The 230686-nt window shown below is 42.7% G+C and carries 210 protein-coding genes, 1 tRNA gene, 1 other RNA gene and 1 riboswitch (2 of these 213 cut by a window edge); of the genes, 110 read left to right on the forward strand and 102 right to left on the reverse strand.

From position 1 onward, the window contains the following. From DJ568_RS03915 to DJ568_RS03940, 6 genes are all read left to right on the forward strand, one after another. Positions 1 to 705, forward strand: the 3' portion of a protein-coding gene (locus DJ568_RS03915; RefSeq protein ID WP_114003944.1) for a glycosyltransferase. Its footprint begins 414 nt before the window's first position; 705 of the gene's 1119 nt are visible here — the last part of the coding sequence; the start codon falls outside the window, past its left edge; it ends in the stop codon at positions 703 to 705. Positions 706 to 732: 27 nt separating this feature from the next. Beyond that, positions 733 to 1974, forward strand: a complete 1242-nt coding sequence (locus DJ568_RS03920) for a WcaI family glycosyltransferase (RefSeq protein ID WP_114003945.1) — start codon at positions 733 to 735, stop codon at positions 1972 to 1974. A gap of 147 nt (positions 1975 to 2121) precedes the next feature. After that, positions 2122 to 3471 carry a sugar transferase gene (locus DJ568_RS03925; RefSeq protein WP_114003946.1) on the forward strand — a complete coding sequence of 450 codons (1350 nt, stop codon included), beginning with the start codon at positions 2122 to 2124 and terminating at the stop codon, positions 3469 to 3471. A gap of 155 nt (positions 3472 to 3626) precedes the next feature. Beyond that, positions 3627 to 5030 carry an undecaprenyl-phosphate glucose phosphotransferase gene (locus DJ568_RS03930; RefSeq protein ID WP_114003947.1) on the forward strand — a complete coding sequence of 468 codons (1404 nt, stop codon included), beginning with the start codon at positions 3627 to 3629 and terminating at the stop codon, positions 5028 to 5030. Positions 5031 to 5032: 2 nt separating this feature from the next. Next, complete coding sequence (locus DJ568_RS03935; protein ID WP_114003948.1) at positions 5033 to 5818, forward strand: ABC transporter substrate-binding protein; 786 nt, start codon at positions 5033 to 5035, stop codon at positions 5816 to 5818. Between the two features lie 92 nt (positions 5819 to 5910). Beyond that, positions 5911 to 5992, forward strand: a tRNA-Leu gene (locus DJ568_RS03940). 417 nt (positions 5993 to 6409) lie between these two features. On the opposite strand, the gene DJ568_RS03945 is transcribed toward DJ568_RS03940, so the two are convergent. Further along, positions 6410 to 9040: an alpha-L-rhamnosidase gene (locus tag DJ568_RS03945; RefSeq protein WP_114003949.1), complete on the reverse strand. Its 2631-nt coding sequence runs from the start codon at positions 9038 to 9040 to the stop codon at positions 6410 to 6412. Positions 9041 to 9187: 147 nt separating this feature from the next. On the opposite strand from DJ568_RS03945, the gene DJ568_RS03950 reads away from it, so the two are divergent. The 8 genes from DJ568_RS03950 to DJ568_RS03985 all read left to right on the forward strand — a co-directional run bounded on the left by DJ568_RS03950 (position 9188) and on the right by DJ568_RS03985 (position 16053). After that, a complete protein-coding gene (locus tag DJ568_RS03950; protein ID WP_114003950.1) occupies positions 9188 to 10507 on the forward strand; it encodes an MFS transporter in 1320 nt (439 codons plus the stop codon). A gap of 9 nt (positions 10508 to 10516) precedes the next feature. Continuing rightward, positions 10517 to 11245 (forward strand): (Fe-S)-binding protein, encoded by a 729-nt coding sequence (locus tag DJ568_RS03955; RefSeq protein ID WP_114003951.1) that lies wholly within the window; start codon positions 10517 to 10519, stop codon positions 11243 to 11245. A 104-nt stretch (positions 11246 to 11349) separates the two neighbouring features. Next, complete coding sequence (locus tag DJ568_RS03960) at positions 11350 to 11781, forward strand: universal stress protein (RefSeq protein ID WP_114003952.1); 432 nt, start codon at positions 11350 to 11352, stop codon at positions 11779 to 11781. Positions 11782 to 12016: 235 nt separating this feature from the next. After that, complete coding sequence (gene thrS, locus DJ568_RS03965) at positions 12017 to 13942, forward strand: threonine--tRNA ligase (protein ID WP_114003953.1); 1926 nt, start codon at positions 12017 to 12019, stop codon at positions 13940 to 13942. Position 13943: 1 nt separating this feature from the next. After that, positions 13944 to 14510, forward strand: a complete 567-nt coding sequence (gene infC, locus DJ568_RS03970) for a translation initiation factor IF-3 (protein WP_114003954.1) — start codon at positions 13944 to 13946, stop codon at positions 14508 to 14510. Positions 14511 to 14630: 120 nt separating this feature from the next. Next, positions 14631 to 14831, forward strand: a complete 201-nt coding sequence (gene rpmI / locus DJ568_RS03975; protein WP_114003955.1) for a 50S ribosomal protein L35 — start codon at positions 14631 to 14633, stop codon at positions 14829 to 14831. A 77-nt stretch (positions 14832 to 14908) separates the two neighbouring features. Next, positions 14909 to 15253: a 50S ribosomal protein L20 gene (rplT, locus tag DJ568_RS03980; RefSeq protein ID WP_114003956.1), complete on the forward strand. Its 345-nt coding sequence runs from the start codon at positions 14909 to 14911 to the stop codon at positions 15251 to 15253. Positions 15254 to 15384: 131 nt separating this feature from the next. After that, on the forward strand, positions 15385 to 16053 hold the full coding sequence (locus tag DJ568_RS03985; RefSeq protein ID WP_114003957.1) for a helix-turn-helix transcriptional regulator: 669 nt from the start codon (positions 15385 to 15387) through the stop codon (positions 16051 to 16053). Positions 16054 to 16110: 57 nt separating this feature from the next. On the opposite strand, the gene DJ568_RS03990 is transcribed toward DJ568_RS03985, so the two are convergent. Then, positions 16111 to 16866, reverse strand: a complete 756-nt coding sequence (locus DJ568_RS03990) for an SRPBCC family protein (RefSeq protein WP_114003958.1) — start codon at positions 16864 to 16866, stop codon at positions 16111 to 16113. Between the two features lie 115 nt (positions 16867 to 16981). Continuing rightward, positions 16982 to 17182, forward strand: a riboswitch (cobalamin riboswitch). A 95-nt stretch (positions 17183 to 17277) separates the two neighbouring features. On the opposite strand from DJ568_RS03990, the gene DJ568_RS03995 reads away from it, so the two are divergent. The 4 genes from DJ568_RS03995 (at position 17278) to DJ568_RS04010 (ending at position 21791) form a co-directional block, all read left to right on the forward strand. Continuing rightward, positions 17278 to 19302 (forward strand): TonB-dependent receptor plug domain-containing protein, encoded by a 2025-nt coding sequence (locus DJ568_RS03995; protein ID WP_114003959.1) that lies wholly within the window; start codon positions 17278 to 17280, stop codon positions 19300 to 19302. Positions 19303 to 19316: 14 nt separating this feature from the next. Beyond that, positions 19317 to 20390: a YncE family protein gene (locus DJ568_RS04000; protein WP_114003960.1), complete on the forward strand. Its 1074-nt coding sequence runs from the start codon at positions 19317 to 19319 to the stop codon at positions 20388 to 20390. Positions 20391 to 20465: 75 nt separating this feature from the next. After that, positions 20466 to 21029: a DUF6580 family putative transport protein gene (locus DJ568_RS04005; protein ID WP_233496620.1), complete on the forward strand. Its 564-nt coding sequence runs from the start codon at positions 20466 to 20468 to the stop codon at positions 21027 to 21029. A gap of 72 nt (positions 21030 to 21101) precedes the next feature. Beyond that, complete coding sequence (locus tag DJ568_RS04010; RefSeq protein ID WP_114003962.1) at positions 21102 to 21791, forward strand: SIR2 family NAD-dependent protein deacylase; 690 nt, start codon at positions 21102 to 21104, stop codon at positions 21789 to 21791. Positions 21792 to 21873: 82 nt separating this feature from the next. Here the strand turns inward: DJ568_RS04010 and DJ568_RS04015 are convergent, their stop codons facing one another. Together DJ568_RS04015 and DJ568_RS04020 are read right to left on the reverse strand one after the other, a co-directional pair. Further along, positions 21874 to 22122 carry a hypothetical protein gene (locus DJ568_RS04015; RefSeq protein ID WP_114003963.1) on the reverse strand — a complete coding sequence of 83 codons (249 nt, stop codon included), beginning with the start codon at positions 22120 to 22122 and terminating at the stop codon, positions 21874 to 21876. Beyond that, positions 22119 to 22823, reverse strand: a complete 705-nt coding sequence (locus DJ568_RS04020) for a DUF3291 domain-containing protein (RefSeq protein ID WP_114003964.1) — start codon at positions 22821 to 22823, stop codon at positions 22119 to 22121. Before DJ568_RS04020 ends, DJ568_RS04015 begins: the two co-directional genes overlap by 4 nt. 72 nt (positions 22824 to 22895) lie before the next feature. Here DJ568_RS04020 and DJ568_RS04025 point away from each other — a divergent pair, with 72 nt between their 5' ends. The 5 genes from DJ568_RS04025 to DJ568_RS04045 all read left to right on the forward strand — a co-directional run bounded on the left by DJ568_RS04025 (position 22896) and on the right by DJ568_RS04045 (position 26557). Then, complete coding sequence (locus DJ568_RS04025) at positions 22896 to 23375, forward strand: GAF domain-containing protein (protein WP_114003965.1); 480 nt, start codon at positions 22896 to 22898, stop codon at positions 23373 to 23375. Further along, positions 23372 to 24016, forward strand: coding sequence for an alpha/beta fold hydrolase (locus DJ568_RS04030; RefSeq protein WP_114003966.1), 645 nt, complete (start codon positions 23372 to 23374; stop codon positions 24014 to 24016). The genes DJ568_RS04025 and DJ568_RS04030 overlap by 4 nt, the downstream gene beginning before the upstream one ends. After that, positions 24016 to 24618 carry a DNA-3-methyladenine glycosylase gene (locus tag DJ568_RS04035; protein WP_114003967.1) on the forward strand — a complete coding sequence of 201 codons (603 nt, stop codon included), beginning with the start codon at positions 24016 to 24018 and terminating at the stop codon, positions 24616 to 24618. The genes DJ568_RS04030 and DJ568_RS04035 overlap by 1 nt, the downstream gene beginning before the upstream one ends. A gap of 179 nt (positions 24619 to 24797) precedes the next feature. Next, complete coding sequence (locus DJ568_RS04040) at positions 24798 to 25655, forward strand: bestrophin family protein (protein WP_114003968.1); 858 nt, start codon at positions 24798 to 24800, stop codon at positions 25653 to 25655. Continuing rightward, entirely contained in the window at positions 25655 to 26557 is a 903-nt protein-coding gene (locus tag DJ568_RS04045) for a histone deacetylase family protein (RefSeq protein WP_114003969.1), read from the forward strand. The genes DJ568_RS04040 and DJ568_RS04045 overlap by 1 nt, the downstream gene beginning before the upstream one ends. A gap of 3 nt (positions 26558 to 26560) precedes the next feature. Here DJ568_RS04045 and DJ568_RS04050 read toward each other — a convergent pair whose 3' ends face one another. Genes DJ568_RS04050 through DJ568_RS04065 form a run of 4 tightly spaced genes read right to left on the reverse strand, consistent with a single transcriptional unit; the run spans position 26561 to position 29525 of the window. After that, a complete protein-coding gene (locus DJ568_RS04050) occupies positions 26561 to 27919 on the reverse strand; it encodes an MATE family efflux transporter (protein ID WP_114003970.1) in 1359 nt (452 codons plus the stop codon). 46 nt (positions 27920 to 27965) lie between these two features. Then, positions 27966 to 28589, reverse strand: coding sequence for an AlbA family DNA-binding domain-containing protein (locus tag DJ568_RS04055; RefSeq protein WP_114003971.1), 624 nt, complete (start codon positions 28587 to 28589; stop codon positions 27966 to 27968). Continuing rightward, the gene (locus tag DJ568_RS04060) at positions 28589 to 29050 is read right to left on the reverse strand and encodes a GNAT family N-acetyltransferase (RefSeq protein WP_114003972.1); all 462 of its coding nucleotides are present in this window, start codon (positions 29048 to 29050) and stop codon (positions 28589 to 28591) included. Before DJ568_RS04060 ends, DJ568_RS04055 begins: the two co-directional genes overlap by 1 nt. Next, positions 29031 to 29525: a DUF4442 domain-containing protein gene (locus DJ568_RS04065; RefSeq protein ID WP_114003973.1), complete on the reverse strand. Its 495-nt coding sequence runs from the start codon at positions 29523 to 29525 to the stop codon at positions 29031 to 29033. Before DJ568_RS04065 ends, DJ568_RS04060 begins: the two co-directional genes overlap by 20 nt. 174 nt (positions 29526 to 29699) lie before the next feature. On the opposite strand from DJ568_RS04065, the gene DJ568_RS04070 reads away from it, so the two are divergent. Beyond that, a complete protein-coding gene (locus tag DJ568_RS04070) occupies positions 29700 to 29912 on the forward strand; it encodes a hypothetical protein (RefSeq protein WP_114003974.1) in 213 nt (70 codons plus the stop codon). 242 nt (positions 29913 to 30154) lie between these two features. Here the strand turns inward: DJ568_RS04070 and DJ568_RS17515 are convergent, their stop codons facing one another. From DJ568_RS17515 to DJ568_RS04140, 16 genes are all read right to left on the reverse strand, one after another. Continuing rightward, positions 30155 to 30322 (reverse strand): amidohydrolase family protein, encoded by a 168-nt coding sequence (locus tag DJ568_RS17515; protein WP_262510662.1) that lies wholly within the window; start codon positions 30320 to 30322, stop codon positions 30155 to 30157. A gap of 35 nt (positions 30323 to 30357) precedes the next feature. Next, positions 30358 to 30756 (reverse strand): amidohydrolase family protein, encoded by a 399-nt coding sequence (locus tag DJ568_RS17355; protein ID WP_199560854.1) that lies wholly within the window; start codon positions 30754 to 30756, stop codon positions 30358 to 30360. 39 nt (positions 30757 to 30795) lie between these two features. Further along, on the reverse strand, positions 30796 to 31140 hold the full coding sequence (locus DJ568_RS17360; RefSeq protein ID WP_199560858.1) for an amidohydrolase family protein: 345 nt from the start codon (positions 31138 to 31140) through the stop codon (positions 30796 to 30798). A 540-nt stretch (positions 31141 to 31680) separates the two neighbouring features. Next, a complete protein-coding gene (locus tag DJ568_RS04080) occupies positions 31681 to 32967 on the reverse strand; it encodes a tetratricopeptide repeat protein (protein WP_114003975.1) in 1287 nt (428 codons plus the stop codon). Between the two features lie 3 nt (positions 32968 to 32970). Next, complete coding sequence (locus DJ568_RS04085; RefSeq protein ID WP_158534869.1) at positions 32971 to 34053, reverse strand: tetratricopeptide repeat protein; 1083 nt, start codon at positions 34051 to 34053, stop codon at positions 32971 to 32973. A gap of 46 nt (positions 34054 to 34099) precedes the next feature. Continuing rightward, on the reverse strand, positions 34100 to 36706 hold the full coding sequence (gene gyrA / locus DJ568_RS04090; RefSeq protein WP_114003977.1) for a DNA gyrase subunit A: 2607 nt from the start codon (positions 36704 to 36706) through the stop codon (positions 34100 to 34102). A gap of 175 nt (positions 36707 to 36881) precedes the next feature. After that, a complete protein-coding gene (locus DJ568_RS04095; RefSeq protein ID WP_114003978.1) occupies positions 36882 to 37274 on the reverse strand; it encodes a hypothetical protein in 393 nt (130 codons plus the stop codon). After that, complete coding sequence (hemF, locus tag DJ568_RS04100) at positions 37274 to 38188, reverse strand: oxygen-dependent coproporphyrinogen oxidase (protein WP_114003979.1); 915 nt, start codon at positions 38186 to 38188, stop codon at positions 37274 to 37276. Before hemF ends, DJ568_RS04095 begins: the two co-directional genes overlap by 1 nt. A 127-nt stretch (positions 38189 to 38315) precedes the next feature. Continuing rightward, positions 38316 to 39569, reverse strand: coding sequence for an MFS transporter (locus DJ568_RS04105; RefSeq protein ID WP_114003980.1), 1254 nt, complete (start codon positions 39567 to 39569; stop codon positions 38316 to 38318). A gap of 106 nt (positions 39570 to 39675) precedes the next feature. Next, a complete protein-coding gene (locus tag DJ568_RS04110) occupies positions 39676 to 39873 on the reverse strand; it encodes a cold-shock protein (RefSeq protein ID WP_114003981.1) in 198 nt (65 codons plus the stop codon). Between the two features lie 134 nt (positions 39874 to 40007). Continuing rightward, the gene (locus DJ568_RS04115; RefSeq protein ID WP_114003982.1) at positions 40008 to 40643 is read right to left on the reverse strand and encodes a peroxiredoxin; all 636 of its coding nucleotides are present in this window, start codon (positions 40641 to 40643) and stop codon (positions 40008 to 40010) included. Positions 40644 to 41001: 358 nt separating this feature from the next. Further along, positions 41002 to 41439, reverse strand: a complete 438-nt coding sequence (rpmA, locus tag DJ568_RS04120; RefSeq protein ID WP_114003983.1) for a 50S ribosomal protein L27 — start codon at positions 41437 to 41439, stop codon at positions 41002 to 41004. Between the two features lie 48 nt (positions 41440 to 41487). Next, complete coding sequence (gene rplU / locus DJ568_RS04125) at positions 41488 to 41796, reverse strand: 50S ribosomal protein L21 (RefSeq protein ID WP_114003984.1); 309 nt, start codon at positions 41794 to 41796, stop codon at positions 41488 to 41490. Between the two features lie 68 nt (positions 41797 to 41864). After that, on the reverse strand, positions 41865 to 42371 hold the full coding sequence (locus DJ568_RS04130) for a hypothetical protein (RefSeq protein ID WP_114003985.1): 507 nt from the start codon (positions 42369 to 42371) through the stop codon (positions 41865 to 41867). A gap of 89 nt (positions 42372 to 42460) precedes the next feature. Then, entirely contained in the window at positions 42461 to 43834 is a 1374-nt protein-coding gene (locus DJ568_RS04135; RefSeq protein WP_114003986.1) for a dicarboxylate/amino acid:cation symporter, read from the reverse strand. A gap of 105 nt (positions 43835 to 43939) precedes the next feature. Continuing rightward, positions 43940 to 44266: a YbjQ family protein gene (locus DJ568_RS04140; protein ID WP_114003987.1), complete on the reverse strand. Its 327-nt coding sequence runs from the start codon at positions 44264 to 44266 to the stop codon at positions 43940 to 43942. A gap of 80 nt (positions 44267 to 44346) precedes the next feature. Here DJ568_RS04140 and DJ568_RS04145 point away from each other — a divergent pair, with 80 nt between their 5' ends. Genes DJ568_RS04145 through DJ568_RS04155 form a run of 3 tightly spaced genes read left to right on the forward strand, consistent with a single transcriptional unit; the run spans position 44347 to position 46034 of the window. Continuing rightward, positions 44347 to 44874, forward strand: coding sequence for a hypothetical protein (locus tag DJ568_RS04145; protein WP_114003988.1), 528 nt, complete (start codon positions 44347 to 44349; stop codon positions 44872 to 44874). Positions 44875 to 44917: 43 nt separating this feature from the next. Further along, on the forward strand, positions 44918 to 45415 hold the full coding sequence (locus DJ568_RS04150; RefSeq protein ID WP_114003989.1) for an RNA polymerase sigma factor: 498 nt from the start codon (positions 44918 to 44920) through the stop codon (positions 45413 to 45415). Continuing rightward, positions 45402 to 46034 (forward strand): hypothetical protein, encoded by a 633-nt coding sequence (locus DJ568_RS04155; RefSeq protein WP_114003990.1) that lies wholly within the window; start codon positions 45402 to 45404, stop codon positions 46032 to 46034. The genes DJ568_RS04150 and DJ568_RS04155 overlap by 14 nt, the downstream gene beginning before the upstream one ends. A gap of 164 nt (positions 46035 to 46198) precedes the next feature. On the opposite strand, the gene dinB is transcribed toward DJ568_RS04155, so the two are convergent. Next, positions 46199 to 47383, reverse strand: coding sequence for a DNA polymerase IV (gene dinB / locus DJ568_RS04160; protein ID WP_114003991.1), 1185 nt, complete (start codon positions 47381 to 47383; stop codon positions 46199 to 46201). 69 nt (positions 47384 to 47452) lie between these two features. Here dinB and DJ568_RS04165 point away from each other — a divergent pair, with 69 nt between their 5' ends. The 6 genes from DJ568_RS04165 to DJ568_RS04190 all read left to right on the forward strand — a co-directional run bounded on the left by DJ568_RS04165 (position 47453) and on the right by DJ568_RS04190 (position 50919). After that, positions 47453 to 47884, forward strand: coding sequence for a hypothetical protein (locus DJ568_RS04165; RefSeq protein ID WP_114003992.1), 432 nt, complete (start codon positions 47453 to 47455; stop codon positions 47882 to 47884). Beyond that, on the forward strand, positions 47881 to 48039 hold the full coding sequence (locus DJ568_RS17170) for a hypothetical protein (protein WP_158534870.1): 159 nt from the start codon (positions 47881 to 47883) through the stop codon (positions 48037 to 48039). Before DJ568_RS04165 ends, DJ568_RS17170 begins: the two co-directional genes overlap by 4 nt. A gap of 66 nt (positions 48040 to 48105) precedes the next feature. Next, positions 48106 to 48204: signal recognition particle sRNA small type (ffs, locus tag DJ568_RS04170), an RNA gene on the forward strand. Positions 48205 to 48278: 74 nt separating this feature from the next. Beyond that, positions 48279 to 48938, forward strand: a complete 660-nt coding sequence (gene fsa / locus DJ568_RS04175) for a fructose-6-phosphate aldolase (RefSeq protein WP_114003993.1) — start codon at positions 48279 to 48281, stop codon at positions 48936 to 48938. 188 nt (positions 48939 to 49126) lie between these two features. Next, positions 49127 to 50116, forward strand: a complete 990-nt coding sequence (locus tag DJ568_RS04180) for a YpdA family putative bacillithiol disulfide reductase (RefSeq protein WP_114003994.1) — start codon at positions 49127 to 49129, stop codon at positions 50114 to 50116. A 437-nt stretch (positions 50117 to 50553) separates the two neighbouring features. Beyond that, positions 50554 to 50919 (forward strand): hypothetical protein, encoded by a 366-nt coding sequence (locus DJ568_RS04190; RefSeq protein ID WP_114003996.1) that lies wholly within the window; start codon positions 50554 to 50556, stop codon positions 50917 to 50919. Between the two features lie 282 nt (positions 50920 to 51201). Here DJ568_RS04190 and DJ568_RS04195 read toward each other — a convergent pair whose 3' ends face one another. Then, positions 51202 to 51828: a DinB family protein gene (locus tag DJ568_RS04195; RefSeq protein WP_158534871.1), complete on the reverse strand. Its 627-nt coding sequence runs from the start codon at positions 51826 to 51828 to the stop codon at positions 51202 to 51204. A 52-nt stretch (positions 51829 to 51880) separates the two neighbouring features. Next, complete coding sequence (locus DJ568_RS04200; RefSeq protein WP_158534872.1) at positions 51881 to 52486, reverse strand: Crp/Fnr family transcriptional regulator; 606 nt, start codon at positions 52484 to 52486, stop codon at positions 51881 to 51883. A gap of 400 nt (positions 52487 to 52886) precedes the next feature. Between DJ568_RS04200 and DJ568_RS04205 the strand changes: the two genes are divergently transcribed. The 5 genes from DJ568_RS04205 (at position 52887) to DJ568_RS04225 (ending at position 58143) form a co-directional block, all read left to right on the forward strand. Further along, positions 52887 to 53549 carry a GNAT family N-acetyltransferase gene (locus tag DJ568_RS04205; RefSeq protein ID WP_114003999.1) on the forward strand — a complete coding sequence of 221 codons (663 nt, stop codon included), beginning with the start codon at positions 52887 to 52889 and terminating at the stop codon, positions 53547 to 53549. A 21-nt stretch (positions 53550 to 53570) separates the two neighbouring features. Beyond that, positions 53571 to 54776, forward strand: coding sequence for an argininosuccinate synthase (gene argG, locus DJ568_RS04210; RefSeq protein WP_114004000.1), 1206 nt, complete (start codon positions 53571 to 53573; stop codon positions 54774 to 54776). A 34-nt stretch (positions 54777 to 54810) separates the two neighbouring features. Next, positions 54811 to 55845, forward strand: coding sequence for an N-acetyl-gamma-glutamyl-phosphate reductase (gene argC / locus DJ568_RS04215; RefSeq protein ID WP_114004001.1), 1035 nt, complete (start codon positions 54811 to 54813; stop codon positions 55843 to 55845). Positions 55846 to 55962: 117 nt separating this feature from the next. Beyond that, positions 55963 to 57093: an aspartate aminotransferase family protein gene (locus DJ568_RS04220; protein WP_114004289.1), complete on the forward strand. Its 1131-nt coding sequence runs from the start codon at positions 55963 to 55965 to the stop codon at positions 57091 to 57093. 99 nt (positions 57094 to 57192) lie between these two features. After that, positions 57193 to 58143: an N-acetylornithine carbamoyltransferase gene (locus DJ568_RS04225; RefSeq protein WP_114004002.1), complete on the forward strand. Its 951-nt coding sequence runs from the start codon at positions 57193 to 57195 to the stop codon at positions 58141 to 58143. Positions 58144 to 58265: 122 nt separating this feature from the next. Here the strand turns inward: DJ568_RS04225 and DJ568_RS04230 are convergent, their stop codons facing one another. Then, a complete protein-coding gene (locus tag DJ568_RS04230) occupies positions 58266 to 59531 on the reverse strand; it encodes a cation:proton antiporter (protein ID WP_114004003.1) in 1266 nt (421 codons plus the stop codon). 343 nt (positions 59532 to 59874) lie between these two features. On the opposite strand from DJ568_RS04230, the gene argB reads away from it, so the two are divergent. From argB to DJ568_RS04250, 4 genes are all read left to right on the forward strand, one after another. Beyond that, positions 59875 to 60672, forward strand: coding sequence for an acetylglutamate kinase (gene argB / locus DJ568_RS04235; RefSeq protein ID WP_199560859.1), 798 nt, complete (start codon positions 59875 to 59877; stop codon positions 60670 to 60672). Further along, the gene (gene proC, locus DJ568_RS04240) at positions 60669 to 61487 is read left to right on the forward strand and encodes a pyrroline-5-carboxylate reductase (protein WP_114004004.1); all 819 of its coding nucleotides are present in this window, start codon (positions 60669 to 60671) and stop codon (positions 61485 to 61487) included. Before argB ends, proC begins: the two co-directional genes overlap by 4 nt. A gap of 422 nt (positions 61488 to 61909) precedes the next feature. Beyond that, positions 61910 to 62485: an acetate uptake transporter gene (locus tag DJ568_RS04245; RefSeq protein WP_114004005.1), complete on the forward strand. Its 576-nt coding sequence runs from the start codon at positions 61910 to 61912 to the stop codon at positions 62483 to 62485. Positions 62486 to 62495: 10 nt separating this feature from the next. Next, complete coding sequence (locus DJ568_RS04250; protein WP_233496621.1) at positions 62496 to 62882, forward strand: SRPBCC domain-containing protein; 387 nt, start codon at positions 62496 to 62498, stop codon at positions 62880 to 62882. Positions 62883 to 62969: 87 nt separating this feature from the next. Here the strand turns inward: DJ568_RS04250 and DJ568_RS04255 are convergent, their stop codons facing one another. The 3 genes from DJ568_RS04255 to DJ568_RS04265 form a co-directional block, all read right to left on the reverse strand. Further along, positions 62970 to 64316, reverse strand: a complete 1347-nt coding sequence (locus tag DJ568_RS04255) for an OmpA family protein (protein WP_114004007.1) — start codon at positions 64314 to 64316, stop codon at positions 62970 to 62972. Between the two features lie 342 nt (positions 64317 to 64658). Next, the gene (locus tag DJ568_RS04260; RefSeq protein WP_114004008.1) at positions 64659 to 65840 is read right to left on the reverse strand and encodes a trans-sulfuration enzyme family protein; all 1182 of its coding nucleotides are present in this window, start codon (positions 65838 to 65840) and stop codon (positions 64659 to 64661) included. Positions 65841 to 65857: 17 nt separating this feature from the next. Next, complete coding sequence (locus DJ568_RS04265) at positions 65858 to 66289, reverse strand: OsmC family protein (RefSeq protein ID WP_114004009.1); 432 nt, start codon at positions 66287 to 66289, stop codon at positions 65858 to 65860. A gap of 243 nt (positions 66290 to 66532) precedes the next feature. Between DJ568_RS04265 and DJ568_RS04270 the strand changes: the two genes are divergently transcribed. The 4 genes from DJ568_RS04270 (at position 66533) to DJ568_RS04285 (ending at position 73533) form a co-directional block, all read left to right on the forward strand. After that, entirely contained in the window at positions 66533 to 67771 is a 1239-nt protein-coding gene (locus DJ568_RS04270; RefSeq protein ID WP_114004010.1) for a nucleoside recognition domain-containing protein, read from the forward strand. Between the two features lie 106 nt (positions 67772 to 67877). After that, positions 67878 to 72032 (forward strand): PKD domain-containing protein, encoded by a 4155-nt coding sequence (locus DJ568_RS04275; protein WP_114004011.1) that lies wholly within the window; start codon positions 67878 to 67880, stop codon positions 72030 to 72032. A 7-nt stretch (positions 72033 to 72039) separates the two neighbouring features. Then, positions 72040 to 73050, forward strand: coding sequence for a PorP/SprF family type IX secretion system membrane protein (locus tag DJ568_RS04280; protein WP_233496622.1), 1011 nt, complete (start codon positions 72040 to 72042; stop codon positions 73048 to 73050). Between the two features lie 66 nt (positions 73051 to 73116). Beyond that, positions 73117 to 73533 carry a hypothetical protein gene (locus DJ568_RS04285; RefSeq protein ID WP_114004013.1) on the forward strand — a complete coding sequence of 139 codons (417 nt, stop codon included), beginning with the start codon at positions 73117 to 73119 and terminating at the stop codon, positions 73531 to 73533. An 86-nt stretch (positions 73534 to 73619) separates the two neighbouring features. Here the strand turns inward: DJ568_RS04285 and hscA are convergent, their stop codons facing one another. Next, positions 73620 to 75476 carry a Fe-S protein assembly chaperone HscA gene (gene hscA / locus DJ568_RS04290; RefSeq protein WP_114004014.1) on the reverse strand — a complete coding sequence of 619 codons (1857 nt, stop codon included), beginning with the start codon at positions 75474 to 75476 and terminating at the stop codon, positions 73620 to 73622. 224 nt (positions 75477 to 75700) lie between these two features. Between hscA and DJ568_RS04295 the strand changes: the two genes are divergently transcribed. From DJ568_RS04295 to DJ568_RS04315, 5 genes are all read left to right on the forward strand, one after another. Continuing rightward, positions 75701 to 78553, forward strand: a complete 2853-nt coding sequence (locus tag DJ568_RS04295) for a TolB family protein (RefSeq protein WP_114004015.1) — start codon at positions 75701 to 75703, stop codon at positions 78551 to 78553. 98 nt (positions 78554 to 78651) lie between these two features. Beyond that, the gene (locus DJ568_RS04300; protein WP_147238710.1) at positions 78652 to 79026 is read left to right on the forward strand and encodes a hypothetical protein; all 375 of its coding nucleotides are present in this window, start codon (positions 78652 to 78654) and stop codon (positions 79024 to 79026) included. Positions 79027 to 79134: 108 nt separating this feature from the next. Next, on the forward strand, positions 79135 to 79935 hold the full coding sequence (locus DJ568_RS04305) for an MbnP family protein (protein ID WP_114004017.1): 801 nt from the start codon (positions 79135 to 79137) through the stop codon (positions 79933 to 79935). A gap of 1 nt (position 79936) precedes the next feature. Further along, a complete protein-coding gene (locus DJ568_RS04310) occupies positions 79937 to 80983 on the forward strand; it encodes a cytochrome-c peroxidase (protein WP_114004018.1) in 1047 nt (348 codons plus the stop codon). A 9-nt stretch (positions 80984 to 80992) separates the two neighbouring features. After that, entirely contained in the window at positions 80993 to 81931 is a 939-nt protein-coding gene (locus tag DJ568_RS04315) for a transporter (protein ID WP_233496623.1), read from the forward strand. 416 nt (positions 81932 to 82347) lie between these two features. On the opposite strand, the gene DJ568_RS04320 is transcribed toward DJ568_RS04315, so the two are convergent. Both DJ568_RS04320 and DJ568_RS04325 read right to left on the reverse strand, forming a co-directional pair. Further along, on the reverse strand, positions 82348 to 82635 hold the full coding sequence (locus DJ568_RS04320; RefSeq protein WP_114004292.1) for a hypothetical protein: 288 nt from the start codon (positions 82633 to 82635) through the stop codon (positions 82348 to 82350). Positions 82636 to 82912: 277 nt separating this feature from the next. After that, positions 82913 to 83497, reverse strand: coding sequence for a riboflavin synthase (locus tag DJ568_RS04325; protein ID WP_114004019.1), 585 nt, complete (start codon positions 83495 to 83497; stop codon positions 82913 to 82915). A gap of 80 nt (positions 83498 to 83577) precedes the next feature. Here DJ568_RS04325 and DJ568_RS04330 point away from each other — a divergent pair, with 80 nt between their 5' ends. After that, positions 83578 to 84063, forward strand: a complete 486-nt coding sequence (locus tag DJ568_RS04330) for an NUDIX domain-containing protein (RefSeq protein ID WP_199560860.1) — start codon at positions 83578 to 83580, stop codon at positions 84061 to 84063. A gap of 35 nt (positions 84064 to 84098) precedes the next feature. On the opposite strand, the gene accC is transcribed toward DJ568_RS04330, so the two are convergent. Next, complete coding sequence (gene accC / locus DJ568_RS04335; protein ID WP_114004020.1) at positions 84099 to 85583, reverse strand: acetyl-CoA carboxylase biotin carboxylase subunit; 1485 nt, start codon at positions 85581 to 85583, stop codon at positions 84099 to 84101. Positions 85584 to 85762: 179 nt separating this feature from the next. Here accC and DJ568_RS04340 point away from each other — a divergent pair, with 179 nt between their 5' ends. Both DJ568_RS04340 and DJ568_RS04350 read left to right on the forward strand, forming a co-directional pair. Further along, a complete protein-coding gene (locus DJ568_RS04340; RefSeq protein WP_114004021.1) occupies positions 85763 to 86239 on the forward strand; it encodes a hypothetical protein in 477 nt (158 codons plus the stop codon). A gap of 319 nt (positions 86240 to 86558) precedes the next feature. Continuing rightward, a complete protein-coding gene (locus tag DJ568_RS04350) occupies positions 86559 to 89285 on the forward strand; it encodes a carboxypeptidase-like regulatory domain-containing protein (protein WP_114004023.1) in 2727 nt (908 codons plus the stop codon). A gap of 93 nt (positions 89286 to 89378) precedes the next feature. On the opposite strand, the gene DJ568_RS04355 is transcribed toward DJ568_RS04350, so the two are convergent. The 4 genes from DJ568_RS04355 to alaS all read right to left on the reverse strand — a co-directional run bounded on the left by DJ568_RS04355 (position 89379) and on the right by alaS (position 95492). After that, the gene (locus DJ568_RS04355) at positions 89379 to 90068 is read right to left on the reverse strand and encodes a response regulator transcription factor (protein ID WP_114004024.1); all 690 of its coding nucleotides are present in this window, start codon (positions 90066 to 90068) and stop codon (positions 89379 to 89381) included. Between the two features lie 98 nt (positions 90069 to 90166). Beyond that, positions 90167 to 91291, reverse strand: coding sequence for a TlpA disulfide reductase family protein (locus DJ568_RS04360; protein WP_114004025.1), 1125 nt, complete (start codon positions 91289 to 91291; stop codon positions 90167 to 90169). Continuing rightward, positions 91288 to 92760 carry an Asp-tRNA(Asn)/Glu-tRNA(Gln) amidotransferase subunit GatB gene (gene gatB / locus DJ568_RS04365; protein WP_199560862.1) on the reverse strand — a complete coding sequence of 491 codons (1473 nt, stop codon included), beginning with the start codon at positions 92758 to 92760 and terminating at the stop codon, positions 91288 to 91290. The genes DJ568_RS04360 and gatB overlap by 4 nt, the downstream gene beginning before the upstream one ends. A gap of 107 nt (positions 92761 to 92867) precedes the next feature. After that, entirely contained in the window at positions 92868 to 95492 is a 2625-nt protein-coding gene (alaS, locus tag DJ568_RS04370) for an alanine--tRNA ligase (protein ID WP_114004026.1), read from the reverse strand. Positions 95493 to 95686: 194 nt separating this feature from the next. On the opposite strand from alaS, the gene DJ568_RS04375 reads away from it, so the two are divergent. The 4 genes from DJ568_RS04375 (at position 95687) to DJ568_RS04390 (ending at position 100805) form a co-directional block, all read left to right on the forward strand. Further along, positions 95687 to 96022 (forward strand): MerR family transcriptional regulator, encoded by a 336-nt coding sequence (locus DJ568_RS04375; protein WP_114004027.1) that lies wholly within the window; start codon positions 95687 to 95689, stop codon positions 96020 to 96022. Between the two features lie 56 nt (positions 96023 to 96078). Beyond that, positions 96079 to 98178: a ComEC/Rec2 family competence protein gene (locus DJ568_RS04380; protein ID WP_114004028.1), complete on the forward strand. Its 2100-nt coding sequence runs from the start codon at positions 96079 to 96081 to the stop codon at positions 98176 to 98178. A 45-nt stretch (positions 98179 to 98223) separates the two neighbouring features. Next, positions 98224 to 98868, forward strand: a complete 645-nt coding sequence (locus DJ568_RS04385; protein ID WP_114004029.1) for a hypothetical protein — start codon at positions 98224 to 98226, stop codon at positions 98866 to 98868. A gap of 68 nt (positions 98869 to 98936) precedes the next feature. Then, positions 98937 to 100805 carry an LTA synthase family protein gene (locus DJ568_RS04390; protein WP_114004030.1) on the forward strand — a complete coding sequence of 623 codons (1869 nt, stop codon included), beginning with the start codon at positions 98937 to 98939 and terminating at the stop codon, positions 100803 to 100805. 56 nt (positions 100806 to 100861) lie between these two features. On the opposite strand, the gene DJ568_RS04395 is transcribed toward DJ568_RS04390, so the two are convergent. Genes DJ568_RS04395 through DJ568_RS04410 form a run of 4 tightly spaced genes read right to left on the reverse strand, consistent with a single transcriptional unit; the run spans position 100862 to position 104150 of the window. Next, complete coding sequence (locus DJ568_RS04395; RefSeq protein WP_114004031.1) at positions 100862 to 101470, reverse strand: hypothetical protein; 609 nt, start codon at positions 101468 to 101470, stop codon at positions 100862 to 100864. A 3-nt stretch (positions 101471 to 101473) separates the two neighbouring features. After that, entirely contained in the window at positions 101474 to 102739 is a 1266-nt protein-coding gene (bioA, locus tag DJ568_RS04400; protein WP_114004032.1) for an adenosylmethionine--8-amino-7-oxononanoate transaminase, read from the reverse strand. Further along, positions 102730 to 103176, reverse strand: a complete 447-nt coding sequence (locus DJ568_RS04405; protein WP_114004033.1) for an NUDIX domain-containing protein — start codon at positions 103174 to 103176, stop codon at positions 102730 to 102732. The genes bioA and DJ568_RS04405 overlap by 10 nt, the downstream gene beginning before the upstream one ends. Then, on the reverse strand, positions 103173 to 104150 hold the full coding sequence (locus DJ568_RS04410; protein WP_114004034.1) for a cation diffusion facilitator family transporter: 978 nt from the start codon (positions 104148 to 104150) through the stop codon (positions 103173 to 103175). The genes DJ568_RS04405 and DJ568_RS04410 overlap by 4 nt, the downstream gene beginning before the upstream one ends. Positions 104151 to 104241: 91 nt before the next feature. On the opposite strand from DJ568_RS04410, the gene DJ568_RS04415 reads away from it, so the two are divergent. Continuing rightward, the gene (locus DJ568_RS04415; protein WP_199560864.1) at positions 104242 to 105435 is read left to right on the forward strand and encodes a pyridoxal phosphate-dependent aminotransferase; all 1194 of its coding nucleotides are present in this window, start codon (positions 104242 to 104244) and stop codon (positions 105433 to 105435) included. A gap of 74 nt (positions 105436 to 105509) precedes the next feature. Here DJ568_RS04415 and DJ568_RS04420 read toward each other — a convergent pair whose 3' ends face one another. From DJ568_RS04420 to DJ568_RS04435, 4 genes are all read right to left on the reverse strand, one after another. Then, on the reverse strand, positions 105510 to 106055 hold the full coding sequence (locus DJ568_RS04420; RefSeq protein ID WP_114004035.1) for a hypothetical protein: 546 nt from the start codon (positions 106053 to 106055) through the stop codon (positions 105510 to 105512). Positions 106056 to 106404: 349 nt separating this feature from the next. Further along, the gene (locus DJ568_RS04425) at positions 106405 to 109581 is read right to left on the reverse strand and encodes an efflux RND transporter permease subunit (RefSeq protein ID WP_114004036.1); all 3177 of its coding nucleotides are present in this window, start codon (positions 109579 to 109581) and stop codon (positions 106405 to 106407) included. Between the two features lie 79 nt (positions 109582 to 109660). Then, positions 109661 to 110776, reverse strand: coding sequence for an efflux RND transporter periplasmic adaptor subunit (locus tag DJ568_RS04430; RefSeq protein ID WP_114004037.1), 1116 nt, complete (start codon positions 110774 to 110776; stop codon positions 109661 to 109663). Positions 110777 to 110782: 6 nt separating this feature from the next. Continuing rightward, the gene (locus tag DJ568_RS04435) at positions 110783 to 112117 is read right to left on the reverse strand and encodes a TolC family protein (protein WP_114004038.1); all 1335 of its coding nucleotides are present in this window, start codon (positions 112115 to 112117) and stop codon (positions 110783 to 110785) included. A gap of 360 nt (positions 112118 to 112477) precedes the next feature. Between DJ568_RS04435 and spt the strand changes: the two genes are divergently transcribed. From spt to DJ568_RS04495, 12 genes are all read left to right on the forward strand, one after another. Beyond that, positions 112478 to 113683 carry a serine palmitoyltransferase gene (gene spt, locus DJ568_RS04440; RefSeq protein WP_114004039.1) on the forward strand — a complete coding sequence of 402 codons (1206 nt, stop codon included), beginning with the start codon at positions 112478 to 112480 and terminating at the stop codon, positions 113681 to 113683. A gap of 53 nt (positions 113684 to 113736) precedes the next feature. Then, a complete protein-coding gene (locus DJ568_RS04445) occupies positions 113737 to 114852 on the forward strand; it encodes a GNAT family N-acetyltransferase (RefSeq protein WP_114004040.1) in 1116 nt (371 codons plus the stop codon). Continuing rightward, positions 114849 to 115835: an NAD-dependent epimerase/dehydratase family protein gene (locus DJ568_RS04450; protein WP_114004041.1), complete on the forward strand. Its 987-nt coding sequence runs from the start codon at positions 114849 to 114851 to the stop codon at positions 115833 to 115835. Before DJ568_RS04445 ends, DJ568_RS04450 begins: the two co-directional genes overlap by 4 nt. Positions 115836 to 115860: 25 nt before the next feature. Further along, a complete protein-coding gene (locus tag DJ568_RS04455; protein ID WP_114004042.1) occupies positions 115861 to 117186 on the forward strand; it encodes an inositol-3-phosphate synthase in 1326 nt (441 codons plus the stop codon). 208 nt (positions 117187 to 117394) lie between these two features. After that, positions 117395 to 117766: a GtrA family protein gene (locus DJ568_RS04460; protein WP_114004043.1), complete on the forward strand. Its 372-nt coding sequence runs from the start codon at positions 117395 to 117397 to the stop codon at positions 117764 to 117766. Between the two features lie 16 nt (positions 117767 to 117782). Further along, positions 117783 to 120341: a DUF5686 and carboxypeptidase-like regulatory domain-containing protein gene (locus DJ568_RS04465; protein ID WP_114004044.1), complete on the forward strand. Its 2559-nt coding sequence runs from the start codon at positions 117783 to 117785 to the stop codon at positions 120339 to 120341. Between the two features lie 5 nt (positions 120342 to 120346). Then, the gene (locus tag DJ568_RS04470; RefSeq protein WP_114004045.1) at positions 120347 to 121081 is read left to right on the forward strand and encodes a CDP-alcohol phosphatidyltransferase family protein; all 735 of its coding nucleotides are present in this window, start codon (positions 120347 to 120349) and stop codon (positions 121079 to 121081) included. Next, the gene (locus tag DJ568_RS04475) at positions 121082 to 121636 is read left to right on the forward strand and encodes a DUF4833 domain-containing protein (protein ID WP_114004046.1); all 555 of its coding nucleotides are present in this window, start codon (positions 121082 to 121084) and stop codon (positions 121634 to 121636) included. Between the two features lie 6 nt (positions 121637 to 121642). After that, positions 121643 to 122263, forward strand: coding sequence for a sterol desaturase family protein (locus tag DJ568_RS04480; protein WP_114004047.1), 621 nt, complete (start codon positions 121643 to 121645; stop codon positions 122261 to 122263). A gap of 1 nt (position 122264) precedes the next feature. Continuing rightward, positions 122265 to 123203, forward strand: coding sequence for a phosphatase PAP2 family protein (locus DJ568_RS04485; protein ID WP_114004048.1), 939 nt, complete (start codon positions 122265 to 122267; stop codon positions 123201 to 123203). A 206-nt stretch (positions 123204 to 123409) separates the two neighbouring features. After that, positions 123410 to 124105: a hypothetical protein gene (locus tag DJ568_RS04490; RefSeq protein WP_114004049.1), complete on the forward strand. Its 696-nt coding sequence runs from the start codon at positions 123410 to 123412 to the stop codon at positions 124103 to 124105. A gap of 42 nt (positions 124106 to 124147) precedes the next feature. Beyond that, positions 124148 to 124714, forward strand: a complete 567-nt coding sequence (locus DJ568_RS04495) for a CAP domain-containing protein (protein WP_114004050.1) — start codon at positions 124148 to 124150, stop codon at positions 124712 to 124714. Between the two features lie 38 nt (positions 124715 to 124752). On the opposite strand, the gene DJ568_RS04500 is transcribed toward DJ568_RS04495, so the two are convergent. Beyond that, entirely contained in the window at positions 124753 to 126114 is a 1362-nt protein-coding gene (locus DJ568_RS04500; protein ID WP_114004051.1) for a putative oxidoreductase C-terminal domain-containing protein, read from the reverse strand. Then, positions 126114 to 127388 carry a DUF6807 domain-containing protein gene (locus DJ568_RS04505; RefSeq protein ID WP_147238711.1) on the reverse strand — a complete coding sequence of 425 codons (1275 nt, stop codon included), beginning with the start codon at positions 127386 to 127388 and terminating at the stop codon, positions 126114 to 126116. Before DJ568_RS04505 ends, DJ568_RS04500 begins: the two co-directional genes overlap by 1 nt. 170 nt (positions 127389 to 127558) lie before the next feature. Between DJ568_RS04505 and DJ568_RS04510 the strand changes: the two genes are divergently transcribed. The 5 genes from DJ568_RS04510 to DJ568_RS04530 all read left to right on the forward strand — a co-directional run bounded on the left by DJ568_RS04510 (position 127559) and on the right by DJ568_RS04530 (position 131363). Next, entirely contained in the window at positions 127559 to 128686 is a 1128-nt protein-coding gene (locus DJ568_RS04510) for a redoxin domain-containing protein (RefSeq protein WP_114004053.1), read from the forward strand. An 85-nt stretch (positions 128687 to 128771) separates the two neighbouring features. Beyond that, positions 128772 to 129773: a tetratricopeptide repeat protein gene (locus DJ568_RS04515; RefSeq protein ID WP_114004054.1), complete on the forward strand. Its 1002-nt coding sequence runs from the start codon at positions 128772 to 128774 to the stop codon at positions 129771 to 129773. An 88-nt stretch (positions 129774 to 129861) separates the two neighbouring features. After that, positions 129862 to 130110 (forward strand): DUF1456 family protein, encoded by a 249-nt coding sequence (locus DJ568_RS04520; RefSeq protein WP_114004055.1) that lies wholly within the window; start codon positions 129862 to 129864, stop codon positions 130108 to 130110. Positions 130111 to 130139: 29 nt separating this feature from the next. Next, positions 130140 to 130697 carry a GNAT family N-acetyltransferase gene (locus DJ568_RS04525; RefSeq protein WP_114004056.1) on the forward strand — a complete coding sequence of 186 codons (558 nt, stop codon included), beginning with the start codon at positions 130140 to 130142 and terminating at the stop codon, positions 130695 to 130697. A gap of 111 nt (positions 130698 to 130808) precedes the next feature. Continuing rightward, complete coding sequence (locus tag DJ568_RS04530) at positions 130809 to 131363, forward strand: sugar O-acetyltransferase (RefSeq protein ID WP_114004057.1); 555 nt, start codon at positions 130809 to 130811, stop codon at positions 131361 to 131363. Positions 131364 to 131368: 5 nt separating this feature from the next. Here the strand turns inward: DJ568_RS04530 and DJ568_RS04535 are convergent, their stop codons facing one another. Together DJ568_RS04535 and DJ568_RS04540 are read right to left on the reverse strand one after the other, a co-directional pair. Then, positions 131369 to 133759, reverse strand: coding sequence for a GH92 family glycosyl hydrolase (locus tag DJ568_RS04535; RefSeq protein WP_233496624.1), 2391 nt, complete (start codon positions 133757 to 133759; stop codon positions 131369 to 131371). Positions 133760 to 133909: 150 nt separating this feature from the next. Beyond that, positions 133910 to 134254 (reverse strand): tetratricopeptide repeat protein, encoded by a 345-nt coding sequence (locus DJ568_RS04540; RefSeq protein ID WP_114004058.1) that lies wholly within the window; start codon positions 134252 to 134254, stop codon positions 133910 to 133912. A gap of 45 nt (positions 134255 to 134299) precedes the next feature. Between DJ568_RS04540 and DJ568_RS04545 the strand changes: the two genes are divergently transcribed. The 5 genes from DJ568_RS04545 to DJ568_RS04565 all read left to right on the forward strand — a co-directional run bounded on the left by DJ568_RS04545 (position 134300) and on the right by DJ568_RS04565 (position 139223). After that, on the forward strand, positions 134300 to 135037 hold the full coding sequence (locus DJ568_RS04545) for an electron transfer flavoprotein subunit beta/FixA family protein (protein WP_114004059.1): 738 nt from the start codon (positions 134300 to 134302) through the stop codon (positions 135035 to 135037). A 38-nt stretch (positions 135038 to 135075) separates the two neighbouring features. After that, positions 135076 to 136053, forward strand: coding sequence for an electron transfer flavoprotein subunit alpha/FixB family protein (locus DJ568_RS04550; protein WP_114004060.1), 978 nt, complete (start codon positions 135076 to 135078; stop codon positions 136051 to 136053). A 21-nt stretch (positions 136054 to 136074) separates the two neighbouring features. Beyond that, the gene (locus DJ568_RS04555; protein ID WP_114004297.1) at positions 136075 to 136674 is read left to right on the forward strand and encodes a bifunctional nuclease family protein; all 600 of its coding nucleotides are present in this window, start codon (positions 136075 to 136077) and stop codon (positions 136672 to 136674) included. Between the two features lie 165 nt (positions 136675 to 136839). Next, entirely contained in the window at positions 136840 to 138120 is a 1281-nt protein-coding gene (locus DJ568_RS04560) for a NupC/NupG family nucleoside CNT transporter (protein ID WP_114004061.1), read from the forward strand. Positions 138121 to 138131: 11 nt separating this feature from the next. Continuing rightward, on the forward strand, positions 138132 to 139223 hold the full coding sequence (locus tag DJ568_RS04565) for a DUF3667 domain-containing protein (protein ID WP_114004062.1): 1092 nt from the start codon (positions 138132 to 138134) through the stop codon (positions 139221 to 139223). Between the two features lie 50 nt (positions 139224 to 139273). On the opposite strand, the gene DJ568_RS04570 is transcribed toward DJ568_RS04565, so the two are convergent. The 6 genes from DJ568_RS04570 to DJ568_RS04595 all read right to left on the reverse strand — a co-directional run bounded on the left by DJ568_RS04570 (position 139274) and on the right by DJ568_RS04595 (position 145043). After that, positions 139274 to 139876, reverse strand: coding sequence for a porin family protein (locus DJ568_RS04570; RefSeq protein WP_114004063.1), 603 nt, complete (start codon positions 139874 to 139876; stop codon positions 139274 to 139276). 129 nt (positions 139877 to 140005) lie between these two features. Then, the gene (locus DJ568_RS04575; RefSeq protein WP_114004064.1) at positions 140006 to 140950 is read right to left on the reverse strand and encodes a 2-dehydro-3-deoxygalactonokinase; all 945 of its coding nucleotides are present in this window, start codon (positions 140948 to 140950) and stop codon (positions 140006 to 140008) included. Beyond that, positions 140943 to 142259 (reverse strand): MFS transporter, encoded by a 1317-nt coding sequence (locus tag DJ568_RS04580; RefSeq protein ID WP_114004065.1) that lies wholly within the window; start codon positions 142257 to 142259, stop codon positions 140943 to 140945. The genes DJ568_RS04575 and DJ568_RS04580 overlap by 8 nt, the downstream gene beginning before the upstream one ends. After that, entirely contained in the window at positions 142253 to 143401 is a 1149-nt protein-coding gene (gene dgoD / locus DJ568_RS04585) for a galactonate dehydratase (RefSeq protein WP_114004066.1), read from the reverse strand. The genes DJ568_RS04580 and dgoD overlap by 7 nt, the downstream gene beginning before the upstream one ends. Before the next feature lie 10 nt (positions 143402 to 143411). After that, positions 143412 to 144035, reverse strand: coding sequence for a bifunctional 4-hydroxy-2-oxoglutarate aldolase/2-dehydro-3-deoxy-phosphogluconate aldolase (locus tag DJ568_RS04590; RefSeq protein ID WP_114004067.1), 624 nt, complete (start codon positions 144033 to 144035; stop codon positions 143412 to 143414). Positions 144036 to 144044: 9 nt separating this feature from the next. Beyond that, a complete protein-coding gene (locus DJ568_RS04595) occupies positions 144045 to 145043 on the reverse strand; it encodes an SMP-30/gluconolactonase/LRE family protein (protein ID WP_199560865.1) in 999 nt (332 codons plus the stop codon). A 164-nt stretch (positions 145044 to 145207) separates the two neighbouring features. Here DJ568_RS04595 and DJ568_RS04600 point away from each other — a divergent pair, with 164 nt between their 5' ends. The 3 genes from DJ568_RS04600 to DJ568_RS04610 all read left to right on the forward strand — a co-directional run bounded on the left by DJ568_RS04600 (position 145208) and on the right by DJ568_RS04610 (position 147325). After that, positions 145208 to 145693: a hypothetical protein gene (locus tag DJ568_RS04600; RefSeq protein ID WP_114004069.1), complete on the forward strand. Its 486-nt coding sequence runs from the start codon at positions 145208 to 145210 to the stop codon at positions 145691 to 145693. A 13-nt stretch (positions 145694 to 145706) separates the two neighbouring features. Next, positions 145707 to 146834, forward strand: coding sequence for an alpha/beta hydrolase (locus tag DJ568_RS04605; protein WP_114004070.1), 1128 nt, complete (start codon positions 145707 to 145709; stop codon positions 146832 to 146834). Positions 146835 to 146911: 77 nt separating this feature from the next. Beyond that, positions 146912 to 147325, forward strand: coding sequence for a response regulator (locus tag DJ568_RS04610; RefSeq protein WP_114004071.1), 414 nt, complete (start codon positions 146912 to 146914; stop codon positions 147323 to 147325). Positions 147326 to 147331: 6 nt separating this feature from the next. Here DJ568_RS04610 and DJ568_RS04615 read toward each other — a convergent pair whose 3' ends face one another. Beyond that, positions 147332 to 147700, reverse strand: a complete 369-nt coding sequence (locus DJ568_RS04615) for a hypothetical protein (RefSeq protein ID WP_114004072.1) — start codon at positions 147698 to 147700, stop codon at positions 147332 to 147334. A 361-nt stretch (positions 147701 to 148061) separates the two neighbouring features. On the opposite strand from DJ568_RS04615, the gene DJ568_RS04620 reads away from it, so the two are divergent. The 3 genes from DJ568_RS04620 to DJ568_RS04630 all read left to right on the forward strand — a co-directional run bounded on the left by DJ568_RS04620 (position 148062) and on the right by DJ568_RS04630 (position 150223). Beyond that, complete coding sequence (locus tag DJ568_RS04620; RefSeq protein ID WP_114004073.1) at positions 148062 to 149297, forward strand: ABC transporter substrate-binding protein; 1236 nt, start codon at positions 148062 to 148064, stop codon at positions 149295 to 149297. 95 nt (positions 149298 to 149392) lie between these two features. Further along, on the forward strand, positions 149393 to 149815 hold the full coding sequence (locus DJ568_RS04625; protein WP_114004074.1) for a secondary thiamine-phosphate synthase enzyme YjbQ: 423 nt from the start codon (positions 149393 to 149395) through the stop codon (positions 149813 to 149815). 30 nt (positions 149816 to 149845) lie between these two features. Next, on the forward strand, positions 149846 to 150223 hold the full coding sequence (locus DJ568_RS04630) for a chorismate mutase (RefSeq protein ID WP_114004075.1): 378 nt from the start codon (positions 149846 to 149848) through the stop codon (positions 150221 to 150223). Between the two features lie 68 nt (positions 150224 to 150291). Here the strand turns inward: DJ568_RS04630 and DJ568_RS04635 are convergent, their stop codons facing one another. Further along, the gene (locus DJ568_RS04635) at positions 150292 to 151503 is read right to left on the reverse strand and encodes a sterol desaturase family protein (protein ID WP_114004076.1); all 1212 of its coding nucleotides are present in this window, start codon (positions 151501 to 151503) and stop codon (positions 150292 to 150294) included. A 214-nt stretch (positions 151504 to 151717) separates the two neighbouring features. Here DJ568_RS04635 and DJ568_RS04640 point away from each other — a divergent pair, with 214 nt between their 5' ends. Further along, on the forward strand, positions 151718 to 151984 hold the full coding sequence (locus DJ568_RS04640) for a (2Fe-2S) ferredoxin domain-containing protein (RefSeq protein ID WP_114004077.1): 267 nt from the start codon (positions 151718 to 151720) through the stop codon (positions 151982 to 151984). A gap of 2 nt (positions 151985 to 151986) precedes the next feature. On the opposite strand, the gene DJ568_RS04645 is transcribed toward DJ568_RS04640, so the two are convergent. From DJ568_RS04645 to DJ568_RS04665, 5 genes are all read right to left on the reverse strand, one after another. Next, positions 151987 to 152514 carry a ferritin gene (locus tag DJ568_RS04645; protein WP_114004078.1) on the reverse strand — a complete coding sequence of 176 codons (528 nt, stop codon included), beginning with the start codon at positions 152512 to 152514 and terminating at the stop codon, positions 151987 to 151989. A 96-nt stretch (positions 152515 to 152610) separates the two neighbouring features. Continuing rightward, positions 152611 to 152973 (reverse strand): hypothetical protein, encoded by a 363-nt coding sequence (locus DJ568_RS04650; protein ID WP_114004079.1) that lies wholly within the window; start codon positions 152971 to 152973, stop codon positions 152611 to 152613. Positions 152974 to 153108: 135 nt separating this feature from the next. Next, entirely contained in the window at positions 153109 to 154557 is a 1449-nt protein-coding gene (locus DJ568_RS04655; protein WP_114004080.1) for a phytoene desaturase family protein, read from the reverse strand. A gap of 93 nt (positions 154558 to 154650) precedes the next feature. Beyond that, positions 154651 to 155283 carry a peroxiredoxin family protein gene (locus DJ568_RS04660; protein ID WP_114004081.1) on the reverse strand — a complete coding sequence of 211 codons (633 nt, stop codon included), beginning with the start codon at positions 155281 to 155283 and terminating at the stop codon, positions 154651 to 154653. A 331-nt stretch (positions 155284 to 155614) separates the two neighbouring features. Beyond that, positions 155615 to 157075, reverse strand: coding sequence for an NADP-dependent isocitrate dehydrogenase (locus tag DJ568_RS04665; RefSeq protein ID WP_114004082.1), 1461 nt, complete (start codon positions 157073 to 157075; stop codon positions 155615 to 155617). Positions 157076 to 157196: 121 nt separating this feature from the next. On the opposite strand from DJ568_RS04665, the gene DJ568_RS04670 reads away from it, so the two are divergent. Together DJ568_RS04670 and purE are read left to right on the forward strand one after the other, a co-directional pair. Next, positions 157197 to 158336, forward strand: a complete 1140-nt coding sequence (locus DJ568_RS04670) for a 5-(carboxyamino)imidazole ribonucleotide synthase (protein WP_114004083.1) — start codon at positions 157197 to 157199, stop codon at positions 158334 to 158336. Between the two features lie 129 nt (positions 158337 to 158465). Then, positions 158466 to 158963 carry a 5-(carboxyamino)imidazole ribonucleotide mutase gene (gene purE, locus DJ568_RS04675; RefSeq protein WP_114004084.1) on the forward strand — a complete coding sequence of 166 codons (498 nt, stop codon included), beginning with the start codon at positions 158466 to 158468 and terminating at the stop codon, positions 158961 to 158963. 61 nt (positions 158964 to 159024) lie between these two features. On the opposite strand, the gene DJ568_RS04680 is transcribed toward purE, so the two are convergent. Then, on the reverse strand, positions 159025 to 159588 hold the full coding sequence (locus DJ568_RS04680) for a YqgE/AlgH family protein (RefSeq protein ID WP_114004085.1): 564 nt from the start codon (positions 159586 to 159588) through the stop codon (positions 159025 to 159027). 101 nt (positions 159589 to 159689) lie between these two features. On the opposite strand from DJ568_RS04680, the gene pdxH reads away from it, so the two are divergent. The 8 genes from pdxH to DJ568_RS04720 all read left to right on the forward strand — a co-directional run bounded on the left by pdxH (position 159690) and on the right by DJ568_RS04720 (position 170289). After that, positions 159690 to 160340, forward strand: a complete 651-nt coding sequence (pdxH, locus tag DJ568_RS04685; RefSeq protein ID WP_317047528.1) for a pyridoxamine 5'-phosphate oxidase — start codon at positions 159690 to 159692, stop codon at positions 160338 to 160340. Then, complete coding sequence (locus tag DJ568_RS04690; protein WP_114004087.1) at positions 160337 to 160927, forward strand: NADH-quinone oxidoreductase subunit C; 591 nt, start codon at positions 160337 to 160339, stop codon at positions 160925 to 160927. Before pdxH ends, DJ568_RS04690 begins: the two co-directional genes overlap by 4 nt. Before the next feature lie 98 nt (positions 160928 to 161025). Beyond that, a complete protein-coding gene (locus tag DJ568_RS04695) occupies positions 161026 to 162261 on the forward strand; it encodes an NADH-quinone oxidoreductase subunit D (protein WP_114004298.1) in 1236 nt (411 codons plus the stop codon). A 211-nt stretch (positions 162262 to 162472) separates the two neighbouring features. Next, a complete protein-coding gene (locus tag DJ568_RS04700) occupies positions 162473 to 164803 on the forward strand; it encodes a PSD1 and planctomycete cytochrome C domain-containing protein (protein ID WP_114004088.1) in 2331 nt (776 codons plus the stop codon). A 1-nt stretch (position 164804) separates the two neighbouring features. After that, complete coding sequence (locus DJ568_RS04705) at positions 164805 to 166262, forward strand: DUF1501 domain-containing protein (RefSeq protein WP_114004089.1); 1458 nt, start codon at positions 164805 to 164807, stop codon at positions 166260 to 166262. Between the two features lie 27 nt (positions 166263 to 166289). Continuing rightward, positions 166290 to 167318 (forward strand): NHL repeat-containing protein, encoded by a 1029-nt coding sequence (locus DJ568_RS04710; protein WP_114004090.1) that lies wholly within the window; start codon positions 166290 to 166292, stop codon positions 167316 to 167318. 36 nt (positions 167319 to 167354) lie between these two features. Beyond that, positions 167355 to 169469, forward strand: coding sequence for an FN3 associated domain-containing protein (locus DJ568_RS04715; RefSeq protein ID WP_114004091.1), 2115 nt, complete (start codon positions 167355 to 167357; stop codon positions 169467 to 169469). A 1-nt stretch (position 169470) separates the two neighbouring features. Next, positions 169471 to 170289, forward strand: coding sequence for an alpha/beta hydrolase (locus DJ568_RS04720; protein ID WP_114004092.1), 819 nt, complete (start codon positions 169471 to 169473; stop codon positions 170287 to 170289). 66 nt (positions 170290 to 170355) lie between these two features. Here the strand turns inward: DJ568_RS04720 and DJ568_RS04725 are convergent, their stop codons facing one another. The 5 genes from DJ568_RS04725 to DJ568_RS04745 form a co-directional block, all read right to left on the reverse strand. Then, complete coding sequence (locus DJ568_RS04725; protein WP_199560866.1) at positions 170356 to 171825, reverse strand: GH39 family glycosyl hydrolase; 1470 nt, start codon at positions 171823 to 171825, stop codon at positions 170356 to 170358. 74 nt (positions 171826 to 171899) lie between these two features. Beyond that, positions 171900 to 175328, reverse strand: coding sequence for a ThuA domain-containing protein (locus DJ568_RS04730; protein ID WP_114004093.1), 3429 nt, complete (start codon positions 175326 to 175328; stop codon positions 171900 to 171902). A gap of 167 nt (positions 175329 to 175495) precedes the next feature. Further along, positions 175496 to 178954, reverse strand: coding sequence for a ThuA domain-containing protein (locus DJ568_RS04735; RefSeq protein ID WP_114004094.1), 3459 nt, complete (start codon positions 178952 to 178954; stop codon positions 175496 to 175498). Positions 178955 to 179068: 114 nt separating this feature from the next. Next, a complete protein-coding gene (locus tag DJ568_RS04740) occupies positions 179069 to 180289 on the reverse strand; it encodes a Tm-1-like ATP-binding domain-containing protein (RefSeq protein ID WP_114004095.1) in 1221 nt (406 codons plus the stop codon). Between the two features lie 2 nt (positions 180290 to 180291). Beyond that, the gene (locus DJ568_RS04745) at positions 180292 to 181137 is read right to left on the reverse strand and encodes a phosphoenolpyruvate hydrolase family protein (RefSeq protein WP_114004096.1); all 846 of its coding nucleotides are present in this window, start codon (positions 181135 to 181137) and stop codon (positions 180292 to 180294) included. 200 nt (positions 181138 to 181337) lie between these two features. On the opposite strand from DJ568_RS04745, the gene DJ568_RS04750 reads away from it, so the two are divergent. Continuing rightward, positions 181338 to 183086 (forward strand): phosphoenolpyruvate hydrolase family protein, encoded by a 1749-nt coding sequence (locus DJ568_RS04750; protein ID WP_114004097.1) that lies wholly within the window; start codon positions 181338 to 181340, stop codon positions 183084 to 183086. An 86-nt stretch (positions 183087 to 183172) separates the two neighbouring features. Here the strand turns inward: DJ568_RS04750 and xylA are convergent, their stop codons facing one another. Beyond that, entirely contained in the window at positions 183173 to 184501 is a 1329-nt protein-coding gene (gene xylA, locus DJ568_RS04755) for a xylose isomerase (protein ID WP_114004098.1), read from the reverse strand. Positions 184502 to 184558: 57 nt separating this feature from the next. Beyond that, on the reverse strand, positions 184559 to 186040 hold the full coding sequence (locus tag DJ568_RS04760; protein ID WP_114004099.1) for a xylulokinase: 1482 nt from the start codon (positions 186038 to 186040) through the stop codon (positions 184559 to 184561). A 119-nt stretch (positions 186041 to 186159) separates the two neighbouring features. Here DJ568_RS04760 and DJ568_RS04765 point away from each other — a divergent pair, with 119 nt between their 5' ends. Continuing rightward, on the forward strand, positions 186160 to 187197 hold the full coding sequence (locus tag DJ568_RS04765; protein WP_114004100.1) for a LacI family DNA-binding transcriptional regulator: 1038 nt from the start codon (positions 186160 to 186162) through the stop codon (positions 187195 to 187197). Positions 187198 to 187249: 52 nt separating this feature from the next. Here the strand turns inward: DJ568_RS04765 and DJ568_RS04770 are convergent, their stop codons facing one another. Further along, positions 187250 to 188191 carry an SMP-30/gluconolactonase/LRE family protein gene (locus DJ568_RS04770; protein WP_114004101.1) on the reverse strand — a complete coding sequence of 314 codons (942 nt, stop codon included), beginning with the start codon at positions 188189 to 188191 and terminating at the stop codon, positions 187250 to 187252. Positions 188192 to 188276: 85 nt separating this feature from the next. On the opposite strand from DJ568_RS04770, the gene DJ568_RS04775 reads away from it, so the two are divergent. Beyond that, positions 188277 to 189479: a DUF763 domain-containing protein gene (locus tag DJ568_RS04775; RefSeq protein WP_114004102.1), complete on the forward strand. Its 1203-nt coding sequence runs from the start codon at positions 188277 to 188279 to the stop codon at positions 189477 to 189479. Here DJ568_RS04775 and DJ568_RS04780 read toward each other — a convergent pair. Next, positions 189471 to 189995: a DUF4142 domain-containing protein gene (locus tag DJ568_RS04780; RefSeq protein WP_114004103.1), complete on the reverse strand. Its 525-nt coding sequence runs from the start codon at positions 189993 to 189995 to the stop codon at positions 189471 to 189473. The two genes, DJ568_RS04775 and DJ568_RS04780, sit on opposite strands and share 9 nt — an antisense overlap. Positions 189996 to 190083: 88 nt before the next feature. After that, the gene (locus DJ568_RS04785) at positions 190084 to 192666 is read right to left on the reverse strand and encodes a phosphoenolpyruvate carboxylase (RefSeq protein ID WP_114004104.1); all 2583 of its coding nucleotides are present in this window, start codon (positions 192664 to 192666) and stop codon (positions 190084 to 190086) included. Between the two features lie 172 nt (positions 192667 to 192838). On the opposite strand from DJ568_RS04785, the gene DJ568_RS04790 reads away from it, so the two are divergent. Continuing rightward, the gene (locus tag DJ568_RS04790; RefSeq protein WP_233496625.1) at positions 192839 to 195025 is read left to right on the forward strand and encodes an FUSC family protein; all 2187 of its coding nucleotides are present in this window, start codon (positions 192839 to 192841) and stop codon (positions 195023 to 195025) included. 72 nt (positions 195026 to 195097) lie between these two features. Here DJ568_RS04790 and DJ568_RS04795 read toward each other — a convergent pair whose 3' ends face one another. From DJ568_RS04795 to ribD, 13 genes are all read right to left on the reverse strand, one after another. Then, on the reverse strand, positions 195098 to 196447 hold the full coding sequence (locus DJ568_RS04795) for a PhoH family protein (RefSeq protein WP_114004105.1): 1350 nt from the start codon (positions 196445 to 196447) through the stop codon (positions 195098 to 195100). Between the two features lie 699 nt (positions 196448 to 197146). Continuing rightward, positions 197147 to 197908 carry a TIGR03915 family putative DNA repair protein gene (locus DJ568_RS04800; protein WP_233496626.1) on the reverse strand — a complete coding sequence of 254 codons (762 nt, stop codon included), beginning with the start codon at positions 197906 to 197908 and terminating at the stop codon, positions 197147 to 197149. After that, positions 197908 to 199164, reverse strand: coding sequence for a putative DNA modification/repair radical SAM protein (locus DJ568_RS04805; RefSeq protein ID WP_114004301.1), 1257 nt, complete (start codon positions 199162 to 199164; stop codon positions 197908 to 197910). Before DJ568_RS04805 ends, DJ568_RS04800 begins: the two co-directional genes overlap by 1 nt. 126 nt (positions 199165 to 199290) lie before the next feature. Further along, positions 199291 to 199905, reverse strand: a complete 615-nt coding sequence (locus DJ568_RS04810; protein ID WP_114004107.1) for a PAS domain S-box protein — start codon at positions 199903 to 199905, stop codon at positions 199291 to 199293. 52 nt (positions 199906 to 199957) lie between these two features. Next, positions 199958 to 200977, reverse strand: coding sequence for a biotin synthase BioB (gene bioB / locus DJ568_RS04815; RefSeq protein ID WP_114004108.1), 1020 nt, complete (start codon positions 200975 to 200977; stop codon positions 199958 to 199960). 22 nt (positions 200978 to 200999) lie between these two features. After that, a complete protein-coding gene (gene mgtE / locus DJ568_RS04820) occupies positions 201000 to 202349 on the reverse strand; it encodes a magnesium transporter (protein WP_114004109.1) in 1350 nt (449 codons plus the stop codon). 87 nt (positions 202350 to 202436) lie between these two features. Then, the gene (locus DJ568_RS04825; protein ID WP_114004110.1) at positions 202437 to 202715 is read right to left on the reverse strand and encodes a hypothetical protein; all 279 of its coding nucleotides are present in this window, start codon (positions 202713 to 202715) and stop codon (positions 202437 to 202439) included. Positions 202716 to 202821: 106 nt separating this feature from the next. Next, complete coding sequence (locus DJ568_RS04830) at positions 202822 to 203436, reverse strand: SOS response-associated peptidase family protein (RefSeq protein ID WP_114004111.1); 615 nt, start codon at positions 203434 to 203436, stop codon at positions 202822 to 202824. A gap of 65 nt (positions 203437 to 203501) precedes the next feature. Next, entirely contained in the window at positions 203502 to 204755 is a 1254-nt protein-coding gene (locus DJ568_RS04835) for a Y-family DNA polymerase (RefSeq protein ID WP_158534873.1), read from the reverse strand. Continuing rightward, positions 204739 to 205170: a LexA family protein gene (locus tag DJ568_RS04840; RefSeq protein ID WP_114004113.1), complete on the reverse strand. Its 432-nt coding sequence runs from the start codon at positions 205168 to 205170 to the stop codon at positions 204739 to 204741. The genes DJ568_RS04835 and DJ568_RS04840 overlap by 17 nt, the downstream gene beginning before the upstream one ends. 109 nt (positions 205171 to 205279) lie before the next feature. Further along, complete coding sequence (locus DJ568_RS04845; protein WP_114004114.1) at positions 205280 to 205780, reverse strand: DinB family protein; 501 nt, start codon at positions 205778 to 205780, stop codon at positions 205280 to 205282. Positions 205781 to 205945: 165 nt separating this feature from the next. Continuing rightward, positions 205946 to 206560: an IMPACT family protein gene (locus DJ568_RS04850; protein ID WP_114004115.1), complete on the reverse strand. Its 615-nt coding sequence runs from the start codon at positions 206558 to 206560 to the stop codon at positions 205946 to 205948. Position 206561: 1 nt separating this feature from the next. Beyond that, positions 206562 to 207614, reverse strand: coding sequence for a bifunctional diaminohydroxyphosphoribosylaminopyrimidine deaminase/5-amino-6-(5-phosphoribosylamino)uracil reductase RibD (gene ribD, locus DJ568_RS04855; RefSeq protein WP_114004116.1), 1053 nt, complete (start codon positions 207612 to 207614; stop codon positions 206562 to 206564). Positions 207615 to 207647: 33 nt separating this feature from the next. Between ribD and prmC the strand changes: the two genes are divergently transcribed. After that, positions 207648 to 208553, forward strand: coding sequence for a peptide chain release factor N(5)-glutamine methyltransferase (gene prmC, locus DJ568_RS04860; RefSeq protein WP_114004117.1), 906 nt, complete (start codon positions 207648 to 207650; stop codon positions 208551 to 208553). A 109-nt stretch (positions 208554 to 208662) separates the two neighbouring features. On the opposite strand, the gene xerD is transcribed toward prmC, so the two are convergent. Next, the gene (gene xerD / locus DJ568_RS04865; RefSeq protein WP_114004118.1) at positions 208663 to 209556 is read right to left on the reverse strand and encodes a site-specific tyrosine recombinase XerD; all 894 of its coding nucleotides are present in this window, start codon (positions 209554 to 209556) and stop codon (positions 208663 to 208665) included. A gap of 41 nt (positions 209557 to 209597) precedes the next feature. Here xerD and aroQ point away from each other — a divergent pair, with 41 nt between their 5' ends. Continuing rightward, the gene (aroQ, locus tag DJ568_RS04870) at positions 209598 to 210017 is read left to right on the forward strand and encodes a type II 3-dehydroquinate dehydratase (RefSeq protein WP_114004302.1); all 420 of its coding nucleotides are present in this window, start codon (positions 209598 to 209600) and stop codon (positions 210015 to 210017) included. Positions 210018 to 210062: 45 nt separating this feature from the next. On the opposite strand, the gene DJ568_RS04875 is transcribed toward aroQ, so the two are convergent. From DJ568_RS04875 to DJ568_RS04930, 11 genes are all read right to left on the reverse strand, one after another. Next, positions 210063 to 210482 (reverse strand): molybdenum cofactor biosynthesis protein MoaE, encoded by a 420-nt coding sequence (locus tag DJ568_RS04875; protein ID WP_114004119.1) that lies wholly within the window; start codon positions 210480 to 210482, stop codon positions 210063 to 210065. Between the two features lie 40 nt (positions 210483 to 210522). Further along, on the reverse strand, positions 210523 to 211581 hold the full coding sequence (locus DJ568_RS04880; protein WP_114004120.1) for a HesA/MoeB/ThiF family protein: 1059 nt from the start codon (positions 211579 to 211581) through the stop codon (positions 210523 to 210525). A 3-nt stretch (positions 211582 to 211584) separates the two neighbouring features. After that, positions 211585 to 212748: an NTP transferase domain-containing protein gene (locus DJ568_RS04885; RefSeq protein ID WP_199560867.1), complete on the reverse strand. Its 1164-nt coding sequence runs from the start codon at positions 212746 to 212748 to the stop codon at positions 211585 to 211587. Beyond that, positions 212729 to 213199, reverse strand: a complete 471-nt coding sequence (moaC, locus tag DJ568_RS04890; RefSeq protein WP_114004121.1) for a cyclic pyranopterin monophosphate synthase MoaC — start codon at positions 213197 to 213199, stop codon at positions 212729 to 212731. The genes DJ568_RS04885 and moaC overlap by 20 nt, the downstream gene beginning before the upstream one ends. A 140-nt stretch (positions 213200 to 213339) precedes the next feature. Then, entirely contained in the window at positions 213340 to 214551 is a 1212-nt protein-coding gene (locus tag DJ568_RS04895; protein WP_114004122.1) for a molybdopterin molybdotransferase MoeA, read from the reverse strand. A 10-nt stretch (positions 214552 to 214561) separates the two neighbouring features. Next, entirely contained in the window at positions 214562 to 215551 is a 990-nt protein-coding gene (gene moaA, locus DJ568_RS04900) for a GTP 3',8-cyclase MoaA (protein ID WP_114004123.1), read from the reverse strand. Between the two features lie 542 nt (positions 215552 to 216093). Further along, complete coding sequence (locus tag DJ568_RS04910; protein ID WP_114004125.1) at positions 216094 to 217263, reverse strand: aldose epimerase family protein; 1170 nt, start codon at positions 217261 to 217263, stop codon at positions 216094 to 216096. Between the two features lie 16 nt (positions 217264 to 217279). Continuing rightward, on the reverse strand, positions 217280 to 218383 hold the full coding sequence (locus tag DJ568_RS04915) for a glycoside hydrolase family 2 TIM barrel-domain containing protein (protein ID WP_233496627.1): 1104 nt from the start codon (positions 218381 to 218383) through the stop codon (positions 217280 to 217282). 137 nt (positions 218384 to 218520) lie between these two features. Continuing rightward, positions 218521 to 219390 (reverse strand): TIGR01459 family HAD-type hydrolase, encoded by an 870-nt coding sequence (locus tag DJ568_RS04920; protein ID WP_114004126.1) that lies wholly within the window; start codon positions 219388 to 219390, stop codon positions 218521 to 218523. Continuing rightward, on the reverse strand, positions 219391 to 220428 hold the full coding sequence (locus DJ568_RS04925; RefSeq protein WP_114004127.1) for a hypothetical protein: 1038 nt from the start codon (positions 220426 to 220428) through the stop codon (positions 219391 to 219393). A 189-nt stretch (positions 220429 to 220617) separates the two neighbouring features. Continuing rightward, the gene (locus DJ568_RS04930; RefSeq protein ID WP_114004128.1) at positions 220618 to 221976 is read right to left on the reverse strand and encodes a glutamine synthetase family protein; all 1359 of its coding nucleotides are present in this window, start codon (positions 221974 to 221976) and stop codon (positions 220618 to 220620) included. Between the two features lie 75 nt (positions 221977 to 222051). On the opposite strand from DJ568_RS04930, the gene DJ568_RS04935 reads away from it, so the two are divergent. Beyond that, the gene (locus DJ568_RS04935) at positions 222052 to 222465 is read left to right on the forward strand and encodes a gamma-glutamylcyclotransferase family protein (protein WP_114004129.1); all 414 of its coding nucleotides are present in this window, start codon (positions 222052 to 222054) and stop codon (positions 222463 to 222465) included. A 139-nt stretch (positions 222466 to 222604) separates the two neighbouring features. Here DJ568_RS04935 and DJ568_RS04940 read toward each other — a convergent pair whose 3' ends face one another. Continuing rightward, positions 222605 to 223612 (reverse strand): glutamine synthetase beta-grasp domain-containing protein, encoded by a 1008-nt coding sequence (locus DJ568_RS04940; protein WP_114004130.1) that lies wholly within the window; start codon positions 223610 to 223612, stop codon positions 222605 to 222607. A 514-nt stretch (positions 223613 to 224126) separates the two neighbouring features. Here DJ568_RS04940 and DJ568_RS04945 point away from each other — a divergent pair. Further along, the gene (locus DJ568_RS04945; RefSeq protein WP_262510666.1) at positions 224127 to 225659 is read left to right on the forward strand and encodes a malate:quinone oxidoreductase; all 1533 of its coding nucleotides are present in this window, start codon (positions 224127 to 224129) and stop codon (positions 225657 to 225659) included. A 24-nt stretch (positions 225660 to 225683) separates the two neighbouring features. Here the strand turns inward: DJ568_RS04945 and DJ568_RS04950 are convergent, their stop codons facing one another. Then, positions 225684 to 227042 (reverse strand): TonB family protein, encoded by a 1359-nt coding sequence (locus DJ568_RS04950; protein ID WP_114004132.1) that lies wholly within the window; start codon positions 227040 to 227042, stop codon positions 225684 to 225686. Positions 227043 to 227149: 107 nt separating this feature from the next. Between DJ568_RS04950 and DJ568_RS04955 the strand changes: the two genes are divergently transcribed. The 4 genes in view from DJ568_RS04955 to DJ568_RS04970 are tightly spaced (at most 43 nt apart) and all read left to right on the forward strand, a layout consistent with a single transcriptional unit that may run on beyond the window. Continuing rightward, complete coding sequence (locus DJ568_RS04955) at positions 227150 to 228100, forward strand: glycosyltransferase family 2 protein (RefSeq protein WP_114004133.1); 951 nt, start codon at positions 227150 to 227152, stop codon at positions 228098 to 228100. 43 nt (positions 228101 to 228143) lie between these two features. After that, positions 228144 to 229115, forward strand: a complete 972-nt coding sequence (locus tag DJ568_RS04960; protein WP_114004134.1) for a glycosyltransferase — start codon at positions 228144 to 228146, stop codon at positions 229113 to 229115. An 8-nt stretch (positions 229116 to 229123) separates the two neighbouring features. Further along, entirely contained in the window at positions 229124 to 229852 is a 729-nt protein-coding gene (locus DJ568_RS04965) for a hypothetical protein (RefSeq protein WP_114004135.1), read from the forward strand. A gap of 3 nt (positions 229853 to 229855) precedes the next feature. After that, positions 229856 to 230686: the 5' portion of a GH3 auxin-responsive promoter family protein gene (locus DJ568_RS04970; protein WP_114004136.1), read on the forward strand. Its footprint extends 669 nt past the window's final position; the window shows 831 of its 1500 coding nt (coding positions 1-831); the start codon lies at positions 229856 to 229858; its stop codon lies beyond the right edge, outside the window.

A 230686-nucleotide genomic window follows, 5' to 3' on the forward strand; every position in this document is an offset into this window, starting at 1 on the left:
CTTTACCGGATAAACATAAAAAGAAACAGATATGTTATCATACAGCAAATATGGCTGCGCAAAATATTTGAAGACCTTTATGATGTAAAAACGATTGTAGCATATCCAATTCGTGAAATATTTGCTACTACCTCCGGCCCTGAAAGTATTGCCAAACTTGATTTACATTTTAACGTACCAACTTTTTTCTACCCGTCGTTTCCAAGAGTTTATAAGAATTACGAAGTACTTTTTGACGCAGTAAAAATACTTAACAAAAAGGGTGTGCAATGCCAGGTCGTGGTAACTCTTGATGGTTCAGAAAATAATTATGCCAAAAAAATAGCAGACACTTACAGGCATATACCCAACATTAAGTTTATTGGTTTGCAAGATCGGCAGAGTATAAATGAACTATATAAACAGTCGCATTGCCTGGTGTTTCCCTCGAAATTAGAATCGTGGGGCCTTCCGATAAGTGAATTTAAAGAATTTAACAAACCAATGTTAATTGCACGGTTGCCCTACGCCGATGAGACCGTGGGAAATTATAATGAAGTAAGTTATTTCCCTATTAATGACGCCTCAAAACTAGCCGTACTGATGGAACAATTTATTAATGGTACAATCCAGTATGACGGTAATAGCGCATTGCAGCCGGCAGATCCTTTTTTTAATAACTGGGATTCTTTAATGACTTTTCTTACCGATAGGAAAAATTATTAGATTGTTAAACATCGCGTAAAAGTATAAATGCAAAAAAAAAGCTTTTTATTAATCACAACCAATTATCATCCCGAACCTACTGCTACTGGTAAGTTTAATGGTGAAATGATTGAATGGCTTGTGAAAAAAGGGCATAATTGCACTGTTATAACCACGTTTCCGCATTACCCATATTGGAAGGTTATGCCGCCTTATACCAACCGGTGGTATAAAAAGGAAACTAAAAGTTTTGGATTGCCCGGTAGCGGTTTGCTTACTGTTTACCGGTGCCCGCATTTTATACCAAAGGTTCCAACTGGTAAAATGCGCCTTATTCAAGAATTTACGTTTTTATTCACGTCGTTTTTTGTGTTGTTAGGTCTGCTATTTAAACGTAGTATAGATTACGCGCTGGCTGTTGCGCCGCCATTTCACACGGTGTATTGGGCGTTGCTTTACAAATGGATAAAGCGCGCGAAAGTAATATATCATATCCAGGATCTACAAATAGACACCGCACAAGAACTCGGAATGTTAAAAAGCAGTTGGTTATTTGATATTTTATACAAGAATGAAAAGTGGGTATTAAAACAGGCGGATTTTGTGAGCAGCATTTCTGAGGGAATGATAAAAAAACTGGCTAACCGGTCGGGCCGCGAGATACTGACATTTCCAAATTGGGTTGATACAGGTTTTTTTACCCCAATGGCTGACCGCCATAAATTAAAAATTAATTGGGGGTATGCAGCAGACGACGTTGTATTGTTGTACTCCGGCGGTATAGGGGAAAAACAAGGTTTGGACATCATTGTACATGCGGCAAATATTTCACGAAACCACAAACACATAAAGTTTGTTATCTGCGGATCGGGGCAATACAAGGTTACTCTTGAAGAAATAGCTGCACAGTATGCACTTACCAATATAAAGTTTCTGCCATTGCAGGATAAAGCGCATTTTAACGAGTTTTTAAATATGGGCGATGTTCACCTTATTATACAAAAGTCTAGCGCCAGCGATCTGGCCCTGCCTTCTAAACTTACAAATATACTTGCAGTAGGAGGGGCGTGTTTGGTAACTACCTTTCCGGATACCTCATTATACGACGTCGTTACAAAAAACAATATAGGATTCACCTGTGATCCTGATAATCCGCAATCATTAGCTGACACCATACTCACATTGCCCGCGGATATTGATCAACAGCGATACAATGCACGCATGTTTGCTACGAGGCACCTGGATATTGATAGTATACTTAACCGGTTTACACATGATATACAAGCATGAATCACCTTTTGTTAATACAAAGGTACCTGCAACGGTGCCTGTTGTTAATTTATTTTGGTATAAATTAAAAATTTATTGCTAAATGTGTATTATTAAAGTTACTTTTATACCCTCTGAACCAAGTTATATTACGCGTAACCTAAATATATGAAGATACGTTACTCAAAGTTTCTTCCTGGATTTGTGTTCCTGAGCGATTTATTATTGCTCAATGTAGCATTGTATACCTCGCATTATATAAAGTTCAGCACATTTATACCTGATACCACCTCTGCGCAGTTTATTATCATCGTAAACATTGCCTGGGTAATTGTATCAGCACTATCCAGAAACTATCTTGTAAAGCGTCCGCTTATCCTTCGCGACAACATAAACCGTTTTTTACTCACTTTAATTTATCATCTGCTGTTCGTTTTCGCAATTATTTATTTTTTTAAAATTTATAATATACCGCGCTCACATGTTATGATAAGCTATTCGCTGTTTTTTGTATTCATACTTGTTCAGCGCTCAATGCTCTTCCTTTTCCTTGATCATATAAGGATGAAGGGTTACAATCATCGCCGCATTATTTTGCTGGGTGACGGAACCATCGCATCACGACTTGTAAATTCATTTTCACAGCATCCTGAATATGGTTATGATATGATCGATTATATATCTGATACACAATTGAATAACCTTTCGGATCAATCCTTTTTTGAAAAACTCCTATCCAAACAGCCTCATGAAATATTCATTTGTTACAGGCAAATGGATAGACAAATGTTAACTTCTATTTTAAAATTTGGTGATGAGCACGCCATAAATGTAAAAGTAGTATCAGACCTTGTATTAAATAGCACGCATGCTGAGCTGATAAGTTATCATAACGTGCCGGTATTACACATATCTTCACATCCCGAGATAAGTTTGAAAATACGCGTTCTTAAGCGCAGTTTTGATATTTTATTTTCTGCAGTAACAATGGTGTTGGGCGCTCCGGTGTTTTTAACTATTCTGGTTATAACCAAGGCCACATCAAAAGGCCCGGCTTTCTTCAGGCAGGAACGTATCGGACGTAACGGGAAACCGTTTTACATCTATAAGTTTCGCAGCATGTATGTAGATGCTGAAAAAAATGGCCCCCAGCTTTCTAGCGCAACCGACCCCCGTATTACACGTTGGGGCAGGGTTATCAGGAAAACCAGGCTTGATGAATTGCCGCAATTTTGGAATGTGATGAAAGGCGAGATGTCAGTAGTTGGTCCGCGTCCTGAAAGGCAGCATTATATTGAGAAGATACTTTCAAAAACTCCAAATTACAAAAAGTTAATGCATCTTAAGCCCGGTATTACCTCTATGGGGCAGGTGCATTACGGCTATGCAGAGAATGTAGAACAAATGTGCAGCAGAATGCGGTACGATCTTATTTACCTGCAAAATGTAAATCTAAATTCCGATCTGAGTATTATTCTGAAAACTATAAAGGTAATGATGCAGCGTAAGGGCAAATAATAGCTTAGCCTCATTTTTGTTACACTTCATTATTGGTAATAGAGTTATTTTCTTAATTTTGCTATGCTTAATGCTTAATATCCTCAATACAAAAGTTATATTATTATAAATTTTGTAACTCGGTTTTAAGTGTTAATTAAAGCTGATTACTTTTCATGATCCACAGATATACTACTTTTATTAAGGCGGTTAACCTTACCATCGATTATATAATTCTTAATCTCAGCATGGTAATAGCGTACTTAATTGAAGATAAGTCATACATATCATGGATTAGTAACAAAGCTTATTTGCCGGTAGTGCTTGTGTTTAACCTGATATGGCTTTTATCGGCCAATATCACCGGGTTGTACGAACACGTTTTAAACAAAGACTCCATTAAAACCTACCGGGGTTTAATAAAAACTTACCTGCTTTTTGTGAGCTTTATATGTTTTACGATCATCATATTGATCGGCACAAAAGCTTATTTTATAACCCGGGAATATCTTTTTTATTCACTTGCGCTTTTTGGTTTTTTACTCGGGTTTTGGAAATTGATATTTTTAAGTATCAGGCGCAGCGACAGATCACTGCTTGTTGACTCGCGGAGTGCAATTATTATCGGCGGCGGCCGCATAGGGAACGACCTTAAGAATTTCTTTAAGAACAATCCAAGCCGGGGCTATAATGTCATCGGTTTTTTTGATGATAATCCTGATGTGGTTCAAAACAAGGATTTATACCTGGGCAGCACCAGCGACTGCATTCGTTACGTGATAGCTAACAAGGTTGATGAGATTTTTTGTACCCTGCCAAGTGCCGAAGCTGAAAAAATTGAGCGGCTCATGCTTGATGCTGATAAAAATCTTATCCGTTTTAAGTTTGTACCTGATTACTACGATTATGGTATCAAGCCAACATCTATACAGAGCTTTGGGCACATACCAGTAATCTCTATCAGGCCTGAGCCGCTGGAGAATATTCTGAACCGCTTTATCAAACGTGTGTTTGATATCATATTCTCGCTTTTTATAATCCTGTTTGTGTTTAGCTGGCTTTTCCCTATCCTGGCCATAATCATCAAGCTTCAGTCCAAAGGTCCTGTGTTTTTCGTACAGGCACGTTCCGGACGAGATAATAAAACCTTTAATTGCTACAAGTTCAGAAGCATGAAGATCAACGATGACTCTGACAAGAAGCAGGCTACCCGTGATGACGACCGCGTAACACGCATTGGTAAATTTATGCGCAAAACCAGTTTAGACGAGTTACCTCAATTTTTTAACGTATTGATCGGAAACATGTCGGTTGTGGGCCCGAGGCCGCATATGCTTAGCCATACGGAGCAATATTCGCTGCTGATAGACAAGTTTATGGTGAGGCACTTTCTTAAGCCCGGCATCACCGGCTGGGCCCAGGTTAAAGGCTTGAGGGGTGAAACCAAGACAACCGATGACATGATGGCCAGGGTTGAAGCTGACGTATGGTACCTGGAGAATTGGTCTTTTCTGCTGGATATGAAAATCATTGTGCTCACCTTGTGGAACTCAGTTAAAGGAGACAAGAAAGCCTTTTAACCATGCCTGTGTTTTACGACCAGCTTAACCGGCCCGTAAACATACCTGCAATGCCACAGCGAATAATTTCTGTGGTGCCCTCTCAAACAGAATTACTATTTGCGCTCGGTGTCTTTAACGAATTGGTTGGTGTCACCAATTACTGCGTTCACCCTATTGAGCAGGTCGCAACAAAAATTAAGGTGGGCGGCACTAAAACGCTAAATGTCAATTTGATAAAAAACCTTCGGCCTGATTTGATTATCGCTAATAAGGAGGAGAATGATCGCGAACAGATTAACTACTTAGCCAAGCTTTATCCGGTTTGGATTAGCAATGTCAACGATTTGCCGGGGGCACTTAAAATGATTGGCGCAATTGGCAGTATAACAGGCTTTGAAAAGGAGAGTGCTACGCTTACCGCACGCATTGTTGACCAATTTGAAAAGATTCATATACCAGCGAGGCGGTTAAAAACAATGTACCTCATATGGCGCAAGCCTTATATGGCCGCCGGGAACGATACTTTTATTAGTAGCATGTTGCATGAATGTGGTTTTATTAATGCCTTGACAGAGCCGCGCTATCCCGTACTTTCAAGTGAGGAGTTATCAGATTTAGATCCCGACCTTGTGCTGCTATCTTCCGAACCCTATCCGTTCAAAGAAAAGCATATCATGGAAATCAAAAAAATAGTTCCACGCGCTATAGTCGCGATGGTAGATGGGGAGATATTTTCGTGGTATGGCAGCAGACTGCTGTACGCGCCCGACTATTTCGTAAGGTTACGGCAAACTTTGAAAATTTAATATAAAGGCATTTAGCTACTTATCTAAAAAACTTAAATTACATTTTTAAAATTATCAAATTAAGCTATCTTTGCAGCCTGTAAAATCCTAATGCGGAAGTGGCGTAATTGGTAGCCGCACCAGACTTAGGATCTGGCGCTTCACGGCGTGGGGGTTCGAGTCCCTTCTTCCGCACAGCAAAAAGCCGTTAACAAATATTGTTAACGGCTTTTTAATTATAATCGAAATCTTAAAACTTATCGTGCCTGAGGATGGATTGCTTGTAACTATGAATTAACTCGTTAAAGCTTTTTATATGCGCTGAACGTAGGAAAATACTTAACAACAAAACCTGTAGTGCAACATAAAACAATGAGAATACAATTACCATCTTTATCAAATCAATAGTTAAATAATACTGGTGATGTTGACTAAAGATCAGAAGTTATTTTTTATAATGCAAGTATTTGTAACAAAAAAGTTATATAAAAAAACGGGTGTTTGTCATGTAAATAACCTGGAGCTGAATTACAAAACTGAAACATGTATAGATAAATGATTGATGGGCACACCCTACTTCATAACGCCTCGAACTTATCGTTGGGCATCAAACTATCTTACTTCAAAATTATATGTACCTGCAACTAACTCTAACGGTCCATTTTTAATGACGCGTTTATCTTCACCATAAATATGCTGACCATTTAAGGGATTGATATATATAGTGGCAGTTGAATTTGCCGGGATAATAACTGTATAACTAATCTGGTTACCTTTACGTAACCACGTTGAAGTAATGCGACCGCGCGGACCCTCGTGTGATGAAGCGTAATGCTGCAGTTCTTTTACAAAATTTGGCCTTAGGTGAATGTGTTCAAATCCTGGCCGCTTTTCATCCGGAAATATACCGCCAATACCTTTATATAACCATGCGCCAACCTCGCCAAACATAATGTGGTTTAAGGAAATGTCGTATTTAGACTGAATGTTCCAATTTTCATACAACGTGGTAGCACCATTTTTTATCCACCATCCCCATGAGGGGTAATCTTCCTGCGCCGCTATTTTAAAAGCTATATCCGCATAGCCGTTTTCGCTTAACGCATTTAATATACTTTTCGTTCCAAGTAAGCCAACGTCTAAATGATAATTGTCAGCTATTACGCGTGCAGCCAGGCGTGCAGCTACCCTTGCCTTTAAGTATTGTGGCACCAGCCCCCAATACAAAGCCACACTTAACTCAGTTTGAGTACCGGTACCGTAGGTAGCTGTAGCGTTGTTTAAATACTTCGCATTAATCGCGTCTTTAATTTTGTTAGCTAACTGATGATACTTTGCTGCATCTGCCGGTTTTCCCAATAAGTCCGCGGCTTTTGCTAGTATAGTTACATCAACATAGTAATAGGCTGAAGAGGTGAATTCAACCGGGGATTTAGATTTTACCGGAACCCAATCGCCTAAGCCCCAATCGGTCAATCCGCCGGGGTATAGTTCATTAATATGATCTACATACCGTTTAATGTTGTTGTAATTATCCGTTAACGGTTTACTGTCACCGTAAAACAAATACAAATTCCACGGAATAATGGCTATTGTACTTGTCCAGTCCGGTCCGTTACCCCACTCGTACCCCCAGCCGCCTGTTGGAATTATTGAAGGTAATACCCCGTTAGGCTGCTGCTCGTCACGGTGATCTGCAAGCCATTTTTCGTAAATGGTAATACCATCAAAGTTATACAGGCCTGTTTCTGACGCAATATGCGCATCACCCGTCCAGCCGTTTTTTTCACGCTGCGGGCAATCGGTAGGGTATCCAAACAGGTTTGATAAGTAGGAGTTATTGGTGGCTGTCCATATTTTATCAATCACCGGGTTTGATGTGGTTACCCTGCCTGCAGCAGGTACATCGCTGTGCATGAAGTAGCCGGTTAAACTACTTTGATTTAGTACGATAGGCTTGTTTGCACTAACCTCTACATATTGAAAACCCTTGTAATTGAATTTCGGCATAAATGTCTCTTGGCTCTTACCGCTTAATATGAAAATGTCTGTTTGGAAAGGATCATCTGTAACTACAGGATGATAATGGTGGTCGATGTTTGATTGATCTATACGGCCGTTGGGATATAATCGTTCGCCATGTTTAATGCGAACTACGGTGCCTGAGTCGCCCTTAATCGTAATCCGGCTCACGCCTGAAACATTCCGGCCCAAATTAAACTGGTAGGCGGTATCATTGAATTTTTGGAATGTAACAGCAGCTATCTCTTGTACATTACGTATTGGGTGTAAGCTTTGCGCCACGATATTATTTGAGGGCACTGACCTCAGAATGACTTTATCCCAACTGGAATCATCGTAGTTGATGGTGTTCCAGCCTGGTTGCTCCAATCGCGCGTCATAATGTTCGGCGGTATAAATACTATTGAATATAACGGGGCTCAGACTGGTTTTCCAACCCCGGTCAGTAACAATGGTTTCTACAGATCCATCTTCATAGGTAACACGCAGGTCAAGGCAAAAAGCCGGCCTGTTACGCCAGGGCGCCTTATCAAAGTTCCATATCGAGCTTGACTGGTGGTTATACCAGCCGTTGCCAAGCAAAACCCCAATGGCGTTTTTGCCTTGTTGTATTTGCCGGGTAACGTCATAACTAACATACAAGTTGCGGCGGTCAAAACGGGTATACATTGGGTCAAGCCGGTGATTACCCGTTTTTTGTCCGTTTATATACAGTTCATAAAGGCCTGCCGCCGCGATATATGCCCTGGCTGACTTTATGCGTTTGCCCGCCTCAAATATTTTGCGGAAGTAGGGCGCGGGTTTGGTGTGTATATCGTGGTTATCACTTATCCAGTTGCCTTGCCAGTTTTTGCTGTTTAGCATACCGGTTTCAAAACTAGCTATGGCTGACGAACTGCGCTTATTTTCTTTATCCCACACATCCACGCGCCAAAAGTACCTGGTAAACGGTGTCAAAGATTTGCCGGAATATGTTATCAGGTTTTTATTGTCCGCTATTTTATCAATCATTACCAGGTCATTGTCGCCAGCCTTTACTTTCAGCGAATCTGTCCCCAAATAAATGGTGTACGCCTGTTGTAAAGCACCGGGGCGGGTATCGTGCAATTGCCATGTTAAGCGAGGTGCCGAAGCGTCTATCCCTACAGGGTTAACCAGGTATTCGCACTTTAGGGCAACGGGCAACCCGTTAACTTGTGCGATAGCGTAGGTGCTTAACATTTGAAAGCATACAGTAGCGCATGTACTTATGACTGCAGATAATCTCATAGTGGTTTACCAAAAACTCGAAAGTAAAGAATACGACGGATAATCCGTCCTGAACTGTTGTTTTGTAAGTAACAAAATTTCTATACTTTTAAAACCCAAATGCAGCCTCAAAACAATAAGAGAACTATCCGGGCCTGGGCCATGTTTGATTGGGCTAACTCGGCTTACAATCTTGTTATAACATCAACTATTTTCCCTGCTTACTATACAGCCATTACTACAACGGGAGATAATGACAAGGTAGATTTTTTTGGTTTTACTTTTATAAATACTGCCCTTGCCGATTATGCCCTTGCCACGGCTTATTTAATTATTGCCCTGATGTTACCCATACTTACGGCAATTGCCGATTACCGGGGGAATAAAAAGTCGTTTATGCAGTTTTTTACTATACTTGGCTCTTTGTCATGCGCGTGCTTATTCTTCTTTACTTCAGATACACTTGAACTTGGTATTATTTGCTTCGCATTGGCGGCAATAGGTTACTGCGGCGGCTTTGTTTTTTATAATTCATACCTCCCCCAGATAGCCACATTGGACATGCAGGACAAGGTGAGCGCAAAAGGTTTTACTTATGGCTATATAGGTAGTGTGCTTTTGCAGCTTATATGTTTTGCATTTGTACTGCAGCCGGGCTGGTTTGGCATTACAGACGAAGCACTGCCCGCGCAGCTGTCTTTTTTATTAGTGGGTGTATGGTGGATAGGGTTTGCGCAAATACCTTTTGCTATTTTGCCCAAAGGCAGCCCTAATGCAAAAGCGCATCATAAAAACATTATTAAAGGTGGTTTTATTGAACTGGGTAAGGTATTTACTAAAATAAAAGGTATGCCGCTGCTTAAGCGTTTCCTGCCGGCTTTCTTTTTCTACTCCATGGGCGTACAAACTGTAATGCTTGTCGCTACAAGCTTTGGTGCCAAAGAACTGGGTTTGCCGCAGGCATCATTGATAGCCATTATACTTATCATACAACTGGTAGCAATTGGCGGTGCGCAACTGATGTCACGCCTGGCTGTTAAATATGGTAATATTAAGGTGCTATCATACGTAGTGTTATTTTGGGTTATGGTGTGCGTGTGTGCTTATTTTGTAACAACAGCTATCCAGTTTTACATACTGGCCGTTTTAGTAGGTTTAGTAATGGGAGGTATACAATCGCTCTCGCGTTCAACATATTCAAAATTTCTTCCTCCCAACATTCCTGATACGGCATCATTTTTTAGCTTTTACGATGTTACCGAAAAGCTGGCCATTGTTGGCGGGCTATTCAGCTTTGGGTTGATAGAAGAACTAACCGGAAGCATGCGCAACTCTACGTTGGCCCTGTGCGGATACTTCTTTATCGGGTTACTGTTACTTTTTTCTTTACTTGGAGCAGAGAAAAAGCATCAAAAAATTTCGGAATTTAGCCCTCTTTAATTTTGGCGGATGAAAATTGAGTTATTTGTACCTTGTTTTATTGATCAGCTATATCCCGATACTGCTTTTAACACCATTAAGCTATTAAAAAAAGCCGGCTGCGATGTTCACTTTAACCCTAACCAAACTTGTTGCGGTCAGCCCGCCTTTAATGCCGGCTTTTGGGATGATGCCAAAGAGGTAGGCAGCAAATTTCTGGACGATTTTGATCAGGATAGCATCATTGTCACCCCGTCAGCATCATGCACCGGCATGGTGAAAAATTATTATAACGACCTTTTTACCAATACGGTAGTACACAACAAGTGCCGCAGCATACAAAGCAATATCTATGAACTGTCGGACTTTTTAGTAAATATTTTGCAATACGATTACTTTGGCGCCGAACTGGAAGGCCGTGGTGTATACCACGATAGCTGCAGTGGCCTGCGTGAGTGTAAAATAAAAGATGAGCCACGCCAACTGCTTTCTAAAGTTTATGGTTTAGAGCTTATTGACGTAAAGGATGCAGAGACATGTTGCGGTTTTGGCGGGAGTTTCGCCGTAAAATTCGAAGCAATTTCATCAGCTATGGCGCAGCAAAAAGTGGATAATGCGCTGGCAGCCGAAGCTGATTACATCATCTCGACGGACGCATCTTGCCTGTTGCATATGCAGGGGTACATAGATAAGAACAATCTGCCCATAAAAACCTACCATATTGCTGATGTACTGGCGCATGGCTGGGGAAATGTATAGTTTGTCCTCAAAACATCATAATCTAAATTATTGGTAACATTTATAGTAAACCGGCAACATTATCATCCAGTTTGTTGTTATACGCTATCTAATAGAACGACATAATGAAAAATATCCTGATAGCCATTGATTTTAAAGATAACCCCCTGGCTTTAATAGATAACGTGTTGAAAGTTTTGGACACAACCGGCGCAAAAATATGGCTTGTACATGCCGCCGCGCCCGATCCGGATTTTGTGGGCTATGAACCTGGTCCGCAATATATTCGTGACGACAGGGCAAAGGAGTTGCGCGGCGAACATAAAGAGTTGGCAGGATATGTTACGTCTTTATCAAACCGGGGATATGTCGCCGACGCATTGCTGGTGCAGGGAGCAACCGTAGAAACTATTATTTCTGAAACGAAAAAGCTAAATGCCGATATCTTGGTGATCGGACACCGTCAGCATAGTTGGCTTTACAAAATATTTAATCAGGAAACTACAGCAGAAACCATTAACCGTGCTTCGGTACCGGTGCTGGTAATTCCACTCTAAATAGTCTAACGTTTTCGATGGTGAAAGGAAGGTGTTAGGTCAATATTTAAAATATAACATACTGCTTGTGGTAGGATGGAGGCTTTCCAAATAAATTCATATTTTTGCCTCACAAGATACAGATCACATTAGTAGGTGATCGACTAACAAAACATAATTACATAAACAAGGGGGCTTTTCAAGTTACTCTCCTTAGGAGAAGGGATGGGATGAAGCTTCCGAATCATAGTTGTAGATGATTAATATTACACTTCCTGATGGTTCCGTTCGTCAGTACGACAAAGGGATCACTTCCATGCAGATAGCACTGTCTATCTCTGAGGGTTTAGCACGAAACGTATTAGCAGCTGAAGTAAACGGCGAGGTTTGGGATGCCACACGCCCAATTGAAGAGGACAGCAAAGTAAAATTGCTTACCTGGAACGATGCCCAGGGCAAATCAACCTTCTGGCATTCGTCAGCGCACTTAATGGCGGAGGCACTTGAGGCTTTATATCCCGGCACCAAGTTCGGCATAGGCCCCGCTATCGAAACGGGCTTTTATTATGACGTTGACTTCGGCGACCATGTACTGTCATCAGAAGAGTTTAAAAAAATAGAGGACAAGGTGATTGAGCTGGCCAAAGCTAAATCAGAATATATCCGTAAACCGGTTAGCAAGGCTGACGCCATTGAATATTTCACCAAAAAAGGAGATGAGTATAAACTTGACCTGATTAAGGATCTTCCTGACGGTGCTATCACTTTTTACACCCAGGGTAATTTTACCGACCTGTGCCGTGGGCCACATATTCCTAATACCGGATTTATTAAAGCGGTTAAACTAATGAGTGTGGCCGGCGCTTACTGGCGGGGTGATGAAACCCGTAAACAACTTACCCGCATTTATGGTGTAACCTTTACTAAGGCAAGCGAACTTACCGAATACCTGCATGTGCTGGAGGAAGCTAAAAAACGCGACCATCGCAAACTAGGTAAAGAACTGGAACTGTTTACATTTTCAGAAAAGGTAGGCATGGGGCTGCCGCTGTGGTTGCCTAAAGGTGCTGCCTTACGCGAGCGTTTGGTTAATTTTTTGCAAAAGGCACAAGTTAAGGCAGGTTACGAACAGGTAATTACCCCGCACATTGGGCATAAGAATCTATATGTGACGTCGGGCCACTATGATAAATACGGTGCTGATTCTTTCCAGCCAATAAAAACGCCGCAGGAAGGAGAGGAGTTCTTTTTAAAACCAATGAACTGCCCTCACCATTGCGAAATTTATAAGTCTAAACCGCGCTCATATAAAGATTTGCCTGTACGCTTTGCCGAATTTGGCACGGTTTACCGTTATGAGCAAAGCGGCGAGTTACACGGCTTAACCCGTGTACGCGGGTTTACGCAGGATGATGCGCATTTATTTTGCCGTCCAGACCAGGTAAAAGACGAATTTAAAAAGGTTATTGACCTGGTACTATATGTATTTGGCGCTTTAGGTTTTGAAAACTATACGGCGCAGGTATCGTTGCGCGATCCGGAAAACAAGGCTAAATATATTGGTACAGACGAGAACTGGGAACTGGCAGAATCAGCTATTATTGAGGCTGCCGCCGAAAAGGGTTTGACTACCGTTGTTGAATTAGGCGAAGCGGCATTTTACGGCCCAAAGCTTGATTTTATGGTGAAAGATGCCCTGGGACGCAAATGGCAATTAGGTACTATACAGGTTGATTACAACCTGCCTGAGCGCTTTGAACTGGAATACACCGGCAGTGATAATGCAAAGCACCGCCCTGTTATGATACATCGCGCGCCTTTTGGTTCGCTGGAGCGTTTTGTGGCTGTTTTAATTGAGCATTGTGCCGGGAACTTCCCGCTGTGGTTATCGCCTGAGCAATTTATAATTCTTCCTATCTCCGAAAAATATGAAGATTATGCAAAAAAACTTTCTGATGTGTTAAAAGATTCCGATATTTGCGGGCTAATTGACTTCAGAGACGAGAAAATCGGAAGGAAGATACGCGACGCTGAAATTAAAAAGATCCCGTATATGCTGATAGTTGGCGAGAAGGAAGCTACTGAAGAGGTAGTGTCTGTTCGTAAGCATGGTCAGGGTGATTTAGGGAGCATGAGCGTTGAAGAGTTTAAAGAATTAATAATTAAAGAAATAACAGTATAACTTGGCATTAAACAGACCTTTCAACAGAGGACCCAGGCCACCTTTTAAGAAAAAAGAGGCCGAACATAATATCAATCAATTTATTAAGGCACCAGAAGTGCGTCTTGTTGGCGATAACATAGAAACTGGTGTTTATTCTTTGAGAGATGCGTTAGCTATAGCTACCCAGCAAGAGTTGGACCTTGTTGAAATATCACCAAATGCTAACCCCCCGGTTTGTAAGGTAATAGACTATAACAAGTTTATTTACGAGCAAAAAAAGAAGCTTAAGGAGATAAAAAGCAACGCCAAGCAAACTGTTATTAAAGAAATAAGATTTGGCCCGAATACCGATGATCATGACTTTGAGTTTAAACTTAAGCATGCTATCAAATTCCTGGAGTCGAACGAAAAGGTAAGGGCTTACGTGCATTTTAAAGGCCGCGCTATTGTTTATAAAGAGCAGGGAGAAATTCTGTTACTGAAATTTGCACAGGCACTTGAAGATGTAGGGAAGGTGGAGCAATTACCTAAGCTTGAAGGTAAGCGGATGTTTTTAACCGTAGCGCCAAAAGGCGGTAAAAAGTAATATTAGTTCAACGGCGGGTGGTTGATTAGAGATTGGTTTAAGTCCTGAATCAAACCTTCGAAGTTCGAAATAAAAATAAAACGTTGAGAAACGTCTAAACACAAACAAATAAATAGAGTTATGCCAAAAATGAAAACCAATTCCAGTGCTAAAAAGCGTTTCAAGCTTACTGGGACAGGTAAAATCGCAAGAAAAAACGCATACAAAAGCCACATCTTAACCAAGATGTCAACAAAACGTAAGCGTAACTTAGGTCAGACCAGCTTAGTAAGTGATGCTGACACAGGTAACGTAAAGCGTATGCTTTGTATCGGAAAGTAATTAAACAAATTTTTAACCAGGTATTAGAGTTTTAAAGATCACCGTAAAGGGGCACTCACTACCAAAAACAAAACAAGATGCCACGTTCAGTAAATGCAGTAGCGTCACGCAGACGCAGAAAAAGGATCTTGAACCTCGCCAAAGGTTATTGGGGTTCACGCAGCAAGGTTTATACTATTGCTAAAAACACAGTAGAGAAAGGTTTACAGTACGCTTACCGCGACCGTAAAACCAAAAAAAGAGAATTCAGGGCTTTATGGATCCAGCGTATCAACGCTGGTGCACGCCAGCATGGAATTTCATACTCACAATTAATGGGCAAATTAGCTGCTAAAGAAATCGGTCTTAACCGTAAGGTTTTAGCTGATTTGGCTATGAACAACCCGGACGCTTTCAAAGCGATTGTTGAAGCAGTAAAATAATAAAAGTTGTAACAACTATGTTGCAAAAATTAACCGCCTGATTATCAGTAATCAGGCGGTTTTTTGTTTTGGTGGTGTATCTAAACGTTAAATTTTAATTAGATATTAACAACAGATCTTATTACCCCAATATGAATCTGACCTTAAAAGCAATTAAAAAGATTGACGACTTTGCGCCCTATGCCGAGCAAATGCCGGGCGTAGTTATTATCCACCACGTGGGTAACTTTAACGTGGTTTATATGACATCTAATGGCCTTCAGCAATTAGGCGTTACGTTAGATGAGCTGCAACAAATGGGTACCGAATATTACCCGCGTTTTTTTAACATTGAGGATTATGAGACTTTCATACCCAAGATGGAAAATCTCCTTAAAAAAAATGACCCTACACAATCTTTTTCTTACTTCCAACAGGTAAAAATTGTTGGTAAAACCGGTTGGACGTGGCATATCAGCTCCACACGTATTTTTATGCAGGATGACGATGGCAAACCGTTTTTGTCAATAACTACAGCTATCCCTATAGACAGGATGAAGCATATTGAAGCAAAGGCCGAGCGACTACTGAAAGAGAACACTTTTCTTCGTAAAAACTCTAAGGCTTTCAGCTCACTCAGTAAACGTGAACAAATTATACTGAAGTTGGTAGCTATAGGTAAAAGTTCACCAGAAATAGCACAGGAGTTATTTATATCACCCGAAACTGTGCAGACTCATCGCCGTAACATTAAACAAAAGTTAGGCATATCCACCGGGTATGAATTTACAGAATATGCCAGCGCGTTTGACCTGATATAATAGAAATGGTTTCATACCTGTAAAATATACCGGTATGAAACCCATCTTTATTGTAGGTTATGAAAACGACTGATTAGTATCGTTTTGCTGTTGACCGCTAAGCACTTTAGGCTCATTATCAATATCCATGTACTGTTTAAAATTTTGTACATCATCGTTCACCATGTTTTTAAACATAGGGTTAATTATATGAGCAATGCTGGCACCAAATCCACCGGCCGGAGGCTGGTAAGTGATAACGATATCTATCAATGTACCGCCTTCTTCCGAATCGCGGAAACGAACTTTGCCTGCATTATCAACAACTGATCCGGGCAAGGAGCTCCAGCCTATCATATAACCCGGCTCGTCTTTCACAATTTCGGCATCCCAGCTAACCTTTGCAACGTTAGCCGGCAATTTAAGCACCCAATGCGAACGGCGTTGGTCAATAACCTGCACGCTCTCCAGGTGTTTCATAAACAACGGCAAATTCTCCAGGTTGCGCCAAAACTCGTACACCTGCTGGCGTGGTTTATTAATACGGAATGATGACCGGATGTTTACGTTCACGGTATCGTCGGTACCTGTTTTGCCCATTTGCGTGTAAAGTTCGCAATGGCCGGTAAAGCCGCGGTTTAAGAGGTAGCCGCCAGCACCAATTTTAAGTATGCTTGTAAACGGGCTTCTGAATAAATTTTTGAATCCCGAGATACCCATTTTTATACCGCCTGCAATTGAAATGTAACGTTCAGGCCAGGTAAGGTTAACAGGGCCGCAATCCTGGGCGGTACCCTTATAGCGGTTTATTAGTTGTAATGCTGTATTTGTCATGGTAATTTTATTGGTACTGATTTATAAACAGCAATACTTGGGCTAAGTTTTGTTTAAATTAAAAAAGCCAATTATTAGTAAATAAAATACCTGGTTGCAGATACCGATTGTTATCGTAAATTTGTGCCGCTTTGGTTCCTGTAAGTAACTTACTTAAAGGATTAAAAGGGAATACGATGTAAATCCGTAACTGTCCCGCAGCTGTAAGCTCCATGCACCTTAGCCCATTCAATTAGCCACTGCCAGCTTTAAAGCTGGCGGGAAGGCCGGGCAAAGGGGAGTAAGTCAGAAGACCTGCCAAACATTAATTTATTCACAGCTTTCGGGGATTGAAGCTTGAATGTGCACCGCTGTAATTAGCTCCGCTCATTTAATACTAACTCCCTTTCATGTTTGGTGCTAATTTTTCAAATGAAGAATAACATATCGTTTTTTTTTAGCCGCTTGAGCCTGTATAACGGCCGCTGTTATCTATCGTTATGCTTCCTGTTGATAAATTACATTGCAAACGCGCAAACAGATACGGCGGCAACATTAAATCAGGTAGATATCAAATCAAGCGTGGCGCCACAATTACAAACATCAACGCCGGCTCAAACCATAAACCAGATAGATTTTCTGCGTACAAATTCTTTTAACGTTGCTGACGCAATAAGGAATATGGCCGGCATCAACATTCGGGATTATGGTGGTATAGGGGGGTTAAAGACGGTTTCGGTACGCAGCCTCGGCGCCAATCATACCGCGGTGCTGTATGACGGTGTACAAATAAATGATGCGCAAAACGGCCAGATAGATCTTAGTAAATTTAACCTTAATAACATACAGGGAATTACATTATATAATGCCCAGCCTGACGATATATGCATGCCGGCCCGTTCATTTGCGGCCGCCAGCATTTTATCCATTACTACAGTAAAACCCAATCTTACCCAAACAAAGCCTTATAAAATAATAGCTGGTATAAAAGGTGGCAGCTTTGGTTTATATAATCCAAACCTGCAATGGCAGCAACGATTGGGTAAACGCTGGTCGTTTATATTAAATACATACGCGCAGCACGCCAATGGACAGTACAGGTTTAAAGAAGACAAAGATGGTTCAGATACACTGGCTATACGGCGAAACTCAGATGTTAGAATATACCAGGCCGACGGTGGTTTATATTGGACAAAATCTGACAGTAACAAATTTAGCTTCCAGGTAAATTATTACAATGCCGATAGGGGATTGCCCGGCCCCAACGTACTGTATGTTTCATATGATGGTCAACGCTTGTATAACAGGGATATTTTCCTTCAATCGGCATACCGTTTTATTGCCAAAAACAGCTTACAGTTGTTGCTGAACAGCAAAATATCTCAAAATTACCTCAGGTATGTAAATCCCAACACCCTCAACAACCAGGGTAAAACAGATGAACGAACCACCCAGCGCGAAGTGTACCAATCCGTTGCGTTATCGTTTAAACTGCTGCCACAGTTGGAAGTATCTTACGCTGGCGACTTTGTTTTAAGCGATGTAGAAATTAATGTTTTTAACGCCTCACCGCAAAGGTTTGCCGCTTACAATGTAATGGCTGGTAATTTAACTTTTGGGAGATTACAGTTGCAGGGTAATTTATTGCATACCTATATAAACGAATCTGCGAATACAGGTTTGGCCGCACAGGCAAGATCAGCTTATACCCCGACTTTGATTGGCAAGCTGCAGCCATTTAAAGCTGTACATCTATATATAAGGGCATATTATAAAAATATTTTCCGTCCGCCAACCCTGGCGGAGCAATATTACTTTGCTATAGCGCCGCGTCCGTTAAGGCCTGAATATGTAAAGCAATATAACCTTGGTGTAGTATACGGTAAAAATTTCAACGGTATCTTAAAATATATGAGCCTTTCTGCGGATGCATATTATAATAAGGTTAAAGATAAACTGATATTTTTGCCCACAAGGTCGCCGGAAACCCCTTCAGTGGTAAATCTTGGCCTGGTAAACATCCGCGGCCTGGATGTAAATATTAAAAGCAAAATTGAGCCTGCGCATGATTGCACTGTTTTGGTTTCTGCAAGCTATACACACCAGCGTGCTGTCAATGTTACCAATCCAACCGACTCTTATTACGGCAACCAAATACAATATACACCCCTAAACTCTGCTGCCGTTAATACCGGGTTGCAGTACAAAAAATTCGGGGTTAACTATAATTATACTTTATCATCGCACAGGTATGATGGATTTAATAATAATGCTCAATCATTTTTACCCGCATATGCCGTAAGCGATGTCTCTTTCACGTATAACCCCCACCTGCAGCGTAAGCCTATATTGGCCGCTGTAGAACTAAACAATATTTTTAATAAAAATTATTCCGTTATACAAAGCTATCCCATGGCTGGCCGCTCAGTGCGCTTAACTTTTCAAATAACAATTTAACATATATATTAATCATGAAACAATTACAACTTAGGTACTTATTTATCGCACTGGCGCTTGGTGCCTCTTTGGCATCATGCCGTAAAGATAAAAATGAACCAACAGACACTTTTGAAACTCCTGACGTTTTGATTTTAAGCCAGGGTAACATTGGCAAAAACAACAGTTTGGTTTCGTCATATAACTTCACATCAAATAACCTTGTAACCGACGCATTTTCGGCGGTGAACGGGCGCGGCATCGGCGATACCGGCAATGACATCAAACAATACGGCTCAAAAATTTATATAGTAGTAAATTACTCAAGTACAGTAGAGGTTATAGCGTCTCGTTCGTTAAAGTCGCTTAAGCAAGTTCCTTTAATGAATGGCGCTACGCCACGTCAGCCGCGCAGTATAGCGTTTTACCAGAACAAGGCCTACGTATCATCGTATGACGGTACCGTAGCCGTTATAGATACAGCATCGTTAACTGTTGATAAATTTATAAACGTAGGGCGCAATCCGGAGCAGTTAGCGGTTGCAAATGGTAAACTATATGTAGCCAATTCCGGTGGGCTTGACTACCCAAATGTTGACAACACAGTAAGTGTGATTAATCTGAATACAGGCACTTTGGTGAAAACTATCACTGTGGGGGATAATCCTTATGGTGTGGCAGTTGATAAAGGAGGCGATGTGTATGTGTCGGCTTACGGCGTTTATTACGGACCGGAAGACCCGCTTAACACCAGCGCCTCGTTAGCTGTAATAAATAGCGCTACCGACGAAGTGAAAACAAAAAATGATTTCTTTGGAAGTAACTTTACCATTAGCGGGAATTTTGGTTACTATTTAAATTGGGATAGCACAATAAGTGTATATGACACTGATAAAGAAGTTGTTATAAAGGATAATTTAATAAGTGATGGCACAACTTTTAAAGCTGCATATAATTTAACGGTGGCTGATAATGGTGAGTTTTTTGTTACTGATGCTAAAGATTACAGTTCCGACGGCGAACTATTTATTTTTGACAGCTCGGGTAAAAAACGTCATACCCTTACAACAGGGATTAATCCAAGTGCGGTATTGATCGTTAAAAAGTAGCAACATTAAACTGTTTTCTATTTACAGGATTATATGTAATTTCGCTCAACAACATTGATCATGTCAAAAACAAGTATGAATAATAGAAACACTGTCCTTATCCTGATGATTTTGGGTGCTGTAGCAATGCGCTTTTTAACTTATCAGCTGCCATTAATGAGCAACTTTACACCTGTTGGTGCAGTAGCGTTATTTGGTGGCGCTTATTTTACCGATAAATGGAAAGCCTACCTGGTACCTTTAGTAACACTTTTTTTAAGCGACATGGTGATCAATTACATGTATGCAGAAAGAAATATCATCGATTATTCAGCGACCTTTTGGGTATACTTAAGTTTCGCTATTATGGTGTTTATAGGTACCCAAATCAAAAAGCCTAACTTTATAAATGTAACAGCCGGATCTTTATTGTCTGTTATAATATTTTGGTTATTAACAGATTTGCCGTGGTTATATGGAGGTGAATTATATCCGCATACGTTAGCCGGATATGGTCAGTCATTGGTAGCCGCTATACCATTTCAAAAAAATATGTTATTTGGCGATGCTTTGTTTGGCTTATTATTATTTGGCGGGTTTGAGTTGGCAAAAACTAAATTCGTATCGTTACGCAGCAGGCACGAACAATTAGCCATGTAATTGTATTTAATAGAGATAAAAAAAAGCGGCCTGCATTTACAGGCCGCTTTTTTTTGTGGCAAATAAACCATTATGAAACATATTGTTGTATTAACCGGCGCGGGAATAAGCGCCGAAAGCGGCCTGAAAACTTTCAGGGACAGCGACGGGTTATGGGAAGGTTACAATATTGAAGACGTGGCCACACCACAGGCATGGCAGCGTAATCCACAACTGGTACAAGACTTTTACAACGCCCGGCGCAAAAACGTTTTGGAAGCTACACCTAACCCGGCACACTATGCTTTGGTTGAGTTGGAAAAGAAGTATAAGGTTACCATTATCACTCAAAATATAGACGACCTGCACGAACGCGCCGGCTCATCCACTGTGATGCACCTCCATGGGATTATTACACGAGCGCAAAGCAGCTTAAATCCAAATTTAACTTATCCTATAAACGGGTGGGAGCTAAAAATGGGAGAGAAGTGCGAATTGGGCTCGCAGCTACGCGCTAATGTTGTTTGGTTCGGCGAAGATGTTCCGTTGATCAGTAAAGCAGCGGGTGTATGTTCTACGGCGGATATGTTCATTCTAATCGGATCATCGTTGGCCGTATATCCCGCTGCAGGACTAATAAATTATGTTCCGCTAGGGGCATTGAAATACATTGTTGACCCGAAAATTCCGCATGTAGGTCATATCGACAACCTTTTAAAAATTGAAGAGGTTGCCACTGTAGGAGTGGTGGGCATAGTTGATAATTTATTGAAAATTGAATAACGTTAAATAAAATCGCCACCAAATAAAATTCTGTTTCGTTTATAATAATCTATTAATCAGTATCTTTTGATCATTAATTAAATCAATAATTATATCTAAGATAACTCTCTTTGAAATCCTTACGCATTATTATAAAACGGTCACCCACTGCTTTCAGGAATGTTTCGTCGAGCAATTCAAATACACTATTCACGCCGTCCGTCAGGTCCATTTCCGGTATCTTGTAGCTTTGCTCAAGACTTCCCTGTTCAATCTTTATAATAAACTTTTGGTTCATGTTCAGGATTGATATTTTGAAATCAGGGTGAGGAAGTTCTGCTATTATTCTCATGATGTGGTTGACAAATTTTTTAAAGGGTTATCGCCATTAAGTGTGCCATAACTTGCTATGGGTTTAAAGCGCGCGAATAGTTCTTCGCTATACCAGTTTTCGCGTCGTGTTTTTCTTATCACCTCGGCATGTTCCGGGCTGCCATATGAAAAAGCTTTCATTTTTTCTTCTGTTTCCCAGATAGAAAACGTCGCCTGCCGATATGCGGGAGCTTCCCCTATACCTATAGATGCAATAAATCCCCGAGCGGTTGTCATTAATCGGGCCACGTTATCCACATGCGACCAGAATCTTTTTAATTTACTGAGGCGTATTGTGGCCCGTGTGAGCACGGCAATGGGTCCGGAATAGGTATTGTCGGCCGGCTTGCCAAAAGGCTCTCTGCCGTCCCATTTGCCATGGCTTTGCAGGGGTGTGCATAAAAGCGTCCAGCGTTCTGTTTCAAATAAGCTCCACCAGCGTGTTATAAACGACGTATTGTTAAAGTTGTCAAAGTGATCCCGGCTGTTCCATACGGCTAACAAGCCCCATTGCTGCCAGTCCGGCGTTAAATCGAATGTTCCATTCCGCCCGGTGCCTAGTAGTTTCCAAAAGGTACAACCCTTGCGCAGCATCAAGGGCAACCTGTGTATGGCCATAGCCAGCAAGGCAAACGGAATATACGCCTTTTTGTAACGCACAATTGTGAGGCTGACGATCATGGGTGCTAAATAAAAGATTAAATATGAGATTTGCCTTATTTACTTTTAAAGGCGGCTTGCGTACTTTTGCGAATGGCTGAAGATTTGCAGATAAGTACATCACCCAATAAGGCAAACCAATACATCGCCCTCTTACCACAGCTTAAAGCCCTGTTAGCAGGAGAAAGCGATAAAGTGGCGAACATGGCTAACCTGGCAGCGGCGTTAAAACAACAATTCGGCTGGTTTTGGGTGGGATTTTACCTTGTTAAAGATGATGAACTCGTATTAGGCCCATTCCAGGGCCCTGTAGCTTGTACACGTATAGGTAAAGCCAAGGGTGTTTGTGGCTCGGCATGGGAGCAGGCTCAAACCCTGATAGTGCCGGATGTGGATTTATTTCCGGGTCATATTGCTTGCAGCTCTTTGTCCCGGTCAGAAATTGTAGTGCCCGTGATTTATGGTAACGACGTGGTAGCCGTGTTAGACGTGGACAGCGAGCAGCTAAATCAATTTGATGATATAGACGCAAAATATTTAGCAGAGATAGTTGCCCTGGTGGATTTTAGATGAGCCGTATATTTTTGATACCAGGTTTAGGTGCTGACTGCCGCATATACAAGAATATTGACTTGGAGGATCACGAGGTAATTCAGGTTAACTGGATAGAACCGACCGTAACCGACACTTTACAAAGTTATGCCCAAAGGATTATAGACCAGTATAATATAACTAACGATTCTGTGGTCATAGGTAATTCAATGGGTGGTATGGTAGCGGTAGAAATAGCTAAAAGAGTGGCGCTTAAAAAAGTAATACTTATCTCAAGCATAAAAACCTATTCGGAAGCACCATGGTATTTTTCGTTATTCCGGCGATTCCCTGTCTACAAAATAATTCCCGGGAGACTGTTTACTTCATTAGGTTTTTTGGTTAAACCCCTGTTTAGTAGCATGTCTGCAACGGACGCTGCCCTGTTTGCTGACATGTTGAAAAGAACGTCCCCGATATTTGCAAAATGGGCGATGAAGGCTATATTAAATTGGAACAACACTGATATCCCGTTGCATACCTACCACATAACCGGCAATAAAGATCTTATTTTTGATTACAGAAAGATAAACAATGCCCTGATAATCAACGATGGTACTCATATAATGATTTTCGATAAAGCAAAAGAGGTGAACAAACTGTTGATGGATATTATAAAGTGATGAAATTGCCCCACTCATACTATCTCAGTAATGATGTTGTTGCCCTAAGCCGCGATTTACTGGGCAAATACCTGTTTACCAAAATAGATGGCGTTACAACAGGTGGCTACATCGTTGAAACGGAGGCTTATAACGGCATTGTCGACCGAGCATCGCATGCTTTTGGCAACCGGCGCACGCCACGTACCATTACAATGTTTGAAGAGGGTGGCCGTGCTTATGTATATCTTTGCTACGGCATACACGAGATGTTCAACATAGTAACCTCCATAGCAGGTACGCCGCATGCCATACTTATACGGGCTTTACATCCGACGGAAGGTATCGACGTTATGCAATTCCGGCGCAATATGAGCATTATAAAGCCAACTATTACCATGGGGCCTGGCTCTGTTGCAAAAGCTTTAGGTATTTCGCGTAAAATAAATTCTATCAGCCTTTTAAGTGATACGCTTTGGCTAGAGGAGAGAGGACTTTCTTTTACTGACGAAGAAATTAAAGCTGCCCCTAGGGTTGGAGTGGACTACGCAGGTGATGATGCAATGTTACCGTATCGTTTTTATGTGAAGGGCGATGTGTATGTTAGCAAGCCTAACAAATAAATAACGCTATGGATTTTCGGTTTCTTTTACATTAATTTGCGGTTAAAACAAGTTAACCCTGATGCGTCATCGGCCTCATTCGCAAACTAACATATTATCTAAGCCAATTGGCGGCATAAATGCTTCACCGTTCTCGCCTGGCTTGTTCCAATCGCTAATAAAAAATTCTTTATATTACTATGGTAAGCTATAATCCTAAAGAGTGGTTCAAATTTATTTTTATGTTCCACCGGGCCGATACCTTCCGTGAACTTCTGCCGCTTATTATAGCGGTTGGACTTTACGCGGTGGCTATAGATTTTTTACTGATGGATGTATTACACCTGCAAAAAACAAACATTATCAGCAAGATTACCTACGTGCATACAACTATCGGGTTCCTGTTCTCGTTACTGCTTGCGTTTCGTATCAACTCCGCATATGACCGCTGGTGGGAAGGGCGGAAGTTGTGGGGAAGCCTTGTTAACAATAGTCGTAACCTTTCAATTAAACTTAAACATCTAGTAAACGACCCTGCGGACGTGGCTTACTTTAATTATGCCATCCCGCTGTTTTCGCGCGTGCTGAGGGACCACCTCCGCGATAATTATAAACATGAAGATCAGGATTTTTTTGTGGTCGACCGTAAAAAACATGTGCCCAACCAGGTAGCTTCGGTAATTATAAAACGTTTATACGAACTTAACAGGGCAGGACAATTGAATACTGAGCAATTGTTGAGTTTAAATAACGATATTAGTATATTTTCAGATATATGCGGTTCATGCGAACGTATTAAAAAGACGCCGATACCGTTTTCATACAGCGTATTTATAAAGAAATTTATATTCACTTATATTATCACCCTGCCGTTTGCATGGGTGTTTGAACTCGGCTATTTTGTAGTGCCTATCATCTGCTTCATATTGTTTGTATTCGCCAGTATTGAATTGATCTCTGAAGAAATAGAGAATCCTTTTGGCGTTGATGCTAACGACTTACCTATAAATACCATCTGCGAAACTATAAAGAAGGACGTAGGCGATATATTTTATTAATGCTTAAAATAGCATACGATAAATTTTATGCACACCCTTTACCTGAGGGACACCGGTTCCCCATGGTTAAATATGAACTGATACCCGGGCAATTACTTCATGAGGGTTTAATTTCAGAGGAGAACTTGTTTGTACCGGGTGAATGCCCGGAGTATATTATATTGCTAACTCACACAAGCAATTACTGGCAGCATTTACGCCACCTTACATTGCCGCCAGGCGAAGTGCGGCGCATTGGCTTCCCCTTATCTGCGCAATTAGTTGACCGTGAGATACGCATTGCAGAAGGAACCATAGACGGTTGTCATTACGCATTTGAGCACGGCGTGGCCTTTAATGTAGCCGGGGGAACTCATCACGCCGGCACTCATTGGGGCGAAGGATTCTGCTTATTAAATGATCAGGCTATCGCAGCTAATTATTTATTAAACAATAGTTTAGCAAGCCGTATATTAATAATTGATTTAGATGTACACCAAGGAAATGGTACTGCACAAATATTTGAAAATGAACCGCGGGTTTATACATTTTCTATGCATGGCGCTAACAATTTCCCCTTCCGTAAAGAAAGATCGGATAAGGATATAGCATTACCCGACTACACGGGGAATGAAAAATACCTGGCTTTGCTCACATCCGCCTTAACGGCCATAATCAATCAGCACAAGCCCGACTTCATATTCTACCTGGCTGGCGTAGATGTATTGCAAACCGACAAGTTGGGAAAATTAGGAATGACGATTGAAGGTTGCAAAACCCGAGACCGGTTTGTGCTTGAGCAATGTGCGCTTAAGGGAATACCTGTTCAAATAAGCATGGGAGGGGGGTACTCGCCAAATATAAAAGATATTGTTGAGGCGCATTGTAACACCTACCGCATCGCTAACGACATATATTGTTGATGATTAACCCGTTACAATAAGTTTCCTGCTCATTTTATTGAAGCGCAAGTATAGCATAATGGCTGCCGCTGCAAGCCCCATTACAAGCCCAATCCAAACGCCTTCGGCACCATAACCCAGATATATCCCGGCGAAGTAGCTTACAGGCAATCCGATTAACCAGTAAGCTACAAAGGTAATAAGTGTAGGTATGTTTACATCGCCCATGCCCCGGAGTATGCCAAGGCCTACAACCTGCGCCCCGTCAAATAATTGAAAAACAGCCGCTAATAGCAATAGCTGCGAAGCTACTGCCACAACGTCTGCATCGTTGGTAATTACCCAGGGCAACCACTTGTTGGCAATTATAAATAAAACGGCTGTAACAGCCATAAAAGCTAAAACGATGTGGTAGCTGGAAATAGCCGAAAAACGCAGGTTGACATGTTCTTTAGCGCCGAAATTGTTGCCCGACCGGATAGCCGCAGCAGCAGAGATACCGGTAGCAACCATAAACGTTATGGCAGCCATGTTTATAGCCACCTGATGCGCCGCTTGTTGCACAGGGCTAATAGTTCCTATCAGAATATTTGCAGCCCCAAAAGCGCTAACCTCAAACGTACCTTGAAGAGCCACCGGTATCCCTATTTTAAGAATTTTAGCGGTACGGATTCTATCAACTTGCTTAATAGCGAAGCCACGCAGATATTTTCTGAAATTGCGCGAATTCAACACATACCATGACATTACAACTGCCATCAGGCAACGATCAATCAACGTGCTATAGCCTACACCTTTAATACCCATCGGCGTTAAGCCAAACATGCCTTTTACAAAGATTATTCCCAGCACTATGTTAAGCACGTTGCCCCAGATGGACACCTGCATCGCTTGTTTCGTAAAGCCCAATCCTTCGGCAAACTGTTTAAAAGTACTGAATATGAGCAGGGGAATGATAGAAAATCCCATAAGCACAAAGAATGGCTTGGCCTGCTCGACGACCTCCGGCGATTGCCTGATATTGTCAAGCAAATACACCGCACCAAAATACATTACCAAAAAAAGAATAATAGCCGTAATGACATTTATTATTAAGCTGTTAAAAAGCAACCGGCCGCATTCATAATAATTTTTACGGCCGTTTTCCTGTGATATGAGCGGCGTTAAACCATAGGCCATACCAACACCTATCAGTAACGGAACGATAAAAATAGCGTTAACTAATGACACTGCTGCCAAAGGAATTGTACCGGCAAAGTGGCCAACAATTATACTGTCTGATAGATGTACGGCCACATGGCCCACCTGCGAAATAACTACAGGTATGGCGAGTTTTAAAGTGTTACGGTAGTGATGTTGGTATTTATAATATATCTGTTTCATTGAGGCGCAGCTGCGTAGTAAAGGTACGCTGTAGCAGTATTAAACGCTACGCTGCGGTGTAGAATTCTTCTTTTTCGGTAGTGTGTACAATTAATACACCCGAAAGTATTAAATCAACTAAAATACGTTGCGCTCGCCTGCGGCCCACATGTAACAGGTCGCTCAGTTGTTTTAAGGTTATGCGGTCTTCCTTGTCCAGGTATTCCAGTAGTGCTTTCTCATGGTCAGAATACGCTATCAATACGCCCTCGTCATTGTTGGCTCTTTTTAACACCTCAACGACTATTTTACTGGCCAATACACTTTTATCTTTCACACGTATGTAAACCCACCATTTGCCATCTTCGGCAAGTGCATAATGCGGCTTTTCTGTACTGGCCGGTATGTCTGCTACCAGCACTATCTTATCATCAATATATATTTCTTCAAATACTGGGTCAATTATCGGCCGGCAATACAATGTCGCGGCCCGGGTAAGCATATATTTCTCTTCTTCTTCTGATTTTACGCCGAGTATAGTGCCGTTATCCGCCACACCAACCAATAATTTACCGCCTTTGTTATTGGCAAAAGACACCATTGTGCGAGCAATTTTTTCCAGCCGGGTAATGGTTTTTTTAAAGTCAAGCGTTACACCTTCCCCCTCAAATATTAGTTTTTTAATATTCATTAGTTTCCTTCGCTTTTGTAGGGTGTAAATATATTCATCCAGTTATCGGGCTTTTCAAGGGCTTTAAAGCCAAACTGCCTGTATAAGCCATGAGCGTCCATTGTAGCCAATACCCAACGGCGTATTCCATCATATTCACTATCATCTACAATGGTTTGTATCAGCCATTTCGACAATCCTTTGCCACGGTGCTGCTCAACTATAAACACATCAGCAAGGTATGCAAAAGTAGCTTTATCAGTAATGAGCCGCGCAAAGCCAATTTGTACGTTTTCATAATAAATGCCGTAACAAACTGAATTTTCGATAGATTTTATTACGCGCTCTATTGATATACCTTTAGCCCAATATGATTCATGAGCAAGATAATGAAATATAACTGCTGTATCCAGCAATCTTTTATCAGTAGATATCAAATATCCCTTCGTAGTGAACGCTTTGTCATTCATAAATATTTTCATTGCGATAGGGCTTTTCCTTGTTCAGGTCACGTATGTAAACCTCACATAAAACTGAAGCCTTAAGTTCTCCGTATTGATTAAACATTTCCACAGGATATGTTCTTAAAAACTTACCAATGTTACGTAGTTCTCTCTCCATCTCGTCTATATCATCGTCATTTATCTTGATTTTAAATTCAAGCCTCGAGTGTGCCGGTTTAATATATTGAATTTGACATGATTTAAGCCAGGCCACTACCTTATAACCTTTTGCGGTAAATATTTGATGAAAAAGCACCGGATAAAAAGGATCGGCGGCTGCAAAAATCGTTCCTCCAAAAATAGAATTGTTATAGTTTCTGTTAAGGAAACTTTTGCTGATTCTTACGTGAACGCCTTTGAAACCAGGGTCAAACTTTACCACCCAAATACGCTGGAACAGGAGAGGGGGATAGAAACGCATCACCCATTTTAAAGTGCTTTTATTAACAAGCATAACGCCTAAATATACTGATAACGGATTAATAAAACATCATGATTATATCGTACTGAAATCAAATTAATGTGAAAAACAACTACAATAATTTCAAAAAAAACTTTAAACAATGCGCTTTAGTCTGCGTTGTTGTGTTAGTTAACAACAATTGAAAAACACATTAATCTGATACTCATGAAAAATCCATTTTTAACATTAGCGGTGGCAACAGCTCTTATCGGTGCTGTGGCTACAGGCTGCAGCTCTACAGAAAAGGCGGGCGGTTCAGACACAACTGCCACGGACTCGGCAGGAATGATGACTGATACTGCTAGTATGACTACGCCGGCAACTACTGATACAGCGGGCACAATGTCAGACACTGCAAAAACCGATTCAGTACGTTAATTGACGGCTGAACGCTGAAAAAAGAACCCGGTTTATGACCGGGTTTTTTTGTTGTGTAAACAGTGATATATCACTTTACGGTTTCACTTAAGCCTTTACTGTCTGCATGCCAACAATATGGAGTGGTTGCGAATAGCTTTACCTATTGAACAGTAATAGCTTTTTGTAAAGATTTTATCTGCAGTCCCAAAGCTTTTTTTCATCCACCGGTCTATAGGAGTGTTCTTCATAAACAAATATACTTATTCATCAAGTTTCAACAGCCTGGCCGCATTACCGTAGGTAATTTTTAAAATATCTTCCTCGGGAAGAGCTATTTCTTTTATAAAGGCCAAACCCTGCTCGTTGGTGCTAAAAGGATAGTCTACCGAGAACATTACATTGTCAATACCGAAGGTATCCAGCGCCACCCTTAACGGCGGCTGTGTAAAGAAGCCGCTGGTAGTTATAAAAGCTGTTCATGGAAAGTTTTAGAAAGTGTTCGCTGATTGGCTCCACCGGCCCCCGGCGTAAACGCACGTTCTGCTCTTGCCATCATCATGGGCAGCATTTCTCCCATATGGCCGATAATAATCTTTAATTTGGGATATATATCGAAAATTCCGGCATACAACAATCGTAGAACATGCAGGGCAGTTTCAGCATGCCAGCCCCAGCCATAGCAGGCAAGGGCTTCAGCCATACCACCATGATTTGTAAGGCCGCTGTAATAAATATCAATCACTCCTTTTGGTGGTATGCCGGGATGAATATATATAGGCACATCCAACTTTTCAGTCCGGGAAAGGATCGGGGCAAACTTTGGGTGGTCAAGGAAACAGTCGTTTGTAGTCCCCCTGATCATGGCGCCTCTGAAATTATATAAACTTACCGCGCGTTCCAGTTAATCTGCTGCTGCTGCCGGCGCCGTCATAGGCAAATGCGCGAATGCGCTGAACCTGTGCTGATGAGATTTGATTTGTTCCCAGATCAGGTCGTTATAACGGCTGGCGAACGCAGGACCCTTGTCTGGCGGCAGCAGGTTAGCGCCCGAGCTATCAACAGACAGTATTTGCATGGTTATGCCATTAGCATCCATTGATTCAAGGCGTTTCCCGGTAATATCGGCCAAGTCAGGTATCAGATTTTGCATCCGTTCTGATTGCCCGAAAGAACCCAGTGCTTCACTGGGAACCTGCGCAGACATTTCAGGAAAGGAGAGGTGTTCTTCTATTGTGACTATTTTCATTATTTATACTAATAATTTTAATTAATCATTTCCTTGGTCTACCAAACACATTGGTTTTGAATAACTCAGTACCGTTTCAACATCAAAACTCCACAGGTAAAATTCGTTGCCTGCTGTATCGGCATTATTGAGCAAAACGCCAAGTAATGTGTTTTAGCTTTAAAAGAGTTATGTGCTTCTACGGTGATTAGGCCGGTTAAAAACTGTTCATATTGCATCGATAGTTGTTTAAGCAAAATAAGAGCCAAAGCAAGTGGCAAATAAGTATCAAGAATCGGTGATTATATGACTATTCAAGTTTTTATATAATTAAAGCCGATGGTACTGTAACTTAAATTAACCGGAACTTTCGATACTGGCAAACTTTAGGTATCCTCAAATTGGTGGTAAATTTTGTAGAGATTAATTAAGATAAATAACTAAGTATAATACCAAATTGCGACCTATTTACCTATACAGAATAATTATTCACATAATTAACATTATGTTAAGTAATGGTAAAATTAAATAGGGCCCCTTATCACTTCACGGCCCTATTTATTATTTTGGACTGTTTCCGCCCTGTAATGCTTCTATTTGTTTTTGGGTTTTGTTAGCGTTGGCTACATCCTTTTTACCCAGATAATATGTTTTTAAATTCGTCAAAGCCTCCGGCGATTTGGGATTTAATTCTACAGCTTTTTGTAAATATGGCAGCGCTGCATCAAATTGCTTATTGGCTTTAGCCATACCGGCTTCATATTCTTTTTGCTGGTTAGTTGGTAGTTGATTGGCGGCATTATAAGTATCAATTGCCGGATTTATAAGTACATAACCAAGGTTTAAAGCTGCATCAGCGTAATTGGGATCTATCTCTAATGCTTTTTTGTAAGCTGTTGCCGCTTTATCAAAGTTTTCCTGTTTTTTTTGAGCTAACGCCGTTTTTGCAGCTCCGGCTTTAGTCTTCTTTAATTGCTGTCCGGCTACATCACCAACTTTTGCATAAGTAATACCTGCATAATAATATAATGCCTTATTTTTCGGGTCGTTAGCTATAGCCGATTCAATTTTGGTAATTGCCTCGGCCTCTTTACCCTGTATTAGGTTGATTTCAATTTCTCTCGACCTCAGGTTTGACTTCGTCGGGAATTTGGCAATACCTTCTGCAACTGTTTTTAACGCGCTTGCGGTATCTTTATTCATCAAATGTAGCGTAGATAACTCATAATAGATATCATCATTTTTTGAATACTTGGTAGTGAGCAACTTTGTGTAGTGTGGTATAGCCAGCGCGAAATATTTAGGGTCTGTAGATGAAGCGTTGGCTGCAGAAAGGCCGGTGTAATAAATTGCATTTGTATCTTCAGGCAATATCTGGCGATACTTATCAAAATAGTTATATGCCACATCGTACTTGCCACCCTGGTATTGTTTAACCCCCGAGTTCAGGTTAAATTGGGCAATATATCTACCGGCATTCTCTATCTCGGGTTTATTGTCGCCTTTTGTATCAAGTTCTTTTGCTTTTTTTAAGGCCTCTTCGGCAGCAGTTAACAAGGGCATCGCAGTTGCCTCAACGCTGTCTTGCGCGGCCAATGCGCCATAAACAGCAGCTTTTACAGCATACGTTTGCGGCAGTGTAGCTGTTTTTTCATGAGCTGCAGCTTTATCAATTGCAGTCTTGGCGTTTGTGAGGCTTCCGCCAGCCAGGGTTTGCATGCCGGCAGTTTGTCTTAAACTCTCGTACTTATCATATTCCTCTTTAGCGGTTTTTAGCTCTCCCTTTTGGGCAAATACAGTGGCTGAAGCGAACGCCAGCAATCCTGCCATCAAAAATTTAATTTTCATAAGTTATTTGTCGGTTAACTGATTTAATTTGGTATCTATTTTATTTAACTGTTTAACATTACCTGTTTGCGTATAAAGCTGTTTTAACATCTGCAGGCACTTTATGTCATTCGGTGATATCTCATTCGCTTTTTCAAGCCATTTTGACGCGTAATAAATATTTTTTAAATTATCGTCCTCGCCCCCTTCAAAGGCGCTTTTTTTATAGTAAAGTATGCCCAGGTTAAAAGCTGGGTCAAACGCCGAGCTGTTCAGTTCAACCGCTTGCAGATACAAATCTTCCGCCTTGTCATAGCGGTTTAACTGATCGTAACAATTTGCAGCAACAAATACAATATCGGCATTGTTTTTATTATACTCCAAAATTACCGGCAATAATGGTTCTAACGCTTTATAGTCTTTTTTGTTGTTATAGATGTTGGCCTCATCCAATACAAGGTACTTGTCATCGGGCAATAGCCTGCGTCCTTTTTTTAATATATCCAGAGCTTTTACGGTATCCCCTATGGCCATGTTTATGGATACAGCCGTTTGTATAATCTCGGCCCCCGTACTATCTGTAAGTACCAGGTCGTTATAAAACTTTGCTGCATCCTGCAAGTTACCCAGCTTACTGTTTGAATAGGCAATGTAAGCGTTAAGGGGTTTGAAACTCGGTGCGTAATGCCGCGCTTTCCTAAAGTACTGCTCAGCATTCACAAAATCCGAAATATTCATGTACTCAAAGCCTTTTTTTATGCAGGCATTGGCAATGCATTGCTTTATGAAATCGAGCTCATCGGGGTATTGCCTTGCTCGCCGGTGAGTAGCCAGCCAGTCAACAAAGTTGCTGGTTGTTGCAAAAAAGTTTGCAGGTTGATTCAACTTATTTGTAGAGTCCACCTGTAGTATAGTAGCATATACAAGTCCTTTGTATATGTTTTTCTCAATGTTGTTTGAGTCCTTTCGCGATACGATGAGGCTATCAATAGATTTTTTAGCCCGGGCCAAATAATTTATATCATTGGTTTGCTTGTAAAACCCAAGGCTGTTCACTACTACTTTTAACGCCTCTGACTGTGCTACGGCAAAAGTAGTAGTGAACAAAAGGGCAAAAACCGATATTGTTATTTTACGGCACTGCATTCAATCATTATTCGTTATCGCTTTCAGGGGCAGGTGCATCAGTAGCCGGCTCCTCTCCTGCTTTGTTTGCAGCATCTTCTGCCGCGCCAGCATTGTCGCCGTCCTGCGTTACCACTTCAGTGTCTCCTGTTTCATTATCTTCCTCAGGGTCATGTTCTATCTTCGCTACAGAGGCTATTTCGTCGTTACCTTTTAAAGTTATTAAACGAACGCCCTGTGTGGCACGGCCCATTACTCTTAATTCGGCAACTGCCATGCGTATAATTACGCCCGAGCGGTTGATGATCATAAGGTCTTCCTGGTCAGTAACGCCTTTTATGGCTACTAAATTGCCTGTTTTATCCGTGATGTTTAAAGTTTTTACACCTTTACCGCCACGGTTGGTAACCCGATAATCATCAATATCTGTACGTTTGCCGTAGCCTTTTTCTGAAACTACCAGTACGGTTGTTTCAGGGCTGTCTATACTGATCATACCCACCACTTCATCCTTATTATCTGCCAGGCTTATACCACGGACGCCTGTAGCGGTACGTCCCATAGGCCGCACTGTCGACTCGTTGAAACGTATAGCCCTGCCTGACTTAAGGGCCATTACAATTTCGCTGCTGCCTGTAGTAAGGTTTGCCTCAAGTAAAGAGTCGCCCTCATTAATGTTGATAGCATTTATACCGTTTGCACGCGGGCGTGAATACGCTTCGAGCGAGGTTTTTTTAATGGTACCTTTGCGGGTACACATAATTATAAAGTTATTTTCAAGATATTCCTGATCCTTAAGCGTTCTGAGCTTAATGTAGGCTTTAATCTTTTCCTCTTTAGGGATATTAATGATGTTTTGAATGGCGCGTCCTTTAGATGTGCGGGTACCTTCAGGTATTTCAAACACCCTTAACCAGAAACAACGCCCTGCCTCGGTAAAGAACAGCATGTAGTTATGATTAGAAGCTATCAGCAAATGCTCAATAAAATCCTCGTCACGGCTATTGCTTCCTATTGCACCTTTACCACCACGTGCCTGCCGGCGGTATTCGGTTAACGCAGTACGTTTTATGTAGCCTTCGTGTGATATAGTAATTACTACATCCTCATCCTCAATAAAATCCTCAGTTTGCATTTCGGCCGATGAATGTACCATCTCGGTTTTACGTTCATCGCCATATTTGTCCAGTATCTCCGCCAGTTCATCTTTGATGATCTGCATACGGAGGCCTTCATCTGCCAAAACAGATTTCAAATATTCTATCTGCTTCATTAAGGCGGCATATTCATCCTTAATTTTATCGCGTTCCAGACCGGTAAGGCGGCGCAGCGTCATATCCAATATAGCACGGGCCTGTATGTCGCTTAAGCCAAACTGGCTCATCAAGCCTTCGCGGGCTTCATCAGGCGTACCTGAAGCGCGTATCAGTTTGATAACTTCATCTAAATGGTCAAGTGCTATCAGTAAACCCTCTAATATATGCGCACGCTTTTCAGCTTCAGCAAGTTCATATTTAGTACGGCGTATAACTACTTCATGCCTGTGTTCAACAAAGTGGTGTATAAGGTCCTTAAGGTTAAGCAGCATGGGCCTGCCATGCACCAATGCAATGTTATTTACGCTGAAAGAGGTTTGTAATGACGTATATTTATACAGGTTATTCAAAACGATAGAGGCGTTTGCATCGCGCTTAATTTCATACACAACACGTATGCCTTCCCGGTTTGATTCGTCCCGTATGGCAGATATGCCCTCGAGTTTCTTTTCGTTAACCAGTTCGGCGGTACGCTCTATCATTACAGCCTTATTCACCTGGTAAGGTATTTCAGATACAATGATGCGTTCCCGGTCATTATTATACACTTCAATTTCTGCCCTCGCCCGCAACACAATCCGACCACGGCCGGTTTCGAAAGCTGATTTTGCACCATCGTAACCATAGATAATACCACCTGTCGGGAAATCGGGCCCTTTTATATGCTGCATCAATTCTGCAACCTCAATCTCGCGGTTATCAATATAAGCCAGGGTGGCATTAACCACTTCGGTTAAGTTATGCGGTGGCATATTTGTAGCCATACCCACAGCAATACCTGATGCACCATTAACCAAAAGGTTAGGTATTTTTGACGGTAATACTGTTGGCTCTTCCAGCGAGTCGTCAAAGTTAAGCTGGTAGTCTATCGTGTCTTTATTAATGTCAGCCAGCATCTCTTCGGCTATCTTTTCAAGCCGGGCCTCGGTATAACGCATGGCCGCCGGTTGGTCTCCGTCTATCGAACCATAGTTGCCCTGCCCTTCCACAAAAGGATAGCGTAAGCTCCACTCCTGCGCCATACGTACCATGGCGTCATAAACTGATGTATCGCCATGTGGGTGATATTTACCAAGTACCTCACCCACAATACGGGCAGATTTTTTGTAGGGTTTATTATTGTTAAGACCCAAGTCAAGCATGCCGTAAAGCACACGTCTGTGTACGGGTTTTAAACCATCGCGAACATCGGGCAATGCCCTTGATACGATTACAGACATTGAATAATCAATGTATGCTGATCGCATTTCTTCATCAATATTTATCGAAATTATCCGGTCTTCTTTGTGCGGGTTGTCGTTGTTTATTTCGTCAGCCATTTGTTTCTATGTAGATCGTCAGGTTATTTTAAATTGCGCTAAAGTGCTATTTAAGCGACTTGCGAAGTTAAAAATTTATATGGTTTTAAAGTGCGAATGTTAGTAACAATGTGGCCCAAATGTTAGTAAAATCGCAGTGTGGAAAAATAGTGTCGAACGGAGGGTGATTTGGTTACTATTTTATTTTTTTCCAGCGCTCCTCAACCTTGTTCCCGTTAGGCAGAGTGCCCTTAAAAGTGAGTGTATCTCGAGAAATACTGTAGGTATACTTTATGGGAATGCCAAGAGTTTGCGAAGCCTGGCTGCTGAAGGACTGAATTTCCAGGCACGTATCAGCTTTGAGGGTGTAATCGCCGGCTTCGTATTTAAAAGGCTTTTCACCTGCTTCAATAACAAATGCCTCGTAGTTATTTTTTGTATAGTGGCGATGCAAAGTATATGCAGTAGGCTTTGGCGTTACCTTACCGTTGCTTGTACCGCCACAATATTCCCAAACGCCTTTAAAGTCTGAGGTGTTAAACGATGCAAACAGCATCACAATCAATATGCAAACTATTATATTTTTCATTACTTAACCCAATCAATCCCTTTTTTTAAATATGATAATGTCTCCTCTTCAGGGCTCCCTGCCAACGGTGCATAATTGTACAACCATTTAGCGGTAGGCGGCAAACTCATCAATATAGATTCGATACGACCGTTCGTTTCTAAACCGAACTTTGTTCCGGCATCATAAACCAGGTTAAATTCAACGTAACGGCTGCGGCGTTGGTATTGCCATAACTGATTTTCTTTGGTAAATATTTTATTACGGTTACGCGCTATCATTTCTGTATAAATAGGAATAAATGATCGTCCTAATGCTTTGGAAAATTCAAATATGGTTTCCCACGTTAGTTCATCAGTAGCAGTAAGCCGGTCGTAAAAAATGCCCCCTATCCCCCGGGTTTCATTACGGTGTTTTATAAAAAAATAATCATCCGCCCATTTTTTAAACCTCTCGTAAAAGTCGTTATTAAAGGCGTCGCAAACCGTTTTTAGATGATTATGAAAAAACCTGGCATCATCCTCAATCACATAATGCGGCGTAAGATCAATGCCGCCCCCGAACCACCGTACCGATTTGCCCCCCGGCATAGCCGACGGCATTTCAAAATAACGGATATTCATATGAATAATTGGCACCCATGGATTGTTAGGGTGCATAACGATAGATACTCCTGTGGCAAAAAATTCATCTTCCTCAACCTTTAAAGCACGCTTTACGCTATCGGGAAGCTGACCGTAGACGGCAGAAAAATTCACACCGCCTTTCTCTAATATATTACCATCTTGTATAACGCGGGTTAAGCCTCCCCCGCCGCCGTCGCGCTCCCATACCTCTTGCTCAAAACTGCTTTTGCCATCGGCAGCTTCAAGTGCCAAACATATCTCGTTTTGTATTTCCCGGTAATCTGCCGCTACCTGTTCTTTGCTGATCATCGGGTGTAAAGTTAATGAATTGGTTGATTATGTTGATTGAGTTAAATTATGATTGGTTTGGTATCCGATACTGTCACTGGCAAACACAATTACTAACGTGGTAAACATAACAAGCCCTACACCCAGGTTAAGCCAATACGCCGGCTTCGGCGTCTTCTTCGACATAATCTAAATCTTTGCTGAAGCTTTCTTTTAACTGACTAAGGGCAAATAAAGCTATACCGGTAAGTATAAACATCATGATAAGCCCGCTTGTTACCATACCATAGTTACTTACAAATGCATCAAAAGCAAAGTTTATAGGGATGAGCGCTCCCCTGATAAAGTTTGGTACAGTTGTGGCTACTGTAGAGCGTATGTTGGTGCCAAACTGCTCGGCAGCTATAGTAATAAACGTTGCCCAGTATCCTACGCAAAAGCCCATAGCAAGGCATACCCATTTAAATTTATCAGGTGTGATACCTTTACTGGTTAAGTAAATTACTACCGTAACAACGGATAGTAACTGGAATATGAGCATAGCCAGTTTCCTGGAACGGGTTAATTGTGATAACAGGCCCGCAAAAATATCGCCGATAGATATCCCAATATAGGTAAACATAACTCCGGTACCGGCAACCAACACCTCGGTGGCGCCAAGCTCTTTTCCAAACTCCGGTGCCTGAGTAACCAATATGCCTACTACAAACCACAAAGGCGAACCAATTAAAATGCAGCAAATGTATTTTTTAAAACGTCCCCAGTCGTTAAATAGCATCAGCATATTTCCTTTTGATACATTTTTACCGGCAATGTTTTTAAACATTCCAGATTCAAAAGTGCCTATTCTTAATAAAAGCAATACAATACCCAGGCCGCCACCGGTAAGGTAAGCATGGCGCCAGTTCTCTTGGCCCACCAGCGCAGCTACAACAGCGCCAAACAGGCCTATGGTAGCTACAATGGTAGTACCCCAGCCACGGTTTTTTTTGCTTAGTGTTTCAGTGACAAGGGTTACTCCCGCGCCAAGCTCACCCGCCAGGCCAATGCCGGCAATAAAGCGTACTACGCCATAGGTTGTTACATCCTGCACAAAGGCGTTAGCTATATTGGCAAGCGAGTATAAAATTATCGAGCCAAATAATACCTTAATGCGCCCGAATTTATCTCCGATAATACCCCACAATATACCACCTAAAAGGAGGCCGCCCATTTGCATATCCATAATAAAAACACCCTCTTCCCTGATGTTTTCAGCCGCGACGCCAATAGCTTTTAAGCTGTCTGTACGTACTATGGCAAAAATTATAAGGTCATATAAATCTACAAAATACCCTAAGGCGGCTACCAGCACCAGGATAATAGCTTTGCGCGATGATTTCGCTTCAGAAACTTCAGTCATTTAAAAATGGGATAAGAGTTTTTCGGTTGCAAACATATAATTTTTTGTATAAAAAAACCCCTGCAAATTTAGCAAGGGTCTCTTTATAAGATGGGGGTTATAAATGTTAAACCTTTTTAACTTTTACAGCCTGTAAGCCTTTTCTTCCTTCTTCAACATCATATTCAACGCTATCATTATCTTTAATAGCATTAACGCCGCCTTCTACATCTTTAAAGTGCACAAATAGGTCCTTACCTTCTTCAGTTACGATGAAGCCGTACCCTTTCTGTGTATTAAACCATTTTACTTTTCCAGTTTTCATAAAAATTACCGTATTAAATATTTGTGTTAAGATTAATTACTAATACCAAACTGAATTATAAAACGATTGATAATCAGAGCGGAATATGCAAAAGTATCTGTTCAAATATAAATAAATAATTAATCCAAAGAAAATTATTTATTAGGCTGCGGCGTCGTTCTTAAATATGGTTTTATGATAGTATGACCCTTTGGAAATTTTGCCGCAATGTCTTCCGTCTTAATAGCAGGCACTACTACCACGTCCTCCCCGTCTTTCCAGTCGGCAGGTGTGGCCACACTGTAGTTAGCCGTTAACTGCAGCGAATCTATCACCCGCAATATTTCCTGAAAGTTTCTGCCTGTTGATGCCGGGTAAGTTATGATGAGTTTAATAGTTTTGTCGGGTGCTATGATAAATAGCGACCGTACTGTGGCAGTTAGTGACGCGTTAGGGTGTATCATATCGTATGCCTCAGCAATCTCGCGGTTTTCATCGGCTATAATCGGGAAATTAACCTCAACATCCTGTGTTTCGTTTATATCCTTAATCCAACCTTTGTGCGACTCAACATTGTCTACACTCAGCGCCAATACTTTTACATTACGCTTTTCAAACTCGTCTTTTAACGACGCCGTACGGCCCAGTTCGGTAGTACAAACCGGTGTATAGTCAGCCGGATGCGAGAAAAGCACAGCCCAGCTATCACCTAAATATTCGTAGAAGTCTATCTCGCCTTCTGATGTTTGTGCTTTGAAATTTGGCGCTTTATCGCCTAATCGTAAACTCATGATAGTGTGATTTAAAATGTTATTAATCGTAGTATAAAGGCTAAGTTAAAAGGTTTGTTTTAAAAAACCACAAGCAAAAGACGATTATTTTGGTAGAGATTTATTTGTTGATGTTTAAGTGACAATGTGGCCAGTTGGTAGGCATTAGATATCGGGATAAGCTGGTTGGAATGTCGTCGGGTTTTGCCGATTTGTTCAATATCGACATGCAAAAACTGAGTATGCTTGATCCATTAGGTGCCAAACCAAGTTGGTCGTTTCGATAAGAGAACCCCTTCCCCCTTACAAAGGCATTGGAGTGAGGCAAAAAAAAAGCCGCTCAATAACTGAACGGCTTTAAGTATGATTACGCTGATAATTACTCAGCTACAGCTTCTTCTGTTTCTGCAGCGTCAGCTTTTTTTGCTTTAGGTGCTGCTTTTTTTGCTTTTGGAGCTTTTTCGGCAGTCTCGTCAGCTACCGGCGCAGCTTCAACTTCAACCGCTTTAGTTTCTTTTTTTGCTTTAGGTGCAGGCGCTTTTACTTCTTCAACCAGTGCGGCCTCAAAAGGGATTACAGACACGTACGAACGATTATCTGCTTTCTTTTTAAACACTACGGTACCATCAATAAGCGCGAATAAAGTATGATCCTTACCTAAACCAACGTTTAAGCCCGGATTGTGCGGGGTACCACGCTGACGAACAATAACGTTGCCTGCGATTGCCGGCTGACCGCCAAAAATTTTAATACCTAAACGCTTGCTGTGCGACTCACGGCCGTTACGTGAACTACCGGCTCCTTTTTTGTGTGCCATTTTCTTATATTTTTTTAGCCGATAGCTATCGGCTGGATTAACAAATAATTACAGGGCGATACCAGTGATCTGTATCTTGGTAAATTGCTGGCGGTGGCCATTTTTCTTTTTGTAACCTTTTCTTCTTTTCTTTTTGAAGACAATTACTTTATCACCTTTTAAATGTGACAGAATGGTAGCCGATACTTTTGCGCCTTTCAAATCAGTGCCTAATTTGAATTTACCTTCGTTTTCTGCTAACAATACATTGTCAAATTCAATACTAGCGCCTTCATCTCCCTGTAACCTGTGTACAAAGATCTGCTGGTCTTTTGCAACTTTAAATTGCTGTCCGGCTATACTTACTATTGCGTACATTGTTATTTATTTATGTTTTTAAATTCGAGGTGCAAATATAGATATTAAATAATCAATAAGCAAGGCCATTATTTTTTACCCCTTGCTTCGGCATCTGTTAATATTCGCTGTATTTCTTTTATCAGTCGTTCGTTCGCATCTTTAAGCGTTTCATTACCAATATAGTCGGCCGCATACAGCACAGCTTTGGTTTTTCGTGAATAGTGGAACTCAATTTTATAATGCGGCACTTTGGGGTTGAGCTTGCCGGTACCATTATTTACCTGTTGCGCCGGAAAATTCCAAAACCCAAGATCAGCCGCCTTCCGGTGAAGGTAAAGCAGGTCGTCTTTAGTCAGCTTAAGTTTTTTATGCACTACAGAATCGCGGGTGTTTAAATACTGGTAATCCTGCGTTTTTGAATTATATTTATTCAGCAAACTGTCGCCAAACCCATATTCAAACACCATGTATTTAAACTCATTGAATTTATACGGAGCATTGGATACCATCATGCCGTAATAATAAAGGCAGTAAGCAAGGAACGGCACAACAACGCTTAACGCCAGGAAAATCTTTTTACTTTTTATGGTCATGGACACTTGTATTGCGGTGACTTTGTTCTATTTCACCGATTTAACTAGGTACAAAGATAAATTCGAAATCGGACATACGAAATCTGACATTAATTATCTATCTCCCCCTCCCACTTGCTTACTACAGCGGTGGCCATTGCGTTGCCTAACACGTTGGTAGCCGAACGGCCCATATCAAGCAAAGGATCAATACCTATCAGTAAAGCCAGGCCTGCTTCAGGTATATCAAACATAGCTATAGTTCCGGCTATTACTACAAGCGATGCACGTGGCACTCCCGCTATGCCCTTACTGGTTAACATAAGCACAAGCAGCATGGATAGCTGTTGCTGAAATGATAGTTCAATTCCGTAAGACTGTGCTAAAAACAACGAAGCAAAGGTCATATACATCATTGAACCGTCAAGGTTAAAAGAATAACCTAAAGGAAGTACAAAACTTACTATTTTATTATTGCAGCCAAACCGTTCAAGTTCCATAAGTACCCTGGGATACGCAGCCTCGCTTGTTGAGGTGCTAAACGCTACCAGCATCGCATCTTTTATACGGCCTACCAGGGTAAATACGCGTTTGTTTAAAACCACGTAACCGGCCATTATAATTACCAGCCACAGTAGCAATAATCCAAAATAAAATTCACCTATAAATATGGCGTAAGTGGATAATATCCCTAAACCCTGCTTGGCGATAATGGCTGTAATGGCACCAAAGACTGCCAAAGGTGCAACGTTCATTACATAACCCGTAACCTTTAAAATTACATGTGCTATAGCATCCATTGCTTTAATCACCACTTCGCCTTTTTCGCCGATGGCGGCTGTACCTACACCAAAAAACAAAGAGAAGACCACAATTTGTAGTATCTCATTGGTAGCCATAGCTTCTATAAAACTTTTTGGGAATACGTGATTTATAAAATCTCTGAGGGAAAGTGCCGTTTTTTGTATACCTGTGCCTATATGACTGTCGGGCAATGGCAGCTGCATGGCTTTGCCCGGTTCAAACAGGTTTACAAGCACCATGCCCAATAATAACGAAACCAAGGTAGCGCTTAAAAACCAAAGGAGGGTTTTGCCGCCTATCCGGCCAACAGATTTTATGTCGCCCACTTTGGCAACACCAACAACCAGCGTTGTAAATACCAGCGGGGCAACAATCATTTTTATCAGCCGCAAAAAAATGTCACTTAATATGTTAAAACCAACCAGTTTGTTATCGCGCAACACATCGTTAGCTTTACGTATAGCAGATTGCTCGGCGCGCTGTGTTTTAAGATCATGGTAGGCTGACGAGGTTGTATCCGTTACTTTTGCCAGGCTGGCATCAATGGATTTTACAGCCGTTTCAGCAGCGGCTATGTTATTATTGATATCATTGATTACGTGTTTATTATACAGGTAACCTGTGATAACGCCCACAATAAGGGCCGCAAAAATGTAGAGGGTAAGTTTGCTACGGTGCATTCAAGTCAGTTAAGCCGGTAAAGATAACGATTTATAGAGAGTAACTACGACGATTATCTGGTCGCAACTACACACCTCTATAGTATCCACACGCGGTAAAATAGTCTATACAGCTACCTTCGCTACTTTAACAGCTGTGCCATAAGCCAATACTTCAGTTACACCCTGCATAACTTCGTTCGCATCGTAGCGCATGCTGATAATGGCGTTCGCGCCAACTTCCTGCGCGTGCAGTATTAATAAATTATAAGCTTCCTGCCGGGCTTTTTCGCAAAGCTCGGTATAAATTGAGTTGCGCCCGCCTACTATAGTTTGTAAACCGCCCAAAATGTTACCGCCTATGCCCCGTGACCGGACAGTTATGCCTCTGACTACGCCCAGGTGATCGGTGATTGTATATCCCTCTAAATGTGTGCTGGTTGTTACTAACATGATACTTTATTTTATGCTCAAACATAGTTGATATATATTACATTCTATACGACTAACATTTATTAATTTGCCGCACATTTATGAGCATTTCAGCCTACGGCTTACAAAACATAAAAAAAGAGATTCAGCACCTGCCGCACGAGCAACTGCAGGAATTGTTGCTGCGCACAGCACGGTATAAAAAGGAAACCAAGGAATTGCTGGCCTATTTGCTGTTTGAAGCTCATGACGAAGCCGCCTTTGTAGAGAAAGTTAAGGCAGAGCTTGGTTTTATGTTTAGCCAACTGCCGGTACAAAGCTATTTTGCAGCCAAGGCCCTGCGTAAAATATTAAGGCTTATAAGCAAATATGTTAAGTTTATGGGTTCTAAAACAGCAGAAATAGAACTCCTGGTAAACTTTGGCCATAATTACCTGCAATATGCCGACCAGCGTACTTCTTACAAGCCTATGCGCCTTATTTTTGTTCGTCAGCTCGACAAAATACGTACGTCTATAAAAAAACTGCATGAGGATTTACAGTTTGACTATACCAACGACTATGAAGTGTTGCTGGCTGATGCTGATAAAAAATTACAGTGGTTAAATATTAACGACCATGCCTTGTAACAATTGCCTGAGTTTTTTATCTTAACACCATATTAACTGTAACGTGTCAGATAAAGAGGCAGCTTTTAAACAAATATTTGAAGCCAATTCAAAAAAAATATTTCACCTGTGTTATGGATACACAGGCGACGACGACGCGGCTAATGACCTTTTACAGGAGACGTTTTTGAAGGTTTGGCAAAATCTCGAAAAATTTCGTAACCAGGCTATGATATCCACCTGGATATATCGCATAGCCGTAAACACCTGCCTTACCTACCTGCGCTCAGAAAAACGCCAGGCTAAGGACGAACTTACTCCGCAAATAGCTGAAACCAAACGCGAAGAATTATCAGAAAAAAACGAGCAGGTAGCCCTGCTTTATAAATGCATATCAAAACTGGAAGAGTCGGAAAGAATTATTATCACCATGGTACTGGACGAGGTTCCGTACAATGAGATTGCCGAAATTTCGGGCATATCAGAGGGTAACCTGCGGGTAAAGATCCACCGCATAAAACAAAAGTTAACGGAATTATATAACCAGTATGAAAGACTTTGATCAATTAATGTCGGTTTGGCAGGAACAGCCAAAACGCGATCAGCTTTCAGTAGACGAGGCACTGAAGGGGGTTAAGCGTGGCATGGGCAGCCTTAATAAAAAAATGCTGATTAATATTGCCGGTATGCTAATGGCTGCGACTGCTGTATTATTTGTAATGCTGTTTTTAGCCTTCAATTCGTGGGTAACCTACCTGGGCATAGGTATTATGCTGGCCACCATGCTGCTCTACTTATCAGTAATGATAAAAGACTACTTGTTGATTAACCAGCGCGATGTTACCACTAATCCTGCCGAATATTTGCAAAGCCTTAAAGATTACCAGCGTAGCCGTGCCAACCTTAACGGCTGGTTGTACTATATATATATCTTATTGTTAAGCACAGGCCTCTCGTTATACCTGTATGAGGTGATGTATTATGTAACGCCTGTAATAAAATTTGGCTTTTACGGCTTCATTATAGTATGGCTGCTGTTTTGCACATTTTATCTTAAAAACCGCATTTATAAAGCAGAACAGGAAAAGCTTGACCAGATGGTAGACCGCTTAGCGCGGCTACAGGATCAATTCATCCCCTACCCACCTGAGGGTGAACCTTTAGAAGAAACAGATAAATAATTAAGATAAATCAGATATCAAGGAAAACATTCTGAGCAAATAATGGAGAGATGAATTAACTATTATTAGCAGGTCACCTTTTGCTTTGACCCGGCGTTATGAATATCTGAAGATATTTATTTATACCACAGATAACGCATTGCAAAACCTCCATGCAACGGCACTTACCCCCGCATAAACGGATTAAAATTCCTTGTCCCTATCTCCATCCCTGCCGCACGGCAAACCGTTTTCTCGCCAAATTTAAAGTTAATGGTATCCAGTGCCTGGTACAGACGTATACGTTCCTCGTTATCTTCAAAAAGGTTGATTTGGTAACTTCCTGTTGTAAGATTGCTTAAACGTACACCTATGAGCCTGATAGGACGATTCGGGTCCCATGCTTTAGTGAGCAGGTTTTTTATACCCGGAATCAAAATATGCTCGGCCGCGGTTAAACCTATCTTTTCCTGCTGAGTATGTGTTTCAAAATTGGCATACCGTACTTTAATAGCCAGGCACGATGTAAGCATGTTCTCTTTACGCAGTTTAAAAGATAGTTCTTCCGTCATGCTAACCAGAACAGTTTCCAATGTACGGCGGTCCTTAACATCATTATGGAAAGTGGTTTCTGTAGAGATTGATTTACGGTCGCTATGCGGCACTATCTCGCTATGGTCAATACCCCTCGCTTTTTCCCAGATAAACATGCCCGACTTTCCAAACAACGTTTGCAGAAACCGCAGGTCAACCCGCTGCAGGTCTCCAATTTTTTCTATACCATACTCATATAACTTTTTGCAGGTTTTTTCACCCAGCATAGGAATTTTTCTGATAGGCAGCGGGGCCAAAAATTCCATTTCCTCCCCGTGTGGTATTAACAGCTGCCCGTTCGGTTTTGCAGCATTGGTGGCCATTTTTGCAACCGTTTTGCTTGATGCCATACCGAAGGAGATTGGCAGTCCGGTTTCTTTTATGATCTTTTGCCGCAGATCCGATGCAAGTTTATAAGCATCATGGTAACGGTCCATCCCGGTTAAGTCAATATAAAATTCGTCAATGGAAGTCTTTTGATATACCGGCACCATCTCATGGATAATCTGCGTCACCTCACGGGATGCCTCACCATACCGGCCATGGCTGCCGCGTATCAAAATAGCATGCGGGCAAAGCTTTAATGCCTGCCGTGTAGGCATAGCCGAATGGATGCCATATCGCCTCGCCTCGTAACTGCATGATGCCACAACACCGCGCTCAGCTGATCCGCCTATTAAAACCGGTTTCCCAATAAGTTCAGGATTAAACTTCCGTTCTACCGATACAAAGAATGAATCGAGATCGATGTGTACTATCTGCCGTTTGGGCTCCATAAAACAAATTTGTGAAATTTATTTGAATTACTAAAATTTTTAGTAAAGTTTGTAACCAAAATCACCACCATGCACTACGCCCAATATAGGTTCCTGTTTTCGCCGCCACAACATGTAAAGGATAAAATTAAAGAGTATAAGCAAGTATCCATCGATAAAATAGGGACGTTTGACAGTATGCACTCAACGGCTTACATCAGCATCCCTTTTGATGAGGGCAGGCAAAAAACTTTTGTACTGGAACCTGCGCTCATACGCATGGAAAAATCATTGAACAGTATGCCACCGATAAAGCTGGATATTGTAGGCTTTGACGCATTTGCCAACCATGTAACCGGCTATACCATATACGCAGCGTTTGATATAAATGATAAGGTAAAAAACTGGATTAAGCTCTTGTTTCGGAGTATGAATATGAAGCAGCAAAGTTTTAAGCCTCACATTACTATTGCCAGAAACATTCCCGAAGAAAGTTATCGTGTGCTATGGCATGGTTTATGAAACAACGCTTTAAAGATAGTTTTGAAATTCCTGAGCTATTGATCAGTAAACGCGAGCCGTTTGGCTATGATACATCGTGGAAAGAGTTTAAACGTATCCAGTTTTTAAATCAGTTAAATAGCCCGGCCTCTTTTGACAATCCTACCTTGTTCTGACACAGTGTTTTAAGGACTTTTGGTTTTTTTTTACCCCGAAACCAAACCTTTTCCTATATTTGCGGCGGGTAAGTCTTTTACGACCAGCTCCTCTTGAACTCCCCCAGGGTGGGAACGCAGCAAGGGTAGAGGGTTGTAGCGGTGCGATAAAAGTAGCTTACCCATTTTTTATTTCTAAAAATTACGTTTTAGCCGGATAAAGTCTCCGGGCTGATAAAACCCAACAATCGATTGCAGACATGAAATTCTTTATTGACACAGCTAATCTTGCACAAATAAAAGAGGCGCATGAACTAGGCGTTTTAGATGGTGTTACTACCAACCCTTCGCTAATGGCCAAAGAAGGTATTACCGGCCATGATAATATTATAGCTCATTACAAAGCCATTTGCGAAATTACTGATGGCGATGTGAGCGCTGAAGTTATTGCTACCACGTTTGACGAGATAGTTACCGAAGGCGAAGCGCTGGCCAAATTACACCCGCGCATAGTAGTAAAAGTACCAATGATAAAAGATGGCGTGCGTGCCATTAAGCATTTCAGTTCAAAAGGTATAAAAACCAATTGCACATTAGTATTCTCGGCCGGACAGGCCTTGTTGGCTGCAAAAGCCGGCGCTACTTATGTATCCCCTTTTATCGGCCGTTTGGACGATGTATCAACAGATGGCATGCAACTGATTGAAGATATCCGGTTGATATATGATAATTATGGTTACGAAACACAAATATTAGCAGCGTCAGTTCGTCACCCTATGCACATTATACAATGCGCTAAAATAGGTTCGGATGTAATTACCGGTCCGTTAAGCGCTATTACGGCATTGCTTAAACATCCGCTTACTGATAGTGGCCTGGCCCAGTTTTTAGCCGACCATGCTAAGGCCGCGGGAAAATAATGCTCTTACCCATACAGTGAGAATTTTGAAAAAGCTTAAATGCCATCCCTGTTCAGGATGGCATTTTTTTTTGTCTCACCCTGCCCTATCTGAGGATCAGGTATTATTTTGGTTTTCCTATTGTAAATATTATTCTGTTAAATATAAAATTCTGTAAATTCTGATCCAGACGGCTAACTTAGCGGGATATGCTTGACATACTCATCATCGGCGGCGGCCCTATCGGCCTGGCTTGCGGGCTTGAAGCTCAAAAAGCGGGATTAAGCTTTGTTATCATTGAAAAAGGCTGCCTGGTAAACTCGCTGTACAACTATCCCTACACCATGACATTCTTTTCAACCTCCGAGCGGTTGGAAATTGGTGGAATACCATTTGTAACTACAAGCAATAAACCTACCCGTGCCGAAGCTCTTGAATATTACCGTCGCGTAGCGTTATCGAACAAACTGCCTGTTAATTTATTCGAAGAAGTTGTAGAGGTATTAAATATAGAAGACCATTACCAGGTCGCTACTACTAAGGCAACGTACAAGGCAAAGCACATTATTCTTTCAACTGGTTTTTATGACATAGCCGTAAACCTTGACGTACCTGGCGAGGATCTTCCAAAGGTGAAACACTACTATCGCGAGCCGCACTATTACGCCCTGCAAAAGGTTATTGTAGTAGGCGCCAGCAATTCTGCCATTGATGTGGCTTTAGAGACCTATCGTAAAGGTGCCGAAGTTACGATGGTGGTACGCGGAAGCGAGGTAAGCAGCCGGGTAAAATACTGGGTGCGGCCTGATATTATTAACCGAATTGAAGAAGGCAGCATTAAGGCTTACTTTAACTCAGAACTGGTAGCAATACGTGAAACTGAAGCAGATATTCGCACCCCGGAGGGCATTATTACCGTGCCTAACGATTATGTTATGGCGATGACCGGGTACAAGCCAAATTTTGAGTTTTTAAAAAAACTGGGGATCAATTTGTCCGAAGACAAATTTGTACCGCAATACAATCCCGACACCATGGAGACTAACAAGCCTGGTATATATCTTGCCGGTGTAGTTTGCGGTGGTTTGGATACTCATTTATGGTTTATTGAGAATTCACGGGTGCATGCCGATATGATTGTCGCTGATATAATACAGAAAGGTCTCACACGCATTAGAACTAATGGGGACGCTTTATAGAATCAAGAAATATACCGTACCGGCAGGCGGCCTACTTACACTATTATGAATATAATTTTTTATACAATATTTTTTTTGGCCATTGATGTATTTATATATCTAATGCTTAATACTGTAAGGAGAAACAATAAAACATGGATTTTGGGATTAGTAAGTGCTGTCATACTTGCATTCTTAGTCCATGTTAAACAGTGGAATCCAAATCTACTTCCCTTAAATGAATTTTTAGCAGTTATGTTTTTATCCGGATTGCCGATATTAATTTATTTTTGGTACAAATATTTTGTATTAAAGAAGATCGGTAGATTAAATATTAGTGATAAAAACTTCCTAGCACTAGCACAAAAGATTTTTTCTTTCTTTTTTTTGAAGTTAATCTATCTGATGGTTTTCACTATTCAATGTATTTTAATTTTCGAAAGTTTGCATTCTCTCAAATGACTTTATCGGTAAAGATAGCTGATCACTGGAAGGATTTAATAATTTTGTTGGTTTTAGTTTACGCTGCTTATTTTTTGTTTGTTAGAAAAAAGTATAAGTATTACAAGCTAAAAAAAAATGGGTTAAAATTACCCGCAAAAGTCCTTTCAATCAATGAAACTAATATATTTATTGATTATGAATCGTATATGATACCTGTAATGGAAATTGTATTTGAACTGGAATATCCACCAAATTTAATAAGGAAAGAAACTATCCGGCATGAATTTAGTAGATATGAAAACGTACCTAAAATTGGTGATATTATTATTATTATTGTAGATAAAACCAACCCTAATAACTTTGATCTTTTTAAGGAATAAACCATCGCCCTAACCTGGCGCGAGTATGCACGGCCAGCCAGCAGAGGTGGAGTACTCGTGACATTTACGTAGCTATTTACCCTGCCAATTGATATTTTTAAGCTACCAATGAGCCTTAAATATAAATTCAGAAACAAGGATCAATTATACTTTTTAACTTTTTCAGTAATCAGCTGGATAGCCCTTTTTTTGTCCGCAATGAATACAAAATATTGTTCAGATATTTCATTGAAAAAGTAACCCTCCGCAAACGGTAACCTTACCCGTCCTCTCCCCTATTAACTAATAGGTGAAGTTTATTTGCTTGCTTTCGCTTATAGCGACAGAAACCAGACTGTTATTCCCAGCCAGCTGCGTAACCGCCCGTTGTATCTGCAACAGATGCCGTTGTTGATGAGCGACCAGGAAGCGTAAAGCGTCAGCAGTTTTTATCCTTATAAGTGTGGCGATACTTGTAGGCACGGTTACACGGTTCAAATCATGATTTCCGGCTGCCTGCAATAAGTTTAGTAAATCCTGTTGTCCATCATAAAAAGCTTGTAATTCTTTTTCTGTGTTTTCTAGCCCAACAGGCAGGTGCCTGGCAGCCGCCTTGTACCTGGTTTTAACCTGTCCGTTATGCGCGGGTTGCATCATCTTCACAAAATAATCGCCTAACAATCCTGGTTTAAATGTCGTGGGGTTTTGGGCGATAGCAGTACTGTGCTGCAGTTTTAGTTTTACAACAGGAACGTAATATTTGTTGTAGGTGTTCAAATGCTTTATCACCTGGATTATACTCCACGAATCTGGCGCTGGGGCAGTATTCAAAATAGAGCTATGTTGCGCGGTAACCTGGCGGATACTATCTGTAATGTTTTGCACTTCTGCATACAATTGCCGAAGTAATGTTGACTGATCTAATTTCATAACGCAAATTACCGGCAAATCTCTCGCAAAAAAGTTGACCTGCGCCATCATTTTACAACCGTATTTTATTCAGCATTTTGCTTAATGTTGCTTTATCAACGCCGATGTAAGAGGCTATGTACTTATCAGGGATTAAGTTAAACAAATGCGGACTGCGTTTAAACAGTACCTCCAGTTTCTCTGTTGCAGAAAATATGCTTAATTCCTTTTGCCTTTCGAGCACTGATGACAGTGCATTGGCTGACATGATCCTAAGCCATTTTTCGAGTTCAGGAAAATCATCCGCCAACTGCATAAAATCGCGATAAGATATTCTGAGTAACCGACTGGCTGTTAAGGTTTCAAAGTTAGAGTTAGCCGGTTTACATAGCAAAAAGCTATCCACAACACCGGCAAATGAATAAGGGTATGTGAATACAATAGTAACTTCTTTATCAACATGTGTGCAGTAACAGCGTTGCACGCCTTTAATAACAAAATACAGGTATCGTTCTATGTCATCTTCGCTGGTAAGCAATGTTTTTCGCTTGGCATCAAAAGCATACCAGCGGGCCAGCATCGCTTCAAAAAACGCATCGCTTAGCACCGGGACGTAATTAAAGTAAGCTTTAAGTTGAGCTAACTCTTCCGGATGTGGTATCGCCGAATTTATTTTCAAGATAACTTTAGCACTCTTTAATGTGCAAACCATTTTTACAAACAGTCTAAAATTACGGTTTAAACAATTTAAAGCATAATATTCAGGTCATTAAATGATATTTTTCTTGCATAAATAAAAATTAATGGCATACTTTGCACAAAGTTTATAAATATAAAAAATACACTAAAAATGAACCAGCAAAGCTTATATAAGCCCGTTACAAGAGCAATTTTTGCTCCTGTTGCCGCTGCCTTGGTTTCTGTAATATTTATATGTTCTCCTTCACGACGAAGGCTTTATATCCCCCGGGTTTAATTGCTGTCCTGGCAAAATTCAAAGCAGTTTTATAACTGTCCCACTAAAATCACTTATTTATTACGGCTGTAAAGGCCATTATTACGGTAATTTTCTTTAAGAAATGACCATACAAGATTTTGATATATTAGTTGCGTCGGCCCAGCATGTTGATTATGCGCAACAGATATGTGATGAAATGGCCGAATCAGCCAAGGCGCGCGGTACCGGCATCGCACAGCGTTCGCCCGAATATGTCGCCAATAAGATGCTGGAAGGCAAAGCGGTAATTGCCCTTCATAAAGACGGCACCTGGGCTGGCTTTTGCTATATAGAGACCTGGAGCCACGGGCAATTTGTAGCTAATTCAGGGCTTATAGTTAGTCCGGAGTTCAGGAAAGTTGGCCTGGCAAAAGCTATTAAAGAACGCATATTTGAACTTTCGCGTACAAAGTATCCGGATGCCAAGTTATTTGGCTTAACTACCGGCCTGGCGGTGATGAAGATAAACTCTGAGCTGGGTTATGGCCCGGTTACCTACTCGGAACTTACACAGGACGAGGATTTCTGGAAAGGTTGCAAAAGCTGCGTGAACTACGATATACTGATGAGCAAGGACCGCAAGAACTGTATGTGTACCGCCATGCTTTTTGACCCTGCCGAAAAAAAGAAGGAAAGAGAAGACAAAGTAAAAAAGATAACCCACAAGGCTACCCTGCTTGAGCGTATTGAAAACGCGCTGAGGGGAAAAGCTAAAATGTTTACCCTGTTTGTTAAGGCTTATTAAGGCCGTTGATATATTAAATAAATGAAGAAAAAAGTAGTATTGGCTTACAGCGGGGGTTTAGATACCTCATTTTGCTGTATCTATTTAACCCGCGATCTGGGCCTTGAAGTACATTCGGTTATAGTAAATACCGGCGGTTTTAGCGACGAAGAATTAAAAGCAGTAGAGAAGCGCGCTTTCGAAATGGGTGTTACTTCGCACCATGTTGTGGATGAAACCAAAAACTTTTACGACAGCTGCGTGCGTTATTTGATATATGGTAACGTGTTGAAAAACAACACCTATCCCCTGTCGGTAAGTGCCGAGCGGGTGAGTCAGGCTACTGCCATTGCTAACTATGTTAAGGAGATTGGCGCAGAATATGTTGCCCATGGCAGCACCGGTGCGGGTAATGACCAGGTGCGGTTTGACATGATATTTAATATCCTTATCCCCAACGTGGAAATACTCACCCCTATCCGCGATCTTAAACTTAGCCGCGAAGAGGAGATAGAATACCTGAAAAAGCACGGTGTGGAGATGAACTTTGAGAAGGCTAAGTACTCTATCAATAAAGGTATTTGGGGCACTTCAGTTGGCGGTAAAGAAACGCTGACCTCAAATTTGGGTTTGCCTGAAGAAGCCTGGCCGACACCAGTTACTGAAACCGAGGCAAGAAACCTTGAGCTTGTGTTTGAAAAAGGGGAATTGGTTGGGATTGATAGCGAATCATATGATCATCCTGCAAAAGCCATACAAGCTTTGCAGGCTATTGCCCAGCCGTATGGAATTGGCAGGGACATACACGTAGGCGATACGATTATTGGCATAAAAGGCCGTGTTGGTTTTGAAGCTGCTGCACCGGTTTTAATTATCAAAGCACACCATACGCTGGAAAAGCACGTGTTAACCAAGTGGCAGCTTACCTGGAAAGACCAACTATCAACCTTTTACGGTAACTGGCTGCACGAAGGGCAGTTTCATGACCCGGTAATGCGCAATATAGAAGCCTTTTTGGATGACACGCAGCAATATGTGAGCGGTAAAGTGTTTGTACAACTGCTCCCCTATCGTTTTCAGGTGGTCGGCATTGAGTCTGCACATGACTTGATGTCAAACAAGTTTGGCAGTTACGGTGAAATGAATAACAGCTGGAGCGGCGACGATGTAAAAGGTTTCTCTAAAATATTCGGAAACCAGGTAATGATATACCACAAAGTAAACACTCCTAACCCCCCGGCCCCCTGAAGGGGGAGCTTTTGAAACGCTTAAAGATTTTATAATGGACGACCAAAACAATAAATCGTTTACTTCTGCTCCCTCTTCAGGGAGCCGGGGGGCTATTCGTGCTGGCATTGTAGGTGGTGCGGGTTATACCGGCGGCGAAATGCTGCGTATTCTTATTAACCATCCTAATGTTGAGATAGCCTTTGTACACAGCAACAGCAACGCAGGCAACTACCTTTACCACGTACACGCAGATCTGTTTGGCGATACCGACCTGATGTTTGCCGCAGACCTGCGTACTGATGTTGATGTATTATTTTTATGTGTAGGGCACGGCGATGCCAAAAAGTTCCTGGAAGCCAACCAGGTACCCGATAGTGTAAAGATCATTGATCTGAGCCAGGATTTCCGGCTAAGCCAAAACAGGATATTTGGCAGCAAAACATTTGTGTATGGCTTACCCGAATTAAACAGGGATACTATTAAAGAGGCTCAAAATATAGCCAATCCGGGTTGCTTTGCAACATGCCTGCAGTTAGGCTTGTTGCCACTTGCTGCTAAGGGTTTACTTACTAATGAAGTAAACATCACCGGCACAACCGGCTCTACGGGCGCAGGGCAAAGTTTATCCGCTACGTCGCATTTTTCGTGGAGAAATGATAACCTGTCTGTTTATAAAGCATTTGACCATCAGCACCTGAATGAGATAAGCCAATCGTTAAAGCAATTGCAGAGCAACGATGTAGGGCAATTAAATTTTATACCCTACCGTGGAGATTTCACCCGGGGCATTATCGCGTCTATATACACCGATAGCGAACTTACGGAAGAGGAAGCACTGGAGTTATACACAAATTACTATTCTAATCATCCTTTTACGCATGTTACTACCCGTAATATAGATTTGAAACAAGTAGTGAACACCAATAAATGCTTTATCCAAGTAAAGAAGCACGGAGGTAAGCTGCTGATAATAAGCATTACCGACAATTTACTTAAAGGAGCTTCAGGGCAGGCGGTGCAGAATATGAACCTGATGTTTGGATTACCTGAAACGAGCGGGCTTAAATTAAAGGCGGCTGCGTTTTGAGTAATAATAATATACCAACCCGTCATTGCGAGGAACGAAGCAATCTCATAGATATTCACGATTGCTTAGCTTAAAGAGATTGCTTCGTTCCTCGCAATGACGCTTAATATCACAGAGATGAACCTATTCGACGTTTACCCTATTAATCCAATCAACATTGTAAAAGGCGTGGGCAGCCTTGTTTATGATGACAAAGGCACCGAATACCTCGATATGTATGGCGGTCACGCCGTTATTTCAATTGGCCATACAAACCCGCATTATGTAAAACGATTGGAAGATCAGTTGCATCAATTAGGTTTTTATTCAAATTCGATAGAAATACCTTTGCAACAGGAACTGGCGGCAAAACTGGGCAAAGTATCCGGCAAAGAAGATTACCAGCTGTTTCTGTGTAATTCGGGTGCCGAGGCTAACGAGAATGCGCTGAAGCTTGCATCGTTTTACAACGGTAAAAAGAAAATCGTCGCATTCAGGAAATCGTTTCACGGGCGCACCTCATTAGCCGTAGCTGTTACGGATAACCCAAAAATTGTTGCCCCTGTTAATGAGACGGATAACGTGATTTTTTTGCCCTGGGGCGATGAAGCAGCTTTAGAACAGGCTTTTGCCGGCAATGATATATCTTCGGTAATTATTGAAGGCATACAAGGCGTTGGCGGAATACAGGTTGCAGCCGAAAACTTTTTGCAAAAAATCAGGTCAGTTTGCAATGAACAAAATGCTGTGTTTATAGCCGATTCGGTACAGTGCGGCTATGGCCGTACAGGGAAGTTCTTCTCGCATGATTTTGCCGGCATTGACGCCGATATATACAGTATGGCGAAAGGTATGGGTAACGGCTTCCCTATCGGTGGCATTATTATATCGCCGAAAATAAAGCCGGCTTATGGTATGTTAGGTACCACCTTCGGAGGCAACCATTTAGCCTGTGCAGCAGGATTGGCTGTGCTGGAGGTAATTGAGCGGGAAAACCTCATGCAAAATGCTGCCGATGTTGGCAGCTATTTAATAAACGAACTTAAAAAGTTTGAACAGGTAAAAGAGGTACGCGGCCGAGGACTGATGATAGGTATTGAGTTGCCGGAAGAATTGAGCAATGTGCGTAAGGATTTGCTATTTAAGCACCATATATTTACCGGCGAGGCCAAACCAAATGTGGTAAGGTTACTGCCGGCGCTAAACTTAACCAAAGCACACGCCGACAGATTTTTAGAAGCGTTTGCAGCGGAAGTAGGCCCTCGCTGAGTCTCCTCAAAAGTAGGAAACTTGTTATAGGGGATACGAATTATTTATAAAAAACTAAAAAAGTCCCTTTTCTTTGGACGGGGATTAGGGTGATGCACAATGAAACTATTTTCTTCAGTACACGACGTAACCGATATTAATGAGCTTGTAGCCGACGCGCTACGCCTTAAACACGCGCCGCACGAGCACAAGCACCTGGGCAAGAACAAAACACTTGGGCTGATATTTCTTAACCCAAGCCTGCGTACGCGAATGAGTACACAAATAGCAGGTGCCAATCTGGGCATGCAGGTGATGGTACTTAATATTGACAAGGAAGGCTGGGCACTTGAACTGCAGGATGGCGCTGTAATGAACGGCACTACTGTTGAGCATATACGTGAGGCCGCCGCTGTATTAGGCGAATATTGCGACATTATCGGCGTACGTTCTTTTCCGGGCTTAAAGAACCGTGAGGAAGATTATAGCGAAGCAATATTTAACAAATTTGTTAAATATTGCGGCGTGCCTGTGGTAAGCCTTGAATCAGCCACCAGGCATCCCCTGCAAAGCCTGGCTGACTTAGTTACCATAGAAGAATTGAAAACTAGAGACCGTCCTAAGGTATTGTTAACCTGGGCACCCCATATCAAACCCCTACCACAGGCTGTACCTAACTCGTTTGCCGAGTGGATGTGCAAAGCTGATGTTGATTTTACTATTGCGCACCCTAAAGGTTATGAACTGAACACCGAGTTTACTAACGGGGCGAAAATTACTCATAATCAAGATGAAGCTTTAGCAGGAGCAGACTTTATCTATGTGAAAAACTGGAGCGCTTATGAGCCCTACGGGCAGGTATTTGGCGGCAATGAAGACTGGATGCTGACCAACCAGAAATTACAGCAAACAAACAATGCTAAAGTAATGCACTGCCTGCCGGTGCGCCGGAACCTTGAATTATCTGACGAGATACTGGATGGCCCTAACTCTGTAGTGATACATGAGGCTGGTAACCGGGTATGGGCCGCGCAGGCCGTTTTGAAGCTTATGCTGGAAGAATTGGAATAATCGAATGTTATTGCCACCTCGTCATTGCGAGCGTAGCGCGGTAATCACGTAAGCGAAATGAACGCCGTAATGTATTGAATAAATGGTTCAGAGATTGCTTCGTTCCTCGCAAGGACGATCTGTTATGGTGTACTTTCGCTCGTTTGCTCTTTCCTGTACAAATAATTGATCAGATGCTTAAGTGTTAGTCCCTGAAAAATTACGGAGAAGATCACTATAAAAAAAGTAGCGGCAATAATAAGGTATTTATATCTTGCTTCGATCTGAAGTGACAGAGCCAGCGCGATTGATATCCCTCCCCTTACCCCTGCCCATGTTAATACGTTGACGCTGCCATAATTAATATTCAGCGTACGGCGTAAAAATGTTAGTGGCAGCACTATGCTAAACCAGCGCGCAATTAGCAGCATAAGTATTGCAATACAACCTGTGCGCCAGTAATTATCAATAAAAGGGAAATTTATCATCTGCAACCCTATCATCGAGAAAAGCACGGTATTCAACATTTCGTCAATTAGTTCCCAAAACTTCTCCAACGACTGGTGTGAGTGCTGCTTGGCGTCAGTATCGATAGAACGGCTACCTGCGAACAGGCCGGCAGTAACAACAGCGATAGGTATGGATAAGTGCAATACAGAGGCTATAACTGAATCGGCCATAACCAAGGCAAGCGACACAAGCACAATTGTTTGAAAATCGCTGATGGATCGCATTAGCCTGAAGGCTATAAAACCACTTATAATACCTAGGGCTATACCGCCAAACACTTCCTGTAAAAATACAAGCAATACTTCGCTAAAAACTATATTTTCGGCGCCGGCGCGCGCTATTTCGCTAATGATAACAAATAGTACAAGCCCTACTCCATCGTTGAGCAGCGATTCGCCCGAAACAACGGTCTCCAGGTGCCGTGGTAATTTTGATCCTTTCATTATACCTTCTACGGCTACAGGATCAGTGGGCGAAATAAGCGCACCAAACAGGAAGCAATATATCATGGGAACACGTATATCAAAAAATTGAGCGGCGAAATGGAACAGAAGCCCAAATATAGCTGTGGAAAGCAGTACACTTAAGGTACTTAACATCATAACGGGCTTCATCTCACGCCTCAACCTGCGCGTATCAACACGGAATGCTGTGGCAAAAAGCAGAAAGCCCAGCATAATGTTTAATACTGATTCAGAAAAGTCAATATTCCTGGCCAGCGAAGTAAGGTTCTTTGCCAAGCCGGGCGCTGCCTGGTTAGCTGTAATAATTAGGAGAGAACCTGTTATTGCAACCGCCAGTACCCCAATGGTACCCGGCAAGTTTAGCATCCTGGCATTGATGTACGAGTAGATTGCACTTAATGTGATAAGTAAAGCGATGATAATAAAGATATCCATGTACGGCAATAAATCAGTCGGATAACAATAAAATGTGTAAAATGTTCGCTTATGCAAATATCAAAAAATCGAGCCTGACTCATTAAGATACGCTTTGTTAAAAAATTCGGTATGAGAACCCAATTATAAGTTTAAAAAAAGCTGTTTTTAAGGTAAACGATTGAATTTGCCGTCAAAGTAATGGTTTAACGTTCTTTTATAGCTTATATTTATCGTGTTTATGCCATTTTATATATATCATAGTCAGAATTATATTGCGTTTTTCTATTTTTGTGGCACTAAACAGCATATTTTTTACCAGGCGATCAAAGTAGTGTAAGGCTTGATGCTGTTAACAATCGAAATGACATCGTTACATATCATTAAAATAGGCGGCAACGTAATTGACAATTCCGAGAACTTACACCATTTTTTGCAGGACTTTACTTCACTTGATGGTTATAAGATACTGGTGCATGGCGGCGGTAAAGTAGCTACTCAACTTTCAGAAACCCTTGGACTGGAAGCAAGGCTGGTTGAGGGCAGGCGCGTAACAGATATTGAAACCCTGCGTGTGGTTACCATGGTATACGGCGGCTTGATCAACAAAAATATAGTGGCGCAATTACAGCGTTTTGGCAATAACGCTATTGGGCTAACCGGCGCCGACGGCAATTTTATACGTACGAAAAAACGACCCGTAAAAACAATTGATTATGGCTTTGTAGGTGACATCGACGAAAAGTCCATTAATCCGGAGAATATAAGCAGATTACTTGAAACAGGTTTTACCCCAGTGTTTTGCGCTATTACACATGATGGCGAAGGACAATTGCTAAATACCAACGCAGATACTATCGCGTCAGCGTTAGCAGTATCGTTAGCAAAGCTATACGATACTACGCTGATATACTGCTTTGAAAAGGCCGGTGTGTTACATGATATTAATGACGAAGAGTCGATAATACGTGAAATTGACCCTGCGCTCTACCACGAACTAAAACAACAGCAAATTATACATAGCGGCATGCTGCCCAAATTAGATAACGCCTTTACAGCTATCGGCTGCGGTGTAAAATCTGTAGTAATAGGTCGTTCGGACGACCTGGGTAATATTAAGCAACAAAAACCATTTGGAACAAGGTTAAGCAACCACATATGAATGCATCACAAAACATTGCCATATTAGGCAGCGGAAACATCGGTTTATCACTAGCTAAAGGCTTGGTTACAGCTAACATATGTAAACCATCCCAGGTAATACTTACCCGCCGTAACATAACTGCACTTGATGCCTATGCCGAACAGGGTTACCAAACTACATCCGCAAATATAAAAGCAGTAAAAAAAGCTGATATAGTAGTTTTGGCGGTATTGCCCCAGCAATTGAACAAACTGCTTGATGAGATAAAGCCTGCCATTAAATCAGAGAAACAGCTGTTGGTATCCGTTATATCAGGTGTTACCTGCGAGGACATACGCAAACAGCTTGAGGTAAACGTGCAGGTAATACGCGCTATGCCTAACACAGCTATAGCTATCGGTCACTCCATGACATGTATAGCCACAGATAATGGCACCCCAAAGAACATTAACCTGGTAAAATCATTATTTGATACTGTTGGCGTAACTATACAGATTAACGAGGAACTTATGACATCAGCTACTGCCCTTTGTGCATGTGGTATAGCATTCTTCCTGCGTTCAATACGCGCGGCTTCACAAGGCGGTACTGAAATTGGTTTCCACGCGCATGACGCTTTACGTATGGCTGCACAAACAGCTAAAGGTGCCGCCGACCTGCTTTTGCAGTTAGCCTCACACCCCGAGCAGGAGATTGACAAAGTAACATCCCCTAAGGGTTGTACTATTGCCGGCCTTAACGAGATGGAGCACAATGGCTTTAGTTCGGCAATGATAAAAGGGATCAAATTTTCTGCTGAAAAAGCCGGAGCATTGTACAATACAGAAGAGTAGCCCGCTGAGGCATCAAAGCACTGCTTATTTGATGCCTCGTTAGCATTGGTATAGTGCTTATTATGACAGATTTACTTTGCTAAAAACCTGGTATTAAAGAAAAGTTCCCGCCGTTCCTGACCCTGTTAAAGTTGGTGTTAATATACTGCACGTGCAGCGGATGTCGGTTTTTGAGGTGAGCTTCTGTTATCAGTCCTCTTTTCTTGACTTTTATTTTTGATTTTCTTATTCCGCTGGATTTGGATTTCTTGCTGTCAGTAGAAATGCCTGAGCGGTAGACGCTAATGAACTATAAGTTAATTGCGTTGTAAGCTTTACAATTTTTGACTCCGATTTTTTAAAAAAAGTTATAAAACAATCTCCAAAACATATACATTGCATCAAAAATCCTTTTATTTTCCAATTTAAAACTTAAAACAATTATGAGCGACTTCAGATCAGTTTCCCTGGTGGAAAGCACGGCCAATCCTGCCCCGTTGGGCCTTTGCGGTTTTGGTCTTACCACCATGCTGCTAAACATCCACAATGCCGGCTTTTACGAAATGAATTCTATGATCCTGGCTATGGGTCTATTTTACGGTGGTTCGGCACAGATAATTGCCGGTATAATGGAATCTAAAAAGAACAATACGTTCGGCTTTACTGCATTTACATCGTACGGGTTTTTCTGGCTTGTATTTGCGTTTATAGGATTCTTACCAAAATTAGGCCTGGCAGATGCTCCGGACAACAACTCAATGATCGCGTTTCTTTCAATATGGCTGATATTTACTGCATTTTTATTCGTAGGCAGTTTCAAAGGCCCACGCGCGCTTCAATTAGTATTCGGTACGCTTGTGATATTATTTTTACTGTTAGTTATTGGGCATGTTGACAAGAGCTTTATGGTAATTGCCGGTTATGAGGGTATACTTTGCGGATTTTTAGCAATGTACTTCGGCATGGCCCAAATATTAAATGAAATGTACGGCCGTACGGTTTTACCTATCGGCGCTTAAGCTTATAAAATTGCCAAAAGATCTAAAAAAATATTACACCATTCCTGCTACGCCCGAAGAAGTGTACGCAGCCATTACCAACCCGGTAACTATAGAGTTATGGACCGGTGAACCGGCAGAAATGTCTACTGAACCCGGTACTGAATTTTCTATGTGGGACGGCAGCATTTCCGGTAAAAACCTTGAGTTTGAGCCGGGCCGTAAAATAGTACAGCAATGGTATTTTGGCGAGCAGGAAGAGCCGTCAATAGTAACAATAAAGCTCCATCCGGATAAACATGTTACTTCGGCTGAATTGAGGCATACCAATATTCCTGACGAAGACTACAAGGATATTAGCGAGGGTTGGGACGAAAGTTACTTTGGTGGGTTGGCTGATTTCTTTTTAGTGAACTAACCACAGGTAGCAATAGCTCTAAAATCTTGTATAACAAAATGGCCCCGAAATATCGGGGCCATTTTGTTATACAAACTTCATTGTCTATTAATAAAGTGTAAACTCAACGCGGCGGTTTTGCTGACGGCCGGCTGCAGTTTTGTTAGTAGCTATCGGTTGCGTTTCGCCGTATCCGGTTGCTTCAATCCGCGATGCATTTGCGCCTTTATCAACCAAGTAGGTTTTAATAGCTTCGGCACGTGCTTTTGATAACCGTAAGTTCAATTCATCCGAACCTGTATTATCTGTATGGCCGGCTAATTTTAAACTAAAGTTTTTCTCCATTAAAAGATTGGCAACCCTGTCAAGGCTAGGGAATGATTTAGCACGTATAGTGGCTTTGCCTAAATCAAACTCAAGATTTTTAATGGCTTCTTTAACAACGCGCTTATCTTCTTCAGTTACGTACACTTTAACCTCAGGTTTAGCTAACGGGCAACCTTGTCCGTCAACTTTTGTTCCGGCAGGTGTGTTCGGGCATTTATCATTAACATCATAAACTCCATCGCCGTCGCTATCAGTAGTAAGTTTGGCCAGGTTAGCATTGGTAGCATCAAGATCGCTGCGTAAACGTGCGTTCTCTGCCTTTTGCGCATCAACTTGCGATTGCAGGTTCTTTGCTTCCCACATATATTCTGTACGCATTGAATTAACCGGGTTGTAGTTGGCCAACTGAGGCTTTTTGCGGCTGCCTAAAGCAAATTCAAGCCCTATGTGAGCGTATGAAAACTTGTCACTTGAGTTACCATAGTTGTAAGCATCCAGGTTATCGTTAGCCACAAAATTTACTTGGTAACCAAGGTCAAGGTTTACACCCGATCCTAAATTAATTTTAAAACCGGCACCTACCGGGAAATAAAACTCTTTAACGTCACCGTCATTACCGAAAGTTACCGTAGAACCATCGGCATTGGTTACTGTAGGTTTATAACCGATAAAACCACCACCTAAACTCAGGTAAGGCTGTATGGCACCTTTTTGATGACGCCAGTTAATATTGGCTAATGTAAAATGTGCGCTTAAAGCACCGGCCCAGTTAAGATTTGTGCTGAACCGTTGAGGACCTGAAGCGTCCGGCTGACCAACCGCACCGGTTAATTTACCCCTAAGGAAGTCGGCTTGTAAACCAAAGGCGGGTGTAATTTGCTTTTTAATGTAAGCACCGTAACCAATTTGCTCATGCGGGCTCCTAAAGTCCTGGTGATTCATTGTTCCAAAAATAGTGTGGGTAGTTAACATACCGCCATGGACACCTATTGACCATGAACGGAATGCACCTTCTTCAGAAAAAGGCTTAACATAATTTAATGTAGAAGTAGTGTCTTGTGCAAATAAATTACCTCCCATTATCACGCTGCTTAACAGCAGTGAGGCTTTTTTTAAATGTAATTTCATAATAATTGTGTTTTGTTAGTGTAGCTTGATAACAATCCAAGCTCCCCACCGCGGGCAATAGTAGTGCCATATAAAATTTATTTAATAAGGGCAGTAATTCGTTACATGTTTTAATAATGCTAATATTAAATAACCTGCTGTAATGCAGTATTTAAGCGGGCGATGTTACTTTCTAATAAACTATCAACATCCATAACAAAGCATATCTGCGCAATAAATACTATTGCACTTAATAGTATACAGTATGTATTGTTTCTTATTGTTTATGAAAATATGATGAAAATAATAAATAAAAAAACCGGCAATTTTAATTGCCGGTTCTGCACTATTCATATTAATGTTTTACTCCTGGCTTGCAGCCAGCGCCTGATTTATATCAGCAATTATATCATCTACTTTCTCTAACCCGGCTGAAATCCTGATAAGACCTGGGGTAATGCCTACCGAAATACGCTCCTGGTCGGTTAGCTTGGAATGCGTGGTACTTGAGGGGTGCGCAGCTATACTACGGCTGTCCCCAAGATTTGCGGTAACCGATATCATTTCGAGCGCGTTTAAAAACCGGGCTCCTGCCTGGGCACCGCCCTTTATTTCAAAGCACAGCACACCGCCGCCGCTTTTCATTTGTTTTTTTGCAATAGCGTACTGTGGGTGACTAGGTAAAAATGGATATTTAACCCAGGCTACGGTAGGATGCTGTTCAAGCGCTTCCGCAATTTTTAAAGCATTGCTGCTATGGCGTTCCATACGTACATCAAGCGTTTCTAAACTTTTACTTAGTACCCATGCATTAAATGGTGCCAAAGCCGGTCCCGAATGCCGGCAAAACATATAAATATCTTTAACCAGCTCTGCGCGACCTACTATTACCCCGCCCAAAACACGGCCCTGCCCGTCTATCCATTTTGTAGCCGAGTGTATTACCAGGTCGGCACCAAAATCAATTGGCCTTTGTATAACCGGTGTGGCAAAGCAATTATCTACATTTAAAAGTATATTATGCTTTTTGGTGAACTGCCCTGCCCATTCCAAATCAATGATACCTATTTGCGGATTGGTAGGCGTTTCAAGGTAAACCATCTTTGTATTAGGTTGTACAGCTGCCTCCCAGGCATCTTTATCGTCGGCCGGCACCAGTGTACAGGTAATGCCATAACGCGGGAAAAATTTAGTCACTATGGTAAACGTGCTGCCGAATACCGAGCTGCAGCATATCATATGGTCGCCTTGTTTTAACAAGGCAAAAAATGATGAAAATATTGCGCTCATGCCGGTCGAAGTGGCAAAGCCATCCTCGGCACCTTCCAGCGCGCACATTTTACTTACAAACTCGTCAACATTCGGGTTACTGAAACGGCTGTATATATTGCTGTCATTTTCATCGGCAAATGCCGCGCGCATAGTTTCAGCATCATCAAAGGTAAAACTGCTGGTTAAGTATAAAGGTGTTGAATGTTCTTTCTGAACAGTCTTTTTATTTTGTATGCGTATCGCCTTGCTTATCGGATCTAATTCCCTGGACATGGTATGGTAAAAAGTATTTAAAATTTAGCAGGATGAACATAAACCTGCCACTGTATTTCGGCACCGGCCTTTTCTAATGTGGCTGCAACTGAACAGTATTTATTAATTGATAGCTCAACAGCGCGATGTGCCTTATCCTCGTCAATCTGGCCATATAGGTGAAACTCAATATTAACTTCGTTCCATAAAGATGGCTCTTTACCTGCTTCACGTTCGCCGTTAACCACCATTTTATAGTCCTGTACATCCTGACGTTGTTTTTTTAATATGCTGATCACGTCAATGGCAGAGCAGCCGGCAACACCCATCAAGAGCATTTGCATGGGGCGTACGCCAAAATTCTGGCCGCCGCTTTCGGGGCTGCTGTCCATACGTACGGTGTGCCCGTATTCGTCATTCGCTTCAAAGCCAAAATCGCCATGAGCGCGTGTAAGTTCTATCTTAGCCATAGTGTATAATGTATCAGGCGGCTAAGTTAGGAAATTGATTTATTTTGACGACTAAGTTTGCCGACTTTGAATATCAAAAATGGTTTAGGGGCCAAATAATTGAATATGTGTGACAGGCGGTACAGCATTTACGAAGGCTTTCATCAAATGCATGTTAATTGTAAGGTAGCAGTATTGTTTTTAAAAATAGTAAACAAGATACCAAAAACGTTTATCTTCAACCCCTGAATCCCAGTTCCCCCTATGGCCCTTAATTATATTTGGATAGCATTTTTTATCATAGCTTTTGTAGTAGGCATTGTTAAGCTCGTTTTTTTTGGCGATACCGAGATATTCCAGCAGATGGTTGAGGGGATTTTTAAATCTTCCCAGTCATCAGTAATGGATATAGCCCTGCCCCTGTTAGGCACCATGGCATTCTGGTTAGGTATAATGAATGTGGGAGAAAAAGCCGGGGCCATCAGTTTTCTTTCACGTATAATCGGTCCCTTTTTTCAACGCTTGTTTCCCGAAGTGCCTAAAAACCACCCGGCTGTGGGCAATATGGTAATGAACTTTTCGGCAAATTTATTAGGACTGGACAACGCGGCCACACCGCTAGGACTTAAAGCCATGAGCAGTTTGCAGGAAATCAATAAGGACAGAGATACCGCTTCCAACGCGCAAATTATGTTTTTGGTGCTGCATACTTCGGGTTTGCAAATGCTGCCTGTAACCATAATAGCCCAGCGTGCTATATTAGGAGCCGCCGACCCCACTGATGTATTTATTCCCTGTATAATTGCCACCTATGTGGCTACTATATCGGGGCTTATTATAGTTGCAATAAAACAGAAATTAAATTTATTTGATAAGGTTGTGGTAGCATGGCTTGGCGGTTTAACTTTATTCATTTCCGCACTTGTTTTTTATTTCAGCTACTATCTGAGCAAGGAAGAAATATCGCTTGTATCAAAAGTAGCCAGTAATTTGCTGCTGTTTGTAATTCCGGTGCTTTTCATATTAGGCGCATTACGTAAAAAAGTCAATGTGTTTGAAGCCTTTATTGAAGGTGCCAAAGGCGGCTTTGAAACATCAGTGAAAATCATCCCTTACCTGGTAGCCATGCTGGTTGCTATCAGTGTATTCCGCACCTGCGGCGCGCTTGATTATATTAACGATGGTGTGCGCTGGGTAGCAACGTTATTTACCAATGAAACCCGGTTTGTTGATGCCTTACCTGTTGCTTACATGAAACCCTTGAGCGGCTCCGGTTCAAAAGCCATGTCGATAGAGGTGATGAAAACGTTTGGCGTAGATAGCTTTGCCGGCCGCCTGGGCAGTATTTTTAACGGCTCGGCCGATACTACGTTTTATATTGTAGCGCTGTACTTTGGCTCGGTAGGTATAAAAAAATCGCGGTACGCCATTCCGGCCGGTCTTGCGGCCGATCTGGCAGGCGTTATAGCAGCTATTTTTGTAGCTTATTTATTTTTTGGCTAAACCTATTTTACCTACAACCTTCCCTGTATTTTTTCCGTAACAGGACGAAATATTAGCTGAACACGTCGGTCGCTTACCGCGCTGATATTTTGTTATCACCCGGCAAATGGATAAGGTTTTTACGCGCTTATTTCTTTTAGTATTTTTTTGGGTATGTTTTTGTGCGGGGTTGCGTGCACAAACCATTACTATCAGGAACTTTGATGCAGGCACTTATGGGTCCGGCTCAACCATTTCGGTACCGTTCAACCTCGGCGATGATGTGATCTTCAATCGTAATTACAGGTACCAGCTTTTTTTATCTAACGCAAGCGGCGTTTACCCCGTGAACCCGATTGCTACTTCTCCTGATTTTTATGCCACATATCTTAATGGTATTATCCCTGCTGGGACGCCTGCGGGTTCGGGTTACAGGTTAAAAGTAGTAGTCATTCCAGATGTTAACAATCCGGGAGGGCCAGCTGTAGCATCCGCCGAAACGGCGCAGTTTACTATTAGCGGTTCCTCAGGAGTTACAGCGCGTATGACCGCTCCGGAAGTAGTTCGGGCGCCTGACATTCTGGGACTGTGTAGCGCACAAAAAAACGGAAGTTACACTTTTACCAATGCCTCGTCGGGCGGCAGCGCTGCTACAACTTTAATATATAACGAATTAACACGTGCTGTCGTTACCTCTCCCGATAATCAACTTGATCCGACGGTGGTTTTTAATGCCAGCGAGGCAAACTATACTATAACTGTACGCGCGGTAAATAATGGTGTGATCGGCACTTACTCGTATACTTTGTTTAACCGGCCTTATTATAAAAGCTTTGGTTCTGCCGGTACAAGTACCGTGTGCCTAAGCGGCGGCGGGGATCTCACTTATAATGTGGATATAGGCTCCACAACAGGGTTGCATACAAATTACCCGGGCCTGCTTTATAATATAACTTGGGGCGACGGGAGCACAAGTACGTTAACTATTGCCGAAATAAAGTCAGCAGCGGGCCGTATTACGCATACATATACATCTTCATCATGTGGCAGGACAGTAAATAATCAAAGAAATGTTTTTAAAGTTGATTTAACGATAATTGGATTAATATGCGACCCTCGGCTGACCCCCACAACTGAATATGCTAAGGTTCTTGAAGCACCCGTTAATAAAATTGAAGAGACCAGCCCTAAAGTGGGTTGTGTGGGTGAAGAGATAACTATATTGAACGATTCGTTTACCGGGCAGGACCCCAACTCAAATGTTGCATCATGTGTAAACCGCGATGCAACCTATACATGGTTGGTGGACGATGTAATTACTTACACAGGATATGCTAAAAGTCGTCCGTTTGCCCATACGTTTGCTAGTGCCGGCGAACATAAAGTGACGCTGCGGATTGAAAACACAGACCCTAACTTTTGTACTTCAGACGATGTTGATTGGTTCATCTGTATAAAAGAGCGCCCGATTGCCAACTTTACAGTGAACGGTACTACCTGCGTTGGCAATGCGGTGACGCCAAACAGCAGCGGCTCGGTAACTGATAATGTTACTACATGCACGGAAACGGTAAACTATGTATATAACTGGACCGTTACGCCAACGGCGGGCCGAACGCTAACGGGTGGCAATACGCCAAACCCAACTATTTTATTTAACCAGCCCGGTGTTTATACAGTTAACATGAGCATAACCGGTGGTTGTACTGTTAACGCCACGCCACGAACAATACGTGTTGAAGCGCAGCCGACTGCTGCGTTATCACCTGATGTAACCTTGTGCGGCATAGGTATTGCCCGCACATTTAATGAAAGCGCAGGCCCTTTGCAAACCACAATTACCGGTACGCCTGAAAACGAATCGCCAAACTATGAGTGGGACGTACAAGGTGGAGCATTTCAATTTGTTGCCCCGTCTACACGTAACTCACGTTACCCAACCATCATATTTAATGACGAGGCGGTTTACACCGTGCGTGTGAAACATAAGAATGGCTGCGACGCTAACGATGACTATGATGCTGAGCAAGTTATCACGATCAGAAATGCACCTGTACCAATTACGGGCACATATACCCCCGCATGTGCTGATGCACCGATCCAATTAACCGCGCAAACATCTACAAACGCAGGTGTTACAGGGATTGTATGGACAGGGGCCGGAACTTTTTCAAATAGAAATATAGCAAACCCAACTTATAGGCCAACTATCGCTGAACGCGACGCCGGGCTGGCGAAAGTATTTTTTACTGTACAAACCACTATCACCGGCTGTGAGAATATTGAATCAGACACCATTTCACTTGTTATCAGACCACTAAACCGGATTACCAGCGATTCATCAAAGACGATATGCAACGACACAAGAATCAACTATCGTCCTTCCGCAGCAAATGGAAGTACCTTCAGGTGGTCGGTGGCGAGTGCGCCGCTTACAGCCGAAATTGTGCCGGGGCCTACTGGCGGTGCTGAAATAACTGACCTTATCAGAAATAATGATCCAACCGGACAGGATATAGAGGTTGTATATACTATTGTGCCTACTGTAAACGGATGCGATGGAGAGCCCTTTCCTTTTACAGCTATTGTAACACCACGCACCATCACAGCAGACTTTACAATTAGCTCTTCCGGGCCATATTGCGGATCGACGCCCCTTACTTTTGAAGCGGTGTCACAATCAGCGTCAAGTATTTTCAACTGGACAGTTAGTGACGGTACGACAGGCAACGGCACTTCATTTAATCATACTTTTTTGCCTGTAGACGACGGAAGCGGAACTGAAAAGGTATATACAGTTACGTTAACGATTGGCAACTCCTGCGCTGTACAACCGCCAACTCGTACCATCACTGTAACAATCCATCCGGAAAGGCCGATAGCTATAATAAATGCGACGCCGGACGGCACTTGCGGTGAAGTTGATATTACTGTACAAAATCAATCGCCTGGGAATAACAGAAGCTATGTTTTCTCGCTGCTTGACGAGAATAATAGCCCGATACAGTCCTCGCCGGTTATAACTACTAAAAGTGATTATATATTTCCGAACGTGCAGCCGCCTGTAACCGGTGCGCGTAGTGTTAAAGTGAGGTTAGATGTTATTGGCAGCTGCGGTGCTACGTCGTTTATTGAATCTACTCCTATTGTACTCTCTGCATCGGTGCTTGTTAGTAATATGTCTGTCGACAAAAGCAAGGTTTGCCTGGGTGATCCGGTAACATTTATCAACAATTCTACCGGGACCTCTTTCGTATATAATATTTACAGGGAAAATGAAACAACCTCGCTGACATCAATTCCTGCGAATAACCGCGATGATATACCTTATGAGTTTGCAGCACCAGGCCGATACGAAGTAACCATAACACCCAGTTCCGGTTGTGGAAGTGCGGCCGAATCACTACGGAGATTGATAGTGGTACATGATATACCTACTACAGAATTTACCGAAGCGGTAGTGAATTGCGATAATTTAACATATCAATTTACAGTTGACGGCATTGTTAACCCTGGCTATTCTTATACCTGGAATTTTGGCGACGGAACTAGTGTGACAAACCCTACACCACCGCCGCATACTTATGCTGCAAGCGGTATTTACGATGTGACACTTACGGTTGCCAATATAACCCAAGGTGGTTTATCATGCAGCAGTACATCTGCGCCAAAACAAATTACAGTTCGTCCTCCCCTTGTGGCCAATTTTCTCGTACTGCCTTCAGACACCATTCAGATACCAAACTACCACTTCTCTTTCAGAGACCAGAGCACCGGCGGCGCGGTTAGCTGGGACTGGAATTTTAACAGTGTAACCGTTCAGCCGCAAACGGTGCAAAACCCGGAGGTAACCTATTCTATGCTTGATACAGGTTATCATAATGTTACGTTAACTGTACGTGATAACCAGGGGTGCGCTCAATCTATAACCAAAAGAATTAAAATTACGGGGTCGTTTGGTCACCTGTATGTGCCTAACGCTTTCGTACCTACCAGTATTAATAGTGCTGTAAACACTTTTATAGCTAAAGGCAGAGGGTTGCAAACCTGGAAGATGGAAATTTATAACAAGTGGGGCCAATTGATGTGGCGTACCGACAAATTAACATCAGATGGGGAGCCTATGGAGGGCTGGGACGGTAACTACCAGGGCTCACCGGCCCCACAAGGGGCGTATGTATGGCAGATAACTGCTAAGTTTAAAAATGGCACGGATTGGAAAGGCATGTCATACAATAACTCGCCGCCAAAACGGATGGGGGTAATTAACTTAATACGATAACATGCAGATGAGGAAGATACTGATATCGCTGGTTTTACTTTTTGTATGTAGTTACTGCGTTGGACAGGATCACCTGTACTCGCAATTTTTCAACTCCCCTATTTATCTCAATCCTGCGCTTAACGGTCAGTTTGAAGGTAAGGTTAGGCTGAGCGCCATATATCGTAATCAGTATACCACCGTTCCGGGTAACCTGCAATATATATCGGCAGCGGTTGACTACAATGTACCTAAGTTTGGAGGCGGTTTTGGTTTATTGTTCACCAGCAGCAATGAAGGTATGGCCTATCTTAAAAACAACAGCTTGATGGGGGCTTACTCCTATAGCGTGGGATCGCAGGACTATGTACTGTCTTTCGGATTACAGGCGGGCGCGGTAAACCGGCGCATTGACGAAAGCCGGCTGGTATTCGGCGACCAGATAGACCCAACCACGGGCATAACAGGGCTGCCCACCTCGGCTGATGCTTTCCCTTTTAATAACAAGTATTATTTTGACGCGGGTGCAGGTATAAACCTGGTGAAGGGCAATTTTATGGTCGGCGTGGCCGGTCATCATTTAAACAGGCCTGATTACTCGTTTACCGCAACGCCGGTAAAAGTGCCTATACGCTACACGGGGCATGTGAGCTACCGTTTAGACCTTAATAGTAATGATAATTTGTACGAAAGCGAAAAATCATACCTTATACCTTCGGTTGTTTTTTATAAACAGGCAAGCGCTTACAATTACACTGTGGGTATGCAGTTTAAACGGCGCAGCGTAAATGCCGGTTTATGGTACCGCGGCGGACGCGATGGCGCCAACGCCTTTGTACTGTCATTCATCTTCGACATATTTACTGGGGACAATAGCAGCGAAAAACTGCGCCTGGGTATTAGTCATGATATTTCCCGCGGGGTAAACTATGGCGGATCGAGCGGATCTACCGAGGGCAGCGTGGTGTACGAGATACCCGGCGCCGGTGATGGCAACCTCAAATTTAACGGTGCACGACGTTGTTATGAATTTTATTAAAATTTGTATTTTTATAAAAAATTTTTCTTAAAATTACGTCTTCATTTCTCCCTGATTTCCAGCACTATGTCAACTCATTATACCAAAAAAAAGCAGCTTGAAAATAAAAAGTCGCACGGCGGCGTTTGGGTTGTTTTTGTAGCCCTTGGCATTTTTGCCGTGATTATTTTTCGTGTGGCCTCGTCAGGTACATCTGCGATGCATATGTTTGACGGCATGCCTACGAGTGACGGTGTTTATGATGTAGCCAAAGAATTTGTACGTCCTACTTTACGATCAGACGATGCCGTATTCTCTGACGAAGGATACCAGTTTGCTGACAAAGGCGACTCTATCTACGTAATTAAATCATACGCCGAAACACCCACCGGCTCAGGAGACGGCACCCGCACAAAAGAGTTTTTTAAGATTATCCTTAAATATAAAGGCGGCACCGTATCACGTAAAAGCAATTGGGAAGTGCTTGATCTGCGGAGTAATTAGCGGACAGCGCCTTACTATCTCTATTTTTCCTCAAAAGGATTTTAAAACATTAACAGCAATCTCTGTATAAAAACCGCTTAAGGAGGTTATTCTATAGCCTTACCCTTCATCGCTACGCTTATGGCTTCATCCATAACACGCTCGGCAAACGGACGGGTGAGTTCATTTAACTCATCTATTTTCTTGTGTATCAAATCCTTATCACCCGTAGTTAAAGCTGCCTTTAAATTAACCACATGCTCATGCGTTTCGGCATTTTCTTCGGCAGTAAGCAGCTGGCCGTTTTTTTCCATAAAGCGTTCTACCGTGTAAACCATCTGTTCTCCTTCGGTGCGGGCCTCTATCAGCATTCGCTGGGCAACATCATCTTTAGCGTGGGTTATACTATCCATCAGCATTTGCTCCACTTGCTCATCGGTAATACCGTAAGTTGGCTTCACTTCAACTTCCTGCTTAACACCTGATCGCAGTTCAATAGCCTGAACTTTTAGTATGCCATCTGCGTTAAGCAAAAAATTAATATCTATTTTAGGGAAGCCTGCAGGCATCGCCGGTATACCTTTCAGGTCAAACTCAGCAAGTTTCCGGTTCTCTTTCACCAAATCCCGTTCGCCCTGGTAGACGGATATTTTCATATTTACCTGTCCGTCTACAGAGGTAGTATATTGCCTGCCTGCCTTGGTAGGCACTTTAGCGTTACGCGGTATAATTACATCCATTAACCCGCCCATGGTTTCAATACCCAATGACAGCGGCGTAACATCAAGCAGTAAAATATCCTTGCGGTTACCTGCTAGTATGTCCGCTTGTATCGCGGCTCCCAGCGCCACCACTTCGTCCGGATTTAACTCGTTATGCAGCGCACGGCCAAAAAATTCCGCCACCATCCTTTTTACCAGGCCTGTGCGTGTTGATCCGCCTACCATCACCACCTCATCTATTTGGCTTACATCAAGTTTAGCATCCTTTAGCGCGTTTTTGCAGCAGGTAATGGTTTCCTGTACACGGGGTTGTATAAGTTGCTCAAAAGTCACTCGGTCCAGTGTGCACCAAATATCTCCTATCTTCTCATTAAACAGGCTTTGATGAATGAATGATTTTTTAGCTTCTTCGGCTTTAAGGCGTAGTTGCTGCAGTAGCTCTGCATTTGAAAAAAGCTCAGCTTTATCCAGTTGGTTCTTTTCAATCCAGTAATCAAGTATCAAACTGTCAAAATCGTCGCCGCCTAAAAAGGTGTTACCGTTTGTAGACAGCACCTCGAAAATGCCGTTTTGTATTTGCAATATAGATACGTCAAACGTGCCGCCCCCCAGGTCGTAAACAGCAATGGTTTTAGTTTCTTCAGGGTTTAGGCCAATTCCGTAAGCCAGGCTGGCCGCAGTTGGTTCGTTTACAATGCGCAATACATCAAGGCCGGCCAGCTTGCCCGCATCACGTGTAGCCTGCCGTTGCGAATCATTAAAATAAGCTGGTACGGTTATCACGGCACGGTTTACCGGCGTTTTAAGGGCATGTTCTGCACGCGCTTTTAATTCTTTTAGTACTAGAGCCGATAAATCAATAGGCGTATAAAATTTATCGCCTACCTTTATTTTAACCAGGCTATCAGTGTTATCGTCAATAACCTTGTAGCTAAAAAAGTCCTTGTAGTTTTCAATATCATGATACGAACGGCCCAACAGGCGCTTAACTGAAAAAACGGTGTTTTGCGGGTCGGTAATCAAGTAATTTTTGGCCTCATTGCCAACCGTAATTTCGCCTGATTCGCCAAAATGCACTACCGATGGTACCAGTACGCCCTTGCCGGCATCGTTTATTACCTGCGGATGTTTGTCGGGATTAATAAATGCCACCAAAGAGTTGGTAGTACCTAGGTCAATCCCCACAATAATTTCTTCCTTTTGTATGGAGCCTGTTGCCAGGTTAATAGATACTTTAGCCATGATATGGCAAAGGTAAGGTTATTTAGGATTTGGATTAACGATTTTGGATTTAATGACGCGAGGGTGATTGCAACTACTAGAGATGATTTCACCTTGCCGGAAAAAAAGGCGTTCCCTATTAACCAGTATAAACACCTTGCACCCTGACGGATGTACAAATCGTATACGTAAGGTATTTTGCACACCCTATTTATTCCGTACTTTGCTGAATAATTAATATACTGATGTACTTTCGCCTGTCAATTAAACCGGCACAAATTTTCACGTTCTGCCTGGCGCTTACTGCTTTGTCAGCATTTACGGCTGGCATAGCCTGTGCACAGCAGTTTGGGGGCAACCCTCCCACTATTAAATGGCAACAAATAAATACCCCTGCCGCTAAAGTGATTTTCCCCACCGGAATGGACAGCACGGCAAAACGTGTGGCCAACATAATACAGCAGGTGAACGCCGCTACAAGGTCAACGCTGGGTAACAAACAAAGGCAAGTGAGCATTGTGCTGCAAAACCAAACTACCCAAACCAATGGTTATGTAGGCCTCGCCCCTTTTCGTAGTGAGTTTTACCTGACACCGCAACAAAACAGCCTGGAACTTGGCGGCATAGCCTGGCCGGATCTCTTATCGGTACATGAGTATCGGCATGTGCAGCAATATAATAACTTTAACGTGGGGCTATCAAAAGTGCTCCGTACTATTTTTGGCGAGGGCGGACAGGCGCTGGGCAATGCGCTTAGTGTGCCCGACTGGTTTTTTGAGGGCGACGCGGTATATAACGAAACATTGGTAAGCAGCCAGGGCCGTGGCAGGTTACCGTGGTTTCATAAGGATTATAGGGCAATGTGGGCAGCCGGCAAAAACTACAGTTGGATGAAGCTCCGAAATGGATCATATGTCGATTTTGTACCTAGCCATTACCCTCTCGGTTATATGTTGGCAGCCTACGGGCGCGAAACTTATGGCGACGATTTTTGGCGTCAGGTAACTCTTGACGCCGCTGCTTACAGGTATGGCGCCCTGCCTCCTATACAAAAAGCCATACAAAGACACTCCGGAAAAAGTTATGGACAGTTTAGGGAAGACGCGTTGGATTATTTCAAAAAGCAGTTTAATGATAATGCACCTGCCCTGGCAAAAAACCCCAAACAGCATTTTGTGGCCGACCAGGAATTTCCGGCGTTTATTGGTGAGGATACGCTGGTTTACGTGAAGTTTGCTTATAACCAGGTGCCGGTATTCATCATAAAAGCTAATGGTTATGAGCGTAAGCTATCCACGAGGGCTTTAGCCAACGACCGGCATTTTACCTACCGTAATGGCAAAATAGCCTATGCCGGCTACCGGGCCGATGAGCGATGGGGGTTTCGTAACTATAGCGAGATTAGAATTTTGGATATAAATACCAGTAAGGAACAGGCAATTACCAGGAGAACAAAATATTTTTCGCCTGACATAAGCGCCGACGGCAAAACTATAGCGACTGTTAATGTCGAACCCTCGGGCAAGCGGAGTTTGCATATAATCGACGCAACTAACGGCAGCCTTCTTGCTGCGCTTCCTAATCCGCAAAACCTCTTTTATACTTACCCAAAGTTTTACGGTAATAGTTACCTGCTTTCAGCCGTACGGAACCCGGCAGGTAAGATGGCTATAACGCAAATTGATATTAAATCAGGCAGACATGAATATCTTACATCATTCACAGACCATCCCCTCGGTTATATAACTGTACAAGGCGATACCGTTTACTTTACCGCCACCGAGGGTAAGGATGATAAATTATTCGCTCTATCGTTAAAGGATAGAAAACTATTCAAAATCGACCATCCCGCCATGGAATCAGGCATCGGGGTTTATCAGCCGGCGATATCGGCAAGTAAGATAGCATGGGTAAGCTTTACGGCATATGGCAACCAGATTCAACAGGTTGATAAAAGCGCTATCTGGTCAACTGAAATATCTCCGGATATATTTAACACTCCACTTCCTGATTATCATATTAACTCATTAGCTGCCAGCCGCGCAGCCAACTTGCTGTCCAATATCTCTGATAGTGTTTTTACAGTATTACCTTATAGCAAAGGGTACAACCTGTTTAACTTTCACAGCCTGATACCAGAAATAAGCGATCCGAATTACAAGTTCTCGCTTAGAGGTGAAAATGTCCTTAATACTTTTCGGTCCGATGTTTTTTTTAATTATAACCGGAACGAAGGTTACAAACAACTTGGGTTTGATGCCACCTATGGCGCGCTTTTTCCTTATTTATCGGTTGGTGCCGATTATATTTTCGATCGCAGGGTATACTCCTTACGCAACCAGGAAAATGTTTACTGGAACGAAGTTAACTTACACGGCGGCGTGCAGCTACCGCTAAACTTTACCCGGGGTAAAAAAATAACCGGTTTCAATTTCGGTAGTGATATATATTTCAGCCGCAACATGTACCGGGGCGCATACGCGGTAAATAACCGCAACCTTATTTACCTGAATAACTTTGCCACCTTTAGCACGCGAACGCAGCAGGCTATGCAGCACATTTACCCGCGTTGGGGGCAAAGCATAGCTTTAAATTACAAATCCGGGCTAAATGTTAGTGCTAATCAGTGGTTGGCATCCGGTACATTTTACTTTCCGGGTATAAGCACTAACGACAACCTGATTATGACCGCCGCTTATCAGCAACGCGGCAAAAATGATGCTGTTGGCTTTTCAAATAACTTTCCTTTTTCCCGCGGTTATACCGCCGAAAACCTTCACCAATTGTACAAGGTGGGTGCAAACTATCACTTTCCGATAGCTTACCCTGATGCCGGTATCGGCAACACAGCGTATTTATTACGTGTGCGTGGTAACGCTTTTTACGAACACACCCGCGGGCATGATTTTTACGCGAATGAAAGTAAATTCAGCCAAAACTTTAATAGTGCCGGACTGGCTGTATTTTTTGATACGAAATTTTTCAATCAACAATCCCTGTCCTTTGGCATACGCTACAGCCGGCTGCTGAACGATGACTATTTTGGTGGTAAGGGCAGAAATCGGGTTGAGCTGGTATTACCTGTTAGTATTTTTTAGTTAATACTAACAACAATTAACCATACTTGTAGGTTGTATTATGATAAATGTAAATTCATCATACTTATTAACTCGTTCAATAAACTATATTTGCGCAAATGTTACGTCGTTTAACCGCAATCTCATTAATAACGTGCCTGATGGTCTCAAACTTCAGCATGTTATTTGTTTATGCAGGTTATGAGTTAAATCGTGGTTACATTGCTGCAAAACTTTGCGAAAACCGGGCGAAACCTGTAATGCACTGTAACGGCAAATGTTACCTGGCAAAAAAAATTAAACAAGCGGAGGAAAAAGAGAAGAAAAATGCGAGCCAGCAGCTAAAAAGCCAACTCCAGGAAGCTTTTATGCCGCTTAACGCTGAATTTAAATTTGCGTCGCAAGTGATAATTATCAGTAAATATCCAAACCCCGTTTACCGTTTGTGCACGCGCGCATCTTCTGTTTACCAGCCGCCACGGCTTGCCGCTTAATTCTCCTCATCCCCATCACCCTGTTGTGGAATTCTACAGATAAATAAATAATACTTTAATCACTACAGCTGCCGCTGCTTGCGTGCAGTAATATTTACATACATATATATGAAACGGATTTTTCCCTTCATCATGGCAGGTATGATTTTAACATCATGCAGCAAAAACGATAAAATAGAGCCTGTAAACACTGAGGTAAAAGCACCTATTATATTGGAATTTGATAATATAGCCGGCGACAATAATTTGCAATTAAACGCGGGTACCTATATAAACGCCTTAGGCGAACAATTTACAGTAAACACGCTTAAGTATTTTGTAAGCAATATCAAATTGACAAATACCAACGGCACACAGTATATTGTTCCGCAAGATAGCAGCTACTTCCTGGTGGACGAGAGCCTGCCAGAGTCGACCGATATACGCCTAAATGTACCCGAGGGTGACTACAAGACTGTTGAGTTTGTGCTAGGTGTAGACAGCCTGCGCAGCACGATGGATTTGAGCAAACGAACAGGCGTGCTTGATGTCGCTTCAGGTCATGACGGTATGTACTGGAGCTGGGCTTCGGGCTATATATTTTTCAAAATGGAGGGCACCTCCCCCGCCGCACCGGTTGACGGTACCGGCCAACGCAAATTTCGGTATCATATAGGCGGGTTCGGCAGTGCAGGTTCGCCAATTAATAATGTTAAAATTATTAAGATCGACCTCCAGGCGGGTGGTTTAGCCAAAGTGCGCAAAGGACGCGAATCACAGGTGCATTTAATGGCCGATGTTATGAAGGTGTTTAACGGCGCGCCTAATGTAAGCATTGCGGCAAATTCAAACGTAATGTCGGGCTTGTTCAGCCAAACCGTTTCATCCAATTACAGCAATATGTTTACCCACAATCATACACATAACTAATATGTGGCGGTTATGGTTAATGGCATTGGGGCTGGGCTTTTTGCTGGTTTCATGCCGTAAAAATGTAGACGAACCACAGCCGCCGGCAGACGATTTTGCCGGGTTTGTAAAACCTGCAAATTTTCCTGCCCCTGTATACAAGTTGGAAAACAACCAGGTTACTAAAGCGGGATTTGAGTTAGGGCGTGCCTTATTTTATGATCCTGCGCTTTCGCGAAATAATACCATATCCTGCGGGTCATGCCATATACAAGGCTCGGCGTTTACCCAGCACGGGCACGACGTAAGCCATGGTATTGACGACCGTTTGGGTACACGTAATTCGCCGGCAATAATGAACCTGGCCTGGATGCCCTCCTTTTTTTGGGATGGCGGTGTATTTGACCTTGATTTGCAACCGGTCGTGCCTATCACCAACCATGTCGAGATGGATGAAACGGTTGAAAACGTAATACGCAAGCTGCAGGGCATGCCTAAATACCGCGATTTATTCAAAAAGGCTTATAACAGCGAAGAGATAACCACTGCGCGGTTGATGAAAGCCTTGTCGCAATTTATGATTATGTGTGTAAGCGCCAATTCAAAGTACGACAAGGTGAAACGTAACGAGGCAGGCGAAACCTTTACCCCCGAAGAGCAGGCCGGTTATGCGCTGTTTAAACAAATGTGCGCCGATTGCCACACCGAACCGCTTTTTACCGACAACAGCTTCAGAAATAACGGCATAGGCATCGGGTTTAATAATGATGAAGGCCGGGCCATGATTACTTTTAAACCGGACGATAAATACCGGTTTAAAGTGCCTTCGCTGCGCAATCTTAAATACACGGCACCCTATATGCATGATGGACGGATTTTAAACCTCAACGGCGTATTAAATCATTATGCCGCCGGTGTTAAGCAAACCCCAAACCTTGATCCGTTATTACAGAAAAACGGGGGCTTAGGCTTGCCACTTACTGAAACGGGTAAACAACAGATCATAGCGTTTTTAAATACGCTTAACGATACAGACTTTATTAATAACCGGCTACTGGCCGAGCAATAAGTGCAACAGATGAAAACAACTATAAAAAGAACCGGTATTTTAACCGCTGTATGTTTATTTTTTATCATAACAAGCGCCACCGCGTGCGACATTTGCGGGTGCGGTGTAGGCAGTTATTACCTGGGTATCTTGCCGGAGTTTAATAAGCGGTTTGTTGGTTTACGCTATCAGCATAAAACATTGCGGGCGCATTTAGGCCCCAACGGCACCACCAGCTATCTAACCACCGACGAAACATACCAATCTGCAGAGGTATGGGGCGGATATAATTTTGGTAAAAAAGTGAGGGTGCTTGCCTTTGTACCATATAATTTTAACGAGCGCCGGAGCAACGAAAATGCGGGACATAAAAACGGCTTAGGCGATATCGCGCTTATGGGTTACTACAATCTTTTTAGCGGAACGGGCACCATCGGCAGTAAGCTGCTGGTACAGTCGCTGTGGTTTGGCGCGGGTGTTAAGCTGCCTACCGGCGCTTACTCCCCGGCAGAACGTAATCAATCACAGCAGTCGCCAAATAACTTTCAGTTAGGTACAGCCAGTACCGATTTTACATTGAATGCGGCCTATGATATCCGGCTGATGGACCTTGGCATTAACGTAAATGCCAACTACAAGATTAATACTGAAAACAAGTATGGCTACCGTTACGGTAATAAGTTTACCACTAACGCCCTTGCCTATTATAAGTTCAGGGTGGCAAAAGTGCTTACCATAGCACCCAATGCCGGCGTATTGTATGAAACGTCAGTGAAAGATACAGAGGATCAAAAATTTAGCGTGGATGCGTCGGGCGGCCATGTATTATCATTGGTTGGGGGAATTGAGGCTAACATCAAACGCGTCTCATTCGGTGCTAATTACCAGGAGATCGCTACACAAGATCTCGCTAATGGCAGCGTACGTGCAGGAAACCGTTTAATGGCACACGTATCCGTAGCTTTTTAAGGGTATCGTAACTCAAATGTAGGATAGCCACCATGATGAGTATTCGTAAAATTTACGATAATCACCATAAGCCTATTTCAATGTCACAAATTAGTCACAAATAGATGTTTAAACAATCATTGCACAATTTTGGGTACCTTTGATAGTTAATGTTATAAATTGGAAATAATTAATTCGTTACATATAATTATTTAAGATACTTCTTTTGGTTAGAGAGGTGATTGTTTTAGAGTGATTGGGTCGGGCCGGGAATTTTTTCCGGCCCGATTTTTTTTCCGGCCAACAGTTAAAGTGCTGAGTAACCTGATCAGCGAGTCATTTAAACACAATAGAAATTGCATCCGGTTTTTATAAGTGTCGTCAACTTGCCAAAAGCTGTGTTAAATAATAAAGGGCCCTTTATGCGGGCCCCTTTATTAATTATTCAATGCTTCCTGCTCCTTAAGCGCTGCGATATTGTTATTGTCGCTAAACTCATTTGTTTGGCCGCTAAAGTCTTCAAGTATTGCGGCAATGGTATCAAGGTTTTCTGCAACCCGTTGATGCATATCGGGTAAATCCTTTTCAAGCCTCTTGTCTCCAAGATCAATATTATCAACTTCAATTTTGGCCAGCTTTTGTATAATAGCCTGCTGGCTGTTTTCCAAGTCTTCCAGCTCGTGGACTATCTTTTCCATCAATGCGAATTTTTTTAACTTATCCATAGGTATCTGCTTTAAATTATACACTACATAAAACAATAACCCGGCCAAAATTTGGATATCGTAAATCAACAAACGGTTTACAATATCCGGTCCTAGATGATCTAGTATAACACAGGTGCTGTGCAATTGAGTTATGGAAGTGATTTCAGTAAGTGTAACCTTAAGCGACTATAAAACGTTTTGACGCACAAAACAGCGGCTGACGCGGACACATCCCCAGCTAAAGAGCCAGCAGTAAGCCTTTGGAACTACGTTATGATTGGCTAATGCTGTTGTATCAACGCCGGGTTAAACGCGCAACATATTTACCTATTATATCAAACTCTAAGTTTACTACTGTACCCTCGCGCACTTCATGCAAATTGGTATGCTCATAAGTATACGGTATAATTGCTACTGAAAAACTGCTGTCTTTTGAGTTAACTACTGTAAGACTAATGCCGTTTACGCATACAGACCCTTTCTCTACCGTTACATTCCCATACGCAGGGTTGTAATCAAACGTGTATTCCCAGCTGCCGTTAAGTGATTTAAAATGAGTACAAACAGCTGTTTGGTCAACATGGCCCTGCACAATGTGTCCATCAAGCCGTGCATTAAGTTGCATGCAGCGCTCCAGATTGACTGCATCCCCTATCTTAAGCAGGCCGATGTTTGTTTTGTTAAGCGTTTCTGCAATAGCAGTTACAGTATGCACACCATTGGCAACGGCAATAACGGTAAGGCAAACACCGTTATGCGATACAGATTGATCTATTTTTAATTCAGCAGCTATAGAAGATGCAATAGTAATATGCAGGTTATCCTGCTCGCGCTGCAGGTTAGTCACCCTGCCCAAAGTTTCAATAATACCGGTGAACATAGAGCAAAGTTACTGAATTTTCAGCTATAGCGTGGGTTACCACGGCCTTCGTCACGAACAAACAAGCGTAACTGCTGTTAATGATTGACATTTATATGATTATGCCAAAACAAAGCGCAGGAATATTATTATACAAGTTCGACAACAACCAGCCGCTTGTTTTCCTGGTACATCCCGGTGGCCCCTTTTGGAGAAATAAGAATGAGGGCGCATGGTCTGTACCTAAGGGTGAGTTTACAGAAGATGAAAACATATTGCAAGCCGCGAGGCGGGAATTTGAAGAAGAAACCGGCCAAAAAATCACCGGGGATTTTGTTCAGCTTGATCCTGTACGACAAAAAAGCGGCAAACTTGTTTACGTATGGGCGGTTGAGGGCGATATAAATGCCGAAAAAATAATAAGCAATACGTTCGACATGGAATGGCCGCCGCGTTCCGGCAAAATGATAAACATACCCGAGGTTGACAAAGGCGGTTGGTTTGATGCAGCTACTGGCCGCAAACTCATTAACGCCGGGCAGGTACCGCTTATAGACAATTTATTGCGCTTATTGAAGATTAACTGAGCCGCCCCGAACTGTTATGGGCAACCCTTATTTCATCAAAATACTTTGCGGTTTTTTACCCAGTTAACTGTTTCACTCATTAATTCATGCCTGGCATCAGTTTGCTTGGCGCTACTTAACAGTTTTTCAAATATCACTGAAGCAACTATAGCTTCCTGTTCGTTTGTGTCCGCAGCAGTGTTTGGGTCGAAATATTTCTTTACAAAGTGAGTATCAAAGTGTCCGGATGAGAATGCTTCATGCTCCATTACAAACCGGCCGAAGCCCAGGGTAGTTGTAATACCCGTGATATGGTACTCATCTATCGCCCGTTTCATTCGTTCTATTGCTTCCGTCCTGTCTTTACCATATGTTATCAGTTTGGCAATCATGGGGTCGTAATAAATAGGTATTTCCATACCCTGCTCAAACCCGTCGTCTACACGTACTCCCGGTCCTTTAGGCGTAATGTATGTTTGCAGGGTGCCAATATCCGGCAGAAAGTTGTTTGCCGGATCTTCGGCGTACACGCGCAACTCCATAGCATGTCCCCTGATGCTAAGGTCTTCCTGACTGAAGCTAATTGCCTCTCCCCTCGCAATCTTTATCTGCTCTTTTACAAGATCAATACCGGTTATAGCCTCGGTAACAGGGTGCTCCACCTGCAGGCGGGTGTTCATCTCTAAAAAGTAAAAATCAAGTTTTTCGTCCAGGATGAACTCCACTGTGCCGGCGCCGGTATAATTTACCGAGCGGGCTACATCTACCGCGCACTTGCCCATACGCTCTCGTATTTCGGGGGTTAATACCGCTGACGGCGCCTCTTCTATCACTTTCTGATGACGGCGTTGTACAGAACAATCCCGTTCAAACAAATGCAGTATATTGCCGTGCGAATCACCTAACACCTGGATTTCAATGTGCCGTGGCGATGATACATAACGCTCAATAAAAACCGAACCATCCCCGAAAGCCGAGGTAGCTTCAGAAACAGCCAGTTGCATCTGCTCCTCGAACTCATCTTCACCAGTTACAATACGCATCCCTTTGCCTCCACCGCCGGCAGCTGCTTTTATCAGTATCGGAAACCCTACCTCTATAGCGCGAAGCTTTGCCTCGGCTACATCAGTAATAGCTTCTTCAGTACCGGGCACCATGGGTATATTGTACTTTAAAGCGGCAGCTTTTGCAGATAACTTATTCCCCATGATTTCCATTGCCTCTGGCGACGGTCCGATAAGTATGAGCCCGGCCTGGCGTACCATGCGCGCAAATGCCGCATTTTCTGATAAGAAACCATAACCCGGGTGTATCCCCTCGGCACCGGTTATGCGGCAGGCCTCAATGATTTTCTCGCCAACAAGATATGACTGACTGGCCGGAGGTTCGCCAATATATATAGCTTCATCGGCGTATCTTACATGCAGTGCATCACGGTCGGCCGATGAGTAAACTGCTACCGTTTTAATGCCCATCTCACGTGCCGAACGCATTACACGCAGTGCTATCTCGCCACGATTGGCTATCAGTATCTTTTGCATAACAACAAATGTAAAATATTTGATGAACTATGTACTAACAGGCATACAGTTTGGCGTTTGAAAATTAAGCAGCACGCACGCTTTAAACTCCCCCGCAAGTTTATTTGACTGTAAATTAGGTCATTGGCATTATATTTATCTGATATATAAGTCTAATCAATTACAATAAACACAAAGCCATGAGCGCCAAATCAACAGGACCTGTAGAAAATAAGGGATTCTTTGAAAAAGTAAAAGAAACCATTAACGAAATCTGGAATGGAACCAAGGACCAGGCAGACGATTTAAAAGATACTGCTGCGGATAAACTGGAAGACCTTAAAGAAAGAGCTGAAGAGAACTTTGATAACCTTAAAAAAAAGGTTGCCATTAAAAGAACCGCTAATACTAAAACTGCAGCTACCCTTAAAAAGACCATTACCAAAAAAATACCTGCTGTTAAATCAGGGGTTAATGAAAAAACCGCAGATGCAACAGATAGGGTAAATTCCAAAGCTGCAAATGTAAAAACAGCTGCCGGTAAACTGGCTAAGAAAGCGGACGAAAAAGGTAAAAGTATTACAGCAGATGCGAAGGCTAAAACCACAGCGACCAAACGCACAACAAAGAGCACTGCAAACAGCGGCAGGTCAAAAGCAGGCGATACTAAAAAGTAGTTATTGAAAAACGCTTGATTGCGTTTATACAACTGCAATGGTGGAATATTACCGTACTTAGTAGGCTTCGTAACAGGTTTTAAGCACGAAGCTTATATGCGTAACATAATCGTTGACCTGCTTTATCCGGCCGCAACAGTAAACTATCCTGATGGTATCTTTGCAAGAGGCGTGAAAGCACTTGCATATCATAATACGCAGACACAGGACAAGTGAAGGGTTGCATCAATTGTAAAATTTTGTTAAAAAACAGATTAAAAGTTGGGCTTTGTAGTACGGTTGCTTAATTTAGCCAGTATCCATATTTCAAACCGAGTTAATGAAGTTAAGCACATCCCTGTTTTTATCATATATACTGTTATCATTTTGTTCGCCCGTGTTTGCACAGCGCGATAGCATATCACTGAATACTATAGTTGAAAAAGCAAATCAGCTAACACAAAGTCACCCTATAGAAAAAGTTTATCTCCACTTAGATAAGCCATATTACGCCACTGGTGACACTATTTGGTATAAAGCCTATCTTACCTTCGGGCTGCACCAGCCATCAGAACTTAGTAAGATAGTTTATGTAGATATTATAAACAGCCGTGATCAGCTTATCGCGTCGCAGATGCTTTCTGTTAAAGAGGGAACAGCTATAGGATCGATAGCGTTAACGCAGCCTCAATTTGTGCAGGACAGTTACCACATACGGGCCTACACAAAATGGATGATGAATTTTGACAAAGCCTATTATTTTAATAAAACTGTAGTAGTAGGTAATGCTATTAATAAGCCTGTTAACACCGCTATAATTTTAAAACGTACAGCTAACTCCAATAACGCCGGTGTAAACACCATCATAACTTACAAAGATTCGGACGGCAATCCACTGGCTGATAAAAAAGTACAGTGGACAATAACAGATAATGGCGAGGACCTTGCAAAGGGAAAGGCAAGCACAGATGCGCAGGGAAAGCTTTTTATCAATTTTCCTAATACAGCGTCGACCGACCTATCATCAGCCGTGTTAAATACAGTGCTGGATGCTGGTAACCATAAGGAATACAGCAACTCGTATCCATTAAAGTCTGTAGCGCTTCCAACCGACGTACAGTTTTTCCCTGAGGGTGGTAATTTTATTAACGGGCTTCGGTCAAAAATTGCGGTAAAGGCGGTACAGCCAAACGGATTGGGAATTGATTTTACCGCTGTAATAAGTGACAATACCGGTGCAACGGTAACTACCTGCAACAGCCAGCACCGCGGCATGGGCTTGTTCGTACTTACGCCCGAAGCGGGTAAGACTTACAAGGCTGAAGTTAATTTTAAAGATGGCACAAAGGACATTTATGAACTGCCTGTAGCACAAACAAGCGGGATTATAATTACTGCCGGTACTCCTGATACAGCAAACGTGTACATAAAAATCGCTGCTAACGAAAGTTACCTGAAAAGCCATTTAAATAAAACCTACTACCTTGTAGCTAAAACCGGCCAGGTAATTTGTTACGCGGCTAAGATTAAACTTACCAATCCGGACTTTTCTGCCGCTATACCGGCCAACAAGTTTCCAACCGGTATTGCCCAACTTACGCTAATGACATCTTTTGGGCAGCCGCTCAGTGAAAGGCTGGTATTTATTAACCGGCCCGATAAGTTGAACCTGTCAGTAATCACAGATAAAAAGGTATACTCAAACAGGAAAAAAGTTACCATGAGTGTGAATGCCAAGAACGCGGTAGCCGGTGTGAGCGATCTTTCTGTGGCAGTTATTAACGAGACCAAGGTTCCGGTTGACGAAGATGCCGAAACTACTATACTAAGCAATATGTTGCTTACCTCTGATATAAAGGGCTATGTAGAAAGCCCTAATTATTACTTTAAAGGAAGCAGCGACAAAACTGCATCAGATCTTGACCTCTTAATGCTTACCCAAGGATACCGGCGGTTTACTTACACCGAGATGTTAAAAAACAAAATTCCGCAAGTAAATTATTTCCCTGAACAAGGAATTGAACTTAGTGGTATACTGCGTACCAGTAATGGTTTACCCGTTAAAGGTGGCACGGTAACCCTGCAAATTCCGTCAAAATATTACACTACACGCGCAACCACTGATGCTGAAGGAAGATTTAGGTTTCCGGGATTGGTGTTTGCTGATTCCGCAAAAATTGTAATCAGTGCCAAAGGTAACTATAACGCCAAGAATATGATGGTGACTGTGGATGGAAGCAGTTACCCCGCTATGTTCCCCAATCCGGATGAACCAGACGAACAGTTAAACATTGATACCAAATTAAGTGATTACCTGGTAAACAGCAAAAAGATATATGAAAGCTCCCGCCAGTTACAGGAGGTAGTTATTAAGGCGAAAGCAATTACTAAACCCGGCCCGAGCTACCGGGACCATTCCGCTTTAACCGGTCTGTCAATGCCTGACCATCAAATATCGGGTGACAGATTTAAAGGATGTAATATTATGCTGCAGTGCTTACAAGGCACGCTACCTGGTGTAACCTACGATGCAAATACCGCCCAGTTTTACCTAAGCCGTAGTTTTAATTCAGGCGGAAGAATCCCTATGGCTTTATATGTAAGCGGTATGCCGGTAGACGTTGGTTATCTTAATAGTTTAAATTCAGCTGATTTAGCTTCCATAGAAGTTTTTACCAGGGATGAACTCGGCATGGTAAACCGCGCTGGTCAAACAAACGGCGTGTTGGCCATAAACATGAAGGTTGCGCCAAAGGGCACTAAAGTTAGCTTACAGGATTTGGAGGAGCTTATACCGCAGGCGCATACGGCTAAAATAACACCTATGGGCTATACCATTCCAAAAACATTTTATTCGCCAAAATACACACCCACCGGCAACGGCGGGGCTTTTGGTCCTGATCTGCGCACTACTATTTACTGGAACCCGCGGGTTAATACTGAGGCAGGAAAAGCCACATTCGATTTCTTTACTGCCGACGGCAAAGGAAGTTACAGAACCGTTGTAGAAGGCATAGACAAGGATGGCCGTATCGGACGTGTTGTATATCGCTTCAAAGTGGAATAGCAAAGAACATAGTTATGCCAAAGCGGCTCGTCCTGGTATGAAACCCACAGAAACAATGAAGACGGTTTATACAACCGCCTTCGTTATTCTTTATCAAGCTCCAAACTTGTAACCAACTCCCTTTACCGTCGACACCACATCGTCGCCAAGCTTTTCACGCAGTTTGCGTATGTGTACGTCGATAGTTCGGTTGGTAACCACTACCGAGTCTTCCCAGATATTTTTTAATATTACCTCGCGCGTGTATACTTTGCCGGGTTTTGAAGCAAGCAGGTACAACAGTTCAAATTCTTTTTTTGCCAATACGGTACGCTCGCCGTTATTGTAAACAAGATATGCCTCGCGGTCTATCACGAGATTGCCGATTTCAAGCTTGTTATCAACAACTTCCTCAGCCTGTGTATTACGACGCAATATGGCATTGATGCGGCTTACCAGCGCACGCGGTTTTATAGGTTTGGCTATGTAATCATCTGCCCCCACGTTAAACCCGGCAATCTCCGAATACTCTTCACTGCGCGCTGTTAAAAAAACCATAAAGGTGTTTTTAAACTCGGGCATGGTACGTAAAATCCGGCAGGCTTCAATGCCGTCCATTTTCGGCATCATGATATCCAAAACTATCAGATCGGGTAATGACCTTTTTGCTTCAGTAACGGCTTCCTGCCCATTATGAGCAAGAAAAACCTGGTACCCTTCTTTTTTTAAATTATATTCTATTAGCTCCAGAATATCCGGCTCGTCATCAACTATTAGTATCTTTTGTTTTGCAGTGTTACTCATTACACATTTATTTTGGTATAAAAGTATACGCTTAGTTATACTAAATAGTTAAGGGTGTATTAACAAATTGTTAAGTATCACATTAACTTAACATGATATTAAGGCTTGTTAAAAGTCTTCTTTAAAAATTCTTCAAGTTGATTGCCAGTTATATTTTTTGCAATGATAACGCCTTGGGGATCAATAATGAAGTTGGATGGGATAGCACTTATCTGGTACATACGCTCCACAGGTCCATCAAAACCCTGCAAACTCGATGCATGCGCCCAGGTTAATCCATCGGCTTTTACCGCCTCTTCCCATTTTGCTTTGTCATTATCAAGTGATACGCCCAAAATATTGAGCCCCTTTGATTTATAAAGTTTGTATTGCTTAACTATGTTAGGATTTTCCATGCGGCATGGCCGGCACCACGACGCCCAGAAATCGATCATCACATATTTGCCTTTATAGCCAGACAAACTGATGTTTTTACCATCAATTCCTGGCAGTGTAAAGTCCTGAGCTTTCTGGCCTACCGAAACCGGTTTTAAAGCCATCATTTGCTTAACAAAGCGCTGAACCATTGGATTATCAGCGAATTTATCCTTTATATTATCTGCATAACTAACTAACTCAGCCTCGTTTTGACGAGGGTCGATAGATGACGCTGCAAAAAAAGCTGCCAGCGAATTCTTGTTTTTGTTGATAAAACTTAAAATTCGCTTACTGTACTCAGTGGTATTTTTTTGAAATATCTCCCGGTAATGGTTTAATAGCGTGTCCGATTTATCTGTGGCCGCTCTGGCCTCATATTCGGCTACGAGGCTGGTATTTTTTGTTCCGAAAGTTTTGTTAAGCTCGTTAAACTCTTTTAATTCAGCCTCTTCATGCGAGCCTTTAACGGTAAAATCACTTTTGTCCGGGGCAATTGTGGTAGCAAATTCAATGTTGTCCCCGTCTTTAGCAATAATGTCATAAGTATTTTCGCCGATTTTCAGCCTGAAAAGGTTAGCATAAGCTGAAGCGCCTTCCAATTTGAATTTCCCGGAGGCATCAATGTCGGCCGTATCTACAGCAGATAAATTATTACTATCGAGCTTAAGCAATTCGGCAGTTTTAGTTTGCCCGGCATTGGCTACCTGGCCGGTTACAGTAAACCCTGAACCTTCTGTACCACTTTTACATGAAAAAATGTAAAGGCTTAAAAAGGCAATAACGGCTAAAATTAAACGGTTTCTCATTTGTAGGCTTCTAATTGTTTTATCAGTAATTGGTTTGTTTTCTGCGGATCTATCTTCCCTTTTGAGCGTTTCATTACCTCGCCCATAAACAGGCCTAACACACCTTTCTTCCCTTTATGATATTCTTTTACCTTTTCGGGATACTTGGCAAGCGCTTCGTTAATAAATTCGTTAACCTCGTTGTTATCAGTACTGATAAGCAGGTTTTGTTCCCGCGCAACCTGTTCTGCGGTGCGTCCGTGCTCATGCAACAGCGCGATAAACAGTTTGTGATAAGCTACCGTGTGATTAACCAGGCCATCGTCCATTAGCTTAATAATACCTGCTAACTGCGCAGGTGTAATGCTGATATCAGTGATATGACTGCCTGTATCATTAAGATGTGATTTTACAGGCCCCATAAGTAAATGTACCGCAGCTTTATAATTGTCTGTTAACTTTATTAATTCTTCAAAATACATGGCCATTTCCTTATCAGCTGTTATTACAGAAGCGTCGTACTCTGAAAGGCCTAATTGGGTTATGTATTTATCGTGCAACTCATGCGGCAGCGCGGGCAGTTTTTGGCGGATGTTCTCAATATAATCAACGCTCAATTCAAGTGGCTGCAGGTCGGGTTCTGGAAAATACCGGTAGTCGTTTGCCATTTCTTTAGTACGTAACACGGAAGTTTCGCCGGTAGCCGCGTCAAAGTTCAGTGTGTTTTGTTCTATATATCCGCCGGCTTCAATTACTTGTACCTGCCGCTCAAATTCATGTTCAATGGCGCGCTGAACGTTACGTATTGAGTTTAAATTCTTCACCTCGCAACGGTTACCAAACGCTGTAGCCCCACGCAACCTCACTGATATGTTAGCATCGCAACGCATGCTACCCTCTTCCATATTTCCGTCGCATATCTCCAGGTAACGCAACAGGCGGCGTACTTCTGTTAAAAAATGGCCGGCTTCTTCGGCACTGCGCATATCCGGTTCAGTTACTATTTCAAGGAGCGGTACCCCAGCCCTGTTCAAATCTATAAGCGAATCTGTATGGTGGTTATCATGCGAACTTTTACCCGCGTCCTCTTCCATGTGAATGTGGTGCAAGGCAATATCTTTCTGTGTACCGTCGGTAAGTTTTACACGTATATGGCCGCCAAGGCAAATCGGCGCCTGGTCCTGTGATATTTGGTAGCCTTTAGGCAAGTCGGCATAAAAATAATTTTTACGGGCAAAAGTATTTTGACGGTTAATGGCACAATTGCAAGCCAGGCCCATTTTTACGGCATACTCAACGGCTTTTACGTTAGTAAACGGTAAAGTTCCCGGATGGCCGAGCGTAACAGGGCTTATGTGCTGGTTAGGCCCTGCCCCATAAGCAGCGGAATCAGGTGCAAACATTTTGCTTTGGGTAGATAACTGAGCGTGTACCTCTAAACCTACTACCAACTCATATTTATCGCTCATACTGCCTGTAACAATCGTCATACTTAAAATGTCCGGTTATGAAATTATTGTACAAAAAGCCAAATATATAAATATTATCAGCCTAACCTAATCCCCTTAAAAGGGAGTGCGAACGTGCGGAATGATATTTATGCCAAAAATCCCCTCGCTTTGTTAAGTGCGTTATTAAGCCCGCTTGCATCCTTACCGCCTGCCGTAGCATAAAAAGGCTGGCCGCCACCGCCACCCTGTATCTCTTTAGCCAGTTCGCGGATGATACTGCCCGCGTTTAAACCCTTTTCCTTCACCAGGTTTTCTGCTATCATCACTGTCAGGTTGGGTTTGCCGTCAATTTCGGCAGCCAACACCAGGAACAGGTTAGGCACAATATCCTTTAAGCTATAAGCAAGGTTTTTCACAGCCTCGGCGTTAGGCAGCTCAACCTTTTGCGCTATAAAACTTATGCCATTGACATTTTCAGCCTGCTTGGCCAGTTGATGTTTTAATCCTGAGGATTTTTCCAGCAGGCTTTTTTCCAGTTCCTTTTTCAAACGGTTATTTTCGTTCAGCAAACCCTCAACGCTTTTCACCAAATCCTTCGGATTTTTTAGCTGGTCTTTTAGCTGTTGTATCAAATTACTTTGCAGCGTAATATAATTTTCGGCGGCTACACCCGTAATAGCTTCAATACGACGCACTCCAGCGGCTACAGCGCTTTCAGCTATAATTTTAAAAAAACCAATTTGCCCGGTGGCTTTGACATGCGTACCGCCGCACAATTCCTTGCTAAATTCATCGTCAAAAGTAATCACGCGCACAAAGTCGCCGTATTTTTCACCAAACAAAGCGGTAACGCCGCTTTTAATAGCTATATCGTAAGGCACATTACGCTCTTCCTTAAGATCGATATTCTCGCGTATTTTCTGATTTACAATTGCTTCTATCCGGGCTATCTCATCCTCGGTCACCTTGCTGAAATGCGAGAAGTCAAACCGCAGATAATCAGCATTTACCAATGAACCTTTTTGATTAACATGCGTGCCTAACACCTGTTTCATGGCTGCGTGCAGAAGGTGCGTAGCACTATGATTGGCTTCGGTACTCAACCGCAGCGCGGGCTCAACAATAGCTGTCAACGCGTCAGAAAGGTCGGCCGGTAATTCATCAGCAAAGTGCACAGTAAGGCCATTCTCTTTTTTTGTGTCTGTAATGTATATCACGTCGCCGTTAGGAAAAACCAGTTCACCTTTGTCCCCTACCTGGCCACCGCTTTCTGCGTAAAATGGAGTTTTGTCCAACACCAATTGGTATTGCTCCTTACCCTTAGCCGCTACTTTACGATATTTAGTAATGTGGCTGATGGTTTCGCATTCATCATATCCTGTAAATTCAACAGTGTCATCGTCTTTCAATACTACCCAGTCGCCGGTATCAATAGCGGTAGCGGCGCGTGAGCGTGATTTTTGCTGATCCAAAGATTTAGCAAAGCCTTCTAAATCAACCGACAATCCCTTCTCCCTGGCTATCAACTCAGTTAAATCTAACGGAAAACCATAAGTATCATAAAGTTCAAAAGCCTGCTGGCCTGTTATATTCTCGGTGAACTGTTCAACGATTTGTATCCCCCTGCCAAGTGTGCGTAGAAATGACAGTTCTTCTTCCATAACTACCTTCTGTACAAAATCTTTTTGGCTGTACAACTCATCAAACACGCCTTTAAACTGATCAGCGAGTAAAGGCACAAGCTGGTTTAAAAATGGCTCTTTAAAGCCTAAATATTGATATGAATACCTTACCGCCCTGCGCAAAATACGACGGATAACATAGCCGGCCTTATTATTTGACGGCAGCTGCCCGTCGGCAATAGCAAAGCTTATGGCACGTATATGGTCGGCCAACACACGCATCGCTACAGCCTCATTCCAGCCGTCGCTTCCAGGTGTGGATTTACCGTTGTAAGCTTTACCCGACTTATCGGCAATGTACTGAATTATTGGCTGGAAGATATCGCTATCGTAATTTGAGGTTTTACCCTGCAGTACGCGTACCAAACGCTCAAATCCCATCCCTGTATCCACGTGCTTAGCAGGCAATTGCTGTAACGAGCCATCTTTAAGGCGGTTAAATTGCATGAATACATTGTTCCATATTTCAATCACCTGGTCATGATCTGCGTTTACCAGCGTGGCGCCGTCTACCTGCGCACGTTCACTATCGGGTCGACTGTCGTAATGTATTTCGGTACACGGCCCGCACGGACCGGTTTCGCCCATTTCCCAAAAATTATCTTTTTTATTACCCGGAAGTATATGGCTTTCGTCAACAAAAGCTTTCCAAAGGTTAAAGGTTTCGGTATCTTTTTCAAGTCCCTCCTTTTCGTCGCCTTCAAAGTATGATACGTATAAACGGTCCTTAGGCAGTTTATACACTACAGTGAGTAAGTCCCAGCTCCAGGCAATGGCTTCGTTTTTAAAATAGTCGCCAAAGCTCCAGTTGCCCAGCATCTCAAACATGGTATGATGATAGGTATCAATGCCTACTTCTTCCAGGTCATTATGCTTCCCGGATACACGCAGGCAACGCTGCGTATCAGCCGCACGCGGACTTTTTGCCGTGGCTTCGCCTAAAAATATATCTTTAAACTGGTTCATCCCCGCGTTGGTAAACATCAGGGTCGGGTCGTTTTTTATAACTATCGGCGCAGAGGGCACTATAGCATGTCCCTTAGAAGCAAAAAAATCAAGAAAAGCTTTGCGTATTTCGTTAGCTGTCATTAATAAGAATGTTTGGAGTGCAAAGGTAATTATTAACGTGGAAAATAGATTTTGAATTTCAAATGTCCGTTATTAAGCTATTTATATTGACTTTACAATTGTAAATTCATTTGAAAATTTTTGCTTTTAGCTTATGGTAACGATAGAAATCAAATTCAAATTCCAGAATATGATTTAAACAATTACATTTGTTTATGCCGTATAAAGAACGAGAAATCAGCAAGATGTACTACACCATGGGTGAGGTGTCGGCCATGTTTGACGTAAATCAGTCAATGTTAAGATTTTACGAAAAGGAATTCGACATTCTTCAGCCTAAAAAGAACAAAAAGGGAAACCGCTATTTTACCCCGGAAGACATTGAGAATTTGAAGGTTATCTTTCACTTGATAAAGGAAAAAGGGTACACACTCAACGGCGCTAAGGAACACATGAAAAACAACATGGGCAGTACCAAAGATCAGCAGCGTGTTATTGATAAATTAAACGACCTGAAGAAATTTTTGCTTGAAGTACGCGACCAATTATAAACCCCTGATAAAACACATTTTAATCCCCGCGACCTGAATTATCCGGCATAAAGCGAATGAATATTTATCATAGGGGAGCTATACCTTTTGTTTTATTCCTTATCCCTTATTTGGCAGGCATTTTTGCAGGCGGTAGCCTATTTGAGCCGACAAAAACTTTAGCGCCGCTTTATTGGGTTTTAATTATACTCACCTCGACGTTTGTATTGCTTAATGTGTTTTATAAGAGCTGGACTTATAAGGTAAAGTGGCTTGGTGGCTTAATCATTATAACTACACTGTTTATCAGTGGCATTATAAACACTATCCAAAGTAAGGACATCCGCCTAAAAGATCACTTTTCACAATACCATGGCAAATACCTGGTAGTTAAAGTTACCAATGAGCCGGCTTGGAAAAACGATGGTTTAAAGTTTACGGCGACTGTTGAACAAAGCATAAATGGCAGTGCCCGCCGTAATACCGTAGGCAATTTATTGATAACAATTAAAGACGATGCTGCCCGTGATATATACTATGGTGACGTATTGCTTATTCGGGCCAAATACTATGAGGTAGATCCGCCCCTCAATCCGGCGGAGTTCAATTATCAAAAATATCTTTTCAATAAAAATATTTATCACCAGGCATATTTATACCCGCGTCAGCATACTTTACTGATTAAGGCGGCAGGTAACCGGTTTGTAACGCAGGCACTCCGCTTACGGCAACGCCTTGTTAATAAGCTTAAGGCCAACATGTACCATACCGATGCAGCAGCCGTGGCGTCTACCCTGATATTGGGTTATAAAGCTGAATTGAGCAACGATGTGTTGCAGGCATATTCAAAGACCGGCACTATACACGTATTATCGGTATCTGGTGCGCATGTAGGGCTGGTTTACCTGGTACTTACCTTTATACTGTCATTTTTAAACAGGTTCAAGCATGGGAAAGTTGTAAGGGCGGCTATCATCATTGCACTGGTTTGGTTTTACGCGCTTTTAACGGGCTTTTCGCCTCCTGTTTGTCGTGCGGCGGTGATGCTTACACTAATTGTTGGCGGTAACACCTATTACCGGCATATCAGCAGTTTAAACATCCTCGCCTTCTCGGCATTTATTATGCTGTTATTTGACCCATTGCTCATATACGACGTTGGTTTCCAATTATCATACCTTGCTGTGGGCGGTTTAATTGTTCTGCAGCCACTGATTTATAATCGTATTAAAATAAAGGATAGGTGGCTTAACAGATTATGGTTAGTTAGTTCGGCATCAATTGCAGCACAGATAATTACTCTTCCGTTAAGCGCTTACTATTTCCACCAAATACCTGTATATTTTTTAGTAAGCAACTTGTTTATTATTCTGCCTTCTGCAATTATATTGTGTGGTGGTATACTGTATTTGTTTCTCCCGCAAGGCATTGTTATCGATAAATGGTTAGCTTATCTATTGGAGCAAACCATCTTGTTTACTAATAATACCTTAAGCATTATTGAACGGGCACCAATGGCAAGTATCAATAAAGTGTGGCTTACCAAAGTTGAGTATTTGCTATTATACGGTATCATAATCAGTTGCTTTATAGTGTTTCACAAACGGAACAGACTGATGACCGGCGTAGCGGCAGGTTTACTCATTTGGTTCCTGGCATCCATAATTGTAAAAGCTTACAATGCATCTAAATCCAATGAGATCGTTTTTCTTTCCTTACGAAAAGAGTGGGGCATAATTTTCAAACAAGGCACCAAAGCGGTTGTGCTAACCACGCTGTCTCCTGATAATAAGGCTTACTCCTATTCGGTACAACCTTACCTTGACAGCAGTAACATTAAAAGCCTAACCGTTGCTAAAATCAGCGATGATATTGCCACACCATTCCTGCGAAAAAAAGGCAACATTATACGTTTTAACGAACACACGATAATTGTGTTAGATAAGAATCCGGAGTTAAAGAAAGAAATTAAAGCGGCTCACGGACTTATATTTGTTACCGAAAGTGTTAACCCGGAAGTGTTGGCTGCACTAGCGAATAAAAAACCTACGCTTGTACTTGATGGCAGCATCAGCTTCAACAACGCTATAATGATTGAAAAGCAGGCTAAACTATTAAACATCAATTATAAAATATTAAAGGGTAATAAAGCGTTCATAGTAACATCTAACAAATAAAGTATTATCATTGCTTACAGGCTACTAAAATCAAAAAACAAATAAATGACTATTAAAATCCTTAAAACCGCGCTGTGCCTCACGTTGTCGGCATTCGCCATTAATGCGCATGCGCAAAAAAAATACAGTGAAGGCGTTGTTACTTTAACCGTGAAAGCGCAAGGCAATAATGTTGAAACAAAAACTTATTTCACTGCGGACTCCAACGCTTACACTTTCTCAATGGGGCCGGCAAATTTAAAATTGCTGTCCAATAGCAATGCCGACTTTTTCGCGGTGCTGGTTGATGTGCCCGTGGCCGGCCGTAAGGTGGCTGCCGTTTCAACCCCGGCCGAAATAGAGGAAGGGTTGTCAAAGCTACCTGTGTTTACGTTTACCCCAACTACCGAAAAAAAGGTGATATCAAACTTTAACTGTAACAAGGTAGTTGCCAAAGAGGCCAAAAGTGGTAAATCATATGATGTTTGGGTTACTAAGGACGTAAGCGTTCCGCAGGGAGTTTTAGAAAGATATTATTCAAAAATTGACGGGTTCCCGGTACAGTTTACCGCTTTCCAGATGGGGAGGGAAACAGAAGTTACCGTTACCGGCGTAAGTGATCAAAAAGTGCCAAAAGGCATGTTTACCATTTCAAAAGATTATACAAGGGTTTCTATGAGCGATTTAGCCGCTATGAACGGCGGTAATTAATTGTCGTCCAAAGTTAACAATTTGCTAAAGGCTTCTTAACATCAGCGCAAATAGCTATTTTTGCGCCGATGTTGAGAAGCCTAATTAGTTTTGCCCGGTTTATAATATTCTGGCTGGTATTTGCTATAATAACCCGGGCAACTTTTGAGCTTTATTTTATAGACAAATTAAAAAAGGCTGACTTTGCTGAAATCATTCAAACCTTTATTTATGGCCTCCGCATTGACCTTTCGGCAGCAGGCTATATAGCAGCACTACCTTTACTCACTTTTATTATCACTTGGTTTATACCGCGTGCTTACGTAAAGCCGGTCATCCTCCGGATTTACGTATATCTGTTCGTATTCATAATCTCACTGGTAACTATTTTAAACCTCAACATATTTCGCGAATGGGGCACAAAAATCAGTTTCAGAGTTTTTGATACTCTGTACCATTCACCTTCAGAAGCCGTTGCCTCAACCGGATCATCCCCTATCGGCTTAAGTATTTTTATAGGCATAGTGCTGCTTACGCTCGGGATTGTATTATCAAGCTATATTATTGATTTTAATTTTAAAAAGCCGGTGGTGCCGTTATATTTAAAAATTCCGGTGGCTTTACTTTTGGCTGGTTTAAACCTGCTTATAATACGGGGTGGTTTGCAAGTTGCCCCTATGAACCAGAGCATGGCCTATTTTTCAGATAAACAAATACTGAATCAATGCGCCCTGAATACTGAGTGGAACTTAATACATAATACCATTGAATACTTTAAAACGCCTTATAACCCATATATATTTATGCCTGCCAACAATGCAGCGACCATTGTTGACAGCCTATACCGGGTAAATAAGGATACCACCGAACGGATATTTACCACTAACCGGCCCAACGTGGTGTTTATACAACTGGAAGGCGCCACCGCTGATGTATTTGAATCACTGGGCGGCGAAAAGGGCGTTTCACCAAATTTTGAAAGCTTTGTTAAGGAAGGTGTGCTGTTCAATAATATATTGTCATCATCCGACAGGACGGATAAAGGTATAATAGCCATTTTAAGCGCCTTTCCATCACAGGCTACACGTACCGTTATTGTAGATAACTACAAGCAAGCGCGTATGCCATCGCTAATTACTACCTTCAAAGATAATGGCTATGGCACCTCGTATTTTTACGGTGGCGAAAGTGAATTCATGAACTTTAAGGCATATATATTAAGCCATAAAACCGACGACTTATTTGACAAAACGGTTTTCAGACCTGAAGATATGAATTCCAAGTGGGGTGCGCATGATGACATAGTACTCACCAGGCAATTGGAGTACCTGAATGAGCAAAAACAGCCGTTTTTTTCATATATGCAAACCCTTACCAATCATGAGCCCTTTGAGCTGCCTGTAAAACCACGCTTCCCCGGAGAGGATCTTGGTGATAAATTCAGGAGCACAAGCCACTACGTTGATGCCAGTTTAAAAACATATTTTGACGAGGCAAAAAAACAATCCTGGTACAAAAATACGCTGTTTATACTGGTTGCCGACCATGGCCACAGGTTACCCAAAAATACTTCAGATCCTTTTGAACCTGAAAAGTATCATATCCCCCTGTTGTTTTTAGGGGAAGTAATAAAACCGGAATACAGGGGTAAAAGGATAAATAAATTAGGCAGCCAAACCGATATTGCAGCAACCCTGCTTGCCCAGCTTGATATGCCACACAAACAATTTAAGTGGTCAAAAAACCTCCTTAATCCATACTCAAAGGAGTTTGCATTCTTCGATTGGGACAACGGCTTCGGGTTGTCGTTTCCACAGCAAACCATTTCTTATGATAATTCCGGGGGCCGGGTGATTTATATTCGTAACAGGAACATCCCACAAGCGGTAAATGACAGCATTTTATTGCAGGGCAAAGCCTATATGCAACAGGTGTTTACCGATTATATGAATTTTTAATCGCGTTAAGTACAGTTTCAACCTTTACTTTAGCGGGCAGAACCAGCCTGCTGTTATTAATTTAAATCCTTACCTAGCGCGGTAACCCAGTCGGCAAATAAGCGGCTTTCAATTTCTACAGCCTTGTCAGCATGCAATTGCCATTGAGGCGAAAATTGCTGCAACTGGTTTATCATTTCTTCAAGGTGGCCTTCTTCTTCAAGTATAATCGACTTTACGTTTACTTTACTGCCTACGGTATCAAGTGCATCCTGGTAAACAGGATAAAGCTCGTCCGCACGCACCTCAATAGCATAGGTTACCAGCAGGTAGGCTGCAAAACGCAAATCCCTTCCACTCAGTTTTAATTCACTCTTAAGATAGCGGCAAACCTCTACATCAAGTTGGTTAAGATAATATTTACTATAACCGGGGGCCAGCAGGTATTCTGATGAATAAGTGGGGCAAAAACCCTCGCCTGTTTTTTCTATTTGCTTTTTAAGATAGAAAGCATGGCGATGCTCTTCTGCCGCGTGTTTCAATATTATATAAGTTACTGTAACCGGGTCCTCGCTGGCCGATATCTTACGCGCGCCGGTGTTTTCCATTAATGAAAGTGTATTTAACCACTTTGCATGCAGTTTATTGTCAGCGATTATCTCAGGCAGTAGTGTACTTAGTTCCATGTGTTAAATCTCGTCTAAAGCGTTCTCTATAGTGCTGTAAATATACCCCAGCTCGTTATCGGTAATGCAATATGGAGGTAAAATGTAAATAATATTACCTAACGGGCGTAAAATTATACCCGCGTTTAAGAAATAGCTGTATAGCCTGTCTCGTAACGAACTGAAGTACGAAGTGTTTCCATGCGTATCCCACTCCATGGCTAATATGGTGCCTGTTTGGCGCACATCTTTTAGCTTCGGATGATGTTTTATCTTTTCAGCAAAATCAGCGTGACTGGCTACTATGCGACAAATATTTTCACTTGTTTCAGCATTTAAAAAAAGATCAAGGCTAGCTAGCGATGCTGCGCAGGCAACAGGATTAGCTGTGTACGAGTGACCGTGAAAAAGTGTCTTAAGCTTATCAGCAGACAAGAAAGCATCATAAATAGTGTTAGTGCAGGTAGTGAGGCCAAACGCCATAGTGCCGCCCGTAATACCCTTCGAAAAGCACATTACGTCTGGCTGCAGTTGCAGATGATCGCACGCAAAGGGCTTGCCTGTACGGCCAAAGCCGGTAAATACTTCGTCGGCAATGGTTAATATACCTTCTTCACGGCAGTGCGCGAGCAATTCGTCAAGGCAATCTGCGTCATACATAATCATACCGGCCGAGCCTTGCACCAATGGCTCAAAAATAAAGCAGGATAAATTAAGTTTGATACCTGATATTTGCGACTTTAAATCTTGCAGGTTATTTTTTGTCGGCAATTCAATAAAATCTACATCAAATAACAGGGTATCAAACGCCGCAGTAAAGGCACTGCGCCCACTTACAGACATTGCTCCGAAGGTGTCGCCATGATAGGCATTTTTAAATGCAAGTACTTTAGTGCGCGGTTCGCCTACATTTTGCCAATACTGCAGGCACATTTTTATAGCCACCTCAACCGCAGTCGACCCATTATCTGAGTAAAATACTTTCTGCTGGTTATGGGGCAAAATTGCCAATAGCCGTTCGGCAAGTTCTACCGCGGGCGCGTGTGTAAAACCGGCAAATATAACATGCTCTAACCGGGTTAACTGCTCCGCTACTTTTTGCGCAATATACGGATGGGCGTGGCCATGAATGTTTACCCACCATGATGATACCGCGTCTATGTATTTATTGCCATCCTCATCATATAAACAAGTTCCCTCCCCACTTACAATCGGTATATGCGGCAATGCAGTTTGCATTTGCGTGTAAGGGTGCCATATTACTTTTTTATCGCGTTCAACTAAACCCATTCTATGTCAGTTAATAATTTAACTACGTGCTTATCTATCGGAAAAGTAACATCATCCGGTTTCAAATCATTTACCTTTACCCAACGAAACGCTTGCAGGCATTCTCCTTCGCCATCGAAATCAAAAACCTTTGTTTTAAATACCAGGTCAATCGGCTTTAAATTTTTAACCAGGTAATAAACACTAATTACCTGTGTATCGTTGAAAGCGGATTTTACATAGAAATCTGTGGTGTAAAAATGACTAAGTATTTCTATTTCCATATTACACTCTTCTAAAAATTCGCGTTTCAAACCATCAATCAACCCTTCCCCCTGCTCTAAACCGCCACCCGGAAATTTTGTAAAGCGACGGCCATACTCCTGCTCATCACTTATAAATATTTCGTTATTCCCGTTAATCAGCAATCCGTAAATGCGCAGGTTTATCCGGTTCATGATGCAAAGTGTTTTTTGTTAGGCATAACTTTATCCATTGTCCACTCTATCTCAATCCTTTTTGGTTCTGATCGTATAGGGCAATTAGGCATACTACAGTAGTGACAACACTCAGGTAGGCACGGGTCGCTATGTATAAACAATTCTGTTTTTACGCCTGCTTCCGTATTAATCATCTTGTCTACAAGCGACACTTCCTCATGCACCTTATTAAGGTCAAAATAGTTGGGTAGGGTAAGATGGCAATCAATGTGCAATTCATTGCCATATTTTTGAGCACGCAGGTTATGTATATCTATCCACTCCTCTTTACGCTTGTCATTAAGCACTTGTAATACCTTGGTAAGAATTAAAAAATCGGCCTCGTCCATAAGCCCTGCCACCGATTTACGTAACAATTTATAGCCCGAAAACAAAATGTACAATCCCACCAATATAGATAAACCGCTATCAAGCCATAAAATGCCGGTGAAGTGAATGAGCAGCAGCCCTGCAACCAGTCCAAAGCTTGTTACCATATCAGTTACCAGGTGGCGGCCATCGGCATCCAGAGTTATTGATGGCAGTATTTTTCCCTTATGAATCATGTAATATCCTAAGCAGCCATTGATAACACCGGTAACGCCAATAATGATGGCGCCTGTCAGCAATTCGTGCACATCGTGCGGATACAACATGCTGTATATCGATTTCACTATAATGATTACTGCGGCGATCATTATTAAACCGCCCTCAATAAATACAGAAAAATACTCAATTTTACCATGGCCGTACGGATGATTCTCATCGCGCGGCAAGGCGGATAAATAGATACTAAAAAAAGCGAACGAACTTGCTACCACATTTACTATACTCTCGGCAGCATCAGTTAATATGAAATTCGACGACGTCAAAAAATAAGCGCTGAATTTAGCTGCCATCAGCACTATCCCTGTAACAAGTGAAATTAAAATTATTTTTTTTTGCTCTTTCAATGCAGGGATGTTAAGTAGTTCAAATTTATAAATAACAACCGTAAATAGCAGTAAAGTAATTTTCTATATTTGCCGCGATAACATAAACGATATGACTACATTAAGTAACAGGATAAACAACCTGTCTGAATCTGCAACAATCAAAATGGCCAAATTAGGTCGTGAATTAGCCGCAAAGGGAGTTGATGTGATCAACCTTAGCTTTGGCGAGCCTGACTTTCATACACCGAAACATATAAAAGACGCCGCTAAACAGGCGATGGATGATAATTTCACCTACTATACCCCGGTGGCTGGTTATCCTGAACTGCGCAAAGCGATTGTAAATAAATTAAAGACCGAAAACGGCCTTGATTATGACATAAGCGAAATCGTTGTATCAACCGGGGCCAAACAGGCAATTGCAAACGCGGTTTTGTGCCTGGTTAATCCCGGCGATGAGGTAATCATCCCTACACCATACTGGGTATCTTACTCTGAGGTGGTAAAACTGGCAGAAGGTACCAGCGTTTTTATTAATACTACTGCTGAGCAAAATTTTAAAATTACCGCTGAACAACTGGAAGCTGCCATTACGCCAAAGTCAAAGTTATTCATGTTTTCATCACCTTGTAACCCTACCGGCAGCGTGTACAGCAAAGCCGAGTTAGAGGCACTTGTTAAGGTATTTGAAAAATATCCGGATCTGTACATCCTGAGCGATGAAATTTATGAGCATATAAACTTTGTTGGCGGACACGAATCAATTGCACAGTTTAACAGCATTAAAGAGCGTGTGATAGTTATAAACGGTTTCTCAAAATCATATGCGATGACTGGCTGGCGCATAGGCTATACTGCGTCAAGTAAAGCTATTGCTGCAGCGTGCGACAAAATACAAGGGCAGGTAACATCCGGCACATGTTCTATCACACAGCGTGCCGGTGTAGCTGCATATGAAGGTGGGCTTGAATCAGTCCACAAAATGCGCGACGCATTTAAAAAACGCCGTGATATTGTATACATCCTGCTAAAAGACATCGAGGGTATAAAGGTGAACTTGCCCGAAGGCGCGTTTTACTTTTTCCCTGACGTTACTTCTTTTTTTGGAAAAAGCTATAATGGCACCACAATTAATACTTCAGACGAACTAAGTATATTTATTTTGGAAGAAGGGCATGTATCAACAGTGGGCGGCGATTCGTTCGGAGATAAAACTTGCATCCGTTTATCATACGCAGCATCTGAAGAAAAATTAATTGAAGCGATGTCTCGTATTAAAGCGGCTTTGGCTAAGCTGCAATAATTCGACACATATAATAACAACAAAGCCCTGCGATACATATCGCAGGGCTTTGTCATTTAATCGGCGTTATGTTATTATAAACCGAAGCCGTAAGCTACACGAAGACCGATAGTACCGAAGTTACTTCCTTGACCTGAGTAGTTATCATATTTAACACCTACGTCCCATGATTGGTCGGCCCAACCTAACGTCGGCGTTAAAATCAACTTAGTTCTGTCGCCAGGATTTGGTTTGTTGGTAATAAAACCAGCACCACCTTCTGCACCGAAATAAAGGTTATCAGTGAAAAATGCTTTCACACCTAATTTAACCGGTACAACGCCAAAAGCATCATTTTTAACTGTTACGCCTGCAACCTCACGCTCTTTACCAAAAAAGCTGCTATAACCTGAAGTTAAAGTTAAAGCGGTATTATCGGATATACCATATTGTAAACGTAAGTTACCGCCTAAAACAAATCCGTAATTATCGCTGATGTTGCCACCTACTGGTATTCCACCTTCTATACCAACACCCATGCGCCATGCGCTTTTTTCGGTTGTTTGTGCATTAACATTTGTTCCGAATAATATAGCTACTGCTGTTAAAGCTGAAGCTATTAATTTTGTCGTGCTTTTCATTGTTGTGTTTTTTGTAAATAATTCTTAGATTTTTCAAAGCGAGTATTACAAATACTTTGCCAAAGTGTGCCAATAATGTTTTCGCCGGCTTGATTTAACATCTGTAGTTATCGACATGCTAACACCTAATCCACCTGTTTAACCTGCATTTCAGATAGTTAATGAGTATATTTTAATAATATTTAATGCTGATATCAAATCGTATATTTTTTTACAATATGTCCAATTGGCATGACAATTAGTTAAAAATTTATTATCATATATGAAATTTTGATGAAATATTGATATCTATAAATATCTAAATCGGCAAAAATGGCATAAAAAAAGCGGCTAGTTAGCCGCTCTTATATCAATTCTCTCTCTCAGTTTCAGGTCCTGGGTGATAGTTGGCTTCAAGCTCGGCCAACTTCTCCTTCCCGTATGCAACCTTGGTTATCAGGTAAAACAAAACCGGCACTATAAAAATAGCTAACGAAGTTGCTGCCAGCATACCACCGAATACTGTAAAACCAATGGTTTTACGTGCCTCAGCTCCTGCACCTGATGCAAATAATAACGGCAGTACTCCTAATATAAAAGCCATCGAGGTCATTATAATTGGGCGCAATCGAAGGCGTACTGCCTCAAGAGTAGCTTTCTCAAGTTCCATACCCATATCAACTCTTTCCTTAGCAAACTCCACTATCAGGATAGCGTTTTTCGCTGCCAGACCAACCAGTGTTATTAATCCTATTTGCGCGTACACGTTATTTGTTAATGTTGGCGTGAATGTCAACATCAGGATGGCGCCAAAAGCTCCCAGCGGCACAGACAATAACACTGAAAAAGGAACCGACCAGCTTTCATACAACGCTGCCAGAAATAAAAATACGAACCCAATTGACAATACGAATATGTAAACCGTTTTGGAGCCTGACAGAATCTCTTCCCTGCTCAAGCCCGAAAATTCATAACCATACCCTTGCGGTAAAGTCTGTGCGGCAACTTCTTCCAATGCCTTAATAGCGTCGCCGCTGCTGTAACCGGGCGCTGGCGTACCATTGATTTCGGCCGCGCGAAACAGGTTATAGTGTGAAATTAACGGCGCGTTTTCAATTACCTTATAACTTGTCAGCGTACTTAAAGGTACCATTTCGCCGGCTCTGTTGCGTACGAAGTACTGACCTATGTTTTGAATATTAGTACGATAGTTTGTGTCGGCCTGTGCCAAAACCCTGAAATTTCGGCCATAAAGCGTAAAGTCATTTATATAAGCGCTTCCCATATAGGTTTGCAGCGCGTTGTTGATATCGCTTATCTGCACACCAAGTTTTTTTGCCTTCTCCCGGTCAATGGTAAGCTGATAAGCAGGTGTGCGCGCTGTAAAGAAAGAAAAAGCCCGGGCAATTTCAGGACGCTTACCCAATGCGGCAATGAATCCCTGTAATGTTTTCTCAAAATTCTTTATGTCACCACCGGCCTCACGCTCCTGCAGTACAAAGGAGAAACCGCCCGTGCTGCCTAAGCCAGGTATGGCAGGAGGAGATATAACAACTATATTGGCTTCTTTTATTTTGGCCAGTTTTTGTTGAAACAAGGCAGTTAACGCCTCGCGTTGATCCGCTTTATCTTTACGTTCGCTCCAGGGCTTTAACTGCACAAATATGGTACCGCTGTTGGATTTGCTTGAGAAATTTACGGCGTTTAATCCGCCTAGTGCCGCGTAGTGTTTAATAGCAGGTATACTATCCAGCGTATCCATCATTTCCTGCAGCACCGCTACTGTACGTTCGGTTGCCGAACCTTCAGGTAAATCAAAGGTTATAAAAATACGGCCTTCATCCTCAGTAGGTAAAAAGCCGGCAGGCTTTGTCTTGAACATGAATACTGTACCTACAATAATGCATACTAAAATAATTATTACAAATTTGGAGTTTTTGATGCCCGTATGCACGGTATTAGTATATCTGCCTGTTACACGCTCAAACCACGCGTTATACTTATAAAACCACTTATCAATGCCTTTGGAGTCTTTGTCCATTTTGTGCGGCTTTAGTATCAGCACACATAGCGCAGGTGTTAATGAAAGCGCCACAAAAGCAGATATAAGTACAGAGATGGCAATAGTAATGGCAAACTGTTGGTACAAACGCCCTACAATACCCGGAACAAACCCAACAGGTACAAATACCGCTGCTAGAATGAGCGCAATGGCTATTACCGGGGCCGAAATGTCGCGCATGGCGCTTAACGTAGCCTCTTTGGCCGACTTACCCTTTTCCATGTAGTGCTGCACAGCCTCAACCACCACAATGGCATCGTCCACCACTATACCTATCGCGAGTACAAAACCGAATAATGTTAACGTATTTATGGTAAAACCAAGCGGTATAAAAAATATAAACGTGCCTACAATAGCTACCGGGATAGCCAAAATAGGTATCAGTGTTGTACGCCAATCCTGCAGGAAGAGATATACCACGACGATTACCAATACTAAGGCTATAATTAATGTCTCGATCACTTCATGCAGCGATACTTCTACAACGGTGGTTGTCTCAAACGGAACAACATACTCTATATCGGCAGGGAATGTCTTTTTAAGATCATTCATCGTTTTCTCTACGTTCTCGGCAGTTTCGATAGCGTTACTACCCGGCGCCTGGTAAATAAGCAGATATGATGCCCGCTTGTTATCTATAAACGAATTACCTGAATAATTAAACTTTCCGAGCTGCACACGTGCCACATCTTTAAGGTGTACTACGGCTCCGGTTTCGGGCATAGTTTTTACCACGATGTTTTCAAACTCTTCTACCTGGCTAAGTCGCCCTCTAACCAAAACGGTATACTCAAAAGTTTGCCCTTTCATTTGCGGAGTTGCACCAACTGTGCCGGCTGCAACTTGTGCGTTTTGTTCCTGCAAAGCAGCTGTGACATCAGCGGCCGACATATTTAAAGCTGCAAGCTTGTCCGGTTTAAGCCAAATACGCATACTGAAATCGTCCGCACGCGAAAACACATCACCCACCCCTTTAGTACGCAACAACGCGTCTTTAACAAATACGTTGGCATAGTTATCCATAAAGGTCACATCATGGGTTCCCTTAGGTGCGTATATGGCTACCAGCATAAGTATACTGGGGTTTCGTTTACGTACGGTAAGGCCCAATCGCTGCACCTCCTGAGGTAAGGTTGGTAAGGCTATTCCTACACGGTTTTGAACATCCAGTGCGGCTATATTAATGTCGGTGCCTACTTCAAAATTCACCGTCATGCTCATTTGGCCGTTACCGGTACTGTTACTTTGCAAGTATGTCATTCCGGGCGTACCGTTAACCTGCACTTCTACAGGTGTAGCCACGGTCTGCTCAACAGTTAAGGCATCCGCGCCGGTATAATTGCCGGTTACTTGTACTGTTGGTGGGGTTATTTCAGGATATTGGCCAACCGGGAGCGCGCCGATAGCAATGGTTCCTACTATCAGGATAACCAGTGATATAACAATAGCGGTAACCGGCCGTCTTATAAAGGTTTCTGCGATCATTTCTTTTTAATATTTCTTTATTGGGTTTAATCCCGGGTATTCCGCAGCAGCAAAGCTAGCCGCATAACCAAATTGCAATCTACTTTTTAGCCGGAGCCGCGGCAGGCGGCGGTCCAAGCGTAATTTTACTGCTATCGCGCAATCGCTGAAACCCTTCGGTGATAACTTTATCACCTGCCTTAATCCCTTCCATTACTACAACATCGCTGTTAACACGCGGGCCAAGTGTTACCTTCTTTTGCAGGGCGATAGTATCCTTGGCGACAAAAACAAAAAACTCGCCCATTTGCTCGGTTACTGACTTGAATGGTATCTGCACGCGATTGCCCGACTGGCTGTTGAGCACGTGCAATACAGCGCTCATACCATCTTTTAAAATATTATTTTCGTTAGGGAATTGTACGCGCACGTTTATACTTCCTGTACCATTGTTCACCCCCCTGTCTACAGCTAAAATTTTACCGGTTTTGTTGTAAACAGTGCCGTCAGGTAACTGAAGTTTAAAAGTGGTATCGGTGCTTTTGCGCTGCAGTTCGTAAAATCTGTCGATGTCCTGCTCATTAATGACAACATCCACCGCTACCGGACTCTCGGCCGATATGGTATTGAGCAATGTGGAGCCGGGCGTAACCTGAGCGCCTAAACGCACCTGAGATATGCCGATGCGCCCCGTGAATGGCGCGGTGATTGTAGCATACGACAAATCTGTACGGGCAGACTGCAAACCGGCTTTCGCCACTTCAAGCTGGCTGCGCATTGTTTCATACGCTGCAGTTGCCTGGTCTACCGTTTGCCGGGCTACGGCATCATTTTTAAGAAGCATGTTATAGCGGTCAACGTCCTTTTGTGCTTTTAACAAATTAGCGCGGGCGCTTGAAACTGCAGCTTCGGCCTGCTGGTATGCGGCAAGATACTTACGGCGGTCTATCTCGTAAAGGGCCTTGCCTTTTTGCACCACCTCGCCCTCTTTAAAGAAAATGCCGGTAATAAAGCCCGGTACCTGGCTGCGTAACTCAACGGTATTCAGCGCAACAACGGTACCCTGGTATTTGTCGTAATATTCAGCTTCGGCCATTTGTGCCTCAACCACATTAACCGATGCAGGTGGCGGTGGTCCGGGTGCTTTTTGTTCATTACCGCATGCTGTGAATATTACGCTTGCAGCGGCCAAGATATATATTGAGGTATGTTTCATATCATATTATTTTTGCGGCACATAAAGTGTGCCCAATGCCCTTTGAAGATCTATTTTACTTGATAATAACTGGAACAACGCATTATAGTAGTTTAACTGCGCCGTGCGTAGGTCGGCTTGGGCTATAATTACATCAAGGTAAGTTTTTATCCCCTCCCGATATTGAAGGCTTACAACATTATACACGTCTTTAGCCAGGTCAACATTTTCTTTTACAACCTGCCAGCTGGTGTAATTAGTTTTATAAGCTGCCAGCGCCTGTACATATTCTGTATTAATGCTGTTTTGTGCATTGATAATATCGAGGTCAACCCTATCCTCCTGCAAACGGGCTTTAGCAAGGTTTTGTAAACGTCGTGTTCCCTGAAAAATAGGCAGGTTTAACTGCAAGCCGACATATCCGTTTGGAAAAGTATTACTGTATAAATTTGACAGATTGCGGTTAGCATATATTAAGTTATAAGCACCAATGGCCGACAGCGAAGGGAAGAACCCCCATTTATAGTAGCTGACATTCATGTTACTTAACGTTTTTGTAGTTTGCAGCAACCTGTATTCAACCCGGTTATTTACATCAAGCGCTTGGGTGGTATCTATATATGCATTGCTCTCATACCTAGCTGAGTCATACGCTAAAGCAATGTTGCTCCTGGCACTCACACCCATGATCTGCTTCAGATAAGCCTCCTTGCTTTTGATAGCTTCCTGGGTTTGCTTCCTTGCAGCTACAGCGTTATTTAAAGCGATGGTTGCCTGTTTATAATCTATTTTATCAGATACACCAGCGTCATATCGGTTGCGTGCATCTTTTAAACTACGTTGCAAACGTAAAATATCCTCAGTAGTAATGTTTAACTGCTTTTGCGAAAGCAGCACATCAAAAAAAGCTTTGCTTACATCAGCAATTACATTAATCTGCGTTGTTTGTGTGTTTTGCCTGTAATATTGCCTAGAATAGCGTGCGGTGCGCGCGGCAAGCAATACATCATTATTATATATAACCTGGCTGGCCTGCAGCCCTAACGTAGATAAATTACGAATATCATTGCTTACACCGCCGGGAATATTAGCTGCACCCGCTACCGGCCCGCCTTTAAAATAATGTTGTACCTGTCCGGTACTATTTAGTTGAGGTAGCCAGGAAGATAATCCGATTTTAATATCCCGCTCATTTATCTGCTCATCAATTGAGGCCTGCCTTACCACCGGCTGGTTGCGTAAAGCATAATTGATGCATTGCTGCAGGGTTATTGTACCGGGAACACTATCGGGTGCTGTTTGGGCATAGGCTAAATGTAACGATGATAAGACCAGTAAGAACAATAATTGTATTTTTTTCATAGAAAAAGAACCTGGGGCGCGATGTTTGAGTTGCAAAAGTAAGCTGATTGTGTTTACATTTTTAATAAGTAACAACCGATAATTTGCTAAAATGTTATTGTTATGACCAAATACTTGTTAACAACAAAATTTTTACGTAACGTAATCGTTAACATTCCTGTAACATTATTTTTTTTATTATTTATAGCGGGTTATCACTAATTGTAAAAAATTGACACTGATTAAAGAAAAAATTTGATTAATTTGCCTTGTAGATTTAAACAGTCTCATTTATAAGCAGTATTAAAAAAATTACCGCATAGATGTCGGTATATTGCATATTCATGTTATTTTTACAAAAAATTTAAGCAGCGTTAATGCATGGGTAAAAAACTACACCAAAAAATTGCTCAGTTCCAGGATGCAAATCAGATCAGGGAGAAAGGTCTATACCCTTTTTTCAGGCCTATTGAATCCGGACAGGACACTGAAGTTATTATAAATGGTAAACGTGTACTAATGTTTGGTTCAAACTCATACCTGGGTTTAACCAATCATCCAAAAATAAAAGAGGCTTCAAAAAAAGCTATTGACAAGTATGGTACTGGTTGTGCCGGGTCTCGTTTTTTAAACGGAACACTTGATATACATATCGAACTGGAGAACAGGCTTGCCAGCTACGTGGGCAAAGAGGCTGCAGTACTTTTCAGCACAGGTTTCCAGGTAAATCTTGGAGTATTATCATGCATCACCGGGAGAAATGACTATTTGATTCTTGATGAATATGACCACGCTTCATTAATTGACGGGAGCCGGCTGTCATTTTCAAAGGTTATTAAATACGCCCATAATGACATGGACGACCTTCAGCGGAAGCTGAGTCTTTTACCCGAGGAGGCTGTTAAAGTAATAGTGGTTGACGGTATTTTCAGCATGGAAGGCGACATAGTTAAATTGCCCGAAATTGTAAAGCTTGCTGATGAGTACGGTGCCAACATTATGGTTGACGATGCACATAGTTTAGGTGTAATAGGCCATAACGGTGCGGGTACCGCATCACATTTCGGCTTAACAGACGAAGTTGACCTGATTATGAGTACCTTCAGTAAATCGTTAGCCTCACTGGGCGGATTTATTGCTGCAGATCATGAAACTGTAGACTACCTGAAACATCGGGCACGTTCACTGATGTTTAGCGCGAGCATGACGCCGGGGTCTGTGGCCAGCGTAATCGCTGCCTTAGATATAATTGAGGCTGAGCCTGAACGCATACAGAAATTGTGGGACAATACGCACTACGCAACCAAGCTGTTTACAGAAGAAGGCTTTGATATCGGTGACTCCGAAAGCCCCATATTGCCGGTTTACATCCGCGACAACGATAAAACTTTCCTGGTAACTAACCAATTACAGGAGAACGGTATTTTTGTTAACCCGGTGGTATCTCCTGCTGTTCCGTCAGACTCATCCCTGCTGCGTTTTTCATTGATGGCTACGCACACTTTTGAGCAAATAGATGAAGCGGTTGATAAAATTTCAAAGGCTTTTAAATACGCCGGCGTAACCACAGTAAAAGAAAGAATCTGAAAAAAAGGTGTGCTGCGAAAGCACACCTTTTTAGATATAAACCTACCATCCTGATGAATCAAATAATTCCGGTTAAATCAAAAAAGGAGCTTGCTGCTTTTATTGATTTTCCGCACGAACTTTATAAAAACGATCCCAACTACGTTCCGGAATTATTCATCGCGCAAAAGGATCTGCTTACTACACACCCATTTCATAAACATTCGGCGCTTCAGCCATTTCTGGCTTATAAAGACGGTAAAATTGTAGGGCGTATAGCCGCCATAGTAAATAACAACCACAACAAGTTTAATAATTCAAACGACGGATTTTTTGGCTTTTTTGATGTTGTTAATGATATCGGGGTTGCAAAGCAACTGTTTGATACAGCAATTGCATGGGTAAAGGAAAAGGGCGCAAATAAACTGGTAGGCCCGGCAAACCCGTCAACAAACGAAACATGCGGCTTATTGGTAAAAGGATTTGATAGCCCCCCGGTGGTAATGATGACGTACAACCCACCTTACTATGTAGAAATTTTAGAAAAGCTGGGCTTTACCAAACAGGTTGATTTATTTGCTTACAGCTGGAAGGGACAGCAATACAATGATAAATCATTACAGTTGCTTGAAAAATTGCAGCAGCGCCTAACACGTAACAATATTATTATACGTAAGATTAACCTTAAAAAATTTAAGGATGAGGCTGCGGCACTGCGCGAGGTTTACAATACTGCCTGGGATAAAAACCTGGGTTTTTTCCCGATGACGAATGAAGAATTCGATTATACTGCTAAGGACCTTAAACTGATACTTGACCAGGACTTTTGCTTTTTGGCAGAGCAGGAAGGCAAAATTGTAGGCTTTGGCGTTGCTATACCTGATATTAACTCAATACTTCGTACAATAAAAAAAGGCCGTTTATTGCCAACCGGTATCTTTAAATTGTTATTTAACAAAAGTAAGGTACGTGGTATACGTATTATGCTGCTAGGCGTTATTGATGGCTATCGAAAAATGGGCATAGAGGCCTGCCTTTACGGTAACATTATAAAAGAATACAGGCGCAAAAATCTTGATTATGCCGAAGCCAGCTGGACTTTGGAAAATAACGACATGGTTAACCGCGCAATTGAAGCTATTGGTGGCGACCAATATAAAACATACCGCATCTACGAAAAACAGATATGAAAGAAAGGGTTTTAATAACCGGCGCCAGCGGATTCGTGGGCTTCCATTTAGTAGAGGACGCGCTCAGGAATAATCTGGAGGTTTTTGCCGCTGTTAGAAAAAGCAGTAAAATTGATCATTTAAAAGACCTGGATATACATTATATTTACCCCGATTTTACCAACCAATCGTCCTTACAAAAGCTGTTAGAAGATAACCGTATTAATTACATCATTCACGCGTCGGGCATTACCAAAGCCCGCACACCTGCCGAGTACGGAAGCATTAACACGAAACATACGCTTAATTTGGCGCTGGCGGCTGTTAACGCCAATACAGATTTCAAGAAGTTTGTATTTGTAAGCAGCCTTGCCGCTGTAGGGCCTTTAGCGTCTCTTAATGGCATCATTAACGAGAAAACGATGCCGCACCCTGTTACGGCATATGGCCGCAGCAAGCTGGTTGCCGAAGAAAAACTAAGCGGTGTGGAAGGGCTGAATTATACTATATTACGGCCCACGGCTGTTTATGGCCCACGTGACAGGGATATTTTTATTTTTTTTAAACAGGTTAAAAAAGGTTTAGAGTTCCATATAGGCCGGAATGCGCAAAAGTTAAGCTTTATATATGTTAAAGATTTAGCTAAAGCTTGCACAAAGGCTTTATACACCGGCAATAAAAAGGCTTACAACCTGTCTGACGGGAATTTTTACGACAGGTACCAGCTGGCTGAAATTTCAAAAAGTGTGTTAAACTTAACTACGCTTAAATTTCACCTCCCTGTAAATTTTGTAAAAGTAATCGCCTTAATTGCTGAAAAAGTAGGTTCTTTGACGAATAAGGCATCCGCGTTAAACGTGGAAAAATTAAACGAGTTAACAGCGGTTAACTGGCATTGCGATATAGAGCAAGCAAGATATGATTTAGGGTTTCGCCCTGAATATGATCTGGAAGCTGGACTATCAGAAACACTAAATTGGTATAAAGCCAATAAATGGCTTTGATCACTATGACAAATAAAAACAAAAAATGAAACACATTATTAAACCTGCTGAAGGTAAATTAGGGATCTTACTTCCGGGATTAGGGGCGGTAGCTACCACATTGATTGCCGGTGTGGAATCAGTAAAAAAAGGCATTTCGCAGCCAGTTGGCTCACTTACTCAAATGGGCACTATACGCTTGGGTAAACGTACTGAAAACCGCAAACCAAAAATTAAAGATTTTGTGCCACTGGCCGATCTTAATGATATAGTATGGGGTGGATGGGATGTTTACGAGGATGATGTTTACACATCGGCATCAAAGGCGCAGGTATTAGAACAACACCATATAGACGCTGTTAAGGAGCAATTACAGGTTATAAAGCCAATGAAAGCTGCTTTTGACCGTAGCTATGCAAAAAATCTTGATGGTACCAACGTTAAAACCGGTACCCGCTGGGAACTTGCGCAACAGTTGATGGAAGACATTACCAACTTTAAAGAGCAAAACGGACTTGACCGTGTTGTTATAGTTTGGTGTGCATCAACAGAGGTTTACTATGAACAGACTGAGATACACAGCACGCTTGCTAAATTTGAAGAGGCCTTAAAGAATGATGACAAACTGATAGCACCAAGCATGCTTTATGCTTATGCTGCTTTAAAACTAGGTGTGCCATTTGCAAACGGTGCCCCTAACCTAACGGTTGACATCCCTGCTATGGTTGAGCTTGCCAAGCAAACCCGCACCCCTATTGCCGGTAAGGACTTTAAAACCGGCCAAACGTTAATGAAAACTATATTAGCGCCGGGCTTAGCTATCCGTTCATTAGGTGTACGCGGCTGGTTTTCAACCAACATACTGGGTAACCGCGATGGCTTGGTATTAGATGATCCGGATAACTTTAAAACCAAAGAAGTTTCAAAAACCGGCGTGCTTGAAGATATCCTGAACGCTCAGGATAATCCTGAGTTGTACGGCGATCTTTTCCACAAAATACGTATCAACTACTATCCGCCGCATGGTGATAATAAAGAAAGCTGGGACAACATTGACATTTTTGGCTGGTTAGGCTACAAAATGCAAATCAAGATCAACTTCCTTTGCCGCGACTCAATACTTGCCGCCCCTATTGCACTTGACCTTGCATTGTTTATTGACTTTGCGAAACGTGCAAACATGAGCGGTATACAGGAGTGGTTATCATTTTATCTTAAAACTCCGCAAACCGCGCCGGGCCTTCCGCCGGAAAACGATGTGTTTAAGCAACTGATAAAATTAGAGAATACGTTGCGTTACCTTATGGGCGAAGACCTGATCACCCATTTAGGTTTAGATTATTACGAGGAGCTTGTAGAAGCAGAACAATAACAAAAATATGATTATAAAAACCCGGCCTTCTGCAATACATGCAGGGCCGGGTTTTCTTTTTTATCATCATATTATCATAATATTTATAATACCTTTGCCGCTTGTAACAATTTTCGCTTAAACCCGTCAATACACTAAACAGAATCAACAGTTGATGCACCCGGTTCAACTGGTGTTAAATTTAATTACGTACAACGGGTAAACTTGTATGGCAACTTTTGTTAAAGCCCAGGCCTCGTCCTTAATATCAACTTTAATTGACTTTTCGGTAACATTTGTCTGCAAGGATTTTCTTTACCTTTGGTTCGTCTATGCAAACTTTATAGGCACGGTGTCGGGCGGCGTTACCAACTTTGCGTTAGGGCGCTTCTGGGTGTTTGACGGGACAAAAAAAAACGCACCCGGGCAGGCTATAAAATACATTTTGGTTTGGATTGGCAATTTATTGCTTAACAACGGAGGTGTATTTGTATTTGTTCACTACTTAGGCTTTACCGTATTACTTGCAAAGATTGTAGTATCCTTAGCCGTGGGCATCGGTTATAATTATTTTATGCAAAAAAAGTTTGTGTTTGCATAATTGCACTAATAAATACATGAATTATCACACGTTTTTTAAAAAACTGCTTTTATCACTCTTATTTTTAGTTACAACAACCACATTGTTTGCACAAACCATTGTAAGCGGAGTTGTAACCGACGCTAACACCAAACAACCGTTATCATTTGTAAGCGTTGCCTTTACAGGAAGCACTATAGGTGTAAGCACCAACGCAGATGGCAAATTTGTGCTACGCTCGGCAAACCCGCAAACTCAGTTGCAGGTATCATTTTTAGGCTATAAAACGGCAACGTTAGCTGTTACTGCAGGCAAGGAGCAGGTTATAAATGTAAAACTATTCCCTGAATCGCGCCAGCTTACCGAGGTAACAGTTAAGGGCCAAAAAAGGCCCAAGTATACCAATCGTGATAACCCTGCTGTGGAACTCATCAGGAAGGTTATTGAAAACAAAGACAAAAACCGTCCGGAGAATTATGATTACGTTGAATATAAGACGTATGATAAAATGCAATTCTCCTTTTTGAATGTATCTGACAAACTGGCTCAAAAAAAATTCTTCAGGAAATACAAGTTTATGTTTGACAACCGGGACAGTGTTACAATCCCGGGCAAATCATTACTGCCTTTTTACCTTAACGAAAAAGTTTCGCAAACTTATTACCGCAAAAACCCCGCTGATAAAAAGGTAAAGGTGCTGGGCGAACGGGGCGTTAACTTCGGTGGAGCCATAGACAGCGACGGTATAGGGCAATACTTTAAACACATGTATGCCGAGATTGATATATATGACGCTAACGTACTGTTTTTAACAAATCAGTGGATGAGCCCTATATCAAGCCTGGCCCCATCTTTTTATAAATTTTTTATTACGGATACGGTAACTACCGACGATAACGCCAAACTTGTGGAGTTGAGTTTTACCCCCCGTAACACTACCGACAGACTTTTTGAAGGCAGGATGCTTATAACGCTTGACGGTAACTATGCTGTGCAAAAGGCTGTGCTTTACGCCAACCGCAACATTAACCTTAACTACGTAAAATCAATGCAGGTGGAGCTTGATTTTGATAAAAACCCTGACGGCCGGTACCACCTGAGTAAAAGCCACACCATTGCTGATTTTGCATACAACAAGGAAAGTCAAAAAGGATTTTTAGGCATCCGTTCGCTTGTTTACGGAAACTATCTTATTAATAACAAACAGCCCGATACTACCTACACCGCCGTTGAATCAGAAGTTGGATCAGACCTGGTGAAACACCGCAGTGAAGAATTCTGGCAGCAAAACCGCCTGGATACATTAACCCGTGCCGAATCAAAAGTATATAAGAACATTGACAGCCTTACCAACATGCCGGCTTATAAACGCACGCTGGATATTGCTTCATTATTGCTATTTGGCTACAAAAGCTTCGGTAAGTTTGAAGTTGGACCTGCCAGCGCTTTTTATAGCTTTAACCCGGTAGAGGGCTTCAGGTTACGTGCCGGCGGCCGTACCACGCCCGAGTTTAGTACACGTATATTTTTTGAGACCTACGCGGCTTACGGTTTTAAGGACGAGCGGTGGAAGTATTTCTTCAGCACAACTTACTCCCTGAACAACAAATCCATCTATAAATTCCCTCAGCATTATATACGGGCGAGTTTTCAGCGCGATACCAAAATACCGGGTTTAGTGCTCGACTTTGTACGTGAAGACAACTTCCTGCTATCTTTTAAACGTGGCGATAATGATAAATACCTGTATAATGATATTTACAGGCTTGATTATGTGCACGAGTTCCGTAGCAAGTTTTCATTTAAAGTGGGCTTTAATAAATGGACACAGGAGCCAGCCGGTTCATTAAAGTTTAACACCGTGCAAAACGGTAACGTACTAAGCGACAGGTACCTTACAACTTCTGAGGTATCGTTAAATTTACGTTACGCACCTAATGAGCAGTATTACCAGGGTAAGATGTTCCGTACGCCTATTATAAACGGGTACCCTATTTTTAACTTAAGTTATACCCGCGGCTTTAAAGGTTTTTTTGGAGGCGAATATAACTACCACTCACTGCTTGGCAGGGTTGATAAGCACTTCTATTTATCTTTCCTGGGATTTTTAGACGTTTGGGGCGAAGCCGGGCACATATTTGGCAAAGTACCCTACCCTTTGTTGAATATACACCGCGCCAACCAAACTTACGCGTATGATATCAACTCGTTTAACCTGATGAACTTTTTGGAGTTTGTAAGTGACGACTACCAGGCTATCGGTCTTGATCAGCACTTCCAGGGTTTCTTTTTTAATAAGATACCTTTATTTAAAAAACTAAAATGGAGAGAAGTTGTTTCTTTCAAAGCTTTATACGGCAGTTTACGCACCGAAAATAATCCGAATTTACAGCAGGATTTATACAAATTTCCGGTGACTGAAGAGGGTGCGCCAATTACCTATTCGCTGGGTAAAACGCCTTATATTGAAGGCAGCGTAGGTATTGAAAATATATTTAAATTTGTGCGGGTTGACCTGGTACGACGCTTTAATTACCTGGACCACCCTAATGCACCGGAATGGGGCGTACGTATGCGCATTAAGTTTGATTTTTAACAGCCATGGAACAACAAACCACCACAACAACTACTGTTTCATTACGTGACAGCCTTCAATTAGGGATTTACAAAGTGATAGATCCTTTTGTTAAAGTTTTGATAAAATTAGGGCTTACGCCGAATGCTGTAACCTCTATAGGTTTTGTACTAAATGTTGGTGTGGCTATAATATTTATCGCAGGTGCCGAAGGCGGACTGCGGGTAGATTTCAGCTACGTTGGCTGGGCAGGCGCGCTTATTTTATTTGCAGGTTTGTTTGACATGCTTGACGGGCAAGTGGCGCGTTTGGGCAACATGAAATCAACATTCGGAGCTTTATATGATTCGGTACTTGATCGCTACAGCGAATTAATTATGTTTTTGGGTATATGTTATTACCTGGTATCACATCATTACTTTTTAAGTTCCATATTTGCCTTTATAGCATTAATTGGTTCAATGATGGTGAGTTATGTTCGCGCCCGTGCAGAGGGACTTGGCGTTCAGTGTAAAGGCGGCCTGATGCAAAGGCCTGAGCGCGTTGTTACCATCGGCCTTTGCGCCATATTATGCGGTGTAATGTCAAACTACATCGGCGGCAATTACAAACTGTTTATTCCAGGTATTAAATACCACGTTTTTGAAACTATGTCAATTTTTACCATTCCAATAACAGCGCTTGCTGTTTTAACCAATATCACCGCATTTAACAGATTGCGTGAGGCCAAGCGTGCGCTTGAAGAGAAGGAACAAAAATAAATGCGGCTTATATTACTTTTTTTTCTGATTTCCTGTTCATTTTCAAATGCGGCCTTAAGTAAGCCGGCATCATTCGCGGCTGATACCATCGCCGATAATAAGTTACCGGTACCTACGGTTAACAGGCTTTTTTACCTGCAGCGCGACCCTAACACCAACACCGTTATTTATGAGCTTAATACGGACAACTCGGGCATATTGGATAAAGAGGATCCTATTCATCCTTACTGGATAAGATACGCTGATAAAGGCGAGAAGGCTGAGTTAAATTTTATACAACGCAAGTTTGCTTATGGTGTAAACAGTAAGGCTTTGGGTAACGACAGGTACGATATCAGATTTGTGTCATACAAAAAAATTCCGTTTGTGTTAATGAAAGGAACTGACGGAAAATATCATATCTTCGTAACTATTTCGAAAAGGCAGATAATGCTGAGTCGTATATTTATCAGGATAAAAGGTGGTACGTTTTGGGTACCCAACGTAATTTACATGGAGCTGCGAGGCACAGATACAGCGACAGGACGAGAGGTAGCCGAACGTTTTAAACCCTGACAAGCTATGAAGAAAAATTTTGTTTCAAACTCACCGGAGTCAGTAAGGATGTTTAAGAGCAACTTTTTAGAAAGCCTCTCTAAAGTGCATTTTTATGTGCCGCTGATTATATTTATACCTGTTATTGCCGTTAGCAGTTACTACGCATTATTTGTTAACAACCTGGGCGTGGCTTTATTTTTTGGCCTCGTTTTAGCAGGTTTGTTTGTTTGGACGCTTACCGAATATGTAATGCACCGTTTTGTATTTCATTACGTGCCAAAGGCAACATGGGCGCTAAGGTTACATTTTATTTTCCATGGTGTACATCATGACTATCCTAGTGATGCAAAGCGGCTTGTTATGCCGCCATCAGCAAGCATACCGTTAGCAACCGGCTTTTACTTTTTATTTGACTGGCTATTACCAGCAACGTACATAACCGGCTTTTTCCCGGGTTTTATTTTGGGTTATCTTGCTTATGATATATCCCATTATGCTATCCATCACTTTAACTTTAAAGGGGCTTTTTGGAAAAGAATAAAGCAGCATCACATGCTTCATCATTACTCTGATCCATCTAAAGGATACGGTGTAAGCTCACCGCTTTGGGATAAGATATTCCGTTCAGATTTCATTAAAAAATAGCATGACCAAAACTGCAGGCGCAGTTGATCCATTCAGCCTAAAATCGGTACTTTCTGTCTCGCTGCTCTCCATAGCATATCTGGTGCTTTCCTATTTTTTAGTTGGCTTTAAATCAGACCAGGTTACACTGGTTTTTTTATTTAACCTGTTTTACTACCTGCACCCTGTTAGCCGAAAATTCATCATCGGCTTTTCTATTTTTATCATATACTGGATTGTTTATGATTATATGAAGGCCTTCCCTAACTATAATTATAATGCCGTACATATAGCCGACCTGTATAATTGTGAAAAGCGGCTGTTTGGTATAAACTATAATGGCGCGCTGCTAACACCCAATGAATATTGGCGTTTTAACGGACACCCGGTTTTAGATGTGCTGACAGGCATTTTTTACCTGTGCTGGATACCTGTACCAATGGCATTTGCCGTATACTTGTTTTTTGTGAATCGCCGGCAGTTTATCTGTTTTTTACTCACATTTTTTTTGGTGAATTTGCTGGGCTTTATTGTGTATTACGCTTATCCGGCAGCACCACCCTGGTACGTACAATACCATGGTTTTGACTTTGTTAAACTAACACAAGGAAATACCGCCGGCCTGGCTAAGTTTGATAAGTTGTTTAACGCTAACATCTTTAGTTCCATTTATGCCAAGGGATCAAACGTATTTGCGGCGATGCCTTCGCTGCATTCGTCATATCCGCTTATCGTGTTATACTATGGTATAAAAAACAAACTTGGAACCGTTAACATTTTCTTTGCTACAGTAATGGTAGGCATATGGTTTGCGGCAGTTTACACCAGTCACCATTATATACTTGATGTAGCATTTGGCATAGTATGCGCAATTGTGGGCATTGCATTATTTGAACTCGTTAGTTCGCGAATTAAGTTATTTAAGACTGCCATAGACCGTTACGAGGCATTTATTAAATAGTGCCTCTCTTCACTGTACTAAATTTGGTACCTGAATTTCCGACCTCATAATTTTCCGCCGTTGTAATTTGTTGATGATTTAATTTAAATAACTGAAAATCAACTTAAAAGAAAAAATTTGTTGCCACAACATCTTTATAACAGTCAATACTGATAGTGGGCACGTTATTTGAACATTACCGAATATATTTATAGTTCGTTTGTATCATGAAAAAACTGCTTTCCTTCCTGGTTGTCACTTTGGTAACAACATCCGCTTTGGCCGACAAACTTGACAGTCTGCGGCAGCAGTTAAAAATCACAAGCAACGATTCACTTAAAGCGCCCATTTATGCCAGCATGGCGGCTGAGTACATGCACTACGATACGGTAACTAACCGGGTAAAAAAGCTGGTTTACCAGAACGAAGCTATTATAAACTCTTATCAAAGCCTAAGGCTTTACTCGAAGTATAACGACACCACAGGCATGAGGGTTAGTTTTGATAACCTCGGCAAAGTTTATCACGCGCAGCAGCGCTATAGCCAGGCTAAATGGTTTGTACTGCAATCCAACAATCTTTCGCGTTTAAAGAATGATGTGCCCAACATTATAGCTTCTTTACTTAAACTTGCAGCTATCAAGACTGATATACAAGAATATAAGCTGGCCAAACAAGATTTAGACGAAGCAAAAGTACTATCAGAAAATCATAAAGTTGCGGGGACCAAGGCGATTGTAAAAAAAACATATACAAGCTTGCAGCGTAAAATGGCCAAAAAAGCCGGAAGCGACGCATTATCCCGGAAATCTAAAAAAATGGATAGCAATGGTATGGCTAGAACCAACTTCCAAAAAAAGAAAAGCACAGTTATAAAAAAGACTGTCCCTGCAGACACCACAAAAAAATTGGCTGCCATATAACGCCATTAAACCACTCCGCCTGTTAATGGTCATACCTAAAGTATGAAGACTATAATTTGGAGAAGCGCCATTTTGCTAACCGTATTTATCACCTTAGGCAGCCTCACTATTGTTCAAAACAACGATACCACGGAGTTTAAGGACGATTTTTTAAGCCGTATCAATAGTGTTAGGCAGGCAGGTTGTAAATGTGGCACGCAATATATGCCCCCTGTAGCGCCATTGGCGTGGAGCGACGAACTCGAAAGAGCAGCGAAGAACCACGCCTCCGACATGGCTGCACGCCGTTATTTTAACCACACCAGTAAAGATGGCAGCACCAGTTACGACCGCATTACACGGGCCGGTTACACCATGAAAGGTTACAGGAGCATTGCAGTTGGCGAAAACATAGCTTTTGGCCAGCAAAGCATTGCCGAAGTGCAGAACGGATGGTTTAAAAGTCCGGGCCATTGTAAAAACCTGATGAACGCTGATTTTAAAGAGGTTGGTGTAGCGCATGACCGCACTTACTGGGTGCAGAATTTTGGTGGCCGGGAGGAGTTTACGCGCCAACAAAAACTGATGATAAAAAAGGGTGCCAGACTGGTTGAACGAAAGGGTTACTAAATAAGTGTCATCGGCTGCCCTACCCCATTGATGTTATGTTACTTTTTGGCCAAACGTAGCGCGCTCGTTGTGGTGTAATATTTAGCTATCATATTAGGCACCTCCCACCCAGGCATATTGCCGTTATGCAAATAATCCAGGTATTTTTCCGTCACCCGGGCAAAATGTGCCTCGTGGCCCTCCCTGTATTTATCCGGAATTACCACTTCCCAGCCCTTCGCTATCTTTTTAAGCTCCACGCCAGGATATTTTGCTTGTAAAGCGCGCATTTTTGTATTTACCTGGTCGACATAATTCATATCCCCCGCTTTGGCCGATTCTATGTACAATGCTGGTTTATTTGCGGTTTCGGCACCTTGTTTTATCACAAGGCTGGCTTTGGTTCCGTGTATAACAGAATAGTGCGTGTCACCGGCTCCCGCGGGCGCCTGGTAATCCCATTTAACCAATAATTTGATATTTACTCCGCGAAGTTTGTAGTTGATCTCGCCATTGGCAAATACATTTAATACAGTGTCCTTCACTATATATTTCTTTAGATAGTCCGGAAATTCGCTTTGCTTGGTTATGGCGAAGAACTGGCCGCGGTTAAGTGCGGTTGGCCATCTTTTTGCCGAATTGAAAGTAATGTCTTTTTTATAATCTATAATACTTTCAGGAAAACAGCTCCACTGCGCCAGATCAACCAGGTGCACACCTACGTCGGCCATACCGTCGCCTTCCTGCTCAACATCAAAAAACCAGGCCGGCCGGGTAAGTATGCTGCCCGATACGTATTTATAAAAGTAGTGCACGCTTTCCATTTCAACAGCCGGGTTTTCGGGTGTACCGGCTTGTAGCTTACCAAATATCCCGGGTATCATGGCCAACTCGCGCTGCAGTATATTGGTAATTTCATAACGCTCGGTCATGATGTCGTACAACAGCAATTTTTTCTCGGCAGCGGTGGTAAAGGCTTCTTTCAACAACTCAAAGTTATTGTTATCAATGGCCATGGGTTTATCGGCCAGCACATTAAAACCGCCATTAACTGATTTCTTTATATACTCAGTTTTCAAACGGTTATTGCCGGCCATCACCACCACGTTACCTTTTCGCTCTTCCAGCATTTTATTGAAGAAGTTTTTGCCTTTGTAAACGTCTTCCTTCCAGGCAGTAGGCTGTTCTGCACGACCGTTATAAGCCGCTATTTTGTCAAGATGCAATTGCACATCAGGCCCTTCCGGCGCATATACATATACAACTGAGTCAACATCGGGATACATGCTCTTTTGAACAAGGGCCGCATGAAAATGTCCCGGATCAAGCGTAATAAGTTTTACAGATTTGCCTTTACGCTCCCCGTTACACGTTACGGCCAACATGATCAAACCTAAAATGCCTAAATTTAAATTACCCATTATTTACGTGCAGCTTTATTCATTTTTACGTCAACAACCGGCGGATGGGCAAAATATTGCCAGGCCGCTTCTGATTTAACTTGATCAAATTTACCGCTAAATACAACAAAGCGGTATTTAAGCACATAATCGTTACCTTTTACTATTGGCCAGTCGCGATCTTTATTGGGCACAAAGTTGGTATACATATCGCCGTTGTTAAAAATATTTTCAGGCCACACCCGTAACGGTTCGGGGTGATTAAAGTTGGCTGGATATGACATCATTACCGCGCCGCCGTAGTCATCATCAATTTTGCCCTGCACCAGTACCCAGCGGGCACGAGCTCCGTCAGCTTCTTTACGCACCTTACCTTCTGATGTGAGTACCTCGCTATTGGTTCTGTTCCACTTTTCTGTGGCCCTCCAGCCTAAACTGCTATAACTGTATTTAAGTATCGTAAACGGGCTTTTCGTAGCGGCATTTAAATGGGTGGTAATGTCAAGCAAGTAATAACCCTGGTTGGCATCAGGCTGATATATGCGCATGCTTTGCGTTTCATTCATGGCCACTTTTTCACTGCCATTTTTTTTATATGCCACGTGCTCCTGCAGCGTTTTATATTCCGCGAATACAGGGCCTGCTTTCGCCGATTCGGTTTTTGCAAAACGTATAGTGCCCTGTTTTTTGTATAAATTCCAAAAGTCCAGCGTATCGCCTTCAAAAAGTACATGTGTCCAGGCACTCCATAAACCCATGTGGTGTTTATGATCCCAGGCTTCAATACGGGTAAGCGCCTGCCCGTGCGGTGTATTTAAAGGGTGAATAAAACCGCTGCGTAAAAGCGTATCCTTTATTTGCGGAAAGGTGAGTTTATGATTATAAATATTATAACGTAACAAAGTTTTATTGTTGGCGCTGATGGTTAGTGCACTGTCAGAAGTAATGGTTTTTATGTGCCCGCTCTTTTTTAAAGCCGTAGCCCTGCTCAACTCAAAAATTCGCCGTTGTGCTTTGTTGCCGGCTGTTTTAATTATCCAGTATAATTGTCGCTGTCCATTAATTTTTTCTATTTGGTAAGCAACTGTTACCGGTTTGCCGCCGGTAATTTCTTTTAGGATCAACTTGTTATCAGGCAGTAAAGTTATTTTATCGAGGTATGTACTAACGGGTATATCAAGTCCGGCGGTCTCATAGTTTAGCGTCACCTCAAGTACGGCTATCTTTTGAGCGCTGGCTTGCAGACAAAAAAAGGTAAAAATAAATACGTAAAAGGATCTAATGTAATTGGTCATAGTTTTATCTTCGCAATCGATTGCAGTAAAGTTGCCAATATCCGATTTTATTTTTTTTGTTCCAATCAATACTGTCGTTTTAACAGTTGTGTAACTATTATAATACCGTCGCGACTTTTTAAACCGTTTAAAACTTGATAATTTTAACCAGCCAATAATAACATCGCATCATGAAAAACTTATCCATTATCTACTTCGCAACCCTGTTATTAATTTTGTTTATCAATCCATGCTTTGCACAGGAAGAAGAAGTATACAAAACCCTTGAAGTTGGCTCGCAGGCGCCTAATTTTAATCTGCCCGGAATTGATGGTAAAAAGTATACGTTGAAAAGCTTTGACAAAGCAAAGGTACTTGCCATTATTTTTACGTGTAACCATTGCCCCGCCGCTCAAGCTTACGAAGACCGTATCAAGGCGCTTGTAACAGCGTATAGAGATAAAGGGGCCACCATTATAGCCATTAACCCTAACGACCCTGAAGCACTTAGGCTTGATGAACTTGGTTATACCGACCTTAATGACAGTTTTGAGGAAATGAAGATACGCGCAAAAGATAAACAGTTTAACTTTATTTACCTGGACGACAGTGCCACACAGGGCACATCAAAAGCTTATGGCGCCTACTCAACGCCCCACTCCTTTGTACTAAACAAAGATCGTAAGGTGATCTATACCGGCCGTATCGACGGCAACGAATCGGGAGGGAACTCAGAAGACATAAAAGCGGCTATTGATGCCGGCCTTGCTGATAAAATGCCTGCTGTTACTAAAACCAAAACATTTGGCTGCACCGTTAAGTGGTCATCAAAAAGAGCAGATGCCAAGGCCAGTTTAGAAAAATGGGCTAAAGAACCGGTTACGCTTGAGGATATTGATGAAAACGGTTTAAAAGAACTTTTAAAAAACCCTACAAAAAAGATACGGCTTATCAATGTGTGGGCTACCTGGTGCGGCCCGTGCATGGTTGAATTTCCTGATTTTGTGATGGTTAACCGGATGTTCAGGCACCGTGATTTTGAGTTTATTTCTATATCGGCTGATAAGCTTAACAAAAAAGACAAGGCCCTGGAAGCCCTGAAAAAGTTTGAAGCATCAAACAAGAACTACATATTTACCCTGGATGATAAATATAAGCTGATAGAAGCTATTGATCCCCAATGGCAGGGCACGCTACCCTATACACTTATAGTTGAGCCGGGCGGAAAAATAGTTTACCGTGTGCAGGGTAGCATCGATCTCGGGAAACTACGCAAAGCCATTGTTAATAATCAATATATCGGCAGGGCGTTTCAATAAACCACAACAGAAAACGAGTCCGGAAATGCGCCGGACTTTTTTATATAATTTTATCAGCAACGCTTTATTTTTTCGTTGAGTATTTATGCATCTACACTTAAAGCTGCGTGCAGCAACTCTACTTTTTATTATAGCGCTAAATGCGAAGGCTCAGGATACCCGGGTACTCATAAAAGAAGGCATTTTGTTAAGTAATGATAAAAATTACACCGCTGCGATAGCTAAGTTCAAGTTGGCACTCACTTCTGAACCGGATAACCCATCGGCTAACTACCAACTCGCCTTTACCCTCAATGCATCAGGTAAGGCGGCTGAAGCTGTTCCGTACCTGCAAAGAGCCACTGCCTCAGATTCCGCAACGGCTATAACCGGGGCGGCTTATGCCCTGCTCGGAAGTATATACGACCGTACCAACCAACCGCAAAAAGCTATACAGAATCTTAAATCGGCCATTAAAATAAACCCTGGCGACCATCTGCTGCATTATAATCTGGGACTTGTTTATTTCAGGACGCGAGATTATGCCGGGGCTGAAAATAGTGCTGTGAACGCCCTGAAGTTTGCGCCACATCACCCTGGCAGTATGCGTTTATACGCCCTGGTTACGTTTCATCAAAACAAGCGCGCCCCTGCCCTGCTGGCACTCTGCCAGTTTTTATGGCTCGACCCTAAAGGCGGCAAAAGTGCCGAGGCTTACGGCAACCTGCAAAGTATATTAAGCGGCGGGGTGTTAAAGCCCGAACCTGGTTTAAAACCGCTAAACGCAAACAACCGCGCACTTAACGATATCATTGCAAAGGCTGCACGAAGTGCTTCCGCAAAAAAGTATGCTACCGCCACTGACAAATTAACCGGGCAATTAAAAGAGGTATTTGAAGGCATTGGGTTACTTACAGCGAAGCAATCTGGTAATGATAGCGTATCTACAGTTTTAGCGGCACGGTATTATGCCTTATCTAAAACCACACACTTGCCGGTGTACACACAAATAATTAGCCAGGGTAGTGCACCTACTGCTGCAACCTGGCTTAAAACGAACCAGCAAAAGGTGTCAGCAATCCGAGAGTGGTATGCTGTTGCTAAGTGACTAACATAATGGAGTGAATGCTTGCCTCATGCGTTATTTGACGCCTGTTGGCGGAATTATCTTAAATTTGCCTTATAACACACCAGCGATGAGTAATAACGATATAATGAAAAAACTGCGGGTAGCTTTAAAATTTACCGACGATGATATTATCAAAGTTTTATCACTGGTTAATTTCAGGATAACTAAAACCGAGATCGGCGCTATTTTTCGGAACGACGACCACCCGAATTTTAAGCCATGCGGCGACCAGATACTGCGTAACTTTTTAAACGGCTTAATTATTTATAAACGCGGGCCGCGGCCGCCTAAAACCGAGGGTAAAGAGCAATCATAATCTGAAAGCAAACTTTCCAATATTAAAATATGATACGACAGGCCAAACAAGATGACGCCCCCGCTATTGCCCGCCTGATTATAGCGGCCATGGGCGAGTTGGCGGCAAAGTTTGTAAACGGCACCAATCCGGAACAAGCCATTCCACTTTTTGAAAGGTTTGCCGCACTCCCGGCAAATCAGTACAGTTATCAGGGCACACTGGTGTATGAAGATGCCCACGGTATATGTGGTATGATAAACGGTTACGACGGTGCATTGCTCCATCAATTACGGGCGGAATTTTTAAATCATATTAAGTCGGTGTACAACAATCCTTATCATCCCGAGGATGAGACGGGGCCGGGCGAATTTTACATTGACTGCCTGAGCGTTGCGCCGGTACACCAGGGAAAAGGAATTGGCAGACAATTGCTTTCGGCATTGTGCCAAAGAGCGAAAAGTATGGGGCATAGCACAGCAGGCTTGCTTGTGAATAAGGAGAACCCGAGGGCCGAAAAGCTATATCAGACGTTAGGCTTTGCCAAAGTTGGTGATAAGGTACTGTTAGGCACCCTTAATCATCATCTGCAGATCTCACTGAGTTAACAACTGTTTCTGTGCGTCAGAATTAATAACCCCAGGAGCTATGTATTACATATCGCACAATTACGCCCGGCGCGTAATCATTAAAATTATATTTGCCCTTAAACTATTTATATGACCGAAAGAGAGAAAATGGTAAGCGGTATACCCTACCGCGCCACCGACCCTGAATTGGTTGCCATGCGTATGGCGGTGAAAAAGAAACTGGGGATATATAATCAAACCGGTGTTCATGATGCGCCTGAACAAGCGGCATTGCTAAAGGGGATACTTGGCCACACGGGTGAAAACAGCTGGATAGAACCTCCCTTTTTTTGCGACTATGGTTTGAACATTAGCGTAGGTAAAGATTTTTATATGAACGTTGACGGTGTGATGCTTGATGTATCCCCTATTGTAATCGGCGACAATGTGATGTGCGGCCCTAAAGTGCAGATACTTAGTGCTACCCATGCTCTTGACTCACACGAACGCAACTTTTCGGGTACGGAGTTAGGTAAGCCGGTAACTATTGGTAGCCGCGTATGGCTGGGTGCAGGTGTCATTGTTTGTCCGGGAGTAACTATTGGCGATGAGGCAGTAATTGGTGCAGGCAGTGTGGTTACCCGCGATATCCCGCCGCGGGTTTTTGCAGCAGGAAATCCCTGCAGGGTAATAAAGGATATCTAACCTGTTTAATTAAGTCCCCACACCTTATTGGGTTCACTGCCCATTTCCAGCTCCAGTAAACCTCCGGCCGTTATATCTGCGTGATCAATGTAGCAACGAGAATAGTTCTTTCCATTTAATTTAGCGCTTTGGATGTAAACGTTTTGTGGCGAATTATTATTAGCCACAATGGTAAATGTTTTCCCTTTGGCGTATTTAGGGTCAAGCAGTATACTCACCTTATTAAACACCGGGCTGGTTATCTCATATCTAGTATCACCGGGGGCTATAGGATGGAAACCGCTTGCCGCCAGCACATACCAGGCAGACGTTTGTCCCATATCATCATTACCAACCAAGCCCTCTACCTTATTATGATATGCACGGCTGCAAACAGCTCGCGACCATTTTTGAGTAAGCCAGGGCGACCCCATGCGGTTGAACAGGAAAGGCACATGGTGTACAGGTTCATTGGCATGATTGTAATAATCGTTCCACACAAAGTTATCCGGAGACTTTTCGAACATATTAACCAGGTCTGCTGTAGCTTTGTCTTTTCCTCCCATCAGCTCAATCATCCCCGGCACATCATGCGGTACAAACCAGCCTTGCTGATACGGGTTACTTTCTACCGAACCAAAAAAATGCTGCAGGCGGCCATGCTCTGGCATTTTCTCCCAGCTACCGTCCTCCTTTTTGGGTCTGAACCAATTGGTTTCGGCATCCCATATATTCCTATAGCTTTGCGACCGTTTGAGGTATTTAGCCTCATCATCTTTTTTACCCAGAAAGCCAGCCATACGAGCCATACACCACTCTGAATAACTAAATTCAAGTGTGTTAGAAATGCATAAAGGCACGTGCATATAGGCTGTAGCACCCTCGGCAGGATCAGCATAAACGGCGAATCCCCGGTCGCCGTTGCCCGAGCGTTCACAAGTGTTCACGGCGTATTCATACGCTTTAGGTACGTTGAAATCACGTATACCTTTTGCATAAGCATCGGTAATTACAGATACCGCCGGGTTACCCACCATGCAACCGCTGTAAGCGTTTACAATTTCCCAGCGTTCAAGGTAATGCTTACCGCTTTCATCTGCCAGTTCCACCAGTGAATTTATCATATCGTTAACAACCCGTGGGTTGATAATACTTTGCAACGGGAACTGGCTCCTGAAAACATCCCAGCCACTAAAAATAGTACGTTTGGTGTAAGCCGTTGATTGGTGCAGTTTGTTATCGCCACCTATAAAATTTCCGTTTACGTCAGTTGTCGTGCGCGGATCAAGCAAAGTATGATAAAGTGCAGTATAAAAAACAGTCTTATCATCTTCCGAACCACCGGCTACCGTCATCTTACTCAATTCGTCATTCCACGATTTACTTAGCTGCTGGTGGACACGATCAAAATTCCAATCTTTAATTTCCGCGTTAAGGTTTTGTTTGGCGCCCGCCACATCTACCAACGAAAACCCAACCTTCATATAAACCTGCTCTTTAGCCCTGCTGGCAAACTCCGTATAAAATCCAAGGTGTTTTCCTTCTTTCTCTTTAACCCCCTTAAGTATAGCAGCGTTTATCACCCGCTCTACATAATTATCCTTTACTATATCTTTCCCCTTGCGTCCCCATCCGTCCGGGATATCAGCGCTCCACACCCCAAAATTTTTTAACGGCTTGCTGAATTGCGCATAAAAATGCAGGGTATAACTGGTTTTTCCGTCACCGTCACCAAAGCCGCCGCCATCGGGAGTACACCTAATCCAACCTTGTATGGTATGGCTATCAACAACCTTAATGTATTGTTTAACCGATGTGCCTAAAACTCTTTTAGCCAAATCAATTTGGATGCGCGATTGGTTATTTTCAGGAAATGTAAATCGCATAATACCGCTGTGCGGCGCAACGGTCATTTCAGCGCGTACCTGGTAGTCATCCAGTAAAACAGAATAATACCCGGCTGATGCTTTCTCGTTCTTTTTTGAGTATGACGAGCGCCACCCTTCGGTCGGGGTTTTTACGCGGCCCGCAAAAGTCTTCATTTTTCCGGTGGTAGGCATTACCAAAAAATTACCGAAGTCGCCCCCCCAGCCTGTACCGCTCATGTGCATTACCGCAAAGCCTTCAACACTTTGATGCTCATAACTGTAACCGCCCTCGCAGCTGTAACCCGCGGCATTGCCTCCTATGGTAACCGTATTGGGGTTAAATTGAACCAGGCCAAAAGGACTGGCAGCACCGGGATAAGTTTTGCCGGGAAATTCATTCTTTGGGTCGCGCCCCTCACGTGCGGTGGTGCCAATGAAAGGATTGACATAGTCAACAGGTTGTTTAGGTGCAGGTTTTTTATCTACTGAAAATCCAGGCAATATAATCAAGGCCGGCGCCATCGCGGCTAAAAGGTACTTTTTTAACATGATAGAGTTTATTAATTGGCTGCCTGGTTGACCATGCAATTATAGGCATTAATAAAGCCGTCGAATGTAAAAAAGTTGTTTAAAAATAGCTCCTGCTAATTAAGTAATTATTAAACATTCGGAAAACCTATTTGCAAACAAATATATACCCTAATAATCATCGTCCTCATCTCCAAATATTCCGGCGGCAGCATTGTATGCTGCCTGTAGTTCTGAAAAGGCGTGCATGTCCCTTTTTTCGCGTGTAATTTTCATACCTGTTTGGTAGGTATGTATAGCATCGTCTTTGCGGTTTAGGGCTTCATATAGCTTGCCCAGATGATAATAGGTTCCGGTATAATTAGGGTGGTTATTTACCAGGTCTTCATAGTAGTTCAGCGCTTTGTCCGTTTCGTTTAACCTAAGGTATTCAGTGGCCAGCGCATACTTTAAAAATTCGTCGTTAGGCTCGTTTTTTATAAATTCCAATAGCTTCTCTAATCTGCCTGTCTGCATTTTAAACTCGGTGTTTTTTAATTAAATTTGCAAAAACCTATTTCTATGAAAATTCTGGTATGCATTAGTAATGTTCCTGATACCACAACAAAAATAACCTTTACTGATAATAACACGCAATTTAATAGCAACGGCGTGCAGTTTATTATAAATCCTTACGACGAGATAGCTTTGGCCCGAGCCATTGAATTAACCGAAGGTGATAAAGGTACAGTAACTGTTATCAACGTGGGCGAAGCGAATACCGAGGCTACCATACGTAAAGCTTTGGCCATAGGCGCTACTGACGCCGTACGCATTAATGCAAAGCCGCATGACGCATTGTTTGTGGCCAACCAGATTGCCGAATACGTAAAGCAAAATCCTTTCGACCTGGTATTAACCGGACGCGAATCTATTGACTACAACGGTTCGAAGGTTGCAGGTATGTTGGGCGAGTTGCTGGGCCTGCCATCTGTTTCTATTATCAAGAAGATAGAGTTAGACGGTAACAGCGCTACTATTGAACGCGAAATAGAAGGCGGCAAAGAAGTGCTGAATGTTCCGCTGCCGGTGGTTGCCGGTACCGCCGAGGGCGTGGCCGAACCAAAAATACCCAATATGCGCGGCATCATGTCTGCCCGTACCAAACCATTAGTAATTGTTGACCCGGTTGACGTACAGCTTACATCAGGCATTGTTAGTTATGAAACCCCTGCCCCGCGCGGCCAGGTAACTTTGATACCGGCCGATGATGCCGCTAAACTGGTGGATTTACTGCATACCGAAGCCAGGGTGATATAATCAAAACATTTAGCCAGATTTTTACTTAACACAATAATATGCCGGTTTTACTATATGCAGAAAGCGCCGATGGACTGTTCAAAAAATCCATTTTTGAGACGGCGAGTTATGCACGTGCTGTTGCTGACCAGAATAACACTTCGCTCACCGCTATATCAATTGGCGATGTGGGTACCGACGAATTAGCACTATTGGGGAAATACGGTGCTGACAAAGTGCTTAACGTATCAAACGCCAAATTAAAAAACTTTGTTAACCAGGCATACGCCTCGGTTATCGCCGAAGCGGCTAAAAATGAGAATGCAGACATCGTAGTGTTATCTAACTCATTTTCGGGTCGCGGTTTGGCGCCACGCATTGGGGTAAAGTTAAGCGCCGGCGTAATAGATGGAGCAGTATCATTACCTGACCAAAAAGATGGCAAGTTTATCGTTAAAAAAACTGCTTTTTCAGGTAAAGCCTTCGCTATCACCGAGTTGACATCAGCCAATAAAGTGATCGCTTTAACGCCCAATACATACAAACTTGTAGAAAAAAATGCGCCCGGCAGCGTACAAGATTTTTCGCCGGAAATCAGTGAAGCTGATTTTACAGCTACAATTAAAGAAATAATCCGTTCAGCAGAAAAAGTATCTCTCCCGGATGCGGAGATAGTGGTATCAGCCGGACGCGGCATAAAAGGCCCGGAAAACTGGAGTATGATTGAGGAACTGGCTGATTTACTGGGCGCGGCAACTGCGTGCTCAAAGCCGGTATCTGATGCAGGCTGGCGCCCGCATAGTGAACACGTTGGCCAAACCGGCATAGCTGTAAGTCCGAATTTGTATATTGCGATAGGAATTTCAGGTGCCATACAGCACCTGGCAGGCATTAGCGCATCAAAAGTTATCGTTGTAATAAACAAAGATCCTGAAGCACCGTTTTTCAAGGTAGCCGACTACGGCATTGTAGGCGATGCATTTGAAGTAGTACCAAAATTAATTGAAGCTGTAAAACAACATAAAGCCATAGCGTAATTGAGTGTGATGGGTAACAACATGAAAAAAATTGAACTGGATATTGTGGGGCTTTCATACAGCCAAACACAGTCTGGCGCGTATGCATTGGTTTTAGGCGAGATAAAAGGCCGCCGCCGGCTGCCAATCATCATTGGCAGTTTTGAAGCCCAGGCTATAGCGATAGAGATAGAAAAGATGACGCCAAGCCGTCCTTTGACCCATGATCTTTTCAAAAGCTTTGCACAGGCTTATAACCTTAGCATACAGGAAATTATTATATATAACCTGGTCGACGGCATATTTTATGCCAAGCTAATTTGCTCTGACGGTAAAAAAACCACTGAAATTGATGCACGCACTTCTGATGCCATAGCTATTTCGGTACGATTTAACTGCCCTATTTATACCTATGAATTTATCCTGTCAACCGCAGGCATCGTTATAGAGGGTAATGATTTTGTATATCTTGAGAACATAAACGAGACACCTGAGGAAAAGGCACCGGTATCAAGTGCTGGAAGCTTTGCCTCTTTAAGTGATGATGAACTAAAAACCCGCCTGCAGGAAGCACTCGCTGAAGAAGCGTATGAAAAAGCGGCTAAAATACGTGATGAACTAAACCGCAGAAAAGCTTCGTGATCAGCATTCTTTAATACAGTGTTTGACTTGTTAAGAGCGTTAGCCGTCTCGCCTTCAATGGCCTTACCGGTATAACCAGTCTACAAAAATTACTAAGCCATTCCAAATCCGGAATCAAAAACCTACATTTAAGCTGTTAACTTGAATCACCTGCTTATTGCAATTATGGAGAGATATACCGGCTTAATTGGTATTGTGTTGATATTAGGCGTTGCCTTTTTAATGTCTAACAACCGCAAAGCTATAAATTACCGGGTAGTATTATCAGGACTGGCCATCCAATTAGCGCTAGCCGTTTTTATTTTAAAAACTGATATAGGTAAAAATATTTTTGCGTCTGTTGCCGCAGGCGTTAAAAAGCTGCTATCGTTTTCAGATCACGGTGCCGAGTTTGTTTTTGGGGTTGTAGCTAATGAAAACGCACAGTTGGATACGGTTTTTGGGCAGCAATATAATTTCATCTTTTTTTTCAGGGTTATTCCTACCATCGTTTTTGTAGCGGTACTTATAAGCATATTATATTACCTGGGCATTATGCAGCGCGTGGTAAAAGGTTTTGCCTGGGTGGTTTATAAACTAATGGGTGTAAGCGGCGCCGAAGCGGTATCAAATACCGGAAGCACTTTTTTAGGCCAGGTAGAGGCGCAGATACTGATAAAGCCCTATCTTAAAAATATGACCATGAGCGAGTTGCTGGCATCAATGACAGGCAGCATGGCGTGCATAGCGGGCGGAATTATGGCCACCTATATAGCATTAGGCGTACCTGCCGAATACTTGCTGGCAGCAAGCGTTATGGCTGCCCCCGGCGCGCTCGTTATATCAAAAATAGTATGGCCCGAAACACAGGTATCTGAAACTAAAGGCAAAGTGGTGCTGGAGATCAAATCAAAGGATGCGAATTTAGTTGACGCTATTGCCAGGGGCGCAAGCGACGGCTTTAAAATTGGCCTGAATGTTATTGCTATGCTTATTGGCTTTATAGCGATAGTAGCGTTGCTTGATCACGTTTTGGGCGAAATGGGATACTTTTTGGCTACCAAACTGAATTTTTCCCTTAGCTTTATTAACATCGATCTTAAAACATTGAGTTTAAAACAGATATTGGGAGCTCTCTTCTCAATATTTGCCTGGGCTATGGGTGTGCCATCAAAAGATGTGCAGGCCGCAGGCTCACTGATGGGTACAAAGGTGGTGCTCAATGAATTTGTGGCGTATCTTGATATGGTGAAAATTCAGTCGACGCTTCACCCCAAGACACTCATTATTACAAGCTTCGCCCTGTGCGGGTTTGCCAACTTCGGGTCGGTGGCCATACAGGTGGGTGGCATAGGCGAAATGGCGCCCGAGCGGCGATCAGATCTTGCCAAATTAGGCATTAAAGCTTTAATTTGTGGCACCCTTGCCTCCTATATGTCGGCTACTATAGCAGGTATATTGATGTAACTGAATGTTAGATGAAAAAGCGTTACCGTGAAGAAGACGATTGTCTGAACTGTGGCACCCGGTTAGAGGGCAAGTATTGCCACAGCTGCGGGCAGGAAAACCTGCACCTAAAAGAGCATTTCGGGCATGTGCTAACGCACGCCGTTTTAGATTATTTTCATTTCGATCACCAGTTTATACATACGCTGAAACCGTTACTGTTTGAACCCGGCAGGCTAACCAGCGAATATGTGGCCGGCCGCAGGGCACGCTTTCTGCACCCTGTTAGGATGTATATATTTATCAGCATCGTATATTTTTTACTGGCTTTTAGTAATAATAACCATGTTGTGAAAGTTAACCGTGAAGGCCATCAAATTACTACAGGGCAAACCAATGTAGCTGACAACACGATTGAATATACAGAAGACAATACCTCTTACACCGTTTACCTGACCGACGAAGAAAAGCAAAAAATCAAGAAGGCCATTAAATCGACCTTTAAGCCGTCAAAAGATTCGTCAAATATTGGAGAAATATCAGATAACCAGTTTGAAGATGCCTTTTTAAGCATATTTACCGACCGTGCTGATCAGATAGATTACGACAATTACCAGGAATACTTGCGTGATCAAAGCAAGTTACCTAAAAGCCAGCAAGACGGATTTTGGAATAGATATATTATTAAAAAGTACATTACCTGGCAAAATGACGGCGTAAACAGCCAAAAGCTTTTCACCGAAGGGGTGAAACATAATGTGCCTAAAATGATGTTTTTATTACTGCCGCTTTTCGCCCTAATATTGAAGTTTGCTTTTTGGAGAAACAGGAAGTACTACGTCGAACACCTCATCTTTTCGTTTCATTTTCATTGCTTTATATTCCTGCTGTTCATCTGTGTCATCTTATTAAAAATGGTTTTGCCGGTGAGCTGGACGTTAGGAATTGAGTTGATTGAACTGATTATTATAACGTGGTATATCTACCGCGCTTTCCGCACCTTTTACCAGCGCAGCAGGTTCCGGGTAATTAGTAAAATGATCGGGGTGTCGCTGATGTACCTTGTAGTGTTTTGCCTGTCAATAACGCTGGTAGCGGTGCTTACCGCGTTAACTTCGGTATAAAATAAAAAGGGCCGCGCTTTCAAGCGCGGCCCTTTTTATTTGGATCTGAATTAGTTAAAACGGTAACCTAAAGAAAGGTTAAACAAATTAATACGCGTTCTTGAACTATTTTTGTTATAAGCATGTTTGGTTAAACCCGCTTCGTAACGTAGGTCAACTGATAACCTTCTTACGTCAAGTCCGGCACCTACTGTCCAGGCGAAGGCCTGCTTTTTTATATCGGATAGCGTAACTGCGTCAACAAACGCACCACCTAGGTTCTGATCATCATTAATAACGAAAGAGACAAGCGGTCCGGTATAGAAACGTCCCCCCAGGCCTAATGCACCTACTTTAGCACCAAACAAAACAGGTACATCAATGCTGGTAAAATTCACACGGTTTACGTTATCGTTCTCTTTTATTTGAACATTTTTTCCTGTTAAATAAAGTTCAGGCTGTATCATGATGCCCAATGCGCTAAACCTTCCCCAAAAGCCGCCAAGATAACCCGCGCGGTTTTTGGCATCAAACGAAGGGTTAGACAGGCTGAAGCTTGACATATTGACACCGGCCTTAACCCCAAACTGGACCTTTGGCAACAGCGGCACTTGCGCGGACGCGTAGTACGACGTACACAAACAAATAGCTAATAGTAGAGTAATCTTTTTCATGACAGTTGTTTTAGTTTTTATGCAGATGGAAATTTTTCGCTAAATAAAGGCAATTCCATGAAATAACTATGATTTTGCTAATAAAGTTTTACAGGTTCCTTTAAATAGCCCTATTGGCTAACTGATTATTCAGTTTACGGACAAATTACGTAAAACAGCATGCTGCCCTTTGATTAAAGCTATATCCGCATCTATCGTACCGGCTACCCTGATATCCAGCACTTCACATGCCAATTGGTATAAGGCTCTGTGGTCCTCGCCGCTAACCAAATATACCGGGACGTTCTTAGGCACATCAGCTAACTCGGTACCTAATAGCAAACCGCTCAGGTAAAAATAGTTTTGCTCACCGGTATGTTGTTTAAGCACCTGGTTTGTGCGCACAGTGAAAGCGGTATGTAATAAATTTTCTGCAGAACCGATTTTAACGCCGTTCATAAAACTCGTCCAGTTCATGGGTTCATCAAGTTTACTGCCACTTTTTACTGAAGCCGCTAATACGCTTTTCTCAGCAAGCAGTTCAAAAAATTCGCCCGTCATATAACTACTGATACCAGTCGCCATGCCACCGGATATACTGATATGCTTGGCATGTGTACCCGGCATTAGCAAAATATTATCGTACTCTGTATCAGGTAATAAGGCTGCGCATCCTATAGCTTTTGTTTCCTCGCCACGCATGGCATCGCTGTAAGTACAGGCACCGGAAATGATAGTAGTGGGGTTACTCCCAATAAGCGACTCAATGAGCAAGTCTGAGCCATCCAGTTTAAAAGGCAACGGTTTATAAGGCAGATCAATCAACCCAATACTCGATGACGCCATACCCGACAGGGCTATCGGTATACCCTCTAAAGAGGTATCCAATTGTTTTTCGAGCACCTTTACCTGTTGTTGTATAACATTGGTGTAAAACGCCTGACGATCGGATGCGCCGTTTTGTTGCCACGATTTATATGTAGCCGCTACCCCCTGCGCTGTTCTCACTTCCGCTACAACCTGTATATCGTCCGCTCTTATTAAGCGAATCCTAAATGAGCTTGTGCCCCAATCGCAGCTTAAAAAATTATCCATTACCAGTGGTTAACAGTTCGTCGTGGGTTTTAACCCGTTCTACACTTCCTACCAAAAATAAGTATGAGCAAGCTCCGGCTAAACCCAGCAACGCTATGAACACAAGCGCAGGAGCAAAATTGCCGTCGCTAACCATATAGCCTATAACTGACGGCACTATAATGCCCGAAAGCTGCCCGATAAAATTGAACACCCCGCCGGTAACATCTATAAGGTGTCTAGGCGCCAGTGTTGATACAAATATCCACGTAATGGATGCAAAGCCAACCCCGAAAAAGGATATTGACATGCATAAAATAATAAGTGCAGGCGTATTTACATAGTTAGCGCCTATAATGGCTGTGGACACCAGTAGCCCGATTATGATAGGGCGTTTACGTGCTTTAGCTACTGAAATGCCACGCTTAACCAAATAATCTGACAGGAAGCCCGAACATAACACACCGCAAAAGGCAGCCAGGTACGGCACCGAGGCCCAATAGCCTGATTTGATAAACTCCATTCCACGGTAGTCGACCAAATATTTTGGGAACCAAGTAAGAAAAAACCATAATGCCGAATTCACCGCAAATTGCCCGATATAAATTCCCCAAAGTTTGCGGTGTGACAAAACCTCTGCTAAGTCGCTCCATTTGAATTTTTTGGTCCCGGCTTTGGTTTCTGTTTTTTGTTCCAATATACCCCCGCCCTTGCGAATGTGCTCAAGCTCCGCTTCGTTGGCCCTTGTATGCTTTAACGGGTCACGGTAAAAAAAATACCATACCAAGCCCCAAACTATCCCAACAAGGCCCGTCACTACAAACAAGCCCCGCCATCCTACCTGCACCTGTATACTTGAAAGTACCGGCATTAAAAAAGCCAATCCTAAAAATTGCCCGGAGGTATAGATGGCTATTGCCGACGCCCTTTCGTTATCAGGGAACCAGCTGCTCACTACACGGTTGTTAATAGGGAATGCAGGGGCTTCAAAGGTACCTGTAGCCATACGTAAACCGAACAAGGTTGCAAATCCGCGTGCAAAACCCTGTGCAACGGTAGCCAGCGACCAGGTTATTAAGCTTACCGCGTACAGTATGCGCGGACTAAACCGCTTTACAAATATCCCTCCCGGAATTTGAAAGGCCAGGTACGTCCAACTGAAAGCAGAAAATATAAGGCCCATTTGAACCGAGGTGAATTGAAATTCATTGCTGATATCAGACGCGGCAACGGCCAGGTTGCTCCTGTCCATGTAATTAATAACCACGTTAACAAATACAAGAAAGAGAACCTGGTAGCGTACGCGCGTAGGTTTAAGCGGGGTTACCATTCTGCCACGCTCCCGTCTTTATGCCGCCAAAGCGGGTTGCGCCAATTATGGCCGATAGCTGCCATTTTACGCACATGGTCTTCGTTAATTTCAATGCCCAAACCAGGTTTACCCGGTATATTTACGTAACCGTCTTTATATTCAAAAACGGTTTTATCAACAAGGTAGTCCAGCAGGTCGCTCCCCTGGTTGTAATGTATGCCCAGGCTTTGCTCCTGTATAAAAGCGTTGTGGCACGTTGCATCAACCTGCAGGCAGGCAGCCAGCGCTATTGGCCCCAGCGGACAATGCGGCGCTGCGACAACATCGTACGCTTCGGCCATGGAAATGATTTTTTTGCATTCGGTAATTCCCCCCGCGTGTGATACATCCGGCTGGATGATATCCGCGTAACCATCCTGCAATAATTTTTTAAATTCCCAACGCGAAAACATACGCTCGCCGGTAGCTATCGGGATAGCTACGTGGTTAGCTATTTCGCGCAGGTCTTCATTGTTTTCGGGTAGTACAGGCTCTTCAATAAACATCGGGCGGTATTGCTCAATCTCTTTAGCCAGTATTTTAGCCATGGGTTTATGCACACGGCCATGGAAATCAATACCGATGCCTAATTCGGGTCCACCCGCTTCCCTCACCGCCGCCACACGGGCAACGGCTGCGTCTATGTTGTCGTAGCTGTCTACATATTGCAATTCTTCGGTAGCATTCATTTTTACCGCCTGAAAGCCTTGCTCAGCCATTAGCTTGGCAGCCTCACCCACTTCTGCAGGGCGGTCGCCACCTATCCATGAGTAAACTTTCATTTTATCGCGTGCCTTACCACCCATCAATTGGTAAACGGGCGCATTAAAAAACTTACCTTTTATATCCCACAACGCCTGGTCAATCCCGGCTATGGCGCTCATTAAAATAGCTCCGCCACGATAAAACCCCGACCGGTACATCACATTCCAATGGTCTTCAATATGCATAGGGTCTTTACCTACCAAATACTCCATCAGCTCATCAACAGCAGCTTTTACAGTGGCGGCCTTTCCTTCTATAACAGGTTCTCCCCAACCTACTATGCCTCCGTCTGTTTCAATTTTCAGAAACAGCCACCTGGGCGGCACCTGGAATAATTCGTAGCCTTTTATCTTCATCGTGTTTAGCTTAAGCTTTGATAGCCTCTACCAGCATTTTTGCATTGGCAGTAATGTCGGCTAAATATTGTTCAGTTACAGATAGTTTAGTATTCACCAACGCTGTACCCATGCCAAACCCTACAGCTCCGGCCTTTTTATACTCGGCTATATTTTGGAGCGAGATGCCTCCTGTTGGCAATAGTGGTATCTGCGGTAAAGGGCCAGTCAGATCTTTGATATACGCGGGTGAAGTTGCCGGGAATACTTTTACAATGTCTGCACCGCACTTATAAGCCCTGTAAACTTCTGTAGCTGTATAAGCTCCAGGTATGCTTACCACACCAAGGTCTTTAGCGGCCCGTATCACCTCCTGGTCAACAACGGGCGACAGCACAAATTTAGCACCGGCCGCTACCGCGTCGCAGGCTTCCTGTACTTCAAGTACAGTGCCCGCTCCAATTACCATTCTATCTCCCATCCTTTCGCTTACCTTTTTAATTACAGCTAATGGCGAAGCCGAGTTTAAGGTAATTTCAAGTATACGGATGCCACCGGCGTATAATGCTTCGGCTATCCTGGATACCTCATTGGGATCAGCGCCCCTGATTATAGCCACTATTTTATGCTCAAGTATTTGCTCAAGTGTAGACATGTGTAAAGCTTATTTAAGATCTATCTTCAGTATTTTATCATTAGCTGTTATAAACAACGTCTTTTCATCGGATGAGAAAGCGCAATTAGAGGTGATGGCATCGTTTATAAAACGGCCCAGTACTTCCCCGTGTTTGTTAAATATCCAAAAGCCGCCCGGTCCTGACGAAAACACGTTGCCATTTTTATCTATCTTAAGGCCGTCAGGCATCCTGAAATCATTTTTAGTATACCGCGCAGCGTTAAAAAATATCCTGCCGTTCGCCAGGTTACCATTTCTATCAACATCATATACATACCAGTATGGCTTTTTAGCATCAGAGTTGGCTATCAGCAACCGCTTTTCATCCGGGAAGAAAGCAATGCCGTTTGGCCGTGTAATGGTGTCAACCAACAGTGTAACGCTGCCATTTTTAGCTATTTTATACACACCCTGGTACGGCGCTTGTTTTGAACTATCCTTCACATTTTTTTCAAGGCCATAGGGTGGATCGGTAAAGTAGGTATCGCCATTGCTTTTAATCACAACATCATTCGGGCTGTCAAATTTTTTACCCTTATAATTAGTAGCGAGTGATGTAAAAACAGGTTTAGGAGAATTAACAGGCACATCCATAACAGCTACGCGCCGGTCGCCATGCTGACAGACAACCAGTTTCCCTTCGGCGGTGAGTGTAAGGCCATTTGACCCCATCTCGCCGCCGCGGGGTTTATTGCCTGTGTAACCAGATGGTTCGAGATAAAGCTCTTTGCCTCTTTGAGCCGTCCATTTGTATATTTTGTTATTGGGCACGTCAGAAACAAGCAGCATTTGTTGGCTTTCAACCCAAACCGGGCCTTCTACCCATTTAAAACCATCGGCAATAACTTCAATTTTACCATTGGTGTCAATGATGGCGTCTAGCCCGGGGTGTAATCTTTCGATTTTACCGTTGATATATTTTGCTGCAGATTGGGCAAATAATGGGCTTTGCAGCAGCGAAGCTGATGTCAGTAACGTGATACTCAATAATTTAATCTCAGTGACCGTCAAAGGGAATTTTTTAAAATGTACTATCAAATTATGAAAGGTAAAAATAAAATTATAAAATACAATCGATTGAAGAATATTCATTACTATAGCTTTCAGCTGAAATTATAATTTTATGATGTATTTAATCACTTTAGCATAAAATGATATTTGCACCATTTTTTACTATCTCTATTATCGTGCTTGCTAACGTAGTCTTCAACTATAAAAATAACAAGGTACAACTCCACCAACGTGAGTTATTGATTGAAAGATTAAAAAACAAAATTGTCTATGACCTGCCGGGCATTAAATGTGATTTCATTTTGATTGGTCAAGGCCGTCACGATTATCGTTTTAACCAATGCGACATCTATGTAACAGATGACGCTTTAATAGTATTGGGTTACGGCTTTCTTTTAGCGAAACTTCATTGCCGGCCGTTGATATTTACCAAGAACGTAAATCATTATTCTTATGAATTTCCGGGAGCTAATGTAATAATGCCGGATAAATTTAATCCATATTCGGTTGACAGTGAAGTATATATTGAATTTGGGCAAGCCGGGTTCACTTCAACCAATGTTACTTATAATTTGAAGGGGATTCCGGAAGAGGGCCGGAAAAAAATGGAAATACTGATACCTTAATATTTAACCTTTTATGATTCGACTTGTACTATTGATCATAATTTTTCTTATCTCGCTGCTAAACTTTTTTGACGCCCCTACCAATAAGTTATGGTTGCTGGCCGTGCTTGTTAACTGCTACCCTGTTATTTTCGCTGTAGTAACAGCGCTGATAACTTCAGGCGCATTTATAAAGCAACGCTTTAAATGGGCGGGCAATATTTTAGGTATTATAACAATCGCAATTTTCCTGTCGCCGGTATTAAGGGCTTATGATATAGCGAAGACAACGCGAGCGGAAATGGTAACTGCGCTGGGGGAAACAGCGGTTTTTCCTGTAGAAAACAGACCTTTTATGTTCAGCAAATTATTTAAGGTAAATAACGTAAAGATCAATCCCGAGACACTTACTTATACTACTTATCCTGGCTTTGAGCTAAAACTGGATTATTATGCTTCGGAATTATCCGGCAGCAGACCCTGTGTAGTTGTAGTACACGGCGGCTCGTGGAGCAGCGGCGACAGTAAACAACTACCTGAGCTAAACAGTTACCTGGCACACGTTGGCTATAATGTGGCAGCGATAAATTATCGCCTTGCGCCAGTTTACCAGAATCCTGCCCCGGTACAGGATGTAAAAGCCGCCATAAATTACCTGAATAAAAATGCCGTAAAGCTAAATATTGATACGGGAAAATTTGTACTGCTTGGCCGCTCCGCAGGCGCACAGGTAGCACTGCTGGCGGCCTATACATTGAATAAGCCTGCTATAAAAGGCGTAGTAGATTTTTATGGTCCTGCGGACATGGTTTGGGGATATTCGTTACCGGCAAATCCCTGGGTAATGGATTCACGCGGTGTAATGGCAAAGTACCTGGGTGGCACCTTTGAAAAAGTGCCACAAAATTACACAGCCAGTTCCCCAATTGAGTTTGTAACGCCTCAAGCGCCGCCTACGTTGATTATACATGGCAAAAAAGACGTGCTGGTTGCCTACGGCCATAGCGAAAGATTGAGTGCTAAACTGCGACAAAACGGTGTAAAACATTACTGGCTGAAAATTCCGTGGGCTACCCATGGCTTCGACTTTAACCTGAATAGCCCCGGCGGCCAACTATCTACTTACGCCACAGAGGCTTTCATAAATACAGTTACAAAATAGGGTAAATAGCATAGTACTATTTGGAATGGTTTTTGCAACATATGTTTTAACATGTATTCAGCTAAACTCTTCAATTTATGTGCAAGCTCGTAATGATAGATGATAACCCGATGGAACACCTGATAGCGGAACGGATGTTCGAGAAATACGAGGTTTTTCCGGATGCTGCCCACAGTCTTGACGGCAGCATTATCATCGACTTTTTACACCAGCACAACCGAACTGCAAACGTATTGCCCGACGTAATATTTCTTGATCTGAACATGCCCAAATTCAGCGGATGGGATTTTTTGCAACACTACGAAAAGCTTTATCCTTCCCTAGCCAAAAAAACAGATATATACGTAGTTTCATCTTCAGTAGACATTGAAGATCAATCACGGGCGGAGCAATATCCTTTTGTTCGCTCATACCTGCGCAAACCCTTGCGAAAGGAAGTGCTTGCCCACCTCTTTTCCTTATATGATCCGCGTATCACCAGGGCGAGTTAAGATCTGTTAATTGGTTACCGGACGCCGCATCATATAATGTAAAATATTATTGGTTTGCGTGGTGTTGCCCGTAGTGCTTTGAGTAGCCACGGCATATGCGTTAACAAAAATCCACCCCTGGCCTGCCATGTAATTAAGTGCATCAATAGTTGAATTAAAACTTACTACTTTACCTGCTTCGTCTTTTAAACGCGTATCACTAAAAAACTTGGTAGGCTGTCCAAAATCAACCTCAATGGTAACTTTTTTACTAAACAGTTTCGGAGTTGAGATAATCATGCAATATTGCTCAGCCGGTTTTTGAGCAGCAGCTTCAGTTTGTGCAAAACAATACACTGGTATCGTCAGCAATACAATAAGTAATAGTTTTTTCATGGTATTTGGATTTAAATCTTAAAGCTATAGAAATTTAGTTTATTAAAGAAGCATCCTATTCCAACGATCCGGCTTACGTCTGCATTTTTGCAAGCCTAAATTAAGTTTCCGTTCAGGCACCGGTTTCGCAGAAATGTCAGGTGATTTCCGCATAAGCATAACAGAACCACTGCTACTAAAACACTGATCGTAATGTATCTTTTAGTAAAATGGAAATATTGTCATAGCTGATATCTGGTCCGGTTATTTAACCTTGATTTAATTGTAATTACTATTTTAAACGACGTGAGTGGCTATACGTAAGATACTGATATTTTTACGTAATTTTGAGTTAAATTTATAGTATATTATTTCGTAAAAAATGAGAAAAAGATTTACAACACTTCTTACCGCATTTGCTTCGCTGGTAGTTATATCTTCGGCGTTTGTTGCCTGTACAAAGTCGGAGCCTGTAGAGCCTGGTATACCTGTAGTGCAGGTGCCGGCCATGCTTTCCTTAACCGGCACATGGTCGTCTTTAGGTTTAGCATCAAAGGCCGCGTTGGAAGTAGCACAGCAGGATATTAACACTTATCTTGATGGCAAGAACGCAGGGTTCCGTATACAGCCGCTTGTTGCTGATTCAAAACTCGACACCACTGTAGCTAAGCGCCTGTTTATGGAGGCTGTAAATGGTCGCTACAGCTTTTTGATTGGTCCACAGTCAAGCGCCGAACTGGCCGCTATTAAACCATTGGTAGATAAGGCACAGGTTGTCGTTATAAGCCAAAGCAGTACAGCTGGCAGCCTCGCCATAGCAGGAGACGCTATATTCCGTTTTTGCCCATCAGACAAGGTTGAAGGCGCGGCAATGGCTAAAACCATAAATGAAGATGGAATCAAAGGCGTAGTAACCGTGGCGCGTGATGATGCGGGCAATAAAGGCCTTCAATCGTCAACAGGTGCCGAGTTTACTAAATTGGGCGGTGAGGTTGAAGCATTGGCACCTTATGGTACCGCAGAAAATATTGATTTCGCGCCAGTTGTAGCCAACATAAAAGCTAAGGTATTAGCGCTTACAGCTACGCACGGCGAGGGGCATGTTGCTGTTTACCTGGCCTCATTTGATGAGATTAAAAATCTTTTTAAAGCTGCTGCCGCAGAACCTGTATTAAAAAATGTTAAATGGTATGGCAGTGATGGTGTTGTACAAAGCGCGGCATTAACGAGTGATGCCGTAGCAGCTGATTTTGCTATCGCTACTGAATATTTTGCACCTGCTTACGGCCTTTCACCTGCTTATGAGTCAAGATGGAAGCCTATAGCTGAACGTATTAAAAAAATAACCGGCAACGAGCCTGACGCTTTCGCACTGGTTGTTTATGATGCGCTTTGGACCATTGCCCGTACAGTTGAAGCAAGCAAGACAACCCCGGTTGAAACCTTCGCTCAATTAAAAACCTTGTTTACCACAACCGCTAACAAAAATGAAGGCATTACAGGTCCTGATGTTTTAAATGAAGCCGGCGACAGAGCAGACGGCACATTTGATTATTGGAGTATAGTTAAAGAAGGCAGTACCTACAAATGGGTGTTGACCGGAAAATCAAACGATTAAGTAATATACCGGCTAAAAGCGGGCAACGGCAAAGCGCTGTTGCCCGTTTTTAATTAAACGTAAATCAAAGTTTATATAACGGAAAGGCAATAACTATGAAAATGTTTCAGCAGTTTTTAGTTTTATCCGCACGGAAACGTGGCTTTCATTTAATTACAAACGAAGTACTGCAGGCTTTACCGCAAATACACGAAATTAAGGCCGGCATGTTGCAGGTGTTTATACAGCATACTTCAGCTTCTCTTACCATCAATGAAAATGCCGATCCAACAGTTAGAGCCGACTTTGAGATGTATTTTAATAAAGCGGTGCCCGAAAACGATCCGGATTATTTGCATGACGACGAGGGTTCTGATGATATGCCTGCACACCTGAAAGCCGCAATGTTAGGTAATTCGGTATTGATACCGCTGCATAACGGTAGGCCGGCGCTCGGTACGTGGCAAGGCATCTACTTGTGCGAGCATCGTAATTATGGCGGCCGACGTAGTTTGATAATTACAGCCTGGGGTAACTGATAGCCAAGAATTTCACATAGACACCAATATATGACGTTAAATATTTATAAAAAACTTATGGTATCAGCCTTGTTGTGCCTCGGAACCACCTATTCAGCCCTGGCACAATCAAAAACCCAGACAGAGGTTAACGCTGATTTAAGCGTATACCGTAAACAAATTGATTCGCTTGATAAATTACTTATACAAGTATTGGGAAACAGGCAAAGAGTTGTGAAAGAAGTAGGGATTTATAAAAAGAAACACAACGTACCTCCCCTGCAGCCGGCACGCTTTAAACAGGTACTCGACCGTGCTATCATCTCAGGCGAAAAGGAAAACCTTTCTGCAATGTTTATAACTGAGCTTATGAATGCCATACATAAGGAAAGCCTGCGTATTGAAGCTGACAGTGTATTAAAGCACTAATTGTACATTTAGGTAAACAGCTGCACTTCGGGGCATTGCTTTAACACAAAGCACGTATCTGGTATAGTTTAATCCTGATAAACTACTGAAAGATAACGTTGCTGAATAGTACGATAAAACAATGCCATCAATGTCAATACGGCTACTATGAAAAAAGTAACTATTTGGTAGTCGGCGTTATACAGCCATAAAGCGCTCGCTACAACCAGCATCCGTAAAAATTCTACCGCAAATATCCATTTCTTTTGCTCCATTATTGCGCCGCAGTTGATAAGCGTAAGGATAGTGAGACCGGTAAACAAGAATCGTTCGCTGGCACCGAAGTCAACTTCGTAGTAAATAAACCCGAATAGTGCGAACAGCATAGCTATAACCTGCCATATTACATAAACGTTTAAGCGTTGTTGCAAAGGCTGTGGCTGTTGTTTTACGCCAAAAATACGTTCGGCTTTGTCCCGCATTTCAGGATCCATCAGCATTGGGCTGCCAAACAACACTTTTAATTTGCCTTTCAGCGTCCTTTCTGATCGCATCATTAAAATGATTTCAATTGGGTAATGAAAATGCTGCCACAGAAAGCTGTAGGTACGTAATTGATGCGTTAATCCATAAACCGGCTTTTCATCTTCTTTTTGAAATGTGCCAAAAATTTTATCCCAGATGATAAGCACATCGCCATAATTTTTGTCAAGGTACTGGTCATTACAGGCATGATGCACGCGGTGATGTGATGGCGTTACCATAAAATACTCAAGTATACCCAGTCTGCCTATTACCTGGGTGTGCACAAAAAACGGATACAAGCCGTGTATAAGCAACATAACAGCTATCATAGTAGCCGGAAAACCTAATATGGGCAATACACACCAAAACCCCGTACGTACAATAGATTGTAATAGCGTAATACGCGCTGATACCGTATAATTAAAATCTTCACTTTGATGATGCACAACATGTACTGCCCAAAGAATATTCATTTCATGTGCCAGGCGGTGATACCAGTACCACACAAAATCGGTACCTAAAAAAAGCAGTATCCACATAGCCAATGTTGGCTTTATATTAAATATGCCGAAGTTTTTCTGCAGGTAATCATATACCCCATATAACAGTGCTACCGTAAGTATATCCGTTAACCGCTCCAATATGCCAATGCTCACATTGGCTATTGAACGGTGCAAATCAAACAATTGCATTTTCTTTTGCCGCGATACAAAGTATTCTAAAAACATGAACACTAAAAAAAGCGGAATGGCAAACGCAAGATATTTATGATCCATCAGTTTTTATAATAAGTGTCATTTACTATACTGTTAAGCCGCCAGTTTGTTTTTACCGTGCCTGCAAATATAGTATTTGTAATTAAAGTAGAAAGACACGCATTATGTGTAAAGGTTTAATTTTGAGCCAAATGCATAAAACAGTCGGTTAAAAAATGTTATCTGATGGAGGTAAATTATTTAGTAAACGCGTAATTAAGTAACTTTACGAGATATGGGAAAATTTGAAGTGCCTGATAAAGTGCTGTACGTATGTACCGGCAGCAAGTGCGCAAAGCGGGGCGGGAAAGACCTTTATAAAATGGCTAACAGTTACGTTAAACACACTAAGGGTAAAATTGATATTGAAGTGATACGTATAGAATGCACAGACCGGTGCAAGTTTGCACCGGTCTGTAACATACAGCCAGAAAATATCTGGCTAAAAGAATATTCTGAAAAAGAAGTGCTGCGGCTATTGGCAGGCTTGTTAACCAAATAAGCTTATTCGTTATCGTATTTTATTTTGCTTACGTGGTGGTCAATTTCCCAACGGCCGGTTCCGGCTTCACCTATTACATCAAATAATTCCAGGGCACGGCGGGCCTTGTATTCTTCCTCGCGCTGCTCTTTAAAGAACCAGTTTAAAAACTCAAGGGTTACATAATCCTGCTCTTTGTGGCAACGGGCAGCAATCGCTTTAATTGATTCGGTAACACTTACCTCCTGCTCCAGCGCATCTTCAAATACTTCACGGAATGAATTGTATTCAATTTTTATATTGGTTACTTCTGGTGAAATTGCTGTTCCGCCCATATCTAAAACATATTTGTAGAATTTTAGCTGGTGAGCGCGCTCCTCTTCTGACTGTTTAAAAAAGTAGTCGGCTGAGTTATCAAAACCATTACGATCGCACCATGATGCCATGGCCAGGTATATTGATGAAGACTGTGCTTCTTTTTTAATTTGCTGATTAATAGCGGCTTCAACACCTACTGATAATAAGCTTTGTACGCGGATGATATCTTTCATGATCTAATTGATTTAATCATTTATAACAATACAAAAATAATGCTATAAATAGTTAAACAATTAAATATTAACAATATGGAAACAATCTAAGTACAATTAAACAGCTGTACGATACAGGCGGGTGCAAATGATATTGTTAAGTTCGAGCATAACAAACGTACCTTGCAAAAGCTCTTTAAAGGCAATGATTTGTGTGAGGGTAAGTACATAAGTATCATCGCAGGCACATATAAAAATGATCTCCATGTCGGGCGATGAACTGTCGAGCAGGCGCTTCTCAATATCAATAACATTGATAGCTTTATTTAGCTTTAAAAGGCAACGGTAATCAAAACGGGCTAGTTTCCCGGCGAAATCAATATACCAGCAACTCTCATTATCACATTGATAGATAGCACCTGCTTTAGTAGTAAAGACTTCCGTGAATTCCGTAGCGTACGTTACCTCTGTTACCTCCATCAATATTGTAAATTGTATTGCAAAAATAGCACTATTTAGATTAAATCCAAACGTTATTGAGAATTATTCTTAATTATTATACTAACCTAATAGCTAATCAATATTGAAAACCTCAATAAAGAATAGCACCGATAATTACAGAGAGGGTACTTTTATGCCAAAAACGTCTTTTAACGCGCGTTTGGCAGCATGGTAGCCACACATACCGTGCACGCCACCGCCCGGCGGCGTAGAGGATGAACAAATATAAAGCCCTTTTGCCGAGGTTTTGTAAGGCGAAAGGCGTAATGCAGGGCGCGTAAATAACTGGCCTATGTCAATAATACCACCATTAATATCGCCGCCAATATAGTTTGGATTATGATTTTCCATTTGCGCCGTATTAAAGGTATGTTTTGCCAGTATAATATCTTTAAATCCGGGAGCAAACCGTTCAACCTGATTTTCGATAATGTCAGACATATCCCTAATTGAGCCATTAGGAACATGGCAGTAGGCCCATGCCGAATGCTTGCCGGCCGGCGCTCGCGTATCATCAAATATACTTTGTTGTGATAGTAACACGTAGGGCTTCTCGTAATGATGGCCGTGGCCTGATGCTTTTTCTGATGCAACAATCTCCTCAAATGTACCGCCCAAGTGCAGGGTACCCGCTTTCCGGCACCCCTCTGCGGTAAACGGGATAGGCTCATCAAGCGCCCAATCTATTTTAAATACACCATCGCCGTACCGGTACCGCTCAAGTTGCCATTTATATAATGCCGAGAATTTGTGTCCGGCTATTTGCATTAACTGCTTTGGTGTAATATCAAACAATACAGTATGAGAAGATGGCAACTGCGCCAACGATTTCACATAGGTATTCACCTCTATTTTGCCGCCAAGCGATATAAAGTATGCCGCCAGTGCGTCCGCAATGGTTTGCGAACCACCCTTTGGTATAGGCCACCCACCCAAATGTGCGTTGGCCATTAATACCAGGCCGATGGCCGAGGTGGCAATATTTGACAAAGGTTGTATGGAGTGTGCGGCCATGCCGGCAAATAAACCCTTGCCTTCTTTTGTTTTAAAGCGTTTTGCAAGCATTGTTGATGGCTGCATGGCCAATAACCCGAACGCGGCTAACGCGAAGGGTTTAGCCGGGAAAGTTAACGGCCCCAGCACATCCGCGGCCAGGCCGGGCCAGTTTTTTACTATCGGCCGCATTATATCCAGGTAAGTTTGTTCGTCGGCGCCGAGTGACCGTGCTGTCTCTGCTACCGAACGTGTGACCACCGCGGCTGTACCGTCATCAAAAGGGTGGGCTGCGTCTATTTCAGGAAAAATGTATTGCAGGCCATGGTTGGCCAATGGCAACGTTTTAAAAAACGGAGAACCATAAGCTAAAGGATGAACAGCCGAACAAATATCGTGTTTAAAACCGGGTAAAGTCAATTCGGCTGTGCGCAGGCCGCCGCCTATGGTTGGCTTAGCCTCAAGCACCAGTACCGATAGTCCTTGTTGTTGCATTAGAATGGCAGCCGCCAAACCATTAGGGCCCGACCCTACTACTATCGCGTCATAATCACGTTTGTTCAACTTCATCTTTACCGTGTAAAAGCCGTTTGTTCAAGCATAACAAAGGGGTAAATTTAATGTTTACCCCTTGCAAATTAACCAATTTTAAAACTAATATAATTATGCCGATCTTTTGCGGTTATCATTCAGTGCCGCATGGTTTACCGCTGAAAGCATCCCGCCTGTAAATGGGTTACCATCTAAATTACGCTCAATATGCCGCCACACTACACGTTTTGATGTATCGATTACATAGGTTGCAAGCAATGGTACGTTTACATCCACGCCCGAAAAAGTATCCCACGCAGGGCTATCCTCAGCAAACACACCGAAGCTTTTAGCGATGCTGTGTTCTGGGTCAAGATAAATATTTAACGTGAGGCTATGCTCCCATGCTAATTTTTCCGTGTGTTCTTCGGGGCTAACAATTAGCAAACTTCCGCCGCTCGCATTAATCGCAGCCTGCAAATGGTTAAGAGTTTCTATATTTTTATCCGCATGGCTGCCCCATTGCGGTGAGCAGAATGATACTATCAAAGGCTTCTGAAGTAACGCCTCTATCTCATTAAAGCCACGCGCGGTAGCACCATTATAAAACCGCTGCCATGCGGATTGATGATTCTTAAAATCGAAAGAAACATAGTCGCCGGGTTTAGCCGGACTTAAAGGCTGGTAAGATTTATGGCCAAATTCGATTTGGTTGGGAATATCGTACCGATTGAAATGTGGATATTTATTTATTGCAGATAACATGATGAACTTAGCTAATGTAACGAAATGAAAAATGTACAGAAAACGTGTTGAGCACGTTTAACAACAACAACAACACATGGGCAAAGCTGCCATCAGGCGATGCACTAATGTGCTTTTAGCTGATATGTTGTTTAAATAATTCATTGTAATACAAATATACTATAAAATCTATTAAACTAGTAGTCTTTTTAAAAAATAAAAAAGCTTACGTCACTAAAGTGTTTACGCTAAATTTCCGGTAATCAGTTAAGCAATAAATATCAGGTGATAAAAAACATGAGCGCACAAAGCCGCTCATATAAACGGCTTTTGTGCGTAGGGTAAATAAATGCTATTGTCCTTGTGCCAGTGAGTAGCCTATCTTGCCGTCAAATAACATCAGGTATTCTATTGAGCATACTTTAATGTCGTCTGAAAGATTAGCTGCTATTTCAAAAAGATCACGTTGAGATAAAGTAGTGCCCTCGGTACGCTCAAAGCGTATACGAAACTGGTTTACCAGTTCGGTATACATTGAGCCGGTTGGCCAAACCTGGGTTCCGCGGTTTGAGATCATAATCAACTCAAACTTATCATTCAACTTACTTTTTGCAATTTCAGCAATTTCAGCCGGTTGCAGGGCTGATTCGATAAACACATCAACACCTTGTATTTCTTCTTTTACATCAGGGGCGGTAATGGTTATTTTATTTTTTTCGGGGTGGAAATCAAAGTTAGCTTTACATTCAAAATTAGGATGCGCTACTACCCCACCCTGCGACGGGTATTTGCCCAGATTTTTAATAATGGCATCGGCAAAGCCCTGCGTATTAACCGATGTTGTATTCCGGTTGCCAAAATCGCCGGTATGTATGCCCTGTTCCAGGGTGTACAGCAGCGCGTTTTCAATGCTGGCAGCATTGGCAGTTAACCCTAAAAAGCGCAACATTGATATACCTGATAGCAGCAACGCTGTCGGATTGGCAATACCTTTTCCGGCAATGTCAGGTGCGGTGCCATGCACAGCCTCAAAAATAGATATATTATCGCCTATATTTGCAGAAGGCGCAAAACCTAATCCGCCTACTAATCCTGCACAAAGGTCAGATACGATGTCGCCCTGCAGGTTGGTGAGCACAATAGCCTGGAACATTTCAGGATGGGCAACCAGCTTCATACACAGGTCGTCAACAATAATGTCGTAAGCCTGTATCTCAGGATATTCTTTGGCTATCTGGTAAAAAGTTTCTAAAAATATGCCGTCGGTAAGCTTCATGATATTGGCCTTGTGGCCACAAGCAAGCTTTTTTAAACCCTTACGGCGCGCCAGTTCAAAAGCATAACGTATTACCTGCGCCGAGCCGGGGCGGGTAATTATACGACGGCCCACAGCAACATCATTGGTAAGCATATGCTCAATACCGCCGTAAGTATCTTCAATATTCTCGCGAATAATGGTCAGATTGATCTGCATGCCCGCATTTGAAAACACGGTGTTCACGCCGTTCAGCGTACGGAAATCGCGCTGATTGGCATATGTATTCCATACTTTACGCGCGGTAACATTAATGCTCTTTACACCCTTGCCTTTAGGGGTTTCCATTGGGCCCTTAAACAGGATCCCCAAATTTTCAATGGTTTCCTTAGCTTTCTCAGTCATACCGGTGGAGTGGCCCGCGTCAAAGAACGATTTACCCATCTCTACAAACTCATACTCAAGCTGCACGTCGTTTGCTTCGAATATTTTTATTACGGCTTCCATTATTTCTGGACCGATACCGTCCCCGTTGGCTACTGCTATTTTGGTCTTCATTGAAAATAAAATTATGTGGTCGAACATGCGAATGTACGCATTATAAACCCCTTTTTGAAGTGAAACAGTAAAATTGATACATAGTTTTTAAAAGATTTAAGGTAAACTTGCACCATATCAAATGAAAGCATTCTACGGAGATTTAAAACTTGGCATATTGGGTGGCGGCCAGTTGGGCCGCATGCTGATACAGCAGGCGATAAACTATAATGTAACGGTTAAAGTACTTGACCCTGACCGTGAAGCCCCCTGCAGGAAACTGTGTGAGGAATTTGTGGTTGGCAGTTTAAGCGATTACGATACTGTGTACAAATTTGGCAAAAAGGTTGACCTGCTTACTATTGAAATTGAAAAGGTAAATGTTGAAGCCTTAGCAAAATTGGAAGAAGAAGGCGTAATGGTTTATCCGCAATCGCGCGTTATACGGTTGATACAGGATAAAGGACTTCAAAAACAATTTTTTAAGGAGAACGACATTCCAACTGCCGAATTCCAACTGATATCTTCTCCTGAAGATTTACGGAACACTGCATTCACCTTTCCGTATATACAAAAACTCCGCAGGGATGGTTACGACGGTAAGGGCGTATATAAAGTAATTGACGCGAATGATCTGCCCGGCGCATTTACCGAGCCAAGCCTTATTGAGCGCTTTGTTGATTTTGAAAAAGAGATAGCGGTGATTGTGGCGCGTAACGAAAGCGGTGAAGTAAAAGCTTTCCCGATGGTAGAGATGGAGTTTAATCCTCAGGCAAACCTTGTGGAGTTCTTAATAGCGCCTTCTACCCTGCCATTTGAGATTCAACAGGAAGCCGAACAGCTTGCAAAAAAAATAGCCGAAGATCTTAAAATAGTTGGCTTATTGGCTGTAGAAATGTTTTTGGAGAAGAACGGCAGAATACTGGTAAATGAGCTGGCCCCCCGCCCCCACAACAGCGGGCACCAAAGCATTGAAGGTAATACTGTATCGCAGTTTGAGCAGCATCTACGCGCTATATTTGACCAGCCGCTTGGCGACACAGCCTGTTTGCATAACGCCATTATGATAAATGTATTAGGCGAAGAAAGCCATGAAGGCCCCGCTGTGTATAAGGGCATTGAAAAGGTGTTGAAATGTCCGGGAGTATATGTGCATTTATATGGCAAAGCATTAACAAAACCCTTCCGTAAAATGGGACACGTCACGATTGTTGACGTTGACAGGGAAAAAGCAATTGAGAAGGCGCGTTACGTACAGCAGACTTTGAAAGTTGTTAGTTAATCTACCCGTCATTGCGAGGTACGAAGCAATCTCTAAAGATGCTTAATCGCACCTTTAAGTCGGATATATAGAATGGAGATTGCTTCGTACCTCGCAATGACGGGCGCGAAGCAAAAAAAATAGATAATCATGAGCCAACCCCAAATAGGAATTATAATGGGCAGCAAGTCAGACTTAGATGTGATGCAGGATGCTGCTGATGTATTGAAGGAACTTGGTGTTCCGTATGAAATAACCGTTGTATCGGCGCACCGCACACCTGATCGTATGTTTAAGTACGCCAAAGAGGCGCATGGCCGCGGTATAAAGGTGATTATTGCCGGTGCCGGTGGCGCAGCGCATTTGCCGGGCATGGTAGCATCATTAACTCATTTACCTGTTATAGGTGTACCGGTTAAGTCGAGCAACTCTATCGACGGCTGGGATTCTATACTCTCTATTTTGCAAATGCCTAACGGTATCCCGGTTGCTACCGTGGCCCTAAACGCGGCTAAAAATGCCGGTTTGTTAGCCGCACAAATTATTGCTACAGCAAACGAAAATATAACGCAAAACTTAATAGCCTATAAAGAAAGCCTAGCCCAAAAGGTTGAAGAATCTGCGCGGGAAATGCAAAGTGGGATTTAGTTCTGTGCTTTAAGTTGTAAGTTCGGTGTCAACTTCAATCGCTTTAACTCACAACTTAAAACTAGTTTAACGACGGGTTCTCAGGAAAGTTGGCTATATGCGCATACCGGTTGCCCAGGCTTATCACAATTTCGCGCCAAAGGTTATTATCATTACTCGAAAATATCAGGACGGCGTTAAACCGGTTGGCTACTATCCAGGTGTCTTCCAAAAGTTCATCATCCAGTTGTCCTTGTGTCCAGCCTGAGTAGCCGGCAAAAAACTTTATTTCGTCTTCGATTAACTGGTAGTTGCTTATTAATTGTTTAACCACCTCGTAATCGCCACCCCAAAAAATATTATCCCATATTTCAATACCGCCCGGTATTTTATCAGGGCAACGGTGAATAAAATGCAGTGTATTTTTGGCTACCGGGCCACCCTCATACACCGGTATTTCTGAGTATGAAACATCCGGCAGCACATCGCCAAGCAAAAACTCTCCCTGATGGTTTAACACAAATCCCATAGCGCCTTCTTCGGAATACTCGGTAAGTAAAATTACCGACCGCTTAAAATTTGGATCCATCATGAATGGTTCAGATATTAATAACCTGCCTGCAGCTGCCGAGATAGAGTTGAGCATAGTACTTTATTTATATGTTTTAACAAACGTTATTAAAATATGTTCACAACGTAAAATTTCATTCGGTAATATGTACGGTATAATTAATTTGTAAGTTTGCAATGATGGACAAAAAGGATTTATATCATTTACGGCAGGAATACAGCGCGAAAACGTTAACGGAAAAGGAGGTTTCTGATAATCCTTTTAAACAGTTTGATAAATGGTTCAACGAAGCGCTTGAGGCGCAATTACATGAACCGAACGCTATGACGCTGGCCACTGCCACTAATGACGGGCGCCCATCTGCCCGTATAGTTTTATTGAAAGGCTATAATACGCACGGATTTAATTTTTATACAAACTATCTGAGCCGCAAGGGTAAAGAGATAACAAAAAACCCATTGGGAGCACTGGTATTTTTTTGGGGAGAACTTGAACGGCAGGTACGTATTGAAGGCACCATTGAAAAATTAAGTAAGGAGGAATCAGAGGGATACTTCCATGCCAGGCCAAAAGGCAGCCAGGTGGGTGCACTTGCCTCACCACAAAGCCAGGAAATTGCAGGCCGGCACGTTGTGGAAGAAAAATGGAAGCAATTGGAAAGTGAGTATGCTGACAAGGACATTCCTAAGCCATCTTATTGGGGTGGTTATGTATTAAAACCACGTTTAATTGAATTTTGGCAAGGCCGGCCCAGCCGCTTGCATGATCGTATTGTGTACAAGAAAATCGATAACAAAACCTGGAAAAAAGTACGTTTAGCGCCATGAGTTTTGATGATATTAAACAATTACTTACAGACAAATTTGGTGACGAAGTTATTGTAGGCGAAGAACGTACAGGCTTACAGCCCGCGCTGGTTATTGCCCCCGGCCACATAGCCGATGTTTGCCTTGAACTTCGTGATAATCCAAAAACCTACTTTGATTTCCTGTCGTGCCTGAGCGGTGTAGACTATGGAGTTGACGAGGCACGGTTTGGTGTTGTATATCATTTAACATCAATACCTTACAACCTGCAATTAACATTAAAGATTAGCACGATAAATAGTCGGGAAGAAACAAATTTGCCGTCTTTTCCGAGTGTTTCAGGTATATACCGCACTGCCGACTGGCACGAAAGAGAGGCCTATGATCTGGTAGGGATATTCTTTGAAGGCCACCCTGATTTGAGACGGATTTTACTGCCTGATGACTGGGAAGGTTATCCATTACGGCGCGACTATGAGACTGCGGCATATTATAAAGGGATTTACATTGATTTTGAGCCTAAGCCAGGGGATGAAAATACCCTGGCCCAGGGCGAGAAGGTACAGCATGAAAAGATGGGTATCGGGAACGGCCCGGAGGGTGCTTAAAACATAACGGTGCAGTAAAATGTAAAAAGGCTGCCCATAATGGGGGCATCGCAGGAAAATAGAATATCAGATAATAATAACAACATTCGGAATTGAACATTCAAAATTCGAAATACGAAGAAGCCCTGCAACGTTATCAAAAAAAGATAGCTAACGCTGCTACCGAGGACATGGTACTGAACATGGGCCCTCAGCATCCGTCAACGCATGGTGTTTTACGGTTAGAGCTGATTACCGACGGGGAATTTATAAAGGAAGTTATACCGCATGCGGGCTATCTGCACCGTTGTTTCGAAAAACATGCAGAATCGCTCACTTACCAGCAAACTATACCTTTTACAGACCGTATGGACTACCTGGCTTCAATGAACAACAGCCATGTATGGGTAATGGGTGTTGAGCGTATGTTGGGTATTGATAAAGAAATTCCAAAGCGCATTGAATATATTAGGGTGCTGGTTTGTGAACTTAACCGCATTGCTTCGCACCTCATAGCCATTGGTACCTATGGTATAGATATAGGCGCCTTTACCCCTTTTTTGTGGTGCTTTAGAGACAGGGAACATATTATGGGCATGCTTGAGTGGGCGTCGGGCTCGCGGATGCTGTACAATTATATATGGGTTGGCGGTTTGTTTTATGATTTACCGGTGGGGTTTGAGGAAAGATGCCGTGAGTTTGTAGATTATTTTAAGCCCAAAATGGCCGAACTCAACGGATTGCTTACTGATAACCAGATTTTCATATCACGCACGGCTAATGTAGGGGTTTTGCCCCTGGATGTAGCTATAACTTACGGATGTTCGGGCCCTATGCTGCGCGGATCTGGCTTGAAGTGGGATTTACGCAGGGTAGACAACTATTCGGCCTATCCCGAAATTGAGTTTGACATCCCTGCCGGAAAAGGCGAAATGGGTACCACTGGCGATTGCTGGGACAGGTATAAAGTGCGGGTAGATGAAATTGGTGAATCGTTAAAAATAATTGAGCAATGCCTTGACCGCTTGCAGAAAGACCTGAAGCGAACGCCTGAATTTGACCCGAGGGCTAAACTGCCAAAAAAACTCACCCCAAAGCCGCAGGATTACTACATGCGCGGCGAAGGCTCAAAAGGCGAACTAGGCTTTTACTTTATCCATCAGCAACGGCGCGAAACAGACAAAAATGGTAATGAGCGCCGCATGGATACCGAAATTCCCTTCCGGGCAAAAGCACGGGGGCCAAGCTTTCATAATCTTTCCGTTCTTCCTGAAATCTCAAGAGGCATTATGATTGCCGACCTGATTGCCATAATCGGGTCTATTGATTTTGTTTTGGGCGAGGTTGACAGGTAACAATTAGCTTACACAAGCTTTGCTATTTGCAAATATTAACCTGACAACGTCCTTCGTAACTTGTATATACAATTTTTACATTCGTTTGTCTGTACAAATGCTTGTTTTAAGGTAATTAAAGTCGTTAATTTGCTATATAAACATCTTTAGATGTTGTTATACCAATTAAGTTAATTCCTGCCTAACGAGGTAAGCTTTGCATTATACGATTATGAACAGGCAACTGTATTATATTTTATCTATCATCATAGGCGTAAGCCTGTTTGCTTACGCGTGCAATCCGTTTGGTAACAAACTGGCAGATGAAAAAAACGTGCCTGATGAGATAAGCTATAACTTTGATATCCGCCCTATTTTATCTGATAAATGTTTCGCCTGCCACGGTCCCGACGCTAATAAGCGCGAAGCAGGCCTGCGGCTGGATGTAGCAGAGGAAGCTTATAAGGCATTAAAAGATAATCCCAACTCGCGTGCGCTGGTTCCGGGCAATCCTAAACTTTCAGAAGTATTCAGCAGGATTACTACCGATGATTCTACTGCATTGATGCCACCGCCTGAGTCGCACCTTAAACGGCTTACCGAATACGAGGTAGCCCTGGTAGAAAAATGGATAAAGCAAGGTGCCAAATATGAAAAACACTGGGCATTTACAGCGCCAAAAAAAGCGGCTTTGCCCAGGGTAGACAACACCGAATGGCCAAAAAATGATATAGATTATTTTATCTTGCAAAAGCAGGAACAAAACGGCTTAGAGCCGAATACCGAAGCTGATAAAGAGAGGTTGCTGAAAAGGTTAAGCTTTGATTTGACCGGCCTGCCACCTAGTCTCGAATTGCAAACGAGCTTTTTGGCTGACAATAGCGCCAATGCTTACGAAATAGTGATAGACAAGCTGTTGGCTAGCAAAGCCTACGGCGAAAAGATGGCCCTCCACTGGCTGGATGTGGCCCGCTATGCCGACTCGCATGGTTACCAGGATGATAACTACAGAACCCAGTGGCCATGGCGCGACTGGGTGATCCATGCCTTTAACAAAAATTTACCTTATGATAAGTTTGTGACCTGGCAGCTGGCCGGGGATCTTTTGCCCAACGCTACCAAAGAACAACTGCTGGCTACCGGGTTTAACCGTAATCATAAAATAACTGAAGAAGGGGGCGTAATTGATGAGGAATACCGTGTTGAGTATGTGAGTGACCGCACAAATACCTTTGGCAAAGCGTTTTTAGGCGTAACGCTTGAATGTGCCCACTGCCACGATCATAAATATGACCCGTTCTCGCAAAAGGAATATTATGAGCTTTATTCGTTTTTTAATAATGTTAAAGAGGTAGGGCTTGAATCCGTAGTAGGCGGACCTGAGACATTTGCTAAAAACCCGAAGATGCAAATTACCGATGAGGACGCAAAAAAGATATTGAACTTCATAAATAAGCCTGACACTAGCAAGCTGTTTGTATCAGTTATGGGCGATAACACAGACAGCGTACGTAAAACTTATATATTAAACAGGGGCGTTTATGATCAGCATGGCCAGGTAGTAAGCCATAGTACACCAAGTGCCATACTTCCTTTTGATAAAAAACTGCCTAAAAACAGGTTAGGCCTCAGTAAGTGGTTATTTGATAAGCGCAACCCGCTTACCTCGCGTGTTTTTGTAAACCAGGTTTGGCAGGAGTTTTTTGGCAAAGGTTTGGTGAAAACCTCGGGCGACTTTGGCATGCAGGGCGAGTTGCCCAGCCACCCGGCACTGCTCGATTGGATGGCCGTAGACTTTATGGAGCATGGCTGGGACATCAAGAGACTGGTGAAGCAGATAGTTACTTCCGCCACGTACCGTCAATCAGCTATAGTTGCTAAAGATAAATTGGCTAAAGACCCGGATAATACCTACCTGGCGCGTGCACCGCGTTTTAGAGTACCTGCTGAGTTTGTGCGCGACATTGTACTGGAGAGCAGCGGCTTGTTGGTAAAAAAAATAGGCGGACCCAGCGTAAAACCATATCAGCCGCCGGGTTTGTGGGAGGCTGCCACTTCGGGCCGGGGTTTACTTACTGATTATGTGCAGGATCATGACGAAAAGTTATACCGTCGAGGCATGTATACATTTATTAAGCGTACCGTACCCCCACCCTCTATGGGTATATTTGACGCCAGTAACCGCGACCAGTGCGAGGTTAAAAGATCAACAACCAACACTCCGCTACAGGCCTTAATTATGATGAATGACCCTGCTGTACTTGAAGCTTCAAGGGTACTGGCTGTTAAACTGCTTAACGAAAAAACTACAACCAAACAAAAGCTTATCAAAGCTTTCCGGCTGATTGTTTGCAGAACACCTAACGAAAAAGAAATCGCCCTGCTGGAAAATTACCACATCAATCAGCAGTCGGAGCTAAAAAATAAAAAAGACAAGTGTAAACAACTGCTTAACGCCGGTGAATACCCCTTGCCCAAAAATGCCGACCTGGGCAGCGTAGCTGCCATGATGCAAACGGTGAATGTTATCTACAACTTGGAAGAGACTATAACGAAGACGTGATATGGAAAAAGAGATCATTGAACACGGCCTGGGTTATAACAGGCGTCGTTTTTTATCAAAACTAAGCCTTGGCCTGGGCAGCGCGGCTCTGGGCTCGTTACTTATACCCGACTTGTTTGCGGGAGGTAGATCAGAACCGGGTGATGACTTTATTGCCGGACTGCCCATGTTTGCACCTAAAGCCAAACGGGTTATTTACCTGTTTCAGAACGGGGCGCCTTCGCAGCTGGAATCTTTTGACTACAAACCTAAGCTGCGCGAAATGTGGGGCCAGGAGCTTCCGGCATCGGTACGCATGGGTCAGAAATTAACGGGCATGACCTCTGGGCAAGCATCATTCCCTTTGGTTGGTTCATATTTTGACTTTGCGCAATACGGCGAATCGCGTGCCTGGGTAAGCAGCCTGTTCCCCTATACATCAAAAATTGTGGATGATATTTGTATCATCAAATCAATGCATACAGAGGCTATTAATCATGACCCAGCGTTAACTTTCTTTCAAACCGGATCGCAGCAAGGCAACCGCCCTAGTATGGGCTCGTGGCTTAGTTACGGCCTGGGGAGCGAAAACAAAAACCTCCCTGCATTTACCGTACTACTTTCACGTGGTTCGGGTAACGGGCAGGGCGTGTATTCAAAGCTGTGGAGCAATGGTTTCCTTGACTCGGTACACCAGGGTGTTCAGTTCAGCAAAGGCGAAGACCCTGTGTTATACCTGAATGATCCAGCTGGTTTAAGCAGGGACGACCGTCGGAAGATGCTGGACAAGGTTTCAGAATTAAACCATATGTCGTATGAGGAATTTGGCGACCCGGAGATTAGCACCAAAATACAACAGTATGAGATGGCTTATCGCATGCAAACCACCGTACCCGAAGTAACCGACCTTTCTAAAGAACCTGATGACATTATAAAACTTTACGGGCCCGACTGCCTGGTACCCGGAACGTTTGCCGCTAACTGCCTGCTTGCACGTAAACTGTCTGAAAACGGTGTGCGCTTTGTTCAGTTGTACCACCAGGGCTGGGATCAGCATGGCCAGTTACCTTCGCAAATGACGGCGCAGGCAAAAGATACCGATCAGGCCTCGGCGGCACTGGTTACCGATTTAAAGCAACGCGGTTTACTGGATGAAACATTAGTAATTTGGGGCGGCGAGTTTGGCCGTACAAATTATAGCCAGGGCAAACTGGAAAAAGACAACTATGGTCGCGATCATCACCCCCGCTGCTTTAGCATCTGGATGGCCGGCGGTGGCGTAAAACCGGGGTTGGTATATGGTGATACTGATGACTTTGGCTATAATATTGTTAAAAACCCGGTACACGTACATGATTTTCAGGCCACGGTGTTAAACCAGTTGGGCATTGACCATGAAAAACTGATTTATAAACATTTAGGCCGCCGCTACCGCCTAACTGACGTTTCAGGTAAAGTAGTAAGAGATATTTTAGCTTAGATAAACAACCGATATAACAATCTCACAATGAACAGAAGACATTTTATAGCAGGCACATCTGCCGCTACCGTAGGCCTACTAATTATGAAAGACCTGTTTGCCAAACCGAGCGGCCCCGTTTACGGCCACAATGGCAGACGGTACACTATGGATAAAAACTGGGGCACCTTAAATCGTGATGTTACCCCGGTAAATGATTGCCATGAAATGGTGCAGGATTCAAAGGGGCGCATCATCATGACAACCAACGAAACCAAGAATAATGTACTGATATACAATAAGTCAGGCAAGCTAATTGAATCATGGGGGCACGATTTTCCGGGGGCGCACGGCCTAACATTAGCCAATGAGAATGGTTCGGAAACCCTTTTTATAACAGATTATGCCAAAAACCAAGTATACCGTACCACGCTAGACGGCAAAAACCTGTTAACCATTAATGCCCCCCTTGAAGCCGGCATTTATAAGGAAGCGAAAGAGTTTGTGCCTACTGAGGTTGCATTTGACCATACCAACGGAGACTTTTTTGTTGCTGACGGTTACGGCGCCCAGTACGTATTACATTACGACAGTGAAGGCAAACTGAAAAGTTATTTTGGAGGCCGCGGCGAGGGCGATGAACATTTAGATAATGCACACGGAGTTGTCATAGACAGGCGTAACAGCACACCTACCCTGCTGGTTACTGACCGTACCCGCCAGTGCTTTAAACGCTTTAGCATGGATGGCAAGTTAATAGAGGTTATAAAACTACCCGGTGCCTGCGTGTGCCGTCCGGTTATAAAAGACAAAAACCTTTATGCGGCTGTACTAATGTCGCATGATATGAAGCAGATGGGCACAGGCTTTGTAACTATATTGGATAAAAATAACAAGGTAATATCAAACATAGGCGGCACCGAACCCATTTACAAAAACGGCGAGTTACAGGAAATAGGTCAAAAGGAAAAGATATTTGTGCACCCGCATGATGTTTGCGTGGATGATGATGAAAACCTGTATGTAACGCAGTGGGCATCAGGCAAGGTTTATCCGTATAAATTTAACCGCGTTTAACCAGACCGTATCCATCAAATTTCCCTTTAACTAATTATGAAGAGCAACCTGAAAGGTTTTGCGGAGAATGTACTTTTTGTCCTAAATATACTGATTGTTTTCTTCCTGCTTTTTGAGAGCAGGGTGGTTATACCAAACTGGATGGTGCCGGTAGGCAGGATGCATCCAATGATACTCCACTTCCCCATCGCCATATTAATATTGGCTATGGTGCTGGAGTTCTTCCGGTTTAAAAACCAGTATCAGTCGCAGGTGTTTTATCAAAAATTTACGTCAAACCTTTTACTTATCGGGTTGCTGTCTGCTGCTGTTACTGTTGTTATGGGGCTTTTCCTCTCTAAGGAAGAAGGGTATTCAGGCAGCGTGCTGCAGTGGCATAAATGGACAGGGATAAGCATTGTCTTCTTCGCTTCGCTGGTTTATTTTTTTCGTAATTACCGGTGGTATAACCACCTGGTTGCCAAGGGCGGCGCCATAATAACCATAGTGTGTTTGATACTTGCCGGCCACTATGGTGCAATACTTACTCACGGCGATAGCTTTGTACTGGGGCCAATCATGCCGCAGGAGGCTATTCCGCAGGTTCCGTTGGACCAGGCGAAGGTTTATGATGACCTTATACAACCAGTGTTTAAAGCAAAATGCAATAGCTGCCACAATCCGGAAAAAATTAAAGGCGAGTTATTACTTACGGATGAAGCCTCAATATTAAAGGGAGGTAAAACGGGTAAATTATTTGTAGCAGGCAAGCCCGAAATTAGTTTACTGCTTCAGCGTATACATCTACCTCTGGAAGATAAAAAGCATATGCCACCATCCGGTAAACCTCAACTCACTACCGAAGAGGCTTTATTGCTACATTTATGGGTGAAGCGCGGTGCCGATTTTAAAGCCAAAGTTATTGACCTACCGGCTGATGATTCATTAAGAAAACTGGCCGCCGCGATACTTAAACCAGTTGCAGAAGTAGCCTACACATTTACAGCTGCGGACGAAAAAACAGTTAAAAAGCTAAACAACGACTATCGTACTGTAGTGCCACTGGCGGGCGGATCTCCGGCCCTATCAGTTAGTATCTACAACCGTAAAAACTACAATCCTAAAATCCTTGATGAATTAAGGGAGGTTAAAAAACAAATCGTCTCACTCAGCCTGGATAATTTGCCCGTGAAGGATGAAGAATTAAAAACCATATCGGAGTTTGAAAATGTTGAAGTATTGAACCTGAATGCGACGGATGTAACAGGCGAAGGGCTAAAACACCTGGTTAATCTGAAGCGTTTAAAAACCCTTTCGCTATCAGGTTCAAAGGTATCCTACCAAAACCTCCAGCTTATTAAAAACTTTAAAAGTTTAAAAACCCTTACCGTTTGGAATACAGGTATAGCGGATAACCAGGTACAGCAGTTAAAAAAAGCAAACAATACTATACAAATCATATCGGGCTATAAAGACGATGGGAAACCTATCAAGCTTAATTTGCCGATGTTAAAAAACGCTACGCCGGTATTTAAGCAAACCATAATCACCAAAATAACCCACCCGATACGCGGTGTTGAATTAAGGTACACTACTGATGGCACCGACCCGGATAGCTTGAAATCGGCGGTTTATACAAAGGGCATTTTGTTAGATGAGCATACATCTATGCGGGTAAAAGCATTTAAAAAGGGCTGGATAAGCAGTGATGTTGCCGAGTTTAAATTTTATAAAAGCACATATACCCCTGATTCGATTGCATTGGTGCACCAAGCTGTGGACCGTTTTTCGGCTAATGGGGCTAAAACACTGGTAGACAACGAGCTTGCCGAACTGGTTAACCTGAGCAACCGCTGGTTAGGGTTCGATAAAAAGGACATGGAGGTAATGATGTGGTTTGACAAACCTGTAAAGTTATCGTCGGTAATGATACAAAACGTCACGCTACCAATCTTCCTGATATTGCCGCCGGGAAACATAGAGGTTTGGGGCGGCCCGGATAAAGATCACCTTAAGTTGTTGGGATCATCAAAACCCGTTGTACCTAAGGTTGCCGGCGTTTCGGTGTTCACTGATAATTATGTTGATTTAAAACCAACAACGGTAAGTTATATTCATATCAAGGCAAAAACGCAATTTTCGCTGTTAGTCGACGAGATTTTTCTGAATTAAGATGAGGCGTATACTACCAGGTATCGGCTTGTGGCTGTTAGCGAGCACTTTTACGTGCAGCGCGGCAACAGTTGATACTGTTGAGGTATACAGCGATGCAATGAAAAAGAATGTTAGGGCAGCGGTTATTAAACCGGGCAATTATTCATCAGCACGGCCATTACCTGTAGTTTATTTTTTACACGGTTTATTAGGCAGCTATAAACAGTTTTTGCAAAGTGTACCGGAATTTGCAGACTATGCCGATAAGTACAATATCCTTATCGTTTGTCCCGACGGAAGCGCAGCCGGATGGTATTTTGACAGTCCGGTAAATAATCAGTCTAGATATGAAACCCATATATCCTCAGAAATAGTAAGTTACGTCGACAGCCATTATAATACTGTTAAAAATCGTAAAGGCCGTGCAATAGCAGGTGGCAGCATGGGTGGCCATGGCGCTTTTTATATTGCTTTTAAGCATCAGGATATATTCGGCGCTGCAGGCAGCATAAGCGGATGTGTTGATATAAGGGCTTACCCAAAAATGTTTGCTATACAAAACGTTTTAGGCGATTACGCTGAATATCCGCAAAGATGGGAGGAAAATACCGTCATCAATCTTACACATTTGCTCACGCCATATTCCCTGGCGCTGATATTTGATTGCGGGTCGGAAGATATGTTTGCTGACGTTAATAAAGCGCTGCATCAAAAAATGCTTAATATGAATATCCCGCACCATTATATCTCACGGCCCGGGGGCCATACTTTTGAGTATATGACGACAGCGATAGGCTTCCAGATGCTGTTTATCAGTAACTTTTTTAGCAACCGGTAAAAACAATCGTCATAAAAAAAAGCACCCCGATTGACAGGGTGCCGTTCCTTTTTACGGGTTTATTTATCAATTAGGGATTGTAATTACACTAACGGCGTTCGCTTTCATTTCCAGTGTATCACCGTTTACTATGCCGGTTAACGCCGGCCCTTCGGCCGAGGCTTCATCCACTGTGCTTATAGCAGCTCCTTTAAAATTTGCAGGTACTTTTACGCTGATAGGCTTACCACGCTTATTTAAAATAAGCACCTTTTTACCTTTTGGTGTAATGAAACCCTGCGCCGCGTAATCAGTTTCAGCCATAATAAATGGGTTCACTTCAACCAGCTTATCGCCCGGACCAAAATTATCAACCAGTAATTTTAAGGTCCAGTAACGGGCATTGGGCTTGGCATTTTCCCAATTCATCATGCTTACATCAGGGAATTGCGTAGGATAGCCAACTAATTGCGATTCATTAATAATATCAATGCCTATCTTGTTTAACTGGATAAATAAATATGCGAATACGGCTGATGACAAGTTCCAGTAATGATCAGGAATCGGCTTGGTACGCATTTCGTCTGTAAGAAACGTGCCTAACTCATTGGTAGCCACTCCAACGTTAGGATTAAGTCGCTTACGGATATTTTCGATAAATTTCACACTGGTTACAAAGTGTTCGCTCTTATCATAATAAGTACTTTGATAGTCGGTTAAAGTTTGGATAGCATTTCCACCAGCATAAAAGTGGTACGATATCATATCAATTGGTACGCCCGGCTTATGGTTTTTAGGATTAAGGAAGTACTCATAAAACTTAGGGTCGCCATATACGCATGATGCCATACCGATAAATTTTGTTTCGGGCGAGACTTTCCGGATGGCAAGTACTACTGCGTCATAAATCTTTGTGTACTGCTCCGGGGTAAGATTATGCTCTAGTTCCGGCTCATTCAGCACTTCCCAATAAGGTATTTTAAAGTAATGGCCAGATTTGTGATATTTACCTGCCTCGTCGGTAAAGCCACCTTTTGAATACCAGCTTACTATCCTTGCAAAGTAATCACTCACTTCCTTCAACGTAGTGTCGCGCAATAGATTACCACCACCATAACTAAAATCAACTGTGTTCGGATCTGCCGGGTATGGAACGCGCTTTGGTGTTATAAACATCCATTGCGGGATAGTTGGGAAATTCAATATCGACTTGTGGCCTTTTGACGCCTCCATGTAATCTAATACTATCGGGTCTATCAGGCTGAAATCCCAGGAGGTTTTATTGCCATCAGGCGGCTCAAGTTCGGCTACTGCTAACTTAGGATAAGGGTACCACGGCGCAAAACGTACATACTCGGCGCCAAGATCTTTTATGGATTTAAATATGCTGGCGTGCATGTTTGAACCTCGGCGCAGTTTTGCATTTACCACAACCTGCATGCTTGGCGTTGATTTAGAGACTGAAATGGTTTTGCCCCAAACAATATTCAATGGTACCTGTGCAAAGCCGGCAATATTAGCTAACGTAATGGCGGTAATAACAAATAGTTTCTTCATATTTAAGTTGATTTGAACATACTAAAAGGACCCGCGAAGAATTAACCGCACAGGTCCTTTATATGTTATCATATCTAACGCGTTACCCTGGCGCCCATATTTACAACTTCCTCGTAGCTGTAAGGGGGCTTACCACCTGCCCACGCAATACCTCTCAATAGCAACATACGGTACAGCGGATCGTCATAGGTCCAATCCCAAAAACCGGGAACAGCAACAAACACTTTACCTTTACCGGCCGGGCCTGTTGTAGTCCATAACTGGGGCTGCGGTTTGCCATCTTCGTTGGCAGTTGCCAGTACGGTTACTTGTTTGTTCATTCCCTGTACCAGTTGCCATTGCGATTCCTCCTGGAAACGTGTTTTAGTGAAGCCCTTAGTTAAAGGATTGCCTTGAGTAAAAGTATAGTCGATAGGCCCTTCCCTGAACTTAGATTTTCCGGTTTGAAAGGCCATGCCAATGCGGTTAGCCAGAGCTTGTGCATTATCTGCTTTAATAGCCTGGTTAATGTAAACCAAACCACCACCACGCTGCAAAAATGCATCCAACTGCTTGCCGTTAGCTTCAGTAAAACCCGGGTAATTCCAAAAGAAAACGATCACATCGGCATTAACAAACTGCTCAGCTGTTGGCCATTTAGCCGCGTTGGTTACCTTAACATTGTAAGCCAGTCCCAACAATTCAGTCATTCTCTTTTGCTCAAGTAAATAATCGCGCTTGTTTTGCTGCCATATATTTTTAGTAGCAAACTGCGATTCGCGCTCACTTGCCAGCCAAAGCACCCTTAACGGTTTAGCCGGCGTTTTAGCCTTTGGTGCCGGAGGAGTATACTCCTGCATCACCTGCCTTGCTTCTACCCCTGTGCGTATTGCCGGGATGAATGGAAAATCCAGTTGCAATGGTTTACGGGCAGTTAACAGGTATGTAAGCAGGTCCTTCATTTTCTGTGGCCCTAGCATCTTGTCCAGGCCTTCAGGCATCAAGGATGTCGACATGGTTTTGCTGCTTTCAACCTGGCTAAGCGGTACGGTAGTGTTATTACCGCCCAAATCACGCACCGTTAACGAATCTGTAGTTTGAGATACCCAACCTACCAGCTTACGCTTATCCTTAAGCGTAACGGTGTATGCAATATAGTCGGGATTGATAGCGGCGCTTGGCGAATGAATATCTCGCATCACTGATTTGTAATCCCTGAATATCAGGTTTGAAAGATCAGGGCCGATAGCTTTACCTTTACCGTTTACCATATGGCACGTTGAACATATCGCTTCACCAAAAAATAGCTTTTTACCACGAGACCAGTTACCCCCAGCCAACTCAGGTTTTTCATCAGTAGTATTAACCTGAGGAGGATATATCTCTTTTAACCAGGGCGCAAAGAAACGGCTAACCTGCAACGCACGTGGCCGCGAGTCTTCATTGGTGTAATAATGCACCTCCATGCCAGCGTTTTTACCATCGCTGTTCATAGCAATTTCCAGATCGTACGGAACGCGCTCAACCTTGTCAAAAGTTAGCTTGGTTATGTAGGCATCACCTTGTTTAGATGAGGGGGTGATTTTAGCCTTGCCTGCCTTTACATCAACCGGGGCTGATGATTTTAAAACCAGGGTTACATTTTCGTCAGGCCACTTATAATCAACACTACCCTCAGGCTGCTGTATGGGGCGCAGCATGTACCATAAGTTTAGCTTGGTTTTCCAGGTAATAGTACCGGGTTTTTGCAGTATTGTATTTATGTTTTCAGATGCGCCGTATGGTTTTGTAAATGCTTTAACAACCATTAAATCAAGGTGAGGTACGGTGCCATTCCATTTTTGGTTACCTGATACCCAACTTACATCAACAGCATTTAAATTGTACGCCAAATCAATGTTAGGCACCTGCGGTATGCTTCCGGGAGCTTTATTATCGGCTGCAAAGGCCGGCAACTTTATAGCGTAAGCTACCGGCTCAACATGCGTGTAGGTGTTAACAATAAGGGTACGCCCATCCACAGAAAGCTCAACGCTTTTAACGCCTATCTCCTGCCTCAGGCTGCGCATTTGCCTGTCAACCGCTTGGTAGCCCGGACGCCATACCTCAAACCTGTCGCCCGAATTAACGAACTCGCCGTACTCAATTTTTATTTTATCCGCCAATCCTGCAAGATATTCTTTGGGTACAGGGTTATCAAAGGCAATTTTTACCTGGTCGGCTTTTGCCGCAAATACCGATACCGGCTGCGGTAATACTTTATTTGTACGGATAATTTTGAACAATTTACCCTTAGCATTCGGGCCATTTCCCCAATCGGGCGCGCCTGAGTGTGTGGCTATAATGAGGTCGCCCTGCGGCGTAGGCGCGGCGTCAACCAGCAAAGAGCTAACCGAGCCAATAATAGCATTTTGCGCAACATAACCCGAAGCGGTTTTTATCAGTTCGGTGCGGTATAATTTGCCCCGCGAATAACCGCTCACAATGGCGTTATTAACCCACCACTGCGGACCGAACAGCGGCCCGCCGTTTATGGATACATTGAAGTTTAGTCCGCAGGTTGATTGGTGTTGAGGGGTATAATCATAAACGCTTGGCTCATCAATTACATTTGGCAGATATTTTGGATGACGCGGAGGGAAACCGTAATGTTTACCTTTTTCAATATATAATAATTCATCAAGCGGGTTACCGTTAGCCAGCCAGGTAGCTCCCTCCTGCTCAGAAGCAAAAAGGTCGCCGTGTTCATTAAAGGCCATAGCTACAGGAAAACGAATACCTGTGCAAACGATTTCGCGCTTGCTGCTGCCTGGGGCAAGGCGCAATACCGTACCCCGCTCGCTGTTTATGTCATACTTTGATTTGCCGGCGGTATCAACCACATAAGCATTGGTAAAATCAGCCGCGCCTAAAGAGAAATATATCGACCCGTCACTGGCTTTTGCGATACCAAAAGCGTCTACCCCCGTTTCAGTGGTGCCGGTGTATACAAAGGGCCTAACCCAATCCTTGGTCAGCACTTCCTCTGTATCTGCTTTACCATCCTTATTGGTATCCTTTAACAATGACACCTTATTGTTTGAGGTTACATAAATGCCTTCCTTGTCTACTACCATGCCTACAGGCATTCTGAAAAGATCTTTATCCCACCATGTTTCCACTTTATCTTCCAGTCCGTCGCCATTGGTATCGGTCAGCACGTAAATATGTCCGTCATAAGCCAAAGCATACAACTTACCGTCAGGGCCGTAGCGTACCACGTTTACATTGGTTACTGATACTGGCAGTTCTTTGACAGAAAATCCGGGAACGAACATTTGAACCGGCGGTATACCCGTTGTGTCGACAGGTGTAAGGGCTGAGGACGACGAAAAACCATAGTTATAGTTACCCCCTGTATCAGCGCTTTTTACAGCAAAGAAGCCAATGAGCGAAATTGCCGATAGTATAAATAGAATTGTTAACTGTCTTTTTCCGGGTACCGGCCCGGTAATGCTCTGCACGGATATTTGTAAGTTTTTCATCAATAGTTATCTAACAAGTTAAATGATTATGCATAATAACATCATTATGTGTTACGAGCACATTGACATTAATTTGAATGTATTTAAGTTTTATGGGCTATCAATAAAGGGATCAATTAACCGGAATGCCGGTAAAATCGATCCGCTTTATTTAAACACAATTTAGTTTAATTGGTCATTCGTGTACCTATTGTAACAACATCGTTAAACCTGTCGAGTGGTTGGTGGCCGGCCCACAATAAACCCCTGAACAGCAATACCCTGAATAGCGGATCGTCAAAAGTCCAGTTATAGTGTCCCATGATAGAAACAAACACTCTTCCGTTACCCTCCGTTGATGTCCAAACCATCGGCTGTGGTTCTTTGTCTTCCATACTGGTTGCCAGGATATCAATTTTGCGCGAACCCGGGGTAAGCACCCAGTAGCTTTCATCTTCCAGTACCAACGGCTTTTTGAATCCCCTAGTAACGGGATGCGCTGCTGCCGCCGGCGTAAATTGCAAATCCAAACGTCCGTGTCTGAATTTAGACTGGCCACCTTTCCAGGCTAAGCCAATTCGGTTTGCCAATGCAACCGGATTTTGCGTTGCATCTACACCGTAATGCAGGTAAACAAGGCCGCCCCCGCGTTGCTGAAACGCTTCAAGTTGTTTGCTGTTGTCTTCATTAAACTGCTGATAGTTCCAGTAAAATACGGCAACGTCCGCATTGTTTAACTGCTCCTGGGTAGGCCATTTGCTTACCTTAGTTACAACAACATTATCCATCAGCATAAGTATTTTGGCCATGCGTTGCTGTTGCAGCGGGTAATCATGCTCATCCGGACCATGGTCTTTTGGACCTGATACCCAAAGTATCCTAAATGGCTTAGGTTGAACGCCTAACCTTTTTGCAGGAGATTTTTTAGGCGCAACCTTTGGCTTAGCACTCAAGTTGTCCGCCTGGGAAAAATTCCGTAATACGTCCTGCACCTCAGACGGCGAGCGAATTTGCGGAACAAATACATGTTCAATCTTTGCCGGACCTATGTTCGTTAATAAAAAGGTCATCAGATCCTTCATTTTTTGCGGCCCAAGCATCGCGTCTAAACCAGTAGGCATAATTGAACCATTGTAAGGCTTAGTTTCTGCTACGCTTTTCAGCGCAACAGTTGTTCGTACACCTGCAGCGTCACGTATGCTTAGCGAATCTTTAGTATATGAAAGTACACCCAGGTAGGTTTTCTTATTTTTTAAGGTAACCGTATGCGCTACATAATCAGGATTGATTGACGCGTTTGGCTCGTGAATGTCACGCAGTACCGATGCGTAGTCACGGTGTTTTGAGTTTGAAAGGTCGGGCCCAATTGTTTGGCCTTTGCCGTTATAAGTGTGGCAGTTGGAACATAAAGCCTGTCCGAAGAATAGCTTTTTCCCTCTTTCCCAGTTTCCGCCAGCAAGTTCGGGTATCTCCCGTTCACCTGAAGGCTCTTTCGGAAATATATCCTTTGCCCAGGGCGCAAAAAACCTGAATATTTGCAACGCACGCGGGCGGGAGTCTTCGTTTGTGAAGTAGTGCACTTCCATTGTGAATTTCCTGGTGGTATTGGCAGCGACTTCAAGGTCATACCCTTTTTTCTCAACCGCTTTAAATGTAACCCTTGTTTCATAACCGTCACCCTGTTTTACCGGAGACGATACAGTTCCGCCGGCGGCAGTTAATGTAACGGGTTCTGATGACTTAAACACCAGGGTAACATCTTCAGGCGGCAGTTTATAATCAATAGTTGATTCGGGCTGTATTTCAGGCCTTAACATATTATTAAGATTAAGCCTGGTTTTAAATACAAGTTTACCGGGGGTGTTTAAAGCCTGCTCAAGCCCGGTATATTCACTTGTGGGTTTTAAAAATTCTTTACTTACATTAAGGTCAAGATGCGGTATGTTGCCCTCCCATTTTTTTCCGCCAGCTTCCCATTTTACATCAATACCGTTAAGGTTGTATGCCATGTCAATATCAGGGCTTTGTTTAATGCTGTTGGCCGATTTAACGTCATTGGTAAAAGCAGGCAGCGTAATACCATAACCAACCGGTGATAAGTGCCTGAAGGTGTTAACCAATAAGGTTTTTCTATCATCTGAAAGACTAACGTTTTTTACACCCATTTTTTCAACAGGTACTAAACGCTGCCTGAAAACTTCCTTGTAACCGGGGCGGGTAAACTCAAACCTATCACCCGCAGCTACAGGCTCTCCAAATTCAATTTTAATTTTATCGGCAAGTCCGGCAAGGTATGCAGCTGGCAGGGGCTTATCAAAAGCCACCTTAACCTGGTCTTGTTTTGCTACATAGGCCATAACCGGATTAGGTACCTCCTTGTTTGTACGCATAATTTTGTACAACTTACCTTTGGCAGCCGCTCCCCAACCCCAATCGGGCGGGCCCGAATGTGTGGATACCACCAGGTCACCGGTAGGCGTAATAGCCGCGTCAACAGTTAAATACTTACATGAAGCGATAAGACTATTGACAGCCACATAGCCGGAGGGGGTTTTGTGTAATTTGGTACGGTATATTTTACCGCGCGAAAAGCCGCATACAATCGCATCATTACGCGCCCAGTCTGCCTGAAAAACCGGACCGCCATTTACAGGTAAGTTAAAGTGGATACCCGTGGTTGACACATGTTGGGGCTTGTAATCAAACACACTTGGCTCATCAATTACATTGGGTAAATATTTTGGATGACGCGGCGGGTACCCATAGTGCCGGTCGGGTTGTATGTGCAACAACTCATCAAAAGGGTTGCCATTAGCCGGCGGCCAGGTAGCGCCCTCCTGGTCGGTGCAAAACAGGTCGCCCTGCTCATTAAAATCCATAGCTACCGGGAAACGGGTGCCAGTACAGTATATTTCGCGCTCATTGCTTCCGGGTTTAACTTTTAGTATAGTGCCGCGCTGGCTTTTAATGTCGTAGCGCGATATGCCTAACGAGTCAACTGCATATGGCCTGGTAAAATCGGCTGTTCCTAAGGCAAAAAAGATATTACCATCCTTGTCTTTGGCTATGCCAAAAGCATCAACACCGCCTTCGGTTGTTCCGGTATACACCTTCGCGCGTACCCAATCCTTTGTTACAATTTCTTCGGTATCTCCAATGCCGTCTTTGTCAGTATCTTTTAGTAATGATACTTTATTTTTTGCGGTAACGTAAATACCCGCCGGTGTTACAGCCATCCCTACCGGCGCGGCCAGGGTACCCTTTTCGCCGTTCCACCATTCTACGGCCTTGTCTTCCAAACCGTCGCCATCAGTATCAGTAAGTGCATAGACATGCCCGTTATAACCCAACCCATACAATCTTCCATCGTCACCATATTTTAAAACATTTATCTGATTTAATGACAGCGGTAACTCCCTCACCGAATAACCCGGAATAAAAACCTGTATATCGGGTATTTCGTCTGCCGTACCATCAACTGCTGCGGCGGGTGTAAACGAGGCAGCATTGTTGCCGCCGGGCGAAAAATGACCAGAACCGAGCGTGAAAACGGATAACAGACCTACAGCTAAAAACAACAACGTAAGTGTCTTCTTGTTATGTTCCAGCGTTTTAGAACTTTGTAAATCCAGTAGTAAATTTCTCATTAGTTACAAATAATCGGGGTTAACCTAAAATAACCTGTTTGCTGAAAACAGCAAACAGGTAGGGTTCAATAGTAACAGGTGTTACCTGTATACTTTAATTTAATTGGTATTATCTTACATCATTTGCAAAAACAGCTCTACAGCTTTTTGTGCAAACATAGGGTCGTTAATATTGGCATCTAATTCTATAACCTCGATACCGGGTTTAAGGTTGCTTTTTAAGGCATCAACAAATGCGCTGTCGGCTGCCGGGTCCCAAAATAATTGCGGTTCGCCATCTTTTATTGAGTCGAGCATTGAATAGCCTTTTAAAGGAATCAAAAATTTAACCGTGCCTTTAGATGCGTTTGCCTTTTCGGCAAATATCCTTCCCATATCTGCATTTTCTTCAGGCGTGGTACGCATCAGCGTAACATTCGGATTCCATTTATAAAATAGCCGGTCCTTATATTTTGCGGGTATGGTATCAGGCGCACCAAAGTTGCACATATCAATGCAGCCGGGCGCTATCAGGTGTGGTATACCTGCCTGGCCGGGTCCGTCAAGCCTTTGCGGACCGGCGTCAAACACACCACCCCCTATAGTATCAGCCCATTCGGTTGTGGTAATATCCAAAGCGCCTTTAACATGGCCGTCTTTAATAAGCTGCTCCATGGTTTTGCCACCTGCCCCGGTAGCGTGAAACACCAATACCTCATAACCTTTGTTGCTCAGCATCTCGCGACAACTGTCTATACAGGGCGTGGTATTACCAAACATTGACGCCGCCACAATTGGCTTTTCATCAGCTGTTGATTCAACCATTGCATTTACCATGCCCGTTAAAGCACCCGCCGCATTGCTTAGAAACACACGGCTTAACGAGTTGATGCCTGATATATCTGTTAAAGATGGTATAAGAATAGTGTCACTTGTGCCTAAATAGGGTGAAGTATCGCCTGATGCAACCGTAGATACGCATATTTTTGGCAAACCAAAGGGTAAAGCGCGCATGGCCGCGGTTACTACAGCAGTACCGGCAGTGCCGCCCATACCAATAATACCATCAAAACCCTCTGTTGCATATAGCTCCTTTACAACTACTGCAACGCCATCAGTCATCGCTTTAATTGCCGCTCCCCTATCATTAGCGTTTTGAAGTGTAGTTAGCGAGGTGCCGCCCGCCGCAGCTACTTTATCTGATGATATATCTATCTTAAACAAATCAGTACTGCCCATAACTCCTGTATTTACAGTAATTACCTGCAGGCCGTTCTTTAAAAAAATATCTATAATAAATTTATGCTCGGCGCCTTTGGTATCAAACGCACCAACAACTACAACTTTTTTAGCCATTATTATGCTGTCTTGGTTTGAAAAGTGATGCCCTTAAATTTCTTGATCTGGTTAGTAATAGCAATCTCGGTAGGAAGTCTTTCCATAGAGCTGGCGCCGTAAAAACCATCAACGCCAGTTGTTCTGTCCAAAACATATTGCGCATCCTCCGGGTCGGCTATCGGGCCGCCATGGCAAAGCACTATTACATCATTGTTAATGCTTTTACATACATTGGTGATCTCCTGTATTTCGGTTACGCACTGATCAATAGTTTTTGCAGTTTGTGCGCCTATTTTCCCTTTAGTGGTAAGGCCCATGTGCGCTACTATAATATCGGCGCCCGCGTTGGTCATTAGTTTTGCTTCATCTGTATTAAATACATACGGAGTGGTAAGCATGTCAAGGTCATGTGCCGCTTTAACGCAATCAACTTCAAGCTGGTAGCTCATACCTGTCTCTTCAAGATTAGCCCTGAAAACACCGTCTATTAAACCTACGGTAGGGAAATTCTGAATACCGGCAAAACCAAGGGCTTTGAGTTCTTTCAAAAAGCTGTCCCTAATCATAAAAGGGTCTGTGCCGCATACGCCTGCAAGCACCGGCGTACTTTTCACCGCCGGTAAAATTTCATACGCCATTTCCTTTACAATCTCATTGGCGTTGCCATAAGATAGTAACCCGGCCAGCGAGCCGCGGCCAGCCATCCTGTATCTGCCGGAGTTGTATATTACTATTAAATCAATTCCGCCAGCCTCTTCGCACTGGGCCGAAATTCCTGTTCCTGCACCGCCGCCAATAATGGGCTGCCCCGCTGCAATTTTCTGTTTAAAATCCTGTAAAATTTGTGATCTGGTAATTGTTGCCATAAATTAAGGTTACACTTTGGCACTTATAGGCAAATGTTATACCAAATAACCTTTAACAAAATTTTTAGCCTTATTATCAGTTAAATAATAATTTCCATATTATTTTTTCTCTTAGTAAAGGAACTTTTAATTTATAAAATTTGTTACCTTGTGTTACCTTAAGTAACAAACATTGTAACTCTTTAGAATAGCAGCGAAAAATGTCATTACTAAAAAATGTAATTAAGAACGCGGATAGGCTGGCATCTCCTTTTATCTCGGTTGCCACAGGGAGTGGCCATACGGCAAAGTCAGCCGTAGAATCGGGTGCAGATATGATCATCGCGCTTAATGCTGGTTTCTATCGTAACATTGGCTATGGTACGCTGGCAGCATTTATGCCTTATGGTAATGCCAACAACCAAACGGAAGAGATGCTGAAGTACCATATACTGCCGCACGTGAGCTCCACCCCTATCGTAGCCGGCGTTTTCGCTACCGACCCTGAATTGCCGGTAAAAAAAAGGTTGGAGCGTTTAAAGGCGCTCGGTGTTGAAGGCATAACTAATTGGCCTGCTATCGGCTTTATCGACGGAGCGTTTAGAGATCATCTTGAAGCCGAGGGGCTTGGCATTGAGGCTGAAGTAGCTATGTTGCAGCAGGCCGGCGAAATGGGATTTGTAACCTTTGGTTTTGCATTATCTGCTGAGGATGCCTGCACGTTTGCGAAAAGCAATGTAGATGCCCTGATACTTAATGTAGGCTTAACTTTTGAAATGGATGACGCTATTGAAAAGCGCAATCAACTTCAGCTATCAATAACCAAAGCAAAGGAAATGCTTACCATGGTGCATGACACAGGCCACAAACCATTTTCACTGTTGTATGGCGGCTATGTTACCAAACCCGAAGATTTTGATGAATTTTTAAAACAGATACCCTTACACGGCTACGCGGGTGGTTCGGTATTTGAGCGCTTCCCGGTTGAACAGGCCATAAATGCGCAGGTTAAAAGCTTCAAAAACATACCTTTCCCTAACACAAATGCCAATACTTTACCGCGCTTTGGCAACCTGGTGGGCTCATCGGCGCCGATGAAAAACCTGTTTACGCTAATACAAAAAATAGCCCCTTACAATGTGAACGTTTGTATCGACGGTGAATCCGGCACGGGCAAGGAGCTTGTTGCCAATCAAATACATTTATTAAGCCCGCGCAAAAGCCATCCTTTTATCACTGTCAACTGCGGTGCCATACCGGACACATTGGTAGAAAGCGAGTTTTTTGGTTATGAAAAAGGCGCATTTACCGGTGCTGCCATGCGCCGGCAAGGTAAATTTGAACTCGCAAACAAAGGCACACTTTTCCTGGATGAAATAGCAGATCTAAGCCCGCACGCGCAAGCAGCCTTGCTGCGGGTTATACAGCAAGGAGAGATTGTTACCCTGGGCGGACAAAAACCGACACCGGTTGATGTAAGGATACTTTGTGCATCTAATCAAAATCTGGAGAAGTTGGTGGAAGAGGGAAAATTCAGGGTAGATTTATATTTCAGGCTGAGCACTATTATTATTAAGATCCCGCCATTACGTGAACGCAGCGGCGACGTTCCGTTACTGGTTTCAAATATCCTGGCAAAACTCTCCATTAAATTCGACAAAAAACTGATTGGCGTTACCAATAGCTTTATGGACCGCCTTAAAAACAATCACTGGACGGGCAATGTACGCGAGTTGGAGCAGGTTATAACCCGTCACGCGCTGATTGAGGACGCTCCAATTTTGGAAGGCAAAGCGTTTAAGCATGCCGATAAGCCTGCAATAACGCAGAGTTATAACGAGAATAACCATGAAAGGGCGGTAAGAGCAATGCGTGAAGCCGGTGGCAATAAAAGTAAGGCAGCCAATTTATTAGGGATCAGCAGAAAAACGTTGTATGTATGGATTAAAGAGGGTGATGAACAACTTTGATCATATCTAAGTTATTTTGTTCAAAGCCAGCAAAAAAAGCCTTACTAATTTCTTCATAAGGCTTTCAGTTTTAGGTTGCAAAAATTTTAAATGTAACGGTTTACCAGGTTTTCTAAATACTCCTGTCTGCCGCTAAGTATTTCAGGTTCGCCATTATCTATGGCATATTGCCTTAAGTCTTCAAGTGATAATTTACCATCCTCAAAAGATTTTCCTGATCCTGAATCAAAAGAGGCATATCTATCTTTACGAATCTTTTTGTAATCAGATTTTTGAAGGATGGCATCAGCAGTAACCAAAGCCCTCGCAAATATATCCGCACCGCCTATGTGAGCGTAGAATAAATCTGCCGGATCGGTTGAGTTACGGCGTATCTTTGCATCGAAGTTTACACCGCCGCCCTGCAGGCCACCAGCTTCTAAGATAATCAACATAGCTTCGGTGAGCTCGTTAATATCGTTAGGGAACTGGTCGGTATCCCAGCCGTTTTGATAATCGCCGCGGTTAGCGTCAATAGAGCCAAGCAATCCGGCATCAGCAGCAACCTGCAACTCGTGCTGGAACGTGTGCCCTGCCAACGTAGCGTGGTTAACTTCCAGGTTAAGTTTAAAATCGTTCAGCAAGTCAAACTTTTGCAGAAAACCCAATACAGTTGCCGCATCATAATCATACTGGTGCTTGGTAGGTTCACATGGCTTAGGCTCAATAAAAAACGTGCCTTTAAACCCATTTTTACGGGCATAATCTTTTGCAGTATGTAAAAAACGGGCAAAATGCTCCTGCTCACGTTTCATATCAGTGTTTAATAAAGACATGTAACCTTCGCGACCGCCCCAGAATACATAATTTTCGCCATTGAGCGCTATAGTTGCATCTAAAGCAGCTTTTACCTGCGCACCTGCATGGGCAAGCACATGGAAATCAGGATTGGTTGAGGCACCATTCATGTATCTGCGGTGGCTAAACAGGTTTGCGGTTCCCCAAAGCAGCTTTACTCCGCTGGCGTCCTGCTTTTGTTTAGCATACTCAACCAGCGCCTGTAGGCGCCTGTCATTCTCGTTCACGTCATTACCGTAGTCAACAACATCAACATCATGGAAACAATAGTATGGCATATCAAGCTTGGTAATAAGCTCAAAAGCCGCATCCATTTTATCTTTGGCACGTTCAACTGCATCCGCCTTTTCATCCCATGGAAAAATGTGTGTAGCCCCGCCGAACGGATCGGCACCGTTGCCGCAGAAAGAATGCCAGTAAGCTACTGCAAAGCGCAGATGCTCTTTCATTGTTTTGCCAGCTACTACCCTATTAGCATCGTACCACCTGTAAGCCAGTGGATTATCAGATTCTAAGCCTTCGTACTTAATTTGACTTATGCCTTTAAAAAATTCTTTGTTTCCGGTTACTACGCCCATTTGTATTAATTATTGATTTGTAGATTTCTGTGAAATATGATATGGTTTAGTTGAATATCAGTTAATTAATAATTCTCTGTCCAGAAGCGCCTTCCATTCGCCATATACCGGTTCCATGCTTTTTGATACCGGTTCAACCAGGTCAATGGGTTTCATGTTGCTGAAAGCTTCGGCAGGTGAAGCGAAAATTCCGGCTCCTATTCCTGCACCTAATGCCGCCCCCGCGCTGCCGTCATTTTTATACAGCTCCACAGGCACGCCTGTTACATTTACAAAGGTTTCGGTAAATAGCCTGCTTAAAAAAAGGTTGCTTTTACCGGCGCGGATGATGGTTGGGTTCATTCCATTTTCGCGCATGATATCCAGGCCATAACGAAACGCGCAGGCAATACCCTCCTGTACCGCCCTGAATATGTGCGCACGGGTATGCTGGTTTAAATCAATATGATGTAGGTGCACGCCTACCAATTTATTGTTAAGCATACGTTCGGCGCCATTGCCAAACGGCAATATCCGCAGCCCATCACTGCCCAAGGGTACCGTACCCGCCTCATCATTCATCTGTGTGTAATTTACAGCGGCGCCAAACAAATTTTTCGTCCAACGGTAAAGACTGCCTGTGCCATTTATGCAAAGTAATACGCCTAAACGTTTTAGGTTATGCGTGTAGTTCACATGCGCAAAAGTGTTTACGCGCGATTGCGGATCAAAACCAAGCTGATCGCTTACACCATATATAACACCAGAAGTTCCGGCTGTAGCGGCTACTTCTCCCGGGTTAAGCACGTTTAGTGATAACGCGTTATTGGGCTGATCGCCTGCTTTGTAGGTTACGGGTATGCCTGCTTTTAGTCGCATGATTTTTGCTACCGACTCACGTACGTTGCCGTGTGATGAAAACACGGGGCGAACCGGCGGAAATAACGAACTGTTAAAACCGTAATACCCAGTAACATGCTCAGATATAGCGTTATTCTTAAAATCGAAGAATATACCTTCAGACAGGGCCGATTCAGAGGTAGTGATCTCCCCGGTAAGCTTCATTGCAATGAAATCTCCTGGAAGCATAATCTTATCTATCCGCGCATATATCTCGGGTTCGTTTTCTTTTACCCAAGCCAGTTTTGAAGCGGTAAAATTACCGGGAGAATTTAGCATGTGTGATAAGCATGTTTCGTGCCCGATAGCATCAAAAGCTTTATCACCGTATTCCACCGCACGGCTGTCACACCATATAATACTGTTACGTAAAACCTGCTGGTTTTTATCAACCAATACCAGGCCGTGCATCTGGTAAGCAATGCCTATGGCGGCTATATCTGCCGGGTTATACTTTCCTGTACTATGGCATCTGCTCAGCGCCTGTAATGTTTGCTCCCACCACATATCGGGCGATTGCTCGGCCCATCCTAATTGCAGTGCGATAATGGGCGATTCTTCATCAGGATATTGAGCTGAGGTAATAATTTGCTGTGGATCAGCGTCAATGATGGATACCTTCACCGATGAAGTGCCTATATCTATACCTAATAAAAGCATAACTGGATTTAGGGGGTTGCTATAGTTTTTCCTATTAATTATTATTTTGCACGAATTTAGATTAAATTTTCAAACCCGCAATCGATTGCTTAAATTATTTTTGTTAGCTTTAACAACACATGAGACCAAAGAAAAGGACAACCATATACGATATTGCCGCAAAACTCAACATCACAGCATCTTCAGTATCCCGGGCGTTAAATAACAGCAACCATGTAAATGAGGATACCAAGAAGCTGATATTGAAAACCGCTGCCGAGCTGAATTATAAAAGAAATGTTTTAGCATCAAACCTGCGCAAGGGCGAGAATAAAACCATTGGTGTGGTTGTGCCGCGCATCAACCAGAATTTTTTTTCGAATGTTATTTCCGGTATCGAAGAAACCACTTATAGTAAGAATTTCAACCTCATCATCTGCCAATCCAATGAGTCGCATGAAAAGGAAATTAAATGTGTTAATGCCTTAATTAATCAGCACGTCGATTGCATCATTATATCTGTTGCGGCTGAAGGCACAGATTATACCCACCTGCAAAATGTTATAGACCACAACATACAACTAATTCAGTTTGACCGCGTGGTTGACGAACTGGAAACGTTGAAAGTTATTAATGATAACGAATTGGCAACGCTGGAAGGTATTACGCACCTAATTGAACAAGGCTATAAGCGAATAGCCCTGCTGGAAGGACCGCAAAACTTAAACATTTTCAGGCAACGTAAAGCAGGGTATTTAAAGGCCCTGCGCAAACACAAAATGCCGGTAATTGATGAGTTAATAGTTGAAAATGCCTGGACAAAAGAGTTGGGCGCCGAAGGCACACGTAAATTATTAAGCCTGCCCGAACCACCGGATGCCATCTTTGCCTCTACCTCTGATTTTTCGGCGTTAGGCGTTTTAGAGGTAGCTACTTCTATGGGCTTTAAAGTACCTGATGAGCTGGGGATACTAGGATATGCAAATGAACCTTTTACTGAATTAACCAGCCCATCAATAAGCACAATAGATCAGTTTACAAATTATATGGGTAAGACTATCGCTAACTTGTATTTCCAGGAATCGGAAAATAAAGATTCAGTAGTGGTGCCCAGGACGATAAGCGTAAAGCCGAAACTTATTGTCCGGGCTTCAACGTCCAGAACGCAGCAAGTCTAACTGATTCGAGCGAGCGTTTTCATCGATCTATCTTAATTGGAGATTAATACTCTTAATCTCCCTTTACATTCATCTTTAGCATATACAGACTTTTAGATGCTGTAATAAACAGGATATCGTGCATACGCCCGCCAAAGCATACATTAGCTGTCCACTGCTCGGGCAGCTTTATGCGCGTAATTAAGTTCCCGGTTTTGTTAAATATACTTACGTGGCTACCGAAAGTAATATAAATGTTACCGCGTTCATCCAACGTCATACCGTCTGAACCTTCTTTAACATGCAGGGTGCGGTTGGTTAAACTGCCGTCATTGTTAATTGTGTATTTATAGATTTTGCCGTCGCCTATATCAGCAACATATAAATATTTGCCATCCGCCGATCCTATTATACCGTTAGGCTGCTTCAGGTCACTATCGGCTATAACCGGCTTTTTGCTGCCGTTTGCCAAGTAATAAACCTTTTGTCCGTCAAGTTCCGGTTGCTTGTGCGTCCAATAGTCACGTTGATAATATGGGTCGGTGAAATACAAGCCGCCATTGGGTGCCACCCAAACATCATTTGGTCCGTTAAGGCGTTTGCCCTCAAGGTCTTTTAACAGTACGGTTACCTTTCCTCGTGGACTAATTGACCATAACTGGTTATGCTCATCGGCGCAGGCAATGAGGTTGCCTTTTTTATCAAAATACAATCCGTTAGCACGGCCTGAATTTTCCATGAACACCGACAGCTTACCATTGATTCCGTATTTCCATATCTTATTATTTGGCTGATCAGTAAAATAAACGTTCCCATGTTTATCGGCTACAGGCCCCTCGGTAAAGCTAAACTGGCTTGATATCAGCCGCGGTTTTTGGAGGGTATCAAACAGGTTGTGCGTGCTGTCAGCCCTTCCAGCGTGTAAAGCTTGTATACCCCACCCGTCTTTTACAAATGCCGGCGCAGTTAGAATTACCGGCAAACTGATTAGCAATAAACTGGAAATAAGTTTCATAAGTGATTAATATAATACAAACTTATTACAATAAATATTTAATTCGCGTAACGTTTTTAACACCCATTTTGCTAATTTTGTTAGCATGAAAAGATCTGGGAATGCGGACTTGCCCTTACATTATGGATACGTACCTGCGTGGCTGGCCGAGCGTATGGCTAAGTTGGGACTAGCTATTGTTGAAAATATTATAGCCGATTATGGAAAAAACGATTTGCTGCGCCGGCTTAGCGACCCGTTTTGGTTTCAGAGCCTTGGAGCTGTAATGGGGATGGATTGGCATTCTTCGGGTATAACAACCTCAGTGCTGGGTGCTTTAAAACGGGCGGTTAACCCGCATAGTAAGGAACTGGGTATTTACATATGCGGTGGTAAAGGCAGGCATTCAACCAATACGCCGGCCGAACTACTGCGTGTTGCAGAAGCAACCGGCTTAAATGGCCACCAACTGGTTAGATGCAGTAAGTTAAGCGCAAAAGTTGATAATACCGCTGTACAGGACGGTTTTCAATTGTATACCCATAATTTTATTGTGAGCAGTACCGGGCAATGGTGTGTTATACAACAAGGTATGAGCAACCTCAGCAGCACCGCGCGGCGGTATCATTGGCATTCAGAAGGTCTTACTTCATTTGTAGCCGATCCTCATGCTTCCATTTATGGGCACAATACAGGTTTAATATTAAACATGGCCGACTCAAAAGCCGACACCTCCCGGCAAGGCATTATGCAGATAGCAGCCGGAAATCCCGATAAAATACTGAAAGATATTAAGCAGCTGGTGATGCCTGCCCACCATGATGTACAGGCGAAGGATGTGGATTTGAAACGACTGGGTACTGTGCTGTGGCTGGCCCATGAAAAACAACCCGCCGACTTTGAAGAATTGCTGTTGTTACAGGGCCTTGGGCCGCGTACGCTGCAATCCCTGGCGCTGGTTAGCGAGGTTATTCATGGTTCGCCGTCGCGGTTTAAAGATCCGGCGCGGTTTTCATTTGCACACGGCGGAAAAGACGGTCATCCGTTTCCTGTACCTACCAAGGTTTACGATGAAACAATTGGGGTTTTACAAAATGCCGTACACCGATCAAAGTTAGGCAATGGTGAAAAAAGTGACGCTATAAAGCGTTTATCAAAAATAGCGGAACGCGCCGAAAATAACTTCATTCCCAATACTAATTTTGACCAGGTAATTGAAAATGAAAGAAACGATTCATGGAAATATGGTGGCCGTACCGTGTTTGGACGCGCTAAACCACCCGGCAAAATACAATTGAAATTATTTTAACGACGCGTGCATATTCCGGACCGTGTTAAGATGTGCCGTAATAGCATTGACATTTTTTTGAGCGAAGGATTGGATCGCCGGTTGCTTACTGTTGACTGCTTTAGTAAATAATTTTACCGCCTGCTCATGGTATTTGAGCATCATGTTGACATAGGTTGTATCGAAAGCTTTCGCATCCGTTTCTGACAACACCGCTACCTCACGCTGGTTATTTAAACTAATCGTGTCGGTATAGGAAACCTGGGTATCCGAAGCGATATTTTGCAAGCCCTCGTTTAGGCTGGTATGGTGATTAAATAGCGTGTCTGCAAACTTCTTAATGTCAGGATTTGCGGAATGACTTTTAGCCAGGTTTGAAGCCTCTGCAATTGTTAAGCTGTTTTCAGCAGCCTCGTTAACAAAAGCCGATAGATCACTATCAGCCTGTTTGGTGTTATAATTTCTTCCTCTCCGTTCCTCACAACCTAGTATCATTAAAAATACCGGTATTAAACCAAGCCACATAATTTTTTTCATAATACTAAAGTTGTTATACGCTTAAGCAAATACAACAACTTAGTTGGCATCTGGTTTAAAAAATACAAACATATGTGCCGGTCGCACTTTACGCCAGGTTACGCCCCGCATTTACAATACCGTACACAGTTCTTACCACCAGCTTATTATAAATCTCCGTCATCTCCGGGTTTGTATTTTTATTCAGCAGCTGCAACGCATAGTGCTGAATAATTACAAGGGGCAGCACTATCTTCTCGCGTATGGCAATTGAACGTCCTTCAACCGGGTATTCCTGCATCAGCTTTTCGCCGCCTGTTAGTTCAAGCAGCATGGCTTTGGTAAGCTCGTATTCATTTTTAAGCATTGTCCAAAATTCGCCGAACTTTTCATCCTGTTGAAGATGCGCAGTGATCCTGAAATCTGATTTAGACATAGACATCATACAGTTATCCAGCATGGTCTTAAAAAAGCCTGAGCCCTTGTATAGTTCCTGTACATCTTTCCAGTGCCCGGTGTCTTTCATCTTTTTTAATGAAGTTCCCACACCATAAAATCCCGGTATGCTTTGCTTTAACTGGCTCCATGAGGTAACAAAACTTATGGCCCGCAAATCCTCCAGCTTTAATGGTGTATCAGCGTTGCGCTTTGTTGGGCGGCTACTTATGTTTACCATCGAAAGCAACTTTAACGGACTATACTTCTCAAGGTACTCTAAAAATGACGGATGTTCGCGCAGTGCTAAAAACAGCTTATGGCTCGCCTCCGCCATATCCCCTATCAACTTTTTATGCTTGTCGTCAAGCAGGTCGTGCCGGTTTGGGTGCAGGGCAGATACAATGCCAGCATGTATCAGCTGCTCCATATTAAACCGTGCGGTTTCAACCGAACCATATAATGAACTTACAGTTTGGCCTTGTATAGTTAGTTGTATATGGTCATTGGCTATCTCTTCGCCCATTGACGAATAAAAACGGTGAGTTTTGCCACCGCCACGTGCCGGCGGCCCCCCCCTTCCGTCAAAAAACGCCAGGTCGATGCCGTGTTTACGTGCCATTGCGGTAAGTTCAACCTTACCCTTGTATATTGACCAATTAGCCATCAGGTAACCGCCATCCTTGGTACTGTCAGAAAAGCCCAGCATAATTGTCTGGAAATTACCGCGTTTCTTTAAATGCGCTTTGTAAAACGGATGAGTATATAACTTCTCCATCACGCCGGCAGCATGTTTTAAGTCGTTAACCGTTTCAAATAAAGGCACAAAGTCAACCGTCAGACTGTCTTTTTCCCAACCGCTCCATAAAAACAGGTTCATTAGCTGCAAAATGTCCGACGCCTGCTGGCAGTTGCTTATAATAAAGCGCTGGCAGGCTTTTTCACCGTTGCTTTGCTGCAGCTTTTTCATTAAGCGTATTGTGGTTAATGTATCGCACACTAACGGATCTTCATCTTCCGGACAGCTAAAGTCAACCTCGTTAAACTTAATTTCCTGTAACTTTTTATCTTCATCAAACTCCTGGTAATCTGCGGATATTCCGGTGCCACTTGCATTTTGGGCTGCGTATTTAAATACGTTCCGGAGTACACGGCTATCCTGCCTTATATCAAGCGTGGCAAAATAACAGCCAAATAACCTCACTTTGCGTATCAGCCCTTCCACTATATCAATAAATAAACTGTCATGATCATTTATCAATATCTCGCGGATGGTTTGCAGCAGGTCGAGTATCTCGCCCTGTACATCAGTAGGATCCTTTGGGGGATTAAAGGCATTTTGATAGAGGAGTTTTTCGAGATTTTTTAACGTTTTGCCGAAGCCCCTGAAAGTAATACGGCGTTTTAACACGCGGTAATCACGATAGTAGCACCTGAATAATATTTGCCTTAACGTGTTGGCTACTGTTTTTGTACTGTCGGGCGTAACATTAGGGTTGCCGTCCCTATCGCCGCCCGGCCAAAAACCAAGCTCAAGTAACTGGTGGCTGTCGGTTATATCTATATCAAACTCATCCTCCAATGTCGACTGAATGCCGGCATAGGCATGATAAAATATATTCTCCAAAAACCAAACAAGGCTAACAGCCTCATCTACAGGCGTTGGCGATGTTTTATTAAAGAATGGTGTTTTGCCTAATTGCTGTAGCAGTTCATCAATAGAATTGACGTCGTTATGCTTTAACGCCTCTATCAGATCTGTCATGATGCCTAGTACGGTACCCGGATAAAACTGCGTGGGGTGCGCCGTTAATACCAGGCGAAGCGAAAACTCCTTAAGCTTGGCGGCGATTTCTTTACGCGACTGGTCGTTGCCGGCGCTTTGCTGCAACAGGCTTTGCAATGTGCCTGCATCTGCAGGACGGCCAATTTTACTAAACGACGAATCTTCAATAGCATCAAAAAGCACCACTTGCCGCTCTATGTACTGTATAAAACGGAACATGCGGTTTATCTGCTCCTGGTGATCAATGTCAGGTACATGCTTTTGGAAAAAGGACTCGATAATTTCCGTTGGTGCTAATTGATTAGCAGCTCCTTTTTCGCAATGCGAGCTAAAAAATGGCAGTAAAATACCTGTATCTTTAACCTGATAAAACGGAAGTGTTTGGAACAAACTGTTATACAACTCAAAACGGGCAACAACTTCGTTGTTAAAAGCTGCTTCTCTTTGACTGAGTTTTAACGATGCCGGCATAATATTATATAGGGTTTTAACAAAATAACTCGGGATTTCAACAAAAATGCCCTTTGTCGCCGTGAATTTAATGAAAATAAGCAAAAACCGGCGAATTTTTAATATTTATTGACTATTTATGCCATTTTCATATATGACACGGCGTCAATATATAATTATTTAAATTTACATCGTGGCACAATCACTTGTACAAACAATAACTGATTATCAGCCCAAAGAGGTAAAAACTTTTTTTTATAGCCAGTATTTTGCCGATGGGCTGCGTATGACCGCGGGTATCTTGCTCCCGGCATTGTCCGCATTGTATTTTAACAGGCTGGACATCGGCTTTACCCTGTCTCTTGGTGCCGCTTGTATGAGCGTTATTGATAGCCCCGGCCCTGTTTTGCATAAGCGCAATGCCATGACTATTGGTAATGCGCTTATTTTCCTGGTAGCGGTTATTACAGGTTTTGCCAGGTTAAATCCAATAACGCTGGGTATTGAAATTGCACTATTTTGTTTCCTGTTTTCATTACTTATTGTTTATGGCAACCGTGCTGCTTCTGTAGGTACGGCAGGTTTACTGGCCATGATATTCATGATAAGTAAGGAACTCACCTATGTAGAAATATTTATTTTCAGCGGGATTCTTTTAGCAGGAGGTATTTGGTATATGTTGTTCAGCCTGCTATTTTTCAGGATACGGCCATATAGGGCGGCACAGCAAATATTGGGCGAAAACGTAGCCGATATAGCCCAGTTTCTGCGCGTAAAGGCTGATTTTTATGATGCCAGTACCGATATAGATGACAATTATCACAAACTGGTAACACAGCAGATTAAAGTTTCGCATAACCAGGACAACGTTCGCGAGATGCTATTTAAAACTCGCGTAAACGTAAAAGAATCTACCAATGCCAGCCGTATACTGGTATTAACGTTTGTTGACCTGGTGGATATGTTTGAGCAAATAATGGCTACACATTATGATTACGGCTATATCCGTCAAAAATTTAAGGATACCGGCGTGCTCGAAAGCATAAATAAATTATTGCATAAAATGGCAGACGAGCTTGATTATGTAGGGTTTATGGTACTTTCTAATCTCAGATACAAACGCCTGACTGATCTTAACAAAGACCTGGAAGCGCTGAAAATAAAGATTGACGAGGCTGGCAACAATCCTGACGGTACAAGCAACCTGGTGTTAAAAAAAATCCTCATAAACCTGCGCGATCTGAATCAGAAGATACACAACATTTACGATTATTATAATTCAAGCTCATCACAGTTGCTGTTTGAAAAAAGCAATGACATACAGATATCCAAATTTGTATCACACCAGGAATACGCGCCTCATATATTTTTTGATAACCTTACGTTAGGGTCGGGAGCGTTTAAACATGCTTTAAGGGTGGCGCTGGTTTGCCTTGTCGGGTACATTGTATCACAAATTTTTCCGCTGGGCAACCACAGCTATTGGATATTGCTTACCATTATCGTGATCCTTAAACCGGGCTTTAGCTTATCAAAAGAGCGTAATTACCAACGCCTCACAGGCACCATTGCCGGTGGTATAGTGGGTGTTATTGTCCTATATTTTATAAAGGACAGAACCGCATTGTTCTTCATCATGCTGTTATTCATGCTCGGCACATATAGCTTTATCAGGCTAAACTATGTAATAGCGGTGATGTTTATGACGCCGTTTATCCTTATCATGTTAAAGTTTGTAGGTATAACCGGCTACAATGTTGTGCAGGAGCGTATGATAGATACCATCATAGGTTCTTCAATCGCTTTTATAGCAAGCTATTTTGTATTTCCATCATGGGAGTTTGAACTGATAAAGGAAAGTATGCGCGATGTTATTTATGCCAATGTAAATTACCTTGTAAAAATAGGTAACGCGCTTGCAGGGAAACCAGTGGACATCACTGAATATAAACTTGCGCGTAAAGATGTTTTCGTACAGTCGGCTAACTTATCATCTTCGTTTCAGCGGATGACGTCCGAGCCCAAAAGCAAACAGCGGGGCATAAAAGATATTCATAAGTTTGTGGTGCTCAATCACATATTGTCTTCATATATCGCCATGATAGCTGCCGGCTTAAAAGGAAAATCTATGGCTACAGCGCGTCCTGATGCACTTCGTTCTATAAAAAAGAGCTTGGCAGTTTTAAATGACACCAATGTAAAGCTGCATGGCCCCACAATTGACTTTAAAGTTGATAAACAACTAACTGAGGATAAAGAAGCTGAAACATTGGAACCTTCAGCAGATGAAGCGTTACTAAAAGATCAGCTTAACTTTATAAATAAGATAAGTAATGATATCGCCCGCGCGACTGATAACGTTGTTTCTGTCAATAATTAATACCGTAAAATACCAATCATAATAAGCCAAAAATACCGGCAGTAATTTCTACTTACTATCCCCCAAAGTCTTTTATAAAAGCTTGGTTCCTAAATTTGCTAATTCGCTGCGCTCCCCTTTTTGCAGGGTGATATGGGCGTATAACGGGTGATTTTTTGCCTTGTCAATCAGGTATGATAGGCCGTTACTTTCTGCATCAAGGTAAGGCGTATCAATCTGGTAAATATCGCCGGTAAAAACAAACTTGCTGTTTTCACCAGCTCTTGATATAATGGTTTTCACTTCGTGCGGAGTGAGGTTTTGCGCCTCGTCCACGATGAAAAATATCTTACTTAACGTGCGTCCGCGGATAAAGGCCAACGGTGCAATGGATATTTTATCATTTTTTACAAGTTCATCAAGTTTGCCAGCCATTTTATCATCGCTGCCGAACTGGTCTTTAATGAATTTAAGGTTATCCCATATAGGGGCCATATAAGGATCAACTTTTGACTTTATATCACCCGGTAAAAAGCCTATGTCTTTGTTGCTTAAAGGCACTATGGGGCGGGTAACAAATATCTGCCTGTAATACTTGCGCTGTTCTATCGCACTGGCAAGGGCTAACAATGTTTTACCGGTACCGGCGTTTCCTTGTATACTAACCAGTTTTATATCGGTATGCAGCAAAGCGTGAATGGCGAACGCCTGCTCAATATTGCGTGGAGAAATGTTCATTACCGGATGTTCGGTAACTTTCTCCAATAGTCGCGATTGCGTATTATAAAACACCGGAGTTTCAGTCTTTTTGCTCCTTAATATATAAAAGTGGTTACTGGAATAACTTTCGTTATTAAGCTCGTCTACAGGCACACGCTCCTGCCTGTTCATACGCGCAATAAATTTTTCAGTGATCTTTTCGAGCCGGGTTATGCCGGTGTACAGCTTATCTACATCTTTCACCTTTCCGGTTTCGTAATCCTCGGCATTGATGTTCAACGATTTGGCTTTGAGCCTGAGGCAGATGTCTTTTGATACAAGTACTACTTTTTTGTCAGGATGTTCTTCCTGCAGGCTTAAGGCCGCGTTTAAAATGCGGTGATCTGCTTTTTCTGCCCCGAAAACCTCTGCGGCATCAGTTGCCGGCTGATTGTTCATGATGACTTTAAAGCTGCCTTTGCTTTGCCCGTTTAATAACGTCCATTGGCTTAAGAGGTTATTTTTAGAAAGATCATCTATTAAACGCAGAAATGCCCGGGCTTCAAAGTTACGGGTATCATTACCTGATTTTTTATTATCCAATTCTTCAAGCACCTGAACCGGTATAGCCACGTCATGCTCCTGGAAGTTTTGAAAAGCATCATGGTCGTAAAGAATAACGGATGTATCCAACACAAATATCTTTTTACCTGCAGCGTTTCCGTTTCTACCATGCTTATTCATATCCTACTAAATTAGATATTTGGATATGATAAAAAAAGTTTTGTTTGGTGTGTAATCGTAGATTGATAAGCTTGGCGAATGATTCCTGACAACAGCGAAGCAGTGAGGAGAGCCATAAAAAGCAAAACGGAAGCCACCTCTTTCGATCGTGCTTCCGTTTTAAACTTTACTTCAACCGTAGTCGTTATAAAGTATCAAGTTTTGTGTATCATAACCGGCCCGATCTCGCCTCTTACCCTTGCGGGCACCCGGCTGCTTCATGACCAATGCTTCTCGCCGCTTTAACTCCTTAGAGTGCCGCGGTCTCCGCAATGCCTCGTTAATCACGTTTTTCCGTTGGGTTTTGCTTTCGCATCTGCCATTCCGGTGTAATTCAGGCAACCCCTGATCTTTAGCGCCCCCTAAGGTTTGCCCGATTCAGTTTCTGTAAATCCTGTAAGGCTGTCAATGTACGTCGTTCTTGATAATACTAAGGTAGCACAGGCAGTTACATTTGTCAAGTACTTTTTTGATATTTTTCTTAACAGGTTATTCACAATTTAATTAACAATTATTAAATCCCATAGCCGTTCACTGATAAGCCTTTAGCTATCGCACTTATTGCTTTATTAACAAGTTAATATTAACAGCGTTCAACAAAGCCGCCTTATTTGGGAAAGATAATGCTGGCGGTTTTTTTACCAGGCGCAGCATTTGCTCTTAAATTTTTTCGGGCAAATGTTTCCAATATCTTTTAGGAATATGCCTGATATGCAGTTTCATATTTTTACGCGAGGGAATATTAACACTCTTAAAATAATTTTTCCAAAGATGCTGGTAAACGCCTTCATCCGCCGTAAAAGCGGCTATAACGTTGTCTGGCTTATTGCCTTCGGTAAAATCCATAGCTATAAATTGCGTATCGTGCAGATCATAATGGATGCCATAATTCCTTTTTATATCATATATGGTCCATTTCTGATCGGCGTAACGGCTTTTAAAATGCCGTATCAGTAAGGGCAATACGTTAAAATCTGGTTCCACTGCTGAATAAAACGTGCCGTCCTGCAGTTTTTGAAAGCGAACAAAAGCTTCCATCCTGTGTTTTTCCCGCCGTACCTTACGTATTATTTCTGAGAGGCGCATAACATGCCTGTTACCGAAATCCTCCTCGATATTGCGGGGAGAATCAAAAGCGTAACGAATATATCCTAATAAGTGTTGATCCTCGCCTTCCATTTCAGCCATATGCGCTATGTAGAGTCGTTGTACACCATCAGCTGACAATTTTTGACGCAGACCCTTTAACACCCTTACGGCCCGGTTATTATCGGTTACTACATGCATTACATTTTCAAATAACGCATTATGGTTACAATCGCCTTTGTGGATGTATACATGCGTTAGTTTATGCTCATATATATCAAAAACGGCGGTTAAAAGTCCTTCAAAGGTACCGTCATACACCAATTTGGTCATCATCAAAATAAGCTTAACTGCGTTTGCGAATTTTTTAAATATTTGCTTTGCGATTCGGCCAGTATAAATTGCTTAATACGTGTGCCGGTAAGATCGCGGCGCTCAAAATCGCGGCTATTGCAGGTAATAAAGTACCTTGCTCTATTTAAGGCCACGCCCATCCGTTTAATATGTTCCCAGGTTAACCGGCCAAACTTACGTGCACTAACAATTTTTTGAGCAGATAACAAGCCTATACCCGGCACACGTAATATCAATTGCAAATCGGCTTTATTAATATCAAGTGGCCAAACCTGCATATTACGTATGGCCCAGCTTAATTTAGGGTCGATATCCAATTCAAGGTGGGGCTGGTTTTTGTTAACTATTTCATTTACCTTAAAACCGTAAAACCGCATCAGCCAGTCAGCCTGGTATAATCGGTTTTCGCGAACCATAGGTACAGCGGTATTTAGTGCAGGCAAACGCTTATCAGCCAGTACAGGCACATAACCCGAATAATAAACCCGCTTCAAATTGAAGTTTTTATAAAAAAAGTTAGCAGAGCCCAATACCTCCCTGTCGGTTTCGGGCGTGGCTCCTACTATCACCTGTGTGCTCTGACCGGCCGGCGCAAAAATCGGCGCCTTTTTAAATAGCTTTTTTTCTTCGGTACGCAGGATGATCTCATGCTTTAAAAAGCCCATGGGCTGTATCATGTCCTCGCGGTTCTTTTCAGGGGCTAATAACTTTAAACCAGCCTCCGTGGGCATTTCTAAGTTAACACTTAGCCTGTCGGCGTACAACCCGGCTTCCCGCATCAACTCGTCGCTGGCACCGGGAATGGATTTAAGATGAATATAACCATTGAAATTATGTTCGGTGCGGAGCTTTTTTGCTACCCGCACAAGACGCTCCATGGTAAAATCTGCATCCTTAAAAATGCCTGAACTGAGAAATAATCCTTCGATATAATTACGGCGATAAAAATTTATAGTCAGGTCGACTACTTCCTGCACAGTAAAACCGGCGCGTTTAATATCATTACTGCTACGGGATACGCAATAGGCGCAATCAAATATACAATGGTTGGTAAGCAATATTTTTAATAATGACACACAGCGGCCATCCTCTGTATAAGAATGACAAATGCCGTTGCTGGCATTACCTAAACCTTTGTTTTCATTTTTCCGCTTGCTCCCACTCGATGCACATGATACGTCATACTTTGCGGCATCAGCCAGAATATTTAATTTCTCCGTTATCCGATCAGCGTTCATACCATCAAAAATACTAAAAATATTAGTATTTTTGATGGTAATAGGAAAAAGCTTACTCCGAATTTGCGTAGCCAAGAAGAATGGCAGGAATATAAAAAAGCTTATTAATCAGAAACGGTATTTACGTTAACCGTCTGTTCTCTTTATAATGTTCTTAATTACCTCATCCAGCCGATTACTGCTTTCTTCGAGCATACTTATAATAGCTGTTTCACTGGCATTTAAATCAAGTTTTTTCAGGATGCCTACCAAACCCATAATGTTGGCAAGCGGTGCACGTACTATGTGCGACTGTTCATAAGCTATTTCGTCAAGTAGCTCTTGCTTGGTTTCCAAATCTTTGTGAATGGTTTCCACTTGTTTCTTGGCACTTTCATATTCAGTAATATCATAGCCAAGGCAAAATACACCTTCGGGTTCACCATTTTTTACCATTAAAGTGAATTCCCATTGCGTAACTATAAATCCACCGTGGCCATTATGTTTGCGGATGGTTGCCGGAAAAAGTTTGCCGGGATTTTGATAACACTTTCCACCAACTTCCTGGCACACTTTAGTATCATCAGGATGCATGGTAATATGATAAGGCTGCCCTACGAAGTTATCGTTAATGAAGGCAAAACTCTTTTTATAATGATTATTTATATAAGTATAATTGCCCTCATTGTCTGTACAGATAATGTAGTAGAAGTCTGAGTCGTGAAGGAGTGCCTTTGTGGCTTCAAAATCTTGTACAGGCATTAAATCTTATACAACCTTATTACCGTATTTGTTTAAAACCGCCTGAATAATTTTAACCAATCACTTCATTAATACTCATTTCCCTTAGTTCTTTGGGCTCATTAGGCCTGCCATTTTTAAATGCCTCGCGTGGTGTAAGGCCCAGCAATTCAAACATCGCCATATCATCAGCAAAAGCGGGATTTGGGGTAGTCAGTAATTTATCACCAGCGAAAATTGAATTGGCACCCGCCATGAAGCAAAGGGCCTGTTCTACCGTGCTCATCTCGGTACGGCCGGCCGATAAACGTACAACCGTTTTTGGCATAACAATACGTGCGGTAGCTATCATCCGCACCATATCCCATACCGATACACGCGGCTGATCGGCGAGCGGAGTTCCTTTAACCGGCACTAATGCGTTAACAGGTACAGATTCAGGGTGCTTTGGCAAATTACTCAACGTCTTGAGCATGGAAATACGATCTTCTTCGGTTTCGCCCAGGCCAATGATTCCACCGCTGCAAACAGTTAATTTCGCTTTCCGTGCATGTTCAAGGGTTTTCAGACGATCATCATAGGTGCGGGTAGTGATAATACGTTTATAGTCGTCTTCAGATGTATCAAGATTATGATTGTAGGCATATAAACCGGCATCAGCCAAACGTTGCGCCTGGCTTTCGGTAAGCATACCAAGCGTGCAGCAAACCTCCATATCCATACTGTTTACCGCCTTTACCATTTCAAGCACTTTATCAAAGTCGCGGTTATCACGTACTTCACGCCAGGCAGCACCCATGCATAAACGCGAAGCGCCGCCATCCTTAGCTTTTTGGGCTGCCATAATTACTTCATGCAATGGCATTATAGCGTGCACATCAACCCCGGTGTTATACCGTGCTGCCTGCGGGCAGTAAGCACAATCCTCGGGGCATCCACCCGTTTTTATGGATATAAGCGAACTGATCTGTACTTCCGAATAATCTTTATTCTCGCGGTGTATGGTTGCGGCGCGGTAAATCAAGTCCAGTAACGGCAAATGATATATTTCAGCTATTTCTTCCTGTGTCCAGTTATTTCTTACCTCTGTCATTGCAATAATTAATGGTACAAATTTATAATAAAAGCCTGGAAGCTAACCACAGCGGGAGCAAAAATCCAAAGCAATCAGTAAACGTAGTGATTATGATAGAGGACGCCACCGCGGGATCAATCCCTACACGCTTTAATACCAGTGGTATAGAAGCGCCGGTAACACCGGCTATTAGTAAGTTGCAGGTCATGGCTAAAAACAACACTACACCCAACATCGGGTTTGCGTCGTAAAACAGCGCTACTGCCAGCACTATAAGGCCGTTGCAGGCACCGTTGATCATGCCTACTAAAAATTCTTTAAATACCGTACTATAGGCTTGCCTGTCGGTCAGGTCGCTTAGCGAAATGCGTCGAACCGTTACCGCCAGTGCCTGGGTAGCGGCATTACCGCCCATGCCGGCAATAATAGTCATATACGCTGAAATAATTGACAGCTTAGCAACTGTTGAATCAAAATTACGAATGATAGAAGCAGCCAGAAAAGCAGTTGCTAAATTGATAACAAGCCACGGTAAACGGCTTTTCACCGCGTCCTGCCAGTTACCCGCAAGTTCCTCATCTTCTGATACACCGGATATTTTCAATATATCCTCGGTGTTCTCTTCCTCCATTACATCAATAATATCGTCAATTGTAATACGCCCAAGCAATTTCATGTGGCCATCAACCACAGGTATGCTGGTAAGGTTGTACTGTGACATCAGCCTGGCCACCTCTTCCTGGTCAAGGCCGGCTTCAACAAATACAAAATCCTTTACAACAATGTCCCTGATTTTAGTACCTGCACGCGATTTAATAATATCCTTCAGAGACACGATGCCCTGCAATATATCTTTGTCGTCTACCGCAAAAATGGTATAAAATTCCTCCATTTCCTCCGACTGACGGATAACCTCGTCAAGCGCGGTTTTTTTATCAAAATCTACACCTACCTTCAGAACCTCGGTAGTCATTAACCCACCGGCCGTTTCTTCGTCGTAATTTAGCAGCGTACGTATATTGCTGGCATCCTCTTCGTCAATATCATCCAGAATCTCCTGCTGCTCCTCTTCATCCAGTTGCGATATAATGTCGGTCGCCACATCATCATCCAACTCCTTGATGATCTCTGATCGTTTTTCAGGATCAAGGCTTATTAAAATATTTTCCGGATGATACTCCTCACCCATTTCAGAGATCACCTCCGAGGCAAATACGGTGGGGAGAATAGTAATGATGCGCTCTTTGGCTTCTTGCGGGAGTTTTTCAAAAATGATTGCTATCTCTGAGGCGTGATATTCCTTTAATACCCTCTCCAATTCGGCATCATCACCCTCCAGCGCAGTTTTAATGCGCAGCAGGTCGGACTTATCAATTTCAAAAGATTGCATGCCCGACTAAATTAAACAAATTATACCCAACCGAAATAAAAAAGGGCGATTTATTGATCGCCCCGGGGTTAATTTAATTTTGTGATGTTAAGCCACTTTACTAAGCTTATATGAGATGTTTTCGTGATTGATAATAAGTTCGTCCTGGTTCATAGACTCGATCATTATCCTGCGCTCGCCCAAACGGTCATAGTTGTGTATGAGCAAATACATATCGCCTTCGTTGTTGATCATTCGAAAAGGTGAAACAACAGTACCGGCAACTTTAGCATCCCTGTAATAGCTTATTTTTAACAGATGCTTAACAAAGTCAAACTCAAATCTTTTCTCTTTCTCGAGATAGATCCCTAATGGCAGACTGTTCATGATGTTTTATATGGGAATATGTGTTATATAGAAGATTTAACCAAAGGGTTTGAAATTTGTTTGCGAAACAGTAAAAAATCTAACCGCAGATGGCTGCACATTTGGCTTATTCCTTCTTATGATCCTTATGCACGGTTATCTTCAGATCTTCGGACCGGCAGGGATTTTTTCGCAGAAAATCCACACGTTGCACGCTTGTATAATTAGCGTTGATCCAGGTTTTAACCCCGGCGCGTTCTAGTATTGCCGGCATCCGGTTATGTATCTCTGCCATAGCCGGATTAGGTGGCATAGTGATCATAACGAACGTAGGCAACAAAACATTTGTTTTAATGTCAATCCATATGTCCCACAGCCCGGCAATATAAAACGGCTGCCCATCTGCACGTTCAATACGGTATGTGCGCTCCTGTTCGCTATTGTACTCAAAAAATGCCTGTATGCGCACCACGCAATGCTTACGGCCAATTAATTCATTCCACAATGGCACCGTAAATAACGATTCTATCCGCGCATGTTTATTTTTGCTATGAATTTTATCATCATCAAGCGACAATAAACCCCAGCGAAACTGCTGCACCTTGTCGGGCATAGCATCGGTAACCACCGGCAGCATAGAACCTGGGTTAGTCCCCCCATTGTTTTTTGGCTTATAAACACTGCCATCCCGGGTGATAACTTTAATATGTTTTTGTTCGCCTATCTCTACGTGTCCGCACATGTGTCATCTATTAATTATACAAAGCTAATATTTTTAGCAAATCATGCAAAATTTAGTAGATTATATTATTTTGTTATGATAATATCTTTCCAATTGGTAGTGTACTTTTTACTCAGATAGTCCTGTTTCATAGCCCATTTTTTATCAAACCCTTCAACAGCCAGTTTAAGCGCCCCGCGACCGAACCGTTGATTTACATCGTCCATCAATTCGGCAAGCCTTTGTTCACGGTTATTATGGTAGCCGTTAAACAAATTATACTGTACTTCTCCTGCCGGGATAATGCCGGTAGCCCTGATGCCGGTTTTTAAGTAATTATAACCCGGCTGCCAGATAGCCCTTAACGCCTGTACAGCTATACGGGTAAACTGGTGCGTACTATTAGCTGCAAACGGCACCTTCACTGTAATACTGGGGTAATGCTGATCGTGCTTTACATTATGCTTGTTGGTACGCAAGTAAATAGTAAGCGTAAGCGCCATGCTTTTTTGCTGTCGCAGTTTAAGGGCTACTGTAGCGGCGTGCATGGCCACGGCTTCTTCAATGGGCTCAAGCCGGGTTTGGTAGCTGTTAAAACTCTGGCTACTCTCAATACCTTTTGAACGCTCGGCTACATCCCTTATCACATTACACGGTTTTCCCCATAATTCCTGGTGAAGCCGCCAACCCTGCACAGTCATATGCTGCCGCACCCAGTCAGCTTTCTGGTTACGAAAGTCGGCTGCAGTTGCAATGTTATATTCCGAAAGCTTTTTATAATACGCCAGCCCAACTCCCCAAACATCTTCTATCGGGAAATTTTCAACCACCTCCGTAATTTTTTTTTCTGTATCCAGCACAAGGTAATCACGCCTGAGTTTTTTGGCAGCCTTGTTTGCCAGTTTAGCCAAGCTAAGCGTGGGGCCTATACCCAGGGTTATGGATAGGCCGGTATCATGCATTACATTGCGGGTTATTAAATCAGCATGCTCATCCAGGTTAAGGCTGTGTATGTTGCCCAGCGCCATAAATGCTTCGTCAATGCTGTACACCATCAGCATATAGGTGTAACGCGCCAGGTTATTCATTAGCCGTGCACTCATATCGGCATACAGCGGATAATTGCTGCTAAATATTACGGCATTATTATCACGCAGATTTTTGCGCACCATAAACTCCGCGTCAGCCATCTTTATTCCCAGGGCCTTAGCTTCGTTACTGCGGGCTATAACGCAGCCGTCGTTATTGCTAAGTACTACCACTACCCTGCCTTTCAGTTGCGGCTGAAAAAGCGTTTCGCAACTCACGTAACAGTTATTAATGTCAACATGCGCAAACATTGGCATACCTCCCCGTTCGCAATTGTGCCGGCAGTACGGGGTTTAGCGTCAGCATCACTACGCCCCAGCAAGTCCATGTTTCTGTTTGTTCAATCGTTATCGTGTCTGCAGTGTTATCGGCCTTTAGCATGAGCCTGCCTGGTTGCGGGCAGTATTCGCGCGTAAAGAATGCTTCTTCGTGGTAAAATACAACAATGCTGCCTGCTACCGGTCTCAGGCTTCTGTCAATAACTAATATGTTATCAGGTAAAATGTTGTAACTGCGCATAGCCTCGCTGCCCATACGCATAAAAAAGGTATTGTCAGGATCCATCACCGTTATGTCGGTTATATCAAGCTCCGGCTCCTCGTGCGTTAACATAGGCAGCCTGAAACCTAATACATCCCGTTTGGTACGTTGCTTTTTTAACCGCATACAATGCTAATTTTTTTAGCAAATGTAATTAAATTGAAGTAAATTCAGGCAACAATTTTGTAAAATACCTCACACAAGGTGGTTGTATATAGATTACGATTGAAACAATCTAAAAATTATTATCATCTGCAGACGGGCCGTAAATTGAAGGCACCTTTATACCCTTAAGCCGCATGTAGACCGTTAACTGACCGCGATGATGAACCATATGATTGACCGTCATTTCAATATGCACGCGTTTGGGCGCGCTAAACACTACTTTACCATTGGCCTTCAACTCAAATGTTTCGTCAAGGTCGTTATTTTTTACACGAGCTAAAGCTGCCTGCGCCTTTTGCACATTATCGTTAAAGTGCGCTACCAACTCATCGCTTGTATTTGCCTGAAAGTGCGGATAGGTAACAAAATCAATTTCTGTGGCTTCTATCATGGAGGCTATCCATAAAGGTATCTCGGCGGTTAAATGAGTAAGGTACCCCAATGGCATCGATGTTTCGTGCGGTTTCCACCCCCATTCTGATTCCGGAATACGTTCTATACATTTTCTTGTAGCGCCTGTTTCGGCTTCAAGTTCTTTTGCGAAGGCTTGTGCAAAGGTGATATCGTCCATAATAATATCGTTGGCTATTATTATGGTTTACAAATATCCTGTTATCATTGTTTGCGCTGATTGGTCTGATCAGAGGATTTTCAGAATACCTGATCTTTATGAAAGAGCGGACTTTGGAATCCCGAGTATCATCTTCTTTTGAAAGTGCAGGGGTAAGACTTTTAATTACACGCTAAACAAATATTTAACCTTTACCCCTGCTATACTGTTAATCCGACTGATAACTATGTTAACCTGCGTTTTACGTACAGATAATGACATCATGCACTGGTTATCAAACTGCTGATTTAGCACAGTAACATCGTTTTCTTTAATTATTCGCATCACATCGTTCATTTGCGTATACTCAAACTCAAGGCTATACACGTCGTTTACTGTTTTTTTAACAACAGCAAGTTTATTCAGCGCATCTTCAGTAGCCGATTTGTATGCGTTTATCAGGCCGGGCACACCTAACAAGGTGCCCCCAAAGTAACGTACAACCACTACCACCAGGTTGGTTAAATCACGCGATAACAGGGTATTAAGTATAGGCCGGCCGGCAGTTCCCGACGGCTCGCCATCATCGTTAACCCTAAAAACCGAACGATCAGGCGTAAGCCGCATGGCCCAGCAGTGATGTACTGCTTTAGGGTGCGCTTTTTTTAAAGCTGCAACCAGTTCTTTAACTTCAGTGTCTGACTTTACGGGATACGCAAAACTTAAGAACTTGCTGCCGCGATCTGCAAACAATCCTTCCCCCGGTTCTTCGATAGTCAAATAGGTATCTTCAAAAAGCATACTAAACGGCAGTATTTGTAATTATCCGTACACTGTCAGCACCTATCATTACTCCGGATACATGGTGGCCAGATATCTCAGGCGCTTTCATACCTCTAAGCAAATCGCCGCTGCCGGTGAATATCCGTGCTTCATCCCACAAGCCGGCTTCAATAAATGTATTCAGTGTATAAACTCCGCCTTCAATAATAACAGATTGCACATCCTGCAGGTACAACTGGTACAATATATACTGCGGTACAAAACGGTCAAAATCTTCCAGGGCAATGTATTTTATCTTACCGTCCACGTCTGTTCTATGGTCGTTAAATACAATCGTTTCTACCGATTGATCAAACACATGCAATTCCCGGCTTAATTCCAACCGCCGATCTATTACCACCCGCTTTGGCGAACGCCCCTTCCAAAACCGGGTGTTCAGCTGCGGGTTGTCAATTGCAACTGTATTCTTACCAACCAATATCGCGTCTTCCTCGGCGCGCCATTTGTGTACGAGTTTGCGCGCTTCGGTGCCGGTTATCCAGTACTGGCATTTATCAGCCGGCGCAAAATAGCCGTCGCGCGTTTGCGCCCACTTTAAAATTATATACGGGCGGTGTTTTTGAACCTTAGTAAAAAAACGGCGGTTTAACCACTGACACTCGGCTTCCATTATGCCGGTAGTTACATCAATACCCGCTTCAAGCAGTTTTTCAATGCCCTTGCCATCTACCTGTGTAAATGGGTCGCGGCAGCCTATAACCACACGCGGTATGTGATGTTTAATGATGAGGTCGGCACATGGGGGTGTTTTTCCGTAATGCGCACATGGTTCGAGCGATACGTAAATTGTGGCCTGTGCCAGTAATTCGGCATAATTTAAGTAATTGGAAATTACCTGGTTAATGGCATTTACCTCCGCATGTGCTTCGCCATATCTTTGATGGTAACCCTCGCCTATTATTTTTCCGTCGTGTACAATAACAGCACCTACCATTGGGTTCGGGCTAACCGCGCCTGCCCCTAGTTCAGCAAGTTGCAAACAGCGTTGCATATATTTTTCATGCGTTGGCATGGTGCAAAAGTAGCTTTTATGTTACTTTGTTGCATGGAAACTGTAAAGGATGTGTTCGATAATTTCAGGGAAGGGCTGGCAGGGCTGTATGAGGTAAAAGAGATTGAAGCTATTGCGCTTTCTGTATTAACAAACCTCACACAACAATCTAAAGCCTCCATCAAGGCATTTCCCGAAAATAAATTAGCGGTAGAGTTGTTAGCTCAACTGTATTCCATATTAACTGAATTGGAAACCGGCAAACCCTTGCAGTATATTTTAGGTGAGTCGGAGTTTTACGGTTTAAAGTTTGCAGTAAACCCGTCAGTATTAATACCACGACCGGAGACAGAGGAACTTGTGGAGTGGCTGTTAGGCTCAGTAAAATCACAACAAGGCGTGTTCAACGCTGACAATACCCCTTATAATCATGCTCCGCGAATCCTCGACATAGGTACCGGCAGCGGCTGTATCGCTATCAGTTTAAAAAAAAATCTGCCCCAGGCAACGGTGGTTGCAATTGATATATCACCCGAAGCACTGGTAACCGCCAAGCAAAATGCAGCAATAAATAGTGTAGAAGTTGACTTTGTGCAGGCGGACATATTGAACACTAAATCCGGACCTGGAACCGATTTAATTGCCGGCACAAAATATCACGTAATAGTAAGCAACCCGCCATACGTTACACCAGCCGATAAGCGGCAGATGCACATAAATGTAACAGAGTTTGAACCCCACGCTGCCTTGTTTGTACCCGAGAACGATCCGCTGCTGTTTTACAAAGCTATAGCTGATTTTGCCATAAAGGGCCTTAACGAAAACGGCTTGTTGTTTTTTGAAATTAACGAAAGTTATGGTAAAGAAACAGTAGATATGTTACATGATAAATTATTTAAAAACATTGAGTTAAGAAACGACATGAGTGGCAGACCCAGGATGGTGAAGGCGAATGTATAAAACAGATTACTCCATTTAGATTAGCAAAATGTCTGCGATGAACATCACCTAATTTTTCAAGTGTAGAAAAGTCAATTTTGGAAACGCCCCGGTGTTAGAAATTCCGATACTAGTTCCTTGGATGAAACTGTATAATAGTACTTTTTAAATATTCCCTGTCTAAATGCGTATATATCTCGGTAGTAGTAATGCTTTCGTGCCCCAGCATTTCCTGCACGGCACGCAAGTCTGCGCCACCTTCTACCAGGTGCGTAGCAAATGAGTGCCTGAAAGTGTGTGGGCTGATGGTCTTTTTTACACCGGCTAACGCCGCCAGTTCTTTTATTATCATAAATATATAAACCCGGCTTAGCCTGCTTCCGCGGCGGTTTAGAAATACCAGGTCTTCCTCCCCTTTCTTTACCGGAACGTGCACCCGCACTTCATTTATCCATAACTGTAATGCCTTAACGGCTGCACCACCGATAGGCACCAACCGCTCTTTACTGCCTTTTCCGGTAACTTTTATAAATTCAATATCTAGGTATAAGTTTGAAAGCTTTAATTCGGTTAACTCCGACACCCGCAGGCCGCAGCCATACAACACCTCTAAAATAGCTTTATTACGCGTTCCTTCCGGTTTAGAAAGATCGATGGCCGCAATAATGCGATTGATATCATCGTAACCCAATGTATCGGGCAACTTTCGTGCAATTTTAGGCGACTCCAGCAATTCTGAAGGATCAACCTTAATCACATCATCCATCAACAGGTATTTGTAAAAAGCTTTAATGCCGGATAAAATACGAGCCTGTGAGGATGGTATCATCCCCAGTTCATTTACCCAGTTAATAAACCGGCGCAGATCGGCGAGTGTAATTGTTTCAGGTTTCAAATCAGTATCGCCGGCAAACTGCGCCAGCTTTTCGATATCGCGGCTGTAAGCTTCGATAGAGTTGGGCGCCAGCGAACGCTCAAGCTTTAAGTAACTCTGAAAACCTTTTATTGCCGATTGCCAGTTCAATGGAATTTTACTTTTATTATTTTATAACTAAGTTTGAGCTAATGAATATACAAATAATCAACGGCCCTAATTTAAACCTGCTTGGCGTGCGCGAACCATCTGTTTACGGCGACACTACTTTTGAGGCCTACCTTGAACAGTTACGTACCCGCTATGCAAACATCACTATAAATTACTACCAAAGTAATGTTGAGGGCGAAATTATTAATAAACTTCACGAGGTGGGATTCAGCTACGATGGTGTTCTATTAAACGCCGGCGCTTATACCCATACATCAGTAGCTATTGCTGATGCCATTGCGGCCATTAACACCCCGGTGATTGAAGTGCATATATCAAACGTATACAAACGCGAGGAGTTCAGGCACCATTCGCATTTATCAAAAAACTGCAAGGGTATAATTGTCGGCTTCGGCATGGATGGTTACAGGTTGGGCATTGAAAGTCTGCTTGATAAATAGTTACCCGGCCAGACCAGGATATATGTATCCCTAACACGCTGAGCGTTATGGATGCGCCGCCACCCATACTTCGCCATCTTCAAAAACTTCCTTCTTCCAGATGGGTACAGTTTGTTTAAGGGTATCAATAATATAGCGGCATGCCTCGAAAGCAGCATCACGATGTGCTGCCGAAACTGCTATTATTACCGGCACCTCACCTACCTGTAAAACACCCGTACGGTGATGCACCAATACCCTTTGCACGGGCCATTTTGCAAAAGCCTGTTGTACTATCTTTTCGAGTTCCTTTTTAGCCATTGCATGGTAAGCTTCAAACTCCAGCCGCACAACCTGCTTACCTTTGGTGGCATTGCGTACAGTGCCTATAAATAAATCTATCCCCCCGCAGTCGGGCGACATTACCCAGTTGATACAAAAGCTTATATCAAGCGTGTCTTCGAGCAATTTAATATCCGCTACCATTACATGAATAATTTTACCGCAACTTCAAAAACAACTAATACTAAGCGTTCATATCAAGCCATTCCTTCATACCACCTTCCAGCGAATACAATTCCGCATCAGGCATCTTACGTTTCACCAGCTCTACCGCATCCCCGCTCCTTTTGCCTGAAGCGCAGTAGAAAACAGTTTTAGCGTCCGGATTAATCTGATGCAGATTTTCCGCCAATTCATGGAGCGGTATGTGCTTGCCGCCAATGTCAAATGCATTACGCTCTTCAGCTGTACGCACATCAATCAAATCAATTTCGTTATTTATTAATGCCGCTTTTAACGCGCCGGCTGTCATAACAGGTGTAGCACATGTGCCTTGCAAAGCTGTTATTGCTGTTGTGGTAACCGTGCCTGTTTTTATAACGCGGCTTTGCATAACCAAGGCGTCAAACAACAGCACTTTACCTTTAAGCAACTCGCCAGTGTTGGTAATATACTTGAGCACCTCATTCGCTTGCAAACAACCTATAACGCCTGCCAGGGTGGGTATTACGCCTCCCTCGGTACAATTGGGTATCTGTGCCGCGTTAACCCGCGGATAAAGGTCGCGGTAGTTGGGTGAGCGCGAGCCATCACTGTTTTCAACATTCCACACTGCTACCTGTCCCTCAAATTGGTATATGGCGCCATATACCAAAGGTTTTCCGCTCAAAACACATGCGTCATTAAGCAGGTAACGTGTACCAAAGTTGTCTGTACAATCCACCACAATGTCGTATTGTTCAATAATGTCCAGCGCGTTTTCATCCGTTATTCGTGCATATGGCATAAGCAGCACCGCAGGATTTTGCTTATGCAGATGCTCGCAGGCAACTTTTGCTTTATTTTCTCCAATATCAGCAGGCCCAAACAATATCTGCCTGTGCAAATTACCAACCGTAACATTATCAAAATCAGCCAGCCCGATTGTACCTACGCCCGCGGCTGTTAAATACTGCGCTACCGGGCATCCTAATCCACCCACACCTACAATAAGTACTTTAGCATGCTTTAACAGCAACTGCGCGCCTTCACCAAAACCCGGGAGCGCCATCTGGCAGGTATATCTCAACAGATCGGCATTCATTGGTCAGTAACTATCTTTTTGTTGAACAATACGCTTAACCCGCTCCAGTTCCTCCGGTGTATTAACATTGGTTAATGTATTGGGGTCAGGAGTATTTAACAGAATAACATCACTATTTATAAGCACCTTTCGCGGACACGAATAGCCCTGGGCCAGGTAAGCCAATAACACAGGATAGCTTTTTGGCTCCCATATGGTTATCAGCGGTTCGGGAAAATCATCAACAGCGCTGTTAAACGCTGTAGCTATGGATGCCGCGTTGCGGTGCCGCACAAGGTATGCCAATGTGTCCTTATCTAACAAAGGCAGGTCGGTGGCTACTACCAGCCAGGCACTATCCGGTTGTTCCCTGAAAGCTGATAGTATAGCGCCCGTAGGCCCCAAGTCGACAAAGGTATCTTCGAGCGTAGCGTACTCGCTTTTTATTTCGTCTTTTTGCACTGATCGGCATGATATAAAAACCTCATCACAAAAAGGTTTTAATAGTTCAGCCAGGTGGTAACGCTGTTCCCTTCCGTGCCAGTGTACTGTACCTTTATCGTAACCCATGCGCACACTTTTACCACCGGCCAATACCAGGCCATTAAGTTTCGGCTTAGCTTGTTGTAATTTCTCCCTAAAAAAATTCTGTATTGCCTCTGCATCATCCATACGACAAACTGGCACCGCTGCTATCCCGGGAATACCTTCAAGCAAAAAATCAAACACTTCTGTAGTACTCTCCGATAGTAAAATCAGTTCTACATTAGTGAGTTGTTTTACCCGCTTTTGCAGCGAAGCTCTTTTATTTTCATCTACTATTACCACTTGAGCCTTGGCCAACTGATGGTTGCCATTCACTAACACGATATCTGCTTCGGCAAATTGCTGCCTTAAGTCAAAGGGGCTGAGTTCGCGGGTATAATTAAATTGCCGGTAATTAACCTGATCAGTGTATTCAAGGCTTGCACCGCCGGCCAAACGCCCGGGTAGCAACGTGATATCGTCATTATGTGAAGTATCGGCGTACGCGCATCTGTAAACCGGTGAAAGATATCTTATAATATCATCTGCCAGCAATTTAATAACGGTGCAATGCGAACCAACTATAGACCATTCGTTACGGCCAAAACTGCCCATTGCCGGCCGTGCGATAGCCGCATGTTTTTTATGTTCTTTTGAAATCACGTTTACCCCCGGTTTTTTCAACAAGTCGAGTTTCTTTTATAACGATATCATGACTCATCGCCTTGCACATATCATATACGGTGAGCGCCGCTATGGATGCACCGACGAGGGCCTCCATTTCTACGCCTGTTTTGGCTGTAATAGTAGCGGTGCATTCAATAACCATCTCCTGCTGATCGTTAATTTTTATAGCGATAGTGCAATTATCAAGCCCTAAAGGATGGCAAAGCGGTATTAGTTCGCCGGTTTTTTTCGCAGCCATAATGCCTGCTATAATGGCGGTTTGAAATACGGGCCCCTTTTTAGTTTGCAGGTCGGCGCCTGTCAACAGCCGCATCACTTCGTCAGGCAGGCTTACAATACTGCGCGCCACGGCGGTGCGGCGCGAAACTTGCTTTTCGCCCACATCAACCATGGTTGGGTTTCCTTTATCATCTATATGGCTTAACATATTATTTTAGGTTATGCTGTTAAAAGATTTTACTGAAAATTTTTATTGATTAGAAGCATGATCTGACTCAAATTAAATAAGTTATGTAATAATCTATGTGTTTTATGATTGTCAAAACCTTTAAAGGATATTCCTTGGAATCAAGTACTATATATCGGTGATATCAAATGTATTTTATAAACCTCCCCCTTTTTAAACTCATTCTTATCTGCCGGCAACTCCATAAAGGCGTTAACATCTGCCAAGTTAGCAAAATCGCCGGAGCCATTGCCCGCAACCGGGATTGCCACCAGTTGTGCCCGGGTATTCACCTCTAATTTAACTTGTAAAAAATAGTTTAACGCCGGATTAAAAGTAAGATCATTATCCAGTACAGCATACAAGGCCTCACCCCCGGGCATACCCAAGGTAGCCCGTAGCCAGGGTAAAAAATAACGGTGTGTGCATAAAAATACCGCCACCGGGTTACCGGGAAATGCAAATACCGGAATCCCCTGTTCGCTACGGCCAAACCAAAAAGGTTTTCCGGGCCGCTGTGATACTTTATGAAAAAGTTTTTCTACCTGCAATTCCTCAAGCACTTTTGGCAGGTAGTCGAATTTACCTGCGGATACGCCGCCGCTTAATATAATACCGTCGTAATGATAAAGCGCATCCTGCAGTTTGTCTTTCATTTTATCCGGATCATCCGGTAAATGCAGCATACCGCACGTTACACCGTGCTGCCGCAAAATAGCCTGTATGGTATAGCTATTGGATTGCCGTACCTGGAACGGCGCCGGCACCGCATTAACCGGAACCAACTCGTCGCCCGTAGAAACGATAGCAATGCGGGGGACTTTTTTTACGCGAACTTCCGTTTCGCCAACAGAGGCAATCAAACTTACCAACGCAGGCGTAATCATCTGCCCCGGTACAGCCAATATATCGCCTTGTTTCCTGTCGCTGCCCTGCAAATGTACATTTTGCCCGTACTTTACCTTAACTGCCTGCAGCGTGGCTATGCCATTTTTTATTATAAGATCCTCATATCGTATAACCGTATCTGCAGTTATTGGCAAAGACGCGCCTGTCATTATCTCAACACATTCATCCGGCTGTTCAATATTTACAGGCATGTCTCCTGCAGCTTGGGTTGCTCTTACTGTAAAGGTGCTTATGCCCCTTTCAATAGCCTCGTACCGGATGGCTATGCCATCCATTGTTACACGGTTATAAGGCGGGAAATCGCGGTCGGCCTTGATGTTTTCAAACAATACGCGGCCTGCGGCTTCGTCAAACATCACTATTTCTGCGCCGTAATCTCCGGCGTTAGCCAGTATTATTTTTTCAGCTTCTTCAACTGTTATCATAAGTAATTGATTAACCGCCGATAGCGGCCATTGATTCGTGAATACCCCGGGTAAGCGTTCGCGCCCTTTCGGCCTCCCAACCGTCCCGCGCACGCTTATTAACCGCATCCAGTAATAGTTGCTTTATCTGCTCATTATTAAGGCCGGCGCGCAACTTATCCTTAATATTCAGCACGCCATCGTCATACAGGCAATTCTTTAATTCGCCCTGCGGCGTAATTCTAAGGCGGTTACAGGTGCCGCAAAATGTACGGGAGTAAGCGGCAATAACACCCACATTGCCCTTGTGCCCAAGCACATGATAATTAGCAGAAGTAGAATACGCAGGGTCCTGTATTTTTCGTAGTAAAGGAAATGCTTCCCTTATTTCATGCAAAATACGCAGGTGATTCCACTCCAGGCCCTTATACGTATGGTCATCGCCGTTAAAAGGCATTTCTTCAATAAAACGTACACTTACCGGAAGTTCCCTGGTTAGTTGAACCAGCGGTATAATATCCTGGGTGTTTTGCCCATCCATCACCACGGCGTTTATCTTTACGTCTATATCATGCTCCAGCAGTTCATCCAATGTATGCATCACCTTAGCAAATTCATTACGACGGGTTATAGCGAAAAAACGATTGCTATCAAGCGTGTCCAGGCTCAGGTTTACCGACTTAATGCCTATTTGCTTTAATTTGGGCACCAGGGGCGCAGTTAACACGCCATTAGTAGTAATGCTTAACTCATCTAAGCCATCCAGCCTTGATAGGGCTGTCAAAAACCGCAACATATCACGGCGAACAAACGGCTCGCCGCCGGTTATGCGAATCTTTTGCACGCCCATGCTTACCAATAAAGTACAGGTGCGCAGCATTTCTTCATAACTCATCAACTCCTTGCGCTCAAGCCAATCCAGGCCATGCTCGGGCATGCAATAAAAACAGCGCAGGTTGCACCTGTCTGTAACCGCGAGGCGCAGGTAATTGATAGTACGGCCATGATTGTCTGTAAGCAACGGTTTTCTATTTGTGAAAACAAAAATATGAATTTTAAAAGCCGCTAAATGTCACAAAAGTGTGCAGTACATTATTTACACCGGAGCCGAACGACCGGAAGAAAGAAAAAATCCCGCTAATTGCTTAGCAGGATTCTTCTTTAAAGTTGTATTACCAAATTCTACGTGTCTATATACTGTAGTTTGAGCGCTTTTTTGGTAAAAACAAAATCACTGTTGCTACCGATTGCGAGACACTTGCGATCAATGTTAGCGTGAATGCAGTTATGCTCAGACTATAAATAACCGGCAATGATATTACCGTAAGAGGCAAACCTATAATTGTAAAAACTAATAGCACCCATTTCATCCCGCTATATGCCGGAATAAGATAAGCTACGATACACGCAACTGCTACATTAAATGCAGCAATTTGGTATTGCACTACCGATACGTGTTCTTGTTCTGGAAACAAAAAACAATTTATGCCCCAGATTAAACCAGACACAGCATATAATATAGAGGCTGTTGTGGAATTTGTATTTTTCACCCATCGAATAAGGTTATTTCACCGAAAACTTATAAACCGTATGTGTTTTATAAACCTGCCCAGGTTTTAACAATGTTGACGGAAACTTAGGTTGGTTAGGCGAATCAGGAAAATGCTGTGTTTCTAAAGCAAATGAGGTGCGGAAAACGTCCGGCTTGCCGTATTTAATAATGTTTTTACCCTCCATAAAGTTACCGCTGTAAAATTGCAAACCCGGCTCAACAGTGTATATCTGCATGGTTATGCCGCTTAAATCGCCCGTAACCGTAGCTATGGGCTTTTTATCATCGTGTTGATTTAATACATAGTTATGATCATAGCCCTTACCCGCTTTTAACTGCTCGTTGTCAACACCAATGCGCTTGCCGATAGTGGTTGGTTTGGTAAAGTCGAACGGGGTACCTGTTACTTTAGCTATCTCACCGGTAGGTATCAGGGTATTATCAACAGGTATGTAGTTATCGGCATCAATTTGAAGGGTGTGGTTTAAAATATCGCCCGACCCTGAACCATTAAGATTGTAAAACGCATGGTTGGTTAGGTTAACAACGGTTGTTTTATCGGTAGTTGCTTCATAGCTTACTTTAACAGCATTATCGTCTGTAAGCTGATAGGTTACTTTTACGTTTAAGTTACCAGGGTAACCCTCCTCCATATCTTTTGAGAGATAGCTAAGCTCCAGCGTTGCCGGGTCAATTTGCTTACCATCCCACATTACATAATGGAAACCTTTTGAACCGCCATGCAGCGTATTAGGGCCATTGTTTAGCGACGATGTATATTCTTTTCCCTCGATGGTGAACTTGCCTTTGGCTAAGCGGTTGCCATAGCGGCCGATAGTTGCGCCATAGTATGGTTCTGTAGATTTTTCAAATCCTTCCACACTTTCCGGACCGACGATAACGTCGGTCATCCTGCCGTTTTTATCGGGTAGCAACAAGCTAACAATACGCCCGCCGTAGTTAGTTATAGCTGCCTGAACGCCGTTTTTGTTTTTTAAAACGTACAGCTTCACTTCTTTGCCATCGATTGTTTTTTTAAAGGCTGAATCTGCCGGCAATGCTGCCAGCGTGGTGCTATCGGTCATGGTTTCGGTAGTTTTTGATGCCTGCTGATTGCAGGCTGTCAAATATACTGCACTAAAAGGCAATATCATTACCAATGTTTTTAAATATTGACGCATGGTTTGACTTTGTTATTTATTTTCCGTTTAATTTCTTTATCAGGTCAACCTCTTCCTGCCTGTAAGGCGTGCCATCTTTGCGAAACACTTCATGAAACCATACCTCAGGTTCGCTTCCGTCAGGTATCGGCTTGTTCCATGCATACTTGGTATTTGTTTTACCATCAACCAGGCCCCAGTTTATCGCACCAACGTTTTCGCGCTTAAGCATAGGCATGCTGTTTAAAAACGTGCTGTTGTTAGTACGTGCCATGTACTCGGTGCAAATCATCGGCCTGCCATGTGATTTAAGCATTTGCAAAACGCGCAGGTGCTTGTCGGGGTCTTCATAGTCATGATAGGTGATCACATCCGAGTTTAATGCCTGTACCGCATTAAGGTTCTGAAGGTCCCAACGCCATAAACCAATGCTCAATGGCTGTTCAGGATTTACCGCGCGTGCCCAGGTTATTACTTTCACCAGCAACGGCATTGAAGCATCAAACTTTTTTGTATTTCCCGGCTCATTGTATAAATCCCACAGCAATATGCGCTTGTCGCTTTTAAATGACGTTAATACATCAGTAACGTAATTTTTTAAAAAGGCGAAGTCCTCTTCCTTAGTTACGATATAACCCGGATCCTGTGCCCATCCGGAGTTATGCTTACCTGTTACCGGCGCAGGTTGCTTGCCAATTTTAGGGTCAGGATTCCAGCAATCGTCAAAAAAAACAAATAAGGTTTTTATTTTATGCTTATCCGCTATGGCCAGATAGCTATTCATACGTTGCTTAAATCCTTTAGGATCTTGTTTCCAGGCAAGGCTGTGCAAGTATACCCTAACAGTATTAAAGCCAATATTCTCTGCCCAGCCCAGTTCTTTGTCAATAGTAGCGGCGTCAAAGGTATCTGCCTGCCACATCTCTAACTGGTTAATAGCTGTGCTGGGTATAAAATCAGCACCATTTAACCATTTGTATTGGTTATACCATGCGTGTGCTTTTTCTGCCGGCCATCTGCCCGGAATGATGGTTGGTACCTGTCCTTTTATAACCGTGTCTTTTGCTGCATCCTGCGCTTTTAGTCCGGTTACCGAAGCTGCAAGCAGTAACACAGCCAGCATTTTTTTATAGATTTTCATATAATTGGTTTTTAGATTACAGTGGCGATAATGCTTCTAATCGGCAGAAAAAGCATATAAACCGTTAAATATACAATTATTTCTTATCCAACAATTTTAACATATAAAACTGTTATTCAGTACTCATTAAGCGTATCTTAAAAATCCAGTTCTCCCTCGTTTATTACAGCGCTTTCGCAAATGTAGGTTGGTACAATACCTGTAGAGTGGATGTTAGCCTCGGCATCCTCAGCCAATGTGTTACCGGATAGCACCAAAACAGTGTCCAAACCAAATTTATTACCGCCAATAATATCGGTAAACAAGGTATCTCCCACCATTACAATTTCTTTTTTATTAATCGGTCTCCTGTCGCGTATAAGGTCATAAGCAAACATAAACATCTGTGAGTCAGGTTTACCAAAACGTATAAATTCTTTGCCCACGATATTTTCAACCATATTGGCAATGCTGCCAATAGCTACCGACACATCATTTACAGATAAGGGATAAGCGTAATCAGTATTAGCCACAATGGCGGGGATGGTACGCTTACGCAGTATGTTAACAGTTTTATTAATATCCTCAAACCAGTCAAACCCCTCATCATCCATAAAAACCACAGCGTTTACTTTATCAATGTTGGTGCTGTTAATTTCAGCTATTGATAAGGTTTGCCAGCGCTCGTTTTCAATGTAATGTGCCGACTCGGGCGTGCCCATAAAGGCCACAATACCGTCTTTAACTTTAAGATCCAGGTATTCCTTAGCCAGCATGCCTGAGGACACAATACGCTCGGGGTCGATTATATCAAGCCCATTCCGGTGATATGATTCGGCCAGTTGTGCCGGGCTGCGCGATGCATCGTTGGTAACAATATAATATTCCTTACCTTGTTCTTCAAGATACCGAAACGTCTTTTCTATACCTGGCACCAGGCCCTTATAATTTTTAAGCACCCCAAAGGCATCAAAAAACACTACCTGGTAGCGGTCAATAATTGAACGGAAATTATCTATATGCTTCATCTATTTCAAATTCAGTGCATCTATAATTTTCTCTGCGTTAAAATCCCTGTCTACCGAAGGCAGGTAAATATCAAAAGCCTCGGCCTGCAATTTTTTTGCATACTGCTCATGGAAAAAGTATTTACCATCTTTAATTACATAATTCAAAATGAAAAAACGATATGCCTCTTTCAAAAACCGAATCTCATCGGCTTTAAGCGGGTTGATTTTATGGTATTCCTGCAAAAACAATATAAAACGGTCTTCCATCATGGTATCAATTACATAACTGAAAACCGTACGATCGCCTATAGATGATACCACCCGGCTAAAAAAATAAAAATCGAGCACACGATAGCTCATCCTGAACCAATCGTAATCCCAGCGCGAATACAGCTCAAGATCGGGCGTTACCGAAAAGTTGCCAATGTTCCAATCAATGAAGACCGGTATAATCTCAAAGGTGTTCATCGAATATTTCGACCGGTTTTTTAAAAACTGCTCGCACTGGTATTTAATATAATCGGCCTGCATGCGGCTACCAAACGTTTTTTCATTAGTAGCCAATTGGTCAAGCAACTTGTTTATATCCGTACGCAGCGTTTTTGACGACTTTGGCAGCACATTTTTAACCCTTGAACAGGCTTTGTGAAATTTCCCTACCTGTTGCCCTAATTTTATAATATGCTCTTCTTCCAATTGCCTCGGCAGGCGGTCCATAATGCGGGTGGGATTGTAAAACACTACCCACGCATCAATTTTACGGTGCTTGTAATGATATATATATACCCGGTTATTTTTAAGTAATGATTTGGCCAGCAGGTTTTCAAACGGGTATAGCAGGTTATTTGAAAGGGAATGTATTAAACGGTGATCTTCCTTAAAATGCTCAAATTTACCGAAGTATGATAGTTTGGCGATGATGATATCGTCATCATCAAAAGTTATGCGGTATACGTGATTGGTAGAAACTTTGGCACTGATGTCATCAATAGTTTTTATGTTTTTTGAAGCATCATATCCCTCCCACGCCTTTTTTATTATAATTGAGTAGTCCATGCAGATTTATAATTCCTGATTGCAAAGGAAGTAACATTTTTCAATACTGGAATGGATTTACGCAATTTAAACCTATGTGTATCCGTCATTGCGAAGAATGAAGCAATTTTTACACATTAAGAGCCGATCAACAACTGGAATGTATAGCCGGAGATTGCTTCGTACCTCGCAATGACGCCTTTTTTAATGTTATATGATCTCAAAATACCTTTTCAACTCCCAATCACTCACGCTTTTAGCATACTGGCGATGCTCCCACAAGCGCGTATTGGTAAAATGGTCAACAAAAGCTTCGCCAAACAACTCTTTAGCCACAGACGAATTCTGCATGGCCATCGTGGCATCGTGCAGGTTACTATGTAAGCGTCCGTTACTCACATCCTGGTAACCATTGCCCTGGGTAGCAGCTATGTTAAGTGATAGCTTATGCTTTACGCCATATAAACCTGAGGCCAAAGACGCGGCTATCGCCAGATATGGGTTACTGTCAGATCCGGGTATGCGCATTTCAAGGCGCGTGTATTTTTCGTTGCTGTTTAAAATGCGTATGGCCGTGGTGCGATTATCTACACCCCACGTTATTGTTGTGGGTGCCCAAGCCCCTTCTACCAATCGTTTATAGCTATTGATGGTTGGCGCATACATGGGCAGTAAATGTGGCAGGCAGTATAGCTGACCTGCTAAATAATGCTTTAAAAGATCGCTCATATTTTGCTCATCATCAGCATTATAAAACAAGTTAGTTTTATAGGATTTATCCCAAAGGCTTTGATGTATATGCCCGCTGCAGCCGGGCAGGTCAGCATTCCATTTAGCCATAAAGGTAGCTGTTATGCCATGTATAGAGGCTATCTCTTTCACAGCAGCTTTAAACAACGCCGCTTTGTCTGCAGCGGCTAATGTATTATCGTGCGCAATGGCGGCCTCGTAAACGCCGGGACCCGTTTCGGTATGCAAGCCCTCAACGGGAATATTAAAACGGGTAAGCAAATCAAACAGATCGGTATAAAAAGCATTCTCTTGCGATGTGCGCAAGATAGAGTATCCAAACATTCCCGGTGTAAGTGGTTTCAGCTGGTTGAAACTCTTTTCTTGCAGGCTATGCGGCGTTTCACGGAAGTTGAACCATTCAAACTCCTGCGCAAACTCAGCGTGGTACCCCATTTCATCGCATTGTTTAATGATACGTTTTAATAAACTCCGCGGGCATGCCGACAAGTCATTTCCGTCTTCTTTGCTAAAGTCAGCCAGGAAAAAGGTGATATTTTCCTGCCAGGGAATATTCCGCATGGTAGCCAAATCAATCCGGCAATTTTTATCAGGGTAGCCGCTATGCCAACCAGTTAACTTTACATTGTCGTAAGCGGCATCATTTACATCCCAACCAAAAGCTACATCGCAAAAACCATAACCATCCTGCAGTCCGTCCAGAAGTTTTTCGGTACTAATGGTCTTTCCGCGCAAAACGCCGTCGATATCAGCGAAGGCGAATTTTACTTTTTGAATATCGTTCTCATTGATGTATGCAAGCAGTTGGTCTTTATTCATTTTAGAATGTTATAGCCTTGTGTGAAATTAAGCAAAGATATTGGAAAGCGGTTGATAATTGTTTAAATTAACCTGATGAATGTTACCCCTGCACTTCTATTTGTTTATGGTACATTATTAAGCACTGATAATTATTTTGGTAAATATTTAAATGCACACAGCAGGTTTTTAAAAAGGGGAAAATTCCCTGGCCGGTTGTACAATATCGGTAATTACCCGGGTGCTGTCTATGAATCAGACTCGTCTACCTATGTTCAAGGGGCCGTTTACGAGTTAGTTAACCCCGACGAAGTTTTTGATCAACTTGATGAATACGAAGGCATCAGCCGGGAGAACCCTGAACCCCATGAGTACCGCAGAGACTTAATTACTATTGAAACCGATGCTGAGTCACTAACCTGCTGGGTTTACCTCTATAATTGGCCGGTAAATGAAAACGCGGTAATTCCTTCGGGAGACTATTTAAAAATAAAGGGTAATAATTGTTGAACAGGGTGTATCCGCCTATTATGCAACTGAAAGGTATTAGTACCTGCAGTAAGCCTCGTTAAAACGCCGGTGATCAAAAAAAATCCCCGACCTTTATCAAAAGCCAGGGATAAAACTAATTATGGGAACAAATAACTTATTAGATTTTAGCTGATTTAACAGTTTTGATAATCACTGCAGCTACTTTGTATGGATCAGCAGCCGAGTTGGGACGACGATCTTCAAGATAACCGCTCCAATTATGATCAACTGCATAAAGCGGAATGCGGATAGACGCTCCACGGTCAGACACGCCATAGCTAAAATCATGTATAGAAGCAGTTTCGTGCTTACCGGTTAAGCGCTGATCGTTATCGGCACCGTAAACAGCTATACACTCTGCAACTGCCGGACGGAAGGCCTCGCATACGGCTTTAAATTTAGCTTCGCTATTTGCTGTACGTAGCAAAGTGTTTGAGAAGTTGGCATGCATGCCTGAACCGTTCCAGTCTAGTTGACCTAGCGGTTTGCAATGCCAGTTTATTGATACTCCGTATTTCTCCCCTATTCTTTCAAGCAGGTAACGGGCTATCCAAATCTGGTCACCGGCTTCTTTAGCGCCTTTGGCAAATATCTGGAACTCCCACTGACCGGCAGCAACTTCTGCGTTGATACCCTCAACATTTAAGCCGGCATCCAAGCATACGTCAAGGTGCTCTTCAACAATTTCGCGGCCGAAAGCATTATTAGCGCCTACTGAACAGTAGTAAGGTCCTTGTGGTGCCGGGTAACCGTTTACCGGGAAACCAAGTGGTTTGTTAGATGCAGGATCCCACAGGAAGTACTCCTGCTCAAAACCGAACCAGAAATCGTTATCGTCGTCTTCTATTAAAGCACGGCCATTTGACTCATGAGGCTGACCTTTTGAATCCAGTACCTCGCACATAACAAGGTATCCATCTTTTCTTTGCGGATCAGGCACTACATACACTGGTTTAAGTATACAATCAGACGACCCACCTGGTGCCTGCTCGGTTGATGAACCATCAAAGCTCCAGTTATCCAGATCCTCTACTTTACCACTGAAACTTTTAACAATTTTTGTTTTACTGCGCAGGCTTTGTGTTGGTTTGTAGCCGTCAAGCCAGATGTACTCAAGTTTTGCCATGTTTTTAACTCTTTTTTCTTTTTTAATATTGGGGTTTAATTACCGTAATTATAATTTACAATTAATTATTGATGCGAATTTAAATCATTTTATTAAAAAACATAACAAAATCACAAATTTTTTATCTTTTTTTTACAAAATACATATCTGACAGCTTCAAATTAGAAAACCGATACAATTGTGATTGTTATTTTGCGCATTACCATAGTTTTAAATCAAAAACAACTTTGCATGCGGCCTGTTTTGTATACATTCACCAACACATTTTAAAATACAGCCCGAAATATAGACCCCAAAATAACTAAACTATCAAAATATTATATTTAAATACGTTCAATCCGTATAAAATTTCCGGAATTGGTCGAGATAGAGTTTTGATAATCGTTTTGCCAATTTAAAAACGACCACGCCTATTTTGCAAAAAATCACTAAAATTGCCTGATTTAAATTTCGGTTTCCACTCCCCGGCCGGGCCGGCGTATTCACTGAAAACCGTAATCGTTTTAATCAGTTAATATACAGGCTATGTGCCGGGTGCAAAATAACAATGGATAATAACAGGAAAGTTTCAGATAGCAGAGTTGACGTGGTTTTAATAGGCGCAGGTATTATGAGCGCCACTTTAGGTGTAATGCTTAAAGAACTTCAGCCCGACATTAATATTGAGATATTTGAACGCCTTGACGTATTGGCCGCTGAGAGTTCGGACGCGATGAACAATGCAGGAACAGGCCACTCTGCTTTTTGCGAGTTAAATTACACACCTCAGCGCCCGGATGGTTCCATTGAAATTAAAAAAGCGATAAACATCGCCGAACAATTTGAAATAAGCAAAGAGTTTTGGGCTTTTTTGATAGAAAACGACTACGTTAGCTCACCAAAGGATTTTATTGTTAAAGTTCCGCACATGAGCTTTGTTTGGGGCGCTGACAATGTAACTTACCTGAAAAAAAGACAGGAAGCCCTAACAAAGCATCACTTTTTTAAAGGCATGTTGTACTCCGAAGACAGGGAGCAACTGAAACAATGGATACCCTTAATAATGGAAGGCCGTAACGACACCGAAAAGGTATCGGCCACTTACATGGACATTGGCACTGACGTGAATTTTGGAACGCTCACCCGTATATTATTTGATAAACTAAGCAAACAACCAGGGGTTAACCTGCACATTAACCATGATGTGGAAGATATAAACCGTAAACGCGACGGAAGCTGGCAGGTAAAAGTAAAAGATAAAATTACAGGCGAATGCCGTAAGGTTAATACAACATTTGTATTTGTAGGTGCAGGCGGCGGCGCCTTGCCCCTGTTGCAAAAATCTGGTATTCGCGAAAGCCGGGGCTTCGGCGGTTTCCCGGTAAGCGGGCAATGGCTGGTTTGCAGAAACGAAGATGTTATTAAGCAGCATAATGCAAAAGTGTATGGCAAAGCATCTGTCGGTTCTCCCCCAATGTCGGTACCGCATTTAGATAGCCGACTGGTAAATGGGAAAAAAGAACTGCTTTTTGGGCCGTACGCAGGTTTTTCTACACGGTTTTTAAAGAAAGGCTCGCTGCTTGATCTCTTCAAATCAATCAAGTTCAATAATATTCGTCCGCTGCTGTCTGTTGGACTGCATGAAATGGCTTTAACAAAATACCTGATAAGCCAGGTACTACAATCACCGGCCGACCGACTGAAAGCGTTACAAGATTATTACCCGAACGCCAAAGCCGAAGACTGGACACTTGACAATGCCGGACAACGCGTACAGATCATCAAAAAAGATGAAAAACGGGGCGGCAAATTAGAGTTCGGTACGGAAGTAGTAACCTCTGCCGACGGCACCATATCCGCCCTGCTTGGGGCTTCGCCGGGGGCGTCAACATCGGTACCTATAATGATTACCCTGCTTGAGCGCTGCTTTAAAACCAAAATAACTTCACCGGCATGGCAGGACAAGCTACGGCAAATGATACCATCCTACGGCCAATCGTTATCAAAGGATGAGGCGTTGGCTGACGCGACGAGAGAGCGGACAAGTAAGGTGTTGGGGTTGGATTAATTTACATCACTATCAAAGCGCATGTTAAAGCCTGACATATTCTAAAGCGGCAGTTCCATTCTTAAATTTTATCGCAATTTTTAATTTCAAAGGTTTTGTTAGTGTAACTTTTGATACCCAGGGTCCGGAGGAGCGTATAATTCTTATCGCTTCTTCATTAAAAACATCTTTTGAAGACTGTTCCACATCTATGTTTGAAAGTTGTCCATTAGGTGTTGCAGTAACGGCCAAATACACTACATCTGAATAGCTATCTTTCAGCTGGGGATATTTTACATTTTTTTTCACGTACTCGTTCAGTGCGCTTAAACTACCTTTATACATCGGCAGATCATCTACTGCATGAAATTCGTTTTCGACCCTTAAAAATAGCTTTACCGATTCCTTAATGCCGTTTTTTAATATGTAAACCGTTTGAGTGCTGTCATTTTCCCAAATGGTCCATTCGCCATGTGGCACTTTATTTTTTACCGGACCCGACCGGGTTACCTTACTAAATAACTCATCATATTCGATCCACTGTCCATCACCCTTCACGGTCATAACATTCCCTAATGAATCCCTGCATTCTATATAACGTACAGGCCAATCACGGCTTACCGGATCATGTTCTCTTTCCGAGTGAAGTTTACCGTTTGGATAATATAAATACTCTTTGCCGTCTTTTCGTTCACGTTCATTATAGGTAGTTACTGATTTTTTAAAGCCGTGCTGGTAATAATCAATTCCTGTACCCGTCAGGTATAAGTTGCCATTAATTTGGTTTATAAAACCATTGAATTTAATCTTACCCGTTTTATAATACTGCCGCAGTTGATGCCACCGCGGGTTTGATTTATAGGGCGGATAAATAAGTGTTATATAATCTGCATCTTCTTTTTTATGCACTAACTGAGCAGGATATTTATAATATTGCACTAAGGTGTCGGTTGCCGGTAGCTTAATTGGTTCGGTTTTTGTTTCGCCATTTGCTAAATTAAAAGCAACAGGTATAGTACATCGAACCCGCACAGGCTCATTGTTTACCGTACCCGGCTTCCACCTTGGCGACAGAGTTAACACCCTTATTACCTCCTCATCATAGCCCCAGCCTAATCTTTTTAAAATTGCAATATTTGACAACACACCATTTTTTTCAACTATAAAGGTTACAAAAACACGTCCCTGTACATTACGCTCCCTTGCCCTGGCAGGGTACCGGGTATTCCTGGCTAAAAATTTACTGAACTCATTTGGACCTCCCGGAAATTCCGGCGCTACATCAACTGCAGTGTAAACATCGTCCTCGCCGGGAGTATGTTTTTTTAAGGTATCACTTTCGGATTGCGCTTTACAAATCAGCACGGGTATTACCAACAGAAAAAATAATAAGGTTCTAAGCATCCCCAAATATCCAAAATTTAAAAATCCTCTTCAAACCACTTTATATAAAACCATTACTTGTTTTTTATATTTTTGCTGGCAGCGCAGGATAACCCCTCGCCTTATAAATGGATATATCAGTAGTAATACCCCTTTACGATGAAGTTGAATCATTGCCTGAGCTTACCTCGTGGATAAAAGGGGTGATGGATAATAACCGGTTTAGTTACGAAGTGATATTGGTTGATGACGGCAGCAAGGATGGCTCGTGGGATATGATTTGCCGTTTAAAAGAGCAAAACCCGCATCTGAAAGGAATTAAATTTAGGCGGAACTACGGTAAATCGGCCGCGCTAAATGTAGGGTTTGAAGCTGCCCAGGGCGATGTGGTGATTACCATGGATGCTGACCTGCAGGACAGCCCCGATGAGATACCTGAACTATACCGCCGTATCACACAAGAGAAGTATGACCTGGTATCAGGCTGGAAAGCCAAACGGTATGACCCCATAAGCAAAACCCTGCCTACCAAGTTATTCAATTCAGCTACACGCCGCATGTCGGGCATACATAACCTGCATGATTTTAATTGTGGTCTGAAAGCGTACCGTAGAGATGTTGTAAAGAATATTGAGGTTTATGGTGAAATGCACCGGTATATACCGGTAATTGCCAAATGGGCCGGTTTTACAAAAATCGGCGAGCAAACAGTTGAACACCGGGCACGCAAGTACGGCAAAACGAAGTTTGGCTTAAGCCGCTTTGTTAACGGTTTCCTTGATCTGCTTTCTATATTCTTTGTGGGGAAGTTTGGCAAACGCCCCATGCACTTTTTTGGCACACTTGGGGTGCTTAGCTTTTTTGCGGGCACGGTAATGGCTTTGTGGATCATAGTTGAAAAGCTATACCACATAAGCCGGAACGAGCACTACAGGGATGCCACTGATAACCCCTTGTTTTATATAGCCCTGGTAGCAATTATACTAGGCTCACAGCTGTTTTTAACCGGCTTTGTTGCCGAATTGGTATCACGCAGCGCTCCCGAACGCAACAATTACCAGGTAGAGGAGGTAATTTAAATTAATAACCATCCGTTATTGCGAGTAATAGTAGTAAGCAAAAATGTTTTTCTCCATCATCATCCCGTTATACAACCGTCCGCAGGAGATAAAAGAATTGCTGGAAAGCCTTACCCTGCAAACTTACAAACAGTTTGAGGTTTTAGTAATTGAGGATGGTTCGGTTATGGACGCCGCAGAAATAGTAAGGGGCTTTGCGACCACGCTTGATGTTACTTATTATGTAAAACCCAACGAAGGCCAGGGCTTTACCCGCAATTATGGCTTTGAACGTGCCAGGGGCGATTACTTTATCATTTTTGATTCGGACTGCCTTATACCTGCCGATTACTTAGAAATCGTTAATAACTCGTTAAACCTCAGCTGGCTGGATATGTATGGCGGGCCAGACGCGGCGCACCCTTCCTTCACCCCTATTCAAAAAGCCATTAGTTACAGCATGACATCCCCTTTTACTACCGGTGGTATACGCGGCAGTAAAAAAAATATGGGCGGACAGTTTCATCCACGTAGCTTCAACATGGGCGTATCACGTAAGGTTTGGGAAACAGTTGGCGGATTTATTATTACCCGATCGGGCGAGGATATCGAGTATAGCATCAGGGTACATGCAGCCGGTTTTAAAATTGGTCTAATACCGGAAGCCGGCGTTTATCACAAGCGGCGTACTAACTTTATGCAGTTTTATAAACAGGCGCATTTTTTTGGCCGGGCGCGTATAAATATTTACAAGTTCTTCCCCCGGCAGCTTAAAGCTGTGCATTTTTTTCCGGCATTGTTTACCTTATGGCTTATTTTTACCCTGGTGGCCAATGTATTCGGCTGGCGGTTAGCAGATTTGTGTAACTTTTTGCTGGCGGTATACATTTTGTTAATATTTTTTCACGCCTGGTGGAAAAACAAATCAGCAAAAATCGCATTTTTGAGCATAGCTACCGCATTCATTCAGCTCACCGCCTACGGATTAGGTTTTATGCAGGATTTAGCGCGGCGTATTATTCTTAAACAGTTTTAAACATATTTATGTACCATCCGTTTTCTATCATTGAAACATTAAAAACTTCATGGCACATTTATAAAAATAACTTTGTAACCATTATAGTTTATTCGGCTATAACATTCATTTTACTTTCAATATTTACTGTAGCTATCGCCTTTACTGTAACACCCGAAAGCTTTGCAGCCACAATGCTCATTTCTTTTATCATAATATTTATACAAGCTTACTCAACCCTGGGCCTGTATAAACTGATTTTTACCGTGATTGATAGTGAATATTATGAGTTTGAATTTTCGCAGATTGTCCCCACTGTTAAAATGGTAGTAAGCTATCTTGCGGTTATCTTTTTGCTGGCCTTTATTATAACAAATTATAACATTGGCGTTAATATGCTCGAAACCAATCCTGTAGTACAGGATATTATTATTACAGTGGGTACTCTGGGGGGGTTATATCTTGCATTGCGGATAATGTTTTTTAATAATTTTATTGTTGACGACCATTCCGGTCCGCTGGAATCTTTAAAACAAAGTTTCTCGTTAACAAAAGGCTATTTGTTAAAAATTGTAAGCGTTTTAGGCATAGTACTTTTATTAATAGCAGTACCGGTCTATCTTTCAAAAATTTATGCCTTCATTTCGGTGGCAATGTTATTTAGCTATCCGTTTGTTAATATAGTACTGGCGGTCACTTATCGTAAGCTTGTTTTTAGTCATTCGGATATTGACGACGACGTTGCCGAAACAAATTAAGCTATGGGTTTAAAAGCCATTTTAAGTAAAGTATTTGCGGCATATGTAAACAGGCAGCTAAACCATCAGCGCAAAAATGCCGTCGCCCTGCAGCAAAAAACCTTTTTGCAAATTGTTACACGGGCGCAAAATACCGATTTTGGCAGGGCACATAATTTCAGCGGAATAAAAACCTACCAGGATTTTAAAAACCAGGTACCCATACGTGATTATGAAGAACTTCGCCCCTATATTGAGCGGGTAACTAAAGGCGAAGAGAACGTAATGTGGCCCGGCAAACCGGCTTACCTTACCAAAACCTCGGGTACTACATCGGGTGTAAAATACATTCCAATCAGCAAGGAAAGCATGCCTGAGCACATTAAGGCTGCGCGTAATGCCTTGCTCAGTTACATTTACGAAACCGGCAATTCAGATTTTGTTGATGGAAAGATGATATTTTTGCAGGGTAGTCCTACGCTTGCAGAAAAAGCAGGCATACAAACCGGGCGCCTATCAGGTATTGTGGCACACCACGTGCCTGCTTATCTGCAAAAAAACCGCCTGCCTAGTTACGAGGTGAATTGCATTGAGGATTGGGAGCAGAAAGTTGACGCCATAGTTGAAGAAACGTCAAAAGAAGACATGCGACTGATATCGGGCATACCGCCCTGGTGCCAGATGTATTTCGACAGGCTTTCGGCAAAATATGGCGGTAAAAAGATAAAGGACATTTTCCCGAATTTTAAATTGTACGTATACGGTGGCGTAAATTACGAGCCATATCGCAAGCGGATGGAAGACAGCATAGGCTTTGCGATAGATACGATTGAAACCTACCCGGCATCAGAAGGC

Source organism: Mucilaginibacter hurinus (assembly GCF_003324525.1).
Lineage (GTDB): Bacteria > Bacteroidota > Bacteroidia > Sphingobacteriales > Sphingobacteriaceae > Mucilaginibacter > Mucilaginibacter hurinus.

Excerpts from the sequence above, each read along its gene's own strand:
- DJ568_RS03920 (WP_114003945.1), top strand. The coding sequence starts at position 733 with ATGCAAAAAAAAAGCTTTTTATTAATCACAACCAATTATCATCCCGAA.
- DJ568_RS03925 (WP_114003946.1), top strand. The coding sequence starts at position 2,122 with ATGAAGATACGTTACTCAAAGTTTCTTCCTGGATTTGTGTTCCTGAGC.
- DJ568_RS03930 (WP_114003947.1), top strand. The coding sequence starts at position 3,627 with ATGATCCACAGATATACTACTTTTATTAAGGCGGTTAACCTTACCATC.
- DJ568_RS03935 (WP_114003948.1), top strand. The coding sequence starts at position 5,033 with ATGCCTGTGTTTTACGACCAGCTTAACCGGCCCGTAAACATACCTGCA.
- DJ568_RS03945 (WP_114003949.1), bottom strand. The coding sequence starts at position 9,040 with ATGTTAAGCACCTACGCTATCGCACAAGTTAACGGGTTGCCCGTTGCC.
- DJ568_RS03950 (WP_114003950.1), top strand. The coding sequence starts at position 9,188 with ATGCAGCCTCAAAACAATAAGAGAACTATCCGGGCCTGGGCCATGTTT.
- DJ568_RS03955 (WP_114003951.1), top strand. The coding sequence starts at position 10,517 with ATGAAAATTGAGTTATTTGTACCTTGTTTTATTGATCAGCTATATCCC.
- DJ568_RS03960 (WP_114003952.1), top strand. The coding sequence starts at position 11,350 with ATGAAAAATATCCTGATAGCCATTGATTTTAAAGATAACCCCCTGGCT.
- thrS (WP_114003953.1), top strand. The coding sequence starts at position 12,017 with ATGATTAATATTACACTTCCTGATGGTTCCGTTCGTCAGTACGACAAA.
- rpmI (WP_114003955.1), top strand. The coding sequence starts at position 14,631 with ATGCCAAAAATGAAAACCAATTCCAGTGCTAAAAAGCGTTTCAAGCTT.
- rplT (WP_114003956.1), top strand. The coding sequence starts at position 14,909 with ATGCCACGTTCAGTAAATGCAGTAGCGTCACGCAGACGCAGAAAAAGG.
- DJ568_RS03985 (WP_114003957.1), top strand. The coding sequence starts at position 15,385 with ATGAATCTGACCTTAAAAGCAATTAAAAAGATTGACGACTTTGCGCCC.
- DJ568_RS03990 (WP_114003958.1), bottom strand. The coding sequence starts at position 16,866 with ATGACAAATACAGCATTACAACTAATAAACCGCTATAAGGGTACCGCC.
- DJ568_RS03995 (WP_114003959.1), top strand. The coding sequence starts at position 17,278 with ATGAAGAATAACATATCGTTTTTTTTTAGCCGCTTGAGCCTGTATAAC.
- DJ568_RS04000 (WP_114003960.1), top strand. The coding sequence starts at position 19,317 with ATGAAACAATTACAACTTAGGTACTTATTTATCGCACTGGCGCTTGGT.
- DJ568_RS04005 (WP_233496620.1), top strand. The coding sequence starts at position 20,466 with ATGAATAATAGAAACACTGTCCTTATCCTGATGATTTTGGGTGCTGTA.
- DJ568_RS04010 (WP_114003962.1), top strand. The coding sequence starts at position 21,102 with ATGAAACATATTGTTGTATTAACCGGCGCGGGAATAAGCGCCGAAAGC.
- DJ568_RS04015 (WP_114003963.1), bottom strand. The coding sequence starts at position 22,122 with ATGAGAATAATAGCAGAACTTCCTCACCCTGATTTCAAAATATCAATC.
- DJ568_RS04020 (WP_114003964.1), bottom strand. The coding sequence starts at position 22,823 with ATGATCGTCAGCCTCACAATTGTGCGTTACAAAAAGGCGTATATTCCG.
- DJ568_RS04025 (WP_114003965.1), top strand. The coding sequence starts at position 22,896 with ATGGCTGAAGATTTGCAGATAAGTACATCACCCAATAAGGCAAACCAA.
- DJ568_RS04030 (WP_114003966.1), top strand. The coding sequence starts at position 23,372 with ATGAGCCGTATATTTTTGATACCAGGTTTAGGTGCTGACTGCCGCATA.
- DJ568_RS04035 (WP_114003967.1), top strand. The coding sequence starts at position 24,016 with ATGAAATTGCCCCACTCATACTATCTCAGTAATGATGTTGTTGCCCTA.
- DJ568_RS04040 (WP_114003968.1), top strand. The coding sequence starts at position 24,798 with ATGGTAAGCTATAATCCTAAAGAGTGGTTCAAATTTATTTTTATGTTC.
- DJ568_RS04045 (WP_114003969.1), top strand. The coding sequence starts at position 25,655 with ATGCTTAAAATAGCATACGATAAATTTTATGCACACCCTTTACCTGAG.
- DJ568_RS04050 (WP_114003970.1), bottom strand. The coding sequence starts at position 27,919 with ATGAAACAGATATATTATAAATACCAACATCACTACCGTAACACTTTA.
- DJ568_RS04055 (WP_114003971.1), bottom strand. The coding sequence starts at position 28,589 with ATGAATATTAAAAAACTAATATTTGAGGGGGAAGGTGTAACGCTTGAC.
- DJ568_RS04060 (WP_114003972.1), bottom strand. The coding sequence starts at position 29,050 with ATGAAAATATTTATGAATGACAAAGCGTTCACTACGAAGGGATATTTG.
- DJ568_RS04065 (WP_114003973.1), bottom strand. The coding sequence starts at position 29,525 with ATGCTTGTTAATAAAAGCACTTTAAAATGGGTGATGCGTTTCTATCCC.
- DJ568_RS04070 (WP_114003974.1), top strand. The coding sequence starts at position 29,700 with ATGAAAAATCCATTTTTAACATTAGCGGTGGCAACAGCTCTTATCGGT.
- DJ568_RS17355 (WP_199560854.1), bottom strand. The coding sequence starts at position 30,756 with ATGATCAGGGGGACTACAAACGACTGTTTCCTTGACCACCCAAAGTTT.
- DJ568_RS17360 (WP_199560858.1), bottom strand. The coding sequence starts at position 31,140 with ATGAAAATAGTCACAATAGAAGAACACCTCTCCTTTCCTGAAATGTCT.
- DJ568_RS04080 (WP_114003975.1), bottom strand. The coding sequence starts at position 32,967 with ATGAAAATTAAATTTTTGATGGCAGGATTGCTGGCGTTCGCTTCAGCC.
- gyrA (WP_114003977.1), bottom strand. The coding sequence starts at position 36,706 with ATGGCTGACGAAATAAACAACGACAACCCGCACAAAGAAGACCGGATA.
- DJ568_RS04095 (WP_114003978.1), bottom strand. The coding sequence starts at position 37,274 with ATGAAAAATATAATAGTTTGCATATTGATTGTGATGCTGTTTGCATCG.
- hemF (WP_114003979.1), bottom strand. The coding sequence starts at position 38,188 with ATGATCAGCAAAGAACAGGTAGCGGCAGATTACCGGGAAATACAAAAC.
- DJ568_RS04105 (WP_114003980.1), bottom strand. The coding sequence starts at position 39,569 with ATGACTGAAGTTTCTGAAGCGAAATCATCGCGCAAAGCTATTATCCTG.
- DJ568_RS04110 (WP_114003981.1), bottom strand. The coding sequence starts at position 39,873 with ATGAAAACTGGAAAAGTAAAATGGTTTAATACACAGAAAGGGTACGGC.
- DJ568_RS04115 (WP_114003982.1), bottom strand. The coding sequence starts at position 40,643 with ATGAGTTTACGATTAGGCGATAAAGCGCCAAATTTCAAAGCACAAACA.
- rpmA (WP_114003983.1), bottom strand. The coding sequence starts at position 41,439 with ATGGCACACAAAAAAGGAGCCGGTAGTTCACGTAACGGCCGTGAGTCG.
- rplU (WP_114003984.1), bottom strand. The coding sequence starts at position 41,796 with ATGTACGCAATAGTAAGTATAGCCGGACAGCAATTTAAAGTTGCAAAA.
- DJ568_RS04130 (WP_114003985.1), bottom strand. The coding sequence starts at position 42,371 with ATGACCATAAAAAGTAAAAAGATTTTCCTGGCGTTAAGCGTTGTTGTG.
- DJ568_RS04135 (WP_114003986.1), bottom strand. The coding sequence starts at position 43,834 with ATGCACCGTAGCAAACTTACCCTCTACATTTTTGCGGCCCTTATTGTG.
- DJ568_RS04140 (WP_114003987.1), bottom strand. The coding sequence starts at position 44,266 with ATGTTAGTAACAACCAGCACACATTTAGAGGGATATACAATCACCGAT.
- DJ568_RS04145 (WP_114003988.1), top strand. The coding sequence starts at position 44,347 with ATGAGCATTTCAGCCTACGGCTTACAAAACATAAAAAAAGAGATTCAG.
- DJ568_RS04155 (WP_114003990.1), top strand. The coding sequence starts at position 45,402 with ATGAAAGACTTTGATCAATTAATGTCGGTTTGGCAGGAACAGCCAAAA.
- dinB (WP_114003991.1), bottom strand. The coding sequence starts at position 47,383 with ATGGAGCCCAAACGGCAGATAGTACACATCGATCTCGATTCATTCTTT.
- DJ568_RS04165 (WP_114003992.1), top strand. The coding sequence starts at position 47,453 with ATGCACTACGCCCAATATAGGTTCCTGTTTTCGCCGCCACAACATGTA.
- DJ568_RS17170 (WP_158534870.1), top strand. The coding sequence starts at position 47,881 with ATGAAACAACGCTTTAAAGATAGTTTTGAAATTCCTGAGCTATTGATC.
- fsa (WP_114003993.1), top strand. The coding sequence starts at position 48,279 with ATGAAATTCTTTATTGACACAGCTAATCTTGCACAAATAAAAGAGGCG.
- DJ568_RS04180 (WP_114003994.1), top strand. The coding sequence starts at position 49,127 with ATGCTTGACATACTCATCATCGGCGGCGGCCCTATCGGCCTGGCTTGC.
- DJ568_RS04190 (WP_114003996.1), top strand. The coding sequence starts at position 50,554 with ATGACTTTATCGGTAAAGATAGCTGATCACTGGAAGGATTTAATAATT.
- DJ568_RS04195 (WP_158534871.1), bottom strand. The coding sequence starts at position 51,828 with ATGAAATTAGATCAGTCAACATTACTTCGGCAATTGTATGCAGAAGTG.
- DJ568_RS04205 (WP_114003999.1), top strand. The coding sequence starts at position 52,887 with ATGACCATACAAGATTTTGATATATTAGTTGCGTCGGCCCAGCATGTT.
- argG (WP_114004000.1), top strand. The coding sequence starts at position 53,571 with ATGAAGAAAAAAGTAGTATTGGCTTACAGCGGGGGTTTAGATACCTCA.
- argC (WP_114004001.1), top strand. The coding sequence starts at position 54,811 with ATGGACGACCAAAACAATAAATCGTTTACTTCTGCTCCCTCTTCAGGG.
- DJ568_RS04220 (WP_114004289.1), top strand. The coding sequence starts at position 55,963 with ATGAACCTATTCGACGTTTACCCTATTAATCCAATCAACATTGTAAAA.
- DJ568_RS04225 (WP_114004002.1), top strand. The coding sequence starts at position 57,193 with ATGAAACTATTTTCTTCAGTACACGACGTAACCGATATTAATGAGCTT.
- DJ568_RS04230 (WP_114004003.1), bottom strand. The coding sequence starts at position 59,531 with ATGGATATCTTTATTATCATCGCTTTACTTATCACATTAAGTGCAATC.
- argB (WP_199560859.1), top strand. The coding sequence starts at position 59,875 with ATGACATCGTTACATATCATTAAAATAGGCGGCAACGTAATTGACAAT.
- proC (WP_114004004.1), top strand. The coding sequence starts at position 60,669 with ATGAATGCATCACAAAACATTGCCATATTAGGCAGCGGAAACATCGGT.
- DJ568_RS04245 (WP_114004005.1), top strand. The coding sequence starts at position 61,910 with ATGAGCGACTTCAGATCAGTTTCCCTGGTGGAAAGCACGGCCAATCCT.
- DJ568_RS04255 (WP_114004007.1), bottom strand. The coding sequence starts at position 64,316 with ATGAAATTACATTTAAAAAAAGCCTCACTGCTGTTAAGCAGCGTGATA.
- DJ568_RS04260 (WP_114004008.1), bottom strand. The coding sequence starts at position 65,840 with ATGTCCAGGGAATTAGATCCGATAAGCAAGGCGATACGCATACAAAAT.
- DJ568_RS04265 (WP_114004009.1), bottom strand. The coding sequence starts at position 66,289 with ATGGCTAAGATAGAACTTACACGCGCTCATGGCGATTTTGGCTTTGAA.
- DJ568_RS04270 (WP_114004010.1), top strand. The coding sequence starts at position 66,533 with ATGGCCCTTAATTATATTTGGATAGCATTTTTTATCATAGCTTTTGTA.
- DJ568_RS04275 (WP_114004011.1), top strand. The coding sequence starts at position 67,878 with ATGGATAAGGTTTTTACGCGCTTATTTCTTTTAGTATTTTTTTGGGTA.
- DJ568_RS04280 (WP_233496622.1), top strand. The coding sequence starts at position 72,040 with ATGAGGAAGATACTGATATCGCTGGTTTTACTTTTTGTATGTAGTTAC.
- DJ568_RS04285 (WP_114004013.1), top strand. The coding sequence starts at position 73,117 with ATGTCAACTCATTATACCAAAAAAAAGCAGCTTGAAAATAAAAAGTCG.
- hscA (WP_114004014.1), bottom strand. The coding sequence starts at position 75,476 with ATGGCTAAAGTATCTATTAACCTGGCAACAGGCTCCATACAAAAGGAA.
- DJ568_RS04295 (WP_114004015.1), top strand. The coding sequence starts at position 75,701 with ATGTACTTTCGCCTGTCAATTAAACCGGCACAAATTTTCACGTTCTGC.
- DJ568_RS04300 (WP_147238710.1), top strand. The coding sequence starts at position 78,652 with ATGTTACGTCGTTTAACCGCAATCTCATTAATAACGTGCCTGATGGTC.
- DJ568_RS04305 (WP_114004017.1), top strand. The coding sequence starts at position 79,135 with ATGAAACGGATTTTTCCCTTCATCATGGCAGGTATGATTTTAACATCA.
- DJ568_RS04310 (WP_114004018.1), top strand. The coding sequence starts at position 79,937 with ATGTGGCGGTTATGGTTAATGGCATTGGGGCTGGGCTTTTTGCTGGTT.
- DJ568_RS04315 (WP_233496623.1), top strand. The coding sequence starts at position 80,993 with ATGAAAACAACTATAAAAAGAACCGGTATTTTAACCGCTGTATGTTTA.
- DJ568_RS04320 (WP_114004292.1), bottom strand. The coding sequence starts at position 82,635 with ATGGATAAGTTAAAAAAATTCGCATTGATGGAAAAGATAGTCCACGAG.
- DJ568_RS04325 (WP_114004019.1), bottom strand. The coding sequence starts at position 83,497 with ATGTTCACCGGTATTATTGAAACTTTGGGCAGGGTGACTAACCTGCAG.
- DJ568_RS04330 (WP_199560860.1), top strand. The coding sequence starts at position 83,578 with ATGATTGACATTTATATGATTATGCCAAAACAAAGCGCAGGAATATTA.
- accC (WP_114004020.1), bottom strand. The coding sequence starts at position 85,583 with ATGCAAAAGATACTGATAGCCAATCGTGGCGAGATAGCACTGCGTGTA.
- DJ568_RS04340 (WP_114004021.1), top strand. The coding sequence starts at position 85,763 with ATGAGCGCCAAATCAACAGGACCTGTAGAAAATAAGGGATTCTTTGAA.
- DJ568_RS04350 (WP_114004023.1), top strand. The coding sequence starts at position 86,559 with ATGAAGTTAAGCACATCCCTGTTTTTATCATATATACTGTTATCATTT.
- DJ568_RS04355 (WP_114004024.1), bottom strand. The coding sequence starts at position 90,068 with ATGAGTAACACTGCAAAACAAAAGATACTAATAGTTGATGACGAGCCG.
- DJ568_RS04360 (WP_114004025.1), bottom strand. The coding sequence starts at position 91,291 with ATGAGAAACCGTTTAATTTTAGCCGTTATTGCCTTTTTAAGCCTTTAC.
- gatB (WP_199560862.1), bottom strand. The coding sequence starts at position 92,760 with ATGACGATTGTTACAGGCAGTATGAGCGATAAATATGAGTTGGTAGTA.
- alaS (WP_114004026.1), bottom strand. The coding sequence starts at position 95,492 with ATGACAGCTAACGAAATACGCAAAGCTTTTCTTGATTTTTTTGCTTCT.
- DJ568_RS04375 (WP_114004027.1), top strand. The coding sequence starts at position 95,687 with ATGCCGTATAAAGAACGAGAAATCAGCAAGATGTACTACACCATGGGT.
- DJ568_RS04380 (WP_114004028.1), top strand. The coding sequence starts at position 96,079 with ATGAATATTTATCATAGGGGAGCTATACCTTTTGTTTTATTCCTTATC.
- DJ568_RS04385 (WP_114004029.1), top strand. The coding sequence starts at position 98,224 with ATGACTATTAAAATCCTTAAAACCGCGCTGTGCCTCACGTTGTCGGCA.
- DJ568_RS04390 (WP_114004030.1), top strand. The coding sequence starts at position 98,937 with ATGTTGAGAAGCCTAATTAGTTTTGCCCGGTTTATAATATTCTGGCTG.
- DJ568_RS04395 (WP_114004031.1), bottom strand. The coding sequence starts at position 101,470 with ATGGAACTAAGTACACTACTGCCTGAGATAATCGCTGACAATAAACTG.
- bioA (WP_114004032.1), bottom strand. The coding sequence starts at position 102,739 with ATGGGTTTAGTTGAACGCGATAAAAAAGTAATATGGCACCCTTACACG.
- DJ568_RS04405 (WP_114004033.1), bottom strand. The coding sequence starts at position 103,176 with ATGAACCGGATAAACCTGCGCATTTACGGATTGCTGATTAACGGGAAT.
- DJ568_RS04415 (WP_199560864.1), top strand. The coding sequence starts at position 104,242 with ATGACTACATTAAGTAACAGGATAAACAACCTGTCTGAATCTGCAACA.
- DJ568_RS04420 (WP_114004035.1), bottom strand. The coding sequence starts at position 106,055 with ATGAAAAGCACGACAAAATTAATAGCTTCAGCTTTAACAGCAGTAGCT.
- DJ568_RS04425 (WP_114004036.1), bottom strand. The coding sequence starts at position 109,581 with ATGATCGCAGAAACCTTTATAAGACGGCCGGTTACCGCTATTGTTATA.
- DJ568_RS04430 (WP_114004037.1), bottom strand. The coding sequence starts at position 110,776 with ATGAAACATACCTCAATATATATCTTGGCCGCTGCAAGCGTAATATTC.
- DJ568_RS04435 (WP_114004038.1), bottom strand. The coding sequence starts at position 112,117 with ATGAAAAAAATACAATTATTGTTCTTACTGGTCTTATCATCGTTACAT.
- spt (WP_114004039.1), top strand. The coding sequence starts at position 112,478 with ATGGGTAAAAAACTACACCAAAAAATTGCTCAGTTCCAGGATGCAAAT.
- DJ568_RS04445 (WP_114004040.1), top strand. The coding sequence starts at position 113,737 with ATGAATCAAATAATTCCGGTTAAATCAAAAAAGGAGCTTGCTGCTTTT.
- DJ568_RS04450 (WP_114004041.1), top strand. The coding sequence starts at position 114,849 with ATGAAAGAAAGGGTTTTAATAACCGGCGCCAGCGGATTCGTGGGCTTC.
- DJ568_RS04455 (WP_114004042.1), top strand. The coding sequence starts at position 115,861 with ATGAAACACATTATTAAACCTGCTGAAGGTAAATTAGGGATCTTACTT.
- DJ568_RS04460 (WP_114004043.1), top strand. The coding sequence starts at position 117,395 with ATGGCAACTTTTGTTAAAGCCCAGGCCTCGTCCTTAATATCAACTTTA.
- DJ568_RS04465 (WP_114004044.1), top strand. The coding sequence starts at position 117,783 with ATGAATTATCACACGTTTTTTAAAAAACTGCTTTTATCACTCTTATTT.
- DJ568_RS04470 (WP_114004045.1), top strand. The coding sequence starts at position 120,347 with ATGGAACAACAAACCACCACAACAACTACTGTTTCATTACGTGACAGC.
- DJ568_RS04475 (WP_114004046.1), top strand. The coding sequence starts at position 121,082 with ATGCGGCTTATATTACTTTTTTTTCTGATTTCCTGTTCATTTTCAAAT.
- DJ568_RS04480 (WP_114004047.1), top strand. The coding sequence starts at position 121,643 with ATGAAGAAAAATTTTGTTTCAAACTCACCGGAGTCAGTAAGGATGTTT.
- DJ568_RS04485 (WP_114004048.1), top strand. The coding sequence starts at position 122,265 with ATGACCAAAACTGCAGGCGCAGTTGATCCATTCAGCCTAAAATCGGTA.
- DJ568_RS04490 (WP_114004049.1), top strand. The coding sequence starts at position 123,410 with ATGAAAAAACTGCTTTCCTTCCTGGTTGTCACTTTGGTAACAACATCC.
- DJ568_RS04495 (WP_114004050.1), top strand. The coding sequence starts at position 124,148 with ATGAAGACTATAATTTGGAGAAGCGCCATTTTGCTAACCGTATTTATC.
- DJ568_RS04500 (WP_114004051.1), bottom strand. The coding sequence starts at position 126,114 with ATGGGTAATTTAAATTTAGGCATTTTAGGTTTGATCATGTTGGCCGTA.
- DJ568_RS04505 (WP_147238711.1), bottom strand. The coding sequence starts at position 127,388 with ATGACCAATTACATTAGATCCTTTTACGTATTTATTTTTACCTTTTTT.
- DJ568_RS04510 (WP_114004053.1), top strand. The coding sequence starts at position 127,559 with ATGAAAAACTTATCCATTATCTACTTCGCAACCCTGTTATTAATTTTG.
- DJ568_RS04515 (WP_114004054.1), top strand. The coding sequence starts at position 128,772 with ATGCATCTACACTTAAAGCTGCGTGCAGCAACTCTACTTTTTATTATA.
- DJ568_RS04520 (WP_114004055.1), top strand. The coding sequence starts at position 129,862 with ATGAGTAATAACGATATAATGAAAAAACTGCGGGTAGCTTTAAAATTT.
- DJ568_RS04525 (WP_114004056.1), top strand. The coding sequence starts at position 130,140 with ATGATACGACAGGCCAAACAAGATGACGCCCCCGCTATTGCCCGCCTG.
- DJ568_RS04530 (WP_114004057.1), top strand. The coding sequence starts at position 130,809 with ATGACCGAAAGAGAGAAAATGGTAAGCGGTATACCCTACCGCGCCACC.
- DJ568_RS04535 (WP_233496624.1), bottom strand. The coding sequence starts at position 133,759 with ATGTTAAAAAAGTACCTTTTAGCCGCGATGGCGCCGGCCTTGATTATA.
- DJ568_RS04540 (WP_114004058.1), bottom strand. The coding sequence starts at position 134,254 with ATGCAGACAGGCAGATTAGAGAAGCTATTGGAATTTATAAAAAACGAG.
- DJ568_RS04545 (WP_114004059.1), top strand. The coding sequence starts at position 134,300 with ATGAAAATTCTGGTATGCATTAGTAATGTTCCTGATACCACAACAAAA.
- DJ568_RS04550 (WP_114004060.1), top strand. The coding sequence starts at position 135,076 with ATGCCGGTTTTACTATATGCAGAAAGCGCCGATGGACTGTTCAAAAAA.
- DJ568_RS04555 (WP_114004297.1), top strand. The coding sequence starts at position 136,075 with ATGAAAAAAATTGAACTGGATATTGTGGGGCTTTCATACAGCCAAACA.
- DJ568_RS04560 (WP_114004061.1), top strand. The coding sequence starts at position 136,840 with ATGGAGAGATATACCGGCTTAATTGGTATTGTGTTGATATTAGGCGTT.
- DJ568_RS04565 (WP_114004062.1), top strand. The coding sequence starts at position 138,132 with ATGAAAAAGCGTTACCGTGAAGAAGACGATTGTCTGAACTGTGGCACC.
- DJ568_RS04570 (WP_114004063.1), bottom strand. The coding sequence starts at position 139,876 with ATGAAAAAGATTACTCTACTATTAGCTATTTGTTTGTGTACGTCGTAC.
- DJ568_RS04575 (WP_114004064.1), bottom strand. The coding sequence starts at position 140,950 with ATGGATAATTTTTTAAGCTGCGATTGGGGCACAAGCTCATTTAGGATT.
- DJ568_RS04580 (WP_114004065.1), bottom strand. The coding sequence starts at position 142,259 with ATGGTAACCCCGCTTAAACCTACGCGCGTACGCTACCAGGTTCTCTTT.
- dgoD (WP_114004066.1), bottom strand. The coding sequence starts at position 143,401 with ATGAAGATAAAAGGCTACGAATTATTCCAGGTGCCGCCCAGGTGGCTG.
- DJ568_RS04590 (WP_114004067.1), bottom strand. The coding sequence starts at position 144,035 with ATGTCTACACTTGAGCAAATACTTGAGCATAAAATAGTGGCTATAATC.
- DJ568_RS04600 (WP_114004069.1), top strand. The coding sequence starts at position 145,208 with ATGATATTTGCACCATTTTTTACTATCTCTATTATCGTGCTTGCTAAC.
- DJ568_RS04605 (WP_114004070.1), top strand. The coding sequence starts at position 145,707 with ATGATTCGACTTGTACTATTGATCATAATTTTTCTTATCTCGCTGCTA.
- DJ568_RS04610 (WP_114004071.1), top strand. The coding sequence starts at position 146,912 with ATGTGCAAGCTCGTAATGATAGATGATAACCCGATGGAACACCTGATA.
- DJ568_RS04615 (WP_114004072.1), bottom strand. The coding sequence starts at position 147,700 with ATGAAAAAACTATTACTTATTGTATTGCTGACGATACCAGTGTATTGT.
- DJ568_RS04620 (WP_114004073.1), top strand. The coding sequence starts at position 148,062 with ATGAGAAAAAGATTTACAACACTTCTTACCGCATTTGCTTCGCTGGTA.
- DJ568_RS04625 (WP_114004074.1), top strand. The coding sequence starts at position 149,393 with ATGAAAATGTTTCAGCAGTTTTTAGTTTTATCCGCACGGAAACGTGGC.
- DJ568_RS04630 (WP_114004075.1), top strand. The coding sequence starts at position 149,846 with ATGACGTTAAATATTTATAAAAAACTTATGGTATCAGCCTTGTTGTGC.
- DJ568_RS04635 (WP_114004076.1), bottom strand. The coding sequence starts at position 151,503 with ATGGATCATAAATATCTTGCGTTTGCCATTCCGCTTTTTTTAGTGTTC.
- DJ568_RS04640 (WP_114004077.1), top strand. The coding sequence starts at position 151,718 with ATGGGAAAATTTGAAGTGCCTGATAAAGTGCTGTACGTATGTACCGGC.
- DJ568_RS04645 (WP_114004078.1), bottom strand. The coding sequence starts at position 152,514 with ATGAAAGATATCATCCGCGTACAAAGCTTATTATCAGTAGGTGTTGAA.
- DJ568_RS04650 (WP_114004079.1), bottom strand. The coding sequence starts at position 152,973 with ATGGAGGTAACAGAGGTAACGTACGCTACGGAATTCACGGAAGTCTTT.
- DJ568_RS04655 (WP_114004080.1), bottom strand. The coding sequence starts at position 154,557 with ATGAAGTTGAACAAACGTGATTATGACGCGATAGTAGTAGGGTCGGGC.
- DJ568_RS04660 (WP_114004081.1), bottom strand. The coding sequence starts at position 155,283 with ATGTTATCTGCAATAAATAAATATCCACATTTCAATCGGTACGATATT.
- DJ568_RS04665 (WP_114004082.1), bottom strand. The coding sequence starts at position 157,075 with ATGAAGACCAAAATAGCAGTAGCCAACGGGGACGGTATCGGTCCAGAA.
- DJ568_RS04670 (WP_114004083.1), top strand. The coding sequence starts at position 157,197 with ATGAAAGCATTCTACGGAGATTTAAAACTTGGCATATTGGGTGGCGGC.
- purE (WP_114004084.1), top strand. The coding sequence starts at position 158,466 with ATGAGCCAACCCCAAATAGGAATTATAATGGGCAGCAAGTCAGACTTA.
- DJ568_RS04680 (WP_114004085.1), bottom strand. The coding sequence starts at position 159,588 with ATGCTCAACTCTATCTCGGCAGCTGCAGGCAGGTTATTAATATCTGAA.
- pdxH (WP_317047528.1), top strand. The coding sequence starts at position 159,690 with ATGATGGACAAAAAGGATTTATATCATTTACGGCAGGAATACAGCGCG.
- DJ568_RS04690 (WP_114004087.1), top strand. The coding sequence starts at position 160,337 with ATGAGTTTTGATGATATTAAACAATTACTTACAGACAAATTTGGTGAC.
- DJ568_RS04700 (WP_114004088.1), top strand. The coding sequence starts at position 162,473 with ATGAACAGGCAACTGTATTATATTTTATCTATCATCATAGGCGTAAGC.
- DJ568_RS04705 (WP_114004089.1), top strand. The coding sequence starts at position 164,805 with ATGGAAAAAGAGATCATTGAACACGGCCTGGGTTATAACAGGCGTCGT.
- DJ568_RS04710 (WP_114004090.1), top strand. The coding sequence starts at position 166,290 with ATGAACAGAAGACATTTTATAGCAGGCACATCTGCCGCTACCGTAGGC.
- DJ568_RS04715 (WP_114004091.1), top strand. The coding sequence starts at position 167,355 with ATGAAGAGCAACCTGAAAGGTTTTGCGGAGAATGTACTTTTTGTCCTA.
- DJ568_RS04720 (WP_114004092.1), top strand. The coding sequence starts at position 169,471 with ATGAGGCGTATACTACCAGGTATCGGCTTGTGGCTGTTAGCGAGCACT.
- DJ568_RS04725 (WP_199560866.1), bottom strand. The coding sequence starts at position 171,825 with ATGAAGAAACTATTTGTTATTACCGCCATTACGTTAGCTAATATTGCC.
- DJ568_RS04730 (WP_114004093.1), bottom strand. The coding sequence starts at position 175,328 with ATGAAAAACTTACAAATATCCGTGCAGAGCATTACCGGGCCGGTACCC.
- DJ568_RS04735 (WP_114004094.1), bottom strand. The coding sequence starts at position 178,954 with ATGAGAAATTTACTACTGGATTTACAAAGTTCTAAAACGCTGGAACAT.
- DJ568_RS04740 (WP_114004095.1), bottom strand. The coding sequence starts at position 180,289 with ATGGCTAAAAAAGTTGTAGTTGTTGGTGCGTTTGATACCAAAGGCGCC.
- DJ568_RS04745 (WP_114004096.1), bottom strand. The coding sequence starts at position 181,137 with ATGGCAACAATTACCAGATCACAAATTTTACAGGATTTTAAACAGAAA.
- DJ568_RS04750 (WP_114004097.1), top strand. The coding sequence starts at position 181,338 with ATGTCATTACTAAAAAATGTAATTAAGAACGCGGATAGGCTGGCATCT.
- xylA (WP_114004098.1), bottom strand. The coding sequence starts at position 184,501 with ATGGGCGTAGTAACCGGAAACAAAGAATTTTTTAAAGGCATAAGTCAA.
- DJ568_RS04760 (WP_114004099.1), bottom strand. The coding sequence starts at position 186,040 with ATGCTTTTATTAGGTATAGATATAGGCACTTCATCGGTGAAGGTATCC.
- DJ568_RS04765 (WP_114004100.1), top strand. The coding sequence starts at position 186,160 with ATGAGACCAAAGAAAAGGACAACCATATACGATATTGCCGCAAAACTC.
- DJ568_RS04770 (WP_114004101.1), bottom strand. The coding sequence starts at position 188,191 with ATGAAACTTATTTCCAGTTTATTGCTAATCAGTTTGCCGGTAATTCTA.
- DJ568_RS04775 (WP_114004102.1), top strand. The coding sequence starts at position 188,277 with ATGAAAAGATCTGGGAATGCGGACTTGCCCTTACATTATGGATACGTA.
- DJ568_RS04780 (WP_114004103.1), bottom strand. The coding sequence starts at position 189,995 with ATGAAAAAAATTATGTGGCTTGGTTTAATACCGGTATTTTTAATGATA.
- DJ568_RS04785 (WP_114004104.1), bottom strand. The coding sequence starts at position 192,666 with ATGCCGGCATCGTTAAAACTCAGTCAAAGAGAAGCAGCTTTTAACAAC.
- DJ568_RS04795 (WP_114004105.1), bottom strand. The coding sequence starts at position 196,447 with ATGAATAAGCATGGTAGAAACGGAAACGCTGCAGGTAAAAAGATATTT.
- DJ568_RS04800 (WP_233496626.1), bottom strand. The coding sequence starts at position 197,908 with ATGATGACCAAATTGGTGTATGACGGTACCTTTGAAGGACTTTTAACC.
- DJ568_RS04805 (WP_114004301.1), bottom strand. The coding sequence starts at position 199,164 with ATGAACGCTGATCGGATAACGGAGAAATTAAATATTCTGGCTGATGCC.
- DJ568_RS04810 (WP_114004107.1), bottom strand. The coding sequence starts at position 199,905 with ATGCCTGTACAAGATTTTGAAGCCACAAAGGCACTCCTTCACGACTCA.
- bioB (WP_114004108.1), bottom strand. The coding sequence starts at position 200,977 with ATGACAGAGGTAAGAAATAACTGGACACAGGAAGAAATAGCTGAAATA.
- mgtE (WP_114004109.1), bottom strand. The coding sequence starts at position 202,349 with ATGCAATCTTTTGAAATTGATAAGTCCGACCTGCTGCGCATTAAAACT.
- DJ568_RS04825 (WP_114004110.1), bottom strand. The coding sequence starts at position 202,715 with ATGAACAGTCTGCCATTAGGGATCTATCTCGAGAAAGAGAAAAGATTT.
- DJ568_RS04830 (WP_114004111.1), bottom strand. The coding sequence starts at position 203,436 with ATGTGCGGACACGTAGAGATAGGCGAACAAAAACATATTAAAGTTATC.
- DJ568_RS04835 (WP_158534873.1), bottom strand. The coding sequence starts at position 204,755 with ATGTTTGCGCATGTTGACATTAATAACTGTTACGTGAGTTGCGAAACG.
- DJ568_RS04840 (WP_114004113.1), bottom strand. The coding sequence starts at position 205,170 with ATGCGGTTAAAAAAGCAACGTACCAAACGGGATGTATTAGGTTTCAGG.
- DJ568_RS04845 (WP_114004114.1), bottom strand. The coding sequence starts at position 205,780 with ATGGACGATATCACCTTTGCACAAGCCTTCGCAAAAGAACTTGAAGCC.
- DJ568_RS04850 (WP_114004115.1), bottom strand. The coding sequence starts at position 206,560 with ATGCTTTTTGAAGATACCTATTTGACTATCGAAGAACCGGGGGAAGGA.
- ribD (WP_114004116.1), bottom strand. The coding sequence starts at position 207,614 with ATGCCAACGCATGAAAAATATATGCAACGCTGTTTGCAACTTGCTGAA.
- prmC (WP_114004117.1), top strand. The coding sequence starts at position 207,648 with ATGGAAACTGTAAAGGATGTGTTCGATAATTTCAGGGAAGGGCTGGCA.
- aroQ (WP_114004302.1), top strand. The coding sequence starts at position 209,598 with ATGAATATACAAATAATCAACGGCCCTAATTTAAACCTGCTTGGCGTG.
- DJ568_RS04875 (WP_114004119.1), bottom strand. The coding sequence starts at position 210,482 with ATGGTAGCGGATATTAAATTGCTCGAAGACACGCTTGATATAAGCTTT.
- DJ568_RS04880 (WP_114004120.1), bottom strand. The coding sequence starts at position 211,581 with ATGAATGCCGATCTGTTGAGATATACCTGCCAGATGGCGCTCCCGGGT.
- moaC (WP_114004121.1), bottom strand. The coding sequence starts at position 213,199 with ATGTTAAGCCATATAGATGATAAAGGAAACCCAACCATGGTTGATGTG.
- DJ568_RS04895 (WP_114004122.1), bottom strand. The coding sequence starts at position 214,551 with ATGATAACAGTTGAAGAAGCTGAAAAAATAATACTGGCTAACGCCGGA.
- DJ568_RS04910 (WP_114004125.1), bottom strand. The coding sequence starts at position 217,263 with ATGCGTCAATATTTAAAAACATTGGTAATGATATTGCCTTTTAGTGCA.
- DJ568_RS04915 (WP_233496627.1), bottom strand. The coding sequence starts at position 218,383 with ATGAAAATCTATAAAAAAATGCTGGCTGTGTTACTGCTTGCAGCTTCG.
- DJ568_RS04920 (WP_114004126.1), bottom strand. The coding sequence starts at position 219,390 with ATGAAGCATATAGATAATTTCCGTTCAATTATTGACCGCTACCAGGTA.
- DJ568_RS04925 (WP_114004127.1), bottom strand. The coding sequence starts at position 220,428 with ATGGACTACTCAATTATAATAAAAAAGGCGTGGGAGGGATATGATGCT.
- DJ568_RS04930 (WP_114004128.1), bottom strand. The coding sequence starts at position 221,976 with ATGAATAAAGACCAACTGCTTGCATACATCAATGAGAACGATATTCAA.
- DJ568_RS04935 (WP_114004129.1), top strand. The coding sequence starts at position 222,052 with ATGAATGTTACCCCTGCACTTCTATTTGTTTATGGTACATTATTAAGC.
- DJ568_RS04940 (WP_114004130.1), bottom strand. The coding sequence starts at position 223,612 with ATGGCAAAACTTGAGTACATCTGGCTTGACGGCTACAAACCAACACAA.
- DJ568_RS04950 (WP_114004132.1), bottom strand. The coding sequence starts at position 227,042 with ATGCTTAGAACCTTATTATTTTTTCTGTTGGTAATACCCGTGCTGATT.
- DJ568_RS04955 (WP_114004133.1), top strand. The coding sequence starts at position 227,150 with ATGGATATATCAGTAGTAATACCCCTTTACGATGAAGTTGAATCATTG.
- DJ568_RS04960 (WP_114004134.1), top strand. The coding sequence starts at position 228,144 with ATGTTTTTCTCCATCATCATCCCGTTATACAACCGTCCGCAGGAGATA.
- DJ568_RS04965 (WP_114004135.1), top strand. The coding sequence starts at position 229,124 with ATGTACCATCCGTTTTCTATCATTGAAACATTAAAAACTTCATGGCAC.